The sequence below is a fragment of the Variovorax sp. Root473 genome (genome assembly GCF_001426505.1).
Classification (GTDB): Bacteria; Pseudomonadota; Gammaproteobacteria; order Burkholderiales; family Burkholderiaceae_C; genus Variovorax.
On record NZ_LMEV01000017.1, the window covers coordinates 928,916 to 1,152,581 of the forward strand.

213 protein-coding genes, 3 tRNA genes, 1 other RNA gene and 1 riboswitch (2 of these 218 cut by a window edge) are annotated in these 223,666 nt (G+C 67.8%); of the genes, 132 read left to right on the forward strand and 85 right to left on the reverse strand.

Annotation, left to right across the window (positions count from 1 at the left end):
* Positions 1-900, reverse strand: the 5' end (the start) of a protein-coding gene (gene katG, locus ASD34_RS17660) for a catalase/peroxidase HPI (protein WP_056579983.1). It extends 1,362 nt beyond the left edge of the window; the window shows 900 of its 2,262 coding nt (coding positions 1-900); it begins with the start codon at positions 898-900; its stop codon lies beyond the left edge, outside the window.
* Positions 901-1,084: 184 nt separating this feature from the next.
* On the opposite strand from katG, the gene ybaL reads away from it, so the two are divergent.
* Positions 1,085-2,788, forward strand: coding sequence for a YbaL family putative K(+) efflux transporter (gene ybaL, locus ASD34_RS17665; RefSeq protein WP_056579985.1), 1,704 nt, complete (start codon positions 1,085-1,087; stop codon positions 2,786-2,788).
* 18 nt (positions 2,789-2,806) lie between these two features.
* Here ybaL and ASD34_RS17670 read toward each other — a convergent pair whose 3' ends face one another.
* Positions 2,807-3,214, reverse strand: coding sequence for a hypothetical protein (locus tag ASD34_RS17670; RefSeq protein ID WP_056579987.1), 408 nt, complete (start codon positions 3,212-3,214; stop codon positions 2,807-2,809).
* Between the two features lie 159 nt (positions 3,215-3,373).
* Here ASD34_RS17670 and ASD34_RS17675 point away from each other — a divergent pair, with 159 nt between their 5' ends.
* From ASD34_RS17675 to ASD34_RS17705, 7 genes are all read left to right on the forward strand, one after another.
* Positions 3,374-3,607: a hypothetical protein gene (locus ASD34_RS17675; protein ID WP_056579989.1), complete on the forward strand. Its 234-nt coding sequence runs from the start codon at positions 3,374-3,376 to the stop codon at positions 3,605-3,607.
* Between the two features lie 68 nt (positions 3,608-3,675).
* Positions 3,676-3,967, forward strand: a riboswitch (cobalamin riboswitch).
* A 349-nt stretch (positions 3,968-4,316) separates the two neighbouring features.
* The gene (locus ASD34_RS17680; RefSeq protein ID WP_056579991.1) at positions 4,317-4,994 is read left to right on the forward strand and encodes an energy-coupling factor ABC transporter permease; all 678 of its coding nucleotides are present in this window, start codon (positions 4,317-4,319) and stop codon (positions 4,992-4,994) included.
* 113 nt (positions 4,995-5,107) lie between these two features.
* Entirely contained in the window at positions 5,108-6,172 is a 1,065-nt protein-coding gene (cobW, locus tag ASD34_RS17685) for a cobalamin biosynthesis protein CobW (RefSeq protein ID WP_056579993.1), read from the forward strand.
* A 4-nt stretch (positions 6,173-6,176) separates the two neighbouring features.
* On the forward strand, positions 6,177-9,989 hold the full coding sequence (cobN, locus tag ASD34_RS17690) for a cobaltochelatase subunit CobN (RefSeq protein WP_056579995.1): 3,813 nt from the start codon (positions 6,177-6,179) through the stop codon (positions 9,987-9,989).
* Positions 9,986-11,044 carry an ATP-binding protein gene (locus ASD34_RS17695; protein ID WP_056579997.1) on the forward strand — a complete coding sequence of 353 codons (1,059 nt, stop codon included), beginning with the start codon at positions 9,986-9,988 and terminating at the stop codon, positions 11,042-11,044. The genes cobN and ASD34_RS17695 overlap by 4 nt, the downstream gene beginning before the upstream one ends.
* A gap of 83 nt (positions 11,045-11,127) precedes the next feature.
* Positions 11,128-11,682, forward strand: a complete 555-nt coding sequence (locus tag ASD34_RS17700; protein ID WP_082548788.1) for a vWA domain-containing protein — start codon at positions 11,128-11,130, stop codon at positions 11,680-11,682.
* Between the two features lie 134 nt (positions 11,683-11,816).
* Complete coding sequence (locus tag ASD34_RS17705) at positions 11,817-12,113, forward strand: DUF1090 family protein (RefSeq protein ID WP_056579999.1); 297 nt, start codon at positions 11,817-11,819, stop codon at positions 12,111-12,113.
* A gap of 21 nt (positions 12,114-12,134) precedes the next feature.
* Here the strand turns inward: ASD34_RS17705 and ASD34_RS17710 are convergent, their stop codons facing one another.
* Genes ASD34_RS17710 through ASD34_RS17725 form a run of 4 tightly spaced genes read right to left on the reverse strand, consistent with a single transcriptional unit; the run spans position 12,135 to position 15,356 of the window.
* Positions 12,135-12,689: an SET domain-containing protein gene (locus tag ASD34_RS17710; RefSeq protein WP_056580001.1), complete on the reverse strand. Its 555-nt coding sequence runs from the start codon at positions 12,687-12,689 to the stop codon at positions 12,135-12,137.
* The gene (locus tag ASD34_RS17715; protein ID WP_056580003.1) at positions 12,686-13,546 is read right to left on the reverse strand and encodes a GNAT family N-acetyltransferase; all 861 of its coding nucleotides are present in this window, start codon (positions 13,544-13,546) and stop codon (positions 12,686-12,688) included. The genes ASD34_RS17710 and ASD34_RS17715 overlap by 4 nt, the downstream gene beginning before the upstream one ends.
* Before the next feature lie 10 nt (positions 13,547-13,556).
* Entirely contained in the window at positions 13,557-14,483 is a 927-nt protein-coding gene (locus ASD34_RS17720) for an ABC transporter substrate-binding protein (RefSeq protein ID WP_056580005.1), read from the reverse strand.
* A gap of 21 nt (positions 14,484-14,504) precedes the next feature.
* Positions 14,505-15,356 carry a PA4780 family RIO1-like protein kinase gene (locus tag ASD34_RS17725; protein ID WP_056580007.1) on the reverse strand — a complete coding sequence of 284 codons (852 nt, stop codon included), beginning with the start codon at positions 15,354-15,356 and terminating at the stop codon, positions 14,505-14,507.
* Between the two features lie 149 nt (positions 15,357-15,505).
* On the opposite strand from ASD34_RS17725, the gene ASD34_RS17730 reads away from it, so the two are divergent.
* Entirely contained in the window at positions 15,506-16,318 is an 813-nt protein-coding gene (locus tag ASD34_RS17730; protein WP_056580010.1) for an ankyrin repeat domain-containing protein, read from the forward strand.
* Between the two features lie 3 nt (positions 16,319-16,321).
* Here ASD34_RS17730 and ASD34_RS17735 read toward each other — a convergent pair whose 3' ends face one another.
* Complete coding sequence (locus tag ASD34_RS17735; RefSeq protein WP_056580012.1) at positions 16,322-17,749, reverse strand: PLP-dependent aminotransferase family protein; 1,428 nt, start codon at positions 17,747-17,749, stop codon at positions 16,322-16,324.
* Between the two features lie 96 nt (positions 17,750-17,845).
* On the opposite strand from ASD34_RS17735, the gene ASD34_RS17740 reads away from it, so the two are divergent.
* The 3 genes from ASD34_RS17740 (at position 17,846) to ASD34_RS17750 (ending at position 19,741) form a co-directional block, all read left to right on the forward strand.
* Positions 17,846-18,589 carry an NAD-dependent epimerase/dehydratase family protein gene (locus ASD34_RS17740; protein WP_056580014.1) on the forward strand — a complete coding sequence of 248 codons (744 nt, stop codon included), beginning with the start codon at positions 17,846-17,848 and terminating at the stop codon, positions 18,587-18,589.
* Complete coding sequence (locus tag ASD34_RS17745; protein WP_056580017.1) at positions 18,586-19,119, forward strand: cupin domain-containing protein; 534 nt, start codon at positions 18,586-18,588, stop codon at positions 19,117-19,119. Before ASD34_RS17740 ends, ASD34_RS17745 begins: the two co-directional genes overlap by 4 nt.
* Before the next feature lie 241 nt (positions 19,120-19,360).
* Positions 19,361-19,741, forward strand: a complete 381-nt coding sequence (locus ASD34_RS17750; RefSeq protein ID WP_056582485.1) for a hypothetical protein — start codon at positions 19,361-19,363, stop codon at positions 19,739-19,741.
* A 122-nt stretch (positions 19,742-19,863) separates the two neighbouring features.
* Here the strand turns inward: ASD34_RS17750 and ASD34_RS17755 are convergent, their stop codons facing one another.
* Together ASD34_RS17755 and ASD34_RS17760 are read right to left on the reverse strand one after the other, a co-directional pair.
* Positions 19,864-20,253, reverse strand: a complete 390-nt coding sequence (locus ASD34_RS17755) for a DUF427 domain-containing protein (RefSeq protein ID WP_056580019.1) — start codon at positions 20,251-20,253, stop codon at positions 19,864-19,866.
* A 95-nt stretch (positions 20,254-20,348) separates the two neighbouring features.
* Positions 20,349-21,167, reverse strand: a complete 819-nt coding sequence (locus ASD34_RS17760) for an NAD(P)H-dependent oxidoreductase (RefSeq protein ID WP_056580021.1) — start codon at positions 21,165-21,167, stop codon at positions 20,349-20,351.
* A gap of 86 nt (positions 21,168-21,253) precedes the next feature.
* Between ASD34_RS17760 and ASD34_RS17765 the strand changes: the two genes are divergently transcribed.
* The gene (locus tag ASD34_RS17765; protein WP_056580022.1) at positions 21,254-22,147 is read left to right on the forward strand and encodes a LysR family transcriptional regulator; all 894 of its coding nucleotides are present in this window, start codon (positions 21,254-21,256) and stop codon (positions 22,145-22,147) included.
* Between the two features lie 193 nt (positions 22,148-22,340).
* On the opposite strand, the gene ASD34_RS17770 is transcribed toward ASD34_RS17765, so the two are convergent.
* Genes ASD34_RS17770 through ASD34_RS17780 form a run of 3 tightly spaced genes read right to left on the reverse strand, consistent with a single transcriptional unit; the run spans position 22,341 to position 23,752 of the window.
* Positions 22,341-22,664: a hypothetical protein gene (locus tag ASD34_RS17770; RefSeq protein ID WP_056580024.1), complete on the reverse strand. Its 324-nt coding sequence runs from the start codon at positions 22,662-22,664 to the stop codon at positions 22,341-22,343.
* Entirely contained in the window at positions 22,654-23,232 is a 579-nt protein-coding gene (locus ASD34_RS17775; RefSeq protein WP_321164612.1) for an AAA family ATPase, read from the reverse strand. Before ASD34_RS17775 ends, ASD34_RS17770 begins: the two co-directional genes overlap by 11 nt.
* Positions 23,233-23,257: 25 nt before the next feature.
* Complete coding sequence (locus ASD34_RS17780) at positions 23,258-23,752, reverse strand: Lrp/AsnC family transcriptional regulator (RefSeq protein ID WP_200937600.1); 495 nt, start codon at positions 23,750-23,752, stop codon at positions 23,258-23,260.
* A gap of 65 nt (positions 23,753-23,817) precedes the next feature.
* On the opposite strand from ASD34_RS17780, the gene ilvB reads away from it, so the two are divergent.
* On the forward strand, positions 23,818-25,605 hold the full coding sequence (gene ilvB / locus ASD34_RS17785) for a biosynthetic-type acetolactate synthase large subunit (protein WP_056580026.1): 1,788 nt from the start codon (positions 23,818-23,820) through the stop codon (positions 25,603-25,605).
* Between the two features lie 23 nt (positions 25,606-25,628).
* Here ilvB and ASD34_RS17790 read toward each other — a convergent pair whose 3' ends face one another.
* Positions 25,629-27,278, reverse strand: a complete 1,650-nt coding sequence (locus ASD34_RS17790) for a hypothetical protein (protein WP_235510106.1) — start codon at positions 27,276-27,278, stop codon at positions 25,629-25,631.
* A 161-nt stretch (positions 27,279-27,439) separates the two neighbouring features.
* The gene (locus ASD34_RS17795; protein ID WP_056580030.1) at positions 27,440-27,820 is read right to left on the reverse strand and encodes a response regulator; all 381 of its coding nucleotides are present in this window, start codon (positions 27,818-27,820) and stop codon (positions 27,440-27,442) included.
* Between the two features lie 339 nt (positions 27,821-28,159).
* Here ASD34_RS17795 and mrdA point away from each other — a divergent pair, with 339 nt between their 5' ends.
* From mrdA to ASD34_RS17810, 3 genes are all read left to right on the forward strand, one after another.
* Positions 28,160-30,136, forward strand: a complete 1,977-nt coding sequence (mrdA, locus tag ASD34_RS17800; RefSeq protein ID WP_056580032.1) for a penicillin-binding protein 2 — start codon at positions 28,160-28,162, stop codon at positions 30,134-30,136.
* A 165-nt stretch (positions 30,137-30,301) separates the two neighbouring features.
* Positions 30,302-31,303 (forward strand): tRNA dihydrouridine(20/20a) synthase DusA, encoded by a 1,002-nt coding sequence (gene dusA, locus ASD34_RS17805; protein WP_056580033.1) that lies wholly within the window; start codon positions 30,302-30,304, stop codon positions 31,301-31,303.
* Between the two features lie 165 nt (positions 31,304-31,468).
* Positions 31,469-32,254: an IclR family transcriptional regulator gene (locus ASD34_RS17810; protein ID WP_056580035.1), complete on the forward strand. Its 786-nt coding sequence runs from the start codon at positions 31,469-31,471 to the stop codon at positions 32,252-32,254.
* A 142-nt stretch (positions 32,255-32,396) separates the two neighbouring features.
* Here the strand turns inward: ASD34_RS17810 and ASD34_RS17815 are convergent, their stop codons facing one another.
* The gene (locus ASD34_RS17815) at positions 32,397-33,044 is read right to left on the reverse strand and encodes a GntR family transcriptional regulator (protein ID WP_056580037.1); all 648 of its coding nucleotides are present in this window, start codon (positions 33,042-33,044) and stop codon (positions 32,397-32,399) included.
* A gap of 131 nt (positions 33,045-33,175) precedes the next feature.
* Here ASD34_RS17815 and scpA point away from each other — a divergent pair, with 131 nt between their 5' ends.
* Genes scpA through ASD34_RS17850 form a run of 7 tightly spaced genes read left to right on the forward strand, consistent with a single transcriptional unit; the run spans position 33,176 to position 42,061 of the window.
* Positions 33,176-35,341, forward strand: a complete 2,166-nt coding sequence (gene scpA, locus ASD34_RS17820; protein WP_056580039.1) for a methylmalonyl-CoA mutase — start codon at positions 33,176-33,178, stop codon at positions 35,339-35,341.
* Between the two features lie 16 nt (positions 35,342-35,357).
* Positions 35,358-35,831, forward strand: coding sequence for a GNAT family N-acetyltransferase (locus ASD34_RS17825; protein ID WP_056580040.1), 474 nt, complete (start codon positions 35,358-35,360; stop codon positions 35,829-35,831).
* On the forward strand, positions 35,828-36,877 hold the full coding sequence (meaB, locus tag ASD34_RS17830; RefSeq protein WP_056580042.1) for a methylmalonyl Co-A mutase-associated GTPase MeaB: 1,050 nt from the start codon (positions 35,828-35,830) through the stop codon (positions 36,875-36,877). Before ASD34_RS17825 ends, meaB begins: the two co-directional genes overlap by 4 nt.
* Before the next feature lie 57 nt (positions 36,878-36,934).
* Entirely contained in the window at positions 36,935-38,479 is a 1,545-nt protein-coding gene (locus ASD34_RS17835) for an acyl-CoA carboxylase subunit beta (protein WP_056580044.1), read from the forward strand.
* Between the two features lie 17 nt (positions 38,480-38,496).
* A complete protein-coding gene (gene accC, locus ASD34_RS17840; RefSeq protein WP_056582491.1) occupies positions 38,497-40,545 on the forward strand; it encodes an acetyl-CoA carboxylase biotin carboxylase subunit in 2,049 nt (682 codons plus the stop codon).
* Complete coding sequence (gene bioB, locus ASD34_RS17845) at positions 40,545-41,579, forward strand: biotin synthase BioB (protein ID WP_056580046.1); 1,035 nt, start codon at positions 40,545-40,547, stop codon at positions 41,577-41,579. The genes accC and bioB overlap by 1 nt, the downstream gene beginning before the upstream one ends.
* Positions 41,576-42,061 (forward strand): VOC family protein, encoded by a 486-nt coding sequence (locus tag ASD34_RS17850; RefSeq protein ID WP_056580047.1) that lies wholly within the window; start codon positions 41,576-41,578, stop codon positions 42,059-42,061. The genes bioB and ASD34_RS17850 overlap by 4 nt, the downstream gene beginning before the upstream one ends.
* On the opposite strand, the gene ASD34_RS17855 is transcribed toward ASD34_RS17850, so the two are convergent.
* On the reverse strand, positions 42,051-42,548 hold the full coding sequence (locus ASD34_RS17855) for an Lrp/AsnC family transcriptional regulator (RefSeq protein ID WP_056580048.1): 498 nt from the start codon (positions 42,546-42,548) through the stop codon (positions 42,051-42,053). The two genes, ASD34_RS17850 and ASD34_RS17855, sit on opposite strands and share 11 nt — an antisense overlap.
* Positions 42,549-42,663: 115 nt before the next feature.
* Between ASD34_RS17855 and yedA the strand changes: the two genes are divergently transcribed.
* The gene (gene yedA, locus ASD34_RS17860) at positions 42,664-43,590 is read left to right on the forward strand and encodes a drug/metabolite exporter YedA (protein ID WP_056580049.1); all 927 of its coding nucleotides are present in this window, start codon (positions 42,664-42,666) and stop codon (positions 43,588-43,590) included.
* Between the two features lie 12 nt (positions 43,591-43,602).
* Here yedA and ASD34_RS17865 read toward each other — a convergent pair whose 3' ends face one another.
* The 4 genes from ASD34_RS17865 to ASD34_RS17880 form a co-directional block, all read right to left on the reverse strand.
* Positions 43,603-44,238 carry a LysE family translocator gene (locus tag ASD34_RS17865; protein WP_056580050.1) on the reverse strand — a complete coding sequence of 212 codons (636 nt, stop codon included), beginning with the start codon at positions 44,236-44,238 and terminating at the stop codon, positions 43,603-43,605.
* Positions 44,235-44,864, reverse strand: a complete 630-nt coding sequence (locus tag ASD34_RS17870) for an RnfABCDGE type electron transport complex subunit B (protein WP_056580051.1) — start codon at positions 44,862-44,864, stop codon at positions 44,235-44,237. Before ASD34_RS17870 ends, ASD34_RS17865 begins: the two co-directional genes overlap by 4 nt.
* Before the next feature lie 19 nt (positions 44,865-44,883).
* Positions 44,884-46,344, reverse strand: coding sequence for a polyhydroxyalkanoate depolymerase (locus ASD34_RS17875; RefSeq protein ID WP_056580052.1), 1,461 nt, complete (start codon positions 46,342-46,344; stop codon positions 44,884-44,886).
* 155 nt (positions 46,345-46,499) lie between these two features.
* The gene (locus ASD34_RS17880; protein ID WP_056580053.1) at positions 46,500-47,696 is read right to left on the reverse strand and encodes an amino acid aminotransferase; all 1,197 of its coding nucleotides are present in this window, start codon (positions 47,694-47,696) and stop codon (positions 46,500-46,502) included.
* A gap of 105 nt (positions 47,697-47,801) precedes the next feature.
* On the opposite strand from ASD34_RS17880, the gene uvrB reads away from it, so the two are divergent.
* From uvrB to ASD34_RS17950, 14 genes are all read left to right on the forward strand, one after another.
* Complete coding sequence (gene uvrB, locus ASD34_RS17885) at positions 47,802-49,919, forward strand: excinuclease ABC subunit UvrB (RefSeq protein WP_056580054.1); 2,118 nt, start codon at positions 47,802-47,804, stop codon at positions 49,917-49,919.
* Positions 49,920-50,157: 238 nt separating this feature from the next.
* Positions 50,158-50,694, forward strand: coding sequence for a Fe-S cluster assembly transcriptional regulator IscR (gene iscR, locus ASD34_RS17890; RefSeq protein WP_056580055.1), 537 nt, complete (start codon positions 50,158-50,160; stop codon positions 50,692-50,694).
* Between the two features lie 88 nt (positions 50,695-50,782).
* Positions 50,783-52,003, forward strand: coding sequence for an IscS subfamily cysteine desulfurase (locus ASD34_RS17895; RefSeq protein WP_056580056.1), 1,221 nt, complete (start codon positions 50,783-50,785; stop codon positions 52,001-52,003).
* A gap of 50 nt (positions 52,004-52,053) precedes the next feature.
* Positions 52,054-52,473 (forward strand): Fe-S cluster assembly scaffold IscU, encoded by a 420-nt coding sequence (gene iscU, locus ASD34_RS17900; protein ID WP_056580057.1) that lies wholly within the window; start codon positions 52,054-52,056, stop codon positions 52,471-52,473.
* A gap of 1 nt (position 52,474) precedes the next feature.
* A complete protein-coding gene (gene iscA / locus ASD34_RS17905; protein WP_007828190.1) occupies positions 52,475-52,798 on the forward strand; it encodes an iron-sulfur cluster assembly protein IscA in 324 nt (107 codons plus the stop codon).
* Positions 52,799-52,950: 152 nt separating this feature from the next.
* Positions 52,951-53,469 (forward strand): Fe-S protein assembly co-chaperone HscB, encoded by a 519-nt coding sequence (hscB, locus tag ASD34_RS17910; RefSeq protein ID WP_056580058.1) that lies wholly within the window; start codon positions 52,951-52,953, stop codon positions 53,467-53,469.
* A 6-nt stretch (positions 53,470-53,475) separates the two neighbouring features.
* On the forward strand, positions 53,476-55,338 hold the full coding sequence (gene hscA / locus ASD34_RS17915; protein ID WP_056580059.1) for a Fe-S protein assembly chaperone HscA: 1,863 nt from the start codon (positions 53,476-53,478) through the stop codon (positions 55,336-55,338).
* 13 nt (positions 55,339-55,351) lie between these two features.
* Complete coding sequence (gene fdx / locus ASD34_RS17920) at positions 55,352-55,690, forward strand: ISC system 2Fe-2S type ferredoxin (RefSeq protein ID WP_056580060.1); 339 nt, start codon at positions 55,352-55,354, stop codon at positions 55,688-55,690.
* Positions 55,690-56,397 (forward strand): DNA polymerase III subunit epsilon, encoded by a 708-nt coding sequence (dnaQ, locus tag ASD34_RS17925; protein WP_056580061.1) that lies wholly within the window; start codon positions 55,690-55,692, stop codon positions 56,395-56,397. Before fdx ends, dnaQ begins: the two co-directional genes overlap by 1 nt.
* A 75-nt stretch (positions 56,398-56,472) precedes the next feature.
* Positions 56,473-56,547: transfer RNA gene (locus ASD34_RS17930), tRNA-Val, on the forward strand.
* Between the two features lie 154 nt (positions 56,548-56,701).
* Entirely contained in the window at positions 56,702-56,824 is a 123-nt protein-coding gene (locus ASD34_RS17935) for a hypothetical protein (RefSeq protein WP_056580062.1), read from the forward strand.
* A gap of 32 nt (positions 56,825-56,856) precedes the next feature.
* On the forward strand, positions 56,857-57,960 hold the full coding sequence (locus ASD34_RS17940) for an NAD(P)/FAD-dependent oxidoreductase (RefSeq protein ID WP_056580063.1): 1,104 nt from the start codon (positions 56,857-56,859) through the stop codon (positions 57,958-57,960).
* Positions 57,961-58,095: 135 nt separating this feature from the next.
* Positions 58,096-58,392 carry a glycine zipper domain-containing protein gene (locus tag ASD34_RS17945; protein WP_056580064.1) on the forward strand — a complete coding sequence of 99 codons (297 nt, stop codon included), beginning with the start codon at positions 58,096-58,098 and terminating at the stop codon, positions 58,390-58,392.
* Between the two features lie 84 nt (positions 58,393-58,476).
* Positions 58,477-59,184: a phage holin family protein gene (locus ASD34_RS17950; protein ID WP_056580065.1), complete on the forward strand. Its 708-nt coding sequence runs from the start codon at positions 58,477-58,479 to the stop codon at positions 59,182-59,184.
* Positions 59,185-59,203: 19 nt separating this feature from the next.
* Here ASD34_RS17950 and ASD34_RS17955 read toward each other — a convergent pair whose 3' ends face one another.
* Positions 59,204-60,283 (reverse strand): quinone-dependent dihydroorotate dehydrogenase, encoded by a 1,080-nt coding sequence (locus tag ASD34_RS17955; RefSeq protein ID WP_056580066.1) that lies wholly within the window; start codon positions 60,281-60,283, stop codon positions 59,204-59,206.
* 40 nt (positions 60,284-60,323) lie between these two features.
* Between ASD34_RS17955 and rpiA the strand changes: the two genes are divergently transcribed.
* Positions 60,324-61,028: a ribose-5-phosphate isomerase RpiA gene (rpiA, locus tag ASD34_RS17960; protein ID WP_056580067.1), complete on the forward strand. Its 705-nt coding sequence runs from the start codon at positions 60,324-60,326 to the stop codon at positions 61,026-61,028.
* A gap of 41 nt (positions 61,029-61,069) precedes the next feature.
* On the opposite strand, the gene ASD34_RS17965 is transcribed toward rpiA, so the two are convergent.
* The 5 genes from ASD34_RS17965 to ASD34_RS17985 all read right to left on the reverse strand — a co-directional run bounded on the left by ASD34_RS17965 (position 61,070) and on the right by ASD34_RS17985 (position 67,929).
* The gene (locus ASD34_RS17965; RefSeq protein WP_235510107.1) at positions 61,070-61,699 is read right to left on the reverse strand and encodes a glutaredoxin family protein; all 630 of its coding nucleotides are present in this window, start codon (positions 61,697-61,699) and stop codon (positions 61,070-61,072) included.
* Between the two features lie 59 nt (positions 61,700-61,758).
* On the reverse strand, positions 61,759-63,816 hold the full coding sequence (locus ASD34_RS17970; RefSeq protein WP_056580069.1) for a M3 family metallopeptidase: 2,058 nt from the start codon (positions 63,814-63,816) through the stop codon (positions 61,759-61,761).
* A gap of 8 nt (positions 63,817-63,824) precedes the next feature.
* Complete coding sequence (folD, locus tag ASD34_RS17975) at positions 63,825-64,676, reverse strand: bifunctional methylenetetrahydrofolate dehydrogenase/methenyltetrahydrofolate cyclohydrolase FolD (RefSeq protein WP_056580070.1); 852 nt, start codon at positions 64,674-64,676, stop codon at positions 63,825-63,827.
* 80 nt (positions 64,677-64,756) lie between these two features.
* A complete protein-coding gene (locus ASD34_RS17980; RefSeq protein WP_056580071.1) occupies positions 64,757-65,392 on the reverse strand; it encodes a response regulator transcription factor in 636 nt (211 codons plus the stop codon).
* Complete coding sequence (locus ASD34_RS17985; protein ID WP_056580072.1) at positions 65,389-67,929, reverse strand: PAS domain S-box protein; 2,541 nt, start codon at positions 67,927-67,929, stop codon at positions 65,389-65,391. Before ASD34_RS17985 ends, ASD34_RS17980 begins: the two co-directional genes overlap by 4 nt.
* A 183-nt stretch (positions 67,930-68,112) precedes the next feature.
* Here ASD34_RS17985 and aceE point away from each other — a divergent pair, with 183 nt between their 5' ends.
* Genes aceE through lpdA (ASD34_RS18005) form a run of 4 tightly spaced genes read left to right on the forward strand, consistent with a single transcriptional unit; the run spans position 68,113 to position 74,963 of the window.
* Positions 68,113-70,842 (forward strand): pyruvate dehydrogenase (acetyl-transferring), homodimeric type, encoded by a 2,730-nt coding sequence (gene aceE / locus ASD34_RS17990; RefSeq protein WP_056580073.1) that lies wholly within the window; start codon positions 68,113-68,115, stop codon positions 70,840-70,842.
* 49 nt (positions 70,843-70,891) lie between these two features.
* Entirely contained in the window at positions 70,892-72,550 is a 1,659-nt protein-coding gene (aceF, locus tag ASD34_RS17995; RefSeq protein ID WP_056580074.1) for a dihydrolipoyllysine-residue acetyltransferase, read from the forward strand.
* On the forward strand, positions 72,547-73,140 hold the full coding sequence (locus tag ASD34_RS18000; RefSeq protein ID WP_056580075.1) for an MFS transporter: 594 nt from the start codon (positions 72,547-72,549) through the stop codon (positions 73,138-73,140). The genes aceF and ASD34_RS18000 overlap by 4 nt, the downstream gene beginning before the upstream one ends.
* Positions 73,137-74,963 carry a dihydrolipoyl dehydrogenase gene (gene lpdA / locus ASD34_RS18005; protein WP_056580076.1) on the forward strand — a complete coding sequence of 609 codons (1,827 nt, stop codon included), beginning with the start codon at positions 73,137-73,139 and terminating at the stop codon, positions 74,961-74,963. Before ASD34_RS18000 ends, lpdA (ASD34_RS18005) begins: the two co-directional genes overlap by 4 nt.
* 85 nt (positions 74,964-75,048) lie before the next feature.
* Here lpdA (ASD34_RS18005) and ASD34_RS18010 read toward each other — a convergent pair whose 3' ends face one another.
* On the reverse strand, positions 75,049-75,624 hold the full coding sequence (locus ASD34_RS18010) for a C40 family peptidase (RefSeq protein WP_056580077.1): 576 nt from the start codon (positions 75,622-75,624) through the stop codon (positions 75,049-75,051).
* Positions 75,625-75,946: 322 nt separating this feature from the next.
* On the opposite strand from ASD34_RS18010, the gene ASD34_RS18015 reads away from it, so the two are divergent.
* Positions 75,947-76,999 carry a PQQ-dependent sugar dehydrogenase gene (locus ASD34_RS18015; protein WP_235510183.1) on the forward strand — a complete coding sequence of 351 codons (1,053 nt, stop codon included), beginning with the start codon at positions 75,947-75,949 and terminating at the stop codon, positions 76,997-76,999.
* Positions 77,000-77,003: 4 nt separating this feature from the next.
* On the opposite strand, the gene ASD34_RS18020 is transcribed toward ASD34_RS18015, so the two are convergent.
* On the reverse strand, positions 77,004-77,804 hold the full coding sequence (locus tag ASD34_RS18020; RefSeq protein WP_082548800.1) for an alpha/beta hydrolase: 801 nt from the start codon (positions 77,802-77,804) through the stop codon (positions 77,004-77,006).
* Positions 77,805-77,814: 10 nt separating this feature from the next.
* A complete protein-coding gene (locus ASD34_RS18025; RefSeq protein ID WP_056580078.1) occupies positions 77,815-79,449 on the reverse strand; it encodes a 4-hydroxyphenylacetate 3-hydroxylase family protein in 1,635 nt (544 codons plus the stop codon).
* A 129-nt stretch (positions 79,450-79,578) separates the two neighbouring features.
* On the opposite strand from ASD34_RS18025, the gene ASD34_RS18030 reads away from it, so the two are divergent.
* The 8 genes from ASD34_RS18030 (at position 79,579) to ASD34_RS18065 (ending at position 90,607) form a co-directional block, all read left to right on the forward strand.
* The gene (locus ASD34_RS18030) at positions 79,579-80,214 is read left to right on the forward strand and encodes a TetR/AcrR family transcriptional regulator (protein ID WP_056580079.1); all 636 of its coding nucleotides are present in this window, start codon (positions 79,579-79,581) and stop codon (positions 80,212-80,214) included.
* A gap of 62 nt (positions 80,215-80,276) precedes the next feature.
* On the forward strand, positions 80,277-80,882 hold the full coding sequence (locus ASD34_RS18035) for an isochorismatase family protein (RefSeq protein WP_056580080.1): 606 nt from the start codon (positions 80,277-80,279) through the stop codon (positions 80,880-80,882).
* Between the two features lie 98 nt (positions 80,883-80,980).
* Positions 80,981-82,948: a propionate--CoA ligase gene (locus tag ASD34_RS18040; protein ID WP_268810585.1), complete on the forward strand. Its 1,968-nt coding sequence runs from the start codon at positions 80,981-80,983 to the stop codon at positions 82,946-82,948.
* 194 nt (positions 82,949-83,142) lie between these two features.
* On the forward strand, positions 83,143-86,019 hold the full coding sequence (locus tag ASD34_RS18045) for a 2-oxoglutarate dehydrogenase E1 component (RefSeq protein WP_056580082.1): 2,877 nt from the start codon (positions 83,143-83,145) through the stop codon (positions 86,017-86,019).
* Between the two features lie 54 nt (positions 86,020-86,073).
* On the forward strand, positions 86,074-87,330 hold the full coding sequence (odhB, locus tag ASD34_RS18050; protein WP_056580083.1) for a 2-oxoglutarate dehydrogenase complex dihydrolipoyllysine-residue succinyltransferase: 1,257 nt from the start codon (positions 86,074-86,076) through the stop codon (positions 87,328-87,330).
* A gap of 19 nt (positions 87,331-87,349) precedes the next feature.
* Complete coding sequence (gene lpdA, locus ASD34_RS18055; RefSeq protein WP_056580084.1) at positions 87,350-88,780, forward strand: dihydrolipoyl dehydrogenase; 1,431 nt, start codon at positions 87,350-87,352, stop codon at positions 88,778-88,780.
* A gap of 82 nt (positions 88,781-88,862) precedes the next feature.
* Positions 88,863-89,960, forward strand: a complete 1,098-nt coding sequence (gene zapE / locus ASD34_RS18060; protein WP_056580085.1) for a cell division protein ZapE — start codon at positions 88,863-88,865, stop codon at positions 89,958-89,960.
* A complete protein-coding gene (locus ASD34_RS18065) occupies positions 89,957-90,607 on the forward strand; it encodes a hypothetical protein (protein WP_056580086.1) in 651 nt (216 codons plus the stop codon). The genes zapE and ASD34_RS18065 overlap by 4 nt, the downstream gene beginning before the upstream one ends.
* 15 nt (positions 90,608-90,622) lie before the next feature.
* On the opposite strand, the gene ASD34_RS18070 is transcribed toward ASD34_RS18065, so the two are convergent.
* The gene (locus ASD34_RS18070) at positions 90,623-91,393 is read right to left on the reverse strand and encodes a PP2C family protein-serine/threonine phosphatase (RefSeq protein ID WP_056580087.1); all 771 of its coding nucleotides are present in this window, start codon (positions 91,391-91,393) and stop codon (positions 90,623-90,625) included.
* Positions 91,394-91,500: 107 nt separating this feature from the next.
* Here ASD34_RS18070 and ASD34_RS18075 point away from each other — a divergent pair, with 107 nt between their 5' ends.
* Positions 91,501-91,707 (forward strand): YdcH family protein, encoded by a 207-nt coding sequence (locus ASD34_RS18075; protein ID WP_056580088.1) that lies wholly within the window; start codon positions 91,501-91,503, stop codon positions 91,705-91,707.
* Positions 91,704-93,794: an ATP-dependent DNA helicase gene (locus ASD34_RS18080; RefSeq protein WP_056580089.1), complete on the forward strand. Its 2,091-nt coding sequence runs from the start codon at positions 91,704-91,706 to the stop codon at positions 93,792-93,794. The genes ASD34_RS18075 and ASD34_RS18080 overlap by 4 nt, the downstream gene beginning before the upstream one ends.
* A gap of 22 nt (positions 93,795-93,816) precedes the next feature.
* Here the strand turns inward: ASD34_RS18080 and ASD34_RS18085 are convergent, their stop codons facing one another.
* Positions 93,817-94,626, reverse strand: a complete 810-nt coding sequence (locus tag ASD34_RS18085; RefSeq protein ID WP_056580090.1) for an outer membrane protein assembly factor BamD — start codon at positions 94,624-94,626, stop codon at positions 93,817-93,819.
* 23 nt (positions 94,627-94,649) lie between these two features.
* Here ASD34_RS18085 and ASD34_RS18090 point away from each other — a divergent pair, with 23 nt between their 5' ends.
* From ASD34_RS18090 to ASD34_RS18185, 20 genes are all read left to right on the forward strand, one after another.
* Positions 94,650-95,666 (forward strand): RluA family pseudouridine synthase, encoded by a 1,017-nt coding sequence (locus tag ASD34_RS18090; RefSeq protein WP_235510184.1) that lies wholly within the window; start codon positions 94,650-94,652, stop codon positions 95,664-95,666.
* Positions 95,667-95,794: 128 nt separating this feature from the next.
* Positions 95,795-96,727, forward strand: coding sequence for an SMC-Scp complex subunit ScpB (gene scpB / locus ASD34_RS18095; protein ID WP_056580091.1), 933 nt, complete (start codon positions 95,795-95,797; stop codon positions 96,725-96,727).
* On the forward strand, positions 96,724-98,547 hold the full coding sequence (locus ASD34_RS18100; RefSeq protein WP_056580092.1) for a pseudouridine synthase: 1,824 nt from the start codon (positions 96,724-96,726) through the stop codon (positions 98,545-98,547). The genes scpB and ASD34_RS18100 overlap by 4 nt, the downstream gene beginning before the upstream one ends.
* Before the next feature lie 152 nt (positions 98,548-98,699).
* Positions 98,700-99,125, forward strand: a complete 426-nt coding sequence (gene ndk, locus ASD34_RS18105) for a nucleoside-diphosphate kinase (protein ID WP_013542117.1) — start codon at positions 98,700-98,702, stop codon at positions 99,123-99,125.
* 21 nt (positions 99,126-99,146) lie between these two features.
* Positions 99,147-100,316, forward strand: a complete 1,170-nt coding sequence (rlmN, locus tag ASD34_RS18110) for a 23S rRNA (adenine(2503)-C(2))-methyltransferase RlmN (RefSeq protein ID WP_056580093.1) — start codon at positions 99,147-99,149, stop codon at positions 100,314-100,316.
* A 4-nt stretch (positions 100,317-100,320) separates the two neighbouring features.
* Complete coding sequence (gene pilW / locus ASD34_RS18115) at positions 100,321-101,172, forward strand: type IV pilus biogenesis/stability protein PilW (RefSeq protein ID WP_056580094.1); 852 nt, start codon at positions 100,321-100,323, stop codon at positions 101,170-101,172.
* The gene (locus ASD34_RS18120; RefSeq protein ID WP_056580095.1) at positions 101,165-102,091 is read left to right on the forward strand and encodes a helix-turn-helix domain-containing protein; all 927 of its coding nucleotides are present in this window, start codon (positions 101,165-101,167) and stop codon (positions 102,089-102,091) included. Before pilW ends, ASD34_RS18120 begins: the two co-directional genes overlap by 8 nt.
* Entirely contained in the window at positions 102,088-103,368 is a 1,281-nt protein-coding gene (gene ispG, locus ASD34_RS18125; RefSeq protein WP_056580096.1) for a flavodoxin-dependent (E)-4-hydroxy-3-methylbut-2-enyl-diphosphate synthase, read from the forward strand. The genes ASD34_RS18120 and ispG overlap by 4 nt, the downstream gene beginning before the upstream one ends.
* 15 nt (positions 103,369-103,383) lie before the next feature.
* Positions 103,384-104,694, forward strand: coding sequence for a histidine--tRNA ligase (hisS, locus tag ASD34_RS18130; protein WP_056580097.1), 1,311 nt, complete (start codon positions 103,384-103,386; stop codon positions 104,692-104,694).
* 6 nt (positions 104,695-104,700) lie between these two features.
* Positions 104,701-105,393, forward strand: a complete 693-nt coding sequence (locus ASD34_RS18135; protein ID WP_056580098.1) for a YfgM family protein — start codon at positions 104,701-104,703, stop codon at positions 105,391-105,393.
* A 12-nt stretch (positions 105,394-105,405) separates the two neighbouring features.
* A complete protein-coding gene (gene bamB / locus ASD34_RS18140) occupies positions 105,406-106,548 on the forward strand; it encodes an outer membrane protein assembly factor BamB (protein ID WP_056580099.1) in 1,143 nt (380 codons plus the stop codon).
* Positions 106,549-106,614: 66 nt separating this feature from the next.
* The gene (gene der, locus ASD34_RS18145; RefSeq protein WP_056580100.1) at positions 106,615-107,958 is read left to right on the forward strand and encodes a ribosome biogenesis GTPase Der; all 1,344 of its coding nucleotides are present in this window, start codon (positions 106,615-106,617) and stop codon (positions 107,956-107,958) included.
* 164 nt (positions 107,959-108,122) lie between these two features.
* Positions 108,123-108,368: an RNA chaperone Hfq gene (gene hfq, locus ASD34_RS18150; protein ID WP_056582504.1), complete on the forward strand. Its 246-nt coding sequence runs from the start codon at positions 108,123-108,125 to the stop codon at positions 108,366-108,368.
* A gap of 54 nt (positions 108,369-108,422) precedes the next feature.
* Entirely contained in the window at positions 108,423-109,592 is a 1,170-nt protein-coding gene (gene hflX, locus ASD34_RS18155) for a GTPase HflX (RefSeq protein ID WP_056580101.1), read from the forward strand.
* A 74-nt stretch (positions 109,593-109,666) separates the two neighbouring features.
* Positions 109,667-111,043, forward strand: coding sequence for an FtsH protease activity modulator HflK (gene hflK / locus ASD34_RS18160; RefSeq protein ID WP_056580102.1), 1,377 nt, complete (start codon positions 109,667-109,669; stop codon positions 111,041-111,043).
* A gap of 17 nt (positions 111,044-111,060) precedes the next feature.
* Entirely contained in the window at positions 111,061-111,957 is an 897-nt protein-coding gene (hflC, locus tag ASD34_RS18165) for a protease modulator HflC (RefSeq protein ID WP_056580103.1), read from the forward strand.
* Between the two features lie 39 nt (positions 111,958-111,996).
* Entirely contained in the window at positions 111,997-112,185 is a 189-nt protein-coding gene (locus ASD34_RS18170) for a DUF2065 domain-containing protein (RefSeq protein WP_056580104.1), read from the forward strand.
* A 44-nt stretch (positions 112,186-112,229) separates the two neighbouring features.
* The gene (locus ASD34_RS18175; protein ID WP_056580105.1) at positions 112,230-113,390 is read left to right on the forward strand and encodes an ATP phosphoribosyltransferase regulatory subunit; all 1,161 of its coding nucleotides are present in this window, start codon (positions 112,230-112,232) and stop codon (positions 113,388-113,390) included.
* Positions 113,391-113,412: 22 nt separating this feature from the next.
* Complete coding sequence (locus tag ASD34_RS18180; protein ID WP_056580106.1) at positions 113,413-114,744, forward strand: adenylosuccinate synthase; 1,332 nt, start codon at positions 113,413-113,415, stop codon at positions 114,742-114,744.
* A gap of 18 nt (positions 114,745-114,762) precedes the next feature.
* On the forward strand, positions 114,763-115,287 hold the full coding sequence (locus tag ASD34_RS18185) for a phosphoribosyltransferase (protein ID WP_056580107.1): 525 nt from the start codon (positions 114,763-114,765) through the stop codon (positions 115,285-115,287).
* A 31-nt stretch (positions 115,288-115,318) separates the two neighbouring features.
* Here ASD34_RS18185 and ASD34_RS18190 read toward each other — a convergent pair whose 3' ends face one another.
* The 3 genes from ASD34_RS18190 to ASD34_RS18200 form a co-directional block, all read right to left on the reverse strand.
* Positions 115,319-115,783: a VOC family protein gene (locus ASD34_RS18190; RefSeq protein WP_056580108.1), complete on the reverse strand. Its 465-nt coding sequence runs from the start codon at positions 115,781-115,783 to the stop codon at positions 115,319-115,321.
* 74 nt (positions 115,784-115,857) lie between these two features.
* The gene (locus ASD34_RS18195) at positions 115,858-116,739 is read right to left on the reverse strand and encodes a helix-turn-helix domain-containing protein (RefSeq protein WP_056580109.1); all 882 of its coding nucleotides are present in this window, start codon (positions 116,737-116,739) and stop codon (positions 115,858-115,860) included.
* Positions 116,740-116,818: 79 nt separating this feature from the next.
* Positions 116,819-117,574, reverse strand: a complete 756-nt coding sequence (locus ASD34_RS18200) for a M48 family metallopeptidase (protein ID WP_056580110.1) — start codon at positions 117,572-117,574, stop codon at positions 116,819-116,821.
* 134 nt (positions 117,575-117,708) lie between these two features.
* On the opposite strand from ASD34_RS18200, the gene ASD34_RS18205 reads away from it, so the two are divergent.
* Positions 117,709-118,902 carry a PLP-dependent transferase gene (locus tag ASD34_RS18205; RefSeq protein ID WP_056580111.1) on the forward strand — a complete coding sequence of 398 codons (1,194 nt, stop codon included), beginning with the start codon at positions 117,709-117,711 and terminating at the stop codon, positions 118,900-118,902.
* A 104-nt stretch (positions 118,903-119,006) separates the two neighbouring features.
* A complete protein-coding gene (locus ASD34_RS18210) occupies positions 119,007-119,210 on the forward strand; it encodes a hypothetical protein (protein WP_055796387.1) in 204 nt (67 codons plus the stop codon).
* A gap of 87 nt (positions 119,211-119,297) precedes the next feature.
* Here ASD34_RS18210 and ASD34_RS18215 read toward each other — a convergent pair whose 3' ends face one another.
* On the reverse strand, positions 119,298-119,933 hold the full coding sequence (locus ASD34_RS18215; RefSeq protein WP_235510109.1) for an arylesterase: 636 nt from the start codon (positions 119,931-119,933) through the stop codon (positions 119,298-119,300).
* 36 nt (positions 119,934-119,969) lie between these two features.
* Here ASD34_RS18215 and ASD34_RS18220 point away from each other — a divergent pair, with 36 nt between their 5' ends.
* From ASD34_RS18220 to rlmB, 4 genes are read left to right on the forward strand one after another with little or no spacing between them, the layout of a single operon-like run.
* Positions 119,970-120,734 carry an ABC transporter ATP-binding protein gene (locus ASD34_RS18220; protein ID WP_235510110.1) on the forward strand — a complete coding sequence of 255 codons (765 nt, stop codon included), beginning with the start codon at positions 119,970-119,972 and terminating at the stop codon, positions 120,732-120,734.
* A 15-nt stretch (positions 120,735-120,749) separates the two neighbouring features.
* On the forward strand, positions 120,750-121,271 hold the full coding sequence (locus ASD34_RS18225) for a ribosomal protein L7/L12 (RefSeq protein WP_056580113.1): 522 nt from the start codon (positions 120,750-120,752) through the stop codon (positions 121,269-121,271).
* A 4-nt stretch (positions 121,272-121,275) separates the two neighbouring features.
* A complete protein-coding gene (locus ASD34_RS18230; protein WP_056580114.1) occupies positions 121,276-122,262 on the forward strand; it encodes a hypothetical protein in 987 nt (328 codons plus the stop codon).
* A gap of 33 nt (positions 122,263-122,295) precedes the next feature.
* On the forward strand, positions 122,296-123,042 hold the full coding sequence (gene rlmB / locus ASD34_RS18235) for a 23S rRNA (guanosine(2251)-2'-O)-methyltransferase RlmB (protein WP_056580115.1): 747 nt from the start codon (positions 122,296-122,298) through the stop codon (positions 123,040-123,042).
* 17 nt (positions 123,043-123,059) lie between these two features.
* Here the strand turns inward: rlmB and ASD34_RS18240 are convergent, their stop codons facing one another.
* The 3 genes from ASD34_RS18240 to ASD34_RS18250 all read right to left on the reverse strand — a co-directional run bounded on the left by ASD34_RS18240 (position 123,060) and on the right by ASD34_RS18250 (position 125,260).
* Positions 123,060-124,172 (reverse strand): NAD(P)/FAD-dependent oxidoreductase, encoded by a 1,113-nt coding sequence (locus ASD34_RS18240; protein ID WP_056582506.1) that lies wholly within the window; start codon positions 124,170-124,172, stop codon positions 123,060-123,062.
* 226 nt (positions 124,173-124,398) lie between these two features.
* Positions 124,399-124,569, reverse strand: coding sequence for a hypothetical protein (locus ASD34_RS27915; RefSeq protein WP_013542089.1), 171 nt, complete (start codon positions 124,567-124,569; stop codon positions 124,399-124,401).
* 100 nt (positions 124,570-124,669) lie between these two features.
* Complete coding sequence (locus tag ASD34_RS18250) at positions 124,670-125,260, reverse strand: helix-turn-helix domain-containing protein (protein WP_056580116.1); 591 nt, start codon at positions 125,258-125,260, stop codon at positions 124,670-124,672.
* Positions 125,261-125,305: 45 nt separating this feature from the next.
* Between ASD34_RS18250 and ASD34_RS18255 the strand changes: the two genes are divergently transcribed.
* On the forward strand, positions 125,306-125,827 hold the full coding sequence (locus ASD34_RS18255; protein WP_056580117.1) for a GNAT family N-acetyltransferase: 522 nt from the start codon (positions 125,306-125,308) through the stop codon (positions 125,825-125,827).
* A 3-nt stretch (positions 125,828-125,830) separates the two neighbouring features.
* Here the strand turns inward: ASD34_RS18255 and ASD34_RS18260 are convergent, their stop codons facing one another.
* Genes ASD34_RS18260 through ASD34_RS18270 form a run of 3 tightly spaced genes read right to left on the reverse strand, consistent with a single transcriptional unit; the run spans position 125,831 to position 128,029 of the window.
* Positions 125,831-126,796: an aldo/keto reductase gene (locus tag ASD34_RS18260; RefSeq protein ID WP_056580118.1), complete on the reverse strand. Its 966-nt coding sequence runs from the start codon at positions 126,794-126,796 to the stop codon at positions 125,831-125,833.
* Positions 126,797-126,842: 46 nt separating this feature from the next.
* A complete protein-coding gene (locus ASD34_RS18265; RefSeq protein ID WP_056580119.1) occupies positions 126,843-127,442 on the reverse strand; it encodes a chromate transporter in 600 nt (199 codons plus the stop codon).
* Positions 127,439-128,029 (reverse strand): chromate transporter, encoded by a 591-nt coding sequence (locus ASD34_RS18270; protein ID WP_056580120.1) that lies wholly within the window; start codon positions 128,027-128,029, stop codon positions 127,439-127,441. Before ASD34_RS18270 ends, ASD34_RS18265 begins: the two co-directional genes overlap by 4 nt.
* An 81-nt stretch (positions 128,030-128,110) precedes the next feature.
* Between ASD34_RS18270 and ASD34_RS18275 the strand changes: the two genes are divergently transcribed.
* The gene (locus ASD34_RS18275; RefSeq protein WP_157609705.1) at positions 128,111-129,040 is read left to right on the forward strand and encodes a YihY/virulence factor BrkB family protein; all 930 of its coding nucleotides are present in this window, start codon (positions 128,111-128,113) and stop codon (positions 129,038-129,040) included.
* Here the strand turns inward: ASD34_RS18275 and ASD34_RS18280 are convergent.
* The gene (locus tag ASD34_RS18280; RefSeq protein WP_157609706.1) at positions 129,037-129,591 is read right to left on the reverse strand and encodes a DUF924 family protein; all 555 of its coding nucleotides are present in this window, start codon (positions 129,589-129,591) and stop codon (positions 129,037-129,039) included. The two genes, ASD34_RS18275 and ASD34_RS18280, sit on opposite strands and share 4 nt — an antisense overlap.
* A 105-nt stretch (positions 129,592-129,696) precedes the next feature.
* Here ASD34_RS18280 and ASD34_RS18285 point away from each other — a divergent pair, with 105 nt between their 5' ends.
* From ASD34_RS18285 to ASD34_RS18295, 3 genes are all read left to right on the forward strand, one after another.
* Positions 129,697-130,149: a CHRD domain-containing protein gene (locus ASD34_RS18285; protein ID WP_056580121.1), complete on the forward strand. Its 453-nt coding sequence runs from the start codon at positions 129,697-129,699 to the stop codon at positions 130,147-130,149.
* 73 nt (positions 130,150-130,222) lie between these two features.
* The gene (locus tag ASD34_RS18290; protein WP_056580122.1) at positions 130,223-131,461 is read left to right on the forward strand and encodes a patatin-like phospholipase family protein; all 1,239 of its coding nucleotides are present in this window, start codon (positions 130,223-130,225) and stop codon (positions 131,459-131,461) included.
* A gap of 73 nt (positions 131,462-131,534) precedes the next feature.
* Positions 131,535-132,317 carry a 3-hydroxybutyrate dehydrogenase gene (locus tag ASD34_RS18295; protein WP_056580123.1) on the forward strand — a complete coding sequence of 261 codons (783 nt, stop codon included), beginning with the start codon at positions 131,535-131,537 and terminating at the stop codon, positions 132,315-132,317.
* Between the two features lie 3 nt (positions 132,318-132,320).
* Here the strand turns inward: ASD34_RS18295 and ASD34_RS18300 are convergent, their stop codons facing one another.
* The gene (locus tag ASD34_RS18300) at positions 132,321-133,277 is read right to left on the reverse strand and encodes a bifunctional helix-turn-helix transcriptional regulator/GNAT family N-acetyltransferase (RefSeq protein ID WP_056580124.1); all 957 of its coding nucleotides are present in this window, start codon (positions 133,275-133,277) and stop codon (positions 132,321-132,323) included.
* A gap of 142 nt (positions 133,278-133,419) precedes the next feature.
* On the opposite strand from ASD34_RS18300, the gene ASD34_RS18305 reads away from it, so the two are divergent.
* Positions 133,420-135,774, forward strand: a 2,355-nt coding sequence (locus ASD34_RS18305; RefSeq protein WP_235510113.1) for a YgiQ family radical SAM protein, incomplete at its 3' end; no start/stop codon positions are given.
* A gap of 23 nt (positions 135,775-135,797) precedes the next feature.
* Here the strand turns inward: ASD34_RS18305 and ASD34_RS18310 are convergent.
* Positions 135,798-136,436, reverse strand: coding sequence for a DUF1294 domain-containing protein (locus ASD34_RS18310; protein WP_056580125.1), 639 nt, complete (start codon positions 136,434-136,436; stop codon positions 135,798-135,800).
* Between the two features lie 291 nt (positions 136,437-136,727).
* Here ASD34_RS18310 and ASD34_RS18315 point away from each other — a divergent pair, with 291 nt between their 5' ends.
* The 3 genes from ASD34_RS18315 (at position 136,728) to ASD34_RS18325 (ending at position 140,790) form a co-directional block, all read left to right on the forward strand.
* Positions 136,728-137,648: a DMT family transporter gene (locus ASD34_RS18315; protein WP_056582512.1), complete on the forward strand. Its 921-nt coding sequence runs from the start codon at positions 136,728-136,730 to the stop codon at positions 137,646-137,648.
* 7 nt (positions 137,649-137,655) lie between these two features.
* On the forward strand, positions 137,656-138,561 hold the full coding sequence (locus ASD34_RS18320; RefSeq protein ID WP_056582514.1) for a hypothetical protein: 906 nt from the start codon (positions 137,656-137,658) through the stop codon (positions 138,559-138,561).
* A 144-nt stretch (positions 138,562-138,705) separates the two neighbouring features.
* Positions 138,706-140,790, forward strand: coding sequence for an esterase-like activity of phytase family protein (locus ASD34_RS18325; protein ID WP_056580126.1), 2,085 nt, complete (start codon positions 138,706-138,708; stop codon positions 140,788-140,790).
* 6 nt (positions 140,791-140,796) lie between these two features.
* Here ASD34_RS18325 and ASD34_RS18330 read toward each other — a convergent pair whose 3' ends face one another.
* On the reverse strand, positions 140,797-141,669 hold the full coding sequence (locus tag ASD34_RS18330; protein ID WP_056580127.1) for a CoA transferase: 873 nt from the start codon (positions 141,667-141,669) through the stop codon (positions 140,797-140,799).
* A gap of 156 nt (positions 141,670-141,825) precedes the next feature.
* Here ASD34_RS18330 and ASD34_RS18335 point away from each other — a divergent pair, with 156 nt between their 5' ends.
* Together ASD34_RS18335 and ASD34_RS18340 are read left to right on the forward strand one after the other, a co-directional pair.
* Positions 141,826-142,728 carry an SDR family oxidoreductase gene (locus ASD34_RS18335; RefSeq protein WP_056580128.1) on the forward strand — a complete coding sequence of 301 codons (903 nt, stop codon included), beginning with the start codon at positions 141,826-141,828 and terminating at the stop codon, positions 142,726-142,728.
* A gap of 39 nt (positions 142,729-142,767) precedes the next feature.
* On the forward strand, positions 142,768-143,379 hold the full coding sequence (locus ASD34_RS18340) for a glutathione S-transferase (RefSeq protein ID WP_056580129.1): 612 nt from the start codon (positions 142,768-142,770) through the stop codon (positions 143,377-143,379).
* A gap of 16 nt (positions 143,380-143,395) precedes the next feature.
* On the opposite strand, the gene ASD34_RS18345 is transcribed toward ASD34_RS18340, so the two are convergent.
* Positions 143,396-143,794, reverse strand: coding sequence for a DUF488 domain-containing protein (locus ASD34_RS18345; RefSeq protein WP_056580130.1), 399 nt, complete (start codon positions 143,792-143,794; stop codon positions 143,396-143,398).
* Between the two features lie 38 nt (positions 143,795-143,832).
* Positions 143,833-145,710, reverse strand: coding sequence for a PhoX family protein (locus ASD34_RS18350; protein ID WP_056580131.1), 1,878 nt, complete (start codon positions 145,708-145,710; stop codon positions 143,833-143,835).
* Positions 145,711-145,814: 104 nt separating this feature from the next.
* Between ASD34_RS18350 and ASD34_RS18355 the strand changes: the two genes are divergently transcribed.
* Both ASD34_RS18355 and ASD34_RS18360 read left to right on the forward strand, forming a co-directional pair.
* Entirely contained in the window at positions 145,815-146,642 is an 828-nt protein-coding gene (locus tag ASD34_RS18355) for a crotonase/enoyl-CoA hydratase family protein (RefSeq protein ID WP_056580132.1), read from the forward strand.
* Positions 146,643-146,958: 316 nt separating this feature from the next.
* Positions 146,959-147,273 carry a hypothetical protein gene (locus ASD34_RS18360; protein WP_056580133.1) on the forward strand — a complete coding sequence of 105 codons (315 nt, stop codon included), beginning with the start codon at positions 146,959-146,961 and terminating at the stop codon, positions 147,271-147,273.
* Between the two features lie 30 nt (positions 147,274-147,303).
* Here ASD34_RS18360 and ASD34_RS18365 read toward each other — a convergent pair whose 3' ends face one another.
* Together ASD34_RS18365 and ASD34_RS18370 are read right to left on the reverse strand one after the other, a co-directional pair.
* Positions 147,304-148,590: an acyl-CoA dehydrogenase family protein gene (locus ASD34_RS18365; protein WP_056580134.1), complete on the reverse strand. Its 1,287-nt coding sequence runs from the start codon at positions 148,588-148,590 to the stop codon at positions 147,304-147,306.
* Positions 148,591-148,729: 139 nt separating this feature from the next.
* On the reverse strand, positions 148,730-149,053 hold the full coding sequence (locus ASD34_RS18370) for a hypothetical protein (RefSeq protein ID WP_235510114.1): 324 nt from the start codon (positions 149,051-149,053) through the stop codon (positions 148,730-148,732).
* Positions 149,054-149,314: 261 nt separating this feature from the next.
* On the opposite strand from ASD34_RS18370, the gene ASD34_RS18375 reads away from it, so the two are divergent.
* A complete protein-coding gene (locus ASD34_RS18375) occupies positions 149,315-149,809 on the forward strand; it encodes a hypothetical protein (protein WP_056580135.1) in 495 nt (164 codons plus the stop codon).
* Positions 149,810-149,855: 46 nt separating this feature from the next.
* Complete coding sequence (locus ASD34_RS18380) at positions 149,856-150,395, forward strand: hypothetical protein (protein WP_157609708.1); 540 nt, start codon at positions 149,856-149,858, stop codon at positions 150,393-150,395.
* Between the two features lie 408 nt (positions 150,396-150,803).
* On the opposite strand, the gene ASD34_RS18385 is transcribed toward ASD34_RS18380, so the two are convergent.
* The 6 genes from ASD34_RS18385 to ASD34_RS18405 form a co-directional block, all read right to left on the reverse strand.
* Positions 150,804-150,880: transfer RNA gene (locus ASD34_RS18385), tRNA-Arg, on the reverse strand.
* Positions 150,881-151,132: 252 nt separating this feature from the next.
* Positions 151,133-151,318: a hypothetical protein gene (locus tag ASD34_RS27595; protein WP_157609709.1), complete on the reverse strand. Its 186-nt coding sequence runs from the start codon at positions 151,316-151,318 to the stop codon at positions 151,133-151,135.
* Between the two features lie 331 nt (positions 151,319-151,649).
* Positions 151,650-151,726 (reverse strand) — tRNA-Pro (locus tag ASD34_RS18390).
* A gap of 35 nt (positions 151,727-151,761) precedes the next feature.
* Positions 151,762-152,466: a glutathione binding-like protein gene (locus ASD34_RS18395; protein ID WP_056580137.1), complete on the reverse strand. Its 705-nt coding sequence runs from the start codon at positions 152,464-152,466 to the stop codon at positions 151,762-151,764.
* Positions 152,467-152,575: 109 nt separating this feature from the next.
* The gene (locus ASD34_RS18400) at positions 152,576-152,839 is read right to left on the reverse strand and encodes a UBP-type zinc finger domain-containing protein (protein ID WP_056580138.1); all 264 of its coding nucleotides are present in this window, start codon (positions 152,837-152,839) and stop codon (positions 152,576-152,578) included.
* A gap of 26 nt (positions 152,840-152,865) precedes the next feature.
* A complete protein-coding gene (locus ASD34_RS18405) occupies positions 152,866-154,542 on the reverse strand; it encodes an FAD-dependent oxidoreductase (RefSeq protein ID WP_056580139.1) in 1,677 nt (558 codons plus the stop codon).
* Between the two features lie 157 nt (positions 154,543-154,699).
* Between ASD34_RS18405 and ASD34_RS18410 the strand changes: the two genes are divergently transcribed.
* The 3 genes from ASD34_RS18410 to ASD34_RS18420 are packed head-to-tail and all read left to right on the forward strand — an operon-like array spanning position 154,700 to position 158,428.
* Complete coding sequence (locus tag ASD34_RS18410) at positions 154,700-155,611, forward strand: GNAT family N-acetyltransferase (RefSeq protein WP_056580140.1); 912 nt, start codon at positions 154,700-154,702, stop codon at positions 155,609-155,611.
* Entirely contained in the window at positions 155,608-157,935 is a 2,328-nt protein-coding gene (gene ppk1, locus ASD34_RS18415; RefSeq protein ID WP_056580141.1) for a polyphosphate kinase 1, read from the forward strand. The genes ASD34_RS18410 and ppk1 overlap by 4 nt, the downstream gene beginning before the upstream one ends.
* Positions 157,936-157,966: 31 nt before the next feature.
* Positions 157,967-158,428: a SixA phosphatase family protein gene (locus tag ASD34_RS18420; protein WP_056582519.1), complete on the forward strand. Its 462-nt coding sequence runs from the start codon at positions 157,967-157,969 to the stop codon at positions 158,426-158,428.
* 127 nt (positions 158,429-158,555) lie between these two features.
* On the opposite strand, the gene ASD34_RS18425 is transcribed toward ASD34_RS18420, so the two are convergent.
* Entirely contained in the window at positions 158,556-160,070 is a 1,515-nt protein-coding gene (locus ASD34_RS18425) for a Ppx/GppA phosphatase family protein (protein ID WP_056580142.1), read from the reverse strand.
* Positions 160,071-160,320: 250 nt separating this feature from the next.
* Here ASD34_RS18425 and pstS point away from each other — a divergent pair, with 250 nt between their 5' ends.
* From pstS to phoR, 7 genes are read left to right on the forward strand one after another with little or no spacing between them, the layout of a single operon-like run.
* A complete protein-coding gene (gene pstS, locus ASD34_RS18430) occupies positions 160,321-161,355 on the forward strand; it encodes a phosphate ABC transporter substrate-binding protein PstS (protein WP_056580143.1) in 1,035 nt (344 codons plus the stop codon).
* A 43-nt stretch (positions 161,356-161,398) separates the two neighbouring features.
* Positions 161,399-162,484: a phosphate ABC transporter permease subunit PstC gene (gene pstC, locus ASD34_RS18435; RefSeq protein ID WP_157609710.1), complete on the forward strand. Its 1,086-nt coding sequence runs from the start codon at positions 161,399-161,401 to the stop codon at positions 162,482-162,484.
* Positions 162,481-163,365 (forward strand): phosphate ABC transporter permease PstA, encoded by an 885-nt coding sequence (pstA, locus tag ASD34_RS18440; RefSeq protein WP_082548816.1) that lies wholly within the window; start codon positions 162,481-162,483, stop codon positions 163,363-163,365. Before pstC ends, pstA begins: the two co-directional genes overlap by 4 nt.
* A 17-nt stretch (positions 163,366-163,382) precedes the next feature.
* On the forward strand, positions 163,383-164,168 hold the full coding sequence (pstB, locus tag ASD34_RS18445) for a phosphate ABC transporter ATP-binding protein PstB (RefSeq protein ID WP_056580144.1): 786 nt from the start codon (positions 163,383-163,385) through the stop codon (positions 164,166-164,168).
* Positions 164,169-164,188: 20 nt separating this feature from the next.
* A complete protein-coding gene (gene phoU, locus ASD34_RS18450) occupies positions 164,189-164,890 on the forward strand; it encodes a phosphate signaling complex protein PhoU (protein ID WP_056580145.1) in 702 nt (233 codons plus the stop codon).
* A gap of 31 nt (positions 164,891-164,921) precedes the next feature.
* Positions 164,922-165,614, forward strand: coding sequence for a phosphate regulon transcriptional regulator PhoB (gene phoB / locus ASD34_RS18455; protein WP_056580146.1), 693 nt, complete (start codon positions 164,922-164,924; stop codon positions 165,612-165,614).
* Between the two features lie 44 nt (positions 165,615-165,658).
* A complete protein-coding gene (phoR, locus tag ASD34_RS18460) occupies positions 165,659-166,999 on the forward strand; it encodes a phosphate regulon sensor histidine kinase PhoR (protein WP_200937601.1) in 1,341 nt (446 codons plus the stop codon).
* 18 nt (positions 167,000-167,017) lie between these two features.
* Here the strand turns inward: phoR and ASD34_RS18465 are convergent, their stop codons facing one another.
* The 3 genes from ASD34_RS18465 to ASD34_RS18475 all read right to left on the reverse strand — a co-directional run bounded on the left by ASD34_RS18465 (position 167,018) and on the right by ASD34_RS18475 (position 170,458).
* A complete protein-coding gene (locus tag ASD34_RS18465) occupies positions 167,018-168,376 on the reverse strand; it encodes an MATE family efflux transporter (protein ID WP_056580147.1) in 1,359 nt (452 codons plus the stop codon).
* A 3-nt stretch (positions 168,377-168,379) separates the two neighbouring features.
* Complete coding sequence (locus ASD34_RS18470; protein WP_056580148.1) at positions 168,380-170,107, reverse strand: hypothetical protein; 1,728 nt, start codon at positions 170,105-170,107, stop codon at positions 168,380-168,382.
* A gap of 90 nt (positions 170,108-170,197) precedes the next feature.
* Complete coding sequence (locus tag ASD34_RS18475) at positions 170,198-170,458, reverse strand: type B 50S ribosomal protein L31 (RefSeq protein ID WP_056580149.1); 261 nt, start codon at positions 170,456-170,458, stop codon at positions 170,198-170,200.
* 200 nt (positions 170,459-170,658) lie between these two features.
* Here ASD34_RS18475 and ASD34_RS18480 point away from each other — a divergent pair, with 200 nt between their 5' ends.
* On the forward strand, positions 170,659-171,726 hold the full coding sequence (locus ASD34_RS18480; RefSeq protein ID WP_056580150.1) for an oxidoreductase: 1,068 nt from the start codon (positions 170,659-170,661) through the stop codon (positions 171,724-171,726).
* A 57-nt stretch (positions 171,727-171,783) separates the two neighbouring features.
* On the opposite strand, the gene rho is transcribed toward ASD34_RS18480, so the two are convergent.
* Both rho and trxA read right to left on the reverse strand, forming a co-directional pair.
* Entirely contained in the window at positions 171,784-173,049 is a 1,266-nt protein-coding gene (rho, locus tag ASD34_RS18485; protein ID WP_056580151.1) for a transcription termination factor Rho, read from the reverse strand.
* A gap of 182 nt (positions 173,050-173,231) precedes the next feature.
* Complete coding sequence (trxA, locus tag ASD34_RS18490; protein ID WP_042578306.1) at positions 173,232-173,564, reverse strand: thioredoxin TrxA; 333 nt, start codon at positions 173,562-173,564, stop codon at positions 173,232-173,234.
* 159 nt (positions 173,565-173,723) lie between these two features.
* Here trxA and ASD34_RS18495 point away from each other — a divergent pair, with 159 nt between their 5' ends.
* The 3 genes from ASD34_RS18495 to ASD34_RS18505 are packed head-to-tail and all read left to right on the forward strand — an operon-like array spanning position 173,724 to position 180,783.
* The gene (locus tag ASD34_RS18495; protein WP_056580152.1) at positions 173,724-176,279 is read left to right on the forward strand and encodes a PD-(D/E)XK nuclease family protein; all 2,556 of its coding nucleotides are present in this window, start codon (positions 173,724-173,726) and stop codon (positions 176,277-176,279) included.
* Complete coding sequence (locus ASD34_RS18500) at positions 176,276-179,548, forward strand: UvrD-helicase domain-containing protein (protein ID WP_056580153.1); 3,273 nt, start codon at positions 176,276-176,278, stop codon at positions 179,546-179,548. Before ASD34_RS18495 ends, ASD34_RS18500 begins: the two co-directional genes overlap by 4 nt.
* Entirely contained in the window at positions 179,545-180,783 is a 1,239-nt protein-coding gene (locus ASD34_RS18505) for a TIGR03862 family flavoprotein (protein ID WP_056580154.1), read from the forward strand. The genes ASD34_RS18500 and ASD34_RS18505 overlap by 4 nt, the downstream gene beginning before the upstream one ends.
* Positions 180,784-180,796: 13 nt before the next feature.
* On the opposite strand, the gene ASD34_RS18510 is transcribed toward ASD34_RS18505, so the two are convergent.
* Complete coding sequence (locus tag ASD34_RS18510) at positions 180,797-181,219, reverse strand: GNAT family N-acetyltransferase (RefSeq protein ID WP_056580155.1); 423 nt, start codon at positions 181,217-181,219, stop codon at positions 180,797-180,799.
* Positions 181,220-181,328: 109 nt separating this feature from the next.
* Positions 181,329-181,425: signal recognition particle sRNA small type (gene ffs, locus ASD34_RS27185), an RNA gene on the reverse strand.
* 112 nt (positions 181,426-181,537) lie between these two features.
* On the opposite strand from ffs, the gene dnaX reads away from it, so the two are divergent.
* The 7 genes from dnaX to ASD34_RS18545 all read left to right on the forward strand — a co-directional run bounded on the left by dnaX (position 181,538) and on the right by ASD34_RS18545 (position 187,716).
* A complete protein-coding gene (gene dnaX, locus ASD34_RS18515; protein ID WP_056580156.1) occupies positions 181,538-183,394 on the forward strand; it encodes a DNA polymerase III subunit gamma/tau in 1,857 nt (618 codons plus the stop codon).
* A gap of 73 nt (positions 183,395-183,467) precedes the next feature.
* Positions 183,468-183,800 carry a YbaB/EbfC family nucleoid-associated protein gene (locus ASD34_RS18520; protein ID WP_007836669.1) on the forward strand — a complete coding sequence of 111 codons (333 nt, stop codon included), beginning with the start codon at positions 183,468-183,470 and terminating at the stop codon, positions 183,798-183,800.
* A 7-nt stretch (positions 183,801-183,807) separates the two neighbouring features.
* On the forward strand, positions 183,808-184,398 hold the full coding sequence (recR, locus tag ASD34_RS18525) for a recombination mediator RecR (protein WP_056580157.1): 591 nt from the start codon (positions 183,808-183,810) through the stop codon (positions 184,396-184,398).
* A 51-nt stretch (positions 184,399-184,449) separates the two neighbouring features.
* Entirely contained in the window at positions 184,450-184,842 is a 393-nt protein-coding gene (locus tag ASD34_RS18530; protein ID WP_056580158.1) for an MAPEG family protein, read from the forward strand.
* 138 nt (positions 184,843-184,980) lie between these two features.
* Entirely contained in the window at positions 184,981-186,018 is a 1,038-nt protein-coding gene (locus tag ASD34_RS18535) for an ABC transporter substrate-binding protein (RefSeq protein WP_056580159.1), read from the forward strand.
* 52 nt (positions 186,019-186,070) lie between these two features.
* Entirely contained in the window at positions 186,071-186,886 is an 816-nt protein-coding gene (locus ASD34_RS18540; RefSeq protein WP_056580160.1) for an ABC transporter ATP-binding protein, read from the forward strand.
* Positions 186,883-187,716: an ABC transporter permease gene (locus ASD34_RS18545; protein ID WP_056580161.1), complete on the forward strand. Its 834-nt coding sequence runs from the start codon at positions 186,883-186,885 to the stop codon at positions 187,714-187,716. The genes ASD34_RS18540 and ASD34_RS18545 overlap by 4 nt, the downstream gene beginning before the upstream one ends.
* A 172-nt stretch (positions 187,717-187,888) precedes the next feature.
* Here the strand turns inward: ASD34_RS18545 and ASD34_RS18550 are convergent, their stop codons facing one another.
* Together ASD34_RS18550 and gloB are read right to left on the reverse strand one after the other, a co-directional pair.
* On the reverse strand, positions 187,889-189,484 hold the full coding sequence (locus ASD34_RS18550; RefSeq protein ID WP_056580162.1) for a transglycosylase SLT domain-containing protein: 1,596 nt from the start codon (positions 189,482-189,484) through the stop codon (positions 187,889-187,891).
* Positions 189,481-190,260: a hydroxyacylglutathione hydrolase gene (gene gloB / locus ASD34_RS18555; protein WP_056580163.1), complete on the reverse strand. Its 780-nt coding sequence runs from the start codon at positions 190,258-190,260 to the stop codon at positions 189,481-189,483. Before gloB ends, ASD34_RS18550 begins: the two co-directional genes overlap by 4 nt.
* Here gloB and ASD34_RS18560 point away from each other — a divergent pair.
* Positions 190,259-191,029, forward strand: a complete 771-nt coding sequence (locus ASD34_RS18560; RefSeq protein WP_225616680.1) for a class I SAM-dependent methyltransferase — start codon at positions 190,259-190,261, stop codon at positions 191,027-191,029. The two genes, gloB and ASD34_RS18560, sit on opposite strands and share 2 nt — an antisense overlap.
* A 69-nt stretch (positions 191,030-191,098) precedes the next feature.
* Positions 191,099-191,548, forward strand: a complete 450-nt coding sequence (gene rnhA / locus ASD34_RS18565; protein WP_056580165.1) for a ribonuclease HI — start codon at positions 191,099-191,101, stop codon at positions 191,546-191,548.
* Between the two features lie 16 nt (positions 191,549-191,564).
* Here the strand turns inward: rnhA and glp are convergent, their stop codons facing one another.
* From glp to ASD34_RS18585, 4 genes are read right to left on the reverse strand one after another with little or no spacing between them, the layout of a single operon-like run.
* Complete coding sequence (glp, locus tag ASD34_RS18570) at positions 191,565-192,875, reverse strand: gephyrin-like molybdotransferase Glp (RefSeq protein ID WP_056580166.1); 1,311 nt, start codon at positions 192,873-192,875, stop codon at positions 191,565-191,567.
* The gene (gene mobA, locus ASD34_RS18575) at positions 192,872-193,516 is read right to left on the reverse strand and encodes a molybdenum cofactor guanylyltransferase MobA (RefSeq protein ID WP_157609711.1); all 645 of its coding nucleotides are present in this window, start codon (positions 193,514-193,516) and stop codon (positions 192,872-192,874) included. Before mobA ends, glp begins: the two co-directional genes overlap by 4 nt.
* A gap of 11 nt (positions 193,517-193,527) precedes the next feature.
* Positions 193,528-194,670: a GTP 3',8-cyclase MoaA gene (gene moaA, locus ASD34_RS18580; protein ID WP_056580168.1), complete on the reverse strand. Its 1,143-nt coding sequence runs from the start codon at positions 194,668-194,670 to the stop codon at positions 193,528-193,530.
* A gap of 49 nt (positions 194,671-194,719) precedes the next feature.
* Positions 194,720-196,009, reverse strand: a complete 1,290-nt coding sequence (locus tag ASD34_RS18585) for a serine hydrolase domain-containing protein (RefSeq protein ID WP_056580169.1) — start codon at positions 196,007-196,009, stop codon at positions 194,720-194,722.
* Positions 196,010-196,287: 278 nt separating this feature from the next.
* Between ASD34_RS18585 and ASD34_RS18590 the strand changes: the two genes are divergently transcribed.
* Positions 196,288-197,211, forward strand: a complete 924-nt coding sequence (locus ASD34_RS18590; protein ID WP_056580170.1) for a ZIP family metal transporter — start codon at positions 196,288-196,290, stop codon at positions 197,209-197,211.
* 24 nt (positions 197,212-197,235) lie between these two features.
* Here the strand turns inward: ASD34_RS18590 and ASD34_RS18595 are convergent, their stop codons facing one another.
* Together ASD34_RS18595 and ASD34_RS18600 are read right to left on the reverse strand one after the other, a co-directional pair.
* Positions 197,236-198,669 carry an aldehyde dehydrogenase family protein gene (locus ASD34_RS18595; RefSeq protein ID WP_056580171.1) on the reverse strand — a complete coding sequence of 478 codons (1,434 nt, stop codon included), beginning with the start codon at positions 198,667-198,669 and terminating at the stop codon, positions 197,236-197,238.
* Between the two features lie 55 nt (positions 198,670-198,724).
* Entirely contained in the window at positions 198,725-199,279 is a 555-nt protein-coding gene (locus ASD34_RS18600; RefSeq protein WP_056580172.1) for a peroxiredoxin, read from the reverse strand.
* 132 nt (positions 199,280-199,411) lie between these two features.
* Between ASD34_RS18600 and ASD34_RS18605 the strand changes: the two genes are divergently transcribed.
* From ASD34_RS18605 to ASD34_RS18640, 8 genes are all read left to right on the forward strand, one after another.
* The gene (locus ASD34_RS18605) at positions 199,412-200,977 is read left to right on the forward strand and encodes a phospholipase D family protein (RefSeq protein ID WP_056580173.1); all 1,566 of its coding nucleotides are present in this window, start codon (positions 199,412-199,414) and stop codon (positions 200,975-200,977) included.
* Between the two features lie 9 nt (positions 200,978-200,986).
* Positions 200,987-201,760, forward strand: coding sequence for a sterol desaturase family protein (locus ASD34_RS18610; RefSeq protein ID WP_056580174.1), 774 nt, complete (start codon positions 200,987-200,989; stop codon positions 201,758-201,760).
* Entirely contained in the window at positions 201,741-202,682 is a 942-nt protein-coding gene (locus ASD34_RS18615) for a fatty acid desaturase family protein (protein ID WP_056580175.1), read from the forward strand. The genes ASD34_RS18610 and ASD34_RS18615 overlap by 20 nt, the downstream gene beginning before the upstream one ends.
* 4 nt (positions 202,683-202,686) lie before the next feature.
* Positions 202,687-204,606, forward strand: a complete 1,920-nt coding sequence (locus ASD34_RS18620) for a StlD/DarB family beta-ketosynthase (protein WP_056580176.1) — start codon at positions 202,687-202,689, stop codon at positions 204,604-204,606.
* Entirely contained in the window at positions 204,590-205,501 is a 912-nt protein-coding gene (locus tag ASD34_RS18625; RefSeq protein WP_056580177.1) for a DUF6999 family protein, read from the forward strand. The genes ASD34_RS18620 and ASD34_RS18625 overlap by 17 nt, the downstream gene beginning before the upstream one ends.
* 17 nt (positions 205,502-205,518) lie before the next feature.
* The gene (locus ASD34_RS18630) at positions 205,519-205,887 is read left to right on the forward strand and encodes a hypothetical protein (protein ID WP_056580178.1); all 369 of its coding nucleotides are present in this window, start codon (positions 205,519-205,521) and stop codon (positions 205,885-205,887) included.
* Positions 205,874-206,122 (forward strand): hypothetical protein, encoded by a 249-nt coding sequence (locus ASD34_RS18635; protein ID WP_056580179.1) that lies wholly within the window; start codon positions 205,874-205,876, stop codon positions 206,120-206,122. Before ASD34_RS18630 ends, ASD34_RS18635 begins: the two co-directional genes overlap by 14 nt.
* A gap of 226 nt (positions 206,123-206,348) precedes the next feature.
* Positions 206,349-206,939: a hypothetical protein gene (locus ASD34_RS18640; RefSeq protein WP_056580180.1), complete on the forward strand. Its 591-nt coding sequence runs from the start codon at positions 206,349-206,351 to the stop codon at positions 206,937-206,939.
* A gap of 11 nt (positions 206,940-206,950) precedes the next feature.
* Here the strand turns inward: ASD34_RS18640 and ASD34_RS18645 are convergent, their stop codons facing one another.
* Positions 206,951-207,796: a metal-dependent hydrolase gene (locus ASD34_RS18645; RefSeq protein WP_056580181.1), complete on the reverse strand. Its 846-nt coding sequence runs from the start codon at positions 207,794-207,796 to the stop codon at positions 206,951-206,953.
* A 118-nt stretch (positions 207,797-207,914) separates the two neighbouring features.
* Here ASD34_RS18645 and ASD34_RS18650 point away from each other — a divergent pair, with 118 nt between their 5' ends.
* The gene (locus tag ASD34_RS18650; RefSeq protein WP_056580182.1) at positions 207,915-208,544 is read left to right on the forward strand and encodes a TetR/AcrR family transcriptional regulator; all 630 of its coding nucleotides are present in this window, start codon (positions 207,915-207,917) and stop codon (positions 208,542-208,544) included.
* On the opposite strand, the gene ASD34_RS18655 is transcribed toward ASD34_RS18650, so the two are convergent.
* The 7 genes from ASD34_RS18655 to ASD34_RS18685 all read right to left on the reverse strand — a co-directional run bounded on the left by ASD34_RS18655 (position 208,541) and on the right by ASD34_RS18685 (position 217,006).
* Positions 208,541-209,683 carry an ABC transporter permease gene (locus tag ASD34_RS18655; RefSeq protein WP_056580183.1) on the reverse strand — a complete coding sequence of 381 codons (1,143 nt, stop codon included), beginning with the start codon at positions 209,681-209,683 and terminating at the stop codon, positions 208,541-208,543. The two genes, ASD34_RS18650 and ASD34_RS18655, sit on opposite strands and share 4 nt — an antisense overlap.
* The gene (locus ASD34_RS18660; RefSeq protein ID WP_056580184.1) at positions 209,683-210,867 is read right to left on the reverse strand and encodes an ABC transporter permease; all 1,185 of its coding nucleotides are present in this window, start codon (positions 210,865-210,867) and stop codon (positions 209,683-209,685) included. The genes ASD34_RS18655 and ASD34_RS18660 overlap by 1 nt, the downstream gene beginning before the upstream one ends.
* Before the next feature lie 13 nt (positions 210,868-210,880).
* Positions 210,881-211,867: an HlyD family secretion protein gene (locus tag ASD34_RS18665; RefSeq protein ID WP_056580185.1), complete on the reverse strand. Its 987-nt coding sequence runs from the start codon at positions 211,865-211,867 to the stop codon at positions 210,881-210,883.
* A 2-nt stretch (positions 211,868-211,869) separates the two neighbouring features.
* The gene (locus ASD34_RS18670) at positions 211,870-213,309 is read right to left on the reverse strand and encodes a TolC family protein (protein WP_056582526.1); all 1,440 of its coding nucleotides are present in this window, start codon (positions 213,307-213,309) and stop codon (positions 211,870-211,872) included.
* Positions 213,310-213,314: 5 nt separating this feature from the next.
* Entirely contained in the window at positions 213,315-214,046 is a 732-nt protein-coding gene (locus ASD34_RS18675; RefSeq protein ID WP_056580186.1) for a MerR family transcriptional regulator, read from the reverse strand.
* A gap of 73 nt (positions 214,047-214,119) precedes the next feature.
* Positions 214,120-214,488 carry a nuclear transport factor 2 family protein gene (locus ASD34_RS18680; protein WP_056580187.1) on the reverse strand — a complete coding sequence of 123 codons (369 nt, stop codon included), beginning with the start codon at positions 214,486-214,488 and terminating at the stop codon, positions 214,120-214,122.
* Between the two features lies 1 nt (position 214,489).
* A complete protein-coding gene (locus tag ASD34_RS18685) occupies positions 214,490-217,006 on the reverse strand; it encodes a sodium-translocating pyrophosphatase (protein WP_157609712.1) in 2,517 nt (838 codons plus the stop codon).
* Between the two features lie 254 nt (positions 217,007-217,260).
* Between ASD34_RS18685 and ppa the strand changes: the two genes are divergently transcribed.
* Positions 217,261-217,788 carry an inorganic diphosphatase gene (gene ppa, locus ASD34_RS18690; RefSeq protein ID WP_007834256.1) on the forward strand — a complete coding sequence of 176 codons (528 nt, stop codon included), beginning with the start codon at positions 217,261-217,263 and terminating at the stop codon, positions 217,786-217,788.
* A gap of 14 nt (positions 217,789-217,802) precedes the next feature.
* Here the strand turns inward: ppa and ASD34_RS18695 are convergent, their stop codons facing one another.
* Positions 217,803-218,984 carry a GNAT family N-acetyltransferase gene (locus ASD34_RS18695; RefSeq protein WP_082548819.1) on the reverse strand — a complete coding sequence of 394 codons (1,182 nt, stop codon included), beginning with the start codon at positions 218,982-218,984 and terminating at the stop codon, positions 217,803-217,805.
* Between the two features lie 19 nt (positions 218,985-219,003).
* Here ASD34_RS18695 and ASD34_RS18700 point away from each other — a divergent pair, with 19 nt between their 5' ends.
* A complete protein-coding gene (locus ASD34_RS18700) occupies positions 219,004-220,701 on the forward strand; it encodes an NAD+ synthase (RefSeq protein WP_056580189.1) in 1,698 nt (565 codons plus the stop codon).
* Complete coding sequence (locus ASD34_RS18705; RefSeq protein WP_056580191.1) at positions 220,698-221,036, forward strand: P-II family nitrogen regulator; 339 nt, start codon at positions 220,698-220,700, stop codon at positions 221,034-221,036. The genes ASD34_RS18700 and ASD34_RS18705 overlap by 4 nt, the downstream gene beginning before the upstream one ends.
* 134 nt (positions 221,037-221,170) lie before the next feature.
* Here ASD34_RS18705 and ASD34_RS18710 read toward each other — a convergent pair whose 3' ends face one another.
* The 5 genes in view from ASD34_RS18710 to ASD34_RS18730 are tightly spaced (at most 31 nt apart) and all read right to left on the reverse strand, a layout consistent with a single transcriptional unit that may run on beyond the window.
* The gene (locus ASD34_RS18710; protein WP_056580192.1) at positions 221,171-221,761 is read right to left on the reverse strand and encodes a TIGR00730 family Rossman fold protein; all 591 of its coding nucleotides are present in this window, start codon (positions 221,759-221,761) and stop codon (positions 221,171-221,173) included.
* Positions 221,762-221,792: 31 nt separating this feature from the next.
* The gene (locus ASD34_RS18715) at positions 221,793-222,191 is read right to left on the reverse strand and encodes a diacylglycerol kinase (RefSeq protein ID WP_056580194.1); all 399 of its coding nucleotides are present in this window, start codon (positions 222,189-222,191) and stop codon (positions 221,793-221,795) included.
* A complete protein-coding gene (locus ASD34_RS18720) occupies positions 222,188-222,754 on the reverse strand; it encodes an RDD family protein (protein ID WP_056580196.1) in 567 nt (188 codons plus the stop codon). The genes ASD34_RS18715 and ASD34_RS18720 overlap by 4 nt, the downstream gene beginning before the upstream one ends.
* Before the next feature lie 12 nt (positions 222,755-222,766).
* A complete protein-coding gene (locus ASD34_RS18725; RefSeq protein ID WP_056580198.1) occupies positions 222,767-223,618 on the reverse strand; it encodes a DUF3106 domain-containing protein in 852 nt (283 codons plus the stop codon).
* 17 nt (positions 223,619-223,635) lie between these two features.
* A protein-coding gene (locus tag ASD34_RS18730) for a DUF3619 family protein (protein ID WP_056580200.1) crosses the window boundary here: on the reverse strand, positions 223,636-223,666 show its final stretch. It continues 395 nt past the right edge of the window; only the last 31 of its 426 coding nucleotides appear in the window; the start codon falls outside the window, past its right edge; it ends in the stop codon at positions 223,636-223,638.

Here is a 223,666-nt window from a genome sequence, read left to right on the forward strand (position 1 = left end):
CGCCTCGGGCCCGACGTGCGAGGCCGGTGCGGCGCCGTGGGTCTTGCCGAAGGTGTGGCCGCCGGCGATGAGCGCCACGGTTTCCTCGTCGTCCATGGCCATGCGGGCGAAGGTGTCGCGGATGTCGCGGGCCGCGGCGATCGGGTCGGGGTTGCCGTCCGGACCTTCGGGATTCACGTAGATCAGGCCCATCTGCACGGCGGCCAGCGGGTTCTCCAGGTCGCGGGTGTGTGGCACCTGGCTGTCGTCGTCCTTGACGAGCACGCCGCGGTCCTTGTCGACGCCGGGCGAGCCTTGCGAATAGCGCACGTCGCCGCCGAGCCAGGTCTTCTCGCGACCCCAGTAAACGTCCTGGTCGGGTTCCCACACGTCGGCGCGGCCACCGGCGAAGCCGAAGGTCTTGAAGCCCATGGTTTCGAGCGCGACGTTGCCGGTGAGGATCAGCAGGTCGGCCCACGAGATCTTCTGGCCGTACTTCTGCTTGATCGGCCAGAGCAGGCGGCGCGCCTTGTCCAGGCTCACGTTGTCGGGCCAGCTGTTGAGCGGCGCGAAGCGCTGCTGGCCGCGGCCGGCGCCGCCGCGGCCGTCGCCGATGCGGTAGGTGCCGGCGCTGTGCCAGGCCATGCGCACGAAGAGCGGGCCGTAGTGGCCGAAGTCGGCGGGCCACCAGTCTTGCGAATCGGTCATGAGCGCGGCGAGGTCTTGCTTCACCGCGGCGAGGTCCAGGCTCTGGAAGGCCTTGGCGTAATCGAAGCCGGCGCCCAGCGGGTCCGATTTGGCGGAGTGCTGGTGCAGCAGGTCGAGGCGCAGCTGCTCGGGCCACCAGTCGCGGCTCGTGGTGCCGGCGCCGGTGGCCTGGCTGAACGGGCACTTCGCTTCGGTCTTCTTCTCGTTGCTCATGGGGAGGCTCCTGTGTGAGGGTGTGACGGGGGACCGCTCAAATTCTCAGTGAGAAAGATGTCGGCGCACATAGAACTGCTAAATGCTTGCGATAGGCGGCGCGAGCGGCAAAAGGGTGTAGGCGCGGGCCGCGCGAAAGCCTGCGGGCTTCAAAGGTTGGCGTACGTTCCTGCAAAATGGACCGATGCCCCACAGCGTCTCCCTCATCAACACGATTGCCGCCGGCCTGGGATTGGCGCTGGTGTTCGGCTTCCTCGCGGCGCGGCTGCGGCTGCCCGCGCTGGTGGGCTACCTGTTGGCGGGCGTGATCATCGGCCCGTTCACGCCGGGCTTCGTGGCCGATGCCGGCATTGCCGCGCAGCTGGCCGAGATCGGCGTGATGCTGCTGATGTTCGGCGTGGGCCTGCATTTTTCGTTGGCCGACCTGCTCGCGGTGCGCAAGATCGCGCTGCCCGGTGCCATCGCGCAGATCGTCGTTGCCACGCTGCTCGGCGGCGGCCTGGCCGTGTGGTGGGGCTGGAGCTGGGGCGCGGCGCTGGTGTTCGGGCTGGCGCTGTCGGTGGCAAGTACGGTGGTGCTGCTGCGCGCGCTGGAAAGCCTGGGCATCCTCGATTCGTTCACGGGGCGCATCGCCGTCGGCTGGCTGGTGGTCGAAGACCTGGCGATGGTGCTGGTGCTGGTGCTGCTGCCGCCGCTGGCCGGCGCACTGGGCGGCACGAATGCCGAGAGCAACGGCGCGCCGGTCTGGCAGACGCTGGGCCTCACGCTGCTGCAGGTCGGCGGCTTCGTGCTGCTGATGCTCGTGGTCGGGCGGCGCGTGTTCCCGTGGATCCTCTGGCAGGTCACGCGCACCGGTTCGCGCGAGCTGTTCACGCTGTGCGTGGTGGCGGCGGCCGTGAGCATCGCGTTTGCCTCGGCGGCGCTGTTCGGCGTGTCGTTCGCGCTGGGCGCCTTTTTCGCCGGCATGGTGATGCGCGAGTCGCAATTCAGCCACCGCGCCGCGCAGGAATCGCTGCCGCTGCGCGACGCGTTCGCGGTGCTTTTCTTCGTCTCGGTCGGCATGCTGTTCGACCCGTCGGTGCTGGTGGACCGCCCGCTGCAGGTGCTGGCCGTGGTGCTCGTGATCGTGCTGGGCAAGTCGCTCGCGGCCTGCGCGCTGGTGCTGGTGTTTCGCTACCCGCTGGCCACGGCGCTCACGGTCAGCGCGAGCCTGGCGCAGATCGGCGAGTTCTCGTTCATCCTCGCAGGGCTGGGCGTGATGCTTGGTCTGCTGCCGGTGGAAGGGCAGAGCCTGGTGCTGGCCGGCGCGCTGATCTCCATCGCCACCAACCCGCTGTGGTTCAGCCTCATCGCGCCGTTGCAGAAATGGCTGCGCGCGCATTCGAAGTTCGCGCGCGAGCTGGACGCGCGCAGCGACCCGCTCGCCGAGCTGCCGATGACCACCGAAGCCAGGTACCTCTCGCGCCAGGTGGTGCTGGTCGGCTACGGCCGCGTGGGCCGGCGCATCGCGGCCGAACTCGAGTCGAACGACATTCCCTACGTGGTGGCCGAGCAGAACCGCGAGCTGGTCGAGAAGCTGCGCGAAGCCGGCATCCCGGCCGTGTGGGGCGATGCCGCCGACCCGGCCGTGCTGATCCAGGCGCACGTGGCGCGCGCCCGCGTGCTCGTGGTGGCCACGCCCGACGCCATGAACGTGCGCCAGATGATCGAGACCGCGCGCACGCTGAACCCGACCATCCAGACCGTGGTGCGCAGCCACAACGAGCAGGAAGCGCGCTTGCTGGCTGCCGAAGCCGATGTGAAAGTGTTCCTGGGCGAGCAGGAACTCGCCCAGGCCATGGCCCGCGATGTGGTGCAGCGCGCCGCGGCGATGGCGGTGCCGGCCTGAGGGTTTCCTGAAGAAGACCTACAGGTCTTCGATCACCAGCGTGCGGTAGCGCTGCGCCATCGAATACGGCACCGTGCGTACCAGTTCCATCACGCGCTCGGTGATCGCGCCGTCCCTGGTGCGGATCAACAGGCCCGTGTGGCCCTCTTGCGCGAGCTTGGTGTAGGCGCGCACGGTGGCGCCGTCGGTGCCGGCGGAGGGCAGGGGGTTGTCGGAGTCCGCGACGGTGGGCGCGATCTCCTTCAGGATCGTCTCGGCGGTCAGCAAGTAGACCTCGTCGCCGCTCACGATGCCCTTGTCGATCAGCCCATGTCCGATGCGGCTGGCGTCCTGCGCGCTCGGAAACATCACCAGGGCATGGCCGCTCGGGTAGAACGCGCCGCCGATGCTCGAGCGCATGTTGGGTTCAAGTGTGAAATGTTTCATGCTGCGTCCTTCTTCTGGTGCCTCTGCTGCCGCTCCCTGCTCCTAACATAGGCGTCGCAAACGGCCACCTCTGTAGGAGAAGCCCGAATACTGGCAACCGCTGGCGCCTTTCATTCGTTTCGCAGCTGGCCCTTTCCTCTTTCATTCCTTATTGCCGTCATGCCTTCGCCTTCGCCTGCGCCCAGAGACATTGCACTCACCGTCCATGAGCTGGAGGAAGGGGAGTTCTATTGGGTGCTGATGGAAGCGGTGGACGGCCCGCCCGGCGACACGACCCATGTGTACGTGCCGCTCGATGCCGCCCACGTGCCCTACGCCACCTATTCGAACGCGCTGGTGGCCGGCGTGGCAGTGCTGCGGCGGCTGTTCGGGCCCGACGGCAAGCCCGTGTGAGGCCGCCACAGGGAGGCGCTCCCTATAATCCCGGCGGTCGGAAACATTGGTTCACACCGGTGTCGTCCGACACCCTACGGTTCGAAGGTGCCCTGCACGACCAGTCACAGGACTGGCTGCGGGGTTAAACGGGAAGCAGGTGCGAGGCGTCGACTGTTTGAACGACGCTTCCATTCCTGCGCTGCCCCCGCAACGGTCAGCGGATTTCGAGACCCTCATGCCCCTGCGCTTTCTTGCATGGGCAGCCACTGCGCTTCGGCGTGGGAAGGCGAGGGTGTCGGCGCCGAGGTGCATTCACTTTGTCTGCATCTCCAGCGCACTCCGCGAGCCCGGATACCGGCCTTCGCAACCGCCTTCGGACGCTGCGGGAGTGCGGGTCCGGGTCGGCCGCTTTCCCTTTGCGCGAAGCGGCACCGCCCCGGTTCTCTTTCTTTTCCCTGCACGTCCTTGATCGGTCAGGAGCCTGCGGGGACGCGGGCCGCAGGAGACATCGGATGAATCAGGCATCGTTGCCGCCGCGTTCAAGCACATGCTTTTGGGGCCCGAAGAACCCGGCGCCGGTGAGCTCCTGGGTGAACGGCCGTGAACCTCGCACGTCCATGCACGGGCCACCCGCGTCAGCGGGTGTGTCCACGGCGGGCCCTTGCGCCAGCCAATCCCTCCCCCAACAATCAACTTTCGCACTGCGGTGCATTTCAGGAGGTGCGTGATGCACATCGAACCCGGTCTCGTCGACGGATCCAAGATCTTTCTCAGCTATGCCACGGGGGCGGCTGCGCTGGCTTGCACAGGCAAGGTCGCCTTCGACACCTTGCGCAAGGACGGCCCCATCGGCCTGCTGCTGCGCTCGGTCTTCACCGTGATGCTCGTGTTCTGCTTCTTCGAGGTGTTTCCGCACCATCCCGTGGGCGTGTCCGAGGTGCACCTGATCCTGGGCACCACCCTGATGCTCCTCTTCGGGCTTGCGCCCGCGGCCATCGGCCTGGCCGGCGGCCTGCTCATCCAGAGCCTGTTCTTCGCACCGCCCGACCTGCCGCAGTACGGCATGAACGTCACCACCTTGCTGGTGCCGCTGTTCGCCACCGCCGCGCTGGCCCGCCGCATCATTCCCGCGAACATGGCCTACGTGGACATCAGCTACCAGCAGGCCTTCAAGCTGTCGGTGGCCTACCAGGGCGGCATCGTGGTGTGGGTCGGCTTCTGGGCGCTCTACGGTCGCGGCACCGGCCTGGAGAACCTGGGCCAGATCGCCAGCTTCGGCGCGGCCTACATGACGGTCGTGCTGGTCGAGCCGCTGGTCGACCTGGGCGTGCTGGCTGCCGCGAAGGCATGGCGCCGCCTGCAGGGCACGGCCCTCGTCGAGCGCCGCCTGTACAGCGCCGTCTGATTCGCGCCAGTCACCTTTTCGAAGAAGGGACGCCTCTCGCCCGGCGCGTGCGCCACGCACGCGCCGGGCGTCCGATTCCCTGTGCGCCCTCGGCGCCTGAAAGCATCCATTCCATGACACAAAGCAACGCCAAGATTCCCGTCACCATCGTCACGGGCTTCCTCGGCAGCGGCAAGACCACGCTGCTGCGCCACATCCTGGGCAACGCCGAGGGCCGCCGCATCGCGGTGGTGGTCAACGAGTTCGGCGAACTCGGCATCGACGGCGACATCCTGCGCGGTTGTGGCATCGGCTGCGACGACGAGGGCAACGAGCGCGAAGGCGCGCTGTACGAACTCGCCAACGGCTGCGTCTGCTGCACCGTGCAGGAAGAGTTCCTGCCCGTGATGCTGCAGCTGGCCGAGCGGCGCGACCAGATCGATGCCGTGCTCATCGAGACCTCGGGCCTGGCGCTGCCCAAGCCGCTGGTGCAGGCCTTCCAGTGGCCGGACATCGCCAACATCTTCACCGTCGATTCGGTGGTCACGGTGGTCGACGGCCCCGCCGCCGCGTCCGGTCAGTTCGCGGCGAACCCCGCGCAGGTCGACGTGCAGCGCCGCGCCGACCCCAACCTGGACCACGAATCGCCGCTGCACGAGCTGTTCGAAGACCAGCTCTCGGCCGCCGACCTCGTGGTGCTCAACAAGACCGACCTGATGGACGCCGCCGCGCGCGCGCAGGTCGAGGCGCTGGTGCGCGAAGAGCTGCCGCCCGAGGTGAAGATCGTCGGCGCCACCGAAGGCAGGCTGCCGCTCGCGCTGCTGCTGGGCCAGGGCCGCGCCGCCGAAAGCGCCATCCACCTGCGCCAGAGCCACCATGATCACGAGGAAGACCACGACCACGACGAGTTCGACTCGCTCGTGATCGCGCTGCCGCCCGTGGACCGGGACAGCCTCATCGCCGTGCTGACCACGTTGGTCGAGCAGCACACCATCTACCGCGTGAAGGGCTTCGTCGCCGTGCCGCACAAGCCGATGCGCCTGCTGGTGCAGGGCGTGGGCCGCCGCTTCGACCACCACTTCGACCGCCGCTGGCGCGACGGCGAAGCGCAGCGCACGCGGCTCGTGTTCATCGGCGAAGACCTGGACGAAGGCGCATTGCGCAAGGCTCTGGAAGGCGTGGCGGCCGTTCCCGCCTGACCGCATGCACCTGCTGAGCACCCAGCCCGGCCGCTTCGTCGAGGACGACCCGAGCGTCGTCACCCGGCTCGACCAGACGCCGGGCGACATCGTGGTGCTCAGCTCGGCCGACACCACGCTCGCGCTGCTCGCCGCCGCGCGCACGGCGCTGGCGGCCACCGACCCCGGCTATCCGTCGCTGCGTCTGGCCAACCTCATGCACCTGCGCCAGCCCGCGTCGCTCGACCTGTACGTCGACGAGGTGCTGCGGCATGCGCGCGTGGTGGTGGTCGATCACCTGGGGGCTGAGTCGGCCTGGGCTTATGGGTTGCAACAGCTCGAGAAGCTCGCCAAGCGCCAGGGCCAGCAGCTCGCGATGTTCTCGGGCGACCTGAAGGAAGACGAGGACCTGCTCGCGCGCGGCACCACGGCGCGCGGCGTGAGTCGGCAGCTGTGGCAGTACCTGCGCTCGGGCGGTGCGGGCAACGCGGTGCAGTTCCTGCGCGCGGTGGCCTTCCACGGCCTGGGCCACGGCGAGGCGCCGTTGCCGCCGCGCAGCCTGCCGCAGGTCGCGCTGCATGTGCCGGGCGGCGTGGACGCGACGCACACGGTCGCCGGCATCGACGACCTGCGCGCCGGCTGGCATGCGAACGCGCCCGTCGTCGCGCTGGTGTTCTATCGCTCGCACTTGCTGTCGGGCAACACGGAGGCCTTCGACGCGCTGGCCGCCGCGCTGCATGCGCAAGGACTGAACCCGCTGCCCGTGGCGCTCGATTCGCTCAAAGACACGCTGTGCCTGTCCGCACTGCGCGCGTTGTGCATCGCGCACGACGTGCAACTCGTGCTCAACACCACCGCCTTCGCTGCGTTGGGGCAGGGCGCAGCGGACGAGAGCGGCGAGCCGATGGCATTGGCCGGCGACGCGCCCGTGCTGCAGGTGATCGTGAGCGGCGGCAACCGCGAAGACTGGCTGGCTGACAGCCAGGGCCTGCGCCCGCGCGACATCGCGATGCAGATCGCGCTGCCCGAGATGGACGGGCGCATCGTCACGCGCGCCGTGAGCTTCAAGGGCCTGTCGCACCGCTGCGAACTCACGCAGACCGAGGTGGTCGGCTACCGCCCCGAGCCCGACCGCATCGCCTTCGTGGCCGAACTCGCGCGGCGCTGGTGCCGACTGCGCAGCCTGCGTGCCGACGAGAAGCGCGTCGCGCTGATCCTGGCGAACTATCCCGGCAGCGAGGGCCGCATCGGCAGTGGCGTGGGACTGGACACGCCGGCCTCGGTGCTGGCCATCCTGCGCGCGATGCAGGTCGAGGGCTACATGCTCGACGCGTTGCCCGCGGACGGCGATGCACTGATGCGCATGCTGCAGGAAGGCATCGCCAACGATCCCGCGCAATGGGCCGCACGCCCCGCATGGCAGAGCTACGCGCTCGCCGACTACCGCACCCGCCTCGCGGCGCTGCCCGAGGGCATGGCCGCCGCCATCGATGCGCAATGGGGTCCGCCCGAGCACGACCCGATGCTGCGCCAGGGCCGTTTCATGATTGCCGGGCTGCGGCTGGGCCGCGTGTTCGTCGGCATCCAGCCGGCGCGCGCGCTGGGACCGCTGGGCCTGGCCGACTACGCGAGTTACCACGACGCCGAGCGGGTGCCGCCGCACAGCTACCTCGCCTTCTATTTCTGGCTGCGCGATGTGTTCGCCATCGACGCGGTCGTGCATGTCGGCAAGCACGGCAATCTCGAGTGGCTGCCGGGCAAGAGCCTCGCGTTGTCGGCCACCTGCTGGCCCGACGCGATCCTCGGGCCGTTGCCCAACGTGTACCCCTTCATCGTCAACGACCCCGGCGAGGGCGCGCAGGCCAAGCGCCGCACGCAGGCCGTGATCGTCGACCACCTGATGCCGCCGCTCACGCGCGCCGAGAACCACGGCCCGCTGCAGGACTTGGAGCGGCAGGTCGACGAGTACTACGACGCGCTGCTGGTCGATGCGCGCCGCGCCAAGGTGCTGCGCGCGCAGATTCTCGCGACCGTGCGTGCGCAGCATCTGGTCGAGGAACTGGGCATGCCGGGTGCGGAAGACGATGCCGTGCTCGCGCGCGTCGATGCCTACCTGTGCGAGCTGAAAGAGACCCAGATCCGCGACGGCCTGCATGTGTTCGGCGATTCGCCGCGCGATCGGCTGCGGCGTGACACGCTGCTCGCGCTCGCGCGCTTTCCGGCCGGCGACGGCGCGGGCGAGAACGCCGGGCTGCTCGGCGCGCTGGCCGCCGACCTGCTGCCCGGCGACGCCTTCGATCCGCTCGACATCGACGCGGCAAAGCCCTGGCAGGGCGCACGGCCCGCGCTCTTGGCGGCGGTGAGCGACGAGGCCTGGCGCCACCAGGGCGACACGCGCGAGCGGCTGGAGCTGCTGGCCCAGCAACTGCTCGAAGCGGACGCCTGTCCGCCCGATCTGCCGCGCACTGCTGCGGTGATGGGCCGCATCGCGCACCGCCTCGCACCTGCACTCGATGCGTGTGGCGCAGAAGAACTGCGTCAGCTGTCGCGTGCATTGCAAGGCCGCTTCGTGCCGCCGGGCCCGAGCGGTTCGCCCTCGCGCGGCCGGCCCGACGTGCTGCCGACGGGGCGCAATTTCTACGCAGTCGACACGCGCGCCATCCCCACGCCCACGGCCTGGATGCTCGGGCTCAAGTCCGCTGCGCAGCTGGTCGAGCGCCATCTGCAGGAGCACGGTGACTACCCGGTCGCGCTGGGCCTGTCGGTCTGGGGCACGGCCACCATGCGCACCGGCGGCGACGACCTGGCGCAGGCCTTCGCGCTCATCGGCGTGCGGCCCAAGTGGGCGCCGGGCAGCCAGCGCGTGGTCGATTTCGAGGTGCTGCCCACCGTCGGCTTCGGGCGTCCGCGCATCGACGTCACGCTGCGCATCTCGGGCTTCTTCCGCGACGCCTTTCCCAATGCCGTGCAGATGTTCGACGCCGCCGTGCAGGCCGTGGCCGCGCAGGAAGACGAAGACGCCGAGCGCAATCCGATCCGCGCCCGCATCCTGCGCGAGGCCGCCGCGCTCGAAGCGCAGGGCGTGGCGCCCGGCGAGGCGCGCACGCAGGCCGGCTGGCGCGTGTTCGGCTCCGCACCCGGCAGCTACGGCTCGGGCCTGCAGCCGCTGTTCGACCACGGTGACTGGCACAGCGACGACGACCTGTCGAAGGCCTACGTCGGCGGCAGCGCCCATGCCTACGGCCAAGGCAGCGACGGCGTGCCCGCGGGCGATGCGCTGGTGCGCCGGCTGCGCGCCATGAACGTCGTGCTGCAGAACCAGGACAGCCGCGAGCACGACCTGCTCGACTCCAACGACTACTACCAGTTCCAGGGCGGCATGGCCGCCGCCGTGCGCCACCTGAGCGGGCAGCAGCCGGCGATGTACCACGGCGACCACGGCAACCCGCAGGCCCCGCGCGTGCGCACGCTGAAGGAAGAAATCAGCCGCGTGGTCCGTTCGCGCGTGGTCAACCCCAAGTGGATCGACGGCGTGAAGCGCCACGGCTACAAGGGCGCCTTCGAGATGGCCGCCACGGTCGATTACCTCTTCGGCTTCGACGCCACCGCGCGCGTGGTGGGCGACCACCAGTACGCGATGGTGGCCGACGCCTACGTGCTCGACGAGGCCACCCGCGCGTTCGTGAACGCGCACAATCCGCGCGCGCTGCAGGACATGCTCAACCGCCTGCTCGAAGCCATGCAGCGCGGCCTCTGGCAGTCGCCCGGCGACTACAAGAACCAATTGGAAAACCTGCTGCTCGACCACGAGCAGCAGATGGAAGGAAGCCCCCGATGACCACAGCCGCCCCGATGCCGGTGCCGTTTCCTTTTGCCGCGATCGCCGGCCAGCCGCAGCTGCGCCAGGCGCTCTTGCTGGCCGCGGTCGATCCCGCGCTGGGCGGCGTGCTCATCGAAGGCCCGCGCGGCACCGCCAAGACCACGGCCGCGCGCGCGCTCGCCGAGCTGCTGCCCGGCGCGCCCTTCGTCACGCTGCCGCTGGGCGCGAGCCTCGAAAGCCTCGTGGGCACGCTCGACCTCGGGCAGGCGCTGGCCGGCCACGAACTGAAGTTTGCGCCGGGCCTGCTGGCGCGCGCGCATGGCGGCGTGCTGTACGTCGACGAGATCAACCTGCTGCCCGACGCGCTGATCGACTCGCTGCTCGATGCCGCCGCCAGCGGCGTCAACGTGGTGGAGCGCGACGGCATCTCGCACCGGCATGCCGCGCGCTTCGTGCTCGTGGGCACCATGAACCCGGAGGAGGGCCCGCTGCGCCCTCAGCTGCTCGACCGCTTCGGCCTGTGCGTGCGGCTGCGCAACCTGCAGGACGCGGCCGAGCGCCAGGCCATCGTGCGTGCGCGGTTGGCCTTCGATGTAGATCCGCAAGGTTTTCGCGCGGCGCATGCGCAGGAGGAGAGCGAACTCGCGGCCGCGCTGGTGCGGGCGCGAGAGCGCGCATCGGATCGTGCGGCGCTGCCTTATGGCGATGCGGTGCACGAAGCCGTCGGCGCACTGTGCATCGCGGCCGGCGTGGACGGCCTGCGCGCCGACCTCGTGATGCTGCGCTCGGCGCGTGCGCTCGCGGCGTGGGAAGGCGCGGCATCGATCACCGACGACCACGTGCAGCGCGTCGCCGAGGCGGTGCTGCTGCACCGGCGCCACCCGGCGGCTGATGCGGCGGTGGCGCCTCCCATGGTGTCCCCCGCACCGCACCGCAACCCGGGCGATGCGCCCGCACGCGATGTCAGCGACAGCGGCTGGGGCGCGATGCCGCCCGAGCCCGTCGGCATCGAGCGCGTGAAGCCGCTGCGCCCGCTGATTTCCGCGTCCCAGGCCCCCTCAAAAAAAGCCTGAGCCTCCGGGACGCCGTACCCGCTGGCGCACGCCAGGGTGACCGGAGGCAGGGCACGCAACGGGACGCATGGCATGGCGCCGCCGTGCCCGGCTCCGCCTTCGACTGGCCGCGCACGCTCGTCGCGCGCGGCGCGGATCGATTGAGCGCCGCGCACCTGCGCCAGCGGCCGCAGGAGTCGCGCAGCGGTACGCTGCATTGCTTCCTGCTCGACTGCTCGGCCTCGATGCGCCACGACGGCCAGCTCGCGCGCGCAAAGGGCCAGCTGCTCGCGCTGATGCAGGAGGCCTACCAGCGGCGCGACCACGTGGCGCTGCTGTGCTTTGCCGGCGACGTGGTCGAACTGCGCCTGCCGCCGCGCCGCGCGAGCGCCTGGAACGACGACTGGATCGCACCCATCGGGGCCGGTGGCGGCACGCCGTTGGCACTCGGCGTGCAGCGCGCGCAGCAACTGCTGGCCAAGCACGAGACCCGCCAGCGCTGGCTCTGGCTGCTGACCGATGGCCGCAGCAACGAAAGCCCCGCGCGCCCGGCCGCGGCGGACGTCGTCTGCGTGATGGACTTCGAGCGCGCCCGCACGCCGCTGCACCGGGCGCAGCAGTTGGCCGCGCAGTGGGAGGCGCGCTACCTCAGCGCCTGAGCCGCACCAGGTCGCGTGCGCATTCTTGGAACGACTTCAGCCTGAAGGGCTGAAGGCCGGTTCAGTGGGGAGTTCAGGTACCGTACGGCATGCGTTCGAAACCCTGTCTTCTCGCCCTTGCATTGACCCTGGCCATGCCCGCCGCCTTGGCCCAGACCGGGCCGTCCGTCCAGCCGTTGACCGCCGAAGATTGCAAGGCGCAGGAAGCGGTGCTGGAGCGCGACATGGCACTGGCCCGCTCCCGCGGCCAGATGCTGCGCCGGCGCGAGCTGGCCGACACCCTGGGCGCGCTGCAGCTGCGCTGCCAGGCGCTGGCGCCGCTGAGCCGCGAAGCGCGCATCGAAAAGCTGGAGCAGGAGATCCGCACGCTGCGCACCGAGCTCGAACGCGCGGAGGCACGACTGCGCAGCGTGAAGAGCGAGTCGCCCTGAGTCTGGGCAACTGCGGCCATGTCACCAGGGCAGTTCGCCGATCGGCCTGCGCGGGTCTGAAACAGCGGGCACCACTTCAGCCGCGGTGGCCGGCCCGTCTTTCTCTGCCACAGCCTCGACCGGCGCCAGCATGGTCCCGCGGCAGTTCGGCGAGCCGCAATGGCAGGGGTACTTCGATGGCGGCGAGCCGTCGTCCGCCGTGAGCGAGTAGTCGATGAAGAGTTCGTCACCGGCCTCGACCGCTTCCATCGTCTGGAACCGCAGCACCATCTCGCCGGCCTCGTCGTATTCCTCGACCGCTTCGCAGTTCGGCTCGCAGGAATGGTTCAGGTGGCGCGTGGCGTTGCCGCCCTTGGCACCGTCGATGGTCTCGCCGGTTGTCAGCGTGAACAGGTAGGTGAGCTGGTCGTCCCAGGCCTTGGCGGCCACTTCCTGCTGGGTGTAGCGGCGGCCTTCGTACAGGCCCAGGAAAGCTTCGGCCGGCAGGTCGCGCGTGGCGAAGGCGCCCAGGCCGTGCACGCCGCTGGGGCCCACGCGGATGAACGGGGTGGACGAGGTTCGCTTGTTGGGCTTCATGAACGGGCGGGGCGCGAGGAGTCGGAAGAAGAAGTGGGCTGGAGTGTCGCGGTCATCTCGATCTGTCGGATGACAAGGGTGGCGCCGCGCGCGATCAGGGCGCGGTGCGCCGGGCTGCCCTGGGGCTCGTCGACCAGCCGCCAGCGTGCGCCGGGGCGTGCCTGGGCGAGTGCGTCGAGCAATGCATGGGCAGAGACCTCATCGGGCGCGGCGGCGTCGAGCAGCGCGTGCAGCGGCAGGGCCGGTGGCAGGAGGATGGCGTAGCCGCCCGTCGCCGTGCCGAGGGCCACAGCGCCGTCGTGTGCGAGCGCGCCCTGAACGGTGGGCCACTCGCGGCGCCACGTGGGGCGCGAGATGGCGGCGCAGGCCGCGTGCGCGGCGGCGAGCGCGTCGGTGTCGGGTGTCGTCGAAGCTGTGTCGGCGCGAAGTTCGAAGCTGCCTTCGAGCACATCGAGCGTGCGGGTTTCGACGAAACCCGCCTGCCGGTACAGCTGCCGCGCCGGGTTCTGCTCGATCACTTCGAGCTGCACCTGCGTGATGCCGGCCGCGGACAGGTCGCGCAGCTGCGCCTCGATGAGCTGCCTGGCCAACCCCCGGCGGCGTTGTGCACTCGCGATGCCGAAGCCCGCGAGGTACGCGCGCGAACCACGCCGGCCGACGAGCGAGAGGCCGCTGGCGTCGCCATCGACGACGATCACGCGCGAGAGTGCGAGCTCGGCTTCGGCGCGCCGCACATGCCGCTCGAACATCGCGCGGTCGAACGCGATCGGGACGAAATAGTCTTCGTAGGCGCGGTTCCAGAGGGCGGTGAGTTCGTCGGTGCCGAAGTGGACGGCGGGAACGATGTCGACGTTCATGAGGAGAGGATCAGTTGCGCGGCGCATCCAGCGACGCAAGGCAGTTCACGATGGCATCGGCCGCCTCGTCGAGCCGGGGGCCGGGCCGCATCATCAGGTCGAAGCGTGCCGAGGCGAAGCTGCAGACGCGTCCGCGCTGGATGGCCGACATGGCCGACCAGCCGGGCCGCGCGGCCATGGCCGAGATTTCGCCGAGGGCCGAAACCATGAGCACGTCGGGGTTGGCGCGCACCACGAACTCGGGGTTCATCCTGGGGAAGGGGCCGAGCGAACCCGGCACCGCGTTGGCCAGGCCCAGGCGCGCCAGGGTCTCGCCGATGAAGGAGCTTTCGCTCGCGGCCGCCACGCCGCCGTGCACCTCGAAGTACACGCGCCGACCTTGCCAGTTCAGCGGCACGCGGGCGCGCGCTGCGTTCAGTCGCGCATCGAGGGTGCGCCAGAAGGCCTCGCCCGCGCCCGGCTTGCCGGTGGCGCGGGCCACGGTTTCCATCACGCGGCGCATGTCGGCATGGGTCTTGGCGTCGAGTGCCAGCACCTTGATGCCCAGGCGCTCCAGCGCCTCGGCGGCGCGGCTGCGCGGGCGCAGCAGCACGAGGTCGGGCTTGAGCGCGACGATGCGCTCGATGTTCGCGTCGTCCATGCCGCCCACCTGCGGCAGGCCCTTCACTGCCGCCGGCCAGTTGGCGTGGCGGTCGATGCCCACGAGCCGGTCGCAAGCGTCGAGCGCGCAGACCGTCTCGGTCAGCGAGGGCATCAGCGAGACGATGCGCCTGGCGGGCGCCTGCAGTTCGAGCATCCGGCCACGGTCGTCTTCGAGGCGAATGGTGGCCGCGTGCGCCACCGGGCCCAGGCCCAGTGCCACGAAGGCCGCGGCCCGGGCGATGTGGCGGGCGGCGGTGGTGACGGGCGGGCGCTGGGGCAGGGCGTGGAAAGTCATCGGGCGGGCGGAAGCAGCCCGCTATTGTCGCGGCGTCTGCATCCGCAGCAGCCGCGCCGCTTCTTCCGCACGCGCGTCGTCCACCTCGCGCAGCACGTTGCTGAGATCGACCGGGCCGGTCTCACGCACGAAGGTGCCCGTGAGTTCCGTCTCCGGCCGCAGCAGGCCGCGCTCGTAGAGCTGCCAGATCTCGTCGCCATAGTGCGTCTTCAGCAGCGCGGGCGCGTACTGCCCGAAGAAGTTGCGAAGGTTCTCCACGTCGCGCAGCAGCATGCGCCTGGCGTGGTTGTTGCCCGCTGCATCCACCGCCTGCGGCAGGTCGATGATCACCGGGCCGTCTTCGGCCAGCAGCACGTTGAACTCCGACAGGTCGCCGTGCACGATGCCCGCGCAGAGCATGCGCATCACTTCTTTCAGCAGGCTGGCGTGGTGCAGCAGCGCGTCTTCGGGCGAGAAGGCCACGTCGTTCAGGCGCGGGGCGGCGTCGCCGTGGGCGTCGGTCACCAGGTCCATCAGCAGCACGCCTTCGAGGAAGTTGTGCGGCGTGGGCACGCGCACGCCGGCCGCGGCCAGGCGGTAGAGCGCATCGACCTCGGCGCTCTGCCAGATGGCCTCGGTCACCTGGCGGCCGAATTTGGTGCCCTTGGCCATGGCGCGCGCTTCGCGCGTGTTCTTGACGCGGCGGTTCTCGGTGTAGTCGACGGCCTGGCGGAAGCTGCGCTTGTCGGCTTCCTTGTAGATCTTGGCGCAGCGCGTTTCGTCGCCGCAGCGCACGACGTAGACCATGGCTTCCTTGCCGCTCATGAGCTGGCGCACGACGCTGTCGATCAGGCCCTCGTCGACGAGGGATTGCAGTCTGGGGGGTGTCTTCATGCGTGCGCCTCCGGCACAGCCAGGGGGTGGGTCGAGAGGAAGGCCCTCAGGCTTTCCGTGCCGATCTGGTAGACCGCATCATGCCTGTGCGCTGCGAAGCCGAGCTGGCGGCGCCTGCGGCAGAATCCCCAAACCAGCAGGGAGATGCCATGAATCCGAAGAAGATCTTCGACGCGGCGAGCGAAGCCGATGTCGACACGGTGCGCGCATGCATCGAGGCCGGGGCCGACATGGCCGCCGTCAACAGGCAAGGCTTCACCGCATTGCAGTGCGCCGCGATGGGCACGAACGAAGCCGAGCTCGAACCGATCCTTGCCGTGCTGCAGCTGCTGCTCGACGCCGGCAGTCCGCTCGAATACGCCGGCAGCGACAGCCGCACCGCGCTGTACCTCGCGGCCGAGTTCTCGCCGACCACGGCGCCGGTGCAACTGCTCATCGATGCGGGCGCGAACCCCGACGTGAGCGACGGCCACGGCAACCACATCACGGAAAACGCCATGGAGGAAGAGGTCGCCGAGCTGCTGTCGCGCATCACCGGCCACGCGCTGCCCGGACCACCGCCGCCCGAGCCCGCCCCGGTGAAGATGAGCGCTGCGCAGTGGCGCGCGGCCGAAGCGCGCATTGCCCAGGTGTTTGATGCGCTGACGCAGGCGGGCCTGGTCGCGCTGCAGGACGCGGGCGACACGCAGTCTGATGGCTTCTCCGACTGCTCCGAAGCCTTCCGCGAGCGCGGCGGCAAGAAGGCCGGCGTGCACGGCTTCTGCTTCTACACGCGGCAGGACCAGAACCGCGCCAAGCGCACCAGCCAGCTCTCGCTTGCCTTCTGGGGTGCGCCCGACGGCGGCGAGTCCGACATGCAGCGCGTTGGCGAACTGGTGGTCGGCCAGTTCCGCATCGGGGGTTTCGAGGTGCGCTGGAACGGCGCGTCGTCGATGCGGCCAGAAGTCGATCTGCGCGCCTGAGCCTCAACCCAACGCCGCGCGCAACCGCGTGGCGAGCTGTCGTGCCTGGGCCGGCGAAGCGACGTTGGTGAAGCCCATCAGCAGCCCTTGGCCTTTGAAGGCGGTCGTGCCCCGGGCCGACAGCGGCTGGCAGTTCAGGCCGGCCTCTTGCGCGCGGCGGGCCAGCACGAGGTCGCTCTCGGTGCGCGTGTCGAAGCGCGCGATCAGGTGCATGCCGCCGGCCTGCAGGTCGATGCGCACACCATCGCCGAAGGCCTTCTGCAGCGCCTCGGCGAGCAGGGCGCGTCGGCGTGCGTAGAGCAGGCGCATCTTCTTCAGGTGGCGCGAGAAATGGCCGTCGCGCATGAAATCGGCGACCGTGGCCTGCGTGATCTGCGCACAGCCGTTGGACGCGATGCGCACCGCCTCGTCGAAGCGCGCACGCAGCGATTCGGGCACCACGAGATAGCCCAGCGCCAGCCCCGGATACAGCACCTTCGAGAAGCTGCCGGCATACAGAACGCGGTCGTGTCCGTCGAGGCTCTTGAGCGCGGGCAGCGGCGCGCCGGCATAGCGGTACTCGCCGTCGTAGTCGTCCTCGACGATCCAGGCCTTGGCGCGCGAGGCCCACGCGAGCAGCTGCAGCCGGCGCGCCAGCGACATCGATACGCCCAGCGGCGCCTGGTGCGAGGGCGTGACGAGCGCCAAGCGCGCTGTCGGCGCGCGGCGAACGCCCCGCGCCACCACCAGGCCTTCGTCGTCCACCGGCACGGGCACGACGCGATGGCCGGCACTGCGCAGCACATCGTGCGTGGGCGCGAAGCCCGGGTCTTCGGTCCACACGCGATCGTCTTTCGCGAGCAGCGTGCGCGCCACGAGCGCCAGCGATGCGCGGTAGCCGCCGGTGACGAAGACCTGCGCAGGCTGGCAGGCCACGCCGCGCGACACCAGCAGGTAGGCCGCGATGGCCTCGCGCAGCGGCGCATGGCCTGCGGGGTCGCCGTAGAACAGGTCTGCCGCGCCCATGGCGCGCGCACGGCGGGCGACCAGGCGCGCCCAGAGCTTGCGCGGAAAGGCATCGAGCGCCGGGATGCCGAGTTGCAACGGCGGCGGGGCGACGGGACCGGGGAGCGCGGGTGCATCGACGACACGGCGCGAACCGGCGCGCAGGGGCCGCTGCACCGGCAGCGATGGCGACACCACCGTGCCCGCCTGTCCCTGCGCCGAAAAGTAGCCTTCACCCGCGAGCTGGCTGTAGGCCGCTTCGACCGTGCCGCGCGCCACGCCCAGCTCGCCCGCCAAACTGCGCGCCGACGCCACACGGTCGCCGGGGCGAAGCACGCCGCGGTCGATCGCCGTGCGAAAGCGTTCGTAGACCTGGCGGTGCAGCGGGATCGACGTTGAACGGTCGATGCCGGGGAGGGCGGCGGTTGGGTGGGGCGGCTCGATCATGGCCCAGACATTTTGATGATTCTTGGTTCTTTCATATGGGGCATCGAAATCCTAAGCTCGTGGCTTCGAACAGCCAGCAGGAAAGAAGGACACGCAATGGGCGAGAAGGTATTCGTGGCGGGCGCGACCGGGGCCGTGGGCACAGCGCTGATCCCTCTGTTGCTCGAGGCGGGGCACGCGGTGTATGGCGGCACCCGCCGTGCCGATCGCGCGGCGGCGCTGGAGGCTCGCGGCGTGACGCCGGTGGTGGTCGACGTGTTCGACGCACAGGCCTTGCGCGACGCGCTGGTGCGCATCGCGCCGGCGGTCGTCATTCATCAACTCACCGATCTGCCCAAGGACCTGAATCCGGCGCTCATGGCCGAGGCCGTGGTGCGCAATGCGCGCGTGCGCATCGAGGGCACGCGGCACCTCGTCGCGGCGTCGCTCGCGGCCGGTGCGACGCAGGTGATCGCGCAGAGCATCGCGTGGGCCTACGCGCCCGGACCGATGCCGCACACCGAGGACGATCCGCTCGACCTCGCCGCCGAAGGCGGCCGCCGCATCAGCATCGACGGTGTGGTGGCGCTGGAACGCAGCGTGCGCGATGCCGTCGGCCTCACGGGCACGGTGCTGCGCTATGGCCAACTGTATGGGCCCGGTACGTCGAACGCGGCACCCAGGGGTGCGAGCCCGGTGCATGTCGAAGCTGCGGCGTGGGCGGCGGTGCTGGCCATGCGGCATGCACGCGGCGGCGTCTTCAACATCGCGGAAGACAGCGTCGGGCTCAGCAGCGAGAAGGCCAGGCGTGAGCTGGGCTGGCATGCGGCGCTGCGGCTGTCGCGGGAGGTCGTGTCATGAAGGCCGCACGCTGGCATCGCACGTCGTCGATCGGCGCGGGTCTGGCGGGGCTGTCGCTGGTGCTTGCCGCCGGCTGGGCGCTGATGCCGCGCGCGGGCCAGCAGGAGGCTGTGCAGTGGTTCGCCGACGTGTGCAGCTCGGTGGCGCGGCCGATGTTCGCGTCAGCGCCGGTGCCCGCGGGCTCGGAAGCGACGGCGCGGCCGGCGACGCAGGTCAAGGTGCTGTCGTGCGAGGCGCTGCCGCACGTGCCGGGCAAGTCGGTGACGACGGTGCTCGTCGACTTTCCGCCGCTCGCGTATTCGCCCGCGCACCGGCACCCGGGCTCGGTGACCGCGATCATTCTCGAAGGCACCATCCGCTCGCAGCTGGGCGGCGGCCCGGTAGGCACCTTCAAGAGCGGCGAGACCTTCTTCGAGCCGCCGGACACGCTGCATGTGTTCGCCGAGAACCCCGATCCAGTGAAGCCCGCGAAGCTCATGGCCGTGTTCGTCACCCAGAGCAACTGCGGACCGCTGCTGCTGCCGCCCTGACGCTTCTCGGAACGCGCCGCATTGTTTCCGTTTCGGGAACGCCGTGGTTCCTTTTGCTACGGGTTTTTACCTAGATCGCGGCGCACAATTCATCTCACGAACCGGCCCTCCAGCTGACCCGGATGAACAGGCCCGAGCGAGTTGGCCGCCCTTCAAGAAGAGGGACGGTGACCCACCCAAGACCGGTTCAAACCATCCAAGCAAGAACTTGTACTGAACTGAATTGAAGAAGGAAACCGACATGACCGCCTCCAAGCTCCTCTCCGCCGTTGCTGTTGCCCTGATGGCTGTTGCCGGCGCCGCCCACGCTGAAACCTACGAAGGCGTGCATCAGCTGACCTCGGCCGCCAGCCGCGCCGATGTCGCCGCCGAAGCTGTTGTGGCCGCACGCAGCGCCAACCCCTACGCCACCGGTGCCGACGCAGGTCCTGCCCAGGTGTTCGTCTCGACCGTGAGCCGCGATGCCGTCCGCGCCCAGGCCGTGGTCGCCGCGCGCAGCGAGAACCCCTACAGCGAAGCCGTGACATCCCGCGTGGCCCCGGTGCTGGCCAGCGGCCTGGACCGCGCCACGGTGCGTGCCGAAGCCCGCGCGGCGGCACGCGGCGACGCTCTGCCGCTGTAATCCGTCGACGCGACGACTGGCGCGCACCTGGCCCCGCACGGGGCGGGTGTCAGCAGGTCAGAGAAAGAAGAGCCGGCCTTGCGAAAGCAAGGGCCGGTTTTCTTGCGCCAGCGGATGGATGCTCAGAAGCAGCGCTCTTCGATCGTGCCCACACGGTCCGGATAGAAGGCCACGTGGTCCTTGATCGGCGCGACCGATTCGTACGGCGACTCGTAGGTCCACACCGCATTCACCGAGCGTTCGCCGCCGGCCGGAATGCTGTAGTAGGCGCACTCGCCCTTGTACGGGCAATAGGTCGCGTGCGCGGTGCGCTCCAGCAGCGACATGCGAACGTCTTTGCGCGGGAGGTAGTGCACGGTGCCGAAATGCGACTCGCGCAATGTCAGTGCGTCGCGCGAATCGGCAATCACATGCCCTCCCACCGACACCACCACGCGCAACGGATTTGGCGCGATGGTGATCGCATGGTCGGGGCCCGGAATCTTGACGGTGCGTTCTGGCGTGGCGAACATGGACAAGCTCCTTCGGACGAATCGGCGGATGCGCATCTTGCTGCGTTGTCGCGACGTTTTGAAGTCACCCGCGAATCCACCTGATCCCGGCGTGGTTAAAAGCTGGCGCGTTCGGAAACCAAAGTTTCAGATTCGCTGCTTTTGCGGTGTACCCCGAAGCCCGCGCGGCCCGGCGCGATGTGTTCGCGCAGCGTGAGCGCGGGAATGTCGTAGTCGCCGCCGTTCTGCGGTCGGAACGCGATCGGGTCGGTGGTCCACAGCGTGTCGAGCCGTTCACCGAGCTCGCCGGTGATGCGCGCATAAGCGGCCGCGTCGACCTTTCCCGTGCGATGCACCACGAAGGGGGGCAGCACGTCGAAGCCGGGGTAGTAGAGGATGCCGTGGTGGATGGGGAACAGCAGTTCGTCCATCGGCCCGTTGATGCCGCGCGGGGCGTAGTGCGAGGCCCAGCCGCCGGTCGTCACCACCAGCATCGCGCGCTTGCCGGCCAAGGTTCCTTGGCCAAAGCGGTCGCCCCAGTGTGTGTCGGAGTGTTCGCCCACGCCGTAGGCAAAGCCATAGGCGTAGATGCGCTCGATCCAGCCCTTGAGGATGGCGGGCATCGAGTACCACCACAGCGGGAACTGCAGGATCACCGCGTCGGCCCAGAGCAGCTTCTCCTGCTCGGCGGTGATGTCGGCGGTTTGCGTGCCGCCCTCGAACGCGTGCAGTGAGTCGCGCACGGGGTCGAAGGGCGCGGCGGTGTCGCGCGCAGGGAAATCGTCGGCGTCGAGTGCGGGCTTCCAGCGCATCGCGTACAGGTCGGACACGCGCACGCAGTGGCCGGCGCGCGTGAGGCGTTCGACCATGAAGCGATGGAGCGAGCCGTTGAGCGAGGTGGCTTCGGGATGGGCAAGGACCAGCAGGATGTTCACGGTGTCAGGGGGTGAGTGAAGATGCCCTCAGGTTAGGTATTGGCGCGCTATATTGGAAATGAATAGTTTGAATGCCAGGTATCGCCATGAACAATTTCAGCCGCATCGACCTCAACCTGCTGGTCACGCTCGACACCCTGCTGGCCGAGCGCAACGTGACCCGCGCGGCCGAGCGCCTGAACCTCTCGCAGCCCTCGGTGAGCGTGCAGCTCGCCAAGCTGCGTGAGCTCTTCCACGACCCGCTGCTCGTGCCTGCGCAACGCGGCATGCGGCCCACCGCGCGCGCCGACGAACTGCGCGAGCCGCTGCGCGAGGCCCTCGCGTCGCTGGGCCGCGCGGTGGCACCCAGCCAGCCCTTCGACCCGGCCGAGGCGACCACGACCTGGCGCGTGGCCGCGGCCGACTACGCCGAGTCGGCCATCCTGCTGCCGGCGCTGGCCGGCCTGCGCGCGGCCGCGCCGAAAACGCGGCTCGCCGTGGTGGAGGCGGTGCCCACGCGCATGGCGCGCCAGCTGGAGCAGTCGGAGATCGACCTGTTCTTTCACACCAGCGTGGGCGCACCGCGCGGCCTGCACCGGCGCGTGCTGTTCCACGAGCGCTACGTGCTGGCCGGCCGGGCAGGGCACCCGCGCCTGAAGCGCCGGCCCACGCTCGCGCAGTTCTGCGCGCTGGAGCATGTGGTGGTGTCGCTCGGCGGCGGCGGTTTTTCGGGCCCCACCGACGAGGCGCTGGCCGCGCAGGGACTCGCGCGGCGCGTGGTGCTGTCGGTGCCGCACTTCCTGTTCATGATGTCCGTGCTGGCCAGCACCGACATGGTCGCGATGCTGCCCGAGCGCCTGGCGCGCGGCGCGCCGGGGCTGCGCGTGGTGGAGGCGCCGCTCGAGGTGCCGGGCTACGAGATGGCGATGCTGTGGCATGAGCGCAGGCACCGCGATGCGGGCCACCGGTGGCTGCGCGAGTGGATTGCGGGGAGTCTGTAGGCGACGGCATCGTGGTTCACGGCGACTCGGGCAGGGTCTTCAGGCGCTTGATCGCCTGATCTCACCCAGGAGTTTCTGCCCGATGCCCGCGATCCGTTTGCGCGGATGGAAGCCCTCCAGCCGCACGTGGCCTTTGCCGATGAAGAAGTCGGCGGGAGTCGGGCATGGCGCCGCCTGGGACTGAATTCGCGATTCAAGGCTTTCGGCTCAGGCGTCGGCCTAGGCGCCACGCAACAATCGGCCCGATCACCATGCCCGCCAGGCAAGTCAACAAGACGACATGGCTCTTGAGTCCCAGCAGCCAGCTGAGGGTCGGGTACTGAGCCGTCACTGCTTCCGAGAAGCTCCACCAATAGGAGGCTCCACGACTGGGGCCCGTGCGAAGTTGGGTGCCGTCGAGCAGATAAGCAGCCAGCGGTGCAAGGCCCAGATAGGCAAACATCGCGGCCCAGGGGCCGAGCACGATGACGCCCTGGAAGACATCGACAAAACGGGATCGTATCGACTTACGGCGCATGCATTTGCCGGCAGATCAGGTCTGCCGCGTCACTCGCGCTCATCAGCGTGGAATCAATCACCAGGCGGCTCGTACCCCAAGCCTCGTAATCATGCCGAGGCACGGACTCCCAGCTTGGCAACGCAAAGCCCGCAAGGTCGGCCTCCCGGTGTTCCACGCGCCGGCGGTGTTCCGCCGCATCGGAGCACACGACTTCCACTTCCACCAGCTTCGACGACGTGTCGGTCGCCACGGCCCGCCACGCTTCGCGCGTGACCGCCAGCGGATTGACGCAGTCGGCAACCACGGGCATGCCCAGCACGAGGTTGGACCGGGCCAGCGCGTAGGCCACGACATAGCCGGCCGGACCCACATCGTCGCCGTGTCCATTCGCGGTTTTCAGCGCGTGCTCGATGGCGTCGATGCGCAGGTACGCGCAAGGGATGCGCGCCGCGAGTTCGCGCGCGATGGTGGTCTTGCCTGTACCTGGCAGGCCGCCCAGGACGATCAGCGTGCGATGTTCCGAAGTCGTTCTCATGGAGGGGGTGGCGTCAGCGAAGGGCCGTTCGTCGTCGATCGTACCCAGCATGCATTCGAGCGGGCCTGGTGGCCCCTCAGATCACCGGCACTGTCGCCTCCTTCAGCACGCGCAACACAAAGTGCGACTTGCTGTGCCGGATGCCGGGGATCTTGTAGAGCTTCTCGCGCAGCAGCCGTTCGTAGTCGCGCGTGTCGCGCACGGCGATGCGGATGTAGTAGTCGTAGTCGCCCGAGACCAGGTAGGCCTCCTGGATCTCGGGGATGGTGGCGAGGGTGCGGCCGAAGTCGTACAGGGTTTCGTCGGTGTGGCTTTCGAGCGTGACCTGCACGATCACCGAGTCGTGGTAGCCCAGCTTGGCCGGATCGACGTCGACGGTGTAGCGCTTGATGACGCCCGAAGCCTCGAGTTTCTTGATGCGCGTCCAGCAGCTGGTGGGCGACAGGCCGACCTCGTTGCCGATCTCCTGCAGGGTCTTGCGCGAATCGAGCAGCAGCACGCGCAGGATCGCCAGATCGGTCTTGTCGAAAGATCCTTCGGTGTCGTTCGATGTTTGGCGATTGGTTTTCATGTTTCGGGCTTAAACAGCCAAAAGAAAGAAGCAAATTCTGCCTCAAGAGCGGAAGAATTGACGGCATGCGACTGCTCGACCTTCCCCCCACATCCTCGCCCTCCCTCTCGCCGGCCGTGCCTGAGACCCCGCCCCGCGTGCGCAATGGTGCCGAAGCGCTGCTCGACACGCTGGTCGAGTGCGGTGTCGACACGATCTTCGGCTACCCCGGCGGCGCGGCGCTGCCGCTGTACGACGCGCTGCACGGCGAGCCCCGGCTGCGCCATGTGCTGGTGCGCCACGAACAGGCGGCGGTGCATGCGGCCGAGGGCTATGCGCGCAGCACGGGCCGCGTCGGCGTGGTGCTGGTCACCTCGGGGCCGGGCGTGGGCAACACGATCACGGGGCTGCTCGACGCGATGAGCGATTCGGTGCCGGTGCTGTGCATCAGCGGGCAGGTGTCGACGGCGGTGATCGGCACGCAGGCTTTCCAGGAAAGCGACGCGCTGGGCATGTCGCGCCCGGTGACCAAGTGGAACCGGCAGGTGCGCGCGGCCGACGACGTGCCCGCGCTGGTGCGCCGCGCGCTCGACATTGCCACCACCGGCCGCCCCGGCCCGGTGCTGCTCGACGTGCCGAAGGACATCCAGCTCATGCGCCTCACGCATGGCACTGCACCCGCGCCGCTGCGCGCCCTGCGCACGGGCCGCGCGCCGCTGCCACCGCGGGCGATGCTGCAGCGCGCGGCCGACCTGATCTCGACTGCGCGCCGGCCCGTGCTCTACGGCGGAGGCGGGCTCATCAACTCGGGGCCGGCGGCCTGCGAGGCCTTCACGCAGCTGGTGCACCGGCTGCACGCACCGTGCACGCTCACGCTGATGGGGCTGGGCGCGTTCCCCGCGTCCGACCCGAAGTTCGTCGGCATGCTGGGCATGCACGGCATGCTCGAAGCCAACCTCGCCATGCACGAGGCCGACCTGGTGGTGTGCGTGGGCGCGCGCTTTGACGACCGCGTGACGGGCAAGCTCGACGAGTTCTGTCCGCACGCCCGCAAAATCCACATCGACATCGACCCCGGCAGCATCAACAAGGTGGTGCACGTCGACGTGCCGATGGTGGGCGACTGCGGCGCCATCGTCGAAGCGCTGCTGGGGCTGCTGCCCGAAGACTTTGCGCCCGAGCGGCTGGCGCCGTGGTGGGCACGTATCGAGCGCTGGCGCGCCGAAGACTGCCTGGCTTTCACGCCATCAACCGAAGAAATCCTGCCGCAGCAGCTGATGTCGTCGCTGCAGCGGGCCATCGCGGGCCGCGACGCGATCGTCTCGACCGACGTGGGCCAGCACCAGATGTGGGCCGCGCAGTACCTGCGCTTCGACAGCCCGCGCCACTGGCTCACCTCGGGCGGCGCCGGCACCATGGGCTACGGGCTGCCTGCCGCCATCGGCGCGCAGATCGCGCACCCCGATGCGCTCACGGTGTGCGTGAGCGGCGACGCGTCGGTGCTGATGAACATCCAGGAGCTGTCGACGGCGATGCAGCACGGCACGGCCGTGAAGCTGGTGCTGAGCAACAACGGCTACATGGGCATGGTGCGCCAATGGCAGGAGCTGAACCACGGCAACCGCCTGAGCCACAGCTGGAACGAGGCACTGCCCGACTTCGTGGCGCTGGCCAAGGCTTTCGGCTGGGGCGCGCGGCGGGTGTCCGACCCGGCCGAGCTGGAAGAGGCGCTGGCCGAATGCCTGGCGAGCAAGGGGCCGTTCTTTCTGGACGTGCAGGTGGCGGCGCAGGAGAACTGCTTTCCGATGATGCCGTCGGGATGTGGGCATCACCGGGTGATGCTGGCGAAGGACCGGTGGTACGAGGAAAGTTGAGTGCCTGCCCGCGTGCTCGTTCTTCAGGAGTGCCCGTCCACCCGCATCTGGAACAGGAAGTACGGCGGAATGCACGCCCCACGTCCTTCAGGCTGCCCCTCTGCCTGCGCGCAGATGTAGTCCTCGCGACAAGGCTTGTGCGCCGAGCAGCTGCGCAGGTTGCCGGGCCGCGTGTGCTTGCTCAAACAATCGCCGAACGGCTGCTTCGCCGCCAGGCACTGATTGAAATCGCTGAGGATGGCGATGCCGCCGCAGGTGCCGTTCGGGTCTTTCGGATCGCAGCGGCCCGAGCACATGCCGCCGGGGAAGCCGACGGAGGTCTTCTCGCAGACCGAATCCGCGCCTTCGCAGGTCGTGGCGGCGGTGCGCGGCAGTTTCTGGGCGCGGTCGCGCCAGGGGTCGGCCGATGCGGTGATGCGCGTGGGCTCGCAGCTCGCGCCGACCGTGGCTTTCTCGGGCGCGGCGTTGGCGTCGTCGGGCGTGGCCAACGGGCGGAACGGATCGGGCACGGGCGTTGTCAGCGCGGCCTTCACATAGCGTTCGCGCCGCGCCAACTCATCTTGCAGGTGCGGCGAATGCGGCAGCGCGAGCGCGTTGCCGGTCGTGAAGGTGCGCGAGACGCCGCGCCGGTCCAGGCCCAGCAGGTGAAAGCCCGCGACCGCACGGCTCTGGTGGCAGCCGGCGCAGCTCAGGTCGTCGAGCCGGCGCAGCACCGCCTGCGGTGATTGCAGCGTGCGGCTGCCGGGCACGGGCTGCCAGTCGCCTGTCGCGAACAGCTGTTCGAAGGGCCGGTTCGCCAGGCGTTCGAGACCGCGCGGTGCGACGGAAACGGACTCGGTCGCCAGAAAGCGATCGGGGATGCGCACGGTGGCGTTGTCGAGCGCGCGCAGCGTGTCGGGCTGCTGCAGCCATTGCAGCAGCGCCTTGCGCAAGGGGGCATCGGCCTTGAGCTTCGCGACGTCGGGCGTGTTCTCGAGCGGGCCCGCGTCGAAGCGTTGCGTGCCCGCGTTCCAGCGGAAGGCGCGCAGCAAGTATTCGGCATGGCCGCCGAGGTCGGGCCGCACGGCCGAGGGCCAGCGCACGCTCTGCAGGTTGGTCGTCACCTGCGCGATGCGGGCCTGCGCGAGCCGTTGCGGCGCCAGCGGGCCGTCGGCCGACACGAGCCAGCGGCCGAGGGCCTCGTCTTTCATCGAAGCCTGCGGCGGCTGCCAGCGTCGTGCAGCGCTGGCGCAACTGCCGTCGGCGTCGGGCGCGTCGCCGCGCAGTTCGACCGCGACGGTCATCGGCAAGCGCGACTGCATTGCGGCCGAGCGGTAGGCCAGCCGGTACACGAGCCGCGTCTCGCCGCAGGCGCCGGGCTGGAAGGGGCGGCGGTCCATGCGGTTGGCCACACCGACCAGCTCAAAGAAGGCGTCGGGGCTGGCAAGCCAGCGCGCATCGAAGATCCGGTGCGGGTAGCGCGCGATGCCGACGCCGGCCTGCGGGTCGCGGCGCTGCAGGGCGGCGAGGCTGCCTTTCAGCGCGGCGGTGATCGATTGCCAGGCGGGCGAGCGCGCGAGCGCCTGGTTGGTGGCGATGCCGCTCGCAGCGACGGGTACGTCGAACCAGCGGCCGAAACCGGCGCCGGACTTCTCGGCGGCCTGCAGCGCGACGGGCGAGGTGACGAGCACCACAGGGTCGGCTGCGTGAGCGGCCGCCACAGCGAATGAGGACGCGAGCGCGAGGCCTGCGGTCAGGAGGTGAAGTAGGCGTGGCACGCGGGCAATTGTGCCGCCGCGAATCATTCAGGCCGTGCAGCGACCGGCATTCGCTGCGCGCTCCGCGGCGCAGTCGCTCAGCGCCTCGAAATACCGAGCTTGCGGCAGAACTCGTAGAAATCTTCGAGCTGCAGCGACTTGTCGAACACGGCATCGACCCCCGCCGACAGTGCGCCTTCGCGCACCTCGGACGTCGCGTGGTTCATGAACACCACAGTGCGTTGCACGGGCGATTTGCGGTCCTTCAGATGGTTCGCAACGGTCAGGCCGTTGCCTTGCGCCAGGAACATGTCGATCACGGCGGCATCCCAGCCATCGGGGTTCGATTCGAGCCAGTCGATCGCTTCGTCGCAGGTGCTGGCGGTGGCGACGACTTCGCATCCAGAGAATTCCCGCAGTCCATCGGTCAGGGTGGTGGCGATCAGAGGGTTGTCTTCTATGAGGTAGATGCGGGTCATCGGTGCGAAGCCTGGATATGAAAAGCGTGGCCTGGGGCGCGGGGCGCTTCTTTCAGGCTGCCCCATTGTCTCGACGCGGCGGTGTGGCGGAGTCGGACAACGCCGCCACATGATGTCGCCGGCGCGCATCCGGCCGAGCGAAATCATCACGCACCGCATCGGCCTGCGCGACGTGGGCCGCCGCGGTCCTGGTCGAACTGACCGGTGAGCTTCGGGGGCGGCGCGCAACTGCCGGCGCAGCCGCCGGGGGATGTCAGGTGGACGGGGCGCGGAACCTTCGGGCGGGCAGGCTCTCTTATCGGGCCTTTCTGCAGCTTCTTCCGATCCTCCTTCCTCCCGATGAATGAAATCCGCAATGCCGCCGTCGAACTCGCACTTTTTCGCCGTCGTGTGGTGGTGGTCGGCTGCGCGGTGTTGTTCGGATTCGGTCTGATCGGCGCACGGCTGGTCTACTTGCAGGTGATGCGCCATGACGAGCTGGCGGGGCGGGCCGAGAGCAATCGCACGGCAATCGTTCCGGTGGTGCCCAACCGCGGGCAGATCCTGGACCGCCACGGCGTGGTGCTGGCGTCCAACTACGCGGCCTACACGCTGGAGATCACGCCGTCGAAGGTGGGCCACATCGATGCCGTCATCGACGCGCTGGATGGCCTGGTCGAAGTGACGCCGAGGGACCGTCGCCGCTTCCAGCGCCTGCGCGAAGATTCGCGCAGCTTCGACTCGCTGCCCATCCGCACGCGCCTGAGCGATGAAGAGGTGGCGCGCTTCGCGGCGCAGCGCTATCGCTTTCCCGGGGTGGAGATCAAGGCGCGGCTCTTTCGCACCTACCCGCATGGCGAGGTAGGAGCCCATGTGATCGGCTACATCGGCCGCGTCAACCAGCGCGAGAAAACCGCGATGGACGACTGGCCGGAGGACAAGCGTGCCAACTACCGCGGCACCGACTACATCGGCAAGGTCGGCATCGAGCAGAGCTACGAGCAGGCGCTGCACGGCCAGACCGGCGTGGAGCAGATGGAAACCTCGGCCGGTGGGCACGCGGTCCGCCGCCTGGCGCGTTACCCGGCCAAGCCCGGCCACACGGTGATGCTGTCGCTGGACATCAAGCTGCAGAAGCTCGTGGAAGACATGTTCGGCGAGCGCCGCGGCGCGCTGGTGGCCATCGACCCGAAGTCCGGCGAGGTGCTGGCCTTCGTGAGCAAGCCCACCTTCGATCCCAACCTGTTCGTCGAGGGCATCGACACCGAGAGCTGGAAGGCGCTGATCGAGTCGCCCGACAATCCGCTGCTGAACCGCGCGCTGCGCGGCACGTACCCGCCGGGCTCCACCTACAAGCCCTTCATGGCCATGGCAGCACTGCAGACCGGCAAGCGCGCGGCGGACAAGGTGGAGAACGACCCGGGTTTCTACACCTTCGGCGGGCGCACGTTCCGCAGCCATCGGGGCGGGCTGGGCGGCGTCGACATGCACCGCGCCATCCAGTTCTCGAGCAACACGTATTTCTATTCGCTGGCCGCCGAGATGGGCGTCGACCTGATCCACGACTTCATGGCGCCGCTGGGTTTCGGGCAGTTCACCGGCATCGACCTGCAGGGCGAATCGCGCGGCGTGCTGCCGAGCAAGGCGTGGAAGCGTGCGGCCTATCGGCGCGCCGACATGAAGGGCTGGCACCCGGGCGAGACGATTTCACTGGGCATCGGACAGGGCTACAACAACTTCACGATGCTGCAGCTGGCCTCGGCCAACGCCACGCTGGCCAACGGCGGCGTGCGCTACCAGCCGCACCTGGTGCGTGCCATCCGCGACACCGCGACCGGCCAGGTGGTGCAGCAGGTGCAGCCTCCGGCCCAGGACCTGGGCTATGCGCGCAAGCACGTCGAGGTGGTGCGCGACGCGATGGTGGCGGTGACGAAGGGCGGCACCGGCACGCGCGTGTTTGCCGGCGCCGCGTACACATCGGCCGGCAAGACCGGCACCGCGCAGGCCGTGAGCCTGGGGCCGAAGGCGCGCGCGAGCGGCAAGACACTCGATGCGCGCCAGCGCGATCACGCGCTGTACATGGCATTCGCCCCGGCCGAAGACCCGACCATTGCCGTGGCGGCGATCGTCGAGAACGCGGGCTTCGGTGCGGCACATGCGGCGCCGATCGTGCGGCGGGTGTTCGACTACTGGCTTGCAGACCAGTACCCGAACGACATCGACATGGCCGCGGTGCAGGAGGGCAAGGCCGGCGCGCCCATCGGCACGCCGTTGGTGGCGAGCGAGGTGCCGATGCGGAACGACGAGGCGCAGGCCGATGAAGCGCAGGCGCTATGAGGCGCATGGTCACGTGCAGCGGGTCGAGGCGCGACCAGACGCCGCGTGAGAAACTACCCGCTCGATGTCTGTGGTGCGTGAAGGTGGACATTTCGTGTGCGCTGTGTGCGGCGTATCCGGGCGGTTTGGCGTGCACGCGAACATGCACACGAGAGGGTCCAAGGTATGAGTGATAGCGGTAAGTTGTTGAATCTCAAAGAGAAAATCATTTCGGTCGCGCCCATGATGGATTGGACCGATCGCCATTGCCGGTTTTTCCATCGCCTCATGACGCGCCATGCGCTGCTCTACACCGAGATGGTGACCACGGGCGCGCTGATTCACGGCGATGTGCCGCGTCACCTGCGCTTTCATGCCGAAGAACACCCCGTCGCCCTGCAGCTCGGCGGCAGCGAGCCGAACGACCTGGCGCACTGCGCGAAGCTTGGCGAGGAATGGGGCTACGACGAGATCAACCTGAACTGCGGCTGCCCGAGCGAGCGCGTGCAGCGCGGCGCCTTCGGGGCCTGCCTCATGAACGAGCCGCAGCTGGTGGCCGACTGCGTGAAGGCGATGGTCGACGTGGTCGATGTGCCCGTCACCGTGAAGCACCGCATCGGCATCGACAAGATCGAGAGCTACGAGTTCGTGCGCGACTTTGTCGGCGCGGTGAGCGAGGCAGGCTGCGGCACGTTCATCGTGCATGCGCGCAACGCCTGGCTGCAGGGCCTGAGCCCGAAGCAGAACCGCGAGATTCCGCCGCTGCGATACGCATTGGTGCACCGCCTGAAGCACGACTTTCCGGCGCTGCAGTTTTCGATCAACGGCGGCATCGCCACCAACGCCCAGGTGCACGAGCACCTGCGGCTGCTCGATGGCGCCATGGTGGGCCGCGAGGCGTACCACAACCCCTGGTGGCTGGCCGAGTGGGACGCCGAGTTCTACGGCGACGCCCCGCTGACGCTCACGCGCGAGGACCTCGAGGCGCGGATGTGCGACTACATGGTCCGCGAGGCGGCCGAACACGGCACCCACTGGTGGTCGATCGCGCGCCACATGCTGGGCCTGCGCAACGGGCTGCCCGGTGCGCGCCGCTGGCGCCAGGTCTGGAGCGACCATCGCCTGAAGACCCGCCCGCCGCACGAAGTGATGGCGCTGGCGCACGAACCCGCCGTCCAGGCCGCCTGATTCTTCGCGCCGCTGTCACCGACTTTGTAGACGGGCGGCACAATTGGGCGAAGTTGACGCGTGATGGAACGCGGTTTCATGACAATGCCACAACAAGTGTGATTCAAGCACCTGTTTTTGCTCAAGAATAAGGCGGCCAGGGAAACAAGAAAAAGGTTCTGTCTTATGAGTGAAGCTGTGGGCGGCAAGGAAGAAGTCAGTGCGCTTGCCAGGGGGTTGTCGCTGCTGAAGGTCATCGGGATGGCAGCGGCCCCGATCGGAAACCGGGAATTGGCCGACACCACCGGCATCCCGAAGGCCACGGTGTCGCGCCTCACGGCGACGCTGGTCGCAGCGGGGTACCTGCGGCAGTCGCAGGACAGCGAGCGCTTCAGCCTGGGGCCGGTGCTGCTCGACATGAGCAGCCGCTACCTGCGCAATTTCGACCTGAGGGCGCTGGCGCGTCCGCATCTGAGCAACCTGGCCGAACTGTCGGGCGCCAGCATCCACATGGCGGTGCGCGACGACCTTGACATGCTGGTCATCGATTCATTGCGGCCGCGCTCGGCGCTCATCAGCTCCCGCATCGATGTCGGCTCGCGCATGTCGATCGCCACCTCGGCTTCCGGCCGCGCCTACATTGGCGCCTTGCCCGGGCCTGAGCAATCGGCATTGCTGGAGCAGATCCGGCTCGAAACCGGCGAGAACTGGCACGCCATCGAGCCGCGCCTCATCGCCAGCCTCGAAGAGCACGCCCGCCTGGGCTACTGCACCTCCTTCGGCGAATGGAACCCCCAGATCCACGCCCTGGGCTTCGCGCTCGAAGGCCCGCGCGGCGAACGCTTCGGCGTGAGCTGCGGCGGCCCTGCCTACCTGCTGCCGCGGGAGGCCATGCTCAGCCGTGTCGCCCCGCGCATGCTGGAAATCGCCCAGCGCATCGCCACCGAAGCTGGCACCCTCATATTGGATTGAGCAGAAGCGGCACGAGGCCGCGCCCAAAGGGCGCAGGCCCCTTCGCGAGACGCCGCGGAACCGGCTCTGCCGGGCCGCAGGCGTCGCCCCCGGAAGGGGGTTGGCGAAGCGACACGAAGTGCGCGCAGCCTGGGGGTGAGCCCTATCCAGCGGCTTCGAGGCCGTTGAGGAAGTGCTCGCGCATGCGCGCCATGGCCTTGGCGGCGTCGCGCGCCTCGATGGCCGCCATCACCTCGCGGTGCTCCGCCAGCGATTCGGCGATGCGCCCCGCCTTCAGCAGCGAGTTGTGGCGATTCAACTTCATCACCTTGCGCAGGTCGGCCACCATCTGGTCGCGCCACTTGTTGTTGGCAATGGCCAGCAGGCTCATGTGGAAGCGCTCGTTCACCGCAAAGAAGTGCTCGCGGTCTTCCTTGCCGGGGGCGGCCGCGGCCTCCAGTTCGGCGTGCAGCGCCTTCAGCTCGGTGCGCTGGGCATCGGTGGCGCGCTCGGCCACCACGCCGGCAGCGTCGCTCTCCAGCAGGGAGAGCAGGTGGTAGACGTCGGCCAGGTCCTGTTCCGACACCTCGGTGACGTAGGCGCCGCGGCGCACCTTCATCGTCACCAGCCCTTCGGCGGCCAGCACCTTCAGCGCCTCGCGCAGGGGGGTGCGGCTGATGCCGTATTCCTCGGCCAGCTTGAGTTCGTCGATCCAGCTGCCGGGCTCCAGCTCGCGGCGGAAGATTCGCTGGCGCAGGAGCTCGGCCACCTCTTCATAGAGGGCACGGGGGGTCAGGGTGACGGCGGACATGGGCTGCACTGTACTTCAAAAAATGGGTTTGAATTAATAATTACGGATAGGTTAGACTCGCGAACGGCTTGCAAATCCGTGCAAGCGATCTTGCGAATCCCGTCAGACCACCGCCTGGAGCGGCGCCTTCCATGAGCAGCAGTACACCCGAACCCACCTACAAGCCGGCCGATCTCGATGCCTGGGCCAAGTCCGCCGCCAAGTCGGCACCCGGCGGCGACGTGAGTGCGCTGAACTGGATCACGCCCGACGGCATCAGCGTCAAGCCGCTGTACACCGCGGTCGACCTGCAGGGCCTGAAGTACACCGACACGCTGCCCGGCTTCGAACCCTACCTGCGCGGCCCGCAGGCCACCATGTACGCGGTGCGCCCCTGGACCATCCGCCAGTACGCGGGCTTCTCCACGGCCGAAGAATCGAACGCGTTCTACCGCAAGGCGCTGGCCGCCGGCGGCCAGGGCGTGAGCGTGGCCTTCGACCTGGCCACGCACCGCGGCTACGACAGCGACCATCCGCGCGTGACCGGCGACGTCGGCAAGGCCGGCGTGGCGATCGATTCGGTCGAGGACATGAAGATCCTGTTCGACCAGATCCCGCTCGACAAGGTGAGCGTGTCCATGACGATGAACGGCGCCGTGCTGCCGGTGCTCGCGGGCTACGTGGTCGCGGCCGAAGAGCAGGGCGTGGCGCAAGATCAACTGAGCGGAACCATCCAGAACGACATCCTCAAGGAGTTCATGGTCCGCAACACGTACATCTTTCCGCCAGCGCCGAGCATGCGGATCATTGGCGACATCATCGAGTACACGGCGCAGAAGATGCCCAAGTTCAACTCGATCTCGATCAGCGGCTATCACATGCAGGAAGCCGGCGCCAACCAGGCGCTGGAGCTTGCGTTCACGCTGGCCGACGGCAAGGAGTACGTGAAGACCGCACTGGCCAAGGGCCTCGATGTCGACGGCTTTGCCGGCCGCCTGAGCTTCTTCTGGGCCATCGGCATGAACTTCTACCTCGAAGTGGCCAAGATGCGCGCGGCGCGCCTGCTGTGGTGCCGCATCATGAAGGAGTTCAACCCCAAGAACCCCAAGAGCCTGATGCTGCGCACGCACTGCCAAACCTCTGGCTGGTCGCTCACCGAACAGGACCCGTACAACAACGTGGTGCGCACCACCATCGAGGCGATGGCCGCGGTGTTCGGCGGCACGCAGAGCCTGCACACCAACGCGCTCGACGAAGCCATTGCGCTGCCCACCGAGTTCAGCGCCCGCATCGCGCGCAACACGCAGCTCATCATCCAGGAAGAGACGCACATCACGAACGTGATCGACCCCTGGGCCGGCAGCTACATGATGGAGAAGCTCACGCAGGACATGGCCGACGCCGCCTGGACCATCATCGAAGAGGTCGAGGCCATGGGCGGCATGACCAAGGCCGTGGACAGCGGCTGGGCCAAGCTCAAGATCGAGGCCGCTGCCGCCGAGAAGCAGGCACGCATCGATTCGGGCAAGGACGTGATCGTCGGCGTCAACAAGTACAAGCTCAAGAACGAGGACGCCATCGACAGCCTGTCGATCGACAACGTGAAGGTGCGCGAGCAGCAGGTGGCGCGCCTGCAGAGCATCCGCGCCTCGCGCGACAACGCCAAGGTGCAGGCTTCGCTCGATGCGCTCACCCAGGCCGCTGAAAGCAACACCGGCAACCTGCTGGCGCTGAGCATCGATGCGGTGCGTGCGCGCGCCACCGTCGGCGAGATTTCCGACGCCCTCGAAAAATCATTCGGCCGCCATCGCGCCGATACCCAAAAGGTGACCGGTGTGTACGCTGCCGCCTATGACTCGGCCGAAGGCTGGGAAAACCTCAAGACCGAGATCAACGCGTTCGCCGAGGCGCAGGGCCGCCGTCCACGCGTGATGATTTCCAAGCTCGGTCAGGACGGGCACGACCGGGGCGCGAAGGTCGTGGCCACGGCGTTCGCCGACCTCGGTTTCGACGTCGACATGGGCCCGCTGTTCCAAACGCCCGAAGAGTGCGCGCGCCAGGCCATCGAGAACGACGTGCATGCCGTGGGCGTGAGCACGCTCGCCGCCGGGCACAAGACTCTCGTGCCGGCCATCATCAACGAGCTGAAGAAGCAGGGCGCGGACGACATCATCGTCTTCGTCGGCGGCGTGATTCCGCGCCAGGACTACGACTTCCTCTACGAAGCCGGCGTCAAGGGCATCTACGGCCCGGGCACGCCCATCCCGGCCAGCGCCAAGGACGTGCTGGAGCAGATCCGCGCGGCCGTCGCGGCCTGAGCGGTCGAGGTACCTCGTGAGCGATCTTCTGTCACGGCTGTCCCTGCAGCCGGTGGACTCCAATGACTTCGAGGACATGCTGGCCCTGCGCATCGATGCGATGCGCCCGAGCCTGGAGCGTGTCGGCCGTTTCGATGCCGCGCGTTCGCGCGAGCGCCTGAGCGCGGGCTTCGTGGTCCCCTTCATGCACCACATCGTGCTGGACGGCAGCCAGCGCGTGGGCTTCGTCACGCTCAAGCCCGAAGGGGCCGATGCGTTGCGGCTCGATCATCTTTACCTGCGCACCGGCTTCCAGGGCCTGGGCATCGGCGAGTGGGTGATCGATTGGGCGCAGGCCCAGGCGCGCGAACAGCGCCGCGACATCAAGCTCACCGCGCTCGTGCACAGCGATGCCAACCGCTTCTATCTGCGCCACGGCTTCGTGCTCGAAGGCGAAGAGGGCGTCGACCTGCATTACCGCTGGCGCTGCACGGAACTGGCCGGCGGATGAGCGGCACCGTGCAGACCCTCGAACGCGCCATCGTCGACACCGACGGCATGGCGCAGCGGCGTGCCATTGCCAAGGCGATCACGCTGCTCGAATCGACGCGCGCCGACCACCGCGCGCAGGCCGACGAGCTGCTCACCGCGTTGCTGCCGCGCACCGGCGAGTCGTTTCGCCTGGGCATCTCGGGCGTGCCCGGCGTGGGCAAGTCGACCTTCATCGAAACGCTCGGCCTGCTGCTGATCGGCAAGGGCCATCGCGTGGCCGTGCTCACCATCGACCCGTCGTCCACCGTGTCGGGCGGCTCCATCCTCGGTGACAAGACGCGCATGGAGCGCCTGTCGGTGCACGAGCGCGCCTACATCCGCCCCAGCCCTTCGAGCGGCACGCTCGGTGGCGTGGCCGAGAAGACGCGCGAGGCCATGCTGGTCTGCGAGGCCGCGGGCTACGACGTCGTCATCGTCGAGACCGTGGGCGTGGGCCAGAGCGAAACCGCCGTGGCCGGCATGACCGACATGTTCGTGCTGCTGCAGCTGCCCAACGCGGGCGACGACCTGCAGGCGATCAAGAAGGGCGTGATGGAGCTGGCCGACCTGGTCGCCATCAACAAGGCCGACATCGACCGCGACGCCGCCACGCGCGCGCAGGCCCAGATCACTTCGGCGCTGCGCCTCTTCGGCCACCAGGGCAACCCCGACCATGCGCACGCGGTGCACGACGCCCACAGCGGCGTCGAGCGCCGCTTCTGGCTGCCCAAGGTGCTGCAACTGAGCGCACTCGCGGGCACCGGCGTCGACGCCTTCTGGGACGCCGTGCTCGAATTCAAGACGCTGCAGACCGCCAACGGCAAGCTCGCGAAGCGCCGCGAAAAGCAGGCCACCGCGTGGATGTGGGAACGCATCGACGCTGGGCTCAAGCAGGCGTTTCGCCAGCATGCGCAGGTGCGCGAACTGCTGCCCCAGCTCACGCAGCAGGTGGCGCAGGGCAGCCTGCCGGCCTCGACGGCGGCGCGCCAGCTGCTCGCCGCGGCAGCCATCACCGCCCGGGTGTGACACCTCGGCCCCCAAGACTCTCCCAGCAATCCAGAACCACAGCTTCGGAAGCACACCATGCAAGAACTGATCGAACAACTCGAAAAGAAGCGCGCCCAGGCGCGACTCGGCGGCGGGCAGAAGCGCATCGATGCGCAGCACGCCAAGGGCAAGCTCACGGCGCGCGAGCGCATCGAGCTGCTGCTCGACGACGGCACGTTTGAAGAATGGGACATGTTCGTCGAGCACCGCTCGGTCGACTTCGGCATGGCCGAGCAGAAGATCCCCGGCGACGGCGTGGTCACGGGCTACGGCATGATCAACGGCCGCCTCGTGTTCGTGTTCAGCCAGGACTTCACGGTCTTCGGCGGCGCGCTCAGCGAAGCCCACGCCGAGAAGATCTGCAAGGTGATGGACCAGGCCATGAAGGTCGGCGCACCGGTCATCGGCCTGAACGATTCGGGCGGCGCCCGCATCCAGGAAGGCGTGGCGTCGCTGGGCGGCTATGCCGACGTGTTCCAGCGCAACGTGATGGCCTCGGGCGTGGTGCCGCAGATCAGCATGATCATGGGCCCGTGCGCTGGCGGCGCCGTGTATTCGCCCGCGATGACCGACTTCATCTTCATGGTGAAGGACAGCAGCTACATGTTCGTCACCGGCCCCGAGGTGGTGAAGACCGTGACGCACGAGAGCGTGACGGCCGAAGAACTCGGCGGCGCCATCACCCACACCACGCGCAGCGGCGTGGCCGACATGGCGTTCGAGAACGACGTCGAGGCGCTGATGATGCTGCGCCGCCTGTACAACTACCTGCCGCTGAACAACCGCGAGAAGCCGCCGGTGCGCCTGGGCAACGACGGCCAGGGCGACCCGGCCGACCGGCCCGACTACTCGCTGGACACGCTGGTGCCGGACAACCCGAACAAGCCCTACGACATCAAGGAACTGATCCTGAAAGTGGTGGACGACGGCGATTTCTTCGAGCTGCAGCCCGACTACGCGAAGAACATCGTGATCGGCTTCGCGCGCATGGAAGGCCAGACCATCGGCATCGTGGCCAACCAGCCGCTGGTGCTGGCAGGCTGCCTGGACATCAAGAGCAGCATCAAGGCCGCGCGCTTCGTGCGCTTTTGCGATGCGTTCAACATTCCCGTCGTCACCTTCGTCGACGTGCCCGGCTTCATGCCCGGCACCGGCCAGGAGTACGGCGGCATCATCAAGCACGGTGCCAAGCTGCTGTACGCGTATGCGGAGTGCACGGTGCCCAAGATCACCGTCATCACGCGCAAGGCCTACGGCGGCGCGTACGACGTGATGGCCTCCAAGCACCTGCGCGGCGACGTCAACCTGGCCTGGCCGCGTGCCGAGATCGCGGTGATGGGCGCCAAGGGCGCGGTGGAGATCATCTTCCGCGAAGACAAGAACGACCCCGAGAAGCTCGCCGCCCGCGAGGCCGAATACAAGGCCCGCTTCGCGAACCCGTACGTGGCGGGCGCGCGCGGCTACATCGACGACGTGATCCTGCCGCACGAGACGCGCAAGCGCATCTGCCGCTCGCTCGTGATGCTGCGCGAGAAGAAGCTCGAGAACCCGTGGCGCAAGCACGGCAACATCCCCCTGTGAGCGCGGAGAAGAAGAACATGTTCAAGAAGATCCTGATCGCCAACCGTGGCGAAATCGCGTGCCGTGTGATTCAAACGGCCAAGAAGATGGGCATCCTGACCGTCGCCGTCTATTCCGACGCCGACAAGGAAGCCCGCCACGTCGAGCTGGCCGACGAAGCCGTGCACATCGGCGCCGCGCCCAGCCGTGAGAGCTATCTGCAGGCCGACCGCATCATCGCGGCCTGCAAGCAGACCGGCGCCGAGGCCGTGCACCCGGGCTACGGCTTCCTGTCGGAGAACGAAGCCTTTGCGCGCAAGGTCGAGGAAGAGGGCATTGCCTTCATCGGACCGAAGCACTATTCGATCGCGGCCATGGGCGACAAGATCGCCTCGAAGAAGCTCGCGAACGAAGCCAAGGTCAACACCATCCCCGGCTGGAACGACGCCATCGAGACGGCCGAGCGCGCCGTTGAGATCGCGAAAGACATCGGCTATCCGGTGATGATCAAGGCCTCGGCCGGCGGCGGCGGCAAGGGCCTGCGCGTGGCGTTCAACGACAAGGAAGCCTTCGACGGCTTCACCTCGTGCCGCAACGAAGCGCGCAACTCCTTCGGCGACGACCGCGTGTTCATCGAGAGGTTCGTCGAGGAGCCGCGCCATATCGAGATCCAGGTGCTGGGCGATTCGCACGGCAACGTCATTTACCTGAACGAGCGCGAGTGCTCCATTCAGCGTCGCCACCAGAAGGTGATCGAGGAGGCGCCGTCGCCCTTCATCACCGATGCCACGCGCAAGGCGATGGGCGAGCAGGCGGTGCAGCTGGCCAAGGCCGTGAAGTACCAGAGCGCAGGCACGGTGGAGTTCGTGGTCGGCAAGGACCAGAGCTTCTACTTCCTGGAGATGAACACGCGCCTGCAGGTGGAGCACCCGGTGACCGAGTGCATCACCGGCCTGGACCTGGTGGAGCTGATGATCCGCGTGGCAGCCGGCGAGAAGCTGCCGCTGGCGCAGGCTGACGTGAAGCGCGACGGCTGGGCCATCGAGTGCCGCATCAACGCCGAAGACCCGTTCCGCAACTTCCTGCCGTCGACGGGCCGCCTTGTGAAGTTCCAGCCGCCGGCCGAGAGCATGTTCGCGAGCGACACCGGCCACCTGCACGGCGTGCGCGTGGACACCGGCGTGTACGACGGCGGCGAGATCCCGATGTACTACGACTCGATGATCGCCAAGCTCATCGTGCACGGCAAGGATCGCAACGAGGCCATCGCCCTCATGCGCGAGGCGCTCAACGGCTTCGTGATCCGCGGCATCAGCAGCAACATCCCGTTCCAGGCCGCGCTGCTGGCGCATCCGAAGTTCGTGGCGGGCGATTTCAACACCGGCTTCATCGCCGAGCACTACGGCAAGGGCTTTCACGCGGAAGACGTGCCGCACGCCGATCCGTCGTTCCTGGTGGCGCTGGCTGCCTTCGTCAACCGCCGCTACCGCGCGCGCGCCTCGGGCATCAGCGGGCAGCTCGCGGGCCACGGCGTGAAGGTGGGCGAGCAGTTCGTGGTGGTCGAGCTCGGCGCCCAGGGCAAGCATGTGCACCATGCCGTGTCGGTCAGCGACTTCCAGGACAAGACCGGCGCCAGCGCCGTCACCGTGGGCGACAAGCGCTACCAGATCGACAGCGCCTTTGCGCTGGGTGCGGCGCGCGTGCAGGGCACTGTCAACGGCAAGCCGTTCACGGCGCAAGTGGAACGCGGCGCGGGCAAGAACCCGCTGGCGCTGCGCGTGTCGCACGACGGCACGCAGATCGAAGCCATGGTGCTGTCGCCGCTGGGCGCGCGCCTGCTCGAGCTCATGCCCTACAAGGCACCGCCCGACCTGAGCAAGTTCCTGATGTCGCCGATGCCGGGCCTGCTGGTCGAGGTGTCGGTGCAGCCGGGGCAGCAGGTCCAGGCCGGCGAGAAGCTGGCCGTGATCGAGGCCATGAAGATGGAGAACGTGCTGTTCGCCGCGCAGGACGGCGTGGTGGGCAAGATCTCGGCGGCCAAGGGCGAATCGCTCGCCGTCGACCAAATCATTCTGGAGTTCAACTGATGGGTGCCAACGACCTGCAACAGGCGATCACGCTGCGTCGCCCGGCCAAGGCCGTGGCAACGCCCCAGGGCCCCTGGTCCGTCGAGGCAATCCAGGCGCTGTTCGACAAGCCCTTCATGGAACTGCTGTTCGAGGCGCAGACCGTGCACCGCCGGCATTTCCCCGAAGGCGACATCGAGCTGGCCACGCTGCTGTCGGTGAAGACCGGCGGCTGCCCCGAGAACTGTGGCTACTGTCCGCAGTCGGCCGAGTTCGACACCGGCGTGAAGGCGCAAAAGCTCATGGAGGTCGACGAGGTGGTGCGCGCCGCGCAGGCCGCCAAGGACGCCGGCGCCACGCGCTTTTGCATGGGCGCCGCCTGGCGCGCGCCCAAGGACCGCGACGTCGAGAAGGTGGCGGTGCTGGTCGAGGCCGTGAAGGGGCTGGGCCTGCAGACCTGCGCCACGCTGGGCATGCTGGAGCCGCACCACGCGCAGCAGCTCAAGGCCGCGGGCCTGGACTACTACAACCACAACCTGGACACCGCGCCCGAGTACTACACCGACGTGGTCGACACGCGCACCTACCAGGACCGCCTGGACACGCTGGCGGCCGTGCGCGGCGCCGGCATCAGCGTGTGCTGCGGCGGCATCGTGGGCATGGGCGAGCAGCCGGTGCACCGCGCCGGGCTGATCGCGCAGCTCGCCAACATGGACCCGTACCCGGAGTCGGTGCCGATCAACAGCCTGGTGCGCGTGCCCGGCACGCCGCTGGCCGACTCGGAGCCGGTCGACCCCTTCGACTTCGTGCGCATGATCGCGGTGGCGCGCATCACCATGCCGACCGCGCGCGTGCGCCTGTCGGCTGGCCGCCAGCAGATGGGCGAGGCGGTGCAGGCCCTGTGTTTCATGGCCGGCGCCAACTCGATCTTCTACGGAGACAAGCTGCTGGTCACCGGCAACCCCGACGTCGATGCCGACGTGCAGCTGCTGCGCAAGCTCGGCCTGCGCTCGCACCGCACGCAGGAGCAGGCAGAAGAAGGCGGCTGCGCATGACCACGCCGCGTCCCTTCAAGGTGCTGGGCATCCAGCAGATCGCCATCGGCGGCCCCGACAAGCTGCGGTTGCAGAAGCTGTGGGTCGACATGCTGGGGCTCGAGGTCACGGGCACGTTCCGCAGCGAGCGCGAGAACGTCGACGAGGACATCTGTTCGATGGGCAGCGGCCCGTTCAAGGTCGAGGTCGACCTGATGCAGCCGCTGGATCCCGAGAAGAAGCCGGCGGTGCACACCACGCCGCTGAACCACGTCGGCCTGTGGATCGACGACCTGCCGAAGGCGGTCGAATGGCTCACGGCGCAGGGCGTGCGTTTTGCGCCGGGCGGCATCCGCAAGGGCGCGGCCGGTTTCGACATCTGCTTTTTGCACCCCAAGGCCAACGACGAGTTTCCGATCTCGGGCGAGGGCGTGCTGGTCGAGATGGTGCAGGCGCCGCCCGAAGTGGTGACGGCCTTCAACGCGCTCGCCGCTACGCGCTGAGCGATTTGCGCGCCGGCGGCTTCACGTCGGCGCGTTGCGGCGGCAGCATCGGCTGGTGCTCGCGCGCCGGGTTCAGGATGATCGAGGTCGCGGTCTCGGTCAGGATGCAGAACTTGGCGAGCACCGCATCCAGGTGCGGCACGTCGATCACCGCGATCTCGAGGATCCAGCTGTCTTCGCCGGTCACGTTGTAGGCGTTGACGCATTCAGGCGTTTCCTGCACCAGCTTCACCACGAGGTCGTAGTCGGCCCGCCCGACGCGGATGATCCCGCGGATGCCGTAGCCCAGCCGCGTGAGGTTCACGGTGGCGCGGTAGCCGGTGATGACGCCGGCGGCTTCCAGCTTCTTCACGCGCTCGGTCACGGCCGGCTGGCTCAGGTGCACGCGGCGGCCCAGCTCGGCCATGCTCAGGCGCGCATCGGCCTGCAGTTCGGCCAGGATGCGGGTGTCGTGGGCGTCCAGCGTGAGGGTCAAGGTGAGGTCCATGGAAGTCCTTTAAATCGACGGTGCGATGCAAGCAGAACCATGAAATTCACATGGCTTGCGGGCAGGGGCTTTCATACCATGACGAGCACCACATACCAAGAAGAGACACCCCGTCATGGCGACACTCGCATCGTCCGCACCACCTGTGCCACCCGCGCCTGCCTCCTCGCGCCCCCGGCTGACGCCGCTGCTGTGGCTGTGCCTGGCCGCCACCTGGGTGGTCTGGGGCTCGACCTACCTGGCCATCAAGTACGCGCTGATCAGTTTTCCGCCATTCCTGCAGATGGGCTCGCGCTTCCTGGTCGCGGGCGTGCTGCTTGCGGCCTGGATGCGCTGGCGCGGCACGCCCTGGCCGACGCGCCTGCAGTGGCGCAATGCGCTGGTCGTCGGCGCGCTCATGCTCGGCGGCGGCATGGGCGGCACGGCGCTGGCGGAGGTGTCGATCGGCTCGGGGCTGGTGGTCGCATTCATCGCCGTCATTCCGTTGCTGATCGCGCTCTTGAACCTGATCTGGGGCGTGAAGCCTGCGCGGCTGGAAGCGGCCGGCATCGCGCTGGGCCTGGCCGGCGTGCTGATGCTCACGCAGGGCAGCGGCTTCAAGGCCTCGCCCGAGGGGCTGATCGCGATATGCGTGGCGTGCGTGTGCTGGTCGCTCGGCAGCGTGCTGAGCCAGCGCAGCCTGCCGCTGGCGCCCGGCGCGATGGGGTTCGCGAGCGAGATGCTGTGCGGCGGCGTGGTCCTGATGGTGCTCGCCGCGGTATCGGGCGAAACGATGGGCTGGCCGCCGCAGCCGGTGGCGCTAGGGGCGTGGGTCTACCTCGTGGTGTTCGGCTCGCTGATCGCCTTCAACGCCTACATGGTGCTGCTCGCGCAGGCGCCGGCCGGGCTGGCGGCGAGCTACACCTTCGTCAATCCGGTGATCGCGATGCTGCTGGGCGTGTGGATCGCCCACGAGACGGTCACGCGCTTCGAGTGGTACGCCGTGGGCGTGGTGCTGGCGGGCGTGCTGCTGTTGCTTTTCAAGCGCCGGCAGAAGGGCTGAGTTCGATGGGGTTCAGGCCGGCCGGCGCCAGAAGGCGAGGGTGGCGGCCAGCAGCCACATGCCGGCCGCGCAGCTGCGGTTGAGTACCTTGAGGCCGCGGCGCGAGAGCCAGCGCACGGCCTGCGTGCCGGCGCCGGCATAGGCCAGCATCACGCAGGTGTCGAGCACGACGAAGATCGCGCCCAGCACCAGGTACTGCATGCCCTGCGGCTTGGCGGTGTCGATGAACTGCGGCAAAAAGGCGGCGAAGAACAGCACCGTCTTCGGATTCGACAGCGCCACCATCAGGCTGCGCACAAGCGCGATGCGCCCGTGCGGACGGACCTCGAGGGTCGACTTGGCCAGCGCCGTGCCCAGGTCGGTCGCTTCGCTGCGCCACAGCTTGATGCCGAGCCACACCAGGTAGGCCACGCCCGCGACGCGGATCGCGTTGAAGAGCCATTCCGAGGCCGCGAGCAGCGAGCCCAGCCCGAGCGCCACGACCGCGATCAGCGTGACGCTGCCCAGCGACGCGCCCGCGATGCCCCAGCTGGCGCGGCGCATGCCGCCGTCGATGCCGTTGGACAGCGCCAACAGCATGGTCGGACCGGGAATGATCGCCAGGGCGAGTGAGGCGACGGCATAGATCAACAGGGTGTCGAGGGTCATGATTTCGTGGTGGCTTGGCGTTGTTCGGCGGCGGCGCGGGCACGCGCCAGGGCGGCTTCGACGATGGAGCGCTTGCGCGTGTCGGCGGCTTGCGGTTCGGCGGCGGGTGTGGGTTCGGCTTCGCGCTTCTCGCTCTGGCGATGCTGGGCGTGCAGCTTGTAGCGCTGCAGGGCGGCCTCGGCCTGTGCCTGCGACCACGCCTGCCAGCCGCTGCGGCCGGGGGTTTCGACCTCGAGCGAAATGCAATCGACCGGACAGACCGGGATGCACAGTTCGCAGCCCGTGCAGTGCGCCTCGATCACCGTGTGCATGCGCTTGTTGATGCCGATGATCGCGTCGGTCGGGCAGGCATCGAGGCACAGCGTGCAGCCGATGCACCAGGCCTCGTCGATGACGGCCATGGCGCGCGGGCCCTCGGTGCCGAACTGCGGGTCGAGGGGCCGCGCCGGGCGGCCGGTGAGCAGCGCGAGGCGTTCGATGCCCTCGGCACCGCCGGGCGGGCACTGGTTGATGTCGGCCTCGCCGTCGGCGACGGCCTGCGCGTAGCCCGCGCAATCGGGGTAGCCGCACCGTGTGCACTGCGTCTGAGGCAGTGCGTCGTGGATGCGTGCGGCCAGCCCGTTCATGGGAGATGATGCGCGCGGCTCAGCGCGTGGCGCTGGCGCGGGGCTTTTTCTTGGCGGCCGGCGCCTTCGTGGCAGCCGGCGCGGTCTTCACGGCGACTGCTTTCTTGGCGGCGACGGGCGTCTTGCGCGCCGCGGCGGTGGCCACGGCCTTCAGCTTCTGGCCCGGTTTGACGCGGTCTTCGGCCGGCAGGTTCTCGCGGGCGCTGGCACGGCGCTGGGGCTCGTCGCTGGCGGCGATGAAATTGCGCACCTTCGGGTAGACCAGGTCGCGCCAGCGGCGGCCGCTGAAGATGCCGTAGTGGCCCGCGCCCTTGACTTCGTAGTGCTCGCGCTTGCTGTCGGCGATGCCGGTGCACAAGCTGTGCGCGGCCTCGGTCTGGCCCGAGCCCGAGATGTCGTCGAGCTCGCCTTCGACGGTAAGCAGGGCGGTGGCGCGGATGTCCTGCGGACGCACGCGCTCGACCTGGCCGTCGGGGTTCTTCACGTCCCAGGTCCCGTTGACCAGGTCGAAGTCCTGGAACACGGTGCGGATGGTCTCGAGGTAGTAGTCCGCGTCCATGTCGAGCACGGCGTTGTACTCGTCGTAGAACTTGCGGTGGGCTTCGGCGCTGGCGTCGTCACCCTTGATCAGGTCCTTGAAGTAGTCGTAGTGGCTGCTGGCATGGCGGTCGGGGTTCATGGCCACGAAGCCGGTGTGCTGCAGGAAGCCCGGGTAGACCTTGCGCCCCGCGCCCGGGAAGCCTTGCGGCACGCGGTAGATCACGTTGTTCTCGAACCACTCGAAGCTCTTGTTGGTGGCGAGGTTGTTGACCGCCGTGGGCGATTTGCGCGCGTCGATCGGGCCGCCCATCATGGTCATCGTGAGGGGCAGCGGCTCGCCGCGGCTGGCCATGAGCGACACGGCCGCGAGCACCGGCACGGTGGGCTGGCACACGCTCACCACGTGGCAGTTGCCGTACTCGGCCTGCAGGCGGCGGATGAACTCCTGCACGTAGTTGATGTAGTCGTCGAGATGGAACTCGCCGTCGGACAGCGGCACCAGGCGCGCGTTCTTCCAGTCGGTGATGTAGACCTTGTGGTCCTGCAGCATGGTGCGCACGGTGTCGCGCAGCAGCGTGGCGTAGTGGCCTGACAGCGGCGCCACGATCAGCACCACGGGCTGGCTCTTGAGCGTCTTGAGGATGTGTGGTTCGTCGGTGAAGCGCTTGAAGCGGCGCAGTTCGCAGAAGGGCTTGTCGAGCTCGACGGCCTCCTGGATCACGACGTCTTCGCCGTCGACCTTGACGGACTTGATGTTGAACTCAGGCTTCTCGTAGTCCTTGCCCAGCCGGTACAACAGGTCATAGCCGGCGGCCATGCGCTGCGCCATCGGCAGTTGGCTCCAGACGGCGCCGGGGCCGTAGAGCTTGGAAGCGGCCTGGGCGAAGTCCGAGAAGGGCTCCATCAGGGAACGCTGGGCTTCGTAGAGTTGATAGAGCATCGCGGGTCTTTGAGTGGATGTTGCAGTGCAATATATCAGTGCATTTGCCGCGGCGCAGGGGGCCGAACCCTAGCCCGCGGCGGGCTGGATTCGGCTTCTGTGGCCGAATGTGAACGAATCATCAAAAAGTCGATTCAGTCACACCCGGTTGTCACCTAGATGACCTTCGCAATCGACGCGCAGACGTAGTCGATGTTCTTGCTGTTGAGCGCGGCGACGCACATGCGGCCGGTGTCGGTGCCGTACACACCGAACTCGTTGCGCAGGCGAACCATCTGGTCCTTGCTCAGGCCCGAGTAGCTGAACATGCCGATCTGGGTGGTGATGAAGCTCATGTCTTCCTTCACGCCGGCGGCCTTCAGGCCGTCGACCAGCTTCTGGCGCATGGCCTTGATGCGCACGCGCATCTCGCCCAGCTCTTTTTCCCACAGGGCGCGCAGCTCGGGGGTGCCGAGCACCGCGGCCACCACGGCGCCGCCGTGGATCGGCGGGTTGCTGTAGTTGGTGCGGATCGCGATCTTGAGCTGCGACAGCACGCGGGCGGCTTCTTCCTTGCTCTCGCACAGCACCGACAGGGCGCCGACGCGCTCGCCGTACAGGCTGAAGCTCTTGGAGAACGAGGTCGAGACGAAGAAGGTCAGGCCGGCATCGACGAACTTGGCGACCGCCGCGCCGTCTTCCTTCAGGCCGTAGCCGAAGCCCTGGTAGGCCATGTCGAGGAAGGGCACGAGGCCCTTGGCCTTCACGGCAGCAACGACCAGGTCCCACTGCTCGGGCGTGATGTCGTAGCCGGTCGGGTTGTGGCAGCAGGCGTGCAGCACGACGATGGTGCCGGCCGGCGCCGCGTTCAGGGCCGCCAGCATGCCGTCGAAGTTGATGCCGCGCTGGGCGGCGTCGTAGTAGGGGTAGCTTTCGACCGTGAAGCCGGCGTTGGTGAACAGCGCGCGGTGGTTTTCCCAGCTCGGGTCGCTGATCAGCACGGTGGCGTTGGGGTTGAGCTTCTTGAGGAAGTCGGCGCCGACCTTCAGGCCGCCGGTGCCGCCGATGGCCTGGATGGTGGCCACGCGGCCCGAGGTGACGGGTTCGCTGTCGGTGCCGAAGACCAGGCCCTTGACGGCGTTGTCGTAGGCCACGATGCCGTCGATCGGCAGGTAGCCGCGGGCCGATGGGGCCTTCATCATGTTCTGCTCGGCGGCCTGCACGCACTGGAGCAGGGGCAGCTTGCCGTTGTCGTCGTAATACACGCCGACGCCGAGATTGACCTTGTGGGGGTTGGTGTCGGCTGCAAATTGCTCGTTGAGGCCGAGGATCGGGTCGCGCGGCGCCATTTCGACCGCGGTGAACATAGACATGGAAAGGTCCTTTGGGATGAAAGCTTCGCTGGCAACCGGAGGAGGCTTTATCCTTTCCGGTTGCCTTGAATTTTACCGGCGCCACGCCACCTGTCGGGAACAGCCATGCCAGAGAACACCGAAGCCATAGCAGACCTGAAGAAAGTCGACCCGATCGGGCCGGCCAAGCCCGGCGAATTCATCCGCTACCCCGGCTCGCCGTTCGAGCTGTTCCAGCCCTATCCGCCGGCAGGTGACCAGCCCGCGGCCATCGACGGCCTGGTGGCCGGCGTGCTCGACGGCGAGGTGTACCAGACGCTGCTGGGCGTCACGGGTTCGGGCAAGACCTTCACCATGGCCAACGTGATCGCGCGGCTGGGCCGCCCGGCCATCGTGTTCGCGCCCAACAAGACGCTGGCGGCGCAGCTCTACAGCGAATTCCGCGAGTTCTTTCCGAAGAATGCCGTCGAGTACTTCGTGAGCTACTACGACTACTACCAGCCCGAGGCCTACGTGCCGCAGCGCGACCTGTTCATCGAGAAGGATTCCTCGATCAACGAGCACATCGAGCAGATGCGCCTGTCCGCCACCAAGAGCGTGCTGGAGCGGCGCGACACGGTGATCGTGGCCACGGTGAGTGCCATCTACGGCATTGGCACGCCCGAGGACTACATGGAGATGCGGCTGATTGCCCGTGTCGGCGACAAGGTCGGCCAGCGCGACCTGATCTCGCGGCTCATTCGCATGCAGTACACGCGCAACGAGCAGGACTTTGCACGCGGCACGTTCCGCGTGCGCGGCGACACCATCGACGTGTTTCCGGCCGAGCACAGCGAGCTGGCCATCCGCTTCGAACTGTTCGATGACGAGATCGAGTCGCTGCAGCTGTTCGACCCGCTGACCGGGCGCGTTCGCCAGAAGGTGCCGCGCTTCACGGTGTACCCGTCGAGCCACTACGTGACGCCGCGCGACAAGGTGCTGGCGGCCGTCGAAACCATCAAGATCGAGCTGGCCGGCCGGCTCAAGGAGCTGACCGGCTCGGGCAAGCTGGTCGAGGCGCAGCGGCTGGAGCAGCGCACGCGCTTCGACCTGGAAATGCTGGCCGAGATCGGCCACTGCAAGGGCATCGAGAACTACACGCGGCACCTCTCGGGCGCGGAGCCCGGCGACCCGCCGGCGACGCTCACCGACTACATGCCGAAAGACTCGCTGATGTTCCTCGACGAGAGCCATCAGATGATGGGCCAGCTCAGCGCCATGTACAACGGCGACCGGGCGCGCAAGGTCACGCTGGTCGAGTACGGCTTTCGGCTGCCGAGCGCGCTGGACAACCGGCCACTCAAGCTCGAGGAATTCGAAAAGCGTGTGCGCCAGTGCATCTTCGTGTCGGCCACGCCGGCTCAGTACGAAAAGGACCACGCCGGCAACGTCGTCGAGCAGCTCGTGCGGCCGACCGGGCTGATCGACCCCGAGGTCGAGGTGCGTCCCGCCACGCACCAGGTCGACGACGTGCTGGGCGAGATTCGCATCCGCGTCGAGAAGAACGAGCGCGTGCTGATCACCACGCTGACCAAGCGCATGGCCGAGCAGCTGACCGACTACCTGGGCGACAACGGCGTGAAGGTGCGCTACCTGCACAGCGACGTCGACACGGTGGAGCGGGTCGAAATCCTGCGCGACCTGCGCCTGGGCACCTTCGACGTGCTGGTGGGCATCAACCTGTTGCGCGAGGGGCTGGACATTCCCGAGGTGTCGCTGGTGGCGATCCTCGACGCCGACAAGGAAGGTTTCCTGCGTGCCGAGCGTTCGCTGATCCAGACCATCGGCCGGGCGGCGCGCAACCTGAACGGCAAGGCCATTCTCTATGCCGACCGGATGACCGAGTCGATGAAGAAGGCCATCGGCGAAACCGAGCGCCGCCGCACCCGGCAGATCGCCCACAACGAGGCGAACGGCATCACGCCGCGCAGCATCGTGAAGCAGGTGCGCGACCTGATCGACGGCGTCTACAGCGAGAAAACCGGCAAGGAAATGGCCAAGCTCGACCTGGAACGCGCCAAGGTCGAGGACATGAGCGAAAAGGACATTGCCCGGGAAATCAAGCGGCTCGAGAAGCAGATGCTGGAGCACGCCCGCAACCTCGAGTTCGAAAAGGCAGCCCGGGTGCGCGATCAGCTGGCGCTGCTGCGCGAGCAGGCGTTCGGGGCGTCGGGCGGCGACAACATCGCGGGACTGGCGGCCTGATCTTGGCTACGCCATAAGTTCGCCTTCTTCAAGCGAGACACGCTGGGGTTTACCCGAGCAGAGTTCAGGGGCTTCTGCTATACTTGAGCGAAATACTCAACAACAAAGAACTTCGCGATGAAGGACCGACTCCTACCGACTGGTTCACCAGTGTCGGGGTCGGGCAGGGCGGAGACGAAGTCACCGCGGCCCAAGGCTGTGGTGTCATTTCAACGGTAAGCACTTGAAGGAGCTTGCGATGCGTCTCACTACCAAAGGCCGTTTTGCGGTCACGGCAATGATCGATCTGGCGTTGCGTCAGAACACCGGTCCGGTCACGCTGGCTGCGATCAGCCAGCGGCAGCAGATTTCGCTGTCGTACCTCGAACAGCTGTTCGGCAAACTGCGCCGTCACGAACTGGTCGAGTCGACCCGCGGCCCCGGCGGCGGCTACAGCCTCGGGCGCAAGGCGGCGGACATCACGGTCGCTGACATCATCGTGTCCGTCGATGAGCCGATCGATGCCACCCAGTGCGGCGGCAAGGAAAACTGCCTCGGTGAGCAGGGGCGCTGCATGACGCACGAACTCTGGGCCTCGCTGAACCAGCGCATGGTCGAGTTCCTCGATTCCGTCACGCTGCAGAAGCTGGTCGACGACCAGATCGCCAAGGGCGTGCAGATCGAGAACAAGCCGGTCGTCAAGCGTGCCATCTCGGCCCAGCCGGTGGTCAAGCCGATCCGCGTGAATGCGCCGAATTCGGTCTTCGCCCTCGGCAACGTCTTCGCGAAGTCCTGACCTGATTGAGTCAGGCGATGCCTGCGGGCATCGCCCTGAGTTTGCCCCGATCCCAGAACACAACCCCCCACGCCAGCCCGAGCCAGCCATGGACGTCACTCCTCATTTCCCGATCTATCTCGATTACGGTGCCACCACGCCGGCTGACCCGCGTGTGGTCGACGCCATGATCCCCTGGTTGCGCGAACATTTCGGCAACCCGGCATCGCGCAGCCACGCCTGGGGCTGGGAAGCCGAAGAAGCGGTCGAAAAGGCACGCGGCCAGGTCGCCGACCTCATCAACGCCGACCCGCGTGAAATCGTCTGGACCTCGGGCGCGACCGAGTCGATCAACCTGGCGCTCAAGGGCGCGGCCCAGTTCTACAAGGGCAAGGGCAAGCACCTGATCACCCTGAAGACCGAGCACAAGGCCGTGCTCGACACCATGCGCGAACTCGAGCGCCAGGGCTTCGAAGTGACCTACCTCGATGTCGAGGAAAACGGCCTCGTCGACCTCGAGAAGTTCAAGGCGGCCATCCGTCCCGACACCATCCTGGCCAGCGTGCTGTTCGTGAACAACGAAATCGGCGTGATCCAGGACGTGGTCGCGCTGGGCAACGCCTGCCGCGAAAAGGGCGTGATCTTCCACGTCGACGCGGCCCAGGCGACCGGCAAGGTCGAGATCGACATCACGAAGCTGCCCATCGACCTGATGAGCCTGGCTTCGCACAAGACGTACGGTCCCAAGGGCATCGGCGCGCTGTACGTGCGCCGCAAGCCGCGCATCCGCCTCGAAGCGCAGATGCACGGCGGTGGCCATGAGCGCGGCATGCGCTCGGGCACGCTGCCCACGCACCAGATCGTCGGCATGGGCGAGGCCTACCGCATCGCCAAGCTCGAGATGAAGGACGACATCGCCCACGCGGCGCGGCTGCAGAAGCGCCTGCTCGACGGCCTGAAGGATGTCGAACAGGTCTTCATCAACGGCGACCTCGAGCGCCGCGTGCCGCACAACCTGAACATGAGCTTCAATTACGTCGAAGGCGAGTCGCTGATCATGGGCATCAAGGGACTGGCGGTGTCGTCGGGTTCGGCCTGCACCTCGGCCAGCCTGGAGCCCAGCTATGTGTTGCGCGCCCTGGGTCGCAGCGACGAGCTGGCCCACAGCAGCCTGCGCATGACCATCGGCCGTTTCACGACCGAAGAAGAAATCGACTACGCCATCTCGACCATCAAGCACAACGTCGCCAAGCTGCGCGAGCTGAGCCCCCTGTGGGAGATGTTCCAGGACGGCGTCGACATCAGCACGATCCAGTGGTCGGCCCACTGACGCCGGACCGCACCAGGCTCCACGATTGAACAAAGTTTGAGAGGTACACCATGGCATATTCTTCCAAGGTCATCGACCACTACGAAAATCCCCGCAACGTCGGCTCCTTCGAAAAGGGCGACGACTCGGTAGGCACCGGCATGGTCGGCGCACCGGCTTGCGGCGACGTGATGAAGCTGCAGATCAAGGTCAACCCCGAAACCGGCGTGATCGAAGACGCGCGCTTCAAGACCTACGGCTGCGGCTCGGCCATCGCTTCCTCGTCGCTCGTGACCGAATGGGTCAAGGGCAAGACGCTCGACGAAGCGGCGGCCCTCAAGAACGCGCAGATCGCCGAAGAACTGGCGCTACCGCCGGTCAAGATCCACTGCTCGATCCTCGCGGAAGACGCCATCAAGGCGGCCGTGAGCGACTACAAGGCGAAGCACGGCGTGAAGACCGAGTCGAGCGCCGAAGCTGCTGTTCACTGAGATGGCCGTCACGCTGACCGAAGCCGCTGCGCGCCACGTCACCCGCTACCTCGGTAAACGGGGCAAGGGCGTGGGCGTGCGGCTGGGCGTGAAGACCACCGGCTGCTCGGGCCTGGCCTACAAGCTCGAGTACGTCGACGAGTTCACGCCGGAAGACGTGGTGTTCGAAGACCATGGCGTGAAGGTGCTGGTCGACCCGAAGAGCCTGGCCTACATCGACGGCACGCAGCTGGACTTCGTGCGCGAAGGCCTGAACGAGGGCTTCAAGTTCATCAACCCGAACGAACGCGACCGCTGCGGCTGCGGCGAGAGTTTTCGCATCTGATGCGTCGTCGCTGACCGCGACCACAGCCGCCACCATGTCATGTGCTGGCGGTTTTTTCTTGATCCTATGAGCTCCCACGTTCGGCACTTTGTGTCTTCAGTGCCCCCCGAGGGGGCGCAGACCGCCTTTGGGGCGGCCCGGCAGGCAGTCTGATGAACCTCAACGACACCGACTTCCAACTGTTCGCCGTCCCGGCGACCTTCGCGCAGGACCGCGCCGTGCTCGACGCGCGCTGGAAGGAACTGCAGCGCGAGGCGCACCCGGACCGTTTTGCCGCGCAGGGCGCCGCGGCGCAGCGCGTGGCCATGCAGTGGTCGGTGCGCATCAACGAGGCCTACCAGCGGCTCAAGGATCCGATCCGTCGCGCCAGCTATCTCTGCGAACTCAACGGTGCGCCGCTGAATGCGGAGAACAACACGGCGATGCCGGGTGCCTTTCTCATGCAGCAGATGGAATGGCGCGAAGCGCTCGACGACGCCCGCGACATCGCTGCCGTCGAACTGCTGCAGGCAGACGTCGAAACCACGCGCGCCCGCGCACTCTCGTCGCTCGACTGGCTGATCGACGAAAAGGGCGACTACCCCGGCGCCGTGCAGCAGGTGAGAGCCCTCATGTTCATTGAGCGCTTCGCACAAGACGTCGAAACCAAAATCGATCAGTTGGGACAATAGGCCCTTATGGCTCTTCTTCAGATTTCCGAACCCGGCCAGGCGCCCGACCCGCACCAGCGCCGCATCGCCGTGGGCATCGACCTGGGCACCACGCATTCGCTGGTGGCCTCGGTGCGCAATGGCGTGGCCGAATGCCTGCCCGACGACCAGGGCCGCGTGCTGCTGCCCTCGGCCGTGCGCTACCTCGACGGCGACCGTCGCCAGATCGGCTTTGATGCCGTGGCCGCGCGCGCGCAAGACCCCGCCAACACCATCACCTCGGTCAAGCGGCTCATGGGCCGCGGCCTGGCGGACATCGCGAACCGCGACGCCATGTCGTACCGCATTGGCGGTGACGACGGCGGCATGGTCAAGGTGCAGACCTCGGCGGGCGAGAAGTCGCCCGTCGAGATCAGCGCCGAGATCCTGGCCACGCTGCGCTACCGCGCCGAAGACACCTTCGACGACGAGCTCTACGGCGCCGTCATCACCGTGCCGGCCTACTTCGACGAAGGCCAGCGCCAGGCGACCAAGGACGCCGCGCAGCTCGCGGGCCTGAACGTGCTGCGCCTCATCAGCGAGCCGACCGCCGCCGCCATTGCCTACGGCCTGGACAACGCGAGCGAAGGCGTCTACGCGGTCTACGACCTGGGCGGCGGCACTTTCGACATCTCGATCCTGCGGCTCACGCAGGGCGTGTTCGAAGTGATCGCGACGGGTGGCGATTCGGCCCTGGGCGGCGACGACTACGACCACGCGATCGCCGACTTCGTGCGCGCGCAGACCGACCGCCAGGCCGCCAGCGACAACGACCGCGCCGCACTGCTCGTGGCGGCGCGTGCCGCGAAAGAAGCGCTGACCGATGCCGAGTCGGCGACCTTCCGTGCCGCGCTGACGGGTGGCGATGTCGAGTTCACGCTGACGCGCGCGCAATTCTTTGCCGCCACGCAGGCGCTCACCGACCGCACACTCGCCGCCGTGCGCAAGGCGCTGCGCGACGCAAAGCTCAAGCCCGAAGACCTGCAGGGCATCGTGCTCGTCGGTGGTTCCACGCGCATGCCGCAGATCCGCAGCGCCGTGGCCGCGCATTTCGGTCGCGAGCCGCTGATCAACCTGAACCCCGACGAAGTCGTCGCGCTCGGCGCCGCGATCCAGGCCAACCAGCTGGCCGGCAACAACGGTGCGGGTGAGCTGCTGCTGCTCGACGTGATCCCGCTGTCGCTCGGCATCGAGACGATGGGCGGCCTGGTCGAGCGCATCGTGCCGCGCAACCAGACCATTCCGACCGCGATGGCGCAGGACTTCACGACCTACCAGGACGGCCAGACCGCGCTGGCGTTGCACGTGGTGCAGGGCGAGCGCGACCTCGTGTCCGATTGCCGCAGCCTTGCGCGCTTCACGCTGCGCGGCATCCCGCCGATGGCGGCCGGCGCAGCGCGCATCCGGGTGACCTTCACCGTCGACGCCGACGGCCTGCTGAGCGTGAGCGCCAGGGAGCAGGGCAGCGGCGTCGAGGCCAGCGTGGCGGTCAAGCCTTCGTACGGCCTGTCGGACGACCAGATCGCGACCATGCTGCAGGAGAGCTTTTCCACCGCCCAGCAGGACATGCAGGCCCGCGCGCTGGTGGAATCGCGCGTCGATGCCGACCGCATGCTGCTGGCCACGCAGAGCGCGCTCGATGCCGACGGCGACCTGCTGAGTGCCGAAGAGCGTGCCGCCATCGACGCCTCGATGGCGCGGCTGCGCGATGTTGCCAGGAGCAGCAACGAAGCCGCCGTGATCGAAGCTGCCACCAAGGCGCTGGCCAACGACACCGAAGCCTTTGCCGCCCAGCGCATGAACGCGGGCATTGCACGCGCGCTCGCGGGCCGCAAGGTCGAATCCCTGTAGACAGAACAATTTCATGCCCACGATCAAGATCTATCCGCATCCCGAGTACTGCCCGCAAGGCGCCGAGATCACTGCGCCCGCCGGCACCTCGATCTGCGAGGCCTTGCTCGACAACGACATCAACATCGAGCACGCCTGCGAGATGAGCTGCGCCTGCACCACCTGCCACGTGATCGTGCGCGCGGGTCTCGATTCGTTGAACGAAGCCGAGGAAGGTGAAGAAGACCTGCTCGACCGTGCCTGGGGCCTCGAGCCGCAGTCGCGCCTGAGCTGCCAGACCATCCTGGCACAGGACAATGTGACGATCGAAATTCCGAAGTACACGATCAATCACGCCAAGGAAAACCACTGATGTCACGTCAGATCGTTCTCGATACCGAAACTACCGGCCTGTCCGCGGAGAACGGCGACCGCATCATTGAGCTCGGCTGCGTGGAGCTGTTCGCGCGCAAGCTCACCGGCAACGACCTGCACATCTACTTCAACCCGGAGCGCGAGAGCCATGAAGACGCGCTCAAGGTCCACGGCCTGACCACCGACTTCCTGCGCGACAAGCCGAAGTTCGCCACGCTGGCCAAGGACATCGTCGAGTACCTGCGCGATGCCGAGCTGATCATCCACAACGCGGCCTTCGACGTCGGCTTTCTCAACAAGGAATTCGAGCGCGCCGGCTTGCCGCCGCTCAAGACCTTCGTGGGTGAAGTGACCGACACGCTGGCGATGGCCAAGCTGGTCTATCCGGGCAAACGCAATTCGCTCGATGCACTGTGCGATCGCTTCGGGGTCGACCGCTCGAACCGCACCTTCCACGGCGCCAAGCTCGATGCGCAACTGCTCGCCGACGTCTACATCAATCTCACGCGCGGGCAGGACGCGCTGCTGATCGACGTGGCCTCGAACGAGCCCGCGCAAGGCATGGCGGTCGTGGCCGTCGACTTGAGCCAGTTCGAGCTGCCAGTGATTGCCGCGGCCGAGCATGAACTCGCCGCGCACGAAGCCGTGTTGTCGCAACTCGACAAATCGAGCGGTGGAAAAACGGTGTTCCGTCAAATTGCTTGAAAAGCTATGGCATAATCTGAGGCTTCGCACAACGCGATACATGTTCAAGACGCTGAACTCAAAAGCAGTGTCTCAGGGCGGTTAGCTCAGGGGTAGAGCACAGCATTCACACTGCTGGGGTCGGAGGTTCGAAGCCTCCACCGCCCACCAAATTCTGCAAAGAAGCAAAAAGCGATCTGGTTTCCCAGATCGCTTTTTTGTTTTTTGGGCTGTCGGTGCGCGCCGACGGCGCCTTGCGCCACGGGCTGCTTGCGGGCACCCGAAAACACCCTAGAACCAGGACATGGAACGAAGGAGTGCAGCCATGGCAACCCAGCCCGATCTTCCGTCTCCGATCACGCCCGACCTGCCCGTCGAACCCGACGAAGGGCCCGATCGCGCGCCCGACGAGCCCACCGATCCCGAGCCGCCGCCCAGCGCGAAGTAAGAGCGCCCCACGCGCCGCGCTAAGCTCGCGCGATGGATGAAATCGATTGCGCCGTCATCGGCGCTGGTGTGGTGGGTCTGGCCGTGGCGCGCGCATTGGCGCTCGCAGGCCGGGAGGTGCTGGTGCTGGAGTCCGAAGGGGCCATCGGCACGGGAACGAGTTCCCGCAACAGCGAGGTGATCCATGCGGGCATCTACTATCCGCAGGGCTCATTGAAGGCGACGCTGTGCGTGGAAGGGCGCGACGCACTCTACGGCTATGCGCAGGCGCGCGGCGTGCCGCACAGCCGCTGCGGCAAGCTCATCGTGGCAACCTCCGCCGAACAGGTGGGTCAGCTCGACGTGATCCGTGCCAAGGCGGCGGCCAACGGAGTCGGCGACCTGGTTTTGCTCACCGCGCAGCAAGCCCTCGCGATGGAGCCGCAACTGCACTGCGTCGCGGCCCTGCATTCGCCGAGCACGGGCATCATCGACAGCCATGCGCTGATGCTCAGCCTGCTCGGCGACCTCGAGAACGCGGGCGGCATGCTGGCGCTCAGGTCGCCCGTCGAACGCGCTGAATGCGGGGACGGCGCCATCGTGCTGATTGCCGCCGCTGGCACGGCCCTGCGCTGCCGCACGGTGGTCAATGCCGCGGGACTCGGTGCGCCTGCGTTGGCACGTCGCTTCGACGGGATGCCAGCGTCGGCGGTGCCACGCGCGTACTTCGCCAAGGGCAGTTACTTCACGCTCGCGGGCCGGGCGCCTTTCGGCGGGCTCATCTATCCCGTGCCGGAGCCGGGTGGGCTCGGCGTGCACCTGACGCTCGACCTCGGCGGGCAGGCCAAGTTCGGACCCGACGTGCAGTGGGTCCAGAGCGCCGACGATCTCGTGGTCGATCCGGCGCGCGGTGACCGCTTCTACGACGAGGTGCGCAGGTACTGGCCGGCGTTGCCCGACGGCGCGTTGATTCCCGGCTATGCGGGAATGCGTCCGAAGATCTCGGGACCGGACGAGCCCGCAGCCGATTTCGTGATCGCGGGGCCCGCGTCGCATGGTGTATCAGGACTGGTCCATCTCTTCGGCATCGAGTCCCCGGGCCTCACCAGTTGCCTGGCCATCGGACGGCATGTCGCGCAGCTGCTCGCCGACGCCTGATTGCAGGCGCTCGGCACAACTGAGCACATCTCTGTCGCGCATGAGGGGCTTTCGAGCCTGTAACATGACAGTACGCCATATGCTGGCGTGAAGCCGCCGGCGCGGTGCCGGTGTCATCACGGAGGAAAGATTCCAATGAGTGCATCCAACAATCTTGAAGCAGCAGCCGAAGACATCGCGAGCGACGTGCGCGGCGTGCTGGCCAGCAAGGACCTGGATTCGGTTCCCCACATCAAGGCGCTGCGCCAACGCATCGACACCAAGCTCGCCATCGCGCGCGAGCTGGCTTCCGAAAAGAGCAAGCTGGCCGCCAAGAAGGCGCGTCAGGCGGCCACCGCGACCAACACCTACGCCCATGACGAACCTTGGCAGGTTGCCGGTGCCGCTCTGGCCGTCGGCGTGCTGGTGGGCCTGTTGCTTGGCCGCCGCTGAACGTCACCGCACCGGCCTGAGCGCGCACCGCTGTCCGTTCGATCGCCGTTGCCACGCTGTGGCCGGTGAGGGCGGAGGCGGCGCATGAAACTGCTGTCCCTGTTCGGGCTCGATGCCCGCATCCGCCGTTTGCGCATCGCCGCGGCCGAAGGTGCGCTGGCGGCCGAGGACCGGGTGCAGTTGCTGCGCATGGCCTGGGAGGACGAGAAGCAGCGCCTGAAGCTGACCCTGGTCCTGATCGTCGCCGTGCTGGGGCTGACCACCGTTGCGGTGGCGCTGCTCTCGATGGCGGTGGTCGTGCACTACTGGGACACGCCGTACCGCGTCACCGCCGCCTGGGTGGTGGCCGGGGTCTGGGCGGTGCTGTGGCTGGCGGCCGCCATCAGCCTGATGCGCAGCCTGAGCAACGCCTCCGACAGCTTCGTTCCGACCTTTCAGGAGTTCGAGCGCGACTGGGCCTGGGTTCAGGATCGTTTCAACCTCGGCAAGGACCCGGAACTGGACGACGAGGCGCCGCGTGCGCCGCGCCCCGCCACGCGCGAAGAGCTGCTGGCCCGCATGGAGCGCCAGCGTGAACGCATCGCCACCTTGCAGGGCGGTCGCGACACGCAGCCGGCCTCCGGCGAGCCCGTCAACGAATCGCCTGCGGCCACGGCGTTGCGCGTTGCGCGCGAACACCCGGTGGCCGTCGGCGTCGCTGCTGCCGCGGCGGTGGCGGTGATCCGCCCGAAGCGGCTGCTGCGCTGGGCCACGGTCATTGCGCCCGTGCTCTGGCGCATGCGCCGAGGCTGAGCCGACAAGAAGAACCGGCTCAGGCCCTGCGGCGATCCTGCTGCAGTGCCTGAGCTGTTTCGCGGACCAGCCCGGGGCCGCGATAGATCAGGCCGGTGTAGATCTGCACCACGTCCGCGCCTGCGGCAATCTTGGCCTTGGCATCCGCCGCACTCAGGATGCCGCCCACCCCGATGATCGGAAAGTCCTTGCCCAGGGCTGCGCGCAGTTGCGCGATCACCCGGTTGCTGGCTTCGCGCACCGGCGCGCCCGAGAGGCCGCCGGCTTCCTGGGCGTGCGGCAGGCCCGCCACCGCATCGCGTGCGAGCGTGGTGTTGGTGGCGATCACGCCGTCCATGCCGTGGCGTTGCAGCGTGGCGGCAATCACCGCGACCTGTGCATCGTCGAGGTCGGGGGCGATCTTCACGAACAGCGGCGCGCGCTTGCCGTGGCGCTTGGCCAGTGCTTCGCGCCGCTCTGCGACGGCGCCCAGCAGAGCGTCAAGGGCTTCGTCGCTCTGCAGCGAACGCAGGTTGGCCGTGTTGGGGCTGGAGATGTTGATCGTCACGTAGTCCGCGTGCGGGTAGACACCGTCCAGGCAGGCCAGGTAGTCGTCCACTGCGCGCTCGATCGGCGTGGCGGCGTTCTTGCCGATGTTCAGGCCCAGCAGCATGGGCGACTTGCCGCCACCCGCCTGCTTGCGAAAGCGCGCCTTCTGCACATTGGCCAGGAACGCGTCAAGCCCTTCGTTGTTGAAGCCCAGGCGGTTGATCAGCGCATCGCGCTGCGGCAGGCGGAACATGCGCGGCTTCGGGTTGCCGGGCTGGCCCTTGGGCGTGACCGTGCCGACCTCGACGAAACCGAACCCCATGGCCGCGAAGGCGTCGATGCAGCGTGCGTTCTTGTCCAGCCCGGCGGCCAGGCCGACGCGGTTGGGGAAGCTCAGGCCCGCCAGCTGGATGGGGTCTTCGACGCGCGCTGCCGCGTAGGCGCAGGCCAGGGGCGTGTTCTGGGTGCGAGCCAGCCCGTCGAGGGTGATCTCATGGGCGTGCTCGGGATCGAAACCGAACAGAAAAGGGCGGGCCAGGCCATAGAGCGAAGAGGGCAGCAGCAGGGGCATCGGATAATTCTCGACTTCAATGAGCCAAGGATTCTCCGCGATGACCGCACCCACCTCCCCAACCCCTCTTTCCCAGGATGAACTCAAGGCCCAGGTCGGCCTTGCCGCGCTGGCCTACGTGGTCAAGGGCGAGATCGTCGGTGTGGGCACCGGCTCCACGGTCAACAAGTTCATCGACGCGCTGGCCACGATCAAGGACGAGATCAAGGGCGCTGTCTCCAGCTCGGTTGCGTCCACCGAGCGCCTGCGCGCGCTGGGCATCCCGGTGTTCGACAGCAACGAGGTGGAAGAACTGGCCGTGTACATCGACGGCGCCGACGAGATCGACCACCAGGGCTTCATGGTGAAGGGCGGCGGCGCGGCGCTCACGCGCGAGAAAATCGTCGCGGCGCAGTCCAAGCGCTTCGTCTGCATTGCCGATGCTTCCAAGCTGGTCGAGACGCTCGGCGCCTTTCCGCTGCCGGTGGAAGTGATCCCGATGGCGGCGCGGCGTGTGATGCGCCAGTTCGCCCGCCTGGGCGGTATCGCCCAGGTGCGCGAGAAAGACGGCCTGCCCCTGGTGACCGACAACGGCCAGCACATCGTCGACGTGACCGGTCTGCGGATCACCGACCCGCGCGCCTTCGAGTCCGAAGTGAGCCAGTGGCCCGGCGTGGTGACGGTAGGGGTCTTCGCCCACCAGAAGGCCGATGTGTGCCTGCTGGGCACGGCGTCGGGGGTGAAGACGATGCAGTTCGCCGGCTGAGCGGCGGCGATGCGAACGGGGGCCAAGGCCCCCGTCATTTTTTAGAACTTGATGCCGGCCGGGTTGTTCGGGCCCGGTGCGTTCGAGGGCGGTGCCGGCGCGGGGTTCGGCGGCTGCAAGGGCGTGTCGGTCGCACGGGGCGCCGCCGCCGCCGGTGCCTGCTGCGCGACGAGCGGGCGCGCAGCCGGCGGCCGATAGCCTGCGGGCAGGCTGTTGCTCTTGGGATAGCCGGCCGCGTCGAGGTAACGCGACCACTCCACATCCGAGAAGCCCTTGAGCTGCTGCGATCCGACGGTCAGCAGCGGCAGCGCGTTCTGTCCGCTCAGGCGCTGCAGGGCGTCGACGTCCTCGTTGCTCTTGATGGTGCGTTCCTCGAAGGGAATGCCGCGCGTGGTGAGCAGCGTGCGCGCCTCGTTGCAGGGGCCGCAGCTTTCGCCGCTGTACAGCGTGACGGGGTAGCGCTGTGCCACCTGTCGCAGTTCGTAGGGAAGCCCGCTGTTGGTCGGCGCGTTGACGCCGGCCGGCTGGGGCCCGCCCGTCGGCGCGTTGGTGACGACGGGGGGCTGGTCCGAGAACATGACCTTGCCGTTCTTGTCGACTTGGCGGTAGACCGCCTGCGCCAGCACGCTGGCCGTCGACAGCACGAGGACCAGGCCGATCAGGCCGCGCATCGGGAGTTTGTAAAAAGTCGGATACATATCTCCCGAGTATCGCAAGCTTCAGCGCCGTATCAAGCGGGCTGGGCCTGGGCCATGCCCTGATGTCGCAGCAGCGCATCAAGCTGCGGTTCGCGGCCCCGGAAGGCCTTGAACGAATCCATGGCGCTGCGGCTGCCGCCGGCCTCGAGGATGGCCTGGCGGTACTTGCGGCCGGTTTCGATGTTCGGCTCGCCGTCGGCGCCCACCGTTTCCTCGAAGGCCGCGTAGGCGTCGGCGCTCAGCACCTCGGCCCACTTGTAGCTGTAGTAGCCGGCCGCGTAGCCGCCCGAGAAGATGTGGCTGAAGGTGTTCGGCGTGCGACTGAAGGGCGGTGAGGGCATCACGGCCACTTCGGCGCGTACCTGGCCGAGCAGCGCCATCACGGCACCCGGGGTGGCGGCGGCGGCCTGGTGCTCGGTGTGCAGCAGCATGTCGAACAGCGAGAACTCGATCTGGCGCAGCGTCTGCAGCCCGCTCTGGAAGTTCTTGGCGGCGGTCATCTTGTCGAAGAGGGCGCGCGGCAGCGGCTCGCCGGTATCGACGTGGGCCGTCATGTGCGCGAGCACGTCCCACTCCCAGCAGAAGTTTTCCATGAACTGGCTCGGCAGCTCGACCGCGTCCCACTCGACGCCGCTGATGCCCGACACGTCGCGCTCGTTCACCTGCGTGAGCATGTGGTGCAGGCCGTGGCCGAACTCGTGGAAGAGGGTGGTCACGTCGTCGTGCGTGAGCAGCGGCGGCTTGCCGTCCACACCGCTGGCGAAGTTGCAGACCAATTGCGCGACCGGCGTCTGCAGCACGCCGTCGTCGGGGCGCAGCCAGCGGGCGCGCACGTCGTCCATCCAGGCGCCGCCGCGCTTGGCGGCGCGGGCGGAGGGGTCGAGGTAGAACTGACCGACCTTCTGGCCGGCGCGCTCGATGCGGTAGAACTCGACGCTCGGGTGCCAGGTGGGTGCGCTGTCGCGGTGGATCGACACTTCGAACAGCGTTTCGACGATCTTGAACAGGCCCGCCATCACCTTCGGCGCCGGGAAGTACTGCTTCACCTCCTGCTCGCTGAAGGCGTAGCGCGCTTCCTTGAGCTTCTCGCCGACGTAGGTCCAGTCCCAGGCCTGCGGGTCGACGAGGTTCAGTTGCTCGGCCGCGAAGGCGCGCAGGTCGGCCAGGTCGCGCTCGCCGTAGGGCTTGGCCTTGGCGGCGAGGTCGCGCAGGAACTTGACGACCTGCTTGGGCGATTCGGCCATCTTGGGCACGACCGAGAGCTCGCCGAAATTCTTGTAGCCCAGCAGCTTCGATTCTTCTTCGCGCAGCGCGAGGATCTCGGTGATGAGTGCGGTGTTGTCGAACTTCGGATCGCCGAGTTCGCTGGCGCGCGTGACGTAGGCGCGGTAGAGCGTTTCGCGCAGTGCACTGCTCTTGGCGAACTGCATCACCGGCAGGTAGCAGGGCATCTTGAGCGTGAGCTTGTAGCCTTGCTTGCCCTCGGCCTCGGCGGCAGCGCGCGCGGCGCTCACCACGTCTTCGGGCACGCCGTCGAGCTCACCCAGCTGCGCGTAGTGCGCGAAGGCGTCGGTGGCGTCGAGGGCGTTCTCGCTGAACTTCTGGCTCAGCTCGGCCTGGCGTTCCTGGATGTCGGCAAAGCGCTGCTTGGCCTCACCCTGCAGCTCGGCGCCGCCGAGCACGAAGTTGCGCACGGCATTCTTGTGCGCCTGGCGCTGCTCGGGATTCAGCGTGGCCGGATCGATGGCCTTGTACTTGGCGTACAGCCGCTCGTCGGAACCCAGGCGGGTCCAGAACGCGGTCACGCGCGGCATGGCCTCGTTGTAGGCGGCGCGCAGCTCGGGCGTGTCGGCCACGGCGTTGAGGTGGCCGACGGCGCCCCAGGCGCGGCTGAAGCGTTCGGAGGCCACGTCGAGCACCTTGGAGATCGCGAGCCAATCGGCCGGGAATTCGGGCGCCGTGACCGTCTGCAGCGCGGCCTCGGCATCGGCCAGCAGCGCGTCGACCGCGGGCGATACATGCTCGGGCCTGATGCGGTCGAACAGCGGGAGGTCGGTGAAGTCGAGGAGGGGGTTGTTCGTCATGGCCATGGAAGAAATTACTTGGCGGCGCGTTCGGCCGCTTCAAGGGTGTTGACGAGCAACATGGCGCGCGTCATCGGGCCGACGCCGCCGGGCACGGGGGTGATCCAGCCGGCCACTTCCTTCACGCCGTCGAAATCGACGTCGCCGGCCAGCTTGCCGTCGGCCTTGCGGTTCATGCCCACGTCGATGACGACGGCACCGGGCTTCACCATGTCGGCGGTCAGCAGGTCGAGCTTGCCCACGGCGGCGACGACCACGTCGGCCTGGCGCGTGAGGGCGCCCAGGTCTTGCGTGGCGCTGTGGCAAATGGTCACGGTGGCGCTCTTGGCGAGCAGCATCATGGCCATCGGCTTGCCGACGATGTTGCTGCGGCCGATGACCACCGCGTGCTTGCCGCGCAGGTCGTAGCCGATCGATTCGAGCATCTTCATGCAGCCGTGCGGCGTGCAGGGCCAGAAGCCCGGGGCGCCGGTCATCAGCGCGCCGGCGCTGGCGACGTGAAAGCCGTCGACGTCCTTGGCGGGCGAGATGGTCTCGATGACCTTCTGGCTGTCCATGTGCCTGGGCAGCGGCAACTGAACGAGGATGCCGTGCACCTTGGGGTCGTCGTTGAGGGCACGGATGCGCGCCAGCAGATCGGCCTCGCTCAGGTCGGCGGGGTAGGTCTCGAGCGTGGCCTGCAGGCCGGTCTCGGTGCTGTCGTTGACCTTGTGCTTCGTGTAGACCTGACTCGCCGGATCGCTGCCCACCAGGATGATGGACAGGGCCGGGTTCACGCCGCGGGCCTTCAGCGCCGCGGTGCGGCCGGACACCTCGGCGCGGATGGTTTTGGCGAGGGCGTTGCCATCGATCAGTTGGGCGGTCATCGGTTTTGATTTTCCAAGTAAAAACGCCCGCTTGCGCAGGCGTGGGGAAGGGGCGTGGCTATCGGCGGGATAGCGGCAGTTCAGGAGGCCTTGGCCGCGGGAGCCGCCTGCCCGAGCGCGATCTTGAGCAGATCGGCCACGGTGTTGGCGTTGAGCTTTTCCATGATGTTGGCGCGGTGCGCCTCCACCGTCTTGATGCTGATGCCCAGGTCGTCGGCGATCTGCTTGTTCAGGCGGCCGGCGACGATGCGCTCGAGCACCTGCGCCTCGCGGCCCGTGAGCTTGGACAGCAGCGCGTCGCGGCTGGCCGACTGCTGGTGCTGCGTGAAGGCGCCGCGTGCGTGTTCGAGCATGCGCTCGACCAGCGACACGAGTTCTTCGTCGTTGAAGGGCTTCTGGATGAAGTCCATCGCGCCCTTCTTCATGCTGTCGACCGCCATCGGCACATCGCCGTGGCCGGTGATGACCACGATCGGCAACGGAGAGCGCCGTTCGATCAGCCGATCCTGCAATTCGAGGCCGGTCATGCCGGCCATGCGGATATCGACGATCAGACAGGCGACTTCGCGCGGGTCGTATCGGGAGAGAAAGGATTCGGCGGATTCGAAACAGCGGACTCTGTAGTCCTTGCCTTCGAGCAGCCATTGCAGTGAATCGCGGACGGCTTCGTCGTCATCGACGACATAGACCGTGCCCTTCTTCGGAATCAAACTCATGCAGGTACCTTTGCCTCGTCGCTTGCTACGGAACTGATAGCGTCCAACACCGGAATCCAGAAGGAAAAACGGCATCCGATCACATCCGGGCCATTGTAGATGTTCTCCGCCTGCATCCGGCCGCGGTGCGACTCGACGATGGTGCGGCACAAATTGAGCCCGATGCCCATGCCCTCGGGCTTGGTGGAGAAGAAGGCCTCGTAGAGCCGGTCCATCACTTCTGGCGAGAGGCCCTTGCCCGTGTCCTGCACCGAGAACTCGATGGCGTTCTGCCCCTCGATGACCTTGGGCAGCACGCGCAGCTCGACGCTGCGGCGCGCCAGCGGGCGGTCGGCGATGTCGATGGATTCGGCCGCGTTCTTCAGCAGGTTGACCATCACCTGCTCGATGAGGATCGGGTCGACGCGCACCACCGGCAGCCGTGCGGCCACGTAGTGATTCAGGCGCACGTTGCGCCGGCGCAGCTCGATGCCCGCGAGTTCGACCGCCTCGCTCACCATGGTGGCGACGTCGGCTGGCGTGCGGTTGGGCTCGCTGCGCTTCACGAAGGAGCGGATGCGCTGGATGATCTGGCCCGCGCGCTGCGCCTGCTTCGAGGTTTTCTCGAGCGCGGCGAGCAGGGCGTCGTTGTCGATCGTCTGGCCCTTGATGCGCGACATCATCCCGTTGCAGTAGTTGGCGATGGCCGTGAGCGGCTGGTTGAGTTCGTGCGCCACGCTCGACGCCATTTCGCCCATCGTGATCAGGCGGCTCGCGGCCTGCGCCTTGTCGGCCTGTGCGGCCGCCTGCTCTTCGGCGTCGCGGCGCGGCGTGATGTCGGTGGCGATCACCAGCTGCGCCAGTCGGCCGTCGACCCAGGTCAGGTAGCGCGAGCGCACCTCGAGCCACTTGCCCAGGTGCGGCACGAAGATCTCGTTGTTCGCGGTCTGTGCGGCGGTCAGCGTGTCGATCGGCAGGCCGGCGTAGGGGTCGACGTCGTCCAGGCCCTCGTCGTGCGCGTTCGATGGCGGCACGCCGGCCTGCGCCACCATGCCCAGGTGGCCCACGGTATCGGAGCCGAACCACAGGCGGTACAGCTTGTTGGCGAACAGCAGCTCTTCGCTGCCGATGGGTGCGACCGACACGGCGGCGTCGAGCGCTTCGAGCACGGTGGTGAAGCGTTCGTACGAGGCGGACAGCTGTTCGCGGATGCGCGTGGGCTCGGTGATGTCGGTCATCGACGTCATCCAGCCGGTCTGGTGGCCGCGCGCATCGATCAGCGGCGACACGTACAGGCGCGCGTTGAACACGCTGCCGTTCTTGCGCTTCACGCGCACCTGGAAGCCGCCGGGCAGGGCGCGGCCGTGCAGTTCCTCTTCGAGGCGCTCGTTCATCACCTCGCGGTCGGATTCGAGCCAGTAGGGGAAGGGAGGCGTCTGGCCGACCAGTTCGTCTTCGCTCCAGCCCGTCATGGCGCAGAACGCGGCGTTCACGTAGGTGATGCGGCCTTGCAGGTCGAGCACGCGCATGCCGGTGAGCATGGAGTTTTCCATTGCGCGGCGGAAGTTGGTCTCGGCCACGAGCCGCTGCTGCGCCTGCAGGCGGCGGCGCGTGTGGCGCCAGGTGCCGATCAGCATCCAGCTGGTCATCACGCTGAGGGCGCATACGAGCCAGAAGAGGCCATTGCCCACCACGCCCTGCGAGGTGCGGTAGGCCTGCGCACGCAGCATCAGCGCATTGCCCACGGGCGACACCGGCACTTCGTATTCGTTGGTGGCTTCGGTCCAGGGCAGCAGGCGGGTGCCGCTGTTCTTCAGCGGCGTGGTGTTGCCGGCGATGACGTTGCCCTTGGCGTCGAGCAGTGAGACGGCGTAGCGCGCCTGCACCTCGGAGGGCATGCCGTAGCGCAGCAGGCCGTCGATGGAGAACTCGCCGAGCACCACGCCCGCGAACAGGCCCTGGTCGAACAGCGGAATATGCAGTTGCAGCATCGCGGCGGGCTCGCCGCCGGCCACGGGCTGCGAGTACACCGGCTGGCGCAGCTCTCGCGCCAAGGCGTAGTTGCTTTCGATGTCGCCGGGGCGCAGCACATCGCCGATGAGGTGCTGCTGCGCCGGATGCACGCTGGGCGCGGCGTAGCCGGCCTTGAAGCGGCGGCGGTCGTCGATCCAGCTGATGGTCTGCAACTCGGGGAACTGGCTCACCAGCGATTCGGCGCGGCTCGTGAACTCGACCGGGTCGATCTCGCGGTTGGAGGCATCGCGGGCGATCCGCATCAACTGCTCCTGCCGCTCCAGCAGGCGCAGGCGCATGCGCTGCTGGGCGTACTCGACATCGCGGCGCACCGACTCCTGCTCGCGCTCGACTTCTTCGGAGCGCAGGTACCAGAACGCCGACACGATGGCCGCCAGAAACAGCAGCACGGCCGCCATCGGCGCGAGCATCGCGACGGCGTCCTGCAGCACGGGCGTCTGCTTGCGCCACCACGTGCGCCACCAGGACAGCGGCGAGGCTTTGACGGCACTGCGGGCGACCGCGAGCGGGGAGGAAAGGGGCATGGGCGGAGTTTAGGGGATGGCCCCTCCTGGCGAAGAGGCTCTGCCTCGGACGTGCCTCTTGATATTTCATAATAAGAAATCAACAAGCACTATTTGAAATAGGGAAACTTCTATGCGAAACTCCGGCGCGCTCGGTGCCCAGCGCACTAAATTACAGCCACAGCCCTAAAAGGAGAGACAAGCATGTCGGCAAATCCCGAGAACCTGTTCGGCTCGGCCGCAAACGATGCGGACGCCCAGGAAACCCGCGAATGGATGGATGCGCTGTCTTCCGTCATCCAGAGCGAAGGGCCCAAGCGGGCGCACTTCCTCCTCGAACAACTGCTCGAGCATGCGCGTCAGAACAGCGTCGACATGCCGTTCTCGGCCAACACCGGCTACGTGAACACCATCGAGCCGGGCGTGGAAGCCCGCAGCCCCGGCAACCTCGAGATCGAACAACGCCTGCGCGCCTACATGCGCTGGAACGCCATGGCCATGGTGGTCAAGGCCAACCGCATCCACCCGCCCGAAGGCGGTGACCTGGGCGGCCACATCGGCTCCTTTGCCTCGCTGGCCAGCATGTTCGGCGCCGGCTTCAACCACTTCTGGCACGCCGAGAGCGAAAACCACGGCGGCGACCTGCTGTACATCCAGGGCCACGTCTCGCCCGGCATCTACGCCCGCGCCTACCTGGAAGGCCGCCTTTCCGAAGACCAGCTGCTCAACTTCCGCCAGGAAGTGGACGGCAAGGGCCTGTCGAGCTACCCGCACCCGAAGCTGATGCCCGAGTTCTGGCAGTTCCCCACGGTGTCGATGGGCCTGGGCCCGCTGATGGCGATCTACCAGGCGCGCTTCCTGAAGTACCTGCACGCCCGCGGCATCGCCAACACCGAAAACCGCAAGGTCTGGGTGTTCTGCGGCGACGGCGAAATGGACGAAGTCGAATCGCTCGGCGCCATCGGCCTGGCCGCGCGCGAGAACCTCGACAACCTGATCTTCGTCATCAACTGCAACCTGCAGCGCCTGGACGGCCCGGTGCGCGGCAACGGCAAGATCATCCAGGAGCTCGAAGGCGAGTTCCGCGGCGCCAACTGGAACGTCATCAAGCTGATCTGGGGCAAGGGCTGGGACGCCCTGCTCGAGAAGGACCATGACGGCGCGCTGCGCAAGATCATGATGGAGTGCAACGACGGCGACTACCAGTCGTTCAAGGCCAACGACGGCGCCTACGTGCGCAAGAACTTCTTCGGCCGCGACCCGCGCACGCTGAAGATGGTCGAGCACCTGACCGACGACGAGGTCTGGAACCTGCAGCGCGGCGGCCACGACTCGCAGAAGGTGTACGCCGCCTTCCACGCGGCCCAGAACCACAAGCGCCAGCCCACGGTGCTGCTCGTCAAGACCGTCAAGGGCTTCGGCATGGGCAAAATCGGCGAAGGCAAGAACACGGTCCACCAGACCAAGAAGCTCGGCGACGAAGACATCAAGGCCTTCCGCGACCGCTTCAACATCCCGATTCCCGACAGCCAGATCGCCGAGCTGCCGTTCTACAAGCCGGCCGACGACACGCCCGAAATGCGCTACCTGCACGAGCGCCGCAAGGCCCTCGGCGGTTACCTGCCGCACCGCCGCACCAAGGCCGACGAGAGCTTCACGGTGCCCTCGCTCGACACCTTCAAGGCGGTGATGGAGCCCACGGCCGAAGGCCGCGAGATCTCGACCACGCAAGCCTACGTGCGCTTCCTCACGCAGCTGCTGCGCGACAAGGCCCTGGGCCCGCGCGTCGTGCCCATCCTGGTGGACGAGGCCCGCACCTTCGGCATGGAAGGCCTGTTCCGCCAGATCGGCATCTACAACCCGCACGGTCAGCAGTACACCCCGGTCGATAAAGACCAGGTCATGTATTACAAGGAAGACAAGGCCGGCCAGATCCTGCAGGAAGGCATCAATGAGGCCGGCGGCATGTCCAGCTGGATCGCAGCGGCCACGTCGTACAGCACGAACAACCGCATCATGGTGCCGTTCTACGTGTACTACTCGATGTTCGGCTTCCAGCGCATCGGCGACCTGGCCTGGGCGGCCGGCGACATGCAGGCCCGCGGCTTCCTGCTGGGCGGCACCTCGGGACGCACCACGCTGAACGGCGAAGGCCTGCAGCACGAAGACGGTCACAGCCACATCCTGGCCAACACCATCCCGAACTGCGTGAGCTACGACCCGACCTTCGCGCACGAAGTCGGCGTGATCCTGCACCACGGCTTGAAGCGCATGGTCGAGAAGCAGGACAACGTCTACTACTACCTGACACTGCTCAACGAGAACTACGCGATGCCCGGCCTGCAGCCCGGCACCGAAGAGCAGATCATCAAGGGCATGTACCTGTCCAAGCAGGGGCCGGTGGTCAAGCCCGCGAAGGGCGCCAAGGAAGCGCCGACCGTGCAACTGCTGGGCAGCGGCACCATCCTGCGCGAGAGCTTTGCCGCGCAGGAACTGCTCGAGAAAGAGTGGGGCGTGTCGGCTTCGGTGTGGAGCTGCCCGAGCTTCAACGAGCTGACCCGCGACGGCCAGGACGCCGACCGCTGGAACCTGCTGCACCCCGACCAGACGCCGCGCGTGCCCTTCGTGGCCGAGCAGCTCGGTGCCACCACCGGCCCGGTGGTCGCGTCGACCGACTACATGAAGGCCTACGCCGAGCAGATCCGTCCGTTCGTGCCGAAGGGCCGCAACTACAAGGTGCTGGGTACCGACGGTTTCGGACGCAGCGACTTCCGCGCCAAGCTGCGCGAGCACTTTGAAATCAATCGTCACTACATCGTGGTCGCTGCGCTCAAGGCACTGAGCGAAGATGGCACCGTGCCGGTGGCCAAGGTGGTGGAAGCGATCAAGAAGTACGGCATCAATGTCGACAAGGTCAACCCGCTCTACGCTTGAACATCAACAACCAACGAACGAACGGCGCCTCGCGGCGGGAGACAACGATATGGCAGCAGTGGAAGTGAAGGTGCCGGACATCGGCGATTTCGATGAAGTCGCGGTGATCGAGGTGCTCGTGAAGGTGGGTGACACGGTCAAGGCCGAACAGTCGCTCATCACGGTCGAATCGGACAAGGCGTCGATGGAAATCCCGTCGTCCACGGCCGGTGTGGTCAAGGAAGTGAAGGTCGCCGTGGGCGACAAGGTCAAGGAAGGCTCGGTGGTGCTGGTGGTCGAGGCCGAGGGCGCGGCTGCCGCTGCTCCGGCGCCGGCCGCTGCGCCTGCTGCCGCGGCGCCCGCTGCCGTAGCGCCTGCACCGGTGGCTGCTGCACCCGCAGCCGCACCGGCAGCCTCGGGCCCGGTCGAAATCAAGGTGCCGGACATCGGCGACTTCAAGGACGTCGCGGTCATCGAACTGCTGGTGAAGGTGGGTGACACCATCGCCGCCGAGCAGTCGCTGATCACGGTGGAGTCGGACAAGGCTTCGATGGAAATCCCGTCGTCGGGCGCCGGCGTGCTGAAGGAGCTCAAGGTCAAGGTCGGCGACACCGTCAACATCGGCGACCTGATCGCGGTGCTCGAAGGCGCCGCAGGTGCTGCCGCACCGGCGCCCGCACCGACACAGGCTGCCGCTGCTGCGCCCGCCGCCGCAACCGCCAGCGCACCGGCACCAGCTGCCGCCGCACCGGCAACGGCTGCCCCGGCCCACCAGCCGACGTCGGCTCCCACCGGCAGCCTGCCCCACGCCTCGCCCTCGGTGCGCAAGTTCGCACGCGAACTCGGCGTGCCGCTCGAGGAGGTCAAGGGCTCCGGCCTCAAGGGCCGCATCACGCAGGACGACGTCCAGAACTTCACCAAGGCCGTGATGAGTGGCCAGGCCAGCACGAAGGCCTCGGCGGCCAAGGCGCCGGCCGGCGGTGGCGACGGCGCGGCGCTGGGTCTCATCCCGTGGCCGAAGGTCGACTTCACGAAGTTCGGCACCGTCGAGCGCAAGGACCTGTCGCGCATCAAGAAGCTCAGCGGCGCGAACCTGCACCGCAACTGGGTGATGATCCCGCACGTCACCAACAACGACGAAGCCGACATCACCGAGCTCGAGGCTTTCCGCGTCTCCACCAACAAGGAGAACGAGAAGTCGGGCATCAAGGTCACGATGCTGGCCTTCGTGATCAAGGCGGTGGTCGCGGCGCTGAAGAAGTTCCCCGACTTCAACACCAGCCTGGATGGCGACCAGCTCGTCTACAAGCAGTACTACAACATCGGCTTCGCGGCCGACACGCCCAACGGTCTCGTGGTGCCGGTGCTGAAAGACGCCGACAAGAAGGGCATCCTGCAGATCAGCGCCGAGATGGGCGAACTCGCCAAGAAGGCGCGCGACGGCAAGCTCGGCTCGGCCGACATGCAGGGCGGCTGCTTCTCGATCAGCTCGCTCGGCGGCATCGGCGGCACGCACTTCACGCCCATCATCAACGCCCCCGAAGTGGCCATCCTCGGCCTTTCCAAGGGCCAGATGAAGCCGGTGTGGGACGGCAAGCAGTTCGTGCCGCGTCTCACGCTGCCGCTGTCGCTGTCGTACGACCACCGCGTGATCGACGGCGCCCTGGCTGCGCGTTTCAACGCCTACCTGGGCCAGGTGCTCGCGGACTACCGTCGAATCCTGCTATGACCACCGTAGTGGCCGTCCGCAAAGGCGGCCAGGTCACGATGGCGGCCGATTCACTGGTGACCTTCGGCGACACGCGCATGTCGCACAACGCCGAAGCGAACCAGAAGATCTTCACCGTCGAGGACGCGACGGGCCAGAGCCTGTTCGCAGTGGCGGGCGCCGCGGCGCACTTCCTGGCGCTGCAGCACGCGCTGGCCGCGCAGGACCGCGAGAAGCTGTTGTTCGGCAGCAAGCACGAGGTCTTCCGCACCTTCACGATGCTGCATCCGGTGCTCAAGGACTCGTTCTTCATGCAGACCAAGGAAGACGAGCACGAGCCCTACGAGTCGAGCCAGTTCACGATGCTGCTGGCCAACCCCGGCGGCATCTACGGCATCTACAGCTACCGCGAGGTGTTCGAGTTCAAGCAATTCTGGGCCATCGGCTCGGGACGCAGCTTTGCGCTCGGCGCCATGCACGCGGCCTATGACAACAAGTCGCGCAGCGCGCGCGACGTGGCGCAGGCGGGCATCGCCGCCGCCTGCGAATTCGATCGCAATTCGGCCCTGCCGGCCGACGTTCTCACACTCAAACTGAAAGTGTCCAAATGAGCGAACAACACATCAAGGTGCCGGACATCGGCGACTTCGACGAAGTCGCGGTGATCGAGGTGCTGGTCAACGTTGGCGACACGGTCAAGGCCGAGCAGTCGCTCATCACGGTCGAATCGGACAAGGCTTCGATGGAGATTCCCTCGTCGGCCGCCGGCGTGGTGAAGTCGCTGGCGGTCAAGGTCGGCGACAAGGTCAAGCAAGGTTCGGTCGTGCTGACGCTCGAAGTCGACGGCGCCGCCGCGCCTGCGCCCGCTGCCGCAGCGCCCGCACCTGCGGCTGTTGCGCCCGCGCCCAAGGCGGCTGCGCCGGCTCCGGCCGCTGTGGCGCCCGCGGCGGCATCCAGCTACGGCGGCAAGGTCGATGTCGAATGCGACGTGGTCGTGCTCGGCGCCGGCCCCGGCGGCTACTCGGCCGCCTTCCGCGCGGCCGACCTCGGCCTGAAGGTCGTGCTGATCGAACGCTACGCCACGCTCGGCGGCGTGTGCCTGAACGTCGGCTGCATTCCGTCGAAGGCGCTGCTGCACGTCGCTTCGGTCATGGACGAGGTGAAGCACTTCGCCGACCTGGGCGTGAGCTTCGCCGCGCCCACGGTCGATCGCGCCAAGCTGCTCGGCCACAAGAACAAGGTGGTGGGCAAGCTCACCGGCGGCCTCACGGCCATGGCCAAGATGCGCAAGGTGACGGTGCTGCGCGGCGTCGGCAACTTCATCGACCCGTACCACCTGGAAGTCGAAGAGACCTCGGGCACCAGCTGGGACACCACCGGCAAGAAGCAGACTGTCAAGTTCCGCAACGCGATCATCGCGGCCGGCTCGCAGTCGGTGAGCCTGCCCTTCATGCCGAAGGACCCGCGCGTGGTCGACTCGACCGGCGCGCTCGAGATGGGCACCGACCCCAAGCGCATGCTGGTGCTCGGCGGCGGCATCATCGGCCTCGAGATGGGCACCGTGTACTCGACGCTGGGCGCGCGCCTCGATGTGGTCGAGATGCTCGATGGCCTCATGCAGGGCGCCGACCGCGACCTGGTGAAGGTCTGGCAGAAGATGAACGCGCCGCGCTTCGACAACATCATGTTGAAGACCAAGACGGTCGGTGCCGAAGCCACGAAGGAAGGCATCAAGGTCACGTTCGAAGGCGAGAACGCCCCGAAGGAACCGCAGGTGTACGACCTCGTGCTGCAGGCCGTGGGCCGCAGCCCGAACGGCAAGAAGATCGGTGCCGAGAAGGCCGGCATCACGGTGAGCGACCGCGGCTTCATCAACGTCGACATCCAGATGCGCACCAACGTGCCGCACATCTTCGCCATCGGCGACATCGTGGGCCAGCCCATGCTGGCGCACAAGGCGGTGCATGAGGCGCATGTGGCGGCCGAAGTGATCGCCGGCGAACAGAAGGGCGACAAGGAGCTGTCCAGCGCCGCCTTCAACGCCCGCGTGATCCCCAGCGTGGCCTACACCGACCCCGAAGTGGCATGGGTTGGCCTCACCGAAGACCAGGCCAAGGCCGAAGGCATCAAGGTCAAGAAGGGTCATTTCCCGTGGACCGCTTCGGGCCGCGCCATTGCCAACGGCCGCGACGAAGGCTTCACCAAGCTGCTGTTCGACGCCGAGACGCACCGCATCCTGGGTGGCGGCATCGTCGGCACGCATGCCGGCGACATGATCGGCGAGATCGCGCTGGCCATCGAAATGGGCGCGGACGAGATCGACATCGGCAAGACCATCCACCCGCACCCGACGCTGGGCGAGAGCATCGGCATGGCGGCGGAAGTGGCGCACGGCACCTGCACGGACCTGCCGCCGGCGAAGAAGGCGGCCTGATCGAGAGGCGCTACGGCGCCTCTCGAGCGCCCACAAAAAATCCCGCCGCGGCGGGATTTTTTTCGTTCTGGATGCGGAGATCGAATCAGTCGCTGGCGTTGGCCATGGCCGCAGCCTTGACTTCATCACGCTGACCGGTGAGCACGCGGCGGGCGCCATCGAAACGACGTTGCCAGTAGCTGCCGTTCATGTCTTCGACGCGGACCTGGGCGCCGGAGCGGGGCGAGTGGATGAACTTGCCTTCGCCGACGTAGATGCCGACGTGGCTGAAGGTGCGGCGCATGGTGTTGAAGAACACGAGGTCGCCGGGCTTGAGCTGGCTGCGGTCGATCTTCTCGGTGGCGGCGGCCTGTTCTTCGGCGCGGCGCGGAAGCACGTGGCCCACCGTCTGGTTGTACATGGCGCGGACGAAGCCGCTGCAGTCGAAGCCGGATTCGGCGGTGTTGCCGCCACGGCGGTAAGGAACACCCAGGAAGCCGATGGCGGTCACGACGAGGTCGGACGTGCGCTCTGCGACGGTCTGGCGAACCTGATGGAACTGGCCGACCAGGCCGCGTTCGGCAAGGATTCGCTCCATTTCATCCGATCGATCCTGTGTAGGGGGGGCGGCGTGGACGGCCACGGCGAACAGGAGGGATACGGGTAGGACGAAAAAACGCATGGCGCGTAGGATATTGATGACGCGCAGTTATGTCAATTTAATCTGAATTGTTGAATGCTGGCATAAACCATTGATTTACATGTGTTTTTTCGATCCGGCGGAAGAAAAAATGTAACGGTGAACGTTTATGCGGCATAAGGATTCGAATGTAAACACCTCGGCTGACATGACTTTGAAGTCTCAAAAGTCGACATGTGCATTCCATTGGTTGCCAAGACGTCCTCAAATTCAGGAAATCTTCATGAACTTGCGAAATGGCTCCTTTCTTCGCTCCCTCGGAAGCCTGGTGGTGCTCGTGGGTTGTGGCCTCGCAGGCGCGGCCATGGCGCAGGTGCGAACCGAAACCGTCGCGTCCGGTCTTGAGAACCCCTGGGGCGTCGCCTTCCTGCCGGAGGGCCGTTTCGTGGTCACCGAAAAGCCGGGGCGCCTGCGGCTGGTGGCGGCGGACGGCAAGGTGGGCGCGCCGATCCAGGGCCTGCCGCCCGTCGCGGCGGGCGGGCAGGGCGGGCTGCTCGACGTGCTGGCCGACGCCGGCTTCGCGCAGAACCGCACGCTGTACTTCTGCTATTCGGAACCCGAGGCGGCCGGCGGCTCGGCCAACAGCACCGCCCTCGCGCGCGCACGCCTGTCGGCCGACGGCACGAAGCTGGAGGCGCTGAAGGTCATCTTCAGCCAGAAGCCCAAGGTCGCGAGCCGCGCACACTTCGGCTGCCGCATCGTCGAGGCCCGCGACGGCCACCTCTTCCTCACGCTCGGCGACCGCTTCAGCCGCAAGGATGACGCGCAGACCCTCGACAACCACCACGGCAAGGTGGTGCGCATCGCCAAGGACGGCAGCGTGCCAAAAGACAACCCCTTCGTCGGCAAGGCGGGCGCGTTGCCCGAGATATGGAGCTACGGCCATCGCAACAGCCAGGGCGCGGCGCTCGCCCCCGACGGCCGCTTCTGGATGACGGAGCACGGCCCGCAGGGCGGCGACGAGATCAACATCCCGCGCGCCGGCGTCAACCATGGCTGGCCGGTGATCACCTATGGCGAGAACTACGGCGGCGGCAAGATCGGCGAGGGCATCACCCGCAAGGACGGCATGGAACAGCCGCTGCACTACTGGGTGCCGTCGATCGCGCCCTCGGGCATGGCCTTCCTGACCAGCGACCGCTACGGCGCGGCCTGGAAGGGCAATCTCTTCGTGGGTTCGCTGAAGTTCGGCTATCTGGACCGCATCGAGCTGAAGGACGACAAGGTCGTTGCCGAGCACAAGTTGCTGGCCGACGGCCGGGCCCGCATCCGCGACGTGAAGCAGGGGCCGGACGGCCTGCTCTACGTGCTCACCGACGAGTCCGACGGCAAGCTGCTGCGCCTGCGGCCAAATTGACAGATCAGCCGGGGCAGCCCGGCAGCGGGAGCGTCGGCAGCAGGCGGCGCCAGAGCTGCCGCCATTCGGGCCAGTCGTGCCCGCCGTCGGTCGTGACCACGCGCTCCGCCGGCAGCGCTCCGGCCAGCAGTCGGTGGCTGAAGGCGAAGCGGTCGTCGAGGGCGTAGCCCAGGTACAGCGGCGGCCGGTCGCCGAACGTGCGGGTGTGGCCGACGTAGCCGCGCAGCCATTGCCACAGCTGCGTGTCGCTGGGCGTGCGCGGGTCGCTGCCCGGCGGCGCGTCGAGCGGTCCGCGCCAGCGCGACAGGCCGCCAGCGTTGGCGATGTCCTGGCTCAGCACGCGTTCGCCCAGATAAGGCGCCAGCACGACCAGGCCGGCAAGGTCGCCGGGGTGCGTCTGTGCGTACAGCAGCCCGCCGAAACCGCCGACCGAGATGCCCGCGATCCAGATCGCCTTGTAGCCCTGGCGGCGCGCCGGCGCGATCACCTCCCGTTCCAGTCGCTCAAGGATGGTCTTGTTGCGGTAGTAGCCCATGTGCGCATCGACGCGCAAGGTGTCGACCGCGAGCCGGTTCTCGTTCAGTGCGTCGATGAAGCCTTCGCGCACGAACTCCTCGGGTGCCGAGTACGCGCCGGGCAGCAGCACGATGAGTGTGTCGGCGCTGCGGCTGCAGCTGCTTTTTTCCAGCGTGGTGGCCAGGGGCGCGTCAGCCGCGCGCAATCCGCCGCAACTGGCGAGCAGCAGCAGCGCGGCGCCGCCAGAAAGCAGAGCGAAATGGCGGCGCAGGAATGGCACGGTCTGCATCTGCGTGAGTCTAGGCGCCTGGGCGAGCGAGGGTCGGGATCGGCAGGTCGACCATCACGGGTTGTCCTGGCACGGTACAGCCGGTGTCGCAGCACTTGCCGGGCTGGCGGTTCTTCGTGATGGCGCGGCGCGGGTCGTGCGGCGCGGCGGCCGGCGTGCCGTCGGCCGCAATGCCACGCTCGAGCAGCCGCTCGACCAGCTCGACCTTTGAGCCGACCGGGTAGTTGCGCCAGATCTCCTGCTTCATGGCGGCCGGTGAGCCGCCGCCGTGCAGGCTGATCACGCTGTACCAGCCGCCCTGGTAGCCGGCCGTGAGGTCTTCGATGAAGCGGGCCGTCTCGATGCGCTGCTCGTAGGGAATGGCGGGGTTGGCGCGCAGCACGTCGGACAGCCGCGCCGCGGTCTCGGGGTTGTGGTCTTCGTCGGGGCCGGGCAGGGTGACGATCAGGCCGCCGCTCACGTAGTGGGCGATGCGGTGCATGTCGTAGATCTTCGTGGCCAGCAGCAGCTTGCCGATGTTGCTGAACACCGGATCGGGCATGAAGACCTCGCAATGGTCGTCGGCCTTGCCGTAGACGCTGGCCGCCACGCCGCAGGCAAAGAAGCCCTCGGTGATGGTGATGAGCTCGACCATCTGCTCGCGCAGGTGGCTCTCCTTGCCGGGGTCGAAGCCGTTGGCCTCGCACATCAGCGCGCCGGCACCAATCAGCAGGTCGCCGAAGCCGGCGCGCGCCGCGATGCAGCTGTGGCGGTGGTGCGTGGCGTAGCTGTAGGTCAGGTGGCCCGAGTGCTCCCATTCACCCGCATAGAACACGCGCTCCCAGGGCACGAACACGCGCTCGAACACGCACACGCCGGTGCTCTGGCCGTACTTGCGGCTGAAGAGCGCATCGCCGTGCTCGAGCTTTTCGCCGGGCCGCCCGGCCGGCCGCGCGACGATGGTGAGGCCGGGTGCATCGAGCGGCACGGCGCAGCAGACGGCGAAGTCGGCGTCTTCGCGGCCCATGTTGCGGCAGGGCATGACCAGCAGCTCATGCACATACGGCGCGCCGGTCACGATGGCCTTGGTGCCCGAGATCACGATGCCGCGCGCGTTGCGCTCGACCACGTGCAGGTAGCTGTCCGCGTTCGCTTGCTCGTGCGGCCGGCGGCTGCGGTCGCCCTTGGCGTCGGTCATGGCGACGCCCAGCGTCAGGTCCTGGTCCTGGATGCGGTGCAGGTACTCGCGGAAGCGGGCCGTGTGCTCGGTGCTGCCGCGCGCGTCGTCGATGCGCGCCGACACCTGGGCGATGGCGTTGAGCGCGTCGTGCGTCAGGTAGCGCTGGGCGCAGCCGGTTTCCTGGCAGACCAGCCGCACGGCCTCGAGCTTGTTCAGCAGGTCGCCCGAACTGGTGTTGATGTGCGAAAGGCGGTTCACGCGCTTGCCGCTGGTGTGCTGCACGGCGGTCATGAGCGGCGCGTACTCGGACTTCAGCGCGTGGTCGTAGGTGAGGGCGATGGCATTGATGCCGGGCTGGAAGGCGGGCTCGTCGGCCACGCTGGCGACGCGGCGGCCGTCGACGAACACGGTGGGCGTGTAGCGGCGCAGCGATTCACGGTAGTCGGCGCCGGACATGAGGAGGGCGTCGGAAGGCGGGGCATTCATGCGTGTTGTCTCCGGGTGGGCTCGTGGGGATTTTGGGACTGTTGGCGCGAAGATTTAAACACTGTTCAATTTTTAGATCAACGTTTGAAAAAATGATCGGCGACCAGATCGAGGGCTATAGTCCCGCCCATGCACGCCAAGCTCCAACGCCGCCAGACCCTCACCGACGCGCGCCGCGCCCTGGTGCTCGACGCCGCCCGAACGGTGTTCGCCGAGGCCGGCATCGAGGGCGCGAGCATCCGCGAAATCGCGAAGAAGGCCGGCTACACGCCGGGCGCCATCTATTCGTACTTCGAGAGCAAGGAGGCGATCTACGCGGCCTTGCTCGACGAGTCGCTGCTGCGCCTGCAGGCCGCGGTGGCCGAGGTGGCGGTGTCCGAGCGCCGGCCCGACCAGACCCTGGCCGCCAAGGCCCAGGCCTGGTTCGATTTCTACGCGGCGAACCCGCGCGACCTCGACCTCGGCTTCTATCTGGTGCACGGCATGCGGCCCCGGGGGCTCACGCACGCGCTCGACCACGAACTGAACGACCGCCTCTACGACGCCCTGCGTCCCTGCGAAGAGGCGCTGCTGGCGTTGGGCCTCGATGCCGACCTCGCGCAGCAGGAGAACACGGCGCTGTTCGCGCACGGCGTCGGCCTGCTGCTGATGCAGCACACGGGTCGCATCCGCATGTTCAGGCAGTCGGCGGATGCGCTGTTCAAGACCTACCTCGCGCAGCTGGTGCAGCGATCGACCCCACAGCGCCAGCGGAAGGCCCAGTGAAACCCGTTCTTTTCAGTGGTACGGTTCAGCCCAGTTCAACCGATACCTGAAAGAAGAAATCCATGCTGCTCGACGCCACGCAATCCCAACTCGTCCTGGTCGATTACCAGGCGCGGCTGATGCCGGCGATCTTCGAAGGCGAAGCGGCGGCGCGCAATGCAGCCCGCCTGGGGCAGATGGCGCAGTGGGTCGACGTGCCGGTCTGGGGCACCGAGCAGAACCCCTCGAAGCTGGGCGAAAACCTGCCCGAGATCCGCGCCTTCTGCCGCAAGACGCTGGCCAAGATGCATTTCAGCGGCGTGGAAGAGGGGCTCGGCGAATGGCTGCGTCCGCCCGCGAAGGCGGTGCCGCAGGGCAACGCCCGCAGCCTGCCCAAGCACCTGCAGAAGCCCCCGGCCGAGACTGAAGAGCGCAACACCATCGTGATCGCCGGCTGCGAAGCGCATGTCTGCCTGCTGCAGACCGCACTCGACCTGCTCGAGGACGAGTTCGATGTGTGGGTCGTCACCGACGCCTGCAGCTCGCGCACCGAGCGCAACCGCGACGCGGCCTTCGACCGCCTGGCCGGCGCGGGCGCCGAACTCGTGACCACCGAGATGGTCGGCTTCGAGTGGCTGCGCACCGCCGAGCATCCGGCGTTCCGCGACATGCAGGCGCTGATTCGCTGATTCCCTGAATTCGTATTGAACGGCGGCCCGGCAATCGGGGCCCCGCCCGGATTGCCGCGGCTGTCAGCTTCCTGCAAGATCGGTTCCCATAATTATGAATTCAGTTTCGGCGTCGAGTCCGGAGCGGAACCCATAATCAGGAGACAGATCCGATGAGCCGCTATGAAGAGTTCTACCGCCAGTCCGTCGAAGCGCCCGAGGCCTTCTGGGCCGAGCAGAGCAAGCTGATCGACTGGCACGCGCCCGCGCAGCAGATCCTCGACGCCAGCCAGCCGCCGTTCGCGCGCTGGTTCGTCGGCGGCACCACCAACCTGTGCCACAACGCCGTCGACCGGCACCTGGCCGATCGCGGCGACCAGCCGGCGCTGATCTTCGTGTCGACCGAAACCGGCGTCGAAAAAAGCTACAGCTTCACCGAGCTGCACGCCGAGGTGCAGCGCACTGCCGCCAGCCTTGTCGAGCTGGGCGTGGGCAGGGGCGACCGCGTGCTCATCTACATGCCGATGATTCCCGAGGCGGCCTTCGCGATGCTGGCCTGCGCGCGCATCGGCGCCATCCACTGCGTGGTGTTCGGCGGTTTCGCGAGTGGTTCGCTGGCCACGCGCATCGAGGACGCCGAACCCAAGGTGGTGGTGAGCGCCGATGCGGGGTCGCGCGGCGGCAAGGTCATCGCGTACAAGCCGCTGCTCGACGAAGCCATCCGACTGTCGAAGCACAAACCCGAGGCGGTGCTGCTGACCGACCGTGGCCTGGCGCCAATGGACCTGGTCGCAGGCCGAGATCATCTGGCGGATGAACTGAGGCACAAGCACCTCGATGCGCACGTGCCCTGCACCTGGCTGGCCTCGACGGACATCAGCTACACGATCTACACGAGCGGCACCACCGGCAAGCCCAAGGGCGTGCAGCGCGACGTGGGCGGCTACGCCGTGGCGCTGGCCGCGAGCATGAAGCACATCTTCGATGGCCGGCCCGGCGAAACCTACTTCTCGACCAGCGACATCGGCTGGGTGGTGGGCCACAGCTACATCGTCTACGGTCCGCTCATTGCGGGCATGGCAACGATCATGTACGAGGGCCTGCCGACGCAGGGCCTCGACCAGCAGCCCGACGGCGGCATCTGGTGGCGCCTGGTCGAGAAGTACAAGGTGACGGTGATGTTCAGCGCGCCCACCGCCGTGCGCGTGCTCAAGAAGCAGGACCCGGCGCTGCTCAAGAAATACGACCTGTCGACCCTGCGCGCGCTGTTCCTGGCCGGCGAACCGCTGGACGAACCGACCGCGCGCTGGATCAGCGACGGCCTGGGCGTGCCGATCATCGACAACTACTGGCAGACCGAATCGGGCTGGCCGATGATCACGATCGCCAACGGTGTGGAAGCCAAGCCGAGCAAGTTCGGAAGCCCCGGCGTGCCGATGTACGGCTACCGCATCAAGATCCTGCACGAGTCGACCGGCGAGGAACTCACCGGCGCCAACGAGAAGGGCGTGGTCGTGGTCGAGGGCCCGACCCCGCCGGGCTTCATGCAGACCGTGTGGAAGGATGACGCGCGCTTCGTCAACACTTACTGGAAGAGCGTGCCGGGCAAGATGGTCTATTCGACCTTCGACTGGGGCATCCGCGATGCCGATGGCTATTTCTACATCCTGGGCCGCACCGACGACGTGATCAACGTCGCCGGCCACCGGCTGGGCACGCGCGAGATCGAGGAGAGCATCTCGGGCCACGCCAACGTGGCCGAGGTGGCGGTGGTCGGCGTGGCCGACACGCTCAAGGGGCAGGTGGCGATGGCCTTCGTCGTGCCGAAAGACGGCCTGGCCGTGACCGACGTCGACGCGGCGCTCAAGCTCGAAGGCGAGATCATGAAGGTCGTGGCCGACCAGCTCGGCGCCCTGGCGCGGCCCGCGCGCGTGCGCTTCGTGAGCGGCCTGCCCAAGACCCGCAGCGGCAAGCTGCTGCGCCGCGCCATCCAGGCGGTGTGCGAGCAGCGCGACCCGGGCGACCTGACCACCATCGACGATCCGGCCACGCTGCAGCAGATCAGGCAGTTGCTGTCCGCCACCTGACCGAGGGCCGAATCGGGGCAGGGTTGCGGGCCTTGTGTCACAGCCTTCAGCCGTCATATGGTTGACGTGGCACAATGCCAAGGTACTCAGGCCCTTCCCCAGCCACAGTCGCATCCGCCAATCGGTCCAGCCGTGTCGCGGAAGGTTTCTTAACCAACTCGTGCTTCCTCCAGGGAAGCGAAGGTCAGCGGATCATGAGCGATTCCTCTACGCCCACGGCGTACACCGCCTATCAAGGCAACACCTACCTCTTCGGCGGCAACGCGCCCTATGTCGAGGAGATGTACGAAAACTACCTTTCCAACCCCGGCAGCGTTCCTGACAACTGGCGCACGTACTTCGACGCCCTGCAGAACGTTCCCGCCGCTGACGGCACCAGCGCCCGCGACGTCCCCCACCTGCCGGTCATCAACGCCTTTGCCGAACTGGCCAAGCAGGGCACGACCCGTGTGGTGCAGGCCAGCGGCGCCGACTCCGAACTCGGCCGCAAGCGCACCGCCGTCCAGCAGCTGATCGCTGCCTACCGCAACGTCGGTGCCCGCTGGGCCGACCTCGATCCGCTCAAGCGCGCCGAGCGTCCCGCCATCCCGGAACTCGAGCCCTCGTTCTACGGCTTCACCGACGCCGACCTCGAGACGGTGTTCAACACCAGCAACACCTTCTTCGGCAAAGAGACCATGTCGCTGCGCGACCTGCTCAATGCCCTGCGTGAAACGTACTGCGGCACGATGGGTGCCGAGTACATGTACACCACCGACCAGAACCACAAGCGCTGGTGGCAGCAGAAGCTCGAAAGCGCGCGCACCAATCCGAAGCTCAGCGCCGAGCAGAAGAAGCACGTGCTCAACCGCCTGACCGCCGCCGAAGGCCTCGAGCGCTTCCTGCACACCAAGTACGTCGGCCAGAAGCGCTTCTCGCTCGAAGGCGGCGAAAGCTTCATCGTCTCGATGGACGAACTGATCAACCAGGCCGGCGCCAAGGGCGTGCAGGAAATCGTGATCGGCATGGCCCACCGCGGCCGCCTGAACGTGCTCGTGAACTCGCTGGGCAAGATGCCCGCCGACCTGTTCGCCGAGTTCGACCACACCGCTCCCGAAGACCTGCCCAGCGGCGACGTCAAGTACCACCAGGGCTTCAGCTCGGACGTGACCACCCCCGGCGGCCCGGTGCACCTGAGCCTGGCGTTCAACCCCTCGCACCTGGAAATCGTGAACCCCGTGGTCGAAGGCTCGGTGCGCGCCCGCATGGACCGCCGTGGCGATCCGCTGGGCAAGCAGGTGCTGCCCGTGATCGTTCACGGCGACGCCGCCTTCGCAGGCCAGGGCGTCGTGATGGAAACGCTGGCGCTGGCCGAAACCCGTGGTTACTCCACCGGCGGCACGGTGCACATCGTCATCAACAACCAGATCGGCTTCACCACCAGCGACCCGCGCGACAGCCGCTCGACGCTGTACTGCTCGGACATCGTCAAGATGATCGAGGCACCCGTGCTGCACGTGAACGGCGACGATCCCGAAGCCGTGGTGCTCGCCACCCAGTTCGCTCTTGATTTCCGCATGGAATTCCAGAAGGACGTGGTCGTCGACATCGTCTGCTTCCGCAAGCTGGGCCACAACGAGCAGGACACGCCCTCGCTCACCCAGCCGCTGATGTACAAGAAGATCGCGGCCCACCCCGGCACGCGCAAGCTGTACGCCGACAAGCTGGCCGCGCAAGGCCTGGGCGACGCGCTTGGCGACGACATGGTCAAGGCGCAGCGCGCCGCCTTCGACGAAGGCAAGAACACCATCGACCCCGTGCTCACCAACTTCAAGAGCAAGTACGCCGTCGACTGGAGCCCGTACCTCAACAAGAAGTGGACCGACGCCGGCGACACCGCCATTCCCTCTGCCGAGTGGAAGCGTCTGGCCGAGAAGATCACGACGCCGCCCGAAGGCTTCACCGTGCACCCGCTCGTGAAGAAGGTGCTGGACGACCGTGCCGCCATGGGCCGTGGAGACGTGAACGTCGACTGGGGCATGGGCGAGCACATGGCGTTTGCCTCGCTGGTGGCCAGCGGCTATCCGGTGCGCCTGTCGGGCGAAGACTCGGGCCGCGGCACGTTCACGCACCGCCACGCCGTGCTGCACGACCAGAACCGCGAGAAGTTCGACACCGGCACCTACACGCCGCTGCAGAACGTGGCCGAGAACCAGGCCCCGTTCGTCGTCATCGACTCGATCCTGTCCGAAGAGGCCGTGCTGGCCTTCGAATACGGCTACGCCTCGAACGACCCCAACACGCTCGTCATCTGGGAAGCCCAGTTCGGCGACTTCGTGAACGGCGCGCAGGTGGTGATCGACCAGTTCATCGCCTCGGGCGAAGTCAAGTGGGGCCGTGTCAACGGCATCACGATGATGTTGCCGCACGGCTATGAAGGCCAGGGCCCCGAGCACAGTTCGGCCCGCCTGGAGCGCTTCATGCAGCTGAGCGCTGACACCAACATGCAGGTGGTGCAGCCCACCACGGCCAGCCAGATCTTCCACATCCTGCGCCGCCAGATGGTGCGCAACCTGCGCAAGCCGCTGATCATCCTCACGCCCAAGTCGCTGCTGCGCAACAAGGACGCGACCTCTCCGCTGTCCGAGTTCACCAAGGGCAGCTTCCAGACCGTCATTCCCGACAGCAAGGGCCTGAAGGCCGAGAAGGTCAAGCGCCTGATCGCCTGCTCGGGCAAGGTCTACTACGACCTGGCCAAGAAGCGCGAAGAGCAGGGCAACGACGACGTGGCGATCATCCGCGTCGAGCAGCTCTACCCGTTCCCGCACAAGGCCTTCGCCGCCGAGGTCAAGAAGTACCCCAACCTCGTGGACATCGTCTGGTGCCAGGACGAGCCGCAGAACCAGGGCGCCTGGTTCTTCGTGCAGCACTACATCCACGAAAACATGCTGGAAGGCCAGAAGCTCGGCTACTCCGGCCGTGCCGCCTCGGCATCGCCTGCGGTCGGCTACTCGCACCTGCACCAGGAACAGCAGAAGGCGCTGGTCGATGGCGCATTTGGCAAGCTCAAGGGATTCGTGCTGACCAAGTAAGAGCCGTCCCTTTTCACACGAACACCCTCAAGAACAAATCGGAGCTCACTCCAAATGTCTATCGTAGAAGTCAAAGTCCCCCAGCTTTCCGAATCCGTGGCCGAGGCCACCATGCTCACCTGGAAGAAGAAGGCTGGCGAAGCCGTCGCCGTTGATGAAATCCTGATCGAGATCGAAACCGACAAGGTCGTGCTCGAAGTGCCGGCCCCCTCGGCCGGCGTGCTGGTCGAGATCGTTCAGCCCGACGGCGCCACCGTGGTGGCCGAGCAGCTGATCGCCAAGATCGACACCGACGGCAAGGCCGCCGCCGCAGCGCCTGCTGCTGCAGCTGCACCCGCCGCCGCACCGGCCGCTGTTGCACCCGCAGCGGCAGCCGCCGCCACCGGTGGTTCGAAGTCCGACGTCGCCATGCCCGCCGCTGCCAAGCTGCTGGCCGACAACAACCTGAAGACCAGCGACGTGGCCGGCACGGGCAAGGATGGCCGCGTGACCAAGGGCGACGTGCTCGGCGCAGTGGCTGCCGGCGCCAAGCCCGCCGCCGCCATCGCCGCACCGGCTGCCAAGCCTGCGCTGCAACAGGTGGCTGCGCCTGCCGCGCCTGACCTGGGCGAGCGCCCGGAACAGCGCGTGCCGATGAGCCGCCTGCGCGCCCGCATTGCCGAGCGCCTGATCCAGTCGCAGTCGACCAACGCCATCCTGACCACCTTCAACGAAGTGAACATGGCCCCGGTCATGGACCTGCGCAAGAAGTTCCAGGACGCGTTCACCAAGGAACACGGCGTGAAGCTCGGCTTCATGAGCTTCTTCGTGAAGGCCGCGGTGCACGCGCTGAAGAAGTACCCGGTGCTCAACGCCTCGGTCGACGGCAACGACATCCTGTACCACGGCTACTTCGACATCGGCATCGCCGTCGGCTCGCCGCGCGGCCTGGTGGTGCCCATCCTGCGCAACGCCGACCAGATGAGCTTCGCCGACATCGAGAAGAAGATCGCCGAGTACGGCAAGAAGGCGCAAGACGGCAAGCTGGGCATTGAAGAAATGACCGGCGGCACGTTCTCCATCTCGAACGGCGGCACCTTCGGCTCGATGCTCTCGACCCCGATCATCAACCCGCCCCAGTCGGCCATCCTCGGCGTGCACGCCACCAAGGACCGCGCCGTGGTCGAAAACGGCCAGATCGTCGTTCGCCCGATGAACTACCTCGCCATGAGCTACGACCACCGGATCATCGACGGCCGCGAAGCCGTGCTGGGCCTGGTCGCCATGAAGGAAGCGCTGGAAGATCCGTCGCGCCTGTTGTTCGACATCTGATCCGGGGAGCAAGACACAGATGGCAAACAAGCAATTCGACGTCGTCGTCATCGGCGGCGGTCCTGGCGGCTACATCGCGGCGATCCGCGCTGCGCAGCTCGGCTTCAACGTGGCCTGCATCGACGAGTGGAAGAACGGCAAGGGCGGCCCCGCACCGGGCGGCACCTGCACCAACGTCGGCTGCATCCCCTCGAAGGCGCTGCTGCAATCGTCGGAGCACTTCGAGCAGGCCGGTCACCACTTTGCGGACCACGGCATCAAGGTCGAAGGCCTTGGCCTGGACATCGACAAGATGCTGGCCCGCAAGGACCAGGTCGTGAAGCAGAACAACGACGGCATCCTGTACCTGTTCAAGAAGAACAAGATCAGCTTCTTCCACGGCCGCGGTTCGTTCGTGAAGGCGGACGACGCCGGCTACGAGATCAAGGTGGCAGGCGCTGCTGAAGAATCGATCAGCGGCAAGCACATCATCGTCGCCACGGGCTCCAACGCCCGCGCGCTGCCGGGCACGCCGTTCGACGAGGAAAACATCCTCTCGAACGACGGCGCGCTGCGCATCGGCGCGGTGCCCAAGAAGCTGGGCCTGATCGGCTCGGGCGTCATCGGCCTCGAAATGGGCTCGGTGTGGCGCCGCCTCGGTGCCGAAGTCACGGTGCTCGAAGCGCTGCCGACTTTCCTGGGCGCCGTGGACGAGCAGATCGCCAAGGAAGCCAAGAAGGCCTTCGACAAGCAGAAGCTCAAGATCGAACTCGGCGTCAAGGTCGGCGAGATCAAGTCGTCGAAGAAGGGCGTGAGCGTTGCCTGGACCAACGCCAAGGGCGAAGCCCAGACGCTGGAAGTCGACAAGCTGATCGTCTCGATCGGCCGCGTGCCCAACACCATCGGCCTGAACGCCGAAGCCGTGGGCCTGAAGCTCGACGAACGCGGCGCCATCGCCGTGGACGACGACTGCAAGACCAGCCTGCCCAACGTGTGGGCCATCGGCGACGTGGTGCGCGGCCCGATGCTGGCGCACAAGGCCGAGGAAGAAGGCGTGGCGGTGGCGGAGCGCATCGCGGGCCAGCATGGCCACGTGAACTTCAATACCGTGCCGTGGGTGATCTACACCAGCCCCGAGATCGCATGGGTCGGCCAGACCGAGCAACAGCTCAAGGCCGCGGGCCGCGCCTACAAGGCCGGCACCTTCCCGTTCCTGGCGAACGGCCGCGCACGCGCGCTGGGCGACACGACCGGCATGGTCAAGTTCCTGGCCGACGCCGCCACGGACGAGATCCTGGGCGTGCACATCGTGGGCCCGCAGGCCAGCGAGCTGATCTCCGAAGCCGTGGTGGCGATGGAGTTCAAGGCCAGCGCCGAAGACATCGCGCGCATCTGCCATGCGCATCCGTCGCTGTCGGAAGCCACCAAGGAAGCGGCCCTGGCCGTGGACAAGCGCACGCTCAACTTCTGATCCCCGGTTCTTGAGCGAACCCGGCCCCGATCGACCCTCGCGGGGCGGTCGGGGCTCTCCATTTTTGAAGCGATCCGATCCCTTGAGCGTCAAACAGGCTTACGAAGCGGAACTCGCGGCACGCGGGTTCAAGAGCGATCCCGCACAGCTCGCGGCCGTCGAGGCGCTCGACCGCTGCGCCACCGAGTGGGGCGAGTACAAGGCGCGGCGCTCCAATGCGCTGAAGAAGCTCATCAACCGGCCCGAACTGCCGCGCGGCGTCTACATGTACGGCGGCGTGGGGCGCGGCAAGAGCTTCCTGATGGACCTGTTCTTCAACGCCGTGCCGCTGCGGCGCAAGACGCGCCTGCACTTCCACGAGTTCATGCGCGAGGTGCACCGCGAGCTGCGCGACCTGCAGGGCACCGTGAACCCGCTCGACGAGCTGGGCCTGCGCATCTCCAAGCGCTACAAGCTGATCTGCTTCGACGAGTTCCATGTCGCGGACATCACCGACGCGATGATCCTGCACCGGCTGCTCGTGGCGCTGTTCGACAACGGCGTGGGCTTTGTCACCACCTCGAACTTCAAGCCCGACGACCTGTACCCCGGCGGCCTGCACCGCGACCGCATCCTGCCCGCCATTGCGCTGCTCAACCAGAAGCTCGAAGTGCTGAGCGTGGACAACGGCACCGACTACCGGCGCCGCACGCTGGAGCAGTTGCGCATGTACCTCACGCCGAACGACGCGGCGGCCGAGAAGGAAATGCGCCACGCTTTCGACAGGCTGGCCGAGACGGCGGACGAAAACCCGATCCTGCACATCGAGCAGCGCGAGATCCGCGCGCGGCGCAAGGCCGGCGGCGTGGTGTGGTTCGACTTCAAGACCCTGTGCGGCGGGCCGCGCTCGCAGAACGACTACCTGGAGATCGCGAGCCAGTTCCACACCGTGCTGCTGTCCGACGTGCCGCACATGCCCGTGCGCATGGCTTCGGAAGCACGCCGTTTCACCTGGCTGGTCGACGTCTTGTACGACCGGCGCTGCAAGCTCATCATGTCGGCCGAGGTGCCGCCCGAGGCGTTGTACACGGAGGGCCCGCTGGCGCACGAGTTTCCGCGCACGGTGTCCCGGCTCACCGAAATGCAGTCGAGCGAATTCCTCGCCCTGGAACGCCGCATCGTCGACACCCGACTCACATGAAAAAAACCGCTCTTGCCCTGTTCCTGGCCTTGGCCAGCCTGCCGCTGTGGGCTCAGTCCAATGCGGCGGCGGGCAGCGCCGACCTCGAAGCCGAACGCACCCGCCTGGCCACCGAGCGCGAGGCCATCGAGTCGCGCTACGCGAAGGAGCGCGCGGCCTGCTACAAGAAGTTCGCGGTCGAAGACTGCCTGCGCGAAAGCCGCAGCCGCCGTCGCAAGGAAACCGACCACATCAAGCGGCAGGAAACCGCGATCAACGACATCCAGCGCCAGCGCAGCGGCGCCGCCGAGCTGCAGAAGCTCGACCAGAAGGCCGCTAGCCAGCGCCCGCAGGATTCGCGCGAGCAGCGCGAGAAAGCGCAGGAAGACCAGAAGGCACGCGAGCAGCGTGCCGCCGACCACGCCGCGAGCCGTGCCGCGACGGCGGCCGATGCGGACGCGCGCCAGCGCCAGTTCGAGAACAAGCAGAAGGCCCACGCCGACGAGCAGGCCAAGGCGGCGCAGCGCCGCGCCGACGCCCCGGCCGTGAGCACGCGCTTCGAAGAAAAGCAGAAGCGGGCGGCGGAACACCGTGCCAGCCGCGAGCGCCAGAACGCCGAGCGGACGAAGCCGCGCGGCGCGCCGCTGCCACCGGCACCGGCGCCCTGAAAAAGGAGGGGTTGCTCAGGCCGCCGCAGGCAGCGGGTCGAGCTTGAGCACCGCGATCGAGATGTTGTCGCCCGTGCCGCGCGCGCGCCGCCGGGCTTCTCCCACGAGGATTTCGACTGCATCGCGCGGCGGCTGTGCATACAGCACGCTGGCCAGCTCTTCCGGCGAGAAGTAGTGCCACAGGCCGTCGCTGCAGGCCATCAGCAGATCGCCTGGCTGCAGCCTGGGAATGTGGTGCTGATCGACCGGCGGCGGCGTGGTCGTCATCCCCAGGCAGCCCAGCAGGATGTTGCCCTGCGGATGGATGTTGGCCTCGGCCTCGCTGATCTGGCCGCGATCTACCAGCGCCTGCACATACGAGTGGTCGCGCGTGCGCTTGACCAGCGCGCCGTCGTTGAAGTGATAGATGCGCGAGTCGCCCGCATGGATCCAGGCGCAGTCGCCCTTGGGATTCATCAGGAAGGCGGCCAGCGTGCTGTGCGGTTCCTGCTCGCTCGACAGTGCGGTGAGCTTGATCACCGTGTGGGCATCGTCGAGCAACTGGCGCAGCACCACGGCAGGGTTGTCGCGTTCGGGGCTGTAGCGGGTGAAGAGCTGGCGCGCGGTCATGAGCACCTGGTCGGACGCCTTGCGTCCGCCGCTGCGTCCGCCCATGCCGTCGGCGATCACGCCGAGCACGCAGCCCGGCGTGCGCGGATGGCTCATCAACAGCACCTGGTCCTGCTGGTAGGGGCGATCCCCCTTGTGGAGGCCGGTGGCGGCGGCGAGTCGAAAGCCTTGGGTCATGAGCGCTGGGGCGCCAGAGGCGCGCTTTCTGTCTTCTCTGGAGTTCGTGTCAGGACGTATTATCGAATGAACACGCGCGGCCCCATGTGGCACGCGCACCCCCACCGTTGGACTCCAATCTTCATTCCCTTTCCCGTCAGCTGATCGAGCTGCGCATGGCGCATGCCGACCTTGATGCCACCATCGACCACCTCTCGGAAGACGGTGCGCCGCCGGACGAATTGCTGATGCGCCGCCTGAAAAAACGACGCCTCGCCCTGCGCGATCAGATCGCCCAGCTCGAGAACGCGCTCGACCCGAAAGAGCCGGCGTGACGTCGCCGCTCGAAGACCAGGTGCGCGATGCGTTCGCGCAGGACGGGGTGCTGTCGCAGGCCGCCGAGCAGTTCCGCGAACGCGGCGGCCAGACCGAGATGGCGATGGCCGTGGCCCGCACCATCTCCGACGGCGGCATGCTCGTGGTCGAGGCGGGCACGGGCGTGGGCAAGACCTTCTCGTACCTCGTGCCCGCGTTGCTGAGCGGCGAACGCGTGCTGCTGTCGACCGCCACCAAGACCCTGCAGGACCAGCTGTTCGGCCGCGACCTGCCGCGGCTCGTCGAGGCCTTTGCGCTGCCGATCCGCACGGCGCTGCTGAAAGGGCGCGGCAGCTACCTGTGCCTGCACCGGCTCGATATGGCGCGCCACGACGCCTCGCTGCCCGAGCGCGGCAGCCTGCGCACGCTGGCGAAGATCGAGCAGTGGTCGAAAGCCACCCGCACCGGCGACCTCGCCGAACTGCCGGGGCTCGACGAACGCTCGCCGCTGATCCCGCTGATCACCTCCACGCGCGAGAACTGCCTGGGCGCGCAATGCCCGCAGTTCAAGGCCTGCCATGTCAACCTCGCGCGGCGCGAGGCGCTGGCGGCCGACATCGTGGTCATCAACCACCACCTGTTCTTTGCCGACCTTGCGGTGCGCGAGACCGGCATGGCCGAGCTGCTGCCGACCGTGAGCGTCGTCGTGTTCGACGAGGCGCACCAGCTCAACGAAACCGGCGTGCAGTTCCTGGGCGCGCAGTTGGGCAGCGGGCAGGCGCTCGATTTCGCGCGCGACATGCTCGGCGCCGGCCTGCAGCATGCACGCGGGCTGGTCGACTGGCAGCAGCTGGTGGCAGCGGTCGAACGCGCGGCGCGCGAGCTGCGGCTGGTGGTCGGCAAGCAATGGCCGGGTGCCAAGCTGCGCTGGATCGGCCCCGCCCCCGAGGGCGTGAATGCCGACGCCTGGCAGGGCGCACTCGACGACCTGCAGGACGCCTTCGTGCTGGCCGCCGACGGACTGGACACGGTGAGCGAAATCTCGCCCGACTTCGTGCGCCTGCAGGAGCGCGCACGTCAGCTTGCCAAGCGCACGGCGCGTTTCGCGCAGCCGTGCGAGCTCGACTCCGTGCGCTGGGTCGACGTGGGCACGCAGCTGCGCCTGATCGAGTCGCCGCTCGATATCGCCGACGCGATGCGCAAGCGGGTGCTCAAGCTGACCGACGAGCCCGTGGCGTCCGACTTGCCATACGGGGACGAGGGCGATGACGACGAAGACCCGGGGCACGGCGCCGTCCCCCCGCCACCGCCGGAAGACAGCCGTCGCGCCTGGGTCTTCACCTCCGCCACGCTGGGCGACGACCCCACACTGCGCTGGTTCACCGAGCCCTGCGGCCTGCGCGACGCCGAAGTGCTGCGCGTGCAAAGCCCGTTCGACTACGCCTCGCAGGCTGCGATCTACGTGCCGCGGGCTTTTCCGAAACCCAACGATCCCACGCACAGCCAGCAGGTGGCCAAGCTGGCCGCGCACGGCGCGGCCGAACTCGGCGGGCGCACGCTGGTGCTGACCACCACGCTGCGCGCGCTGCGTACCATCGGTGACGCGATGCGCCAGCAGTTCGAGCTGCTCCAGACGGAGGTGCGGCCCGAGGTGCTGGTGCAGGGCGAGCTGCCCAAGCGGGTGCTCATGGACCGCTTCCGCGAGGGCGCGAGCAACGGGCGCGCGGGCTGCGTGCTGGTCGCGTCGGCGTCGTTCTGGGAAGGCTTCGATGCGCCGGGCGATGCGCTGCAATTCGTGGTGATCGACAAGCTGCCGTTCCCGCCGCCCAACGATCCGCTGGTGGAGGCCCGCTCGCAGCGGCTCGAAGCGCAGGGGCGCAGTTCGTTCAGCGATTACTCGCTGCCCGAAGCGGCTGTGGCTTTGAAACAGGGGGCGGGGCGCCTCATTCGCCGTGAAACCGACAGCGGCGTGCTCGCGATCTGCGACACGCGCCTCGTGGCGATGGGCTATGGCCGGCGGTTGCTGGCGGCGCTGCCGCCGATGCGCCGGCTGGAAACCGAAGCGGATTTCGAGAGCGCGATCGATGCGCTCAGGAAACCCTACTGATATCTGCCGGAGGGGCGCTGGATTACCAGAGCTTCCACCAAGGGTCGGTGCTGCCCTTGAAGCCGTTCGCCAGGTAGGTGCTCTGCGGGTAGTTGGTCGTCAGCACGCGTTGTGCATCGTCGCGCAGGTCCTTCATGCCGAGTGCGTCGTACGACTTCACCATGATGTACAGGGCTTCTTCGAGCGCCGGCACTTCGCGGTAGTCGGCCAACGCGATCTGTGCCCGGTTGATCGCCGCGAGATAGGCGCCGCGCGAGTAGTAGTAGCGGGCCACGTGAACCTCGTACTGCGCGAGCGAGTTCACGATGTAGTTCATGCGCTGGCGCGCATCGGGCGCATAGCGCGACTCGGGGAAGCGCGTCACGAGTTCGCGGAAGGATTCGAACGATTCCTTGGCGGCCTTCTGATCGCGCTCGGACAGGTCCTGGCGCGTCAGGAACGCGAACATGCCCAGGTCGTCGTTGAAGTTGATCACGCCCTTCAGATAGAGCGCATAGTCGAACGCCGGGCTGGCCGGGTGCAGCTTCATGAAGCGGTCGAGCGTGGCGATGGCGTTGGCCTTTTCGCCGGCCTTGTGCTGTGCATAGGCCTTCTCGAGCTGCGCCTGCTGGGCCAGCGGCGTGCCGGCGGCACGGCCTTCGAGCTTCTCGTACAGCGGCACCGCCTTGTCGTAGGCACCGGAGCCGACTTCGTCCTTGGCTTCCGAGTAGATGCGATTGGGGCTCCAGTTCGCGGTCTTGTCTTCCTTGGTGGTGGAACCGCAACCGGCGACGAGAAGGGCCGCCGCGCTGAGCGCGATCCAGGCAGGGACCGATAATTTGGCGCGAAACATCACATACGGCTTTCGTGAAACAGTTGCCTTCAATTATATCGACCGCCCCCCTGACCGATCCCCCGGAAGGGCCTGAACCTGAAGAGGGCGCCGATCTCGCGGAGCCCAGCGAGCTGCGGCCCTTCGCCATCGACCAGGCGCAGCACGGACAGCGGCTCGACCGGGCCCTGGCGGCGCTGGTGCCCGAGTTTTCGCGCAGTTACCTTCAGCAACTCATCGAGGCCGGCGCCGTCGAGCTGCAGGGGCGCACGCTCACCAAGGTCTCTGCGACGGTGCGGGTCGGCCAGTCGGGGCGCATCGAACTGCGGCCCACGCCCCAGAGCCAGGCTTTCCGGCCGGAGGCGATGGACCTGGTCACGGTGCATGAAGACGAACATCTGCGGATCATCGACAAGCCGGCCGGCCTGGTGGTGCATCCGGCGCCGGGCCATTGGAGCGGCACGTTGCTGAACGGGCTGCTGGCGCTCGACCCGAAGGCCGTGCTGCTGCCGCGCGCGGGCATCGTGCACCGCCTCGACCGCGACACCAGCGGCCTGATGGTGGTGGCACGCACGCGTGCCGCAATGGATGCCATGGTGGCGTTGATTGCCGCGCGCGACGTGAAGCGCCAGTACCTGGCGATGGGGCACAAGGCCTGGGAAGGCGCAGCGGCCCGGCAGGTTGATGCGCCGATCGGCCGCGATCCGCGCAACCGGCTGCGCATGGCCGTGGTCGACCTGGAGCGTCACGCGGGCAAGACCGCGCGCACGCTGATCGAGCGGCTCGACAGCCACGGCGAAGGTTGCGCGGTGCGCTGCACGCTCGAAACCGGCCGCACCCACCAGATCCGCGTGCACATGGCGTCGATCGGCCATCCGCTGGTCGGCGATGCGCTGTATGGCGGCGCGCCCGCGGCGGGCCTGTCGCGGCAGGCGCTGCATGCGTTCCGGCTGGCGTTCGTGCATCCCGTCACGCAGCAGGCGATGGAGTTCCGCTCGCCGCCGCCGCCCGATCTGGCGCAGGCTTTGCAGACCTGGGGGCTGGATTACAATCGCGCCTGACGGCCCGAGGGCCGCGCCGGCCACCCGATGCCGGCCTTGCGTTGCACTCGCCGCGTGCCGGCAACGCCTACCCCTTCCATCCATCTGAACAAGCGTCGTCAGGCGCCTTTTTCCGGATAACGCGAACCATGAATACGGCGGATGCCAAGCGCATTCTCGAAACCGCCTTGATCTGTTCGAGCCAGCCGCTGCCGGTGCGCGACATGCGTGTGCTGTTCGACGACGAGCTGGGCGTGGACACGATCAAGGTGCTGTTGCTCGAACTGCAGGAAGACTGGGCGCAACGCGGCCTGGAGCTGGTGAGCGTCGGCAGCGGCTGGCGTTTCCAGAGCCGGCCCGAGATGCGCGACCACCTCGATCGCCTGCATCCCGAAAAGCCGCCGCGCTACACGCGCGCCGCGCTCGAAACGCTGGCCATCATTGCCTACCGGCAGCCGGCCACGCGCGGCGACATGGAAGACATCCGTGGCGTCACGATCAATTCGCTGATCCTCAAGCAGCTCGAAGACCGCGGGTGGGTCGAGGTGATCGGTCACCGCGAAACGGTTGGCCGGCCCGCGCTCTATGCGACCACGCGCCAGTTTCTCGACGACCTGGGTCTGGCCTCGCTGGACCAGTTGCCACTGGTGGAGACGCCCGCGCAGCAGGCCGCGCTGGTCGATGCGCTGCAGCAGGCCTCGGGCGACCAGCCGGGGCTGCCGATGGATGTCGACGCGGCGGAAGACGCCGTTGCCGAATCCGCAGATGATGCACAGCCCGTGGCCGAAGAGGGCGTGCAGCCCGAATTCGGCGTGGTCGATGCGCCGCCCGAGTCTGCCGGGCTGGCCGAGGTCGTCTCCACCGATGCGGCGGAGTTTGCCGAAGAGGTGGTGGCAATCGCCGAAGCCGTCGAGCCTGCAGAAGACACGTCGGCGGCGCCTGCGCCAGAAGCCGGCGAGCTGGCCGCCGAACCCGAAGCGGCTGCTGCGCCTGAAGAATCCCCATCCGACGTCCCGTCCCCCGCAGCGGACGAGACCGACCCCCTCGACCCCCACGCTGTTTCTCCCGGAAAAACCCCATGAGCTCATCCGACACCGACGACGCAGCGAATCTGCCGGTCGAACCCGAAGTCAAGAAGCGGAAGCGGACCGCCACGCCCAAGAAGGTGACGGAAGTTACTGATGAATCTGTCGCTGCGCCCGCAGAGGCTGCAGAGGCCGGGGCCGGGGCCGGGGCCGGGGACGTACCGAAGAAGCCGCGTGCACCCCGCAAGAAGAAGGTGGTCGAGGCGCCGGCTGCGGATGAGCAATTGGTGAGCGCGGCGCAAGTCACTCCTGCGGCCGAGGCTCCCTCGACGGTCCAGCCCGACGTGGCACCCGTGGTTGTTGAGGCAGCGGCGACCGAGGAAAACGATCCCGCCCCCGTCGAGGCGAAAACGCCCCAGGCGGTCGAACGGCACGACGACCGCGCGGACGACGAAGACGACGACGAGGAAGACGAACCTGACGAAGAGGAAGACGACCTCGACCGCGCCCGTCGCGCCGCCGAGCGCGAGCAGCGCAATGCGCCGCCGCCCGAGCCGATCCGTTTTGCCGACGTCATCTCCGGCCAGTTCGATGCCGACGAAGAAAGCCCCGAGGTGCCGCCCCTCAAGCGCGTGCTGCTGCCCGAGGCCGATTCGCCCAAGCTGCACAAGGTGCTGGCACAGGCCGGTCTCGGTTCCCGCCTCGAGATGGAGCAACTGATCCTGCAGGGGCGCATCTCGGTCAACAACGAGCCCGCCCATATCGGCCAGCGCATCCAGTACGGCGACCAGGTCAAGATCAACGGCAAGCCGATCCGCTACCGCATCGCACCGCCGCCGCCGCGCGTGATCGCGTACCACAAGCCCGTGGGCGAGGTCGTCACGCACGACGATCCGCAGAACCGCCCGACGGTGTTCCGCAAGCTGCCGCGCCTGCAGCAGGGCAAATGGCAGTCGGTCGGCCGGCTCGACCTGAACACCGAGGGCCTGCTGCTGTTCAGCAGCTCCGGCGACCTGGCCAACCAGCTCATGCACCCGCGCTTCGGCCTGGAGCGCGAGTACGCGGTGCGCGTGCTGGGCGCGCTCACCGCCGAGGAAAAGAAGAAGCTGCTCGAAGGTGTGCGCCTGGACGACGGCATGGCGCAGTTCGGCACCATCGAAGACGGTGGCGGCGAAGGCTCCAACTGCTGGTACCGCGTGACCATTTCGGAAGGCCGCAACCGCGAGGTGCGCCGCCTGTTCGAGTCGGTGGGCCACGCGGTCAGCCGGCTGATTCGCATCCGCTATGGCGCGATGGTGCTGCCGCGCGGTCTCAAGCGCGGTGCCTGGATGGAACTGGACGAGCGCGACATCCAGGCGCTGTTCCAGGCCTCCGGCGGCGCGCAGGCGCGACCGGCGGGTCCGCAGCAGCGCGGTCCCGGTGGCTCCGAAGGCGGCGGTCGCAACGGCCGGAACAAGAAGCGCCGCGGCAACAACAATCGCAACGGCGGCATGGGCGGCGGCCAGCCGCGTGAGGCGCGTGGCGAAGGCCGTGAGCCGCCCATTCCGAGCCCGCTGGGCGATGGGCGCCCGCCGCGTGGCGAGCGCGGCGGCCGCGGTGGTCCACCACCACAGGGGCGCCGCGGCAATGCCGGTCCTGGAAACCGTCAGGGCGGCCAGGGGCAAGGGCAGGGCGGCAGTGGCAACCGGTCTTCAGGCGGCGGCGCTGCAAACCAACCCGACCCGATGAAGACCTCGCTCGGCTACATCGGTGCCGACAGCTTCTCGCGCCAGCGCAAGGAACAGCGCGGTGGCCCGGGGCGTCGCGGTGGTGGGGGCGGTTCGCAAGGTGGGGGCGGCTTCGGTGGTCCGGCCGGCGGACGCCGTCGCGGACGCTGAAAACCAGCCGTCGCAGCGCGGCCTTTCGCGGGGTTTTCACCAATCCCGCAGGTCGCGCCGGTTAAAATCAGAGGCTTTGTCGACGGGCTGCGAAACAAATTCGCTGCAGTTGTGACAAAACACTTCAAAATCAAAGCTCAGGAAGCACTTCAATGGCTATCGAACGTACCCTTTCCATCATCAAGCCCGACGCCGTCGCCAAGAACGTCATCGGCAAGATCGTTTCCCGCTTCGAGGCTGCCGGCCTCAAGATCGTTGCTGCCAAGCTGGTTCACCTGTCGCGCAACGAAGCCGAGCAGTTCTACTCGGTGCACAAGGAGCGTCCCTTCTTCAAGGACCTCGTCGAGTTCATGATTTCGGGCCCCGTGTTCGTGCAAGTGCTCGAAGGCGAAAACGCCATCGCCAAGAACCGTGACCTGATGGGCGCCACGGACCCGAAGAAGGCCGCCGCCGGCACCATCCGCGCCGACTTCGCCGACAGCATCGACGCCAACGCCGTTCACGGCTCGGACGCGCCCGAGACTGCTGCCAACGAAGTGTCGTTCTTCTTCGCCGGCCTGAACGTCTACGCACGCTGAAGCCGTTGCTCGCCTGAATTCATGACCACAGCCAATCTGCTCGAATTCGATCTCGACGGGTTGGCTGCGTTCTGCGAAAAACTCGGCGAGAAAAAATTCCGCGCCACGCAGCTGTTTCGCTGGATCCACCAGCGTGGCGCCAGCGATTTCACCCAGATGACCGATCTGGCGAAGTCGCTGCGCGAGAAACTCGCGACCACCGCGCGCGTGGAGGCCCTGTCGGTCCTCACGCAGCATGAATCCAAGGACGGCACGATCAAGTGGCTGTTCGACGTCGGCGGCGGTGATGCGGTCGAGGCCGTGTTCATTCCCGAAGACGATCGCGGCACGCTGTGCGTGTCGTCGCAGGCCGGTTGCGCCGTGGGCTGCCGCTTTTGCTCGACCGGGCATCAGGGCTTCAGCCGCAACCTAACCACGGGCGAAATCGTCGCCCAGCTCTGGTTCGCCGAGCACTTCCTGCGCAAGCACCTGAAGCGCAACGAGCGCGTCATCTCCAACGTGGTGATGATGGGCATGGGCGAGCCACTGCAGAACTACTCGGCACTGGTGCCCGCATTGCGCACCATGCTCGACGACAACGCCTACGGACTGTCGCGTCGCCGTGTCACGGTGTCGACCTCCGGTGTGGTGCCGATGATCGATCGCCTGGGCGTCGATTGCGCCGTGGCCATGGCTGTGTCGCTGCATGCGCCCAACGATGCGCTGCGCGACGACCTCGTGCCGCTCAACCGCAAGTACCCGATCGCCGAACTGCTCGAGGCCTGCAAGCGCTACCTCGTGCATGCGCCGCGCGATTTCATCACCTTCGAATACTGCATGCTCGATGGCGTCAACGACCAGCCTGAGCATGCGCGGCAACTGATCGAACTCGTGTGCACCCATGGGGTCTCGTGCAAGTTCAACCTGATTCCGTTCAATCCTTTTCCGGCGTCGGGCCTGCTGCGCTCGCCGCAGTCGCGCGTGCTGGCCTTTGCCCGCACGCTGAGCGAAGCGGGCCTCGTGACCACCGTGCGCAAGACGCGCGGTGACGACATCGACGCCGCTTGCGGGCAACTTGCCGGCGACGTGAAAGACCGCACCCGCGCGGCCGAGCGCATGGCCCAGCGCCGTGCGGCGGTGGCGGAGCGGCCCGTCGTTCTGCACCCGCCCCGCGGCAAGGCCCCCAAAACAACCGTTCCCCAGGAGCATTGACGCAATGAGCATGGCCATACCGACGACGACCGCGAGCGTGCAGCGAGTGCTGAGCGCAGGAATCGCGAGCGTCGCCGTGGCGCTTCTTCTCGCGGGCTGCGTCAACACGCGAACCACCACCACCGGGCTTGTCGGCAGCGGGTCCGACAGCGGCACCAGCGCCGTGACCGACACCGACGAAAACAACCGCCGGCGCGCCCGCCTGCGGATGGAGCTGGCCGCCGGCTACTTCGCGCACGGCCAGAACTCGGTCGCCCTTGAAGAACTCAAGCAGGTGCTGGCCATCGACCCCGGCTACGCCGACGCCTACAACCTGCGCGGCCTGGTCTACATGCGGCTCGAGGATGCGGCTCAGGCCGAAGACAGCTTCCGCCGCGCGGTCGCGATCAATCCGCGCGATGCCAACACGCGCCACAACTACGGCTGGCTGCTGTGCCAGCAGAACCGCTACGGCGATGCTGCGCAGCAGTTTGCCGCGGCACTGACTGTGCCCAGCTATGGCGACCGCGCCAAGACGCTCATGACGCAGGGTGTCTGCGAGCTCAAGGCCGGGCAGCGGGCGCAGGCCGAGCGCAGCCTCCTGCAGGCCTACGAACTCGATGCGGGCAATCCGGTGACCGGCTTCAACCTGGCCTCGGTGTTGGCGCAGCGCGAGGAATGGTCGCGCGCGCAGTTCTACGTCCGCCGTGTCAACAACAGCCCATCGGCCACTGCCGAGACGCTGTGGCTCGGCATCAAGATCGAACGGAAGCTCAACAACCGCGAGGCTGTCGCGCAGCTGGGCGGTCAACTGCAACGACGTTTCCCTCAATCGCGGGAGGCAACGGCATACGAGCGCGGGAATTTCAATGACTGAACGGGTTTCGGAGTTCGGGACGTCCGCGGCACTGCCGCTGGCCGAAGGCGACGTCGCGCAAAAGACGGCCGGTGACATGTTGCGCGAAGCGCGCGAAGCGCACGGCCTGCACATCGAGATGGTGGCCGCGGCGCTCAAGGTGCCGCCGCAAAAGCTGCTCGCACTTGAAGCCGACGACATCGCCTCACTGCCCGATCCCGTGTTCGCGCGGGCCCTGGCCAGCAGCGTGTGCCGCGCACTGCGCATCGATCCGGCGCCCGTTCTCGCCAAGCTGCCGGGCGCACAGCGCGCGCCGCTGGCCGAGACCAACCGCACGCTGAACGCCCGCGTGGTCTCCGATACGCCGCGCTGGAACGGCGGGCGTTCCAGCGGTTTGCCGTCGCGCGCGCTGCTGGCGGTCGTGGTGCTGCTGCTGATCGGCGCCGGCGTGCTGTTCTGGATGCCGCAATCGGCGTTCGACCAGATCGGCGCCTCCGTCGCGCGGCTGACCGCGAAGAGCGATGCCGAATCCGTGCCGTCCGCCGATCAGGGTGGTGTGTCGGAGCCTGTGCCGACGCAGGCCGTGGCGCCGACCGGTCCGGCAGGCGCCGCACCGGCTGCTGGCGTGGTGGCTGCTGTGCCGGCTGCCCCGGCCTCCGCGCCAATGGTGGCCGTGGCCAACACCAGCACCGCCAGCAGCCAGCAGCTCGTCTTCGTGGCGCGCGAGGAATGCTGGGTCACCGTCACCGAAGCGGGCGGCAAGCAGTTGCTGCGCCGCAGCCTGCAGGTGGGCGAGACCGTCGGGCTGTCCGGCGCGCTGCCGCTGTCGGTGGTGGTCGGGCGCGCATCGGCGGTCGATGTGCAGGTGAACGGAAAGCCCTACGATCTGAAGCCTGTCACCCGCGGCGGCGGCGTAGCGCGTTTCGAGGTGAAATCGTGACGACCGACTGCACTCCCCAACCCATTGAATCGGCGGCGCCCAAGGCACGCCGCTCGCGTCAGGCCAGCGTGGTCTGGGGGCCGCGCACGGTCACGGTGGGAGGCGACGCGCCCACGCGTGTGCAGTCGATGACCAACACCGACACGGTCGATGCCATCGGCACCGCGATCCAGGTCAAGGAACTCGCCATTGCCGGCTCCGAGATGGTCCGCATCACCGTCAACACGCCGGAAGCCGCCGCGCAGGTCCCCTACATCCGCGAGCAGCTCGATCGCATGGGCATCGACGTGCCGCTGATCGGCGATTTCCACTACAACGGCCACCGCCTGCTGACCGACTATCCGGCCTGCGCCGAGGCGCTGAGCAAGTACCGCATCAACCCCGGCAACGTGGGCAAGGGCGACAAGAAGGACAAGCAGTTCGGCCAGATGATCGACGCGGCCATGCGCTGGAACAAGCCGGTGCGCATCGGCGTGAACTGGGGCAGCCTCGACCAGGAACTGCTCGCCAGCCTGATGGACACCAACAGCCAGCGCGCCACGCCCTGGGACGCCAAGCAGGTGATGTACGAGGCGCTGATCACCTCGGCCATCGAGTCCGCGAAGCTCGCCGAGTCGATGGGCATGGCCGGCAACCAGGTCATCCTGTCGTGCAAGGTGAGCGGCGTGCAGGACCTGATCTCGGTGTACCGCGAACTCGCGCGGCGCTGCGACAACCCGCTGCACCTGGGCCTGACCGAAGCCGGCATGGGCACCAAGGGCACGGTGGCGTCGGCCACGGCGCTGTCGATCCTGCTGCAGGAGGGCATCGGCGACACGATCCGCGTGTCGCTCACGCCGCAGCCGGGCGAGTCGCGCACGCAGGAAGTGGTGATCGCCAATGAAATCCTGCAGGCCTTGGGCCTGCGTGTGTTCGTGCCGAGCGTCACCGCCTGCCCGGGCTGCGGCCGAACCACCAGCACCACCTTCCAGGAGCTGGCCAAGCAGATCGACGACTACCTGCGCCTGCAGATGCCGGTCTGGCGCAAGAAGTACCCGGGGGTCGAAACCCTGAAGGTGGCCGTCATGGGCTGCATCGTCAACGGCCCCGGCGAGAGCAAGCACGCCGACATCGGCATCAGCCTGCCCGGCACCGGCGAAGCGCCAGCAGCGCCGGTCTTCATCGACGGCGAAAAGGCCCTCACGCTGCGCGGCGACAATATCGCCAACGAGTTCCACCAGCTCGTCGAAACCTACATCGAAAAGCGCTTCGGCAGCGAACACGCTGCCCTGGCCTGACACCTGCGCAGACTCATGGCTGAAAAATTGAATGCCGTCAAAGGCATGAACGACATATTGCCGCCCGAATCGGCGCGCTGGGAGTGGCTCGAAGCCACCGTGCGCGAGCTGATGGGGCGCTATGCGTACCGCAATGTCCGCACCCCGATCCTGGAGCACACGGCACTGTTCGTGCGCGGCATCGGCGAGGTGACGGACATCGTCGAGAAGGAGATGTACGCCTTCGAAGACCGCTCCGACAAGCATGGGCAGTCCGAACATCTGGCGATGCGTCCGGAGAACACGGCCGGCCTCGTGCGCGCCGTGATCGAGCACAACATGCTCTACGAAGGTCCCAAGCGCCTCTGGTACACCGGCCCGATGTTCCGCCGCGAAAAGCCGCAGCGCGGGCGTTTCCGCCAGTTCCACCAGATCGGCGCCGAGGCGCTCGGCTTTGCCGGGCCTGATGTCGATGCCGAACTGATCCTGCTGGCCACTGCGCTGTGGAAGGCCATCGGCCTGACCGATGTGCGCCTGGAGCTCAACAGCCTGGGCCAGCCGGCCGAGCGCGCGTTGCACCGCGCGCAACTCATCGCCCACTTCGAGCAGCATGCCGACAAACTCGACGAGGACGGCAAGCGGCGCCTGCACAGCAACCCGCTGCGCATTCTCGACACGAAGAATCCGGCGATGAAAGAGGTGGTCGAGTCGGCGCCGAAGCTGATCGACTTCCTCGGCGCCGAATCGCTGGCGCACTTCGAAGGGCTGCAGGCCATCCTCAAGGCCAACGACATCGCTTTCACGATCAACCCGCGCCTCGTGCGCGGGCTCGACTACTACAACCTCACGGTGTTCGAGTTCGTGACCGATCGCCTCGGTGCGCAGGGCACGGTGTGTGCCGGCGGCCGTTACGACGACCTCATCGCGCAGATCGGCGGCAAGCCGGCGCCCGCCGTGGGCTGGGCCATCGGCGTCGAGCGCGTGCTCGACCTGCTGAAAGAGCAGGGGGCCGAAGTGCCGGCGCCGGTGCCCGACGTCTATGCGATCGTGCCCGACGCCACCTCGATGCCTGTCGTGCTGCGCGCCTTGCAGCAGCTGCGCGAAACCGGCGTGCGCGTGCAGATGCACGCCAGCACGGTCGAGGGTCTTGCGAGCTTCAAGGCGCAGATGCGCAAGGCGGACGCCAGTGGCGCCACCTACGCCCTGATCTTCGGCGCCGATGAACTTGCGCGCGGTGAAGTGACTCTCAAGGCCTTGCGCGACGCCAGCGTCGCTCAGACCGCCCGTTCACTTGCCGAAGTGACCACCTGGGCCGCCACCCTACAATCGCCGGCTCCCAACCTCTGACAGCGCATGGCCACCCATCTCGACCTCGAAGAACAGGAACAGCTCGACCAGCTCAAGCATTTCTGGAACACCTACGGCACCCTGATCACCTGGGCCGTGCTGCTCGTCGCCGGCGCCTTCGTGGCCTGGAACGGCTGGCAGTACTACCAGCGCACCAAGGCTGCCCAGGCTGCGGCCCTTTATGACGAGGTCGAGCGCAGCACGCAGTCCGGCGATGTCGAGCGCATCCAGCGCGTGATGACCGACATGAAGGAGCGTTTCGCGGGCACCGCCTACGCGCAGCAAGCCGGCCTGCTGGTTGCCAAGACGCTGTTCGACAAGGGCAATGCCGACGGCTCGCGCGCGGCGCTGAGCTGGGTCGCGCAGAACGCCGTCGATCCGGGCTACCAGGCCATCGCCAAGCTGCGGCTCGCGGCCGAGCTGCTCGATGCCAAGTCCTACGACGACGCGCTCAAGCAACTCGACGGCAAGGTGCCCACCGAATTCGAGCCACTCGTGGCCGACCGCAAGGGCGACATCTACATGGCGCAAGGCAAGCGCGACGAGGCGCAGGCCGAGTACCGCAAGGCCTGGACCGGCCTGGGCGCCGGCTCGGACTACCGCCGGCTGGTCGAGATCAAACTCAACGCGGTCGGTGTCGACCCGAAGACGCTGGCGCCGACTGTCACCGTGACGCCCGCCGTCCCCAAGAACTCCTGATCGCACACCCTCATGAATTTCAAGCGTTTCATGCCTGAATCGACCGCCCTGCGCGCGGGTTCTGCTCTCGTTCTGGTAGCGCTGCTGGCCGCCTGCTCCGGCTCCGGCAAGCCCAAGCCCGCCGAACTGCCGGCCAACCCGTCGCTGATGGGGGTGCGCCAGGCCTGGAATGTGCGGATTCCTGGCGTCGAATTCCCGCTCACCGCCGATGTCAGCGGCGACATCGTGACCGTGGCCGGCAGCGACGGCACCGTCGTCGCCATCGACGCCCGCGCCGGTCGCGAGACCTGGCGTGCCAGCGCCGGTGCGCCGCTGGCCGCCGGTGTCGGCAGCGACGGTTCGCTGACGGCGGTGGTCACCACCAACAACGAAGTGGTCGCCATCGAAAACGGCAAGGTGCTGTGGAAGCAGCGCCTGTCGGCCCAGGCCTTCACCGCACCGCTGGTGGCCGGCCGCCGTGTTTTCGTGCAGACCGCCGACCGCAGCGTCAGCGCCTGGGACGGCCAGAGCGGCCGCCGCCTGTGGCAGCAGCAGCGCCCAGGTGAAAACCTCGTGCTGCGCAAGTCGGGCGTGCTGATCGCAGTCGGCGACACGCTGGTTGCCGGACTGGGTGGCCGACTGGTGGGCATGAACCCGGGCAACGGCTCCTCGCGCTGGGAAGCACCCATCGCCGCGCCGCGCGGCACCAACGATGTGGAGCGCCTGGTCGACCTGACCGGCAGCGTGAGCCGCTACGGCGACACGGTCTGCGCACGCGCCTACTACGCGAGCGTTGGCTGCGTCGACACCCTGCGCGGCCAGCTGCTCTGGAGCAAGCCGGCTTCGGGCGCCGACGGTGTGAGCGGCGACGAGCGTTTTGTCTACGGCACCGAATCGGACGGCAGCGTCACTGCCTGGCGCCGCGCCGACGGCGAACGCGCCTGGCAGATGAGTCGCCTGAAGAACCGCGAACTGACTGCGCCGCTGGCCGTGGGTCGTTCGCTGATCATCGGCGAGAGCACCGGCACGCTGCACTTCGTGTCGCGCGAAGACGGTGCGCTGCTCAATCGCGTCACGCCCGATGGTTCGTCCATCACCGTGACGCCGGTCCTGGCCGGCAACACGGTGGTTGTCGTGACCGCCAAGGGCGGCGTCTTCGGCTATCGCCCTGAATAATCATTTTTTGTCTTTCTCTTACTTCCAAGGCCCGACCATGAAAACCGCGCCATCGAAAGGCCGGCCATGAAGCCGGTCGTGGCCCTGGTCGGCCGTCCCAACGTCGGCAAGTCGACGCTCTTCAACCGCCTGACCCAGACGCGCGACGCCATCGTCGCCGACTTCGCCGGCCTCACGCGCGACCGCCACTATGGCAACGGCCGGCTGGGCAAGCACGAGTTCATCGTGATCGACACCGGCGGCTTCGAGCCCGACGCCGGCAGCGGCATCTACAAGGAAATGGCCAAGCAGACGCGCCAAGCTGTGGCCGAGGCCGACGTCGTGATCTTCGTGGTCGATGCCCGCGAGGGCCTTTCGGCGCAAGACCACGACATCGCCAACGAGCTGCGCCGGCTGGGCAAGCCCTGCGTGCTGGCGGCCAACAAGGCCGAAGGCATGCACGACGGCACCAAGCTGGTCGACTTCTACGAGCTGGGCTTCGGCGACGTGCACGGCGTGTCGGCAGCGCACGGGCAGGGCATGCGCGACCTGGTCGAGCTGGCGCTCGCGCCGCTGAACCTGGCCGATCCGGACGACGAGGAAGGCGAAGACGACGTCAACAAGCCGATCAAGCTGGCCGTGGCCGGCCGGCCCAATGTCGGGAAGTCGACGCTGATCAACACCTGGCTGGGCGAAGAGCGCCTGGTGGCCTTCGACATGCCGGGCACGACGCGCGACGCCATCTCGGTGCCGTTCGAGCGCAACGGCCAGCGCTTCGAGCTGATCGACACCGCCGGCCTGCGCCGCAAGGGCAGGGTGTTCGAGGCGATCGAGAAGTTCTCGGTGGTCAAGACGCTGCAGGCCATCGAGTCGGCCAACGTCGTACTGCTGCTGCTCGACGCGACGCAGGGCGTGACCGACCAGGATGCGCACATTGCCGGCTACATCCTTGAAAGCGGGCGAGCGGTGGTGATTGCCATCAACAAATGGGATGCAGTCGACAGCTACCAGCGCGAGCAGATCCAGCGGCAGATCGAAACGCGGTTGCCATTCCTCAAGTTCGCGTCATTGCATTTCATTTCAGCCATCAAGCGCCAGGGCCTGGGCCCGGTGTGGCAGGCCATTGCGCAGGCACACAAGTCGGCCACGCGCAAGATGTCGACGCCGGTGCTGACGCGCCTGCTGCTGGAGGCGGTGCAATTCCAGGCGCCGCAGCGCGGCGGCATGTTCCGGCCCAAGCTGCGTTATGCGCACCAGGGCGGCATGAATCCGCCCGTGATCATCATTCACGGCAATTCGCTGGAACATGTGACCGACGCCTACAAGCGCTTCCTGGAAGGGCGTTTCCGCAAGGAATTCGACCTCGTAGGCACGCCCTTGCGGATCCAGTTCAAAAGCTCGCAGAATCCGTTCGTGGACAAGGACAACTGAGGCCCCTTGGCTGCCGATGGCAGCTGATGAGCTGCAGCTGCAGTGGAAGTTCCGTCTTTTGAGAACCGTTATTTTCTCAAGGCTTTTGACCCCGATTGCTGCGGCGCAGAAACCCTGTGTTAAGGTCATCTCTCCAACAACTACTCTTGAACACGGAGAATATCGTGAGCAATAAAGGGCAACTTCTGCAAGACCCGTTTCTGAACACCTTGCGTCGCGAGCATGTGCCGGTTTCCATTTATTTGGTGAACGGCATCAAGCTGCAAGGCCAGATCGAGTCCTTCGATCAATACGTCGTGTTGCTTCGCAATACAGTGACGCAAATGGTCTACAAGCACGCCATTTCCACCATCGTGCCGGGTCGTGCCGTCAACTTCTCGGCCAACGAGAACGACGACGCCGCCGCCTGATCGCGCGGAGCGCGGCGGCAATCCCGCCGCGCTTTTTCCATATTCTGATTCCGCTTGTCTGATTCGATCCCCCGCCAGGAAGGCGCCGCCGTTCTCGTCGGCGTCGATTTCGGGCTGCCCCATTTCGACAGCGAGCTCGAAGAACTCGGCCTGCTCGCACAAACCGCGGGCCTGACGCCCGTGGCCCGTCTGGCCTGCAAGCGCAAGGCACCCGACGCGGCGCTTTTCGTTGGCAGCGGCAAGGCCGAGGAGATCAAGGAGCTCGCCGCCATGCACCGGGCGAGCGAGGTCATCTTCGACCAGTCGTTGAGTCCGGCGCAACAGCGCAACCTCGAACGCCAGCTTGATGTCGCGGTCTACGACCGCACCTTTCTCATTCTTGAAATCTTTGCCCAGCGCGCTCGTTCGCACGAAGGCAAGTTGCAGGTCGAGCTGGCCCGGCTGCAGTACCTGAGCACGCGGCTGGTCCGCCGCTGGTCTCACTTGGAGCGCCAGACCGGCGGTGCGGGTGTGCGCGGCGGCCCCGGTGAAAAGCAGATCGAGCTTGACCGACGCATGATCAACGAATCGATCAAGCGCACGCGCGAGCGCCTTGCCAAGGTGCAGAAGCAGCGCAGCACGCAGCGCCGCCAGCGTGAGCGTCGCGAGACCTTCAACATCTCGCTCGTCGGCTACACCAACGCGGGCAAGTCGTCGATCTTCAATGCGATGGTCAAGGCCCGCGCCTATGCGGCCGACCAGCTGTTCGCCACGCTCGACACCACCACGCGCAATCTGTATCTGGGCGATGCGCGCCGGCAGGTGTCGATCTCCGACACCGTGGGTTTCATCCGCGACCTGCCGCACGGCCTGGTCGATGCGTTCAAGGCCACCCTGCAGGAAGCGGTCGACGCCGACCTGCTGCTGCACGTGATCGACGCCTCCAATCCGCACTACCCGGAGCAAATGGCCGAGGTTCAGTCGGTGCTGCAGGACATCGGTGCGGGCGACGTGCCGCAATTGCTGGTGTTCAACAAGCTCGACGCCCTTGAAAGCGCGCAACATCCCCTGCAACTGCAGGACGAGATGGAAATCGACGGCGTGCAGGTCCCCCGCATCTTCCTCAGTGCCAAGACTGGTGAGGGCCTGCCGTTGCTTCGGGCCGAGCTGGCCCGGCAATCGGGTTCCCTCGCCGATACGATGACCCCTGAGGCGGACGCTGAATTGCACGATGCGGCCCCTTGATTGGGCACAATCGCGCCACTGACACGAGAACGAAGCGAATGAATGCAAAGCCAGCGCGCAGAGGGTTTCTGGGCATGTTCAACCTGAACGATGGCCGATGGGGTCGTGGCGACGAGCCGTCCTCCAATGGCGACCGCCCGGCCGGCAACCGGCCACCCGATGCCGATCCCCCCGGCCCCCCGATTCCGCCGCCTTCGAGCGGCAACCAGAACAACAACGGCAACGGCAATCGCCCGCGCGGCCAGGGCCCCAACCAGGGGCCGCCCGACCTCGACGAACTCTGGCGCGACCTCAATCGCAAGCTCGGTGGGTTCTTCGGCGGCGGCAAGGGGGGCGGCAATCGCCCCAATGGCAACGGCGGCGGTGGCGGCAACGGCTACAAGCCCGACATGAAAAACGCCGGTTTCGGCATCGGCCTCGTGGCCGCCGTGGCGGTTCTGATCTGGCTGGGCACCGGCTTCTTCATCGTGAACGAAGGCCAGCAGGCCGTCATCACGCAGTTCGGCCGCTACAAGTCGACGGTGAACGCCGGCTTCAACTGGCGCCTGCCGTACCCGATCCAGCGCCACGAAGTGGTGGTGACCACGCAGATCCGCTCCACCGACGTGGGCCGCGACGCCATCGTCCGCTCCACCGGCCTGCGTGAATCGGCCATGTTGACCGAAGACGAGAACATCGTCGAAATCAAGTTCGCCGTGCAGTACCGCCTGAGCGATGCGCGCGCCTGGCTCTATGAGAGCAAGTCGCCCGCTGAAACCATCGTGCAGGTGGCTGAGAGCTCCGTGCGCGAAGTGGTCGGCAAAATGAAGATGGACGCGGCGCTCGCCGAGGAGCGCGACCAGATCGCACCGCGCGTGCGCGCACTGATGCAGACCATCCTTGATCGCTACAAGGTCGGTGTCGAAGTCGTCGGCATCAACCTGCAGCAGGGCGGTGTGCGTCCGCCCGAGCAGGTGCAGGCCGCATTCGACGACGTGCTCAAGGCCGGCCAGGAGCGTGAACGCGCCAAGAACGACGCGGAGGCCTACGCCAACAACGTCGTGCCGCTGGCCACCGGTACCTCGTCGCGCCTGAAGGAAGAGTCCGAGGCCTACAAGGCGCGGATCGTGGCGCAGGCACAAGGTGACGCCGGTCGCTTCAGCTCGGTGCTGGTCGAATACCAGAAGGCGCCTCAGGTGACGCGCGACCGCATGTACACCGACGCGATGCAGCAGATCTACGCCAGCACGACCAAGGTGCTGGTCGACAGCAAGCAGGGTTCCAACCTGCTGTATCTCCCGCTCGACAAGCTGATGCAGCAAGGCGGCAGCAACACCGCCACGCCTGTGGACGCCGCCAGCCCCAACGTGGCCGGCACTGCACCGGCCCAGTCGTCGGTGATCCCGGTGGCACCTGCCACCACCGACGTGCGTGCCCGTGATGGCCGCTCGCGTGACCGCGACGTGCGCTGAGAAAGGCCCGGAACAACATGAACAGAATCGGTTTCATCGCCACCTCGGTCCTCGTCCTGCTCGTGCTGCTGAGTTCGACCCTCTTCGTGGTCGACCAGCGCCAGTTCGGCGTGGTCTATGCCCTCGGCCAGATCAAGCAGGTCATCACCGAGCCCGGCCTCAACTTCAAGCTGCCGCCGCCGTTCCAGAACGTGTCGTACATCGACAAGCGCCTGCTGACACTCTCCAGCCTCGACACCGAGCCCATGCTCACCGCTGAAAAGCAGCGCGTGGTCATCGACTGGTACGTGCGCTGGCGCATCTCCGATCCTCAGGCCTACATCCGCAACGTCGGCCTCGACGAGAACGCGGGCGCCATGCAGCTGAACCGCGTGGTGCGCAATGCCTTCCAGGAAAACATCAACAAGCGCACCGTGCGCGACCTGATTTCCGTTCGCCGCGAAGCCCTGATGGCCGACGTGCAGCGCGAAGTGCTGGCCGTGGTGAAGGGCGCCAAGCCCTGGGGCGTCGACGTGGTCGACGTGCGCATCACCCGCGTGGACTACGTGGAAGCCATCACCGAGTCGGTCTATCGCCGCATGGAGGCCGAGCGCAAGCGCGTGGCCAACGAGCTGCGTTCCACCGGCACGGCCGAAGGCGAAAAGATCCGTGCCGACGCCGACCGCCAGCGCGAAGTGATCGTGGCCAATGCCTACCGCGACGCCCAGAAGATCAAGGGCGAGGGCGATGCCCAGGCTGCCGCGACCTACAGCGAGGCCTTCGGCCGCGATCCGCAGTTCGCCCAGTTCTATCGCAGCCTGGAGGCCTACAAGCAGAGCTTCAACAAGAAGAGCGACGTGATGGTGCTCGACCCCTCCTCGGACTTCTTCCGTGCCATGCAGAGCTCCGGCTCGGGCGGCGCGGCGCGCAAGTAACAACAGCGAGCCGCTTCTTCCGCTTTCCTGTCTGGAGCCGTGAGCGCCGACACCCTCTGGAGCGCGTTGGCGCTGGTCCTGGTGATCGAAGGCATCCTGCCTTTCGTCTCGCCGGGCGGGTGGCGGCGCGGCTTCAGCCAACTGCTGCAGCTGCGCGACGGCCAGCTGCGTTTCTTCGGTCTTTGCAGCATCCTGCTGGGTTTGGTACTCCTTTGGGTTCTGGGGTAGCGCGGGCCCGGTAGAATCCCGGTTTAACCACGCCCCCGATCCCCATGTCCGCCTGGGTCCTTCCGGATCACATTGCCGATGTGCTGCCTTCCGAGGCGCGCCACATCGAAGAACTTCGACGCCAGCTGCTCGATACCGCCCGTGGCTATGGCTACGAGCTGGTGATGCCGCCGCTGCTCGAGCACCTGGAGTCGCTGCTTTCGGGCACCGGCGAGGCGCTCGACCTCCAAACCTTCAAGCTCGTCGACCAGCTCTCCGGCCGCAGCATGGGCCTGCGTGCCGACACCACCCCTCAGGTGGCGCGCATCGATGCCCACCTGCTGAACCGTGATGGCGTGGCCCGGCTGTGCTACTGCGGTCCGGTGGTCCATACCCGGCCCGACCGGCCGCACGCCACCCGCGAGCCGCTGCAGTTCGGCGCCGAGATCTACGGCCACGCCGGCCTGGAAGCCGACACCGAAACCCTGTTGCTGGCGCTCGACTGCCTCGCCGCCGCCGGCCTGCGCGACGGCGTGATCGTCGACCTGGCCGATGCCCGCATCGTGCGCGCGCTGTTCGCTGGCGTACCGGTCGATGCCGCCGCAATCGCCCGCGTGCACGCCGCGCTGGCCGCCAAGGACGCGAGCGAGCTGCAGGCGCTCACCCAAGATTTTCCCGCGGCGTCACGCGACGGCCTGCGCGCCCTCGTGGGCCTGTACGGTGACGTGGCCGTGCTCGACGAGGCCGCCAAGGCCCTGAAGGGGACGCCCGCCGTGGCGGCGGCGCTGGCCGACCTGAAGCAGCTCGCGACAGGCCTGAACGGCGCGGCAGGGCGGCAGATCAGCTTCGATCTGGCCGACCTGCGCGGCTACGCCTACTACAGCGGCATGCGTTTCGGTATCTACGTGCCGGGCGCGGCCGATTCGCTGGTGCGCGGTGGCCGCTACGACGAAGTGGGCGCCGTGTTCGGCCGCAACCGTCCGGCCGTCGGCTTCAGTCTCGATGTGCGCGAACTCGTCGGCGTGCTGCCGGCGCGTCCGCTGCGCGCAGCGATCCGTGCGCCCTGGAGCGATGCGCCCGGGCTGCGCGAGGCCATCGCGGCGCTGCGCAAGTCGGGCGAGACCGTCGTCTGCGTGCTGCCGGGCCACGGCAGCGAAATCGATGAATTCCATTGCGACCGCGAGCTCGTCGAGCAGGGTGGCCAATGGAGTGTCCGAGCGATCTGAATTTTTAAGCAATGGAACGAGCATGAGCGTAACCACCGGAAGAAACGTGGTCGTCGTTGGAACCCAGTGGGGCGACGAAGGCAAGGGCAAGCTGGTTGACTGGCTGACGGAAAGCGCCCAGGGCGTGGTCCGTTTCCAGGGCGGCCACAATGCGGGCCACACGCTGGTCATCAACGGCGTGAAGACTGCGCTGCACCTGATCCCGAGCGGCATCATGCGCCCCGGCGTCAAGTGCTACATCGGCAATGGCGTGGTGCTGTCGGCGGCCAAGCTCTTCGAGGAAATCGAAGGCCTGGAAAAGGCCGGCGTCGAGGTGCGTTCGCGCCTGCGCATCAGCGAGGCCTGCCCGCTGATCCTGCCGTTCCACGCCGCGCTGGACATCGCGCGCGAGGCCTACCGCGAGAAGGGCGGTATCGAAAAGATCGGCACCACCGGACGTGGCATCGGCCCGGCCTACGAAGACAAGATCGCGCGCCGCGCGCTGCGCGTCCAGGACCTGAAGCACCCCGAGCGCTTCGCCGCCAAGCTGCGCGTGCTGCTCGAGCTGCACAACCACGTGCTGACCCAGGTGCTGGGCGCGCCCGCGATCGACTACGACACCGTGTTCGACGAAGCGATGCGCCACGCCGCGCTGCTCAGGCCCATGATGGCCGACGTCTCGCGCGAGCTGAACGACGCCCACAAGGCCGGCGCCAACCTGCTGTTCGAAGGCGCACAGGGCACGCTGCTCGACGTCGACCACGGCACCTACCCGTATGTGACCTCGAGCAACTGCGTGGCCGGCAACGCCGCTGCCGGCTCGGGCGTGGGCCCGGGCATGCTGCACTACGTGCTGGGCATCACCAAGGCCTATTGCACCCGCGTGGGTGGCGGGCCGTTCCCCACCGAGCTGGACTGGGCCACGCCGGGAACCCCCGGCTACCACATGAGCACCGTGGGCGCCGAAAAGGGCGTGACCACCGGCCGCAGCCGCCGCTGCGGCTGGTTCGATGCCGCGCTGCTCAAGCGCTCGGCGCAGGTCAACGGCCTGTCGGGCCTGTGCATCACCAAGCTGGACGTGCTCGACGGCCTCGAGAAGCTGGAGCTGTGCACCGGCTACGAACTTGACGGCGAGATCACCGACATCCTGCCGATGGGCGCCGACGAAATCGAGCGCTGCACGCCGATCTACGAAACGCTCGAGGGCTGGACCGAGAGCACCGTGGGCGTCACGCAGCACGACAAGCTGCCGGTCAATGCACGCCTGTACCTGCAGCGCATCGAGCAGATCACCGGTGTGCCGATCCACATGGTGTCGACCAGCCCCGATCGCGATCACACGATCATGATGCGCCACCCCTATCTCGCAGACTGAACAGGAACGAACCAGACCATGTTGACCGAAGACGGCAAGCATCTCTACGTCAGCTACGACGAGTACCACAACCTGATCGAGAAGCTCGCGATCAAGGTGCACCAGTCGGGCTGGGAGTTCGACACCATCCTGTGCCTGGCGCGCGGCGGCATGCGCCCGGGCGATGTGCTCTCGCGCATCTTCGACAAGCCGCTGGCGATCATGTCGACCAGCTCCTACCGCGCCGACGCCGGCACCGTGCAGGGCCATCTCGACATCGCCCGCTTCATCACGACCCCCAAGGGCGAGATCGCCGGCAAGGTGCTGCTGGTTGACGACCTGGCCGATTCGGGTCACACGCTGCACGCCGTGATGGACATGCTGCGCAACAACTACAAGCCGATCACCGAGCTGCGCAGCGCGGTCATCTGGACCAAGGCGATGTCGACCTTCACGCCGGACTACTCGGTGGAGTTCCTGGCCACCAACCCGTGGATCCACCAGCCCTTCGAGGGCTACGACTCGCTCGGCGCCGAGAAGCTGCTGGAGAAGTGGTCGGTCTGACGACCGGCCCAGGCACCACCGGCCGGCGCGCTCAACTGCAGCTGCCGCCGCCGGGGGTGTCGAACATCGCGGTGTAGCGCCGCTGCATTTCCTCTGGCGTCACCTTCTCGATGCTGTGACCCACGTTCCACCGGTGACCGAACGGGTCGCGGAAGACGCCGGAACGCTCCCCATAGAACTGATCCTGCGGTGCCATGTCCAGCGTGGCACCGGCGGCGACCGCGCGCGCGACCAGCGCGTCGGCGTCGTCCACATGCAGGTGCAGCGTGACCGCGCTGCCGCCGAGCGCCTTCGGTGAGCGGATGTTGAATTCGGCGAACTCGTCCGAGATCATCAGGATCGCGCCGTTGTGAAAGTCGAGTTCGACGTGCCCGATGCGGCCGCTGGGCTCGGTCAGGCGAAAGATTTCCTTCACTTCGAACACGTGGCAATAGAAGTCGACGGCGGCGGCGGCGTTGTCGACGCAGAGGTACGGAAACAGCTCGTGGATGGCCATGGCGGGACCTGCCTTTCTTTGTTGACTCGGTTCTGGAACGGGGACCGTGGCGCCGATTCTGCGCAGCCTCGACGCTAGCGTCTTGAAGGAATTTGACCTGCCGCGCCGGCCGCCGGCACATGGCGCGGCGACGCGGCGCCCGTCTGCCGCCAGGCCTGCGGCGACAGGCCGGCCAGCGCGGAGAACTCGCGGCTCAGGTGTGCCTGGTCGCTGTAGCCGGCGGCGAACGCGATGTCGGCCCAGGCGCGCGCGGGATCGTCCGCGGCCAGCGCGAGCATCCGGTCGAAGCGCATCACGCGGACGTACGCCTTGGGCGCGAGCCCGACCGCCGCGCGGAACAGCGCAATGAAGCGGCGGTGGCTGTAGCCGCTGCGCGCCACCAGTGTGGAGATCGATGCGGGCGTCTCGCGGTGCATCTGGCCGAGCGAGGCGGCCACCGCCGGGTGCAGGCCGCGCGGGCTGGTGCGCGGCAGGGCGGCGGTGGCCAGGCGCCGGGTCAGCAAGGCCTCGAACAGGTCCAGTTGGCGGGCCGGATCGCCGGACGATGCGTGCAGCTGTTCGAGCGCATCGCCGGTCTGGCATTCGCCCCACAGCGCGTCGAGCGGCGTGTGGCGGCCGCTCAGCGCGTCTTCGGGTGCGCCCAGCAGCAGGCGGGCGGCGCCGGGGTGCAGTTGCGCGCCGACCGAGTGCGTTGCGACGGACACATCGCGCAGGTAGAACGCGGCGCGCGCACCACCGACGATCGCGTAGCCGACCGTGTGTCCGCGCAGGTCGCGTGTGCCGTCGAAGAGCCGCAGCGGCGGTCCGGAAAGCCGGAACACCAGGTGCATGCCGCCCGTGGGCAGCACGTGCTCGCGCGCGCCGGTGCGTGTCTGGCGTTCGCCCTCGGGCGCCGAGGCCCACAGCAGCCGCAGGAAGGGCCGCAAATGAGGGGACGGGGGCCGCGTCAGCTGCATGGCGCGACGGGCCCCGGAAAGGGCGGGCGGGTGACCATCGGCGCATTGTGCGCTGAGGGGCCCGCTTCGCCCGGGCTGCTTACTTGCTCGTTGCGAGGCGCTTCTGGATGTTGGCCGCGCGGTCGCCGGAGGCCGGGTGCGAGCTGAGCATCGAGCTCTTGCCGCCATCGAGCTTGGCCAGCTTCTGGAACGCGGTGACGAGGCCTTCGCGCTTGAGCTTCTGCGTGGTCAGCAGGTCGAAGGCGTAGTTGTCCGAGTCGGTTTCCTGCGATTGCGAGAACTGCGCGTTGACCAGCTTCTCGGCGAAGTCGCCGATCTGCGAGGACGACAGCTGCGTGATCGCCGCGTTGCCGGTGGCGCCGGCGATGCCGCGTGCGGCCGAGACGGCGTAGGCGGTCTGCATGGCCTTCTTGCTGTGGCCCAGGGCGACGTGGCCGATCTCGTGGCCGATGATGCCGCGCAGCTCGTCGTCGTTCATGAGGTCCATGAGGCCGCTGTAGACACGGATGCAGCCGTTGCCCATGGCCCAGGCGTTCACGTCCTTCGTGAGGTAGACCTTGTAGCTGGCGGGCTGGCCGCCGATGGTCGTCGGCAGGCCCTGGCGCACGCGCTCCAGGCGCTTGCTGTAGGCATCGGCCACGGGTGCGACCTTGGAGCTCTTGTCGAGTTCGGCGCACGACTGGTTGGCCAGTGCCTGCACGTCGCCGTCGGTGAGCGACATGGCCTTGAAGGCGCTGCCACCCGCGCCCGCGAGCGCGTTGGAGTCCAGGTTCTTCAGGCCCCCGCAGGCGGACAGGGCCGCAGCGGCCGTGAGGGTGATGAGCAGATGACGCATCGAGAAAATCCTCCCATTATTTTCGGAGGGGCAACTCTATCCGCAACGCCGCACCGGTCCGGCCAATGCCGTCGATATCGCGCTGAGAACGTCACGGCCGTCGAGGGTTCCTCGCGGGGCGCTAGCATCTGCACATGAGCAAGCCCTCCACGACCCTGATCCACCATCCCTACACGCCGCCGGCCACCTTCGCCGCGCCGCAGCCCGGCGTGTTCAAGGCCTCGACCGTGTTCTTCGCCGACGTCGCCGCCATGCGCGCACGCGACTGGAAGACCAAGGCCGGCTACACCTACGGCCTGCACGGCACGCCCACCACCTTCACGCTCGAGGAGCGCCTGGCCACCCTCGAAGGCGGCACCGAATGCCTGCTCGTGCCGAGTGGGCTGGCCGCGATCTCGCTGGTCTCGTTCGCGTTCCTGAAAACCGGCGACGAGGTGCTCATTCCGGACAACGCCTACGGCCCCAACAAGGCACTGGCCACCGGCGAGCTCGCGAACTTCGGCATCACGCACCGCCTGTATGACGCAATGAATCCGTCCGACCTGGAAGCCAAGCTCTCGCACCGCACGCGGCTGGTGTGGCTCGAAGCGGCCGGCTCGGTGACGATGGAATTCCCCAACCTCCCGGCGCTCGCCGAGGTCTGCCGCGAGCGCGGCGTGATGACCGCGCTGGACAACACCTGGGGCGCGGGCCTGGCGTTTGCGCCTTTCGATTTCAACGGCACGGGGCAGGGCGTCGACGTGTCGGTGCACGCGCTCACCAAGTACCCCAGCGGCGGCGGCGACGTGCTCATGGGCAGCGTCGTCACGCGCGACGAGCGCCTGCACCGCGCGCTCAAGCTCACCCACATGCGCATGGGCTTTGGCATCGGCGTGGGCGATGCGGAAACGCTGCTGCGCTCGCTGCCCAGCATGGCGCTGCGCTACGCCGCGCACGACCGCGCAGCGCGCGAGCTGGCCGGCTGGCTCAACGGCTGCGAAGAGATCGCGCAAGTGCTGCATCCTGCGCTCGAGGATTCGCCGGGCCACGCCAACTGGCGCGTGCTGTGCGGCGCCACCGACCTCGCCGCGGGCCTGTTCTCGGTGGTGTTCGACGAGCGCTTCAGCACCGAGCAGGTCGACCGCTTCTGCGACAGCCTGAAGCTCTTCCGCCTCGGCTATTCGTGGGGCGGCCCGATCAGCCTCGTCGTGCCCTACGACATCGGCTTGATGCGCGACGCCAGCGTCGCCCGCTGGCCGTACAAGGGCACGCTGGTTCGCTTTTCGGTCGGCCTGGAAGACGTGGACGACCTGCGTGCCGACCTGCAACAGGCATTGCTGCAGATGTAAGCAAAGCGCTTGGCCCGGGCCGCCACCGGGCTGGGGGTGCACCGTTATCGCTTACAGTAGGCCGAATCGCAGTCACCCTGACTGCCTCGCCTGAAGGAAAAGCAGTGGCAACACCCAATTACGGCTACGAGAAGCGCCAGAAAGAGCTGGCCAAGAAGAAGAAGAAGGAAGAAAAGCTCCGGGAGAAGGCGAACCGCAAGCTCAGCCCGAGCAGCGACGGGCTGGCGCCCGGAGATCCGGAAACCGACGTGGCATCGCTCGAACGCGATCCCCCCACGGTGCCCGAGTTGCCGACCAAGAACGGGTGATTGCCCGTTTCCCGTACCCCCGGACATGGAAAAGCCGCAGCAGGCGCAGGCCTGCTGCGGCTTTTTCTTTGGTTGCGCGAGGGCGCGTTATTTCGGCAGCAGCTTGCGCAGCTGCGGCCAGACGTTGTCCAGGATCTGCGGCTGTGCCGCGGCGGTCGGGTGGATGCGGTCGGACTGGAACAGCGTCATGGCGTCGGGCGCATCGGCCACGCCCTTGAGCAGGAATGGCACCAGCGCCGACTTGGTCGTGCCCGCCACCTTCGCGAACACCGCCTCGAAGCGCCGCGTGTAGTCGCCGCCGTAGTTCGGCGGCACCTGGATGCCGACGATCAGCACCCGGGCGCCCGCGGCCTGCGCGGCCTTGGTGATCTGCAGCAGGTTGTCTTCGGTGTTCGACAGCGGCAGCCCGCGCAGGGCGTCGTTGGCGCCCAGCTCCAGCACCACGTGGCTGGGCTTGTGCTGCGCCAGCAGGGCGGGGAAGCGGGCGCGCCCGCCGGAGCTGGTGTCTCCGCTGATGCTGGCGTTGACCACCGAGGCCGCGATCTTCTGCTGCGCAAGCCTTTTTTCCAGCAAGGGTACCCAGCCTTCGCCGCGCTTGAGGCCGTACTCTGCGCTCAGCGAATCACCGAGCACGAGGATCACCGGTTTGCCGGCCGGCGCCGCCTGTGCCTGAGCCGCAGCATTCGTCCATGCCCCCGCGCTGCCGAGCGCGGCGGTGGTCAAGATAAAGTCACGTCGATTCAAAACGAAAAGCCTTTCATGTCCCAACCCCCGTCTGATGCCATTGTCGCCGTCGAGCATGTCTTCAAGTCCGTCACCGACTCGGCCGGCACGCTGGACATTCTGCAGGACATCCATTTCACCCTGGGCGCGCGGGAAACCGCTGCCATCGTCGGCGCCTCGGGCTCCGGCAAGAGCACCTTGCTGTCGATCATCGCGGGGCTGGACACGCCCACGCGCGGGACCGTGAAGCTCGCGGGCGACGACATCTTCGCCATCGACGAGGACGAGCGCGCCGCGCTGCGCGCGCAGCGCGTGGGCTTCGTGTTCCAGAGCTTCCAGCTGCTGGGCAACCTGAGCGCGCTCGAGAACGTCATGCTGCCGCTGGAGCTGGCCAACCGCAAGGACGCGCGCAAGGCCGCCACCGAGATGCTGGGCCGCGTCGGGCTGGGCCAGCGCCTGGGCCACTACCCCAAGGTGCTGTCGGGCGGCGAACAGCAGCGCGTGGCGCTGGCGCGGGCCTTCGTGGTGCAGCCGGCCCTGCTGCTGGCCGACGAGCCCACCGGCAGCCTCGACTTCGCCACCGGCGAGCAGGTCATGAAACTCATGTTCGACCTGAACCGCGAACTGGGGACCACGCTGGTGCTGGTCACGCACGACCGCAGCATCGCCTCGCAGTGCGAGCGGCGCATCACCATCGAGGCCGGGCGCGTGGCGCTCAACGAAAAACGCCCGAATCGACCGTCGCCCAGGCCGCCTGAGCCCGTAGAAAGACAGCGCCCGGCTCCCGCGGCGCTCCCCTGAACACGAGGAGAGTTCATGACCCAGCTTCCCCCCGAAGCCATCGCCGCCCTGGAGCGCGGCAACCTGATCGAGGCCATCAAGATCGTGCGCGAGCGTACCGGCATGGACCTCAAGTCGTCCAAGGAGGCCGTCGAGCGCTATGCAAACAGTGGCGCGCTCGCCGCAGGCGCGCCAGCCGACTGGCAGGAAGGCGACTGGGGCCGGGGCGAGGCTGCAGGCGAGACCGGCAGCGGCATGCAGGGCAACGGCCCCGCCGCGGTGCCGGCCGCCGCGCTCGCGGCCCTGGCGCGGGGCCAGAAGGTCGAGGCCGTGCGCCTCACGCGCGAGGCGACCGGGCTGGGCCTGGCCGAGGCCAAGCAGCTGGTCGAGGCGCACCAGAACCCCGCCGCTGGCGACTTCGGGCATCTGCCGTCGAGCCCGGCGGCGAACCCGATGGCCGAGCCGGGCCGCGTGACGGGCGGCGGCTTCAAGTGGCTGCCGGTGATCGTCGTGCTGCTGATCGCAGCGGCGGCGTGGTCGTATTTCAAGGGCGCCTGAGGCCGTGATCGTTCCCCAGTTCTGGGCCGAAGGCCGCATCCAGGAGCGTGTGGCCGGCCGGCAGGTCACGGTGCGCCGCTTTGGCTGGTCGGACGACAGCCCGCTGGCCGCGCAGGCCCATGCCGACCAGCGCACCCGCGAGGCGTTCGACCGCATCGTCAGCGGGGAAAAGCTCGAACGCCGCGAGCGCAAGCTGGCCTACAACGGCGCCAACGGCATGCCGATCCGCGAAGAGATCGTCGAACGCCAGGGCGACAGCGTCGTCACCCGAAACGGCTACGGCGCGCGCTGCCTCAACACGCCCGACGTGCTGTTCGTGGACGTCGACTTCGAGAGCCAAGGCTTACGCGGCGGCGCACGCGGGCTGACGGTGATCGGCGCGGCGTTCATCGGCGCGCTGGTCGCGGGCTATGCCATGCGCTCGGCGATGGCCGGCGTGGCCGCCTTCATGCTGGTGGCGGCCTTCGGCTTCTGGCGCGCCCACAAAGAGGGGCTGCCCGCGGTCGAGGACAAGAGCGATCCGCTGGTGGGCGCGCGGGCGCGTGTCGAACGCTTCATTCACCAACATCCTGACTGGCACCTGCGCCTGTACCGCACGCCGGCCGGCCTGCGCGTGCTGGCCATGCACGACGTCTTCGCACCGTCCGACGCCGCCGTGACCGACGCGTTCCAGACGCTGGGCGCCGACAAGGTCTACGCGCGCATGTGCCGCAACCAGAACTGCTTTCGCGCCCGCCTGAGCGCCAAGCCCTGGCGCGTGGGCATCGGCGAGCACCTGCGGCCGCGCCCGGGCGTGTGGCCGGTGTCGCCCGACCGGCTGCCCGCGCGCGACGCCTGGGTGGCGCGCTACGAAAAGGTCGCCCAGGGGTATGCCGCCTGCCAGTACCTGGGCAGCGTGGGCAACACGCTGAAGGTGCACATGAACGCGCTGGTGGTGCAGGAACTGCACGACGAACGCACCCGCGCGAACAGCGGATTGCCGCTGGCGTGAAGGCAAGGGCGCCGCGCCCTCGATAATCGGGGAATGTCTTCCCCTAAAGTGATCTTCGGCTTCCATGCCGTGGGCGTGCGCATCAAGACCGCGCCGAAATCGGTGCTCGAAGTGATGTTCGACGCCAGCCGGCGCGATGCGCGCATGAAACAGTTCATTGCGCGTGCGCAAGAAGCCGGCGTGCGGCTGGTCGAGGCCGACGGCCTGCGGCTGTCCAAGCTCAGCGGCAGCCACGGCCACCAGGGCGTGGTCGCGCGGGTGGAGCCCGCCGCGCAGATCCATTCGCTCGACGAACTGCTCGAAGGTCTCGAAGAAGCCGGCACCGTGCCGCTGCTGCTGGTGCTCGACGGCGTGACCGACCCGCACAACCTTGGCGCCTGCCTGCGCGTGGCTGACGGCGCCGGTGCCCACGCGGTGATCGCGCCGAAGGACCATGCGGCCGGCATCAACGCCACGGTGGCCAAGGTGGCGAGCGGCGCGGCCGAGACGATGCCGTACTTCATGGTGACCAACCTGGCACGCACCCTGAACGAACTCAAGGAGCGCGACATCTGGTGCGTGGGCACCAGCGACGACGCGCCGGGCACCATCTACCAGAGCGACTTCAAGCGTCCGCTGGCACTGGTGCTGGGCGCCGAGGGCGAGGGCATGCGCCAGCTCACGCGCAAGACCTGCGACGAGCTGGTGAGCATTCCCATGGCCGGCGCGGTCGAGAGCCTGAACGTGTCGGTGGCCAGCGGCGTGTGCCTCTACGAGGCCCTGCGCCAGCGCACGGCCTGATCGAGGCCGTCGGGGCCTCAGCGCCCCTTGCGGTGGAAGTACACCAGTTCTGCTGCGCGCCGCATCGGCGCCGTGCCGAGCAGGCGATTGAACATCCAGTCGCTCTGGAAGTGATCGAAACCCCAGCGCAGCAGTCGCTTCGCCAGAAAGCGCGGGTAGCCGCGCACGAACCATGTGGCAGGGTCGTCCGCTTCGCCCCGCACGAAGCGCGCCACGGCCTCGCCGGCGCGCTCGCCGTGCTGCAGTGCCGTGTGGATGCCGCCGGCCGTCACAGGCGACACCATGCCGGCCGCATCGCCCACCAGCAAGGCCCGTTCGCGGGCCACCACCGGCAGCACGCCGCCGCAGGGGATCATCCCGGCGCGCACGGCGACCGGTGGCGCTTCGCCGGGTAACACCACGGGAGCGATCTTGCGCAGCAGCGGGTCGAGCCGCAGCGCGCCCGCGTCGTGGCGCCCCATGCGCCGTGCCAGCCCGATCTGGCTCACGCCGACGCCGTCGAGTGCCCAGCCGATGTAGCCCGGAGCGAGTCGGCGATCGATGAAGCAATGCAGCAGGTCGGGTGCCATGCGCGCGCCCTGGTACTCGTGCTCCACGCCGTAGAGAAAGCGCGTGTTGCGCGACAGGCCCAGCGCCTTGGCGACGCGCGAGTGCGGGCCGTCGGCGCCGACGAGGTAGGTCGCGCGGATGCACGGACCCTGCGCCACCGGCACCTCCCAGCGGCCGTTCGCCCATAGCGCCTGCTCGAACAGCGTGCCCAGGCGCACCTCGACGCCGCAGGCCCGGGTGGAGTCCACCATCCAGTCGAGCAGGGCAGGTGCGTCGGTGGCCCAGAACCAGTAGCCCGGCGCGTGCAGGTCGACGTGGTGCATGTCGGGTGCGTAGAGCCGCACACCCTCGATGCGGCGCACCAGCGCGGGCGGCACTTCGGCCAGCCAGGGCACGCTGTCGACCGCGTCCTTGACGATGATCCCGGTGGTGTGCAGCTTGGTCCCGGCGGCGGCCTTCTTCTCGAGCACCATCACGCTGAGCCCGGCCTTGGCGGCGGCGCGTGCGCAGGCCAGCCCCGCGAAGCTCGCGCCGATGACGAGCAGGTCGACCTGGGTGCTGGCCGGACCGGTGTCGGTCACCAAAGCCGGTGCGGGGCAGGGCGTGACCGGCGATGCAGGGGAGCTCGGGGAACGTGGGGTGAGGAGACTGAAAGAAGAAGCGGAAGAGGCGGAAGAGGCGAAAGAGGCGTGCATGGGCGGCTGACTTGCAATGCGCACCGCGGAGTGCGGTGCGGCTGCGAAGTTAGCGACGCCATGTGCGCCCGGCGTGAAGCCTGTGTGAAGGGGTCATTCAGGCCGGGCAGGCTCAGGATGGGTCCTTGCTGCGCGTGCGTCCCACCGCACTGAAGATGCCGATGCCCAGCAGGATCAACGCACCGATGCCGATGTAGAGCGTGGGCACGCCGGCCACCGAGGCACCCCAGGCGACACCGCCCAGGAAGATCAGGAAACCGATCATGTAAAGCGCAAAAGACATGGGAAGTCCTCCAAAGCTGAGATGCTTCGCAGTATCCCGAGCGGCCTTGCGCCCCACACCGGCCTGGGCCGCCTCTGCGTGTGGGAGCGAGCCTACCGCGCTAGTCGCGGCCCGAGACCAGCAGGTAGCGGCAGGCCGTGGGGCCCACTGCCTTGAACACCAGTGGGCGATCCACGCCGTAGTCGAGGCAGTCCCCGGGGGCCAGTTCGAAGCTTTCGTCGCCGTACGCCACCCGCAGCGCGCCCTCGAGCATCCACAGGCACTGGCGGTACGGCTTGCCGCTCCATCGCGGGTAGCCGACCTGCGCCGCGCGCGGCAGCTCGATCTCGACCAGCTCCACGCCGCCGTCCGCGCCGCGCTCGGCGACCTGGCGCCGCAGGTAGCCTGCTTCAGGGTCGCGCCAGACGTCCTGCTGGCTCTTCGTCCGCAGCCGCTGGGGGCCTTCCTTCTCCTCGGTGAGAAGCTGTGCCAGCGACACGCCCAGGCCCGCGGCGAGCCGGCCCAGCAGCACCGCCGTGGGACTGCTCTGGACGCGCTCCACCTTCGAGATCATGGCCTTGCTGACCCCCGACAGCTCGGCCAGCTCGGCCAGGCTGAGCCCCCGGGCCTGGCGCAGCGCCAGCAGCCGGGTGGCGATGAGCGTGTCGATGTGGCCGGCGGATTCGTTCTGAGGGGCTGGATTGTTTCTCATATGAGATTATTATTCTCTTATATTGAACGAAAAAAGCGAAGCGCCATGCACCTCATCCCCTGCACCGAGGAAGCCCATTCCGGTGCCATCCTCGCCATCCTGAACGAGGCCATCGTCAGCTCCACCGCGCTGTACGACTACAAGCCGCGCACGCCCGAGAACATGGTCGCGTGGTTCGCCACCAAGCGCGCCAACGGCTTCCCGGTGATCGGGGCGGTCGACGACAGCGGCAAGCTGCTGGGTTTCGCGAGCTACGGCACGTTCCGCGCCTTTCCCGCCTACAAGTACACAGTCGAACACTCGGTGTACGTCGAGGCCGGCCATCGAGGGGCGGGGCTGGGGCGCACGCTCATGGAGGCGATCATTGCCGAGGCGATCGCGCGCGACGTGCATGTGATGGTCGGCGCGATCGATGCGGCCAACACCGGCAGCATCGGCCTGCACGAGCGCCTGGGCTTCGAGCACGCAGGCACCGTGCGGCAGGCCGGCTTCAAGTTCGGCCGCTGGCTCGACGTGGCGTTCTATCAGCGGATCCTGGCAACGCCGCTGAATCCCGTCGACGGTTGACGTTCAGGCCGGTGTCTCGGCGCTGGCCCGGTCGAGCATGTCGATGGTGCCCGCGTCCAGCTTGAGCTGCGTGGCCACCACCAGTTCTTCGAGCTGCGCCAGCGAGGTGGCGCTGGCGATGGGCGCCGTCACACCCGGCCGTGCGATCTGCCACGCAATGGCGACCTGGCCGGGCTTGGCGTTGTACTGCTGGGCCACCTTGTCGAGCGCATCGAGGATGCGCAGGCCGCGCGGGTTGAGGTACTTCTTGGTGGTGTTGGCGCCGCGCGCGCTCTTGGCCGCATCGGCCTCGGTGCGGTACTTGCCGGTGAGAAAGCCCGCTGCGAGCGCGTAGAAGTTGATCACGCCCACTTCGCGCTTGAGGCACAGCGGTTCGAGTTCGTCTTCGAACACCGCGCGGTCGTACAGGTTGTACAGCGGCTGCAGGCTCTCGTAGCGCGCGATGCCCAGGCGCTCGGACACGTCGAGCGCCTCGGCCAGCCGCGGTGCCGTGTAGTTCGAGGCGCCGATGGCGCGCACCTTGCCCTCCTTGATGAGCGCGTCGAAGGTGCCCAGCGTGTCTTCGAGCGGCGTGTTCGCGTCGTCGTCGTGCGACTGGTACAGGTCGATGTAGTCGGTCTGCAGGCGCTTGAGCGACGCCTCGACGGCTTCGCGGATGTACTGGGGCGACAGGCCTACCTTGCCTTCGCCCATCGGCTTGCCGACCTTGGTGGCCAGCACCACGCGGTTGCGCTTGCCGCTGTGCTTGAGCCACTTGCCGATGATCGTTTCCGATTCGCCGCCCACATGGCCCGGCACCCAGGCCGAGTAGACGTCGGCGGTGTCGACGAAGTTGAAGCCGGCGTCGAGCCAGGCGTCGAGCAGCTTGAACGAGGCCGCCTCGTCGACGGTCCAGCCGAACACGTTGCCGCCGAAGGCGAGGGGAGACACCCGAAGGCTGGAACGGCCGAGCGGACGAAGTTGCGACATGGCAGAGGGCTCCTGAAAGAAAAATGTGTGCGGAAAGGAAAGGTGCTCAGACGAAGCCTACCGCGCCCAGCGCCGCGCCGCAGCCCAGCAGCCACAGCAGATGGATGCGCGTGCGCCAGACCACCAGCGCGGCCACGCCACTGAGCAGCCACAGGTGCCAGGCCGGCACGCCGGCCGACTGGTTGCCGCCGGCCAGCACCCAGCCGGTGGCGATGAGCAGCCCGACCACCACGGGCGCCATGCCCTGCTTGAAGGCGCGCACCTCGCGGCGCGTGCGGTTGCGGTGGCCCCAGCGCGTGGCGACATAGGTGAGGGTGGTGCTCGGCAGCATGATGCCGACCATCGTGACCATCAGGCCGAAGAAGCCCAGCAGCCAGGCCATGGGCCCGGCGCCGATGCCGCCGCCCGCGTTGAGCCCGACGTTCCAGCCCATCAATGCGACGAACAGCACATTGGGCCCGGGCGCGGCCTGGGCGATGGCAACCGACGAGGTGAACTGCGCCTCGGTGAGCCAGCCGTGCTGGGCCACGAGGTAGCGGTGCATGTCGGGCACCGTGGTGATCGCGCCGCTGATCGACAGCAGCGACAGCAGCAGGTACTGGCCGAAAAGCCCGAGCCAGTCATGCCATTGCATCACGATGGTCATGGCGCGATCCTTCGCCAGGTCCACACGCACGCCACCCCGCCCACCGCCAGCAACACCCAGCCCAGTGGAATCTTCAGCAGCGCGATGGCCGCGAACACCAGCGCCACGAACACGAGGCAGGTGGCAAAGCCCAGCGGGTGCTTGCGCAACTGCGGGATCAGCTTGATGCCCGTGGCGGCGATGAGCCCGCCCGACACCGCGCCCATGCCGCGCAGCGCGGCCGCCACCTGCGGGTTGCCGGCGTAGTGCGCGTAGAGCACGGCCAGCGCGAGGATCACGAACAGCGGCACGGTGAGCATGCCCGCCACCGCGGCGATGGCACCGCGCAGGCCGAAGTAGCGGTCGCCGATCATCAGCGCGAGGTTGATCACGTTCGGCCCGGGCATCACTTGCGCCACGGCCCAGTCCTCGAGGAACTGGTCGGGCGTGAGCCACTTCTTCTTTTCGACCATCTCGCGCTGGACGATGGCGAGGACGCCGCCGAAGCCCTGCAGCGCGAGCCAGGTGAATGAAACAAAAAGGTCGCGTGGCGACGCGGGCTGCGGGTGGTCGGGCGGCGTGGCCGCGGCGGGAGCGGGCGGGAGCATGTGCCAGCGATTATCGTAGGCAGCCTGTCAACATGCCGGGCGCCGCGCTGACAGACGCGGGTCGCCCTCAAGGAACACTCCATGCTCATGCAATTACGCGCACTCTTCGATCTCTGCCGACGCGCCTTCGCTTCCTGGTCGAACGACTACGCCCCGAGCATGGGCGCCGCGCTGGCCTACTACACGGTGTTCTCGATCGCGCCGCTGCTGCTGATCGTGATCGCGGTGGCCGGCCTCGTCTTCGGCCAGGAGGCCGCGCGCGGCGAGATCTTCGCGCAGCTCTCGGGCCTCATGGGCGCGCAGGGCGCGGCGGCGGTGCAGGGCATGCTGCAGGCGGTCAACAAGCCGACCGAGGGCATCGTGGCCACGGTGGTTGGCATCGGCCTGCTGGTGGTGGGCGCGACCACCGTCTTCGGCGAACTGCAGGACGCACTCGACCGCATCTGGCGCGCGCCCGCGCGTACGCAGAACAAGGGCCTCTTCAACATGCTGCGCGTGCGGCTGCTGTCGTTCAGCATGATCATGGGCATCGGCTTTTTGCTGATGGTTTCGCTGGTGGCGAGCGCTGCACTGGCCGCGCTGGGCAAGTGGTGGTCGCCGATGTTCGGTGCCTGGGCCACGCTGGCGCAGGTGGTGAACTTCGTCTTCAGCTTCGCGATGGTCACGGTGATCTTCGCGATGATCTACAAGATCATGCCGCGCGCCAAGGTGCAGTGGCGCGATGTGTGGGTGGGCGCGGCGGTGACGGCGCTGCTGTTCACCGTGGGCAAGCACCTCATCGGCCTGTACATCGGCAAGAGCAGCGTGGCCTCGGGCTACGGCGCGGCCGGCTCGCTGGTGGTGGTGCTGGTGTGGGTGTACTACTCGGCGCAGATCTTCCTGCTCGGCGCCGAATTCACCTGGGTCTATGCGCGCACCTACGGGTCGATGAAGGACGCTGCCGCCGACCCCGCGGGCCACGCGTCGCCGACGCGCGACGCGCCGCTGCCCGCGCATGCCGACGCTGCCTAGCCGGCGAAGCCGCCTTCGTCGAGAAACTTCTGCTCTTCCGGCGTGGACGTGCGCCCGAGCATCCGGTTGCGGTGCGGAAAGCGCCCGAAGCGTGCCACGATGTCGCGGTGCAGCACGGCAAAGCGCTGCGTGTTGGCGTCCTGGGTGGCATTGAGTGCGACCGAGCGTTCCTGCTCGGCCAGCAGCTCCGAGTGCATGAAGGGCAGATAGAAGAAGCGCCGCATCAGAGCGTCGGCCTGCCGGTCGAAGCCGGCTTCGACGGCGCGGCGCGCCACGGCCAGCGCGAGGCCGTCGGTGGCGAGCATGTGCGGGTTCTGGCGCCAGGCGTTGCGCGGGAACTGGTCGAGCAGCACGAGCAGCGCCAGGGCGCCTTCGGCGGTGTCGGCCCAGTGGTCGAGCCGGCCACTGGCCGCGGCCTGGTGGGCGGCGGCCAGGCGGTCGATGCAGGCGGCATCGAAGGCGTCGCTTTTCGCGAACCAGCGCTCGGGTCCGGCATCGCGCCAGAAGGCGACCACGTCGTATGCGCAAGGGAGGGTGTCGTCGGAAATCATCGTTGCATTCTCTTGCACAGGCGTGCGAAGAAGGGGCGCTGACCGACAAGGCCGCAGGCGGCGCCTGCCTATGCTGAGCGCTTTCATCCTCAGGAGACCCCGACCATGAACAACAGCACTCGCACCCTCTGGCGCAGCACCCTCGTTGCGGGCCTGGCCGCCGTCGCGCTGGCCGGCTGCGGAATGATGTCGAAGTCGAACGTCGCGAATTTCAGCGGTGCGATGAACGCGGCCAGCGAAGTGCCGCCCAACATGACGCGTGGCAGCGGCATGGCCGAGGCCTGGCTCAACCGCGACACCAATGTGCTCAAGTACAAGATCACCTATGACGGCCTGAGCGGCCCGGCCACGGCGGCCCACTTCCACGGGCCTGCCGCCGCGGGCGCGAATGCCGGCGTGGTGCTGCCCTTTGCCAATGCGGCCAGCCCCATCGAGGGCCAGGCCACGCTCACGCCGGCGCAGGCGGCCGACCTCGTGGCCGGCAAGTGGTACGCCAACATCCACACGGCCGCCAACCCGGGCGGCGAGATCCGTGGGCAGATGCTGCCGAAGATGTGAGATTCGTCCGGGCTGACGCAGCGAAAAGGCCCCTGGTCAGGTGGCTGTCGCGGGGCTGGTGTCCAATGACCGCATGACGACGACACCCAAGAAAAAGCCTCGCGCCGCCACCGCTGCCTCTTCTTCTTCTCCCGCTTCTCACGCCGCACCACCCCATCCCTTCATCGCCCGCCGCGAAGGCATGCGCGCCGCCCGCAAGGCGCTGGTGCTGCAGGGCGGCGGTGCGCTCGGCGCGTACCAGGCGGGCGTGTATGCCGCGCTCAGCGAAACCGACCTGCAGCCGCACTGGATCGCGGGCGTGTCGATCGGCGCCATCAACGCCGCACTCATCGCAGGCAACGCGCCCGCGCAGCGGGTCGACCGGCTGCGCGAGTTCTGGCACCTGGTGTCTTCAGGGCCGGCGCAGCGCCTGCCGTCGTGGCTCGGCGACCGTGCCACGCAGAACCAGTGGAGCGCCACCATGGCCTCGCTCGTCGGCATTCCGGGCTTCTTCGAGCCGCGCTATTCGCCGGCCTTGCTGATGGGTGGCGCCGCGCCGCTCCTGAGCTACTACGACACCTCGCCGCTCAAGGCCACGCTGGAACGGCTCATCGACTTCGACCGCATCAACGCCTGCGAGGCGCGCTTCAGCGTGGGCGCGGTCAACGTGCGCACGGGCAACTCGGTGTACTTCGACAACACGCGCCAGCGCATCGGCCCGGAGCACATCATGGCGAGCGGCGCACTGCCACCGGGCTTTGCGCCCGTGCACATCGACGGAGACGATTACTGGGACGGCGGCATCGTGTCGAACACGCCGCTGCAGTACGTGCTCGACACGCATCCGCGCTCCGAGGCGCTGGTGGTGCTGCAGGTCGACCTGTTCAATGCGCGCGGCGACATGCCGCACACGCTGTCGGGCGTGATGGAGCGCCAGAAGGACATCACCTACTCGAGCCGCACGCGCATGAACACCGACGCGCTGGCGGCCAACATGAACCTGCAGCAGGCCATTGCCGACCTCATCGCCAAGCTCCCGCCGGGCCTGCGCAACGACCCGAGCGTGGTCGAGGTGCAGGCGCAGCTCACGCACGAGCCGATCGACATCTTTCACCTGATCTACCGCGACAAGTCGTACGAGCTGGAGTCGAAGGACTACGAGTTCTCGCGCGCCGCGGTGGAGGAGCACTGGGAATCGGGCGTGCGCGACATGGGCAAGACGCTCGCGCACCCCGAGACACTGCGCGCCGACGCCACGGTGAACGGCGTGACCACCTTCGACCTCGGCGAGCCGGGCACCGGGCGCATCAAGCGGCCGGGGCTGTCCCGCTGAGGGACGGCAGCCGGGCGGTTGCCCGGTTCTTGCTCGCTTTTTTCCTCTCCACCACTTCCAAGGACGCTTCACCATGCAACTCAAGGACAAGGTCGCCTACATCACCGGCTCGGCCAGCGGCATCGGCAAGGAAATCGCCGTGCTGTTCGCGCAGGAAGGCGCAAAGATCATCGTTGCCGACCTCAACAAGGACGCGGCCGACGCCACTGCCGCCGAGCTGAAGGCCAAGGGCGCGCAGGCCATCGGCGTGGCGGTCGACGTAACGAACGAAGACCAGGTCAATGCCTCGGTGGAAGAGGGCGCCAAGGCCTTCGGCGGCATCGACATCCTCATCAGCAACGCTGGCATCCAGATCGTGCATCCGGTCGAGGAGTTCAGCTTCGCCGACTGGAAGAAGATGCTCGCGATCCACCTCGACGGGGCGTTCCTGACCACCAAGGCCTGCCTCAAGCACATGTACGCACAAGGCCGCGGCGGCAGCGTGATCTACATGGGCTCGGTGCACTCGAAGGAGGCCTCGCTGCTGAAGGCGCCGTACGTCACGGCCAAGCACGGCCTCATCGGGCTGGCCAAGACGGTCGCGAAAGAAGGCGCGAAGCACGGCGTGCGCGCCAACGTGATCTGCCCGGGCTTCGTGCGCACGCCGCTGGTCGAGAAGCAGATCCCCGAGCAGGCGAAGACGCTGGGCATCACCGAGGAGCAGGTCATCAAGAACGTGATGCTCAAGGAAACGGTGGATGGCGAATTCACCACCACCGACGACGTGGCGCGCGTGGCGCTGTTGTTCGCGGCCTTCCCGACGAATGCGCTGACAGGCCAGTCGCTCGTCGTGAGCCACGGCTGGTACATGCAGTAGGCGCTACAGCTTCAATTCCCAGGTCTCACCGACCAACGGCTGGCCGTAGCCTTCGTGCGGCTCCGAATGCGTGAGCTGGAAGCCGCGCTTGGCGTAGATGCTGCGCGCTGCGGTGAGGCAGCTGTTGGTCCACAGCGTCATCTTCTTGTAGCCCTTGCGGCGCGCGAAAGCGATGCACTCGTCCACGAGGCGTCCGCCCAGGCCCAGCCCGCGCGCGGCGGGTGTGAGGAGCAGCATGCGCAACTGCGCCACCGTGGCCGACTTGCGCACCACGAAGATCGCGCCGACGCGCTCGCCGTTGAGTTCGGCGATCCAGCAGCGCTCCCACTCGGGCTGGAACTTGAGCAGGAACTCGCCCGCGATGCCCGCCACGAGCGCCTCGAAGCGGTGGTCCCAGCCGTATTCGCGCGCATACAGCTCGCCGTGCTGCTGCACCACCCAGCCGATGTCGCCGGGCGCCGGGACGCGCAGCACGGCGGCCTGGGGCCGGGCCGGTGGCGTGGCCGGGTCGAGCAGCGACTGCACGGTGCCCATGGCCTGCACCAGCTGGTTTTGCTGCGCCGGCGGCAGCGCGGCGAGCAGGGCGGCGGCTTCGTCGCGCGATTTCTGTTGCAACGGCGCAAACGCCGCGTGGCCGGCTTCCGTGAGGCGCAGCACGCTCTGGCGCGCGTCGCGGGCGTGCGGCTCGCGCGTGAGCCAGCCCTGGGTTTCGAAGCGACGCAGGATGCGGCTGAGGTAGCCGGCGTCGAAGCCCAGGTCGCGCCCGATCTCGCTGGCGACCGGGGTTTCGCGGTGCGCCAGCTCGTAGAGCACGCGCACATCGGTCAGCGACATCTCGCTGCCGAGGTAGGGGTCGAGGGCGCCGATGCGGCGCGTGTAGAAGCGGTTGAACTGGCGGATGGCCTTGACGGCAAGCGGATCGACGGGGCTGGCAGAAACGTTCATGGTTGCCATTGTCATTCGATTGATTGACTTTGGCAATCAGATGCCGACCTTGCCGATCGCGGGGCACTGCCTGCCGGAGGCGACAGGGATGATGGAAAACCCTAAAATCAAGGGTTGCCCTTCACGGCGCCCACCGAAGCGCTGTTAACTCCCACCGATGAACGCCCCCGTCGACGTCTCCTTTTTCGCGCGTGCCGCCAAGCCGCTGACCAGCTACCGCAAGTACTGGGCGGCCCGTTTCGGCACGGCCAAGTTCCTGCCGACCTCGCGCAAGGAGATGGACGCGCTCGGCTGGGACAGCTGCGACATCATCGTGGTCACGGGCGATGCCTACGTCGACCACCCCAGCTTCGGCATGTCGGTGATCGGCCGCATGCTCGAGGCGCAGGGCTTTCGCGTGGGCATCATCGCGCAGCCCGACTGGCAAAGCGCCGAGCCCTTCAAGGTGCTGGGCAAGCCGAACCTGTTCTTCGGCGTCACGGCCGGCAACATGGATTCGATGATCAACCGCTACACGGCGGACCGGAAGATCCGCAGCGACGACGCCTACACGCCCGGCGACGTCGGCGGCTCGCGCCCCGACCGCGCGGCCATCGTGTATTCGCAGCGCTGCAAGGAAGCCTGGAACGACGTGCCGATCATCCTGGGCGGCATCGAAGGCTCGCTGCGCCGCATCGCGCACTACGACTACTGGTCGGACAAGGTGCGCCGCTCCATCGTCGTTGACGCCAAGTGCGACCTGCTGTTGTACGGCAACGCCGAGCGCGCCATCGTCGAGATCGCGCACCGCCTGGCCGCCAAGGAGCCGGTGCAGCAGATCACCGACGTGCGCGGCACCGCCTACGTGCGGCGCGAAACGCCCGAGGCCTGGTTCGAGATCAACTCCACCAGCGTCGACGAGCCGGGCCGCGTCGAGGCGCACGTCAACCCGTACCTGATGGTGTCCGACCAGGCCAAGGCCAACGGCGCCACCTGCGCGAAGGAAGATGAGGCCGAGGCCGTCGCCAAGGCCGCCGAAGCGGCGGGCTCTGCCGCCGGTTCGGTCGTCAACCCCGCCATCAAGCCGCTGAACTTCGTGCCCAACCCCGCGCTGCAAGGCCGCGGCAAGATTGCCGTTCCGCCGCGCGACCGTTCGGTGATCCGCCTGCCGTCGTACGAGCAGGTGCGCAGCGACCCGGTGCTCTATGCCCACGCCAACCGCGTGCTGCATCTTGAGACCAACCCCGGCAACGCCCGCGCGCTCGTGCAGGCGCACGGCGAGGGCGCCACGGCGCGCGACGTGTGGATCAACCCGCCGCCCATTCCGCTCACCACGGCCGAGATGGACCACGTGTTCGACCTGCCCTACGCGCGCAGCCCGCACCCGCGCTACGCCGACGAGAACGGCAGCCACGACGGCGCGACCAAGATCCCCGCGTGGGAAATGATCCGCTTCAGCGTGAACATCATGCGCGGCTGCTTCGGCGGCTGCACCTTCTGCTCGATCACCGAGCACGAGGGCCGCATCATCCAGAGCCGCTCGGAAGAATCGATCATCAAGGAGGTCGAGGCCATCCGCGATTCGGTCAGCGGCTTCACCGGCACCATCTCCGACCTGGGCGGCCCCACGGCCAACATGTACCGCCTGGGCTGCAAGAGCCCCGCGATCGAGGCGGCGTGCCGCAAGCCCAGCTGCGTGTACCCGGGCATCTGCCCGAACCTGGGTACCAACCACGATCCGCTCATCAAGATCTACCGCCGCGCGCGCGCGCTCAAGGGCATCAAGAAGATCCTGATCGGTTCCGGCCTGCGCTACGACCTGGCCGTGCAGTCGCCCGAGTACGTGAAGGAACTCGTGCAGCACCACGTGGGCGGCTACCTGAAGATCGCGCCCGAGCACACGGAGCAGGGCCCGCTCACGAAGATGATGAAGCCCGGCATCGGCAGCTACGACAAGTTCAAGCAGATGTTCGAGAAGTACTCGGCCGAGGCGGGCAAGAAGCAGTACCTCATCCCGTACTTCATCGCCGCGCATCCGGGCACCAGCGACGAGGACATGATGAACCTCGCGATCTGGCTCAAGAAGAACGGCTTCCGCGCCGACCAGGTGCAAACGTTCTACCCGAGCCCGATGGCCACGGCGACGACGATGTACCACACGAACAAGAACCCGCTGCGCAAGATCACGCGCGAGAGCGAGACGGTGGACATCGTGCGCGGCGACAAGCGCCGCCGCCTGCACAAGGCCTTCCTGCGCTACCACGATGCCAACAACTGGCCGCTGCTGCGCGAGGCGCTCAAGAGCATGGGCCGCGCCGACCTCATCGGCAACGGCAAGCACCACCTGATCCCGACGTGGCAGCCGCTGACCGATGGCGGCTACACGAGTGCGCGCCGCAAGAACTCGACCTCCGCGCCGGTGGCCGCCAAGGCCGCGGCGCCGGTCAGGCTGGCGCCGGTGAAGCCCTCCAAGGGCCGCATCCTCACGCAGCACACCGGCCTGCCGCCGCGCGACAACGGCAGCGGCGGCAAGNTGAGGCCTGGTCGAAGGCGCAGTCAGCCGAAGGCCGCGTGCTTCGACAGCCAGAACACCCACGTTCCCAGCGCCGCGCCATGCAGCGCGACCGTGACGTAGAACCGCCACAGGAAACTCGCCTTGCTCGACTTGTGCCGCAGCAGCTGCTGCGCGCACCACGCGCCCGGCCAGCCGCCCGCGAGTGCGAGCAGATGGAGCGTGCTTTCCTGGGTGCGCCAGCGCCCGGCCCGCGCCGCACTCTTGTCGAAGGCGTAGGCCGCGAAGGTGAGCAGGCTCAGCCCTGCGACGACCGCCAGCGCGAGCAGCGGCAGGCGACCGAGCCAGACGGCGGCGCCCAGGCCGGCGGCGTACATCACGATCAGCCATGCGCCCCACGGCGCTCCCGCCGTACTGCGACCCGGAGGACGGCGCGGCTGTGCACGTGAAGCCGCACGAGGTGCGGCACCCACCGAGGCCGCAGCCTCCACAGCCACCGCCCGCGGCCCCTTGCCGCCGACATGGATCTCTTCGAAGCGCACCGCCATGCCGACCTGCGGCTTCAGCTGTCGGTCGCGAAAGTCGCGCAGGTGCACGAACACGTCGGCCGACACCTCCGGGCTGCGGATGAAACCGAAGCCGCGCTCGGCTTCCCAGCGAACGAGCCGACCTCGGCGCTTCATGAGATCCGGTGAAAGAGGGCAGGGCACATGCGGGCGATTCTCTCTTGTGGGCGCGGGGCGCCGCTCCTATCATCGGCCGCTCATGCACCTGCATCACTCTCCCCCTTCCTCGACCTGCCGCTGACGCTCGCGCGCGCCTCGCGCCGCGCCCGTCAGACCCGCAAGTGGTCGCTGCCGTCCGCCTTCTTCCGCTGAGCGAAGACAGGCCGGGCGGCGGCCGGATGGTCATGCCCGCTCCCGGCAATGCGTCGACGCGACGCCGAGGCGGTGGGCCTCACGGAGAGTTTCAACATGAATGCAAGAACAACGGCCGCCCTGGCCTGGGGCGGCGTGCTGCTGGCCGGCGTGCTCTGGGGCGGCGGCGCGCTGATGGCGCAATTCCTGATCGATGGCGGCATCGCGCCGCACAGCCTGTCGCTCGCGCGCTTCGCGCTCGGCATGCCGCTGCTGTGGTGGCTGCACTGGCAGGTGACGCGGCGTTCGCCGGCTGCCGATGCCGGCTGGCGCCACCTGACGCGGCGCGAGCAGGGCCACGTCGCCGGCACCGGCGCCGCGATGGCGCTGAACGTGAGCTGCTGGTTTGCCGGCATCGCGCACCTGGGCGCTGCGTTGCCGACGGTGATCTCGATCTGCTGCGCACCGTTGATCGTGGCGTGCGTGTCGGTGCTGCGCGGCTACGAGCCCTTCGGTGCGCGCCTGCTGGGCGGTCTCGTGTTCGCGCTGGCGGGCGTGCTGCTGCTGGTGATGCCGGCCGGCGGATGGGGCGCCTTGCCGGCGGGCTACGGCGCGGGGCTGGCGTGGTCCTTCGGTTCGGCCGTCTGCTACGCGCTGGTGGTGCTGGGCAACGCGCGCATGCCGGCGCGGGTGCCGGCCGTCACCGCGTCCGCCTGGGGCATGAGCGCCGCGGCGCTGTGCATGCTTGGCGTCGCCGTCGCGAACGGCATCACCTGGCCCGAAGGCGCGGCGCAATGGACGGGCGCCATCTACACCGGCGTGGCGACCACCTCGGTGGCGTACCTGGCCTTTGCCTGGGGCGCGCGCCGGCTGCCGCCCACGGCGGCGGTGGTCGGCACGCTGGTCGAGCCTTTGGTGGCTGCATGGCTCGCGGCGCTGTGGCTCGCGCAGCCGATGGCGCCGCGCCAATGGTTGGGCGCGGCGTTGCTGGCGGGCGCGATGCTGCTGCTGGTGCGGCGGAACCGGGGTATCGTGTAGCCCCATGATGAGCAGTTCGCCCCCCGTGCCGGTTTCGTGGAAGCGCATCCTGGCGATGGCCGCGTGCTGCGGTGTGTCGCTGCTGGCGCACGCAGCCGCACCCGAGGCCTCCGCGCCCGCGGGCCCCCAGGCCCTGCGCGCCGAGCACCAGAAGCTCAGCGACAAACTCGACCAGAGCCGCTTCGGGCGCCCCGTGCAGCTCAATTCCACCGAAACGCCCGGTGGCCTCGAGGGCGACGTCTACGCCGTGGTCGAGCACCCGCTGTCGAAGGTCAGCGCGGCGCTCAAGGGCTCGGACCACTGGTGCGAACTGCTCACGCTGCACATAAACAACCGGCGCTGCCGCATCGGCACCTCGCCGCAGGGCAAGGAGACGCTGACGTTGTTCGTGGTGCGCCGCTACGACAAGCCGGTCGACCAGGCCTTCGAGCTGCCTTTCGTCTACCGCGTGGCCAGCATCACGCCCGAGCACCTGCAGGTCGAGATGTCGGCCGACACCGGCCCCTTCGGCACCAGCAATTACCGCGTGCGGCTGGAGGCGGTGGCGCTCGACGAGCGCAAGACCTTCCTGCACTTCAGCTACGGCTACGACCACAACACGATGGTGCGGCTCGCGACACAGGCCTACCTCGCCACCTTCGGCAGCCACAAGGTCGGCTTCACCGTGGTGGGCAAGAGTGCCGATGGCCAGCCTGAGTACATCCGCGGGCTTCGCGGGCTGGTGGAGCGCAATGCGATGCGCTATTTCCTCACGCTCGACGCGTACCTTGCCACCGGCAGCAACGAGCCGGCCGAGCACCGTCAGCGCTACTGGTTTGCGGCGGCCGAGCGCTATCCGCGCCAGTTGCACGAAGTCGACCTCGACACCTACCTCGCGGTGAAGCGCGAAGACCGCCAGCGCGACGGTCGCTGAAAAGAGGGCGCCGGCCGCGCAACCTTTCGGTTGCAGTTTCACGCGCTTGTCATCTGCCTCGGCACTAATCGCCGGGGCTTGCGCCTTTGCGCGAGCGCATCACAAGGACAACAGGCAATGCGCAAGACGACAAGAGGATCGAGGATGGGATGGCTGGCACTCGTGGGTGCTGGCGCGGTGCTGACCGCCTGCGGCGGCGGCAACGGCGGCGGGGGCGGCTGGGCGTTCCCCGTGGGCGGCGGCGGCACGACCAACCCGCCCGCCGCACAGTCGAAGACCGGCGCCTTCCTCGACGCCGCCGTCGAGGGCCTCGACTACGTGGCCGGCAGCCGTGCCAAGGCCTCCACCAACGCCAAGGGCGAATTCACCTGCACCGACGGCGAGACCGTCACCTTCAGCGTTGGCGCACTGGCCCTGGGCAGCGCCGCATGCGGCGACGCGATCACCCCGCTGACCCTGGCCGGCGGCAGCGACGTGAAAGTCGACGCGGTGGTCAACCGTTTGCTCGCGCTGCAGAGCTTCGACGAGGACCGCGACCCCGCCAACGGCATTCGCCTGACGCCCGCGCTCAAGGCCGCGTTGACGGCCGGCGCGCTCGATTTCAACGCCTCGGCCGACGCATTCCACACCGCGCTCAACGCCGTGCTGGCCGCGCTGCCCGCCCCGTACGCCACGCGCACGGTCGATGCGGCCCGCCGCATGCTGGCCCGCGAGCACTTCGAGGACACGCTGGCCTCGCGCCTGGCCGCACCGGTCACCGAAGCGTCGACGCAGACGAATCAGCTCGGCGCCATCGGCATCGCCGTCACGCGCTACCAGCTGCAGGCCGATGCCCGCTTCCACGTGCCCTACGAGGGCGACAACGCGGACATCAAGGCCGACTTTCCGCAAGGCTTCCTGCCGGCCTACGGCTCGGGCCTGGCGTTCAAGGGCCAGGCCGACGACGGCGCGCTCGAGTTCTACGCCATCACCGACCGCGGTCCGAACGGCGACGGCCCGACCGCGCCCGTGCCCGGCGGCGGGGACGGCGTCACCAGCACCAGCAAGGTGTTCCCGGCGCCGTCGTTCGCGCCGAGCTTCGGCATCGTGCGCGTGGGCAAGACCGGTGCGGTGCTCAGCACCAGCGTGCCGCTCAAGCGCGACGCCAACACCAGGATCACCGGCCTGCCGCCGCGCTCGGGCGTGGGCTCGACCGGCGAAACCCCGCTGAACGACCAATACAAGTTCGACGAGGCCAAGGCCGGCTACGACGCCCACGGCCTCGACCCCGAGACGCTGGTGCTCGACAAGGCGCGCAACGTGCTGTGGACCAGCGACGAGTACGGCCCCTTCATCGCGCGCCTGAACATCGCCACCGGCCTGGTCGAGAAGAAGTACGCGCCCGGCCCCGGCGCCACCGACCTGCCGGCCGTGCTGGCCCAGCGCCGCCCCAACCGCGGCATGGAAGGCCTGACGCTCGATGCGGCCAGCGGCGTGCTGCACGGCTTCCTGCAGAGCCCGATCGATCCGCGCGATGCCAACGGCAAGTCGATCAAGGCCAAGCCGCCCGGCGGCACCAACACCGACGTGCGCCACATCGCCAAGTTCACGCGCTGGCTCGCGTTCGATCCGGCCACCGAGACCTCGAAGCTCTACGCCTACCCGATCGACGGCAGCCAGTACGACAAGGACCGCACCGGCAACGCCAAGCTCGGCGACGTGGTGAGCCTGGGCAATGGCCGCTTCATCGTCATCGAGCAGGGCGCGCGCAAGAGCGACGGCAAGGTGTTCAACAAGCTGATGCTGGTGGAGCTGCCGGCCAATGCGACGAACATCGCCGCCCCGGAGTTCGACCACAACCTGGAGATCAGCAGCATCACGCAGGCACCGTCGAACGGCGTGGACTACTCGACCGTGGTGACGATGCGCAAGACCGAATTGCTCGACCTCAACGTGCTGGGCTGGCTGGCCGAGAAGGCCGAGGGCCTGACGGTCGTCGACGACCAGACCCTGGCGCTGGTCAACGACAACGACTTCGGCCTGGGCACCGTGCTGCTCGGCGCCGATGGCACCCGCCTGGCCGGCAGCGTGGAAGACTGCAAGGTCGATGCCACGGGCAAGCTCAGCGATTGCCCGGCGAGCGCCACCAGCGCGCGCATCACGCGCGGCTCCGACCTGGAGCGGCCGACGCGCATCTGGCTCATCAAGCTCGACCGCAAGCTCAGCGAGCTGCGCCTGCCGGCGCTTTGAGCGCCGTCAGTCGGCCAGTGTGAGCAGCGGCACGTCGCGTTCGCGGCCCATGGCTTCCAGTTCGGCGCGCGTGCGCGTCGCGAGCCAGGCGGCCAGCGCCGCGTGCGTGGCCGGCGCCATCATGTCCGGCGGCGCCACGCCGGCCACGTCGCACAGGCGCGCCGCGAAATGCGGCTCCAGCGCCGCCACCGCCACGCGGCCGTCCGCGCAGGGATAGACGCGGTAGCCCGCGTGCGCGCCGCCCACCGCGCCGTCGGGCTTCGTCAGCCCCCAGGTGCGGGGCTGGGCGAGCCAGTCGGCCGAGGCGTTCAGCGCCACTTCGAGGTACACGCCGGCGCGCTGGCGGGTCTGCTGCAGCATGGCTTTCAGCACCGCCTCGCTCGCGAGCAGCGCGCCGCCCATGTCGGCGTACAGCGTGGGCGGCAGTTCGGTGCCCGTGACAAGGCCGCTTTCGGCGAGGTAGGTCAGGTCGTGGCCCGGCTCCTCGGCACGCTCGCCCGGCGCGCCGACGATGGCGACCTGCGACAGCGCGGGATGCCGCGCCTGCAGCGCGGGCCAGTCGAGCTTCAGCTTCTGCAGCGCCGAGGGGCGGAACGACGTCAGCAGCACGTCGGTGCTGGCCAGTTCGGCGTGCAGCTGCTGCTGGCCGGCTTCGCTCTTCAGGTCGACCGTGCGGACCTCGACGCCCTCGTGCAGCGCGGTGTACGCGGGTCGGTTGTACAGCCCCATCGGATCGCCGCCGGGCGGCTCCAGCTTCAGGCAGGTCGCACCCATCGTGCGGCAGCGCAGCAGCGCGGCGGGCCCCGGGAGGTTGAGCGCGAGGCTCAGCACGCGCACGCCGTCGAGCGGCAGGAAGGAAGCATCGGCGGAACGGGGCATGGTCGTGTGTCGGAAGGTGCAGGGAAAAGAAGGGCGCGGCCATTTTCACCCGTCGGCGAAGCCAGATTCCGCAAGCCACGGCACGCTGGCGGTCGTAGCATGCGGCCGATGGCAGCACGCGCCCCTGCCGCTGCCGCAACGCCAAGGAGACCCCTCATGTTCGAAGCATCCCTGATGCGCGGCCAGCGCATCCTCGTCACCGGCGGCGGCACCGGCCTCGGCCGCGCCATGGCCGAGCGCTTTCTGGGCCTGGGCGCCGACGTCGCCATCTGCGGCCGGCGCCAGGCGGTCTGCGAAGAAACCGCCGCCGCCTGGCGCCAGCAGTTTCCAGATCGGCGCATCGATGCCTTCGGCGTCGACATCCGCATCGCGCAGCAGGTCGACGAGATGGTCGAGAGCCTGTTCCACAGCGGCGGGCTCACGGGGCTCGTGAACAACGCGGCGGGCAACTTCGTCTCGCCGACCGAGAACCTCTCGCCGCGCGCCTTCGACGCGGTCGCCAACATCGTGTTCCACGGCAGCTTCTACGTGACGCAGGCCGTGGGCAAGCGCTGGGTGGCGCAGGCCAAGGCGGGCCAATGGAAGCCGGGCGACGCCTTGCGCAGCGTGATGAGCATCATCGTCACCTGGGTCGACAACGGCAGCCCGTACGTCGTGCCCTCGGCCATGAGCAAGGCGGGCATCGAGGTCATGACCAAGTCACTCGCGGTGGAGTGGGCGCGCCACGGCATCCGCCTGAACGCGGTGGGCCCCGGCGAGATTCCGACCGAAGGCATGAGCAAGCGCCTGAACCCCGGCGAAGAACCCGGCGCGCGCAGCATCAAGACCAACCCGATGGCACGCGTGGGCCGCATGAGCGAGCTGCAGAACCTTGCGTCGTTCCTGATGGCGCAGGGCCAGTGCGACTGGCTCACGGGCCAGAGCATCATGATGGACGGCGGCAATGCGCTGGCCACCGGCGGCAACTTCTACGAGCTGCGCGAGTGGAGCGACGCCGACTGGCTGGCCGCGCGCGAACGCATCGAGGCGCAGAACCAGAAGGACAAGGCACAGCGCTGAAGGCCGCGGTATCGTGGCGTTCTTTTGTCAGGAGAACCCATGCAACTCGTCGGCATGCTCGACTCGCCTTTCGTCCGACGCGCCGCCCTCTCGTTGAGGCTGCTCGGCCTTGATTTCAAGCACCACTCGATCTCGGTCTTCAGTACCTTTGAGCAGTTCCGCGCGATCAACCCGGTGGTGAAGGCCCCGACGCTGGTGTGCGACGACGGCACGGTGCTGATGGATTCGACGCTCATCATCGACCATGCGCAGGCGGTCGCTGGCCGCAGCCTGTTTCCAGCCGATCCGGCGGGGCGGTTGCGCGACCTGCGCCTCACGGGGCTCGCGCTCGCGGCCTGCGAGAAGACGGTGCAGATCGTCTACGAGCGCAACCTGCGCCCGCAGGAGAAGCGGCACCAGCCGTGGGTCGATCGCGTGCAGGGCCAGCTGAACACGGCCTATGCCGAACTGGAGCGCGAGTGGGCCGCCGCGCCACTGGCGACGCCCGACGAACGCACGATCACGCAGGGCGGTATTTCGGCGGCGGTGGCGTGGACCTTCACGCAGTTCATCCTGCCCGACGCGGTGCGCCCGTCGGACTTTGCGCGGCTCGCCGCCTACACGGCGCAGGCCGAGCAGTTGCCGGTGTTCGTCGGCGCGCCGCTGGCCTGAGTCCGAGCGACCGCGCTCAGTCCGCGATGTCCGCGCCGCGCTCGGCCAGCAGGCCGCGCAGCAGCGATCGGTGGCAGCGCGATTCGTCCTCGCAGTAGCACCCCACCGCGAGCGCGGCCGTGTGAGAGAGCGCCGCGAGCAGGTCGAGGCTGCGGCTCGCGTCGGTCTCGGCCATCTCGGCCTTGTACTTGCGCACGAAGGCGTTCCACTGCGCAGGCGCTTGCGTGGCCTGGGCCTCCTGGCCCAGCTTCATGGTCTCGGCGGACGGTGCGAGGTTGGGATACCACACGTCGTACCAGTTCTGCGAGGCGAACTCGGTCTTCGGCACGCCGCGCGGCGGACGGCGCACGGTGCCGATGCGCAGGCCCTCGCCGGGCGCGCGCGGGGTGCCGAGACGAACGATGCGGATGCTCATGACCTCAACCTCCTGGGGCTGTTGCTGCGGGTGTTCTGTCAGGTGCCGACGATACCGCCGTCGCGCCGGCGGATCGCCAGCGTGGCCGAGCGCGGTCGCGCGCTGCCGGGTGCCGTGCCATCGGGCCAGGCGCTGTTGTGTGTCGCGTCGCCGTCGTCGCGCGATTCGCCCGGGTGCTGGATGTTGACGAACAGCGTGCGCCGGTCGGGCGTGACGACGCAGCCGGTGATCTCGCTGCCGTTGGGCCCGGTTAGAAAGCGCTGGATGCGGCCCGTGGCCGGATCGGCGCACAGCATCTGGTTGTTGCCGAGTGCGGCATAGGGCGGCTTGCCGATGGCCTGGCCGCTCATGTCGGTCTGGATCCACAGCAGCCCGCCGCTGTCGAAGTGCAGGCCGTCGGGGCAACCGAAGGCGTCGGCGTGCTCGCCCGGGTAGCGCGTGCCGGCGCCGGGCTGCGCGGGGTCGCCTGCGAGCGCGTAGTGGTCCCAGGCGAAGGCAGTGCTCGCCGCGTCGCCGCCGTCCTCGCGCCAGCGCAGGATGCCGCCGAAGAAGTTGGGCGCGCGCGGATTGGCGGCATCCGCGCCGGGCTTGCCGAGGTCGCCGCGCTGCGTGTTGTTGGTGAGCGTGACGTACACCTCGCCGCTGTGCGGATGCACGGCGATCCATTCGGGCCGGTCCATCTTCGTGCCGCCGACGATGTCACCTGCCAGCCGCGCGTGGATCAGCACCTCGGCCTGATCGGCGAAGCCGCTCGCGGCGTCGATGCCGTGGCGTCCGTGCACGAGCTCGAGCCAGCGTCCGCGCCCGTCGGCATCGAAGCGCGCGACATGCAGCGTGCCCTCGTCGAGCAGGTGCAGGTTGGCGGCGCGCGCGGCGGCATCGGTGCCAGGGCGCACGGTGTCGCGGCTCACGAACTTGTAGATGTATTCGAAGCGCGCGTCGTCGCCCATGTAGACCACCACGCGGCCGTCTTTCGCCACGGTGCAGGTCGCGCTTTCCTGCCGCTTGCGGCCGAGCGCGGTGCGCTTGACGGGCGTGGATTCGGGGTCGAACGGATCGATCTCGACCACCCAGCCGAAACGGTGCGGCTCGTTCGGATGGCGGCTCAGGTCGAAGCGTTCGTCGAAGCGCCAGTACTCGACCCACTGCGCGCCGGGCACGGTGCCGTAGCGGCGTTGTGCGGGTGTCGCGTTCTTCGCGGCCTCTTTGGGTCCACCGAAATAGCCGTGGAAGTTTTCCTCGCACGTCAGGTAGGTGCCCCAGGGCGTGACGCCCATCGCGCAGTTGGCAAAGGTGCCGAAGACGGTGGTGCCCGTCGGGTCGGCGGCGGTGCGCATCAGCGGCGTGCCCGCAGCGGGGCCGGCGATGCGCATCGGCGTGCGGCCGTGCACGCGGCGCGCGTAGGGCGAGGGCAGCACCTGGCGCCAGCCTTCAGGGGTGCGGCGGACCTCGATGATCGACACGCCCATCGCATGCAGGGACTTGTGGACCTTCTCGGCATTCCAGGCCTTCGCGCCGTCGGTGTGCAGCAGTTGCTCGTCGGTGTACTCGTGGTTCATCACCAGCAGGCCGCGCTCGCCGCGTACATCGAGCGCGAAGAAGTGCATGCCGTCGTGGTGCATGCCCGCCTGCAGGGCCTGCTCATCGGCGCTGTTGCCGGCGTCGGGCGCGAAGGCCGGCATGCGGCCCGCAATGCCCGTGGGCGCGCCCCACGGGTAGAGCATCTGCCACTCGTATTCGGGCGGCACGACCACGGCGTCGCGCTGCGAAATGGGCACGCTGGTGAAGAAGCTTGAGGGAGTCGTCGTGCCTCTGGAAGGCGGCAACTGCGACCGCGCACAGCCCTGGCCGAACAGCGCGACCACGGCGGCGGTCGCACCCGATTGCAGAAGAAAGTGGCGACGGTCCAGAGACATGGCGAGGGAACGGAGGTGTTGGGTCGGCGACAGCTCGCATCATCGCCCAGCAGCCTGCCCGCGCGATACTGGGCCGATACCCGCACATCGACAGGAGACATGCAATGAGTGACCGTATCGAATGGACCCGCCACGCCGACGGCGTGGTGGAACTGCAGCTGGCGCGCGCCGACAAGATGAACGCGCTGGACCCCGCGATGTTCGACGCGCTGGTCGAAGCCGGCGAGGCGTTGCGCGACGACCGGAACGTGCGCGCGGTGGTCATCTCGGGCCGCGGCAAAGCCTTCTGCGCGGGGCTCGACATGGCGTCGTTCGAGCGCATGGGGCAGGGCGCGGCCAGCGACGTGCTGGGCGCGGCGGCCGGCGGCACCGATCTCGTTGCACGCACCCATGGCATTGCGAATGCCGCGCAGCAGGTGGCGATGGTGTGGCGCGAAGTGCCGGTGCCGGTCATTGCGGCGGTGCACGGCGTGGCCTTCGGCGGCGGGCTTCAGGTGGCGCTGGGCGCCGACATCCGGCTCGTGGCCGCCGACACGAAGCTGTCGGTGATGGAGATCAAGTGGGGCCTCGTGCCCGACATGGCGGGCATGGTGCTGATGCGCGAACTGGCGCGCACCGACGTCGTGCGCGAACTCACGTTCACCGGCCGCATCTTCTTGGGCGAGGAGGCCGTGCGCCTGGGCCTGGCCACGCGCGTGGCCGCCGACCCGCTGGCCGAGGCGCTGCAGATGGCGCACGAGATTGCGGGCAAGAGCCCCGACGCGATCCGCGCCGGCAAGCGGCTGCTGAACGCCTCGCTCGCGCACAGCGCCGCCGAGCTGCTGATCGCCGAGTCGGTCGAGCAGCAGGCGCTGATCGGCAGCCCCAACCAGGTCGAGGCCGTGAAGGCCAACATCGAGCGGCGGGCGCCGCAGTTCAGCGCGCCGGCCTGAACTTTTTTCTTCTCGTTTTCTTGCATTCCTCGCGGTGCAGACACCGCGAGGCGCAGCTGTTGGCGCGCCCGTTTCGGCCGGCCGAAGGGGCGATTGCAACATTTCGTATGCCAAAAATCGTACACAAAGCACGCCATTCGTGTCTTTGTGTAAGAATTAAGTAGTTGTTTTCCCGCGTAATTTGGCGGAATTGACCGCACTTTGTGTGCAGAAGGTCACGTCTTGCCGTATGCCCGCGGTCGGGAAAATGACTATCGGGGTCACACTCGAAAACAATTAATCAACTCCTTGGCTTTGGCTGGCGACGGCGTTCCGCATGTCGACGAATACGTTTTCTTGCAATCTCAGCGTGCCCATCCTCGTGGGCGAGGACCGCTACAAGTACGTCCCGATCGTGGGCGTGTTTCGCAGCATCCCCATCGAGCAGGTCGATGAGTGGGTGATGCACCCCGACGGCCGTCCGCGCAGCGATCGCGAACTCGCGGCCGAAGTGCTGGTCGAAATCCGCAAGCCGCTCGGCACCAGCGGCCACACGGCGCCGAATGCCTTCGACGTCGCCGACATCCTGCAGCTCGACCGCGCAGCGGCCATCGTGGTGTCGACCTTTCTCGCGGCGCTGCCGCGGGTCTGAACACCGCCTCGCTTTTTCTCTCTTTCCGACTCAGGACGCGATGGCGCCGACGGCCCAGTAAAAGGTCGGCCGCGCGCCATTGAGCAGGTGGTCGCCGACCACGCGCCCCTTGTAGATCGTCGGGTTGTGTGATGCCAGCGTGCGCGCATTACGCCAGTGCCGGTCGAGCCGACGGTCTTCCTGCAAGGCCGAGGCGCCACCGATGTCGAACAGCCGCGTGCCCGCCTGCAGCACCGCATCGACGATGCCGGCCTGCGCCTTGGCGGTGTTCAGCTCCACCTCGAACAGCAGCTGCTCGGGCACGGGCTCGCCGCGCTGCAGGTGGCGATCGACTTCGCCGAGCCCTCGCGCCACCGCCTGCACGGTCGACGCGGCCACGAAGGCCGTGCTCGCGAGCTGGCCGATCACCTGCTGCACCAATGGATCTTCACGCGGCGTGGCGCCGCTGCCGTGGCTGTACACGCGCTTGCGCGGCTGCACGAAGGCCACGGCATCGCGCACGATGGCGCGCGCAATGCCTGCCAGCGTGGCCAGGTGCGTGAGCTGGAAGTGCGCGGTGAGCGGTGTCGGCTGGTCGCGCACGTACAGCAGCACGTGCTCGGGCTTCACGCGCACCTGGCGAAAGCGCGTCGTGCCCGATGCGCTCAGGCGCTGGCCGAAGCCGCGCCAATCGTCCACGCGCTCGACGCCCGCCGCTTCAGCGGGCACGAGGGCGATCACGCGGTCGCTGCTGCCGTCGTCGTTCAGGCGCTGGGCCGCGACCGAGATCCAGTCGGCGTAGAGCGTGCCGGTGCTGTAGAACTTGTCGCCGTCCAGCCGCCACGCATCGGCGCTGTCGTTCGTGTCGCGCGTGAGCGTGGTCTGCAGCGCGCCGATCTCGCCTTCGCCCAGCTCGGTCGTGGCATTGCCGAAGATCACGCCGTCGGCTGCGAGGCGCATCCACGGGCCGTGCAAGGCGGGGTCGATCTCGGCGAACAGGCGCTCGATGAAGCCGAAGTGCGCGCGAAGAATCTGCGGCAGGTTGGAGTCGGCCTCGCCGAGTTCGATCAGCAGGTCGTACAGCTGCTCGACCGACGCGCCCAGGCCGCCGTGCGCGAGCGGCACGCGCAGCGCACCGAAGCGAGCGGCCTTGAGCCAGGCCACCGGCGCGTAGGCCAGTTCGCGCGCGTGCTCGCGCTGCGCGCCGTGCTCGGCGATGCGGTCGAAGACAGGGCGGAAGCGCTCGACCAGTTGCTGCGAAGAGGGCGCGAGCGTGGACGAACGGGTGGTTGCCGACGGCGCGGCAGGGCGCGTCGGCGTGTCGTGAAGGGATGCCATGGCGAGCCGGGCGGCCCCGAGGGCGCGCCGGAAAAGAGCGATACAGGCGTGGGACTGTGCCCGCGCGATGCCCTCGGGGGGAAATACGCTTTTCGTGTTTTCTTATGCGCGGCCGGGTGAACGCGCACTGGACCGCGACTCAGACCGCCTTGACCTCGAAGTACGCCTCGTCCGTGTCGCCCAGGTCGCGAAAGCCTGCCTTGCGCGCGGCGTCATAGGCCTTGATCCAGCGCGCGGCCAGGGCGATTTCGGTCTTGGTGAGGTCGGTGTCGCTCGATTCGCTGGCGTTCTGGAAGGCACGCATCACCGGCAGCACGTCGGCGCCGAGTTGCTTCTCGAGTTCGCGCCGGAAGCGTTGTTCCGCGACCCTGACCGCGTCGGCCGGCGAGTGGGGATAGTCGACCAGCTTGGCGCAGAAGGCTTCGCGCGGCTCGTCTTCTTCGGATGCTTCAGATGGGGCCACAGGCGCGGGCTCGTGAAAGTGAAAGACGGTGGGAGGCGGCGTTGTCGCCCGAGGGAAGAAGAGTTCAGCTTGGGTCATGGTTCACCACGCGTTGGACTGGGATGCGTTCTTCGGCATGTGATTCCTTAAGAATACTGTTCAAATGTACAGTATTGAATCAACAATTCAAAAGGCGAAGGGCAGGCCTGTGCGCTGCAAACCCTCTGCTCTAATGGCGCCTCGCCGGGGAGGGCCCAGGTTTTTTTCGCAGAGGAAGGCGACATGCAGATGGATGGGATGACTGTCCTTGCGGGCGTCGGCGCGATCGTCCTTCAAGGGCTGTCCTTGTGGTTCATCTACCGGGTCTGGAAGAAGCTTCGCACGCCCAGGACGCCCCGTGCGGGCGCTGTGCCGCTCGCGATCAAGGGCGGCGTGGTTCCCGTTGTGGCCACGTTCACCGGTCTGCGTGGACTGCCGTGGGTGGCGCTGACGACCAACAGCCTGAATCCTGTCTTCCGCATCGAAAGCGAGCAGTTGGTGTACCGCGTGCTGCGTCAGCGTCAGCGGCCCTTTGCCGACATCCGCCGGGTCGATGTGCGCGAGGCCTATGGCACCTTCAACCTGATCTTCGAGTTCCGCGACGCACGGCGCACCTTCGTGGCCAATGTGGGCACCGCGGCGCGCGGGGCACAGGCGTTGTCGTTGTTGCCGCAGGGCGTGCCGCTCTCGGAGCGCGCGCGCGAGGCGTTGTTGCCGGCGGTGGCGATGCGGGCCTGAGGGTGAACACCCTGTGGCAGGGCATGTGCGTCGCTACCATCGCACCATGCGCCTCATCACTCTCGCCAGCCTTCTCCTGATCGCCTGCGGCATGGCCCAGGCACAGCAGGTCTACCGATGCGGCAACCAGTACAGCGGTGAGCCGTGCGCAAGCGGGGCAGGCCGTGTGGTCGATGTGTCGCCGCCGGTGCGCAACCTCGATGCAGCAGGTGCTTCGCAGGTGTTTCTTTGCGTGAGCAACAGCGGCGGACGGTTCTGGTCGCCGAACCACTGTCGCGAGCGGGGCGCGCTGGTCGAGCGCATCGAGCCGGTTCCGGGCGGACTGCCGTGGGACCAGCAGGTGGAGATTGCCGATCAGCAAACCCGGCGTGGCCATGCGGTCCAGCAACAGGCCGCGCAGCAACGCGGTGCGACCTCGCCGGGCGTGACGGGGAGCAATGGCGACACCTCGCGCTGCGCGCACTTCAATGAGCGGGTGGCTTACTACGACCGCCTGGCGCGACAGCCGCAAAGTGGCGCGACCCAATCGTGGATCGCCGAGCAGCGCAAAGAAGCGCGCGACCAGCAGTTCAGGGCGAGGTGCTGAGGGCATCGTCGACGTCGTGGAACCCGCTGCGACCGGCCCTTGCTGTACCGGTGGGCGGCTGACGCGCGCGCCTTGACCCTGCATTCCCTTGGCCCGAAGGCACGCGGGATGCGCGAGGGTCGCCGGGCAGGAGGCCACCAGCCCTGGCGCGGTGGGCGTCCGACCTTGCCTCTAGTGAATCGCCTCGGGGTTTTCTAGACATCTCTGAGCCTCAAACCTGAGGCCCAATGGGAGGTGCCATCAGTAAGCAGACCCCGGATTCGAGGCCGCAGCAGTCAAGCAGATCACCGATGCGGCCACCTGCGCCCAGCGCATGCATTTCGGTCAGATGGAAGCGGCCGACGCCAATCGTCTGGAGGCCCGGTCGATTGATCGGTTGGAGAAATCCGCCGTGGTTAGAGACGAAATTGGCCTGCCCGGAGGGGATCGAACCCCCGACAACCTGCTTAGAAGGCAGGTGCTCTATCCAACTGAGCTACGGGCAGATTCCGGTTGAGCAGAGAAGGCCTGAGCCTTCAGTTCTCGGGACGCATGGAATGCGACAACAGATCCGAAAAATCAGCGGTCTGGATGCTTCTGCCTCTGACCGGGAAAGCAAGGATTCTACCTACATCCCTCCAGCCACGACCCCTTCGCGGACCGTTGCGCAGGGGGTCCGAGCGCATGTGAGTGGCGCGGCTGCCAGGGGCGGCCACTGCACCGCCGCGATGAGATGAATTCGCGCGATGGGCGTGCTGTCAGGGGTTTTGCGAACGGTATTTCCAGACGGCGTCGTTCACCGCGCGTTCGGAGGCCAGTTGCTTCTTTCCGCAGGCGCTGCATTGGTAGAAGCGCTGGCTCGAGAAGAGCCGCATCCATGGCCTGCGCTCGATTCGTACGAGATGCCTGAGGCCGCAAGAACAGCGGGAAAAGTAATTCAGCATCGGAAAAGGGTCCAGGGGTGATGAGGGTTTGCTGCGACGTCCATCCCTGACTCAGCTCTTCGGCTTTGTAAACGCAACTCAGCTTACTTTGTAAACAAGATCACGATTGGGTCGATTCTGCGTGACCGCCGAGTGTCACGCGGGTAGTCCCGTAAGAAAAAGGTTGCTATTGCCGTGTAACAACAAGGCAGTGGCGTTGCCTGATGTACGGAAAGCGGTGGGGTGTGCTACGAAACGTCTAAACGGCGCTCGAGGTTCGTCAGATCGCGACCGCGCCGGAAAGAAAAAAGCCTGCAACGACTTTCATCGTTGCAGGCTTTCACTTTTCTTTTGGTCGGGGCGAAAGGATTCGAACCTTCGACCCTCTGGTCCCAAACCAGATGCGCTACCAGGCTGCGCTACACCCCGCCAAGCCTTCGATTCTAGCCCGAATAAGGGGCCACTCAGCGCTTCTCATACTGCGTCTTGCCGAAAAGTATCTCGCGCGCCTTGTCGTCGGTGATCGGACGGCGCAGGTCGGCCAGCACTTTCACGCCGCGCTGCACGGCGGGGCGCGCGGCAATGCCGTCGAACCAGGCCTTCAGGTGTGGGTAGTCTGTGAGGGTGATGCCCTGGTTTTCCCAGCTGCGCAGCCAAGGGAAGATGGCGATGTCGGCAATCGAATAGCTTTGGCCTGCGATGAACTTGTGCTTTGCCAGTTGCCTGTCGATCACGCCGTACAGGCGCTTGGCCTCGTTGGTGTAGCGGTCGATGGCATAGGCGATCTTTTCGGGCGCGTAGAGGCGGAAGTGGTGCGCCTGGCCGAGCATCGGGCCGACGCCGCCCATCTGGAACATGAGCCACTGCAGCACGTCGTAGCGTTCGCGGTCGCCGGTGGGCAGGAACTTGCCGGTCTTGCCTGCGAGGTACACGAGGATCGCGCCCGATTCGAAGAGCGAGATTGGCTGGCCGTCCGGCCCGTGGGGGTCGGTGATGGCGGGAATCTTGTTGTTCGGGCTGATCTTCAGGAACTCGGGCGCGAACTGGTCGCCAGTGCCGATGTTCACCGGGTGCGCGCGGTACGGCAGGCCGCACTCCTCGAGCATGATGTGAACCTTGTGGCCGTTCGGCGTGGGCCAGGAATAGACCTCGATGGGCGATGCGGGCATGTCGCGGGCTCCGGAGTGAGAGGGTTGGGACGGGAGAACGGCAGCATATACACGCGCATCCGGCCGCGTGCGGGTGCGGGCATTGGCCTGTTGCGCAGGTGCGGCCCGATCACCCCACCTGCCGTTCGTGCGCGTTGCACCACATCCAGTGTTCGCCGGGCTCGATCGACTGGATCACCGGATGCGCTTCGGCCCGCGCGTGCTTCGTGGCGTGGCGGTTCTTCGACGAGTCGCAGCAGCCCACATGGCCGCAGTGCACGCACAGGCGCAGGTGCACCCAGGTGTCGCCGGTCTTCAGGCAGTCTTCGCAGCCTTGGGGCGTGTGCGGTTGCGCGAGGTCGGCGGGAACGTGTTCGCAGGCTTGAATGGGCATGGGTGTCTCGGAGCAAAAAGAAAAATTCAGGCCACGGCCGAGGCCGACGACAGGCGCTGGTGAATGAGCGCCACCACCGCGGCGCCTTCGCCGATCGCACCCCCCACGCGCTTGACCGAGCCCGAACGCACGTCGCCCACCGCGAACACGCCGGACACGCTCGATTCGAGCGCGGCGGCGGGGCGCGCCGGAAAGCCGCTGCTGGCGGCCGGGCCGGTCAGCACGAAGCCGTGGCGGTCGACCGACACGCCGCAGCCGCCGAGCCATGAGGTCTCGGGCTCCGCGCCCACGAACAGGAAGATGTTGCGTGCCGGGCAGTCGTGCTCCTGGCCCGAGGTGTGGCAGCGCCACGTCGCGCCCGTGAGGCCTTCTTCGGGTGCGCCGTGCAGCCGCACGAGTTCGGTGTGCGGCTGCAGCGAGATGTTGGGCGTGGCCTCGATGCGGTCGATGAGGTAGCGCGACATGCTGGCCGCCAGCGACGGCCCGCGCACCAGCACGTTGACCTTGGCCGCATGGCGCGACAGGAACACCGCCGCCTGCCCGGCCGAGTTGCCGCCGCCCACCAGCGCGACTTCTTGCTGCGCGCAGATCTTGGCCTCGATGGCCGAGGCCCAGTACCAGATGCCGCGGCCTTCGAATTCGGCAAGGCGCGGCACGCCGGGGCGGCGGTAGCGCGCGCCGCTTGCGATGACCACCGTGCGGGCGCTGATCGTGCGGCCGTCAGTGAGCTTCAGTGCGAGGCTGCCGAGGGCGTTCTCGCGTGAGCAGTCGAGCGCTTCCACTTGCGCCGGAATCAGCATCTCGACGCCGAACTTCTGCGCCTGCACGAATGCGCGGCCCGCCAGCGCCTGCCCCGAGATGCCGGTCGGAAAGCCCAGGTAGTTCTCGATGCGTGCGCTGGCGCCGGCCTGGCCGCCGAAGGCGCGGCAGTCGAGCACGATCACGCGCAACCCCTCGGACGCGGCATACACCGCGGTCGCGAGGCCGGCCGGGCCGGCGCCGACCACGGCCACGTCGTAGAGCGCGTCGCGCGCGGCGGTGTCGACCATGCCGAGACAGCGCGCCAGGCCTTCGTCGCTCGGGTTGACGAGCACGGAGCCATCGGGGCACACGGCCAACAACTTGTCGGGACCGTACTGCGCGAGCAGCGCGGCGGCATCGGCGTCTGCCACCGCATCGACCAGGTGATAGGGATGTCCGTTGCGGCGCAGGAAGTTCTCCAGCCGCGCCATCTCGGGCGAGTCAGGTCGCCCGATCAGCACCGGGCCCGCCGCGCCCGATTCGATCAGCGCCACGCGCCGAAGGATCAGCGCGCGCGTGATGCGCTCGCCCAGGTCGGCCTCGGCCACCAGCAGCGCGCGCAGGCGGTCCGGCGGCACGACCAGCGCCTCGACCTCTTCGTCGGCATGGCCGTCGACCAGGGCAGGGCGCCCGCTCAACTGGCCGACCTCGGCGAGGAATTCGCCCGGCCCCTGGCGCGCGATCGGCACCACGTGGCCGAGACCGTCGCGCTGCGTGACGGCGACCACGCCCTTGAGCAGCACGAACATGCCAGCGCCGGTCTCGCCGGCGGTGAACAGCCGCTCGCCGCGCGCAAAGCGCTGCACGCTGCCGAAGCTGGCAATGCGTGCCATCTCGGCGTCACTGAGAACGGGGAAGGTCTGGTGCAGGCGGCTGTTGGCGCCTGGTGCATCGGTGGCCATGGGGTCGAACTCCGGGTCGCGATGCTCTGCATTAGACGCCGAAGCAGCGCCGGATCGAGCGCCGTGCGTGTTGTAACAACGTCATGTGGCTGCCACGCTGCTGACATGCGGCTTTCATTGCGCGTGTCCAGACTCGGTCGGCAGAAAGGGATTTCCCATGAAAGAACTGCCGAACCCGACGTTTCCGCTCTCGCAGCTCGGACTGCGCGCAGCCCTGTGGCCTGCACCCGCGGCCGGAACCCCCGCCGTTGTTGCCGCAACCGCCGTCGCACTGGCCACCCGCACGTCGGTGCCCGCCGCGCCGCTGGCCGTCATCGCGCCGCCGGCCGCCGAGGCCGGCAAGCCGGGCATCACGGTGAGCTGGGCGCGCCATCTGGACGACGTGCGCGCGGCGCAACGCCTGCGTCACGATGTGTTCGTCGGCGAAATGGGTGCACGCCTGACCACGCCGCTGGCCGGCCACGACATCGACCTGTTCGACGACTTCTGCGAACACCTGCTGGTACGCGACGAACTCACGGGCCAGGTCATCGGCACCTACCGCGTGCTGACCCCCGCGCAGGCGCGCCGCGTTGGCAGCACCTACAGCGACACTGAGTTCGACCTGACCCGCCTGCGTGACCTGCGCGAGCGCATGGTCGAGCTGGGCCGCAGCTGCGTGCACGCCGAGCACCGCCAGGGCGGCGTGATCCTCGCGCTGTGGGGCGCGCTGGCCGGCTTCATGCATCGCAACAAGCTCGACACCATGATCGGCTGCGCGAGCATCCCGATGTCGCACAACGGCGTGACCAGCGGCGACGCGGCGGCCAGCATCTGGCGCCAGCTCTCGGCCAGCCACCTCGCGCCGATTCAATACCAGGTGCAGCCGCGCCTGCCGCTGCCGGTCGAACGGCTCGACAGCGCGCTCGACGTGGAACCGCCCGCGCTCATCAAGGGCTACCTGCGCCTAGGCGCGAAAGTACTCGGCGCGCCGGCCTGGGACCCGGACTTCAACACCGCCGACCTGCCGATGCTGATGCGCATCGACGACCTGCCGGCGCGCTACCGCAAGCATTTTCTCGGCGCATGAAGCCGGCGGCCATCCGGCCCGACGTCGGGCCGCACGCTGCACTGCCGTCGCAGAATATGTCAGAGGCGCTCCCCGCGATGCCGGGCGCGTCACGCGGATGTCATGGAACTGTCACGAGCGACGTTGACACTGTCATATTTCAGCCGACGTGTTCTCCCGTGCCGCTTGCTCCAGAATCAGTGCCCATGCCTTCCGTCCTCGCTGACCCGTCGCGTGCCGATGCCGCGCCTTCGTTCGCGTTGCTGGACCGCGACCACAGCATCCTTTCCTTCAATGAGCGCGTGCTCGACTGGGCGCGTCGCCCCGAGGTGCCGCTTATCGAGCGGCTGCGCTACCTGTGCATCGTGTCGTCGAACCTCGACGAGTTCTTCGAGGTGCGCGCTGCGCCGCACCTGAGCGCGGGCAGCGCCGGCGACCGCAAGGGCAGCTACACGGTCGAGTCGTTCGAGCGATTGGCCGAAGCCGCCCATGCGCTGGTCGCGCGGCAGTACGCGCTGTACAACGACGAGCTGATGCCGATCTTTGCCACGCGCGGCATCCACATCGTGTCGCACGGCGAGCGCAACCCGGCGCAGCGCAAATGGGTGGGCGAATATTTCGAGCGCGAGGTGCGCCCGTTGCTGATTCCGGTAGGGCTCGATCCGGCGCACCCGTTCCCGCAGGTGGCGAACAAGTCGCTGAACTTCATCGTGCGGCTCGGCGGCAAGGACGCCTTCGGCCGCGAGAACCCGATCCAGATCGTCAAGCTGCCGCGCGTGCTGCCGCGCCTGATCAAGATGCCGGCCAAGGTGTCGGACGGCAAGACGCTGTTCGTGGCGCTGTCGAGCGTGGTGCGCGCGCATCTGTCGAGCATGTTCCCGGGCCGCGAGGTGGGCGACTTCTCGCAGTTCCGTGTGACACGCCACTCCGACCTTGCGGTCGACGAGGAAGACGTCAAGAACCTGCGCACCGCGCTGCGCCAGGGCCTGCAGCATCGCCACTACGGACAGGCCGTGCGGCTCGAGGTATCGGCCAGTTGCGCCGAATCGCTTGCGAGCTTCTTGCTGGCGCAGTTCAACCTGCCGCCGCAGGCGCTGTACCGCGTGCACGGGCCGGTGAACCTGGCGCGCCTCACGCAGCTCATCGACCTGATCGGCGAGCCGCAGCTGCGTTTTCCACCGTATGTGGCGTCGTTCCCCGTCACGCTGTCGCCCGCGCAGTCGTTCTTCGACCGGCTGCAGCGCGGCGACGTGCTGATCCACCAGCCCTTTGAAAGTTTCGACGGCGTGCTGGCCTTCCTGCGCGATGCCGTGCTCGATCCGCAGGTGCTCGCCATCAAGCAGACCATCTACCGCACCGGCGCCGACTCGGAGCTCATGGACCTGCTGCGCGAAGCCGTGCGCCGCGGCAAAGAGGTGACAGTGGTGGTCGAGCTGAAGGCGCGCTTCGACGAAGAGGCCAACATCAACTGGGCCGAGATGCTCGAATCGATCGGCGCCCAGGTGGTGTACGGCGTGGTGGGCCTGAAGACCCACGCCAAGATGCTGCTGGTCACGCGCCGCGAGGGCAAGCAGCTGCGTCGCTACGGCCATCTGTCGACCGGCAACTACAACCCACGCACGGCGCGGCTGTACACCGACATCAGCCACCTCACGGCCGACCCCGCGCTCACCGCCGACATGGAGGCCGTGTTCGTCCACCTGGCCAGCCAGAGCCGCCTGCCCAAGCTCAACCGCATGTGGCTCGCGCCCTTCGACCTGCACAAGAACCTGGTCGCGCGCATCGATGCGCTGGGGCAGGCCGCCGCGAACGGCGAGCCGACGCGCATCGTCGCCAAGATGAATGCGCTGACCGACGAGGGCATCATCGACGCGCTCATTCGCGCGGGGCAGAAGGGCGTGAAGATCGACCTCATCGTGCGCGGTGCCTGCACGCTGCCGGCGCAGGTGCTGGGCCTCACCGACAACATCCGCGTGCGCTCGGTCATCGGGCGCTTCCTGGAGCATTCGCGCGTGTTCTATTTCCGCCATGGCGAGGACGAGTCGCTGTACCTGTCGAGCGCCGACTGGATGAACCGCAACATGATGCGGCGAATCGAACTGGCCTGGCCGGTGACCGACCCCACGCTGCGCCAGCGCCTCATCGACGAGTGCCTGGTGGCCTATCTGCACGACGGCCGCGACGCCTGGGACCTGGGTGGCGACGGCATCTACACGCGCGTCAACCACGACACGCACCCCGGCGAGGCGGGCGCGTCCCCCGCGATCGAAGCGCATGGCGCCCAGGCCGCCTTGATGGGCCGCTATGCATCACGAGGAAACCACCGTGATGCATCCGGCAATTGAAATTGAAGAGGAAGTTCGAAGGACGATGAGCATGGACTTGATCTTCTGGCGTCACGCCGAAGCCGAGGACTGGACCGAAGGGTGTGACGATATGCATCGCTCGCTCACGCCGCGCGGCGAAAAACAGGCCAAGCGCATGGCCTCCTGGCTCGACCGGCAACTGCCCGACGGCACGCGCATCGTGTGCAGCCCGGCGCGCCGCTGCGAGCAGACCGCGCTGGCGCTGGGCCGCAAGTACAAGCTGCGTTCCGAGTTGTCGCCCGACACCACCCCCGACGCACTGCTGGCCGCCACGGGCTGGCCCAACGGCAAGTCGGTGGTGCTGGTGATCGGCCACCAGCCCTCGCTGGGGCAGGCGATCTCGCTGCTGCTCGGCCTGAAGCAGGACAGCTGTCCGGTGCGCAAGGGCTCGCTGTGGTGGATCCGCACCCGCGAGCGCGACGGCGACGTGCAGACCGTCGTGGTGACGGTGCAGGCCCCCGAACTCCTCTGACGTTCCCCGGCCCTCGATGGGGGGCTGTCTTTCAAGCGAACACCACGGAACCGGCTTTGCCGGGCCGTTGGTGTTGCCCCCTGCAAGGGGGTTGGCGAAGCGACACGAAGTGCGCGAAGACTGGGGGTTAGCTCAATTCAACGCGCCAGTTGCTGGTCTTTTGCCAGGCCAGCACTTCTTCGCGCAGGAGGTGTGCGGACTGCGGATAGGCCTCTGCCCAGTCGGGAGCGCAGGCGATCATGAAGGCGCGCGCACCCAGTGCTGCGAGGTGCAGTGCCTGCGGGTCGGGATCGCGGCGCGCATGGCACAGGATCACGGCCAGTCGCAGCGCGAGCAGCTGCATCACGAAGGTCTCGTCGTCGAGCGAGGCTTCGAGCTTGCGCAGCTTGCCGCGTTGGCCCAGCACCAGCTGGCCGAGCGCATGCAGCTCATTCACTGCAAAGCCCGGCGCATCGGCGTTGTCGAGGATGTAGGCGCCGTGCTTGTGATAGTCGCTGTGCGACACCAGGGTGCCGATCTCGTGCAGCTGCGCGGCCCAGCCGAGCTTGCGCAGCGCGCGGCCGGCGCGGTTCGATGTGCTGCCGCCGCGCGCGGCGGGGGCGAGCTGCACGAACAGCGCGGCGGCGGTGTCGCTCACGCGCTTGGCCTGGGCTGTGTCGACCGCGAAGCGGGTGGCGAGCCGGGCCACGGTGGCGCTGCGCATGTCGGCCACGCTCTCGTCGCGCTCGAGCAATTCGTACAGCACGCCATGGCGCAGGGCGCCCTGGGCGACCTTCATTTCCTGGATGTCGAGCAGGTCGAACACCGCGCGCAGCACACTCAGGCCGCCGCCGATCACGGCCTTGCGGTCCTCGCGCATGCCGTCGATGCGCAGTTTGTCGATGCTGCCGGCCTTGAGCAGGCGGTCGAGCAGCCAGTCGAGGCCGTCGCGTGTGACGAGGCCGGCGTCGCCGCCGGCCGCGGCGAGCACGTCGCCGACCGCGCCAATGGTGCCGGAGGCGCCGTAGGCCACGTCCCACTGGTCGCGGGTGTAGCTTGACAGCGCATCGTCCAGCACGGCCTTGGCCGCGACTTCGGCAGCGCGGAAGGCGGGGGCGGTGAACTGGCCTTCGCCGAAATGCTTCATCGACCAGGCGACGCTGCCCACGCGGTACGACTCCATGCGCTCGGCCTCGAGCGCGTGGCCGATGATCATTTCGGTGGAGCGTCCGCCGATGTCGATGACGAGGCGGCGTTCCTCGTCGGACGCGTCGGTGTGCGGCAGGTGGTGCGCGACGCCCTGGTAGATCAGGCGGGCTTCTTCGCGGCCCGGGATCACGTCGATGCCGAAGCCGAGGATGGTGCGTGCACGCAAAAGAAATTCTTCGCGGTTGCGTGCTTCGCGCAAGGTCTGTGTGGCGACGGCGCGCACCTGCGAGCGCTTGAAGCCGGCCAGCCGTTCGCCGAAGCGGGCGAGGGCGTCCCAGCCGCGCTGCATGGCTTCGGTCGTGAGGTTGCGTGCGCTGTCCAGGCCGTTGCCCTGGCGCACGGTTTCCTTGAGGTACTCGGTGCGATGGATCTGTCCATGGTCGACCTGGCCGATTTCCAGCCTGAAGCTGTTGGAGCCGAGATCGACCGCTGCGAGGCGGGTGCCGTTTTGCATTGTTGTAGTGAAGAGGGCGGTTCTCTGATCGTAGCGCCGTGACAGCTAGGCGCCGCCTCCCCAGTCGCGTCACGGCGAGGGCTGGAGGTTAGGCGGGGCGAATGACGGTTATGTGACAGCGTCACACACCACCCGGCCCGTGCCGCGGCATTTTCCCTCGACAGCGGGGTGTCACATCGATGTCACAAAAGCTTTTTAGAGTCCGTTCGAGCCCCGAAAGGGACTACTTCTTACTTCTCAAGGAAGCTTTATGAAAACGACGTTCAAATTTGCAACCGCCGGCCTCGTGACCGCGCTGTTCTCCCTTCCCGCCCTTTCCCAAGACGTGACCGGCGCCGGCGCCAGTTTCCCGGCACCGCTGTACGCCAAGTGGGCGTCCGACTTCAACAAGGCCACCGGCGTCAAGATCAACTACCAGTCGGTCGGTTCGGGCGCTGGCCTGAAGCAGATCGAAGCCAAGACCGTCGACTTCGGCGCCTCGGACGCTCCCCTGAAGGACGAAGAGCTGCAAGCCAAGGGCCTGATGCAGTTCCCCACCGTCATCGGCGGCGTGATCCCCGTGGTGAACATTTCCGGCATCAAGCCGGGTGAACTGAAGCTCAACGGCCAGGTGCTGGGCGACATCTACCTGGGCAAGATCACCAAGTGGAACGACCCCGCCATCAAGGCTCTGAACGCCTCGCTGGCCCTGCCTGACGCCGCCATCGCCCCGGTTCGCCGCGCCGACGGCTCCGGCACCAGCTTCCTGTTCACCAACTACCTGAGCAAGGTCAACGCCGAGTGGAAGTCGAAGGTCGGCGAAGGCACGGCCGTGAACTGGCCCACCGGCGCGGGTGGCAAGGGCAACGAAGGCGTCGCCGCTTTCGTGAACCGCCTGCCCAACTCGATCGGCTACGTCGAGTACGCCTACGTCAAGCAGAACAAGATGACCTACGCGCAACTGCAGAACGCAGCCGGCTCGTTCGTCTCGCCCGAGGACACCGCCTTCAAGGCTGCTGCCGCCGGTGCCGACTGGAGCAAGAGCTTCTACCAGGTGCTGACCAACCAGGCCGGCAAGGATTCCTGGCCCATCACCGGCGCCACCTTCATCCTGATGCACAAGGTGCAGGACAAGCCCGCCAACGCCACCACCGTGCTGAAGTTCTTCGACTGGGCCTACAAGGGCGGCGACAAGACGGCCGACGAACTCGACTACGTGCCGATGCCCGATGCCGTGAAGGCCACCATCGCCAAGGCATGGGGTGAAGTGAAGGACGCATCGGGCAAGCCGGTCGCGTTCAAGTAAGCAAAGAAGCAACCCTTCATCCACCCTCCAGGACGGCGCGCCCATGAGCAACTCTTCGCTCCAGGACGCGCCGCTTTCGTCTTTGCCGGAGCGACCCGTGTCATCCACCTTCCCCGCTGCTGCCGCTTCTCTCGACCTCGCGGCCGAGCGCGCGCGCACCTCTGCCGCTCCTCCGCCGCCCGTGAAGGCGCCCCGTTCCGGCCCCATGGCCGACCGAATCTTCGGCTGGGCCGCCAAGGGCGCCGCGCTGCTGACGCTCGCGATGCTGATCGGCATCCTGCTGTCGCTGGTCGTCGGTGCCTGGCCTGCCATTTCGAAGTACGGCCTCGGCTTCCTCACGAGCAGCGTGTGGGACCCGGTGAAGGACGAGTACGGCGGCCTCGTGATGATCTACGGCACGCTGGCCACCTCGTTCATCGCACTGGTGATCGCCGTGCCGGTGAGCTTCGGCATTGCGCTGTTCCTGACCGAACTCTCGCCCAACTGGCTCAAGCGCCCGCTGGGCACCGCCATTGAACTGCTGGCTGCCGTGCCGTCCATCGTGTACGGCATGTGGGGCCTGCTGGTCTTCGGCCCCATTCTTTCGACCTGGGTGCAGCAGCCGCTGCAAAAGCTGCTGGCCGGCGTGCCGTACCTCGGCGCGCTGGTGTCCGGCCCGCCCGTGGGCATCGGCATCCTGTCGGCCGGGATCATCCTGGCGATCATGATCATTCCGTTCATCGCCTCGGTGATGCGCGACGTGTTCGAGGTGACGCCCGCGCTGCTCAAGGAGTCCGCCTACGGCCTGGGCTCCACCACCTGGGAAGTCGTCTCCAAGGTCGTGCTGCCCTACACCAAGGCCGGCGTGATCGGCGGCATCATGCTCGGCCTCGGCCGCGCACTGGGCGAAACCATGGCCGTCACGTTCGTGATCGGCAACATGAACCAGCTCAACTCCCTGTCGGTGTTCGAGGCTGCCAACAGCATCACCTCGGCGCTGGCCAATGAATTCGCCGAAGCCGGCGCGGGCCTGCATCAGGCCGCGCTGATGTACCTCGGCCTCGTGCTGTTCTTCATCACTTTCGTCGTGCTGTCGCTCTCGAAGATGCTGCTGGCCCAGATGAAGAAGAGCGAAGGAACCAAATCGTGAGCACCGCGCAAAACCTGATCAACGCCAAGACCCTGGCCGAGACGCGCCAGGCGAAGTTCGCCGCGCGCAACCGCGTCAACAAGATCGCGCTCGCGCTGTCGCTCGCCGCGATGGCGTTCGGCGTGTTCTGGCTGGTGTGGATCCTCTGGGAAACGCTGCGCCAGGGCGTGGGCGGCCTGGCGCTGGCCACCTTCACCGAGATGACGCCGCCGCCGAACGAGGCGGGCGGCATTGCCAACGCGATCTTCGGTTCGTTCGTGATGGTGATGCTGGCGACCTTCGTGGGCACGCCCATCGGCATCATGGCCGGCATCTACCTGGCCGAGTACAACCCCAAGGGCCTGCTGGCCTCGATCACGCGCTTCGTCAACGACATCCTGCTGTCGGCGCCCTCGATCGTGATCGGCCTGTTCGTCTACGCGGTGGTGGTGGCCTACTTCAAGACCTTCTCGGGCCTGGCCGGCGCCTTGTCGCTGGCACTCATCGTGATTCCGGTGGTGATCCGCACCACCGAGAACATGCTGCAGCTCGTGCCGCCGGGCCTGCGTGAAGCGGCCTACGCGCTGGGCACGCCGAAGTGGAAGGTCATCCTGAGCATCACGCTGCGCGCCGCGCGCGCCGGTGTGGTCACGGGCATCCTGCTGGCCGTGGCGCGCATCGCGGGCGAGACCGCGCCGCTGCTCTTCACCGCGCTGAACAACCAGTTCTGGACCGCCGACGTGAGCCAGCCGATGGCCAGCCTGCCGGTCACGATCTTCAAGTTCGCGATGAGCCCGTACGAGAACTGGCAACAGCTGGCATGGGCCGGCGTGTTCCTGATCACCGTCGCCGTGCTTGCCCTCAACATCCTGGCGCGCGTGCTGACGCGCAACAAACACTAAATCAAGAAGGCGCCCACATGCCAAACACCGTCGCACAACAACAACCGTCGCGCTCGAAGATTTCGGTCAAGGACCTGAACTTCTACTACGGCAAGTTCCACGCGCTCAAGGGCATCAACCTGGAGATTCCCGAGAACAAGGTCACGGCCTTCATCGGCCCGTCGGGCTGCGGCAAGTCGACTCTGCTGCGCACCTTCAACCGCATGTTCGAGCTGTATCCCGAGCAGCGCGCCGAAGGCACCATTGCGCTGGACGGCGAGAACCTGCTCACGTCGAAGCAGGACGTGGCGCTGATCCGCGCCAAGGTCGGCATGGTGTTCCAGAAGCCCACGCCGTTCCCGATGTCGATCTACGACAACATCGCCTTCGGCGTGAAGCTGTTCGAGAACCTCTCGGCCAGCGAGATGGATGACCGCGTCGAGTGGGCCCTGAAGAAGGCGGCCCTGTGGACCGAAGTGCGCGACAAGCTGCAGCAAAGCGGTTCGGGCCTGTCGGGTGGCCAGCAGCAGCGCCTGTGCATTGCACGCGGCATCGCGATCAAGCCGGAAGTGCTGCTGCTCGACGAGCCGTGTTCCGCCCTGGACCCGATCTCGACCGCAAAGATCGAAGAGTTGATTGCCGAGCTGAAAAACGAGTACACCGTGGTCATCGTGACCCACAACATGCAGCAGGCCGCCCGCTGCAGCGACTACACCGCCTACATGTACCTGGGCGACCTGATCGAGTTCGGCGCCACCGAACAGATGTTCTTCAAGCCGCAGCGCAAGGAGACCGAGGACTACATCACCGGCCGCTTCGGTTGAGTTGAGTCAAAGGAAACACCATGACCGAGAAACACCTTTCCAGCCAGTTCGACAGCGAACTCAACGGCGTCTCGTCGCGCGTGATGGAGCTCGGCGGCATGGTCGAGTCGCAGATCCACCAGGCCGTGTACGCCCTGCTGCAGTTCGACGCCGAAGCCGCCGACCGCGTGATGGAGACCGAGCACCGCGTCAACGCGATGGAGATCGAGATCGACCGCGAGCTGTCGTCGATCATCGCCCGGCGCCAGCCCACGGCACGCGACCTGCGCCTGCTCATCGCCATCAGCAAGACCACCGCCAACCTGGAGCGCGTGGGCGACGAGGCCAACAAGATCGCGCGCATGGTCAAGTCGATCATCGAAAGCGGATCGGCCCGCCAGCTGCCCACCACCGAGCTGCGCATTGCCGCCGACCTGGCCTCGAACCTGCTGCGCACCGCGCTGGACGCCTTCGCGCGCCTGGATACGGGCGCCGCGCTGTCGATCCTGAAAGACGACGACCTCATCGACAAGGAGTTCGACGGCTTCGTGCGCAAGCTGGTCACCTACATGATGGAAGACCCGCGCACCATCTCCGCCAGCCTGGACCTGCTGTTCCTGGCCAAGGCCATCGAACGCATCGGCGACCACGCCAAGAACATCGCCGAGTTCATCATCTACATCGTCAAGGGCGCCGATGTGCGGCACACTTCGATGGAGGAAATCGAGTCGGCATTGCAGTGACGACCGTCGCCGCAAAGACTCCCCATAACGCATGAAGAAACCAAGAGTCCTGATCGTCGAAGACGAATCCTCGATCGCCGAGCTGATCGCCGTCAATCTGCGCCACAACGGCTTCGAGCCGATCTGGTCCGAGGACGGCGCCGCTGCCCAGCGCGAAATCGACGCCTTCCTGCCGGACCTGATCCTGCTCGACTGGATGCTGCCGGGCCAGAGCGGCCTGCAGCTCGCGCGCCAATGGCGCAAGGACCCGCGCACCAAGGCCATCCCGATCCTGATGCTGACGGCGCGCGGCGACGAGCCCGATAAGGTCGCCGGGCTGGATGCCGGCGCCGACGACTACATCACCAAGCCGTTCTCCACCCAGGAAATGCTGGCGCGCATCCGCGCCGTGCTGCGCCGCCGTGCGCCCGAGGTGGTGACCGAGCGCGTCGAGATCGGCGAGCTGGCGCTCGATACCTCCACCCACCGCGTGACGTGGCAGGGCGCGGCGCTGAAGGTCGGTCCGACCGAGTTCAAGCTGCTGGCCTACCTGATGCAGCATGCCGAGCGCGTGCACAGCCGCGCCCAGCTGCTCGACAAGGTGTGGGGCGACCACGTCTACATCGAGGAGCGCACGGTCGACGTGCACGTCAAGCGCCTGCGCGAGTCGCTGGGTGCGGCTGCGCCCATGGTGGAAACCGTGCGCGGCGCGGGCTACCGGCTGACGGCCCAAGTCACGGTGTGAGCAGCGCCGTGAGCCTCGGCGGCGGGCGCGGATAATCGCCCGCCATGCCTTTTCGTATTGCTACTTTTTTAATAGCGTCCCTCGCAATCGCGGTGGGCGCTGTCGGCCTTTTCGGCTGGAAGTACGGTTGGCTGGGCGCCTGGCTGGGCGCGGTGCTCTGGCTGGGCTTTGATGCCTGGCGCGCCGAACGCCTGCTGCGCGTGCTGCGCAACGACGCGGCCGGGCTGCCCTCGCGGGGGCCGGGCGTGTGGGGCGAGCTCTCGGAGCGCATCCGCAAGCTGCTGCGCGAGCGTGAACAGCAGACCCGGCAGGCCGAAGACCGGCTGCAGGAGTTCCTGGCCGCCATCCAGGCTTCGCCCAACGGCGTGGTGCTGCTCGACGAGCAGGGCCGCATCGAGTGGTGCAACCAGACGGCGGCGGGGCAATTCGGCATCGACGCCGAGCGCGACCTGCTGCAGCACCTGGCAAATCTGGTGCGCGACCCGTCCTTCGTGGCCTACCTGGCCTCATGGAACTACAGCCGTGACGTGGTCATCGACGCGCCGGGCCCCGTGCATGCGCAGCATCGCGGCCATCCGGTGCGGTTGTCGGTGCAGGTGCACCCGTACGCCGGCAACCGGCGCATGCTGCTCACGCGCGACATCACGGCGCTGGAGCAGGCCGAGGCGATGCGGCGCGACTTCGTGGCCAACGTGTCGCACGAGATCCGCACGCCGCTCACGGTGCTGGCCGGCTTTGTCGAAACGCTGCAGAACCTGCCGCTCGATGTCGACGAGCGCACGCGCTACCTGTCGCTGATGGGGCAGCAGTCGCACCGCATGGAAACGCTGGTGAACGACCTGCTGACGCTGTCGCGGCTGGAAGGCAGCGCGGCACCCTCGGGCAACCAGTGGGTGCGCATGCGCGCGCTGCTGGCGCAATGTGAAGACGAAGGGCGCGGGCTGTCGGGCCGGCTCACGCCGCAGGGGCACAAGCTCACGTTCACGTCGGAGGCCGAGTCCGAGTTGTCGGGCGCGCCGACCGAACTGCAGAGCGCGATGTCGAACCTCGTGACCAACGCCATCCGCTACACGCCCGGCGGTGGCGAGGTGGCCGTGACATGGCGGGTGCTGCCCGACGGGCGCGGTGAATACGCCGTGCGCGACACGGGCCCGGGCATTGCCGCCGAGCACATCCCGCGGCTCACCGAGCGCTTCTATCGCATCGACCGCAGCCGTTCACGCGAGACCGGCGGCACCGGGCTCGGGCTGGCGATCGTGAAGCACATCGCGCAGCGCCACGGGGCGGAGTTGCGCATCGAGAGCACGGTCGGCAAGGGCAGCCGTTTTGCGTTGCTGTTCCCGGCGACGCGGGTGCGCGAAGCGCGCGTGATGGCCAGCAAGTAAGCAGGCAGCCGCTGGCGCTCAGTGCGCCCGCGCTTTCATCGTCCAGCGCAGCAGCGCGACGAACAGCAATGCGGTGAGCGCCAGCGCGGCGGCGCTCATGAGCCAGAAGGCCAGCGGCGACTGCATGGCGGGCCACGGCCCCAGGCCGCGGTAGGCCAGCAGGTAGCTGCCGCCCAGGCCCATGCCCCAGAGCATCGCGCAGTAGATGACCAGCGGCGCCAGCGTCACGCGGTAGCAGCGCAGCACGAAGACGCACAGCGTCTGAAAGGCATCGGCGACGTGGTAGATCGCCACCGTGACCAGCAGCGCCGCGGCCATCGCGATCACGGCGGGGTTGTCGGAGTACACGTTGGCGAGCTGCGTGCGGAACGCGGCCATGGCGCCGGCGTACAGCAGCGCGAACAGCGCCGTGAGTTCGAAGCCCAGTCGGCAGGCATGGCGCGCCCGGGCAGTGTCGCCGGCGCCGAGCCAGAAGCTCACACGGGCACTGGTCGCGATGGCGAGCGACAGCGGCGTCATGTAGGCCACGGCCAGCAGGTTCGAGGCGATCTGGTGCGCCGCCGCCGCAGTGGTTCCCAGGCGCGCGATGAAGAGCGCCATCAGCGTGAACGACGTCACTTCGACCAGCACCGCGAGGCCGCCGGGCACGCCCAGCCGCGCGAACAGGCGGATCTGGCGCCAGTCGGGCGCTTCGATGCGCTCCCACAGCTGGTAACCACGGTAGAACGCGCCGTGGCGCAGCAGCCAGATTGCACAGCCGAGCATGGCCCAGTTCACGCACAGCGTGGCCCAGGCGCAGCCCACCAGCCCCATCGCCGGCAGGCCGGCACCGCCGAAGGTGAACCAGACCGACAGCGGCAGCTTCACGAGCAGCGAGGCCAGCTGCAGCCAGGTCACGAGCTTGGGCTTGCCCAGGCTCTGGTTCAGCGTGCTGAAAAGGCGAAAGAGCAGGGCGGGCGCCAACGCAAAGGCCAGCACCGCGAGGTAGGCCTCGACCTCGCCGCGCATGTCGGCGGGCACCTGGGTCCAGCGCAGCGCGGCGCCGGGAAGCAGCAGCACGGTCATGCCGACCACCACGGCGATGGCTGCGAGGTAGAGCGACTGGCGCACCGAGCGGCCGATTTCGCTGCCCCGGTTGGCGCCGTGCAGTTCGGCCCACACCGGCAGCAGCGCCTGCAGCACCCCCATGAGTGAGACATACACGCTGACGAAAATCGCGGCACCCACTGACAGCGCAGCCAGCGCGCTTTCGGAATAGCGGCCCGCGATGATGGTGTCGGCCACGCCGAAGGCCATCACGGCCAGCTGGCCGATCAACACCGTGCCGGCGTGCCGTGCGATGAGTCCGCGTTCGCTCCCGTGCGTGCTGCTGCTCACGGGTCAGCGCACGATCTTTTCGTAGAGCAGCAGATCGTCCGCGGGACTGCTGGGGCGGCGCAGGGTGCCGCTGAAGCGCCATTGGTCCATCGGGATGATGGTGTGCAGCCGCTCGATGGTGTCGGGGCTCACGAGCAGCCACGGGCAGTTGTTGCCCAGCAGCATCGGCTGCAGGTTGAGGTTGCCGTGGTGGCGCAGCGCCGCGATGTGCGGGCGGCTCAGCGCCAGTTCGGCCACGCAGCGCGGATGGCCGATGCGCTCGGTCACGGCGCGCACCTGCGGGATGTAGCTGCGCGCGTAGTCGATGGGCGGCAGCCAGAGCGTCATCAGCAGCATCCAGCACAGGGCCGTGCCGCCGGCCGGCAGCACCAGCGTCTTCCAGAGCGCGGCGCGGTGGCGCCCGGTGCGCCAGCGCACCAGCCAGCACCAGGCCAGCGTGGCGGCCAGGGCGAGCACGAAGGCGACCGGCGAGAACTCGGCCACGAAGCCCGGCACCAGCCGCGCGACGCTGGCGGCGGCCTTGCGTGGCGCGCCGGTCAGCATGGCGATCCAGTACATCCAGCCGAGCACGGCCAGGCCGCTGAAGAACAGCACGTTGAACCAGTCGATCAGCGCCGCCGCGCTGCGACGAAAGGTCGGCAACGCAAAGGCCGCCAGCGTGGCGAAGGCGGGCAGGGCCAGCAGCAGCGAACGGTCGGAGAAGTCGGTGGTCCAGGTGGCGGCCAGCGGCACCAGCGCAAACCACAGCGGCAGCGCGACGTGGCGCTCGAGCCACTGGCGGCGCCAGCGCCAGAGCGTCCAGAGCGCGAGCGGCCAGACCGGCCAGGTGAACCAGAGCAGCAACTTGGCCTGGCTGCGCACGTCGGACAGCAGCGAGTTGCCCAGCGTGATCTTCCATTGCGCCAGGCCCAGGCCGAGGACCAGCGCCGCGGCCAGCACGGTGATGCCGACCATCGTCAGCAGGGCGCCGAAAGAAAAACCGGGGCTCTCGCCGTCGCTGAAGCCTTCCGCTGCACGGATGGCGCGCTGGTGGCGCTCGTAGGCCATGTACACGGCGCTGCCGATCGCCAGTGCAAGGCCGACCGTCGGCCCGCCGCTCAGCGTCATGCCCAGGGTGCCGACCACGAGCGCGATCACCGGGCCGACGCGGCGGTACGGCAGTGCGGCCACGCCGTAGAACAGGTGCGAGGCGAAGTACAGCTGCGCCAGCGCGGGCGTGGTTTCATGGCCAAGCTGGGCCAGGCCGAGCGAGGCGATCAGCGCCAGCAGGCCGCCGTCCGCGATGGCACGGGCGTAGTCGGTGGGACGCGCCTCGCCGCCGAAGGCAAAGGCCACGGGCTGGGCGCGTGGCGTGCGGGCGAGGTAATAGACGGCGTACCAGGTCGCAGTGAAGGTGCCCCACAGCATCAGCGCGAACACGAAGCGCACGGCCAGGTCGGGGTTGACCCACGACGGGGCGAGCTGGATCGCCCAGGCGCCGATCCAGTAGGGGATCAGCGCGGGGGTCTCGGGGCGCATGCCCAGCAGCAGCGGGTCGAACCAGCGGGCGAGACCCTCGGTGCTGCGGGCCAGTTCGGCCATGTAGCCGAAGGCCGTGATGTCGGCGCTCTTCCAGGGCCCCCGGCCGAGCAGGCCCGGCAGCAGGTAGGCCGCGCACAACAGCAGCAACGCGACGCGCGGTAGCCGGCGTACGGCATTCTGGGCAACGATCGCGGGGGTCGGCTGGTTCAAGGGTGAGGCGGAAGAAGCGAGAGGGTGATTGGAAAGAAAAAGGGCAGCGCGGTAAACCGGGCTGCCCTCGACGCCAGAGCGCGTGCCTGATTACTTGGCAGCGGTCTTGCCGAAACGGTTGCGGAACTTCTCGACGCGACCGCCCATGTTGTCCACCGACTTTTGCGTGCCGGTGTAGAAGGGGTGCGATTCGCTGGTGGTGTCGAGCTTGAACAGGGGCAGCTCGCGGCCGTCGTCGGTCTTGCCCATTTCCTTGGTGTTCGCGCACGAACGGGTCACGAACTTGAAGCCGTTCGACATGTCGACGAACAGAACTTCGCGGTAATTCGGGTGGATGCCTTCTTTTGCCATGGTGTTTCCTTTTGCGCTGTTGGAATCAATGCGCGGTCGATGCGAGAGCCACCAGCGTGCCAGCAATCTGGCGCGCCGCCCTGAGGCCTTTGACGTGAAGTATGAGGGCCAAGGAAGCCGGGCGACGTGCCCAGCCGCACTTTTCGCGGAGCCCATGATTATCGCATACTGCCCCAATTGCGAGCAAACCGGGCCCTCCCATGACTTCCACACCCCTTCGCGCCGGCCTCGTCGGCTACGGTTTTGCCGGCCAGACCTTCCATGCCCCGGTGCTTTCGGCTGTTCCGGGGCTCGAACTGGCGGCCGTGGCGAGTTCGCAGCCGCACAAGGTGCACGCCGACTGGCCGGGCGTGGCCGTGGTGCCCGACGTGGCGGCGCTGGTCGCCCGGGCGGACATCGACCTCGTGGTGGTGGCAACGCCCAACGCCCAGCATCACCCGGTTGCCAGGGCAGCCCTGGAGGCCGGCAAGCACGTGGTGGTCGACAAGCCGTTCACGCTCGATGTGGCCGAAGCCCGGGCGCTTGAGTTGTTGTCAAAACGCAACAATCGCGTGCTCTCGGTCTACCAGAACCGGCGCTTCGATGCCGACTTCCTGACGCTCCAGCAGGTCCTGGCGTCCGGTGAACTGGGGCGCCCGGTGTACCTGGAATCGCATTTCGACCGCTTCAGGCCGCAGGTTCGCGAGCGCTGGCGGGAGCAGCCCGTGCCAGGTTCGGGCCTGTGGGTGGACCTGGGCTCCCACCTGCTCGACCAGGCCGTGCAGCTTTTCGGTCGGCCTGACACGCTGCAACTCGATACGGCCGTCTTGCGCGATGGCGCGCTGGTCGAAGACTATTTCCATGCCGTGCTGCGCTACGAGAGCGGTCCTTGCGCACCGCTGCGCGTGGTGCTGCACGCCACGACGCTCGCGGTCCATGCGGCGCCGCGCTACATCCTGCATGGCACGCGCGGGAGCTACGTGAAGTACGGCGTCGATCCGCAGGAAGACGCACTGCGCGCCGGCCAGCGACCGCCGGTCGAAGGGTGGGGCGCCGATCCGCTCGAGGGAGAACTCACGCTGATGGAGGGCGGCGGCGCGCCGCGCTTTCGCGCAGTGCCGACCCAGGCCGGCAACTATGTCGACTACTACGCGGCGGTCTGCGACGCGATCCTCGGCAAGGGGCCGAATCCCGTGCCGACCGAGCAAGCTGTCGCACTGATGGAGTTGCTCGACATCGGCCGCCAGAGCGCATCCGAGGGCCGCGCCATCCGTATCGAGCGCCCATGAAAAAAGCGCGTCGGCCCGTGGGGGCCAACGCGCTCTTGCGGGAGAGCGAGCGGGTGCTCAGCCGCCGCGACGCATCATGTCGAAGAACTCGACGTTGGTCTTGGTCGCCTTCATGTTCTTGAGCATCAGCTCCATCGACTCGATCTCGTCCATGTTGTACATGAGCTGACGCAGGATGCGGGTCTTCTGCAGGATCTCGGGGGCCAGCAGCAACTCTTCGCGGCGCGTACCGCTGCGGCTGAGCTGGATCGACGGGAACACGCGCTTTTCGTACAGGCGGCGGTCGAGGTGGATCTCGGAGTTGCCGGTGCCCTTGAACTCTTCGAAGATCACTTCGTCCATGCGGCTGCCGGTGTCGATCAGCGCAGTGCCGATGATGGTCAGCGAGCCGCCTTCTTCCACGTTGCGCGCAGCGCCCAGGAAGCGCTTGGGACGCTGCAGTGCGTTGGAGTCGACGCCGCCGGTCAGCACCTTGCCCGACGAGGGCACGACGTTGTTGTAGGCGCGGGCCAGGCGGGTGATCGAGTCGAGCAGGATCACCACGTCCTTCTTGAGTTCGACCAGGCGCTTGGCGCGCTCGATCACCATTTCGGCGACGTGCACGTGGCGCGCTGCGGGCTCGTCGAAGGTCGAAGCAATGACTTCGCCCTTCACCGTGCGCTGCATTTCGGTCACTTCTTCAGGGCGCTCGTCCACGAGCAGCACCATCATGTGCACGTCGGGATAGTTGGCGCTGATCGCGTGGGCGATGTGCTGCATCATCACCGTCTTGCCGCTCTTGGGCGGTGCCACGAGCAGGGCGCGCTGGCCTTTGCCGATGGGGGCGATGATGTCGATGATGCGGCCGGTGAGGTTCTCTTCGCCCTTGACGCCTTCGCGCTCCAGCTTCATCTGTTCCTTGGGGAACAGCGGCGTCAGGTTCTCGAACATCACCTTGTGCTTGTTGGCTTCGGGTGCGCCGTCGTTGACCTTGTCGAGCTTGGTCAGTGCGAAGTAGCGCTCGCCGTCCTTGGGCGTGCGCACTTCACCTTCGATCATGTCGCCGGTGTGCAGGTTGAAGCGCCGCACCTGGCTGGGCGAGATGTAGATGTCGTCGGTGCTGGCCGTGAAGCTGGTGTCGGGGCTGCGCAGGAAGCCGAAGCCGTCGGGCAGGATTTCGAGCACACCGTCGGCGAAGACCTGTTCGCCGGCCTTGGCGCGCTTCTTGATGATCGCGAACATCAGCTCCTGCTTGCGCATGCGGCCGATGTTTTCGATTTCAAGCGCCTCAGCCTGCTTGAAGACTTCAGACACGTGGAGTGCCTTGAGTTCGTTTAAGTGCATGGAACGACCCCTGGAGGGGTAATCGAATCTGGAACGGGGGGAGGTTTGATGTGGGGCAAGAACTGCCTCACGAACCGGGGAACTCGAACCGGTTGCCTGATGAAAGGCCCGGTGAACTGCAGGCGATTATGACAGGAAAATCGCCCCGGCCAACGCATTGCGCGCTGGCCGGAGGAAATGCATCAGGCGAGTTGCTGGTCGATGAAGGCCGTGAGTTGCGCCTTGCTCATGGCGCCGACCTTGGTGGCGGCCAGCTGGCCGTCCTTGAACAGCATCAGCGTGGGGATGCCGCGAATGCCGAACTTGGCGGGGATGTCGCGGTTTTCGTCGACATTGAGCTTGGCGATCTGCAGCTTGCCTTCGTAGGTGGCCGAGACTTCGTCCAGGATGGGGGCGATCATCTTGCAGGGACCGCACCATTCGGCCCAGTAGTCGACCAGAACGGGCTGGCTGGACTTGAGCACGTCGGCCTCGAAGGAAGAATCGGAGATGTGTTTGATCAGTTCGCTGGCCATGTGATGTGTCCTTGTGCGCAGAGAGAGTTTCGGTGCAGCTAAAGTGCTGGTCATTGTGACAGAAACCAAGGGGTGACGTGCCATGCGGCCCGGCTATGGCGGCGATAGCCAAAGCCCTTTGCGGCCCTGCTGCCGACCCCCTCAATCCCTCAATAGAACATGAACGAAGGCCACCCCGTCCAGGCCCTGTGGTGCGACCCCGCCGACGGCGTCGTCGCGCGGATCGTCCGCGCACTCGTCGAACGGCAGCTGCATGCGGCGCGCACCGTGGTGCTGGTGCCGTACGCGCAGCTGATGGCGGTTGCGCGCGGCATGTGGGCGCGCTGCGGCAGCCCGGGCTTCGTGCCGCGCTTCGAGACCACGCACAACTGGGCGCGCAGTGCGGGTGGCTTCCTGCCGTCCGGCTACGACATCGCCTTCGACATGGCGCGCGACCTGGTCACGGCGCAGGGCCTGTTGGCGCAATCCGGCTTCCAGTCCGAACGCTTCGCGCTCGCGGGGCGCGTGGTCGAGCTGGCCTACCAGCTGGCACCGCTGGCATCCGCCGTGGCGCCTGACGTGCGCGGCAGCGACTGGGCCCAGGGGGCGTCCAAGGTGGCCGATGCCGGCAGCGAGTCGGAGTGGTTCCGCATCGAGAGCGCGCTGATCCGTGTCGCCGTGGCCTGGGCCGCGAACTCGGGCTACGCGACCGACGTGCTGCTGCGCGACGCGGCGCGCACCCAGGTCGATGCGCTGATCGTGCTCGAGGGCTTCCAGACCGACCCGCTGACGCAGGCGTTGTGCACGCTGTGGGGCGACCGCGCGATCCGCATTCCGCTGGTGCCCGCCAATGCACCGCCGTCCGCTGCCCAGGCCCATGTGGCGCTCGATCCCGAAGACGAGGCCCAGCTCGCCGCCGCCTGCGTGCTGCAGCACCTGGCCGAGGGCCGCGCGCCGGTCGCGCTCGTCGCGACCGACCGCGCGCTCACCCGCCGCATCAGCGCGCAGCTGAGCACCCAAGGTGTCGTCACGCACGACGAAACCGGTTGGAAGCTGTCCACCACGCGCGCCGCCGCCACGCTGATGAGCGCACTGCGCGCCTGCGCGCATGACGCTGCCACCGACCAGGTGCTCGAATGGCTCAAAAGCGGCGCCGAGGTCGATGGGTTCGCCGTCCAGTCGCTCGAAGTGCGCCTGCGACGCGAAGGCGTGCGCGACTGGCAGGCGTGGTGCGCACTGATCGCGCGCAGCGAGAAACCGCAGGACGAAGGCCTGCGCGTCTTCACCGCCGTCATCGAGGCCCGCCGCGTCCCGATGGCGCGCGCGCGCTCCCTGGCCGACTGGCACCGCGCGCTGCGCGAGTTGTTGACGGCCGGCGAACAGTGGGATGCGCTCACCGCCGACTTCGCTGGCGCCAAGGTCATCGGTGCCCTCTGGCTCGATGCCGACGCGCACGGCGAAGAAGACGAGTTCCCCGGCGGGCGCCACAGCCTGGCCGAGTTCACGGCCTGGGTGCGCGACGTGCTGGAAGACGCCAGTTTCGTGCCGCCCGCCGGCGACGAAACCCCCAAGGTGTCGGTGCTGCCGATGAACCAGTTGCTGGGCCGCGTCTTCGGCGCCGTCGTCATTCCCGGCTGCGACGACCGCCGCATGCCCGCGTCGCCCGAGCCGCCGGGCAACTGGAGTGCGGCGCAGCGTCTCGACCTGGGGCTGGCGTCGCGTGAGGTGCTGGAGATCGCGCAGCGTGCGGCCTGGGCCATGGCCACGCGCAACCCGTGCTGCGACCTGGTCTGGCGCCATTCCGATGCCAGCGGCGAGCCCGTGCGGCCGAGCCCGCTCGTGCAGGCCCTGCAGCTCGCCCATGCGCTGCAGCCGGGCGTCGATCCGCGCACGCCGCGCGATGTTGCCGTCACGCCGACCCTGCGGCCCACGCCGTCGGGCGCGCTGCTGCCGCTCACCAACGTGTCGACCAGCGTCTACGAAGACCTGCGGCGCTGTCCCTATCGCTTCTTCGCGCTGCGCCAGCTGGGCCTGCGCACCGCCGACGAGCTCGATGCCGAGGTCGACAAGCGCGACTTCGGCAACTGGCTGCACGCGGTGCTCGGCCAGTTCCACGAGACCCTGCGCGATGCGCCGACCAACGATGCGCAGGCGCGCGCCGCGTTGCTCGGCGATACCGCGCGCGATGTCACGCGCACGCTCGGCTATTCCGATGGCGAATTCCTGCCGTTCGCCGCCGCGTGGCCGGCGGTGCGCGACGGCTACCTCGAATGGCTCGCCAAGCATGAGGCGGGCGGGGCGGTCTTCATCGAGGCCGAGCCCTGGAAAGAGCAGCCCCTGGGCACCCTGCGGCTGGTCGGCCGGCTCGACCGCGTCGACCGCACCGCCGACGGCCAGCCCTTCGTGATCGATTACAAGACCGAAACAGCCTCCGTCACCAAGGAGCGCGTGAAAGACCCGACCGAAGACACGCAGCTCGCCTTCTACGCGGCGCTGATCGCCGACGACACCCTGCGTGCGGCCTACGTCAACGTGGGCGAGAAATCGTCGGGCACGCAGACCGTCGAGCAGCTGGCCGTGGTCGAGGCGCGCGATGCGCTGGTCGCCGGCATCATCGACGACTTCGCGCGCATCGCGCAGGGCGCCCCGCTGCCGCCGCTGGGCGAGGGCAGCGTCTGCGATTTCTGCGCCGCACGCGGCCTGTGCCGAAAAGACTTCTGGGAGGTCACGCCATGAACGGCGCTGCCTACGAACACAACGGCCGGCACGTCGCGCGCGAGGCCTTCTACACCATCGCCTGCGATCCGCGGCGCTCGGTCGCGGTCGAGGCCTGCGCGGGCGCCGGCAAGACCTGGATGCTGGTGTCGCGCATCGTGCGCGCGCTGCTCGAAGAGGGCGATTCAGCCTGCGAGCCGCACGAGATCCTGGCCATCACCTTCACCAAGAAGGCCGCCGGCGAAATGCGCGAGCGGCTTGACCAGTGGCTCGCGCTGTTTGCTGAACTCGATCCGGCCGCGTCGCAGCGCGAGTTGGTGATGCGCGGCATGACGCCGGAGGCCGCGCAGGCCGCGGTGCCGCGCCTGCAGGGGCTCTACCGGCGCCTGCTCGAAGGCGGGCGGCCCGTGCAGTTCCGCACCTTCCACGCATGGTTCGCGGGCCTGCTGCGCAACGCGCCGCTCGCCGTGCTGCGCGAGCTGGGCCTGCCGGCGAACTACGAACTGCTCGAAGACGATGCCGAGGCCCGCAACCACACCTGGCGGCCGTTCTTCGAGGCCGTGACCGGCGACGCGCGCGCGTTGGCCGACTACTACGCCGTCGTCGCCACGCACGGCCGCTCGCAGACGGCGAAGGCGCTGGGCGAGGCGCTGTCGAAGCGGGTCGAGTTCTCGCTGTCGGATGCCGAGAACGCGGTGGCGCCTTTCGATGTGCTGTACCCGGCCCTGCAGGGGCTCGAGGTGCCGACCGACGCGCTGCGCGGCGAGGCCGTGCGCCGCCGCTGGCTCGACCGCGCCGCCGCCCTCGGCCGCGAGGCCAACAAGACACCGCAGAAGGCGGCCGAAGCCATCATCGATGTGTTCGGCACGGGCGAGCCCGCGCCTGAGGCGCTGGCCGACGCGCTCGCCGTGCTGCGTAAGACCTTCTTCGTCGCGAGCGAAGACCGGCTCACCAAGAACCTGCAGAAATTCCCCGCCGCGCAAGAGGCCGAAACCGAGCTGCAACTGCTGTGCGCCGCACAGGCCCAGCATGCGGCCTGGCTGTACCAGCAGCGCATGACGCGGCTCACGCGCCTGCTGATCACGGCCTTCGGCGAGGTCAAGCGCGCCCATGGCTGGGTCGACATGAACGACGTCGAGCAGGCCGCGCAGCTGCTGCTGGGCCAGTCGGCGCTGTCGGGCTGGGTGCAGGAGCGGCTCGATGCCCGCGTCGCGCACCTGCTGATCGACGAGTTCCAGGACACCAACCCGCTGCAGTGGCAGGCGCTGTATGGCTGGCTCAGCGCCTACACCGGCGCGGGCGGCAGCGCGCCGCGCGTGTTCATCGTGGGCGATCCCAAGCAGAGCATCTACCGCTTCCGCCGCGCCGAGCCGCAGGTGTTCATCGCCGCCAAGAAGTTCGTGCGCGAAGGGCTCGGCGGCGAACTGCTCAACTGCGACCACACGCACCGCAACGCGCGTGCCGTGGTCGGCCTCGTCAACAGCGCGATGTTGGCCGCGCAGGCGGCCGGCGAGTTCGACGGCTACCGCGCCCACACCACCGAGCGCGGCGACGACGGCGAGCTGCTGAAGCTGCCCGCCATCGACCGCGACGCGCTCGACACAACAGTGGCCACCTCGCCCGCCGACGACGGCATGCTGCACTGGCGCGACAGCCTCGTCACGCCGCGCGTGCTGCCCGAAGAGCAGCTGCTGCAGAAGGAATGCGAACAGGCCGCGCGTTGGGTCGCGCAGCGCATCGCCGACGGCACGCCGCCGCGCCAGATCATGGTGCTGGCGCGCCGTCGCAGCCGGCTGTCGGCCATGCAGGACGCGCTGCGCCGCCGCCACATTCCCGTGCAGCAGCCCGAGAAGAACGACCTGAACGATGCGCCCGAGGTGCAGGACGTGGTCGCGCTGCTCGACGCGCTGGTGTCGCCTGCGCACGACCTGTCGCTGGCGCGCGCGCTCAAGTCGCCGCTGTTCGGCATCGACGACGACACGCTGGTGCAACTGGCACGCTGCCAGCGCGAGACGCCGGTGGCCAGCTGGTTCTCGCTGATCCAGAAAGGCGAGGGCCTGCCGTCCGTGCTGACCGAGGCCGGCGTCCAGCTGCGTCGCTGGCAGCGCTGGCTGATGGCGATGCTGCCGCACGATGCGCTGGACGCCATCTTTCACGATGGCGACGTGCTCGCGAAGTTCGGCGCAGCGGTGCCGGCCGCCTTGCGCCAGAGCGCGTTGGCCAACCTGCGCGGGCTGGTCGCCGCTTCGCTCGATATTGACGGTGCGCGTTTCGCGACGCCCTACGCATTGGTGCGGGCCTTGCGTGCGGGTGGCGTGCGCGCGCCCACCGTGGCCGCGCCCGAAGCGGTTCAGCTGCTGACCGTGCACGGCGCCAAGGGCCTCGAAGCCGACACCGTGCTGATGCTCGATTGCGACGCGCCGCCGCCTCGCGCCCAGACCATGGGGGTGCTGGTCGAATGGAAGGGCAGCGACAGCGCGCCGACGCGCTTCGTGTTCCTGGCCAGCGAGAAGACGCCGCCGGCCTGCGCCGCCGCGCTGCTTGAAGAAGAGCAGCAGGCGCGCCACCGCGAAGAGCTCAATGGCCTCTACGTGGCGACCACGCGGGCGCGCGAGCGATTGGTGCTGTCGTCGGTGAAGCCGTCGCGCGCCAACGAGGGCAGCTGGTGGGCGCGGCTGGAGCCGCTGTGCGAGCCGACAGAGGCCGACGAGCCGCTGGTTGAAGCGCTTGCCGCTGCAGAAGCCGGATCGGCCACCTTCGCGATGAAGCAACTGCCCGTGCCGCTCGTGACTACAACGGGTTCGGTGCCCGAAAAGAAAAAGGCACAAGACGCCACGGTCGATGCGCGCGCCGCCGCGTTCGGCCAGGCCATGCACCGGCTGCTCGAATGGGCGGTGCCCGGCGAGGCCTTGCCGCCGGCCCACGTGCGGGCGGCCGCGCGCGAGTTCATGCTCGACCCGCAACAGGCGCGCGGCGCTGCGGCACTGGCCCAGCGCATCCGCGCGGGCGCCGGTGCCTGGGTGTGGGACGATCGCAGCATCGACTGGCATGGCAACGAAGTCACGCTGGTCCACGAGGGCGACACCTTGCGCATCGACCGGCTGGTGCGCGAACGCGCCACTGGCGCATGGTGGATCCTCGACTACAAATCGGCCGCGCGCCCCGAACGGGACGCGGCCCTGATCGCACAGATGCAGCGCTACCGCACTGCCGTGCAACATGCCTACCCCGGTGCCATGGTGCGCGCCGCGTTCCTGACCGGGCAGGGCGAACTGGTGAATCTCGAATGACTGTTTCTTCTACCGTCGCCGTCATTGGCGGCGGCCCTGCCGGCCTGATGGCGGCCGAAGTGCTGAGCGCGTCCGGCGCGCAAGTGCACGTGTATGACGCGATGCCCTCGGTGGGCCGCAAGTTCCTGCTGGCCGGCCGCGGCGGCCTCAACCTCACGCACTCGGAGCCCTTCGATGTGTTCGTCACCCGCTTCGGCGAACGCCGCGCCGAGCTCGAACCGGTGCTCGCGGCCTTCGGTCCGCAGCAGGCGCGCGAGTGGGCGGCCGGACTGGGTATCGAGACCTTCGTCGGCACCTCGGGCCGCGTGTTTCCGACCGACATGAAGGCCGCGCCCTTGCTGCGCGCATGGCTGCATCGCCTGCGCACCGCGGGTGTGCAGTTCCACATGCGCCATCGCTGGGTGGGTGACGGGCCATTCGACGCGAACGCACTGCGCTTTGCGACGCCGGTAGGCGAAGTCACGGCCAAGGCCGACGCGGTGGTGCTGGCCCTGGGCGGCGCGAGCTGGGCGCGCCTGGGCTCCGACGGCGCGTGGGCGCCGTGGCTGCAGGCGCAGGGCGTGGCCGTGGCACCGTTGCTGCCTGCCAACTGCGGCTTCGACGGCACCGGCTGGAGCGAACATTTTTCGAGCCGCTTCGCGGGGCAGCCTTTCAAGTCGGTCGCGATCGCCTTCACCGACAGCCAGGGGCGCCACTTTGCGCGCAAGGGCGAGTTCGTCGCCACGGCCACGGGCATCGAGGGCAGCCTGGTCTATGCGGCGTCGGCGCTGCTGCGCGATGAGATCGCCGCCCACGGCAGCGCGACGCTGCTGCTCGACCTGCTGCCCGACCGCAGCGCCGAACAGGTGCTCGCCGCGGTGAAGCATCCACGCGGCGCGCGTTCGCTGAGCAGCCATCTCAAGAGCCGTCTCGGCATCGAGGGCATCAAGGCGGGCGTGCTGCACGAGGCGCTGAGCAAGGAAGCGATGCAGGACCCGGCGCAACTGGCGGCCACCATCAAGGCGGTGCCGCTGAAACTCGTCACGACGCGGCCGGTCGACGAGGCGATCAGCACCGCGGGCGGCGTGCGCTTCGATGCGCTCGATCCGGCGTTGATGGCGACGGCGCTGCCCGGGGTGTTTGCGGCAGGGGAAATGCTGGATTGGGAAGCGCCTACCGGCGGCTATCTGCTCACAGCCGCGATGGCCAGCGGGGCGGCTGCCGCGCGAGGTGCGATCGCGCGGCTGGGGCTGTAGCAGCAGGCGCTGTTCAGCGCTCGCACGGCCAGAAGAACACCTGCTCGGGGTCGTCCGCATCGAGGTTTTCTATGTGGCCGCTCTCCCTGAAGCCGGCTTCTTTCAGCAGCGATTGCATCGCTCCATTGGAGCGGTTCGTGGAGGTAAAAAGCTTGGGGCGCTCGCAGATCGATTTGAAGTGATCGACGAGCCTCAGGCCGAGTCGCCGACGGCGAAACTTCTCGCCGACCATCAGCATCTCGATGAAGCCGCAGTCGAAGAAGTGGTGGTGCAGCACGCCGTAGGCCGCGATGTCGCCATCGGTCTCGATCACGTGGCAGAGGCGGTCTTCGATCCACCCCTGGATCTGCACGGCGCGGCGCGCATTGTGCGCGGCCACGGTGTCCAGGCGCACCAGCGCGTCGAGATCACCGATGCGGGCGGGCCGGATGTCCATGTTCACAGTGGACTGCGAGAAATTCTGGGAGGTTGAAGTGTCCTGGGTTGGTAACCCGGAGCACAGCGCATGAGTTCTCAAGAAAGGAACTCACGGCTTCTGATGTTAGGTTGACGAGCCTTACCCCTGGCACTGACTACGCAGTTAGGGCTGCTTGGTTCCCCACCTGACCCGGTTGGCCACTTCACCATGCAGGGAGGCCCGTCAGCCTGCATTCTAACCGCGCGAATTTGCCCCCTTTGCCGGGGCGTGAATCATTTCGAGGGGACGGGAAACAAGCGTGAAGTGACCCCCGCCGCGCCTTTTAGAATGCCCGCAATGTCTTATCTCGTGCTCGCTCGCAAGTTCCGTCCGAAAACCTTCGGTGAGATGGTCGGTCAGGGGCATGTGGTCCAGGCGCTGGAAAACGCGCTGACGACGCAGCGCCTGCACCACGCCTACCTGTTCACCGGCACGCGAGGCGTGGGCAAAACCACGGTGTCGCGCATCCTGGCCAAGTCGCTCAACTGCCAGGGCCCGGACGGGCAGGGCGGCATCACCGCCACGCCGTGCGGTGTGTGCCAGGCTTGCCGCGACATCGATTCGGGCCGCTTCGTCGACTACACCGAACTCGACGCGGCCTCCAACCGCGGCGTGGACGAGGTGCAGTCGCTGCTCGAACAGGCCGTCTACAAGCCGGTGCAGGGGCGCTTCAAGGTCTTCATGATCGACGAGGTGCACATGCTCACGAACACCGCGTTCAACGCGATGCTCAAGACGCTCGAAGAGCCGCCCGAGTACCTCAAGTTCGTGCTGGCTACGACCGATCCGCAGAAGGTGCCGGTCACGGTGCTCTCGCGCTGCCTGCAGTTCAACCTGCGGCCGATGGCGCCCGAGACGGTGCTCGAACACCTCACCAGTGTGCTGCAGACCGAACAGGTGCCGGCCGAGCCGCAGGCACTGCGCCTGCTGGCACGCGCCGCACGTGGGTCGATGCGCGATGCACTCTCGCTCACCGACCAGGCGATCGCATTCGGCAACGGCGAACTGCTCGAGACCGGCGTGCGCCAGATGCTCGGCAGCGTCGATCGCGGCCATGTGTTCCGCCTGATCGAGGCGCTCGCACAAGGTGACGGCAAGACGGTGGTCGACACCTCCGAGGCGCTGCGACGCGACGGCATGTCCGCCGCGTCGACGCTCGAAGAAATGACGGCGGTGTTGCAGGCCATGGCCGTGCTGCAGGCCGTGCCCTCGCGCGCCGAATCGGCCGATGCGTCCACCGACCCCGACGCGGCCGACACGGCCGACACGGCCCGCCTGGCGTTGCTGATGCCCGTCGACGAGACGCAGCTGTTGTACAGCCTGTGCCTGCACGGGCGCGGCGAGCTGGGCCTGGCGCCCGACGAGTACGCGGCGCTGACCATGGTGTTGCTGCGGCTGCTGGCCTTCAAGCCCTCCCACGCGACCGCCTCGACGGCCTCCACGGAAAAAAAAACTCTGAATGACGCCGGCGGCGCCGCGCCGCGGGCTCCCGCGCGCGAAGCCGCCCCGGTTTCCCGGCCTTCGGTGCCCGATACGGCATCTGCTGCCGCGCCTTCGCAACCGCCTGCGCAGCCCGCGCCGGCCGGCCAGCGGCTCGCAGTGCTCGATGCCCCGCAGCGCCAGCCCATGCCCCGGCCTGCGCCGCAGGAAGCGTCCGACGCCCCTGCAGCCCATGTCGTCGGCGTGCCGATCCGCGTGCAGCCGCCGCCCGGCCAGCGCGACGTGCCGCGCGAAGAAGAACAGCGCAGCACCTACACCCCGATCCCGCCGAGCGAAGAGGGCGACTTCTGGCACGCCACGGTGATGCAGCTCGTCGCTGCCGAAAGCGTCGCGGCATTGGCGCGCGAGCTGGCGCTGCAGTCGCAGCTGGTGGCGCGCGACACCGACCAGTGGATGCTGCGCATCGAGCGCGAAACCCTCAACCAGCCGTCCAGCCGCGAGAAGCTCACCGCGGCGCTGCAGGGCCTCGGCCACAATGTGCGGCTGGCCATCGAGATCGGCGGTGTGGTCGACAGCCCGGCGCGCCGCAACAAGCAGGCGGCCGACGAGCGCCAGCGGGTGGCCGAGGAAGCCATCCGCAGCGACCCCGAGGTGCAGATGCTGATGCGCGACTTCGATGCGAAGATCGTGCCCGGATCGCTGAAACCCCTCTGAAACCGGCGCCGCCCTTGCCGCATTTTTCGACCGTATTCTTTCCATCACCAACCCATCACAGACAGGACCAACGATGTTCAACAAAGGACAACTGGCCGGCCTCATGAAGCAGGCGCAGGCAATGCAGGACAACCTCAAGAAGGCCCAGGAAGAACTGGCGCACATCGAGGTCGAAGGCGAGTCGGGCGCCGGTCTCGTCAAGGTCGTCATGACCTGCAAGCACGACGTCAAGCGCATCACCATCGACCCGAGCCTGCTGGCCGACGACAAGGACATGCTCGAAGACCTCGTGGCTGCCGCCTTCAACGCCGCCGTGCGCAAGGCCGAGGAAACCAGCGAGCAGAAGATGGGCAAGCTGACGGCCGGCATGCCCGGCCTGCCCCCTGGCATGAAGCTTCCGTTCTAAGCGAGGCATGGCAGACGCCAGTTCGCTCGACGCTTTGGTCGATGCGCTGCGCAGGTTGCCCGGTGTCGGCGTCAAGTCGGCCTCGCGCATGGCCTTCCACCTGCTGCAGCACGACCGCGAGGGCGCGCAGTTGCTCGCGCGCGCGCTGCAGCAGGCGGCAGGCCAGGTGCGGCACTGCGAGCTGTGCAACACCTTCACGGAAGCGCCGATCTGCCATGTCTGCATGGACTCGCGGCGCGACGGCTCCAAGCTGTGCGTGGTCGAGACACCGGCCGACCAGGCCGCGCTCGAACGCACAGGTGCCTTTCGCGGCTACTACTTCGTGCTCATGGGCAAGCTCAGTCCGCTGGACGGCATCGGGCCGAAGGACATCGGCCTGCAAAAGCTGTTCGACCGCGCACGCGACGGCACCGTGAGCGAGGTCATCCTCGCGACCAACTTCACGGCCGAAGGGGAGGCCACCGCGCACGTGATCGGCGAAGCGCTCAAGCAGCACGGGCTCACCGTGACGCGCCTTGCGCGCGGCGTGCCGGCAGGCAGCGAACTCGAGTACGTCGACCTCGGCACCATTGCGCACGCGCTGGTCGATCGCCGCTGAGGCGCGGCCTGTTCAAGGCCGCGTTCGTTCTTCTTCCTTGTTGTCGTCACCATGACCCTCTCTTTGCTCACCGTCGCCTACTGGTGCGTGTTCATCGCCTGCGGCTTGCCGTACCTTGCGGCATGGATCGCGAAGGCCGGCAACTTCGGTCCGCACGACAACGTGCAGCCGCGCGACTGGGCCGCCAAGCAAAGCGGCTGGCGCGCACGCGCCAACAGTGCGCAGGCCAACAGCTTCGAAGGCCTGCCGTTTTTCATCGGCGCGGTGCTCATCGCGCACCAGCTCGGCGTGGCGCAGGCGCGGCTCGACATGCTCGCGGTGGCCTACGTGGTGCTGCGCGTGATCTATCTCGGCCTGTACATCCGCGGCGCAGCGAGTGCGCGCAGCGCGGTCTGGGCACTCGCGTTCCTGGTCAATATCGCGATACTTTTCCTGGCCCGATAACGCGGGGACGAAGGCTGTGCCAGGAGGCCTTCATGCTTACGTGAAAACCCGCACGGGATGACCCCGATGCAGGCCGGCGGCGCGCACGCCTAAGCTCGATTCAGTTCACAAGAATCACAGAGCCCGCAGGACCGCGCCATGCTTCATCGCAGAACCCTCATTTCCGCCTCCGCAGTCGCTGCCGCAACGATTGCATTGCCGCGGGTCTTTGCGCAGCAGGCCAAGCTGGAGAAGACCAAGGTCTCCATCGCGGTGGGCGGCAAGGCGGCGTTCTACTACCTCCCGCTGACCATCTCCGAACAGCTGGGCTACTTCAAGGCCGAAGGCCTCGAGGTCGAGATTTCCGACTTCGCCGGCGGTGCGCGCGCATTGCAGGCCGTGGTAGGTGGCTCGGCCGATGTCTGCTCGGGTGCGTACGAACACACGATCAACCTGCAGGCCAAGAACCAGTTCTTCCAGGCCTTCGTGCTGCAGGGCCGCGCACCGCAGATCGCGGTGGGTGTGTCGACCAAGAACATGGCGGGCTACACCGGCATCCAGGACCTCAAGGGCAAGAAGATCGGTGTCTCGGCGCCGGGCTCCTCGACCAACATGGTGGCCAACCTCGTGCTTTCGCGCGGCGGCCTCAAGGCCAGCGACGTGAGCTTCATCGGCGTGGGCGTGGCGGCCGGTGCGCTCACTGCGCTGCGCTCGGGCCAGATCGACGCCATCAGCAACACCGATCCCGTGATGACGATGCTCGAGCAGAAGGGCGACGTGAAGATCATCAGCGACACGCGCACGCTCAAGGGCACCGAGCAGGTGTTCGGCGGCCCGATGCCCGCGGCCTGCCTCTACGCGCCGATCGACTTCATCCAGAAGCATCCCAACACCTGCCAGGCGCTGGCCAACGCGATCGTGCGCGGCCTCAAGTGGCTGCAGACCGCAGGTCCGGGCGACATCATCAAGACCGTGCCCGAGACCTACCTGCTCGGCGATCGTGCGCTGTACCTCGCGTCGTTCGACAAGGTGCGCGAGTCCATCGCCACCGACGGCCTCGTGCCGGCCGAAGGACCGAAGACGGCGCTCAATGCCATCGCGAGCTTCGACACCGCGGTCAAGGCCGACAAGATCGACCTCGCCAGGACCTACACCAACGATTTTGCAAAGCGTGCGAAAGACAGGTTCAAAGCCTGATTGCGAACGTTCAGCAACCCGGCTTCGGCCGGGTTTTTTCTTCCGGAGCGCCATGTCCGACTACGCACTCGAACTCCTTTCCATCCGCTGCACCTTCCATTCGAAGGACGACCCGGGCCAGCGCTACACCGCGGTGGACGACACCACGCTGCGCATCGGCGCGGGCGAGTTCGTCTCGGTCGTCGGGCCGACGGGTTGCGGCAAGTCGACGCTGCTGAACGTGGGCGCGGGCCTGCTGGAGCCATCGTCGGGCGGGGTGAAGGTCTTCGGCCAGCCGCTCACGGGCGTCAACAGGCGCGCGGGCTACATGTTCCAGACCGAGGCGCTGATGCCATGGCGCAGCGCCATCGACAACGTGAAGGTGGGGCTGCAGTACCGCGGCGTGCCCGATGCCGAGGCGCACGCGCAGGCCGAGGCCTGGCTCTCGCGCGTGGGCCTTTCGGGCTTCGGCGACCGCTACCCGCACCAGCTCTCGGGCGGCATGCGCAAGCGCGTGGCGCTGGCGCAGACGCTGGTGCTCGACCCCGACATCATCCTCATGGACGAGCCCTTCAGCGCGCTCGACGTGCAGACGCGGCAGCTGATGGAAAACGAAGTGCTCGAACTCTGGAGCGCGAAGAAGAAGGCCGTGCTCTTCATCACGCACGACCTCGACGAGGCGATTGCGATGAGCGACCGCGTGGTGGTGCTGTCGGCCGGCCCGGCGACGCGGCCGATCGGTGAGTTCGTGATCGACCTGCCGCGCCCGCGCGACGTGGCCGAAGTGCGCACGCAGCCGCGCTTCGTCGAACTGCACCGGCAGATCTGGGAGGTGCTGCGCGACGAAGTGCTCAAGGGCTACGCACAGCAACTGAGGAAGGCCGCATGATGCCTCGCCTCGACGCGCGCCATGCGCGCTTCTGGCAGCTGATGCTGCTGGCCGTGATCCTGGTGGCCTGGCACGTGGCCTCGCGCAACGACCAGATCGCGTTCTTCCTCGGCCAGCCGATCGTGGTGGCGGGGCGCATCTGGAGCTGGTTCCTGCCCTTCGAGGTGCCGCCGAACCTGCTGTTTCCCGAAGGCCTGAAGGGCAACGCCGACATCTACCGCCACCTGGGCACCACGCTGCTCGAAACGGTGCTGGCCTTCGGCATCGGCACGGCGCTCGGGCTGGGTTGCGGCCTGTGGCTGGCGCTCGCGCCCACGGCGAGCCTGATCCTCGATCCGTACATCAAGGCCGCCAACTCGATGCCGCGCGTGATCCTCGCGCCGATCTTCGCGCTGTGGTTCGGCCTTGGCATCTGGAGCAAGGTGGCGCTGGCGGTCACGCTGGTGTTCTTCATCGTGTTCTTCAACGTCTACCAGGGCGTGCGCGAGGTGAGCCCGGTGGTGCTGGCCAACGCGAAGATGCTGGGCGCCAACCAGCGGCAGCTGCTGCGCACGGTGTACCTGCCCAGCGCCACGAGCTGGGTGTTCTCCAGCCTGCACACGTCGGTGGGCCTGGCCTTCGTCGGCGCGGTGGTGGGGGAGTACCTGGGTTCGGCGCGTGGCGTGGGCTACCTGATCCTGCAGGCCGAAGGCACCTTCGACGTGAACACGGTCTTCGCCGGCATCGTGGTGCTCACGGCCTTCGCGCTGGCGCTCGACGGGCTCGTGGGGCTGATCGAGAAGCGGCTCATGAAGTGGCAGCCGCGCAGCGGGGAGACCGAGAAACTCTGAACTGCACGTTCAGCGCGCGAATCGCCTTCAGTGGGTCTGGCGCGTCTCGATGTTGACCTGCACCAGCGCGCGTCCCGCGAAGAGGCCGCCGGACATCCTTCGAACGCCATGGCCTGTCCTCCGGACATCGTTTTTTTGAGGGGGCCGGCGTCGCCCGCCGGCAGGACGGCGCTCAGCGCTTGCGCTTGGACGGCGTGCCGCCGCGCGGCTGGCGCGCCACCACCTGCTTGGCGCTGCTGCTGCCGCGTGCCGCGGTCTTGCCCGGCGTACCGCCGCGCTTGGATGTGACCACCGCCGCACCCCGGCCGCGTGCAGGCGCCGCGCCCGAGCCGACACGCGCCGTGGGCGTGGCGCGCACCGGCAGGTAGACGACCACGCTGTAGCCGCGCTTGAAGGCATGGTTCGTGTTGACGTCGTTCCAGTCGGCCACGGCAGCGGGCTTCAGGTTGTAGCGGCGCGCGATGCTCGCCACGTTGTCCGAGCGACGGGCCTTGACGGTGGTGCGGCGCGTGATGACCTCGGGCTGGAAACTCAGGTGGCCGCCATCGGCCACCACGGCCGCCACGTCTTCCTTCACGCGCGCGCCGCGCGGCACGATGAGCGTGGAGCCGGCCTTGATGAGCATGCGCGGCGGTACGTTGTTGAGCGCGCGCAGGTCCGACTCGCTCATGCCTGTGCGTTGGGCGGCGTCGGCCACGGTCATGGTGGAGGGCACGACCCAGGCTGTCCAGCTGGCGTACTGGCCCTGCGCGTAGGCGTCGAAGTTGCGCTTGAAGACCGCAGCGTTGTCCCAGGGCAGCAGGATTTCGGGCGTGCCGGCCGCGATCAGCACGGGCTTGTGGGCAGCGGGGTTGAGCGCGCGGAAGTCTTCGATGCGCACGTCGGCCAGCTTGGCCGCCAGTTCCACATCGAGGTCGCGCGTGAGCGGCACGGTCTGGAAGTAGGGGTGGTTGGCGATCAGTGGCAACTCGGCGTTGAAGGCCTGCGGGTTCGCCACGATGTTCTTCACGGCCTGCAGCTTGGGCACGTAGAGCCGCGTTTCGGCGGGCATCGACAGGTCGCTGTAGGTGGTGGGCAGGCCCAGGCGCTGGTTCTTGGCGATGGCACGTCCCACGCTGCCTTCGCCCCAGTTGTAGGCAGCCAGCGCGAGCTGCCAGTCGCCGAACATGCCGTAGAGCTTCTGCAGGTAGTCGAGCGCGGCGCGGGTGGAGGCCACCACGTCGCGGCGGTCGTCGCGGAAGATGTTCTGCTTGAGGTCGAAGTCGGTGCCGGTGGCGGGCATGAACTGCCACATGCCGGCGGCGCGCGCACTCGACACGGCCTGCGGGTTGAAGGCGCTCTCGATGTACGGCAGCAGCGCCAGCTCGGTCGGCATGTTGCGGCGTTCGAGCTCCTCGACGATGTGGAAGATGTACTTGTTGGAGCGCTCGGTCATGCGCTGGATGTAGTCGGGCCGGCTGGCGTACCACTGCTCGCGATCACGCACCAGGTCGCTCTCGAGGTTGGGCATCTTGAAGCCGCGGCGGATGCGGTCCCACATGTCGGCGGGCGGTGCCAGCGTGACCACGCTCTGCGAATGCGCCTGGCCGCTGGTCAGCGGGCTGAGATCGCTTGCACTCGGATAGACCGGCGTCGCCTTGCCCGAAGGGCGGGCGCCGGTGCCGCCGGCGGAAGCGGTGGTGGCGGAGGAAGACGCGCTGTTGTCCGTGCCCGCGCAGCCCGCGAGTACCAGGGAGCCTGCAAGGCAGGTGGCAACGATAAATTTCATCGGAAGTCGTTTTTCCATTGGCGCAGCGCGGCGAACACCTCGGCTTCGGCGGCATCCGCGGAAAGCTCGGCATGGGCCCGCACTGCTCGAAGGACAGTGGCTTCGCGGCTGCGAAGAAAGGGATTGATCCGGCGTTCGATCGCCAGTTGCGAGGGCAGCGTGGGCTGCCCTTGTGCGCGCAGGCTTTCGCAACGCGCGTTGTAGTGAGTGAGTTCGTCGTTGCCGGGTTCCACGGCGCGGGCAAACTTCAGGTTAGCAAGTGTGTATTCGTGGGCGCAGCACACGCGCGTGTCGCCGGGCAATGCGGCCAGGGCGTCGAGCGAGGCGAGCATCTGCGCGGGCGTGCCCTCGAACAGGCGGCCGCAGCCGCCGGAGAAAAGGGTGTCGCCGCAGAACAGCACGGGTGCCTGCGCGGCCGAGGCGGGCAGGAAGTACGCGATGTGCCCGGCCGTGTGGCCCGGCACGTCGAAGACCTCGAAGCGCAGGCCCAGGGCCTGTGCGATGTCGCCCTGCACCAGCGGCGTGAAGGGCTCGGGGATGCGCTCGCGCGCAGGGCCCCACACCTTCGCACCCGTGGCCGCATGCAGCGCGGCCACGCCGCCCGTGTGATCGGCGTGGTGGTGCGTGACTAGAATCGCGGCCAGCTGCAGCTTGTGGTGCGCCAACGCATCGAACACCGGTTGGGCATCGCCCGGGTCCACCACGATGGCGTGGTGCCCGTCGTGCAGCATCCAGATGTAGTTGTCAGCAAAGGCGGGCAGCGGAACAAGGGTCATGAGCGGTCAAATTATAGGTTTGCAGGATTGGTTCGCGACCCCCCCGGGCCGTTACCTCCTGGCCTGGGAACAGGCCCAGTTCGACGAAGCGGTGGCCGATGTTTTCGGTTACCACGCCCTGCAGCTCGGCGCCGCCGAGGTCGACGGGCTGCGCGCCAACCGGATGCCGCACCGCTGGCTGGCCCTGACCGATCCGATGCGGGCCGGCAAGGCCACGCTGGTGACCGATTTCACTGCGTTGCCGTTCGCGGCCAACAGCCTCGACCTCGTCGTGCTGCCGCACGCTCTGGAACTCAGTCCCGATCCGCACGCCACGCTGCGCGAGGTCGAGCGCGTGCTGGTGCCCGAGGGCCGGGTGGTGATCTGCGGCCTGAACCCGACGAGCCTGTGGGGCCTGCGGCAGCGCCGCGGGCACCTTTACCGCCGGCTGGGCCTGGGCGAGACCTTCCTGCCCGAGGCCGGCGAGTTCATCGGCTACTGGCGCATGCGCGACTGGCTGCGCCTGTTGAGCTTCGAGGTGGAGTCGGGCCGCTTCGGCATCTACCGGCCGGCGGTGCGCAGCGACGCCTGGCTGGAGCGCTCGCGCTGGATGGACGCCGCCGGCGAGCGCTGGTGGCCGATCTTCGGCGCGGCCTACTTCCTGGTGGCGGTGAAGCGCGTGCGCGGCATGCGGCTGCTGAGTGCCGACTGGCGTCGGGCGGCAGCGCGGGCCACTGCGCCGGTGCCCATCGCGGGCAAGGTACACCGCAGCAAAGCGGGCAAGAATTGAATGGAACAGAACACAGAAGCGGGCGGCATCGCCCGCGTCGGACAGCCACAGAAACAAGGAACAGTCAGTTTGAACGAAGTCGTGATCTACACCGATGGCGCGTGCAAGGGCAACCCGGGACCGGGCGGCTGGGGCGCGTGGCTCAAGTCGGGGCCCACCGAGAAGGAGCTGTTCGGCGGTGAACTCAACACCACCAACAACCGCATGGAACTCACGGCCGTGATCGAAGGCCTGGCCGCGCTCAAGCGGCCCTGCAAGGTGCTCCTCTACCTCGACAGCCAGTACGTGCGCAAGGGCATCACCGAGTGGATTCGCGGCTGGAAGGCCAAGGGCTGGGTCACGGCGAGCAAGGAGCCGGTGAAGAACGTCGAACTCTGGAAGCGCCTGGACAAGCTGGTGTCCGAAGGCGGCCACCAGATCGAGTGGCGCTGGGTGAAGGGACACTCGGGCGACCCGGGCAACGAGCGCGCCGACATGCTGGCCAACAAGGGCGTGGACAAGGCATTGGGCCGGATCTGACCGGCAGCGCCTGGGGCTAGATCAGCCCCTCGAAGATTATCACGTCGACCTCCTGGCCGGCGTCCACATGGCCCTGGTCGTGGTGCAGCACCACGAGCCCGTTGGCCTCGACCATCGAGCTCAGCACGCCCGAGCCCTGGTGCGCCGCCACCTGCACTTCGGGCAGCGCGCCCGGCACCTGCCGGACGAAACCGCGCTGGTATTCGGTGCGGCCCGGCTTCTTGCGGATGGCCCCGGCGCTGCGCGCGCGCAACAGCGGCGGCGCAGCTGCGGCCGCGTCGTGGCAGCCCATGAGCCGCAGCAGCGCCGGCCGCACGAAGGCCAGGAAGGCGACCATCGCCGCCACGGGATTGCCCGGCAAGCCGAACAGCACGACGGGCGAGGCGGCGGCCTCGCGTGGAATCAGCCCTACCGCCAGCGGCCGTCCGGGCCGCATCGCGACTCGCCAGAAGGCCATGTCGCCGAGCTGCTGCATCACGTCGCGCGTGTGGTCGGCCGCGCCCACGCTCACGCCGCCGCTGGTGACGATGGCGTCGGCCTGGCGCGCTGCGCGCTGCAGCGTGGCCGCGAGCGTGGCGGGGTCGTCGTGCACGAGGCCGAGGTCGATCACCTCGCAGCCCAGCCGCGTGAGCAGGCCGAACAGCGTGTAGCGGTTGCTGTCGTACACGGCGCCTTCGCGCGGCGTGTCGCCCAGGCACAGGATTTCGTCGCCGGTCGAGAAGTACGCCACGCGCAGCCGCCGCCGCACGGTCACGCGCGCCAGGCCGAGACTGGCGACCATGCCGAGCGCGGCCGGCGACAGGCGTTCGCCGCGCCGCAGCGCCGGCTGACCCCGCCTCAGGTCTTCGCCGGCGAGGCGGCGGTTGTCGCCTCGGCCGAGCACGCGCGCCGGAAAGCAGACCTGGTCGCCGTCGACCTTGCAGAACTCCTGTGGGATCACGGTGTCGAGGCCGGCCGGCATCATGGCGCCGGTCATGATGCGCACCGCGTCGCGCGGCCCCAGCGCGCCGCGCCAGGCCGAGCCGGCCAGTGCCGTGCCTGCCACGCGCAGCGTGAGCGAATGGTCGATCGGTGCGTTGGCCGGCAGCAGCGCGCCGTCGAAGGCGTAGCCGTCCATGGCGGAGTTGTCGTGCGGCGGCACGCTCACGGGCGAGACGAGGTCGTCGGCCAGCACGCGGCCGAGCGCGTCGCGCAGCGCGAGATCTTCGGACTCGGCCACGGCCAGCGGCGCGACGAGGCGCGCGAGAAAGGCAGTGACGGTGTCGACGTCGAGATCGCCCGCGTCATAGTCCGCGAGATCGGCGGCAATGGCGGCGATGCGGCTCATGGCTGTTCGAGCGTCAGCAGGTCGGCCAGCGTGTTTGCGTTGAAGAAGGCGTCGGGCGCGTCGCCGGGGCGGTCGAAGGGAACGGTCAGGGCGTTGTGCTGCGCGGTCCAGGCGCCGACCTTGCGGCCGCCTTCCTCGACAAAGCGGCGCAGGCTGTCGCGCAGTTCGATGTGCAGCAGGCAGAACACCGGCTGGCGACGCAGCACCGTGCGGCCGTCGGCGTCGGTTTCAGGTGCGGCGGCCATGGCGATGCGCGCGTGGGAGCCGTCGGCGGCGAGGGCCTCGGCCAGCCGCGCCGCCAGGTCGGGCGGAAAGCGCGGCGTGTCGCAGGGCACGGTGAGCAGCCAGGGCGTGGGGCAGTGTTCGAGTCCGCTCAGCATGCCGGCCAGCGGCCCGGGGTGGTCGGGCACGCTGTCGGCGAACACGGGCACGCCCAAGGCCTCGTAGGTCGCGAAGTTCCGGTTGGCGTTGATGAGCACACCACCGACCTGCGGCCGCAGCCGTTGCACCGCGTGCGCGGCGAGCGTCTCGCCCTGCAGCAACTGCAGGCCCTTGTCGACGCCGCCCATGCGGGTGCCGCGCCCGCCGGCGAGCACGAGGCCCGTGATGTCGGCCGCTGTGATGGCCGGTGCGGTACCCATGGCTGGCGGCCTCATCCGCCGATGTAGCTCATCTCGACGCGGCGAGGGGCCGTCGCGTCGGGGGCGCTGTCGTCGGGGCCGCGCAGCGCGCGCAGCTCGGAGTAGCGGTCGGCGCGGCCCTGCCAGATGTGGCCGATGGCGGAGGCGATGTCGCCGTCGCTCGCGCCGTCGCGCAGCATCGGTCGCAGGTCGTGGCCCTGGCTGGCGAACAGGCACAGGTAGAGCTTGCCCTCGGTCGACAGGCGTGCGCGGCTGCAGTCGTGGCAGAAGGCCTGGGTCACGCTGCTGATCACGCCGATTTCGCCGCCGCCGTCGGCGTAGGCCCAGCGCTGGGCGGTTTCGCCGGGCGTGGTGGCTTCGAGCGGCACGAGCGGAAACTCCGCCGCGATGCGCGCGACGACTTCGGCCGAAGGCAGCACCTCGTCCATGCGCCAGCCGTTGGTGGCGCCCACGTCCATGTACTCGATGAAGCGCAGCACGACCTTGCCGCCGTGGTGTTCGCGGAAGTAGCGCGCCATCGGCAAGATTTCTTGCTCGTTGGTGCCGCGCTTGACGACCATGTTGACCTTGATCGGGCCCAGGCCCGCTGCAATGGCAGCGTCGATGCCGGCCAGCACGTCGGCCACCGGAAAGTCGACGTCGTTCATGTGGCGGAACACGGCGTCGTCCAGGCTGTCCAGGCTCACGGTCACGCGCTGCAGGCCGGCGGCCTGGAGCCCGGCGGCCTTGCGCTTCAGCAGCGAGCCGTTGGTGGTGAGGGTGAGTTCGAGCGGGTCGCCGTCGGGCGTGCGCAGCTCGGCGAGTTGGGCGATGAGCCCTTCGATGTGCTTGCGCAGCAGCGGCTCGCCGCCGGTGAGGCGGATCTTGCGCACGCCGTGCGAGGCGAAGAGGCGCGCCAGGCGCGTGATTTCCTCGAAGCTCAGCAGGGCGCTGTGCGGCAGGTACTGGTAGTCCTTGTCGAACACATCCTTCGGCATGCAGTAGCTGCAGCGGAAGTTGCAGCGGTCGGTCACGCTGATGCGCAGGTCGGTCAGCGGGCGGCCCAGCCGGTCGGCCAGCAGCCCGGTGGCGGGCACGGCGACGTCAGGCGCGGCCACGACGGCGTGGCCCGCGGGGACGATCGGAATGACGGTGCTGCTGCTGCTGTTCTTCATGGGGCGGTGCCGATTTTGCGCCAAGGCCCGCGGTTGCGTGCCATGCGGGCTACTTCAGCACCGCCGCATAGACCATGTTGCGCGCAAGGCTTCGGTAGTGGGTGCGGTACTTGGGCGACTGCAGCATGAGCACGACGAACATCTCGTTCTTCGGATCGACCCACATGTAGGTGCCGCCCGCGCCGCCCCAGTTGTACTCGCCGCCGCCGGATGGGTAGGGCGCTTCGCCGTCGTTGCGGCGCACCGCGAAGCCCAGGCCGAAACCATAGCCCGGACCGGGCAGGTAGAGCGGGCCGGCCGCGATGCCGGCACCGGCGTTCGAGTGGTCGCTCGTCATCAGCGCCAGCGTGCGCGGGCCGAGGTAGCGCGTGCCGTCGAGCGTGCCGCCGTTGAGCAGCATCTGCAGGAAACGCGCGTAGTCGGACGCGGTCGAAACCAGCCCGCCGCCGCCCGACTCGAGCTTGCGCGCGATGCGCGGATCGTTCAGGTCGGCGCCCACGCCGAAGCTGCGGTCGTTCGGCAGCGGCTCGGCAATGCGCGGCTGACGCGCCGGCTCGGACACGTAGTACGTGGTGTCCTTCATGCCCAGCGGGTCGAACAGACGCGTCTTTTCGAACTGGTACAGCGACTGGCCCGACACCACCTCGACCACGCGGCCCAGGATGTCGGTCGAATAGCTGTAGTCCCAGGTCGTGCCGGGCTGGTAGGCCAGCGGCAGCTTGGCCAGGCGCTGCGAGAACTCGGCGTTGGTCGGATCGCCGTCCGCGAGGTTGGCGGCGTTGTAGGCCTGCTTGACCAGCCCCGGGCCGAAGAAGCCGTAGGTCAGGCCCGAGGTGTGGCGCATGAGGTCCTGCACGGTGATCGGACGGCGCGCGGGCACGGTCTCGAGCACGGGCTTGCCGTCGGCGCCGGGCTTCTCGATGCCGACCGTCATGCGGGCGTACTCGGGCAGGTACATCGCGACCGGGTCGTCCAGCTTCAGGCGGCCGTCTTCCACCAGCATCATCGCGGCGACCGTGGTGATGGGCTTGCTCATCGAGTAGATGCGGAAGATGCCGTCACGCGGCATCGGGGTGCCGGCGGCCGCGTCGAGCTTGCCGACCGGCTCGAACCACGCGACCTTGCCCTGGCGCGCGACCAGCAGCACCGCGCCGGGGATCTTGCCGGCCGCCACGTCGGCCTTGAGCACGTCGGTGAGTTTCTGCAGGCGTTCGGTCGACAGACCCACCGACTCGGGCCGGGCGGTGGGCAGCAACTGGGCGGTGGCGAGCAGCGGCAGGGCGAGGCTCAGGCCGAGCACAGCCGTGCGCATCAGGGCGCGGCGCTTCAGGAAAGTCATGCGTGTTGTCTCCGTCGGGGGTGGATGGATGGAACCGGCAGGACGGTCTTGACGCCGTCCGCTCGAACCGGTCGCGGGGCAGTGTATCGGCGGAACTGTACGGAGGGGTTGGCAGATTGGCGTTATCTATCAGCCCGATGTCTTGACGCAGACAATGAGAATTACTATCATTTGAGCGCCTGAGTACGCAGCACAAACACCGTGGTGAACCGGTGCCGAGGTGGCCCGCCGCCATGCCGCCGCGACCGCCGGCCGATGATTCGACAAGGAGCCCGCCCATGAACGACCCGCAGCAAGGCACGACGGCGACGCAACCGTCGCCGAAGTCGCCGCACCCGGTGCGCGAGTGGGTCGGCTTTGCCATCGTCGCGGCCGGTGCGCTGGCGCTGGCGTCGCAGTTCTGGTCCTTCGTGCGCGCTGACCCGCTGGTGTGGAACGCGCTGCGCGGCGGCTCGGTGGCGGCGCTGGCGACCGCGCTGGGCACGCTGCCGGTGCTGTTCTCGCAGAAGCTGCCCGACCGGCTGCAGGACACGCTGTTCGGCTTCGGCGCCGGCGTGATGCTCGCGGCCTGCGCCTTCTCGCTGATCATTCCCGGGCTGGACGCCGCCAAGTCGACGGGCGTCTTCGGCGGTGGCGCCTGGGCGGCAGGTGGCGTGATCGGCGCGGCCATCCTGCTCGGCGGCCTGGTGCTCATGACCATGGACCGCGTGCTGCCGCACGAGCATTTCATCAAGGGCCGCGAAGGGCAGAGCGGGCGGCAGCTGCGCCGCACCTGGCTCTTCGTGTTCGCGATCGCGCTGCACAACGTGCCCGAGGGCCTGGCCATCGGCGTCGGCTACGCAGCCAGCAACGGCGTGCGCGCCGATGCGCTTGCCACCGGCATTGCCATCCAGGACGTGCCCGAAGGTCTGGTGGTGGCCGTGGCGCTGCTGGCGGCCGGCTACAGCCGCCTGTTCGCGGTGCTGATCGGCATGGCGTCAGGGCTGGTGGAGCCGCTCGGTGCCGTGCTCGGCGCGGCGGTGGTCGGGCATTCGGCGATGCTGCTGCCGTGGGGGCTGGGCTTTGCGGCAGGTGCGATGCTGTTCGTGATCAGCCACGAGATCATTCCCGAATCGCACCGCAAGGGGCACGAAACCTATGCGACCAGCGGGCTGATGATCGGCTTCGTGCTGATGATGCTGCTGGACACCGCGCTGGGCTGACGCCCGGGCGCGGCGTCGTCAGCCTCAGCCGTGCTTGATGGCGACGGTCTTCAAGGTCGTGAAACCGTACAGCGCCTCGAAGCCCTTTTCGCGCCCGTAGCCCGACGACTTCACGCCGCCGAACGGCAGCTCGACACCGCCGCCCGCACCGTAGTTGTTGATGAACACCTGGCCGCTTTTCACGCGCTTGGCCATGCGGAACTGGCGCGCGCCGTCGGCCGTCCAGACGCCGGCCACGAGGCCGAACTGGGTGGCGTTGGCCAGGGCCACGGCTTCGTCCTCGTCGGCGAACTGCATCGCGGCGAGCACGGGCCCGAACACTTCTTCCTGCGCGAGGCGATGGCCCACGGGCACGTCGCGCAGCAGGGTCGGGGCTTGGTAGAAGCCGGTCTCGGGCGCTTCCTCGACCACCACGCCCTGCGCCACCATCGGGATGCCGGCGTGCTGCGCGTCGCTCAGAAAATCCCACACGCGCTGCTGCTGCGTCTGGCGGATCAGCGGGCCGACGTCGAGGTCCATCGCGGCGGGGCCGACGCGCAGGGCTTCGAAGGCGTGGCCCAGGCGCTCGAGCAGGGGCTCGTAGATGTCGCGCTGGATCAGCACGCGCGAGCCTGCCGAGCAGGTCTGGCCGGCGTTCTGCACGATGGCGTTGATGATCACGGGAATGGCCGCGTCCAGGTCAGCATCCGCAAAGATGATCTGCGGGCTCTTGCCACCGAGTTCGAGCGTGACCGGGCAATGCCGCTCGGCCGCCACCTGCTGGATCAGCGTGCCGATCTTCGGGCTGCCGGTGAAGCTGATGTGGTCGATGCCTTCGTGGCGCGCGAGTGCGTCGCCGACTTCATGGCCGTAGCCCGTCACGATGTTGAGCGCGCCGGCCGGAAAGCCGACCTCGGCCGCCAGCTGCGCCACGCGGATCAGCGACAGGCACGCGTCTTCGGCCGGCTTCACCACGCACACGTTGCCGGCCGCCAGCGCGCCGCCTACGCTGCGCCCGAAGATCTGCATCGGGTAGTTCCACGGAATGACGTGGCCAGTGACGCCGTGCGGCTCGCGCCAGGTGAAGACGCTGTAGCCGTCTTGATACGGAATGGTCTCGCCGTGCAGCTTGTCGCACGCGCCGGCATAGAACTCGAAATAACGCACCAGCGCCACGGCGTCGGCACGGGCCTGCTTCACGGGCTTGCCGCAGTCGCGCTGCTCGATGAGCGCGAGCTCGTCGACATGCGCGGCGATCTTTTGCGAGAGCTTGAAGAGCAGGCGGCCGCGGTCGGCGGCGCTGACCTTGTGCCACACGCCCTCGAAGCAATCGCGCGCAGCGCGCACGGCGGCGTCGATGTCGGCGGCGTTGCTGCGCTGGATTTCGTCGAAGGGCTGGCCGTCCGACGGGTCGATGACGGGGAGGGTGCGGCCGGAGGCGGAAGGAACGTCCGCGTTGGCAATGTAGTTGAGTTGCATGGGGCGAGATTTTGCGCGAAGCCCGCCCCGCGCGTGGCGCCCCGGCCGCCCCGCCTTACTTCGCTGCGGTGGCTTTGGGCAGCGCGCGCACGGCGTTCAGCATGCGCTCGACGTGCTTGTCGGGGTTGAGGTTCTGGTAGTAATAGGCGACCTTGCCGTCGGTCGCGATCACGTACGACAGTCGGTTGGCGAAGTCGGGCCGTGTCTGCATCAGCGCGTCGAAGCCCTGGATCACGGTCTTGCCCTGGTCGGACGCCACCGGAAAGCGGCTCTGGCACGACTTGACCGAAAACTTGGAGAGCGTGTCGATGTCGTCGGCCGAAACGCCGATCACCGTGGCCCCGAGCGCGGCGAACTTGTCGATGGCTTCGGCGAAGGCATGGGCCTCGATGGAGCAATCGTTCGAGTCGGCTGCCGGAAAGAAATACAGCACCACCGGCCCCTTGGCCAGCGCCTCGGCCAGCGAGTAGCGGAAGGTCTTGCCGCCGAGCGCGGCCGTGGCCGTGAACTTGGGCGCGGGATCGCCGATATCGAGTGCGGCGTGGGAGGGTACCCCGGCGGCGAGGGCCGCGGCCCATAAAGCGGTGCGCAGAAGGAGCGATCGGGCCATGATGTAACTCCGAAGCGAAGTGAACCGAATTCTAGGCCGGTACCCTGCGGAAAGGGTTCGCGTTGAAACCGTTGCGGGCGCGGCGGCGTACATCCGGTCAATGGCAGCGACAACGACAAGAGGAATCCGATCATGAATGCCTGGGCCCGGTCTTTCCTGCGCACGGTGCTGGCTGGCGTACTGCTGGCCCTGCTCGGCGCATGCGGCTCGCTGCCGCCGGCGCGCGAACGCCCGGCCGAACACGCGGCCGCCGCCGACCCGGGCACCGCGCTCGCGAAGATCGTCGCGGCCTCCACGCCGCCCGGCGAGCATTCGGGCTTTCGGCTGATGCCGCTGGGCGTGTACTCGCTCGACGCGCGCCTGCAGCTCGCGCAGCGCGCCGAGCGCTCGCTGGTGGTGCAGTACTACCAGCTCGAGAACGACGCCACCGGCCGGCTGCTGCTGCGCACGCTGCGCGAGGCGGCCGCGCGTGGCGTGAAGGTGCGGGTGCTGGTGGACGACCTGTACACGGTGAAGAGCCAGCAACTGTTGCTGGCGTTGTCCGAGACGCCGAACGTGTCGGTGCGCCTGTTCAATCCGTTCTGCTGCGCGCGCAATGGGTTTCTGTCGCGCTTCGTGGTGTCGATCTTCGATGTCCACCGCCTCAATCACCGCATGCACAACAAGCTCTTCATTGCCGACGGCACCATGGCGGTGGTGGGCGGGCGCAACATCGCCGACGAATATTTCGTGCTGAGCGAAGCGCAGAACTTCATCGACATGGACGCGCTGGTGGTCGGCAAGGTCGTGCCGCAGCTCGAGAGCATCTTCGACGCCTACTGGAACAGCGACCAGATCTGGCCCATTGCCGAGATCGTGCGCAAGGCGCCGGGTGCCGTTCCCTTCGACGACGAGGTTGGCATGGCCGGGCCGCCGCCGAAGGTCGTGCTGCCGCCTTCGGACATCCTCGGCTATGGCCCCATCGCCGAGGAACTCGATGGTGGCCGCATGGGTCTCTTGTGGGGCGAGGCGCGCGCCATTGCCGATCCGCCGTCCAAGCCCACGACGCTGACGGCCGAAGACGCGATTGCCACCAGCGTGACGATGAAGGTCTGGGCGCTGCTGCTCGACGCCAAGACCGAGGTCGACCTGACCTCGCCCTACCTCGTGCCCGGCGAGCGCGGCATGGCCGCCTTCGAGGACCTGGCCAGGCGCAAGGTCAAGCTCACGCTGCTGACGAATTCGCTGGCCGCCAACGACGAGCCGCTGGTGCACACCGGCTACGCACGCTACCGCGAGCGGCTGCTCAAGAGCGGCGCCGACCTGTACGAACTGAGCCCGCAGCGCACCACCGCGAGCATGCGTTTCGGCAGCTTCGGTACCTCGCTGGGCCGGCTGCACGCCAAGACCGCGGCCATCGACAAGACGCGCATCTTCGTCGGCTCGATGAATCTCGATCCGCGCTCGGCCAGCCAGAACACCGAGATGGGCGTGGTGGTCGACAGCCCGCAACTCGCGCGCGAGATGCTGCGCATCATCCATGTGAGCAAGCTGCAGAACTCGTATCGGCTGCGGTTGTCGAAAGAGGGCGGCACGCTCGAATGGCTCACGAACGACGGCGAGAAAGAGATGATCCTCACCTCGGAACCCGAGTCGGGTTTCTTCCAGCGCCTGTACAACACCCTGATCTCCCCGCTGGTGCCCGAGATGCTGTTGTAGCCTCGGGGGATGGCGCAGACCTTCACTTCACTTTCGGCCCCGCAGGTCATGCTGTGGGGCCTGCTTTTTTTCGGCGGCATCTACCTGGGTTTCGGCGCGCTCACCTGGCTGCTCACGAAGCGGGTGCTGCCGGCGCTGCGCATCGGACGCATGCTCGACCCGCGACCCTTGCAGCCGGGCCAACTGCGGCGCGAGCTCACGCAGTCGGGCATCTCGGTGCTGATCTTCGGGCTGGGCATGGTGTTTCCGTGGGGCCTGTTGCAGCTGGGCTGGGCGCGGCTCGAGCCCGACGCGGGCTGGCGCCGCATCGGCATCGAGATCCTCGTGCTCGCGGTGTGGAATGACGTGCATTTCTGGCTCAACCACCGGCTGCTGCACACGCGCTGGCTGCGCCGCTTTCATGGTCCGCACCACCGTTCGTTCGTGACCACGCCGTGGGCCACCTACAGCTTTCACCCGATCGAGGCGCTGATGCTCGGCAACGTGATCCTGTTGCCGATGGTGCTGCACGACTTCAGCTTCTGGTCGCTGGCATCGGTGCCGGTCTTCAGCCTGTTCTTCAACTGCGTGGGGCATTCGAACTACGACTTCGTGCCGCGCGTGTCGTACAGCCACTGGTTCGCCGCGAGCCGCCGCCACCACCTGCACCATGCCGTGCACAACGGCAACTACGGCTTTCAGTTCACCTTCATGGACCGGCTGTTCCGCACGCGCATCGCGGCCGACGCCGCCGAGCCGCTGTTCCAGGCGTTTCGAAAGAAGCATGGCGCCACGACGGCCTGACGCGCGCCATCGGCTGCCCAGGCTGCGCCACTGGCGCGACTGGCAAAGCCTCGCGTATCTCGTCGCCTTGCCCGTGCTGGCGGCGTGGCAGTGGGTGCACGGCTTCCAGGTGGTGCTGTATGCGCTGATGCTGTTCCTCACGCTCGGTATCGGCGTGATCCACCACAACCACGTGCACCTGCGCATGTGGCGCGGTCGACGCATGAACCGCTTGACGGACTTCTGGATCACGCTGCTGCAGGGCCACCCGACCTTCGTCTTCTGGCCCGCGCACGTGGCCAATCACCATCGCCACCGCCACGGGCCAAAGGACGTGGCGCGCACTTACCGCTTCGGCGGCGACACCAATCACCTGATCGGCTACCTGCTGCATCCGTTCCAGGCCGTGTGGGTGCTGATGCCTGTGTTCTTCGGCTGGCTCGCGCGGCTGCATCGTCATCACCGGGGCGCGTGGCGCTATTGCATGGCGCAGTACGCGCTGTGGCTGGCGAGCTGGACCGTGCTGCTGGCGGTCGACTGGCGCAAGGCCTTGCTGTTCGTGATCGTGCCGCAGCTGCACGGCCTGCACTGGCTGCTGGCCACCAACTACCTGCAGCACGCGCACGCCGACGGCCGCAAGACGCCGCGCAAGGGGGCATCCGGCGATACCCGCGGTAGCCAGCTGAACTACGCCCGCAATTTCGAGGGGCTCGTGAACCCCTTGCTGTTCAACATCGGCCTGCACACCGCACACCACGAGAACCCGCATGCCCATTGGTCCGAGCTCACGCACCTGCATCACACGCGATACCGCGCGCAGGTGGCATCCGTGCTCAACGAGGGCGGGCTGGTGCCGTACATGGTGCGCGTGTTCGTGCTGGGGACCGTGTGGCCGCGTTTTCGCAGCCGCTCGCTGATGCCTCCCGATTCACCCATCTCCTGAACCCATGCCCGTTTCATTCCAACGCGTGTACCTCGAAAGCGCCGGCTACTTCATGCCCGGCGAGCCTGTTCCGAACGACCGCATGGACGCGTACATCGCGCCGCTCAATCGCATGTCGGAGCGCATCAAGCGCCGCATCCTGGCCGAGAACGGCATCCTGACGCGGCACTACGCGATCGACGAAGAAGGCGTGACGCGCCACACCAACGCGCAGCTGGCGGCCAGCGCGATCCGCGACTGCCTGCAGCGCGGCGGGGCCGAGCTGTCGCGTGTGTCGCTGCTGACCAGCGGTTCCTCGGGAGGCGACACGCTGATGCCTGGCTTCGCCAACATGATCCAGGGCGAGCTGGCGGCGCAGCCGATGGAAACGCATTCGGTGCACGGCATCTGCGCGGCCGGCGTGTCGGCGATCCAGACGGCCGCGCAAGGCATCGAGCTGGGCGCGCACCGCTCGGCGCTGGCGGTGGCGAGTGAAATGCCGTCGCGGCTGTTCAAGCGCTCGCGTTTCGCGGCGCGCGGCTACGAGACCGATTTCGACTCGCACTTCCTGCGCTGGATGCTGTCCGATGGCGCAGGCGCGCTGCTGCTGTCCGACGGCACGCCCGCGCTGGCCGGCAAGCCGGGGCTGCGCCTGAAGCTGAAGTGGGTGCACCAGCGCGCCTTCTCGGGTGACTACCCGGTCTGCATGCAGCTCGGCCTGACCGAAGACCGTGCGCGCGGGCATCTCGATTTCGGCTCGTGGGCCGAGGCCGAGGCCGCCGGCGCGTTGTCGCTGCGCCAGGACATCCGCCTGCTGCCGCACCTGTTCGACATCGGCATCCACGAGTACGCGGGGCTGGTGCGCGACGGCTGGGTCGATCCGAAGCGGGTCGACCATTTCCTGTGCCACTACTCGTCGGAAAAATTCATCCCGGTGGTCGAAGACCTGATGGCCAAGGCCGACCTGGCGATTCCGCGTGAGCGCTGGTGGAGCAACCTCGCGTGGCGCGGCAACACCGGGGCGGCATCGATCCTCGTGATGCTGGCCGAGTTCCTGCACACCAAGTCGCTGAAGCCGGGCGAGCAGATCTTCTGCTACGTGCCGGAGTCGGGGCGCTTCATGGCGGCGTACATGCTGCTCGAGGTCGAGGCCGTCGATGCGGCGCCTGTCGTGATCGCGCCGCGCATGGCGGCGGTCTTGCCCGACGACGACCTCGTCATCGCGCCGCCGCACGACCCGGCTGCCGCGCCCGAAGGCCTGGGCGCCTTGCTGACCGAACTCGCTGCCATCTGGCACGACTACCGCTCGCGCGTGTGGCGCACGCCGCTGATCCGCCAGATCCGCGAGCGCCGCTTTGCCGTGCCCGACTACCTGAACTGGATGGAGCAGTGGGTGCCGCAGGTGCGCGAAGGCAGCCTGTGGATGCGCGAAGGCGCGGCCTCGCTGAGCGAGCCGTACCGCATGCTGTCGTCGCTGATCGACGTGCATGCGGGCGAGGAGCAGAACGACTTCAACATCCTCTTCAGCGACTACCGCAAGGCCGGCGGCACCGTCGAATCGATCGACGAGTTGCGCCGCAACCCCGGCGGCGAGGCGCTCAACGCCTACCTGCACGGGCTGGCCGCCACGCGCGATCCGATCGGGCTGCTGGGCGCCATCTACATCATCGAAGGCACGGGCCAGCGCATCGTGCCGGCGCTGCTGCCGCTGCTCAAGGCCAGCCTGAAGCTGCCGCCCGACGCCTTCCGTTTTCTCGAGTACCACGGTCACAACGACGAGCACCACCTGAACCGCTGGCTGGCCGCGGTCGAGATGGTGATGGCCGTGGAGGGGCAGGCCCGCGCCGCCCGCCAGATTGCCGACACCGCGCGCCACACGGCGGCGCTGTACCTGATGCAGTTCCAGCACATCACCGAACGAATGCCTCATGAGCCGAACGCCTGAATTTTTGACGCAAGCCCACGACGAGCGGGACCCCAGCCCGTGGCTGGCGCTGTACCTCGACCAGAGCACGCCGCTGCCCGACGATGTGAAGTCGGCGTGGCTGGCCGATTCGAGCTCGGCCTCGCGCCAGTACCTGCTGCCGTTCCTGCGGCCGATTGCGCGGCTGACGATCATCCTGATCCAGATCGTGAAGGTGTTCGTACCTCGCAACTGGTCGCACTCGATGCTGCTGCACCGCTTCCTGGCGTGGGGGCTCAAGCGCTTCGTGTCGCCCGAGGCCAACTGGCTGATCCTGCGGCACTTTCACCTGGGCTCGCAGGTGCTGAGCTTCATCGGGCGCAACTCGCCCGCGCCCGTGGCCACGTCGCCGCTGGAGCCGGCGGACATCGACGCGCTGAAGGACGAGATGTTCCTGAAGCACGACCTGAACCTGTTCAATTTCGTGATCCGGCTGAACACCGCGCTGCGCGACAAGGGGCTGGCGCTGTGCAAGGCCGAGCAGATCGATTTCTCGATGATCCAGTCGCCGGCGCTGCGGCTGGAAGACATGCCCCAGGGCAAGCTCAATTTTCTCGACCTGCAAAGCGCCATCGAGCTGTTCACGCCGCTGTACCAGCTCATGCTGACCGACAACGATTTCTGGCGCGCGGCCAACTCCTTGCAACTGGACGAGACCATCGGCATCTACGCGGCGACCATCCTGAATGCGCCCGAGCACCTGATCCTGGTCAACAACAAGCATCCGCTGGTGCCGCTGTCGACCTTGCGGGCCGGGCACAGGCTGGTGATCCACGGCTTGTCGACCGAAATGCTTCACAGCCTGCTCCAGCGCATGCGCGCGGCGCACGAGGTCGGGGCGCCGGAGCCACTTCGGCGCGACCCGCCCCTTGCATAGGGGTATGCTGTCCCCACATGCAAACCATGAACACGACCCGAAATCCGTCTCCCAAGACCGATCTGGCAGTGACCCACGTGCTGGCCCAACTGCTGGAGAAGCTTGAGCACAGCGCCGTGCCCGTCGGCGCCGAGCAATACCGCGCGGTGGTCGAGCACCTGGTGCATGAATTCGAAGACGTCGAGCCCGGTGCCGAATTGGGCCAGTTGCTCGATGCCTATCCGGCCGCCTCCGAGGTCTACGAAAATATGAATTACCAGCACGCCGGCCTTTGCCGCTCGGCGCTGGACGTTTCCCTGGCCGCCGAAGGCGCAGCCAGAGAAGCCATTGCCCGCGCCATGCGCGGTGACGAACCGAACAAGGACAAGATGCATGGCCAAGGGTGAAGTGAAAACAGCAGTGGTGGCGGACGGCCTGCGCTACAAATCGAAGGCGCCGGGCTCTCCGTTCCGCGCCTCGGCGTCGTTCAGCGGGGCCACGATGTCCTGCTTCATGTGCGGCAAGCACCGCGTGCGTTCGCAACTGCGCACGCGCCAGGTGCTGGGCAAGTCGCAGACCGTTTGCGCACCTTCGTGCAAGGCGCTCGACGAGGCCCTCGAGGCCGAGGCATCGTCGAGCTGAGCCCCTGGCACGGCGCTGCGTCGTGCCAGCGACATGGCCTCGACGCCATGTCGTGGTTTGCCTTCCCCGGCGGCCGTAATCGTTATACAGTTGGAAACAGTTGATGCAAATAATTGCATTTAATCTAAAGTTCTAATTTGTAGCCGATGACCACTCAAATCCAGCAAGAAGGCGAGCGGTGCCCCGCGGTGGGTGTGGATTTTTCTGTGCGTGGAGGGGCTGATCTGTGAACAAGCCACGACACGTCGTCATGCAGGTCGTCAAGCGCTCGTCCGGCAGTGCCACACACCACGTCGAATTCCTCATGGACGACAACTTCGCCGAGCGTCTGCGCCAGCTGCGCTCGCTGGTGCCGCCATTGAGTGCCCTGAACAAGCAACGCGACCTCGTGATCGACAAGGTCCGCGTGCGCCTGCCCAATGCCATCTGGCGCTCGGGCAACGAGATCGCGATCGACGGCGGCGTGGACGGCTCGTGCATCGTGATCGCGGCCGAAGGCTCGTTCAACTGCGGCGGCAAGGACCGCCGCACGCGCGAAAAGCTCGTCACCTACAACTTCTCGATCGCACGTTTGATCGAACTGCACGGCGAACGCCCCGAAGGTGAAACGCTCTACATCCGCGATGGCGTGTTCGCCAACGACGAACCGGCCGAATCGCCGGCCGGCCGCTGGGTGGCTTCGATGCACGAACTCGAAGTGGTGATGCGCGTGCCCGACGCCCCGTCGGATTTCGACACCCTGCACGACCTCACGCTGCGCGCCGACTTGCAGACCCAGCCAGGCACGCTGACCTCGCACCGCAGCAGCATCTACTGACGCCGGTGCTTTCAGGCGGTCGCTGCGGTCGCCGCCGTTGGTGCGCCCACCGGCGTGAACTGCGCGCCGTTGTCGGCCAGCCAGCGCGCCGACAGGCTGCTGTCCTGCTGGTCGGGGTGGAAGTCGCTGCGCAGGTACAGGCGCCAGCCTGCGACGTTGCCCCTCAGCAGGCCACCGCTGCCAAGGAGAATGCGCGCGGCGCTCTTCCAGGTGGCCCATTTCCACAATTGCTTTTCATGCCGCAGGTTGTCGACCGTCTGGCGCATCAGGTCGCCGAGGAACATCACCGTCACGCGTCGGAACCAGCGTGTGCGCCATTCGTCGGAGCCGCCCGCGGCCTTGTAGATGTCGAAGGCCACGCTCTTGTGTTCCAGCTCTTCCGCGCTGTGCCACAGCCACATCGTGCGCAGGCGGGGCTCGGCGCCTTCGAGAATTTCGGGGCGGGCCAGCAGCCACTCGGCGAACATGGCCGTGAAATGCTCCGTGGCCGCTGTCACGGCCAGCGCGTGGCGTGGATCGGCACCGTCCATCAGTTCCATGCGCTGGCTGGCGCGTGCGGTCCAGCGGTCGACCAGGCCTTGCTGGCCGAGGTGCGCGTTGAACAGCGAATGGATGCGCCGGTGCGTGGCCTCCTGCCCGATGAAGCCGCGCACGTCGGCGCGATAGCGCTCCTGCACCTCGGGCGGCAGCGTGGCCATGGCGTCGCGCACGGCGTCGATGAAAAACTGCTCGCCGAAAGGAAAGCTCATCGACAGGGCATTGAAGAAGGCCGTCGAAAAAGCGTCGCCGCCGCACCAGTCGCGGGAGAAGGGCGGCTGCAGGTCGATCAGCAGGCGGCGGACAACGAGTTCGGTCATGGGAAGGCAATTCCTGAGGTCGTGGGCACAAGTTGGTACAACTTCGTACCGCGTGCCGCCATGGTGCAATTGTGAACTGGTACTGTCAAGTACCGAGGCGTAGGAAAATGAATCCGACATGACTGCCACCATCGACAAACCCGCCATGCCCGACGCCGCCGAAGGTGCGCCCAGCGAGCACTACACGCGGCTGCTCCAGGGCATGGCGCATGCCGTGGCGGCCAAGGGCTACGCAGACACGACCATCGCCGACATCGTGCGCGAGGCCGCGGTGTCGCGGCGCACCTTCTACGAGCACTTCAGCACCAAGACCGAGTGCCTGATCGCGCTGTACGAAACGGCCAGCCGGCTCGGCCTGCAGGCCGTGAGCGAGGCTTTCGATCCGGCCCAGCCCTGGCACACGCAGGTGGAGCAGGCGATGACCGCGTACATGGACTACCTCGCCCAAGACCCGGTGCTGCTGCGCACGCTGTTCGTCGAGATCCTGGGGCTGGGCCTGCCGGGCCTGGCGGCGCGGCGGCGCGTGAACGCCGAGATCGCCAACTTCATCCAGGTGGCGATCAACAGCAGCGATTCAGGTGAGGTGCCCGCGGCGCACCTCAGCAGCCAGATGGCGATGACGGTGGTCGGCGGTATCAACGAATTGGTGCTGCAGGCCATCGAGCAGGACCGCGTGGGCGACCTGCGCGAACTGGTGGCGCCTGCTACGCGGCTGGTGCGCGCCGTGGCGGCGGACAGTCGCCGTTAGGCCGGCTCCGCCTTGCGCGGTGTCGCCGCGATCCACAGCGCGAGCAGGCCCGCCGCCACCATCGCCGCCAGCGCCCCGAGGTACGGCAACACGTCGTGCAGCGGTGCCCCCATCTGGTTGAGCCGCAGCGAGGCCTGGATGCCCGCCGTGCTCGGGAACAGCCAACGCAGCGCCTGCAGCGGGGCGGGCAGCGCCTCGACGGGCCACGAGAAGCCTGAGAGAAAAGCCATCGGCAGCGCCGTGAACAGCAGCACCTGCAGCGCGCGTTCGCGGTCGCGGAACCAGCAGCCCAGCAGCAGGCCGAGCACGCAGATCGCGGGCACGTAGAACAGCAGCAGCACCAGCGCGGCGAACGGATTGCCGCCGCGCGGGTAGTCCTGCAGGAAGAACACCCAGCCGAAATAGAACAGGCCGCTCAGCACGCCGAAGCCCGACAGCGCGCCCAACCGCCCGAGCCACGCGCCCATGCCCGCGCGCAGGCGGCGGGCCTCGGCCCAGGTGCCGGCCAGCATCGCGGCGCCCATCAACAGCGTCTGTTGCAGGATCAGCAGCGCGACGGCAGGGACCACGTAGCTGCCGTAGCCCTCGGTCGGGTTGAACAGTGCCACCAACTGCGTGTTGAGCGGGCTGCGGCTGCGCGCCGCCTGCGCCGCGCTCTGGCCGCCGGCCTGCAGCTTGCGGATCTCGACACCGGCCGACACCGTGCCCACCGCTTCCGAGAAACCGTACAGCACCGCCTTGTTCAGCAGCGCATAGGCGCCGTTGCCCTCGATGCTCACCACCGCCGGCGTGCCGCGCAGCACGTTGCGCTTGAGGTCCTGCGGCAGCAGGGCGTAGCCCTCGATCTCGCCGCGCCACAGCGCCTGCTGCGCCTCGTGCACGTCGGACGTGACCATGCGCACGTCCAGGCGCGGGCTGGCCATGGCGAAGCGCGCGATCTGCCGCGACAGCCCGCTGTGGTCCTGGTCGACCACCGCCACCGGCACCCGCGTGACCGCCTGCGTGCCGTAGGGCCAGGGGTAGAAAAAGCCGTAGATGATGGGCGCGAGCAGCATGATCAGCAGCACGCCCTTGTCGCGCAGCACGGCGAGCGTGGTGTCGCGCCAGGCGGCGGCGAAGTGTTGGGTGGGCCCGCTCATCAACGGCCTCCCCAGGTATCCGGTGCTGCAGCCGCACGCATCAGCAGCGTGGCCGAGACGGCCAGCAGCACCATCGTGCCCACCACCATCCACAACGGCGTCGCGGCCGAGTACGCCACGGGCGCGCCCATCTGCAGCTGCTCCATCTGCACGCGGATGTAGTGCGTGTAGGGCAGCAGGCTGGCCCACAGCTGCGCAAGCACCGGCATGGCGACCAGCGGAAAGCCCACGCCGCCAAAGGCGAAGGCCGGCGCCGTGATGAAGCCGGTGGCCGACAGCGCGGTGCGCAGCGAGCGCGTGAGGCTCGACACAAAGGCGCCGAGCGCGATCGACAGCGCCACGAACACCACCAGCGCGAACAGCGTCCATCCCACCGAGCCGACCGGGTGCCAGCCGCGGCCCGCGGTGATCCACAGCATGGCGGCGATGCCCACGGCCGACAGGCTCGCGAACGGCAGCGCCAGCTTGCCCGCCAGCGCGGCCAGCGCCTCGTGCCAGCGCGGCGCGGTGCCGAGCCAGCCGCCGAGGCTGCGGTCGCGCAGCTCGCGGCCCACGGCCCAGGCGCCGGCCGTCATCGCGAGGATGTGCAGCAGCGCCGGGATGAGCGCGGCGCCGAGAAACTGCTCGTAGTCGGTCGAGGTGTTGAACAGCGCCACCATGCTGGCCTTGACCGGGTCCATGCTCACGCGCGCGGCCTTCATCGATTCGCCGCGCTTGTTGCGCACCGCGAGTTCGACGCCGGCCGACACCGTGGCGACGGCGGTGCGCACGTCGCGCTGGATCAGGCTCGAATGCGTGCCCAGCTGCGCGTTGTGCAGCAGCACGACCTGCCCGACGCGACCCTGCTTGACGTCGCGGCTCAGCTCGCGCGGCAACTGCACCGCCGCGTCGACGGCGCCGCTGGTGAGCGCGCGCTGCATTTCGCTTTCGTCGGCGTACTGCTGCGCCACGCGCAGGCCGGGCGTGGCGTCCAGGAAGCGCACCAGCTGGCGCGAGAGCGCGGAATGGTCCTGGTCGAGCACGCCGATCGGAAGCCGTTCGGGCAGGCCGGCCGAGAAGATCCACCAGATCAGGAACACCGCGAGCAGCGGCACCCACGAGATCATGGCCAGGTCCCACGGGCGCGTGCGCAGCAGCGCGAACTCGCGCCGGGCGCTGGCGGTGGAAAAGCCGCACAGGCTCATGGAGGGTGCGGGCTCAGTCGACCAGCACGCTCATGCCGGGGCGCGCGCCTTCAATGGGCTTGAGCGGCCGGGCGCGGACCTCGAAGGTGCGCACGTCGAAGCCGGCGCCGCCGCGCGTGGCGCGCCAGGTGGCGAAGTCGGGCAGCACGCCGCTGTAGGTGACCTTGAAGCGGGCGGTGCGCCGGTCCTCGGGCAGGGCGGGCAGGTGGGCGTCGAATTCCTTGTCGAGCGCGAAGCGGGCCAGCCGGTCTTCGCGCACGTTGAGCACCACCCACTGGTCGTTCAGGTCGACCACCGTGACCACCGCCACGCCCTGCGGCGAGAGTTCGCCGACCTTGGCGAGCACCTTGGCCACCTCGCCGGCGACCGGGCTGCGCAGCTCGGTCTCGGCCTTGGCGGCCTCCGCTTCTGCGACCACGCCGGCCACCTGCCGCGCCTGTGCGCTGGCGGCGGCCTTGTCCTCGGGGCGGGCGCCGGTGCGCGCCATGTCGTACTGCGCCTTGGCGGCCACGGCGGCATCGCGCGAGGCCTTCCAGTTGGCTTCGGCCTCGTCGCGCTTCTGGTCGGCCACGAGGCCGTCGCGCGCCAGCCCGTCGACGCGGCGCAACGAGGTCTGCGCGAGCTGCGCGGCGGTTTCGGCGCGCTGCCATTGCATGCGCGCCATTTCGATTTCTTGCGGGCGGGCGCCGTTCTGCGCCTTGTCGGCCACGGCCTGCGCGGCCTGCTCGGCGGCGGTGGCTTGCGCCAGCTTGGCGCGCACCTCGGGGCTGTCCATGCGCACCAACAGGGCGCCGGCCTGGATGCGGTCGCCTTCCTTCACGGCCACTTCGGCGATGCGCGCGGTGACCTTGCCGGCCACGTCGGTTTCGCGTGCTTCCATCTGGCCCTGGAACACTTCGGGCGCCGGCTGCGCGGCGCGCCAGAAGCCCCAGACGAGCAGCACCAGCACGAGCAGCGCGGCGGCAACGGCGATCAGTCGGCGGGTCTTGGCACTCATCATGGTCAGTTCACCTTCACGTCGGCGCGCGCGATGTAGTCGGAAAAAGTCTCGGACAGGCCCGCGCTCTCGAGCAGCTGCGCAAGCGCCTGCACGTAATCATTGGCGGCCTGCGCGCGTTCGGTCAGCACCTTGGCCTGGTTGGTCTCGGCGTCGATCAGGTCGAGCGTGGTGCTGGTGCCTTCGCGCAGCCCGGCGGTGCGCAGCTTGACCACTTCTTGTGCAAGCTCGACCGAGACCTTCATCTCGAGGTACTGGCGGCGCGCGTTGTCCAGCGCGCGCCAGTTGCGCTCGACCAGCAGCGAGATGTCGCTGCGCGCCTGCAGGTCGGTGCGCTCGGCCTGTTCGACCTGCTTGTGCGAGGCGGCCGACAGCGCGTTGCGGTCGACCGAGTCGTACAGCGTCCAGCGCACGCCGAGGCCGGCCACCCAGTCGGCGTTGCCGCTCTTGATCTCTCGCGTGCCGAAGGCAATGACCTGCGGGCGGCGCAAGGCTTCTTCGCCTTCGTGCAGCTGTTCGGCCTGTGCCTTCTTGGCCGCGACCTTGCCCAGGCCCGGATGCCGCGTCAGCGCCGCATCGATGAAGTGGCCGAGCGGTTCGATCGGCGCGCTGATGAGAAACAGCGGCGTCTGCGGCGTGACGCTGCCTTCGGCGCGCACCGTGCGCGCCAGGGCCACGCTCGCGAGTGCGGCGTCGTTCTCGGCCTTGCGGGCATTGCGGCGCGCTTCTTCGTAGGCGGCGCTGGCCTGCAGCCGCTCGACGCGCGAAATGACGCCGGCCGCGAGCATCTTCTGCGCCGCCGCGTCGTGCTGCGCGATGGTGCGCTCGGCCTGCAGGCGCAGCGTGGCGGCGCGCTGTGCGAGCTGGGCGCCGAAGTAGCGCTGCACCAGCAGCGTGTCGACCTCGTGGCCGGCCTGTTCGGCGTCGGCCTGGGCTTCGCGTGCCTGCGCGGAGACAAAGCCGCGCACCGCATCGGTCGCGCCGCCCAGGTAGAGCGGCCACACGGCCGACACCGAGGCATTGGCGCCGGTGTCGTGGCGGTTCAGCGTGTAGCTGTTGGGCAGCTGCGGAATCGGCACGCGCGAGATGAAGCTCTGGATCGACGGCGGCAGCGACGAGCCGATCTGGCCGAGCTTCTGGTTGAGCGGGTCGAGGTCGAGGTTCAGGTTCGCGTTGTACGCATAGGCCAGCCCCGAGATGCTGACCACCGGCCCGCCCAGGCGCTTGACGCCTTCGCTCTGCAGCTCCTTGGCCTCGATGGCGATGCGCGCGGCGGCCAGCTTGTCGGAACGCTCGACCATGCGCTGGCGCGCGGCGTCGAAGCTCAGCGCCAGCGTGCTGGAGGTGTCGCCGCGGGCCTGCTGCTGCGCGAAGGTCGCGCCGCCCATGAGGGCAGGCAACATCAGCAGCAGGGACGGAAGAAGGGCGAGACGAGGGCGTGTCATCGGCATCAGGCGGTCTTGTGCAGCAGGGCGTCGAGTTCCTGCTGCAGGATCACGGGAAAGGCGGCCTGCACCGCCCCGGTGGCCAGCGGCCGTGCTTTCTCGAGCAGCTGCGCGGCGCGGCCGGCATCGAGGGTGTCGCCGGAAAGCAGGCTGTCGGCCAGTGTGCGCAGCCAGCGCCGCGCCACGGTGCGCAGCGTGCGGACCATGGTTTCCTGCATGCCGATGACCGCCTCGAGCGGCAGGCCGAGCGCGGCCAGCTGTTCGGCGACCTGGCCGAGCGCCGGGCTCAGCACCTGCACCTGGCCGTCGGGCAGTTCGCGCATGAGGCCGGCGCGGGTGGCGCGGCCGAGCAGGGCGGGCGTCATCTGGCCCTGCCACTTGGTGGCCAGCGCCTGGGCCGACACCACCACGGGCGTTTCTTCGGCGAACAGGCTGCCCGACACCGAGCGGGCCACGGCCAGCAGGTCGGGCCAGGTGGAGGCCGGCGCGCGCGTGAAGATGCGGCGGATCGCCTCGATGCCGAAGCCCTGTTCGCGCAGTTCGCGGATCAGCGCCAGGCGCTGGACATGGTCGACGCCGTACAGGCCGAGCCGGCCCTGCAGCCGGGGCGGCGGCAGCAGGCCGCCCGTGGTGTAGGCGCGGATGTTGCGCACCGTGACGCCCGAGCGCGCCGCCAGGGCCTCGATGGAGAGGTCCTGCGGGGCAGTGGAATCGGGTGTGGCGGTGGATGCGTTCATGTGACAGTTTCAATGTTACATCGAAAATGTTGCATAAAACCAGCCCGGATCGCGCGGTCCGGGCGGGGCATCCTCAGCCCGGCTTGCGCTGCGCCGGGTCGTAGAAGAACTGCTCTTCGGCGATGCGCTCGCCGTCCCAGCGCTGCCAGGCGATCTCTTCCATGCGCATGCGCCCGCCGCCTTTGAACGTGAATTCGAAGATCCAGTGGATGCCGATGTGGTCGCCGTTCACCAGCACCGGCCGCACGCAGGTGGACGCCACCGACTCGGTGCGCGCGAGCACGGCGCTTTCCTGCGCAACCAGCGTGCTGCGCCCGCGCCGCGGCTCGGCCTGGTTCTCGCGCATGGTGGCGTCTTCGGTGTAGAAATCTTCGATGACCTGGGCATGCGCGCCGCCTTCGACGGCGGCAATGAAGGCTTCGAGACGGGCGGACGAGGGCATGTCAGGACTTCACTTTCACTTCGACCCGTCGCGCTTCCGACGCCGGACCGTCGGCCTGCGACTGCTCGGGCTTGGCGAGCTCGATCTTGTCCTCGGGCGCGCCGGCTGCCTTGATGGCGTCGCGCACGGCCATGGCGCGCTGCTTGGCCAGCTCGGCGTTCTTGGCCGGGTCGCCGCTGGCGTCGTGGTAGCCGCTCACCAGCACGGTGCTGCCGCTCTGCACGGCCTTGATGACATCGGACAGCGCCTCCTTGGCGTTGGGCGCGACCTCGGCGCTGGCGCTCGCGAAGTAGAACTTGACGATGCCGTTCTCGACCTTCACCGCCGCGGCTTCGGTGGCGCCGACGGCCGCCGAGGCGAGGGTGGCGGCCGGCGTGGCTGCCGGTGCCATCGCGGCGGGGGCGGTGGCTGCAGGCGGCGTCTCGATCTTGGCCGGCACCGCCGCTGCCGCATCGCCCGCGTGGAACTTGACCACCAGCGGCACGATGAGCAGCGCCACGATGTTGATGATCTTGATCAGCGGGTTCACCGCCGGGCCGGCCGTGTCCTTGTAGGGGTCGCCCACGGTGTCGCCGGTGACGGCCGCCTTGTGCGCTTCGGAGCCCTTGCCGCCGTGGTGGCCGTCCTCGATGTACTTCTTGGCGTTGTCCCACGCGCCGCCGCCCGTGCACATCGAGATGGCGACGAACAGGCCCGTGACGATGGTGCCCATCAGCAGGCCGCCCAGCGCCTTCGGTCCGAGCAGCAGGCCGACCAGGATCGGCACCACCACCGGCAGCAGCGACGGGATCATCATTTCCTTGATGGCCGCGCCGGTCAGCATGCCCACGGCCTTGCCGTACTCGGGCTTGCCGGTGCCTTCCATGATGCCGGGGATGTCGCGGAACTGGCGGCGCACTTCTTCCACCACCGCACCGGCCGCGCGGCCCACGGCCTCCATGGCCATCGCGCCGAACAGGTAGGGGATCAGCCCGCCAATGAACAGGCCCACGATCACCATCGGGTCGCTCAGGTTGAAGCTGATGGCCTGGCCGAAGCTCTCCAGCTTGTGGGTGTAGTCGGCAAACAGCACCAGCGAGGCCAGGCCGGCCGAGCCGATGGCGTAGCCCTTGGTCACGGCCTTGGTGGTGTTGCCCACCGCGTCCAGCGGGTCGGTGATGTCGCGCACGCTGGCGGGCAGCTCGCTCATCTCGGCGATGCCGCCGGCGTTGTCGGTGATGGGGCCGTAGGCGTCGAGCGCCACCACGATGCCGGCCATGCTCAGCATCGACGTCGCGGCCACCGCGATGCCATAGAGGCCGGCCAGCGAATACGACGCCAGGATGGCGATGCACACGAAGATCACCGGCCAGGCCGTCGAACGCATCGACACGCCCAGGCCCGCGATGATGTTGGTGCCGTGGCCGGTGGTCGAGGCCTGTGCGATGTGCTGCACGGGCTTGTACTGCGTGCCGGTGTAGTACTCGGTGACCCACACCAGCGCGGCGGTGAGCGCCAGGCCCACGAAGCAGGCGCCGAACAGCTTCAGCTGGCTGCCGCTGGCGGCAATGGCGTTGTCGGGAATGATCCAGCTGGTCACGAACCAGAACGCGATCAGCGACAGGATGCCCGCCACCGCCAGGCCCTTGTAGAGCGCCGGCATCACGTTGACCATGCCCGGCGAGGCCTTCACGAAGAAGCAGCCGATGATCGACGCAATGATCGACACGCCGCCCAGCGCGAGCGGGTACAGCACCGCGTCCAGCGGCGCTGCCGTGACCATCAGCGCGCCCAGCACCATGGTGGCGATGAGCGTCACGGCGTAGGTCTCGAACAGGTCGGCCGCCATGCCGGCGCAGTCGCCGACGTTGTCGCCCACGTTGTCGGCGATCACGGCCGGGTTGCGTGGGTCGTCTTCCGGAATGCCGGCCTCGACCTTGCCCACCAGGTCGGCGCCGACGTCGGCGCCCTTGGTGAAGATGCCGCCGCCCAGGCGCGCAAAGATCGAGATCAGCGAAGAGCCGAAGGCAAAGCCGATCAGCGGATTGAGGAGGGCTGCAAGGCCGTGGTCCGCTTTCGGCGCGCTGCCGGCCAGGAACCAGTAGAAGCCCGTCACGCCCAGCAGGCCCAGGCCCACCACCAGCATGCCGGTGATGGCGCCGCCGCGGAACGCCACGTCGAGCGCCGGGCCGATGCCCTGGGTCGCGGCCTGTGCGGTGCGCACGTTGGCGCGCACGGACACGTTCATGCCGATGAAGCCGCAGGCGCCCGAGAGCACCGCGCCGACCACGAAGCCGACGGCCGTCGTCAGGTCGAGGAAGAGGGCGATGAGCACCGCGAGCACCACGCCCACCACCGCGATGGTGGTGTACTGCTTGGCGAGGTAGGCCGAGGCGCCGGCCTGGATGGCCGCGGCGATTTCCTGCATGCGGGCGTTGCCCGGGTCCTTGGCGAGAATCCAACTTCGGGCCCAGAAACCGTAGCCCACGGCCACGAGGCCGCAGACGATGGCAAGAATCAGGGGGGTGTTGCCGCTCATGCTTAGCTTCTCCATTCGTTCGTTGTGACTTGTGGAGACGGACAGCCTGGGCCCTGCGCGCAACGCGTACGGGACCATGTTCTCCGCCGCGTTGCTTCCTCGAAGCTCACTGCACCGGAGGTGCGGAGCCGATTGGCCAACGGTTGCAATTTACAGGCAAAAACACGCACGCGTGCGACCAGCCCGTGACACGGAAAGTAAACTCCGGGTTTTTCCCCATCCGCCTCATACTTTTCAACTACTCGAAAAACGTCATGTCCTTCGACAAAGTCTCCCCCGGCAAGAACGTCCCCGACGCCTTCAACGTCGTGATCGAAATCCCGATGAACGCCGACCCGATCAAGTACGAAGTCGACAAGGAATCGGGCGCGATCTTCGTGGACCGCTTCATGACGACGGCCATGTACTACCCCGCCAACTACGGCTACGTGCCGCAGACCCTGTCGGGCGACGGTGACCCGGTCGACGTGCTCGTCATCGCCCCGTACCCGCTGCTGCCGGGCGTGGTCGTGCCCTGCCGCCCCCTGGGCATCCTGATGATGGAAGACGAAGCCGGCGTCGACGGCAAGGTGCTGGCCGTGCCCACCGACAAGGTGCTGCCCATCTACAGCCACTGGAAATCGGTCGACGACGTGAACCCGATGCGCCTGAAGGCCATCAGCCACTTCTTCGAGCATTACAAGGACCTGGAAGCCGGCAAGTGGGTCAAGGTGCTGGGCTGGGAAGGCATCGACGCGGCCAAGAAGGAAGTTCTCGACGGCATTGCTGCCTACAAGAAGTAAGACCTCCAGGCCGCTCAGCCGGCCCTGAAGGGACTGCGCTCTTCGAGGTGGTCCATGTAGTTCTCGATGCCGGCGCCTTCGCGCTCCAGAAAGCGCTCGACGGCATCGGCGAACGACGGGTGCGCGAGCCAGTGCGCGCTCGTGGTGCGCACCGGCATCAGCGCGCGGGCCATCTTGTGCTCGCCCTGCGCGCCGCCTTCGAAGCGCGCCGCGCCGTGCGCAATGCACCAGGCAATGGGCTGGTAATAGCAGGCCTCGAAATGCAGGCAGTCGACGCGCTCCAGCGCCCCCCAGTAGCGGCCGTAGGCCACCAGCGGTTGCGCTTCGTCGGTGGAGAGCGCGATCAGGCTGGTCGCGATGGGGCGCCCGTCGCGCTCCGCGACGAACAGGAGCCACGCCTCGGGCAGTGTGTCGGCCATGCGCTGGAAGAAGTCGCGCGTGAGGTAGGGCGGGTTGCCGTGCTCGCGGTAGGTGCGCTCGTAGCAGCGGTAGAAGAAGTCCCAATCTGCGTTCGAGATGTCGGTGCCGCGCGAGCAGCGGAAGCTGACACCGGCGTCGGCCACCTTGCGACGCTCCTGGCGGATCTTCTTGCGCTTGTCGTGCGAGAGGCTCGCGAGGAAGGCGTCGAAATCCGTGTAGCCGGTTTCAGTGTCATTTGGCGAAGAGCGCGTGTTCGTCCAGTGAAACTGCACCGTGTGGCGCAGCATCAGCCCGGCTTCGGTGCATGCAGCAATGTCGGCGTCGGCGCCGAACAGCAGATGCAGAGACGAAAGTTCCTGTTCCCTGCAAACGGCCACCAGCCCCTGCACCAGCAGCGTGCGGCTTTGCGCGTCACGTGCCAGCAGCCGGGCGCCGGGCACGGGCGTGAAAGGCACGGCCACCACGGCCTTCGGGTAGTAGGCGAGCCCGTGCTGCTCGTAGGCATTCGCCCAGGCCCAGTCGAACACGTACTCGCCGTACGAATGGTCCTTGAGGTAGAGCGCGCAAGCGGCCTGGAGCACATCGCCGCGCCACAGCGTGACGAACTGCGGCGTCCATCCGCGCTCGGGCGAGGCGCTGCCGCTGTCATGCATCGCCGCGAGGTATTCGTGGCGCATGAAAGGCGAGGGCTCGGACTGCGCCGCGAGCAGTGCGTTCCAGGCTTGCGGGTCGATGTCCGACGGCGACGCCAGAACCCGAATGACATAATCGTTCAAGCCTTTTTCTTCCTTCTGTATGACGCTCAAGCTCGCCATCGCGCAACTCAATTTTGTGGTGGGCGACCTCGTCGGCAATGCGCAGAAGATCGTCGGCGCCGCACGCGAGGCCCATGCGCAAGGTGCACGGCTTTTGTTGACACCCGAACTCTCGATTGCCGGTTATGCAGCGGAAGACCTGTTCCTCCGTCCCGCCTTCACCGAAGCCTGTGATGATGCCGTGAAAGGCATCGCAACCGCGCTGGCCGACCTCAAAGACATGGTTGTGGTGGTGGGGCATCCCAGCGGCGGCAGCCTGCGCAGCCGATCTGTGGCGGTGCAGTTGCGCCACAACGCGGCCAGCGTCATCAAAGAAGGCCGCATCCTCGAGACCTACGCCAAGCGCGAACTGCCCAACTACCAGGTGTTCGACGAGCGCCGCTACTTCACGCCGGGGCAGGGCACCTGCGTGTTCGAGGCGGGCGGCGTGTCGATTGGCTTGCTGATCTGCGAAGACGCCTGGTTCGACGCGCCGGCCGAACTGGCGCGCGCCGGCGGCGCCGAGGTGCTGGCGGTGATCAATGCCTCGCCGTACCACGTAGGCAAGGAAGGTGAGCGCGTGGCGCGCATGGCCGACCGTGCACGCGCCGTGGGCCTGCCGCTGGTCTACGCGCACCTCGTGGGCGGGCAGGACGAGGTGGTGTTCGATGGCGCCTCGTTCGCGCTGCAGGCCGACGGTGCTCTGGCCGCACAGGCCGAGAGCTTTCGCGAGGGGCTGGTTTTCATGGAACTCGCACATGGGGCGCAAGGCGGCGTCGCTGTCGTGGCAGATCCGTCCGCCATTGCCGCGCCGCGCGATGCCGAGGCGCAGCTGTGGGACGCCCTGGTGCTCGGCGTGCGCGACTACATCGGCAAGAACAGTTTCCCGGGCGCGATCCTCGGGCTGTCGGGCGGCATCGACTCCGCGCTGGTCCTCGCGATCGCGGTCGATGCGCTGGGCAAGGACAAGGTCCGTGCGGTGATGATGCCCTCGCCCTACACAGCCGACATCAGCTGGATCGACGCGCGCGACATGGCCGGGCGGCTGGGCGTGCGCTACGACGAGATTTCGATCCGGCACACCTTCGAGTCCTTCAAGGCCGCGCTGGCCGGGGAGTTCGCGGGCCGGCCGGAGGACACGGCCGAGGAGAACATCCAGGCCCGCATCCGCGGCACGCTGCTGATGGGGCTGTCGAACAAGTTCGGCGCCATCGTGCTGACCACCGGCAACAAGAGCGAGATGGCCACCGGCTACTGCACGCTCTACGGCGACATGGCGGGCGGCTTCGCGGTCATCAAGGACCTGCTCAAGACCACCGTGTTCGCATTGGCGCGCTGGCGCAATGCCCACGACCCCTACGCCACCGGCGCGGCGCCGATCCCCGAGCGCATCATCACGCGTCCCCCGAGCGCCGAGTTGCGCCCCGACCAGACCGACCAGGACAGCCTGCCGCCTTACGACGTGCTCGACGGCATCCTGGCACGCTACATGCAGGACGATGAAGGCATCGACGAGATCATTGCCGCGGGCTACGACCGCGCGGTGGTCGAGCGGGTTGCGCGGCTCATCAGGATCAACGAATACAAGCGGCGCCAGGCGCCGGTAGGCATCCGGGTCACCCACCGAAGCTTCGGCAAGGATTGGCGTTACCCTATCACCAGCAAGTTCAACGAAACCGCCGGAGCACGAAAACCATGAAGCAGATCACCGCCATCGTCAAACCCTTCAAGCTCGAGGACGTGCGCGAAGCCCTGGCCGAAGTGGGCGTCACCGGCCTCACGGTGACCGAGGTCAAGGGCTTTGGCCGCCAGAAGGGCCACACCGAGCTGTACCGCGGCGCCGAGTACGTGGTTGACTTCCTGCCCAAGATGAAGGTCGAAGTGGTCGTCAACGAGAGCGACGTCGAGCGTTGCATCGAAGCCATCGTGAGCTCGGCGCGCACGGGCAAGATCGGTGACGGCAAGATCTTCGTGACCGAGGTGGAGCGCATCGTGCGCATCCGCACCGGCGAGGAAAACGAAAACGCAGTCTAGTTAGGCTCGCCCCCAGGCTTCGCGCACTTCGTGTCGCTTCGCCAACCCCCTACCGGGGCAACACCTGCGGCCCGGCAAAGCCGGTTCCGCGGTGTTCGCTGGAATGGGACCCCGAGGCTCTTGGGGCTTTCGGGTCAGAGGTTTTCTGAAAGCTTGTCGTCGCGAGGGTGCAAGGGGACTTCGGCGCGCAGCGCGGTCAGCAGTTCGGGCACGTCGGTGCCGGTGCGGACCAGGTCCATCTGCCATTCGCCCATGAAGCCTTCGCGCACGCTGTGCGCCAGGAAGCCCAGCAGGCCGTCGTAGTAACCGGCGGTGTTGAGGATGCCGGTCGGCTTGTCGTGGTAGCCGAGCTGGCGCCAGGTCCAGATCTCGAACAGTTCTTCAAAGGTGCCGATACCGCCCGCCATCGCGAGGAAGGCGTCGGCGCGCTCGCCCATCATGGCCTTGCGTTCGTGCATGGTGTCGACCACGTGCAGCTCGTCGCACAGAGGGTTGGCCAGTTCCTTGTCGACCAGAGCCTTGGGAATGATGCCGACGACGCGGCCGCCGGCCTGGCGGGTGGCCTCGGCCACCGTGCCCATCAGGCCGGTGCGGCCACCGCCGTAGACCAACTGGCCGCCATGCTGGCCGATCCATTGGCCCACGGCCTGGGCGGCCTGGGAGAACTCGGGGCGCTCGCCGGGGCGCGAGCCGCAATACACGCAAATCGAAAATTCAGGGGTCATCCTGCGATCATGCCGCAGGCGGCGGACCCGCTCATGACACGAAGCGTTGCCACAGGGCCGCGGCCCAGATGCCGCCGCACAGCGTGAGCGACAGCAGGACGGCGGCGCTGCCCATGTCCTTCGCGCGCTTGGAGAGGTCATGCCATTCGGGACCGATGCGGTCGATGGCGGCTTCGACAGCCGTGTTGAGCAGCTCCACGATCATCACCAGGACCGCACTGCCGGCGAGCAGCGCCACCTCGACCCAGCTGCGCCCGAGCCAGAAGGCAATCGGGATCATCAGCATCGACAGGATGGCTTCCTGGCGGAAGGCCGGCTCGCTCCAGCCGGCGCGCAGGCCGTGCAGCGAGATCAGCGTGGCATGCCAGACGCGCTCGAAGCCCTTGCGGGCCTTTTGTGGATTCACGGCGGGGTCGGGCAGGGCACTCATTGGCGGCTCATCGGCTTGGAGGTGATGAGCCGCGTACCGGCCCAGGCGTCGTGCCAGAACTGGCGCTCGGGGTGAAAACGGGCCAGCAGCGCCCAGATGGCGACCCAGCCGAAGATCAGCACGGTCGATTCGCCGCCCGAGAGCTTGAACGGGGCGATGGCGGCCAGCGGCGGCAGGAACCACACCCAGCTCAGCAGGTAGCGCGCCAGTGCACGGCCCTGGGTGACGGGCTGGCCGCGGCGGTCGACGATGCGGATGTTCCAAGTCTTCATGGCCAGCGTCTGGCCCTTGGCCCAGAACCAGACGAAGTAGACGCCGAACACCACGAAGAGAAATGCCTGGAGCAGGTGCCGTCGCTCGTCCATGGCGTCGCGCATCTGGCCCAGCGTGCTGAACAGCCAGCCGGACACGAACACAACCGCGAACAGCAGCATGCCTTCATAGAGCCAGCAGGCCATGCGCCGCCACAGGCCTGGCACGGCGGGAGCGGGTGCGTGGGGAGTGGAAGCAGAGGGCGAGGCGGACTGGCCGGGGCCCGAGGCCTCGGGCGAACTGGAAACCATCGAAACCTTCGGTCAGGGGGCGGAGGACGAAGCCGCGGGTGCCGATGCCGCGGACGGCGCCGGCACCTGGGCCTCGGCGGGCACCGGCGGCGTGATGCCGCTCGGTGCCGACGCAGCCGGCGCGGCGGCAGTGCTGGTTGGCGGGGAAATGCGTTCCGTGGCAGCAGGCGGCGTTGTCGGTGAACTCACCACGATGGAGGGCGGCAGCGCGGGCGTTGGGGTCGCGGCCGGCACGATACGGGGCGTGTGCTGTCCGGGCGGCGTGACGGCCGGCACGGGCACGAGCTTCTGCGACGACACGGGGCGCACTGGCAGGGCGGCGCCGCGCGGCTTGGGCGGTGCGCCCTCGGCGAGCTTGCGTTTTTCTTCTTCGCTCAATGCCTGGTATTGCTCCCACTTGAGCCGGCGCTCGTCGGCCGGAACCCGCTTGACCTCGGCGAATGTCAAGCGGGCCTGGGCGCGCTGCTGGTTGCTCAGCGCCGCCCATTCGATCATGCGGCTGTGCAGCGTGACCTGGTCGTCGGCGGGCATGTTGGTGTAGTTGCGCGACAGTGCCAGCCACTTGCGTTTTTGCCCGACGTTCAACGTGTTCCAGTGGGTGGCTAGCGGCTTCAGGGCCAGTTGCTGCTCGGCGGTCAGGTCGCTCCAGAGCGGCTTGGTCGTGGCGACGGCCTTGGCGCTTGCCGTTCCACGGGCGGTTGCAGTGTGCGCGGCGGACTTGGCGGCGTCGGGCAGCGATTGCGCGCCGGCCAAGCTCAAGCCGAAAGTGGCGGCTGCCAGCGCACCAGCCCAAACGACGACGCCCGCCTGGAGCCGGTGCAACGGGCGCAGGGCTTTCGCGCGAAAAACAGAGCGGCGGCGCATTCGGTCGAGGTGTGTGTTCAATCGGAGGCGCTGTCGGCCTTCAGGAAT

Bases quoted from the DNA above. Each gene is read 5' to 3' on its own strand.
- ybaL (WP_056579985.1), top strand. From the start codon at position 1,085: ATGCCCCACAGCGTCTCCCTCATCAACACGATTGCCGCCGGCCTGGGA.
- ASD34_RS17670 (WP_056579987.1), bottom strand. From the start codon at position 3,214: ATGAAACATTTCACACTTGAACCCAACATGCGCTCGAGCATCGGCGGC.
- ASD34_RS17675 (WP_056579989.1), top strand. From the start codon at position 3,374: ATGCCTTCGCCTTCGCCTGCGCCCAGAGACATTGCACTCACCGTCCAT.
- ASD34_RS17680 (WP_056579991.1), top strand. From the start codon at position 4,317: ATGCACATCGAACCCGGTCTCGTCGACGGATCCAAGATCTTTCTCAGC.
- cobW (WP_056579993.1), top strand. From the start codon at position 5,108: ATGACACAAAGCAACGCCAAGATTCCCGTCACCATCGTCACGGGCTTC.
- cobN (WP_056579995.1), top strand. From the start codon at position 6,177: ATGCACCTGCTGAGCACCCAGCCCGGCCGCTTCGTCGAGGACGACCCG.
- ASD34_RS17695 (WP_056579997.1), top strand. From the start codon at position 9,986: ATGACCACAGCCGCCCCGATGCCGGTGCCGTTTCCTTTTGCCGCGATC.
- ASD34_RS17705 (WP_056579999.1), top strand. From the start codon at position 11,817: ATGCCCGCCGCCTTGGCCCAGACCGGGCCGTCCGTCCAGCCGTTGACC.
- ASD34_RS17710 (WP_056580001.1), bottom strand. From the start codon at position 12,689: ATGAAGCCCAACAAGCGAACCTCGTCCACCCCGTTCATCCGCGTGGGC.
- ASD34_RS17715 (WP_056580003.1), bottom strand. From the start codon at position 13,546: ATGAACGTCGACATCGTTCCCGCCGTCCACTTCGGCACCGACGAACTC.
- ASD34_RS17720 (WP_056580005.1), bottom strand. From the start codon at position 14,483: ATGACTTTCCACGCCCTGCCCCAGCGCCCGCCCGTCACCACCGCCGCC.
- ASD34_RS17725 (WP_056580007.1), bottom strand. From the start codon at position 15,356: ATGAAGACACCCCCCAGACTGCAATCCCTCGTCGACGAGGGCCTGATC.
- ASD34_RS17730 (WP_056580010.1), top strand. From the start codon at position 15,506: ATGAATCCGAAGAAGATCTTCGACGCGGCGAGCGAAGCCGATGTCGAC.
- ASD34_RS17735 (WP_056580012.1), bottom strand. From the start codon at position 17,749: ATGATCGAGCCGCCCCACCCAACCGCCGCCCTCCCCGGCATCGACCGT.
- ASD34_RS17740 (WP_056580014.1), top strand. From the start codon at position 17,846: ATGGGCGAGAAGGTATTCGTGGCGGGCGCGACCGGGGCCGTGGGCACA.
- ASD34_RS17745 (WP_056580017.1), top strand. From the start codon at position 18,586: ATGAAGGCCGCACGCTGGCATCGCACGTCGTCGATCGGCGCGGGTCTG.
- ASD34_RS17750 (WP_056582485.1), top strand. From the start codon at position 19,361: ATGACCGCCTCCAAGCTCCTCTCCGCCGTTGCTGTTGCCCTGATGGCT.
- ASD34_RS17755 (WP_056580019.1), bottom strand. From the start codon at position 20,253: ATGTTCGCCACGCCAGAACGCACCGTCAAGATTCCGGGCCCCGACCAT.
- ASD34_RS17765 (WP_056580022.1), top strand. From the start codon at position 21,254: ATGAACAATTTCAGCCGCATCGACCTCAACCTGCTGGTCACGCTCGAC.
- ASD34_RS17770 (WP_056580024.1), bottom strand. From the start codon at position 22,664: ATGCGCCGTAAGTCGATACGATCCCGTTTTGTCGATGTCTTCCAGGGC.
- ASD34_RS17775 (WP_321164612.1), bottom strand. From the start codon at position 23,232: ATGCTGGGTACGATCGACGACGAACGGCCCTTCGCTGACGCCACCCCC.
- ASD34_RS17780 (WP_200937600.1), bottom strand. From the start codon at position 23,752: ATGAAAACCAATCGCCAAACATCGAACGACACCGAAGGATCTTTCGAC.
- ilvB (WP_056580026.1), top strand. From the start codon at position 23,818: ATGCGACTGCTCGACCTTCCCCCCACATCCTCGCCCTCCCTCTCGCCG.
- ASD34_RS17795 (WP_056580030.1), bottom strand. From the start codon at position 27,820: ATGACCCGCATCTACCTCATAGAAGACAACCCTCTGATCGCCACCACC.
- mrdA (WP_056580032.1), top strand. From the start codon at position 28,160: ATGAATGAAATCCGCAATGCCGCCGTCGAACTCGCACTTTTTCGCCGT.
- dusA (WP_056580033.1), top strand. From the start codon at position 30,302: ATGAGTGATAGCGGTAAGTTGTTGAATCTCAAAGAGAAAATCATTTCG.
- ASD34_RS17810 (WP_056580035.1), top strand. From the start codon at position 31,469: ATGAGTGAAGCTGTGGGCGGCAAGGAAGAAGTCAGTGCGCTTGCCAGG.
- ASD34_RS17815 (WP_056580037.1), bottom strand. From the start codon at position 33,044: ATGTCCGCCGTCACCCTGACCCCCCGTGCCCTCTATGAAGAGGTGGCC.
- scpA (WP_056580039.1), top strand. From the start codon at position 33,176: ATGAGCAGCAGTACACCCGAACCCACCTACAAGCCGGCCGATCTCGAT.
- meaB (WP_056580042.1), top strand. From the start codon at position 35,828: ATGAGCGGCACCGTGCAGACCCTCGAACGCGCCATCGTCGACACCGAC.
- ASD34_RS17835 (WP_056580044.1), top strand. From the start codon at position 36,935: ATGCAAGAACTGATCGAACAACTCGAAAAGAAGCGCGCCCAGGCGCGA.
- accC (WP_056582491.1), top strand. From the start codon at position 38,497: ATGTTCAAGAAGATCCTGATCGCCAACCGTGGCGAAATCGCGTGCCGT.
- bioB (WP_056580046.1), top strand. From the start codon at position 40,545: ATGGGTGCCAACGACCTGCAACAGGCGATCACGCTGCGTCGCCCGGCC.
- ASD34_RS17850 (WP_056580047.1), top strand. From the start codon at position 41,576: ATGACCACGCCGCGTCCCTTCAAGGTGCTGGGCATCCAGCAGATCGCC.
- ASD34_RS17855 (WP_056580048.1), bottom strand. From the start codon at position 42,548: ATGGACCTCACCTTGACCCTCACGCTGGACGCCCACGACACCCGCATC.
- yedA (WP_056580049.1), top strand. From the start codon at position 42,664: ATGGCGACACTCGCATCGTCCGCACCACCTGTGCCACCCGCGCCTGCC.
- ASD34_RS17865 (WP_056580050.1), bottom strand. From the start codon at position 44,238: ATGACCCTCGACACCCTGTTGATCTATGCCGTCGCCTCACTCGCCCTG.
- ASD34_RS17870 (WP_056580051.1), bottom strand. From the start codon at position 44,864: ATGAACGGGCTGGCCGCACGCATCCACGACGCACTGCCTCAGACGCAG.
- ASD34_RS17875 (WP_056580052.1), bottom strand. From the start codon at position 46,344: ATGCTCTATCAACTCTACGAAGCCCAGCGTTCCCTGATGGAGCCCTTC.
- ASD34_RS17880 (WP_056580053.1), bottom strand. From the start codon at position 47,696: ATGTCTATGTTCACCGCGGTCGAAATGGCGCCGCGCGACCCGATCCTC.
- uvrB (WP_056580054.1), top strand. From the start codon at position 47,802: ATGCCAGAGAACACCGAAGCCATAGCAGACCTGAAGAAAGTCGACCCG.
- iscR (WP_056580055.1), top strand. From the start codon at position 50,158: ATGCGTCTCACTACCAAAGGCCGTTTTGCGGTCACGGCAATGATCGAT.
- ASD34_RS17895 (WP_056580056.1), top strand. From the start codon at position 50,783: ATGGACGTCACTCCTCATTTCCCGATCTATCTCGATTACGGTGCCACC.
- iscU (WP_056580057.1), top strand. From the start codon at position 52,054: ATGGCATATTCTTCCAAGGTCATCGACCACTACGAAAATCCCCGCAAC.
- iscA (WP_007828190.1), top strand. From the start codon at position 52,475: ATGGCCGTCACGCTGACCGAAGCCGCTGCGCGCCACGTCACCCGCTAC.
- hscB (WP_056580058.1), top strand. From the start codon at position 52,951: ATGAACCTCAACGACACCGACTTCCAACTGTTCGCCGTCCCGGCGACC.
- hscA (WP_056580059.1), top strand. From the start codon at position 53,476: ATGGCTCTTCTTCAGATTTCCGAACCCGGCCAGGCGCCCGACCCGCAC.
- fdx (WP_056580060.1), top strand. From the start codon at position 55,352: ATGCCCACGATCAAGATCTATCCGCATCCCGAGTACTGCCCGCAAGGC.
- dnaQ (WP_056580061.1), top strand. From the start codon at position 55,690: ATGTCACGTCAGATCGTTCTCGATACCGAAACTACCGGCCTGTCCGCG.
- ASD34_RS17935 (WP_056580062.1), top strand. From the start codon at position 56,702: ATGGCAACCCAGCCCGATCTTCCGTCTCCGATCACGCCCGACCTGCCC.
- ASD34_RS17940 (WP_056580063.1), top strand. From the start codon at position 56,857: ATGGATGAAATCGATTGCGCCGTCATCGGCGCTGGTGTGGTGGGTCTG.
- ASD34_RS17945 (WP_056580064.1), top strand. From the start codon at position 58,096: ATGAGTGCATCCAACAATCTTGAAGCAGCAGCCGAAGACATCGCGAGC.
- ASD34_RS17950 (WP_056580065.1), top strand. From the start codon at position 58,477: ATGAAACTGCTGTCCCTGTTCGGGCTCGATGCCCGCATCCGCCGTTTG.
- ASD34_RS17955 (WP_056580066.1), bottom strand. From the start codon at position 60,283: ATGCCCCTGCTGCTGCCCTCTTCGCTCTATGGCCTGGCCCGCCCTTTT.
- rpiA (WP_056580067.1), top strand. From the start codon at position 60,324: ATGACCGCACCCACCTCCCCAACCCCTCTTTCCCAGGATGAACTCAAG.
- ASD34_RS17965 (WP_235510107.1), bottom strand. From the start codon at position 61,699: ATGCGCGGCCTGATCGGCCTGGTCCTCGTGCTGTCGACGGCCAGCGTG.
- ASD34_RS17970 (WP_056580069.1), bottom strand. From the start codon at position 63,816: ATGGCCATGACGAACAACCCCCTCCTCGACTTCACCGACCTCCCGCTG.
- folD (WP_056580070.1), bottom strand. From the start codon at position 64,676: ATGACCGCCCAACTGATCGATGGCAACGCCCTCGCCAAAACCATCCGC.
- ASD34_RS17980 (WP_056580071.1), bottom strand. From the start codon at position 65,392: ATGAGTTTGATTCCGAAGAAGGGCACGGTCTATGTCGTCGATGACGAC.
- ASD34_RS17985 (WP_056580072.1), bottom strand. From the start codon at position 67,929: ATGCCCCTTTCCTCCCCGCTCGCGGTCGCCCGCAGTGCCGTCAAAGCC.
- aceE (WP_056580073.1), top strand. From the start codon at position 68,113: ATGTCGGCAAATCCCGAGAACCTGTTCGGCTCGGCCGCAAACGATGCG.
- aceF (WP_056580074.1), top strand. From the start codon at position 70,892: ATGGCAGCAGTGGAAGTGAAGGTGCCGGACATCGGCGATTTCGATGAA.
- ASD34_RS18000 (WP_056580075.1), top strand. From the start codon at position 72,547: ATGACCACCGTAGTGGCCGTCCGCAAAGGCGGCCAGGTCACGATGGCG.
- lpdA (WP_056580076.1), top strand. From the start codon at position 73,137: ATGAGCGAACAACACATCAAGGTGCCGGACATCGGCGACTTCGACGAA.
- ASD34_RS18010 (WP_056580077.1), bottom strand. From the start codon at position 75,624: ATGCGTTTTTTCGTCCTACCCGTATCCCTCCTGTTCGCCGTGGCCGTC.
- ASD34_RS18015 (WP_235510183.1), top strand. From the start codon at position 75,947: ATGGCGCAGGTGCGAACCGAAACCGTCGCGTCCGGTCTTGAGAACCCC.
- ASD34_RS18020 (WP_082548800.1), bottom strand. From the start codon at position 77,804: ATGCAGACCGTGCCATTCCTGCGCCGCCATTTCGCTCTGCTTTCTGGC.
- ASD34_RS18025 (WP_056580078.1), bottom strand. From the start codon at position 79,449: ATGAATGCCCCGCCTTCCGACGCCCTCCTCATGTCCGGCGCCGACTAC.
- ASD34_RS18030 (WP_056580079.1), top strand. From the start codon at position 79,579: ATGCACGCCAAGCTCCAACGCCGCCAGACCCTCACCGACGCGCGCCGC.
- ASD34_RS18035 (WP_056580080.1), top strand. From the start codon at position 80,277: ATGCTGCTCGACGCCACGCAATCCCAACTCGTCCTGGTCGATTACCAG.
- ASD34_RS18045 (WP_056580082.1), top strand. From the start codon at position 83,143: ATGAGCGATTCCTCTACGCCCACGGCGTACACCGCCTATCAAGGCAAC.
- odhB (WP_056580083.1), top strand. From the start codon at position 86,074: ATGTCTATCGTAGAAGTCAAAGTCCCCCAGCTTTCCGAATCCGTGGCC.
- lpdA (WP_056580084.1), top strand. From the start codon at position 87,350: ATGGCAAACAAGCAATTCGACGTCGTCGTCATCGGCGGCGGTCCTGGC.
- ASD34_RS18065 (WP_056580086.1), top strand. From the start codon at position 89,957: ATGAAAAAAACCGCTCTTGCCCTGTTCCTGGCCTTGGCCAGCCTGCCG.
- ASD34_RS18070 (WP_056580087.1), bottom strand. From the start codon at position 91,393: ATGACCCAAGGCTTTCGACTCGCCGCCGCCACCGGCCTCCACAAGGGG.
- ASD34_RS18085 (WP_056580090.1), bottom strand. From the start codon at position 94,626: ATGTTTCGCGCCAAATTATCGGTCCCTGCCTGGATCGCGCTCAGCGCG.
- scpB (WP_056580091.1), top strand. From the start codon at position 95,795: ATGAATACGGCGGATGCCAAGCGCATTCTCGAAACCGCCTTGATCTGT.
- ASD34_RS18100 (WP_056580092.1), top strand. From the start codon at position 96,724: ATGAGCTCATCCGACACCGACGACGCAGCGAATCTGCCGGTCGAACCC.
- ndk (WP_013542117.1), top strand. From the start codon at position 98,700: ATGGCTATCGAACGTACCCTTTCCATCATCAAGCCCGACGCCGTCGCC.
- rlmN (WP_056580093.1), top strand. From the start codon at position 99,147: ATGACCACAGCCAATCTGCTCGAATTCGATCTCGACGGGTTGGCTGCG.
- pilW (WP_056580094.1), top strand. From the start codon at position 100,321: ATGAGCATGGCCATACCGACGACGACCGCGAGCGTGCAGCGAGTGCTG.
- ASD34_RS18120 (WP_056580095.1), top strand. From the start codon at position 101,165: ATGACTGAACGGGTTTCGGAGTTCGGGACGTCCGCGGCACTGCCGCTG.
- hisS (WP_056580097.1), top strand. From the start codon at position 103,384: ATGGCTGAAAAATTGAATGCCGTCAAAGGCATGAACGACATATTGCCG.
- ASD34_RS18135 (WP_056580098.1), top strand. From the start codon at position 104,701: ATGGCCACCCATCTCGACCTCGAAGAACAGGAACAGCTCGACCAGCTC.
- bamB (WP_056580099.1), top strand. From the start codon at position 105,406: ATGAATTTCAAGCGTTTCATGCCTGAATCGACCGCCCTGCGCGCGGGT.
- der (WP_056580100.1), top strand. From the start codon at position 106,615: ATGAAGCCGGTCGTGGCCCTGGTCGGCCGTCCCAACGTCGGCAAGTCG.
- hflK (WP_056580102.1), top strand. From the start codon at position 109,667: ATGTTCAACCTGAACGATGGCCGATGGGGTCGTGGCGACGAGCCGTCC.
- hflC (WP_056580103.1), top strand. From the start codon at position 111,061: ATGAACAGAATCGGTTTCATCGCCACCTCGGTCCTCGTCCTGCTCGTG.
- ASD34_RS18175 (WP_056580105.1), top strand. From the start codon at position 112,230: ATGTCCGCCTGGGTCCTTCCGGATCACATTGCCGATGTGCTGCCTTCC.
- ASD34_RS18180 (WP_056580106.1), top strand. From the start codon at position 113,413: ATGAGCGTAACCACCGGAAGAAACGTGGTCGTCGTTGGAACCCAGTGG.
- ASD34_RS18185 (WP_056580107.1), top strand. From the start codon at position 114,763: ATGTTGACCGAAGACGGCAAGCATCTCTACGTCAGCTACGACGAGTAC.
- ASD34_RS18190 (WP_056580108.1), bottom strand. From the start codon at position 115,783: ATGGCCATCCACGAGCTGTTTCCGTACCTCTGCGTCGACAACGCCGCC.
- ASD34_RS18195 (WP_056580109.1), bottom strand. From the start codon at position 116,739: ATGCAGCTGACGCGGCCCCCGTCCCCTCATTTGCGGCCCTTCCTGCGG.
- ASD34_RS18200 (WP_056580110.1), bottom strand. From the start codon at position 117,574: ATGCGTCATCTGCTCATCACCCTCACGGCCGCTGCGGCCCTGTCCGCC.
- ASD34_RS18205 (WP_056580111.1), top strand. From the start codon at position 117,709: ATGAGCAAGCCCTCCACGACCCTGATCCACCATCCCTACACGCCGCCG.
- ASD34_RS18220 (WP_235510110.1), top strand. From the start codon at position 119,970: ATGTCCCAACCCCCGTCTGATGCCATTGTCGCCGTCGAGCATGTCTTC.
- ASD34_RS18225 (WP_056580113.1), top strand. From the start codon at position 120,750: ATGACCCAGCTTCCCCCCGAAGCCATCGCCGCCCTGGAGCGCGGCAAC.
- rlmB (WP_056580115.1), top strand. From the start codon at position 122,296: ATGTCTTCCCCTAAAGTGATCTTCGGCTTCCATGCCGTGGGCGTGCGC.
- ASD34_RS27915 (WP_013542089.1), bottom strand. From the start codon at position 124,569: ATGTCTTTTGCGCTTTACATGATCGGTTTCCTGATCTTCCTGGGCGGT.
- ASD34_RS18250 (WP_056580116.1), bottom strand. From the start codon at position 125,260: ATGAGAAACAATCCAGCCCCTCAGAACGAATCCGCCGGCCACATCGAC.
- ASD34_RS18255 (WP_056580117.1), top strand. From the start codon at position 125,306: ATGCACCTCATCCCCTGCACCGAGGAAGCCCATTCCGGTGCCATCCTC.
- ASD34_RS18260 (WP_056580118.1), bottom strand. From the start codon at position 126,796: ATGTCGCAACTTCGTCCGCTCGGCCGTTCCAGCCTTCGGGTGTCTCCC.
- ASD34_RS18265 (WP_056580119.1), bottom strand. From the start codon at position 127,442: ATGACCATCGTGATGCAATGGCATGACTGGCTCGGGCTTTTCGGCCAG.
- ASD34_RS18270 (WP_056580120.1), bottom strand. From the start codon at position 128,029: ATGCTCCCGCCCGCTCCCGCCGCGGCCACGCCGCCCGACCACCCGCAG.
- ASD34_RS18275 (WP_157609705.1), top strand. From the start codon at position 128,111: ATGCTCATGCAATTACGCGCACTCTTCGATCTCTGCCGACGCGCCTTC.
- ASD34_RS18280 (WP_157609706.1), bottom strand. From the start codon at position 129,591: ATGATTTCCGACGACACCCTCCCTTGCGCATACGACGTGGTCGCCTTC.
- ASD34_RS18285 (WP_056580121.1), top strand. From the start codon at position 129,697: ATGAACAACAGCACTCGCACCCTCTGGCGCAGCACCCTCGTTGCGGGC.
- ASD34_RS18290 (WP_056580122.1), top strand. From the start codon at position 130,223: ATGACGACGACACCCAAGAAAAAGCCTCGCGCCGCCACCGCTGCCTCT.
- ASD34_RS18295 (WP_056580123.1), top strand. From the start codon at position 131,535: ATGCAACTCAAGGACAAGGTCGCCTACATCACCGGCTCGGCCAGCGGC.
- ASD34_RS18300 (WP_056580124.1), bottom strand. From the start codon at position 133,277: ATGACAATGGCAACCATGAACGTTTCTGCCAGCCCCGTCGATCCGCTT.
- ASD34_RS18310 (WP_056580125.1), bottom strand. From the start codon at position 136,436: ATGAAGCGCCGAGGTCGGCTCGTTCGCTGGGAAGCCGAGCGCGGCTTC.
- ASD34_RS18315 (WP_056582512.1), top strand. From the start codon at position 136,728: ATGAATGCAAGAACAACGGCCGCCCTGGCCTGGGGCGGCGTGCTGCTG.
- ASD34_RS18320 (WP_056582514.1), top strand. From the start codon at position 137,656: ATGAGCAGTTCGCCCCCCGTGCCGGTTTCGTGGAAGCGCATCCTGGCG.
- ASD34_RS18325 (WP_056580126.1), top strand. From the start codon at position 138,706: ATGGGATGGCTGGCACTCGTGGGTGCTGGCGCGGTGCTGACCGCCTGC.
- ASD34_RS18330 (WP_056580127.1), bottom strand. From the start codon at position 141,669: ATGCCCCGTTCCGCCGATGCTTCCTTCCTGCCGCTCGACGGCGTGCGC.
- ASD34_RS18335 (WP_056580128.1), top strand. From the start codon at position 141,826: ATGTTCGAAGCATCCCTGATGCGCGGCCAGCGCATCCTCGTCACCGGC.
- ASD34_RS18340 (WP_056580129.1), top strand. From the start codon at position 142,768: ATGCAACTCGTCGGCATGCTCGACTCGCCTTTCGTCCGACGCGCCGCC.
- ASD34_RS18345 (WP_056580130.1), bottom strand. From the start codon at position 143,794: ATGAGCATCCGCATCGTTCGTCTCGGCACCCCGCGCGCGCCCGGCGAG.
- ASD34_RS18350 (WP_056580131.1), bottom strand. From the start codon at position 145,710: ATGTCTCTGGACCGTCGCCACTTTCTTCTGCAATCGGGTGCGACCGCC.
- ASD34_RS18355 (WP_056580132.1), top strand. From the start codon at position 145,815: ATGAGTGACCGTATCGAATGGACCCGCCACGCCGACGGCGTGGTGGAA.
- ASD34_RS18360 (WP_056580133.1), top strand. From the start codon at position 146,959: ATGTCGACGAATACGTTTTCTTGCAATCTCAGCGTGCCCATCCTCGTG.
- ASD34_RS18365 (WP_056580134.1), bottom strand. From the start codon at position 148,590: ATGGCATCCCTTCACGACACGCCGACGCGCCCTGCCGCGCCGTCGGCA.
- ASD34_RS18375 (WP_056580135.1), top strand. From the start codon at position 149,315: ATGCAGATGGATGGGATGACTGTCCTTGCGGGCGTCGGCGCGATCGTC.
- ASD34_RS18380 (WP_157609708.1), top strand. From the start codon at position 149,856: ATGCGCCTCATCACTCTCGCCAGCCTTCTCCTGATCGCCTGCGGCATG.
- ASD34_RS27595 (WP_157609709.1), bottom strand. From the start codon at position 151,318: ATGCTGAATTACTTTTCCCGCTGTTCTTGCGGCCTCAGGCATCTCGTA.
- ASD34_RS18395 (WP_056580137.1), bottom strand. From the start codon at position 152,466: ATGCCCGCATCGCCCATCGAGGTCTATTCCTGGCCCACGCCGAACGGC.
- ASD34_RS18400 (WP_056580138.1), bottom strand. From the start codon at position 152,839: ATGCCCATTCAAGCCTGCGAACACGTTCCCGCCGACCTCGCGCAACCG.
- ASD34_RS18405 (WP_056580139.1), bottom strand. From the start codon at position 154,542: ATGGCCACCGATGCACCAGGCGCCAACAGCCGCCTGCACCAGACCTTC.
- ASD34_RS18410 (WP_056580140.1), top strand. From the start codon at position 154,700: ATGAAAGAACTGCCGAACCCGACGTTTCCGCTCTCGCAGCTCGGACTG.
- ppk1 (WP_056580141.1), top strand. From the start codon at position 155,608: ATGAAGCCGGCGGCCATCCGGCCCGACGTCGGGCCGCACGCTGCACTG.
- ASD34_RS18420 (WP_056582519.1), top strand. From the start codon at position 157,967: ATGGACTTGATCTTCTGGCGTCACGCCGAAGCCGAGGACTGGACCGAA.
- ASD34_RS18425 (WP_056580142.1), bottom strand. From the start codon at position 160,070: ATGCAAAACGGCACCCGCCTCGCAGCGGTCGATCTCGGCTCCAACAGC.
- pstS (WP_056580143.1), top strand. From the start codon at position 160,321: ATGAAAACGACGTTCAAATTTGCAACCGCCGGCCTCGTGACCGCGCTG.
- pstC (WP_157609710.1), top strand. From the start codon at position 161,399: ATGAGCAACTCTTCGCTCCAGGACGCGCCGCTTTCGTCTTTGCCGGAG.
- pstB (WP_056580144.1), top strand. From the start codon at position 163,383: ATGCCAAACACCGTCGCACAACAACAACCGTCGCGCTCGAAGATTTCG.
- phoU (WP_056580145.1), top strand. From the start codon at position 164,189: ATGACCGAGAAACACCTTTCCAGCCAGTTCGACAGCGAACTCAACGGC.
- phoB (WP_056580146.1), top strand. From the start codon at position 164,922: ATGAAGAAACCAAGAGTCCTGATCGTCGAAGACGAATCCTCGATCGCC.
- phoR (WP_200937601.1), top strand. From the start codon at position 165,659: ATGCCTTTTCGTATTGCTACTTTTTTAATAGCGTCCCTCGCAATCGCG.
- ASD34_RS18475 (WP_056580149.1), bottom strand. From the start codon at position 170,458: ATGGCAAAAGAAGGCATCCACCCGAATTACCGCGAAGTTCTGTTCGTC.
- ASD34_RS18480 (WP_056580150.1), top strand. From the start codon at position 170,659: ATGACTTCCACACCCCTTCGCGCCGGCCTCGTCGGCTACGGTTTTGCC.
- rho (WP_056580151.1), bottom strand. From the start codon at position 173,049: ATGCACTTAAACGAACTCAAGGCACTCCACGTGTCTGAAGTCTTCAAG.
- trxA (WP_042578306.1), bottom strand. From the start codon at position 173,564: ATGGCCAGCGAACTGATCAAACACATCTCCGATTCTTCCTTCGAGGCC.
- ASD34_RS18495 (WP_056580152.1), top strand. From the start codon at position 173,724: ATGAACGAAGGCCACCCCGTCCAGGCCCTGTGGTGCGACCCCGCCGAC.
- ASD34_RS18500 (WP_056580153.1), top strand. From the start codon at position 176,276: ATGAACGGCGCTGCCTACGAACACAACGGCCGGCACGTCGCGCGCGAG.
- ASD34_RS18505 (WP_056580154.1), top strand. From the start codon at position 179,545: ATGACTGTTTCTTCTACCGTCGCCGTCATTGGCGGCGGCCCTGCCGGC.
- ASD34_RS18510 (WP_056580155.1), bottom strand. From the start codon at position 181,219: ATGGACATCCGGCCCGCCCGCATCGGTGATCTCGACGCGCTGGTGCGC.
- dnaX (WP_056580156.1), top strand. From the start codon at position 181,538: ATGTCTTATCTCGTGCTCGCTCGCAAGTTCCGTCCGAAAACCTTCGGT.
- ASD34_RS18520 (WP_007836669.1), top strand. From the start codon at position 183,468: ATGTTCAACAAAGGACAACTGGCCGGCCTCATGAAGCAGGCGCAGGCA.
- recR (WP_056580157.1), top strand. From the start codon at position 183,808: ATGGCAGACGCCAGTTCGCTCGACGCTTTGGTCGATGCGCTGCGCAGG.
- ASD34_RS18530 (WP_056580158.1), top strand. From the start codon at position 184,450: ATGACCCTCTCTTTGCTCACCGTCGCCTACTGGTGCGTGTTCATCGCC.
- ASD34_RS18535 (WP_056580159.1), top strand. From the start codon at position 184,981: ATGCTTCATCGCAGAACCCTCATTTCCGCCTCCGCAGTCGCTGCCGCA.
- ASD34_RS18540 (WP_056580160.1), top strand. From the start codon at position 186,071: ATGTCCGACTACGCACTCGAACTCCTTTCCATCCGCTGCACCTTCCAT.
- ASD34_RS18545 (WP_056580161.1), top strand. From the start codon at position 186,883: ATGATGCCTCGCCTCGACGCGCGCCATGCGCGCTTCTGGCAGCTGATG.
- ASD34_RS18550 (WP_056580162.1), bottom strand. From the start codon at position 189,484: ATGAAATTTATCGTTGCCACCTGCCTTGCAGGCTCCCTGGTACTCGCG.
- ASD34_RS18560 (WP_225616680.1), top strand. From the start codon at position 190,259: ATGAGCGGTCAAATTATAGGTTTGCAGGATTGGTTCGCGACCCCCCCG.
- gloB (WP_056580163.1), bottom strand. From the start codon at position 190,260: ATGACCCTTGTTCCGCTGCCCGCCTTTGCTGACAACTACATCTGGATG.
- glp (WP_056580166.1), bottom strand. From the start codon at position 192,875: ATGAGCCGCATCGCCGCCATTGCCGCCGATCTCGCGGACTATGACGCG.
- mobA (WP_157609711.1), bottom strand. From the start codon at position 193,516: ATGGGTACCGCACCGGCCATCACAGCGGCCGACATCACGGGCCTCGTG.
- moaA (WP_056580168.1), bottom strand. From the start codon at position 194,670: ATGAAGAACAGCAGCAGCAGCACCGTCATTCCGATCGTCCCCGCGGGC.
- ASD34_RS18585 (WP_056580169.1), bottom strand. From the start codon at position 196,009: ATGACTTTCCTGAAGCGCCGCGCCCTGATGCGCACGGCTGTGCTCGGC.
- ASD34_RS18590 (WP_056580170.1), top strand. From the start codon at position 196,288: ATGAACGACCCGCAGCAAGGCACGACGGCGACGCAACCGTCGCCGAAG.
- ASD34_RS18595 (WP_056580171.1), bottom strand. From the start codon at position 198,669: ATGCAACTCAACTACATTGCCAACGCGGACGTTCCTTCCGCCTCCGGC.
- ASD34_RS18600 (WP_056580172.1), bottom strand. From the start codon at position 199,279: ATGGCCCGATCGCTCCTTCTGCGCACCGCTTTATGGGCCGCGGCCCTC.
- ASD34_RS18605 (WP_056580173.1), top strand. From the start codon at position 199,412: ATGAATGCCTGGGCCCGGTCTTTCCTGCGCACGGTGCTGGCTGGCGTA.
- ASD34_RS18610 (WP_056580174.1), top strand. From the start codon at position 200,987: ATGGCGCAGACCTTCACTTCACTTTCGGCCCCGCAGGTCATGCTGTGG.
- ASD34_RS18615 (WP_056580175.1), top strand. From the start codon at position 201,741: ATGGCGCCACGACGGCCTGACGCGCGCCATCGGCTGCCCAGGCTGCGC.
- ASD34_RS18620 (WP_056580176.1), top strand. From the start codon at position 202,687: ATGCCCGTTTCATTCCAACGCGTGTACCTCGAAAGCGCCGGCTACTTC.
- ASD34_RS18625 (WP_056580177.1), top strand. From the start codon at position 204,590: ATGAGCCGAACGCCTGAATTTTTGACGCAAGCCCACGACGAGCGGGAC.
- ASD34_RS18630 (WP_056580178.1), top strand. From the start codon at position 205,519: ATGCAAACCATGAACACGACCCGAAATCCGTCTCCCAAGACCGATCTG.
- ASD34_RS18635 (WP_056580179.1), top strand. From the start codon at position 205,874: ATGGCCAAGGGTGAAGTGAAAACAGCAGTGGTGGCGGACGGCCTGCGC.
- ASD34_RS18645 (WP_056580181.1), bottom strand. From the start codon at position 207,796: ATGACCGAACTCGTTGTCCGCCGCCTGCTGATCGACCTGCAGCCGCCC.
- ASD34_RS18650 (WP_056580182.1), top strand. From the start codon at position 207,915: ATGACTGCCACCATCGACAAACCCGCCATGCCCGACGCCGCCGAAGGT.
- ASD34_RS18655 (WP_056580183.1), bottom strand. From the start codon at position 209,683: ATGAGCGGGCCCACCCAACACTTCGCCGCCGCCTGGCGCGACACCACG.
- ASD34_RS18660 (WP_056580184.1), bottom strand. From the start codon at position 210,867: ATGAGCCTGTGCGGCTTTTCCACCGCCAGCGCCCGGCGCGAGTTCGCG.
- ASD34_RS18665 (WP_056580185.1), bottom strand. From the start codon at position 211,867: ATGATGAGTGCCAAGACCCGCCGACTGATCGCCGTTGCCGCCGCGCTG.
- ASD34_RS18670 (WP_056582526.1), bottom strand. From the start codon at position 213,309: ATGACACGCCCTCGTCTCGCCCTTCTTCCGTCCCTGCTGCTGATGTTG.
- ASD34_RS18675 (WP_056580186.1), bottom strand. From the start codon at position 214,046: ATGAACGCATCCACCGCCACACCCGATTCCACTGCCCCGCAGGACCTC.
- ASD34_RS18680 (WP_056580187.1), bottom strand. From the start codon at position 214,488: ATGCCCTCGTCCGCCCGTCTCGAAGCCTTCATTGCCGCCGTCGAAGGC.
- ASD34_RS18685 (WP_157609712.1), bottom strand. From the start codon at position 217,006: ATGAGCGGCAACACCCCCCTGATTCTTGCCATCGTCTGCGGCCTCGTG.
- ppa (WP_007834256.1), top strand. From the start codon at position 217,261: ATGTCCTTCGACAAAGTCTCCCCCGGCAAGAACGTCCCCGACGCCTTC.
- ASD34_RS18700 (WP_056580189.1), top strand. From the start codon at position 219,004: ATGACGCTCAAGCTCGCCATCGCGCAACTCAATTTTGTGGTGGGCGAC.
- ASD34_RS18705 (WP_056580191.1), top strand. From the start codon at position 220,698: ATGAAGCAGATCACCGCCATCGTCAAACCCTTCAAGCTCGAGGACGTG.
- ASD34_RS18710 (WP_056580192.1), bottom strand. From the start codon at position 221,761: ATGACCCCTGAATTTTCGATTTGCGTGTATTGCGGCTCGCGCCCCGGC.
- ASD34_RS18715 (WP_056580194.1), bottom strand. From the start codon at position 222,191: ATGAGTGCCCTGCCCGACCCCGCCGTGAATCCACAAAAGGCCCGCAAG.
- ASD34_RS18720 (WP_056580196.1), bottom strand. From the start codon at position 222,754: ATGGTTTCCAGTTCGCCCGAGGCCTCGGGCCCCGGCCAGTCCGCCTCG.
- ASD34_RS18725 (WP_056580198.1), bottom strand. From the start codon at position 223,618: ATGCGCCGCCGCTCTGTTTTTCGCGCGAAAGCCCTGCGCCCGTTGCAC.